This window comes from Stieleria neptunia (genome assembly GCF_007754155.1).
Lineage (GTDB): Bacteria > Planctomycetota > Planctomycetia > Pirellulales > Pirellulaceae > Stieleria > Stieleria neptunia.
Genome location: NZ_CP037423.1, coordinates 1,960,241 through 2,190,926, shown reverse-complemented (window position 1 = coordinate 2,190,926; position 230,686 = coordinate 1,960,241). Strand labels below are relative to the sequence as shown.

Genomic DNA, 230,686 nt, shown 5'->3' with positions numbered 1-230,686 from the left:
ATTTCGAGCTGTAGAATCCGTTTCTCGGGATACGTAAGCAACGCTCGGTCAATAAGTGACGCATTTCGTAGTGGACGAGGTTACGAGTCCCGTGCGCCAGTGATTGATCGCTCGCTGCTAAACGTAGGGAATCAAACGCTTTCCACACGTCGTCAGGGGTGATCACCAACATGCAGATCAGGGTATAAAATGGGGCTGTCGCGTCACGGTGTGAGACGAACGTTATCGAATTCGCTCCAGCGGTCACGTGAATGGTCAACCGGCATGAACTTGGGAGAACAATCCATCGATGTCCCCCCCTTCGCTTCAGACGCCGCTTTGCGAGGTCCTCGAATGTCGCTACCCGATTTTGCAGGCGGGCATGGGAGGCGTGGCACGGGCGGAATTGGTGGCCGCGGTTTCCAATGCCGGCGCCTTCGGCTGTCTGGGGATGGTCCGCGAATCGCCGCAGCGGATCACGCAACAGATCAACGAAGTTCGATCGTTGACCGAAATGCCCTTCGGTGTCAATTTAATTCCCGCGGCAACGGATCCGGAACTGTTTCGCGTCGAACTCGATGCCTGCGTGCAGGCCGGTGTGCACACGATGGTTTTCTTTTGGGATGTCGTCGCGGATGCGATCAAGCGTGCCAAGCAGGCCGGGTGCCGAGTCGTTTATCAGGTCGGCGATGTCGAACAGGCGATCAAAGCGGAAGCGGCGGGAGCCGACGTGATCGTCGCTCAGGGAGTGGAAGCCGGTGGGCATGTTCATGGGACGGTGACGTCGCTGGTGCTGTTGCCGCGGATCGTCGACGCCGTCGCGATTCCGGTGGTCGGGTCGGGCGGTTTCGCCAGCGGGCGCAGCTTGGTCGCCGCGCTGGCTTTGGGAGCGCAGGGGATTCATTGTGGCACAGCGTTGCTGGCCACGCAGGAGTCGTTCGCCCATGACGTCCATAAGCAAACGATCGTCCAGGCTGACGCTGACGACACGCTACACACCGACGCGTTTGCGATCAATTGGCCGCCCCACTCTGCCGTCCGTGTGATCAAAAGTGAAAGCACTGCGAAGTACGAGCAGCAGCCCTTTGGACACAGCGCCGACGCGATGCCGCGAGAACAGGTCGCCGAAGAAGAAGGCCGTCCGGTGTACTTGATGAGTACAGATTCGCCGTTGAAATCGATGACCGGCGAACTGGACCGACTGGCGATGTTCGGCGGCCAGGTCGCCGGACAAGTCACCGCAATCGACTCGGCGGCAACCGTGATCCGGCGGATCGTCGACGAAGCCGAGGCGGTGATCGATGGTTTTGCCCGATCGCTACTTGACTGAGACCGTGAACCTGGCGACGCACTCCGAACGTGGCAAGAATTTCCAGGCGGGGTTTTGCTCCAGCGGCGGCAGGCTGGGAGCGGCGTGGCTGACGGAGCTCCAAGACGCCGCGATGGCCGACGATCCGTCCACCGCGCCGAGTCCACGATTTGCTTTCGCGGTCAGAGCATTCAAGCGTTCGACCCGCACGGCCAAACCGTCGGCCCGCCCCATCAAGGTGTTGCCCAAGACCTCGATGCCCGCGCCGGCCGATCCGCCGCCAATCAAACGCAGCGCCGGATCGCCCGTGGCCACGACATGGTTGCCTTCGATCCGCAGGTTGTCGGGGATCGCCCCCTGGTGCTGGCGAGAATAGATGCCGCAGCCCTTGGCGTGGGCGATGAAGTTGTTTCGCAGGATCGCATCGGCGGCGGCTTGGATTCCGTGGTCGCCGGTGTTCCAGATCACGTTGCCTTCGATCACGTTGCGCGGTTGACCATTGGTGCCGTAAACCGTGATTCCCGGATACTTGGTGTCATGGATTACGTTGGCGACGATTCGATTGCCAAAACTTCCCTGCTTGATTTCGATGCCGTCGCCTTGGCTGATGTTCGGGCCGTTCAAGTCGTGGATGTAGTTGTGCTCGATCAGCGAATCGCAAAACACGCCTTTCCCATCGTTGGCGCCCAAGTAGAACGCTTCACCGTGACCGGCGGTGTGATGAATGTGGTTTCGGCGAAGCGTGATGCGACGATAGACCGTCCTTTCGTGATTGCAGGTCACGGCGACGCCACCAATGTGGTGGAGGTGGAGATCCTGGAGAACCAGATCGCTCGACGGGGTCCCGCTGGCGTCGGGCCCGATGCGAATTCCCGCCGCGCCGCCGGTGATCTCCAGTCCGCTCACGACGAGGTGTTGGCAGCCTTCCAGATTCATCGAGTTCTGTTTCGCGTCGGGGCGACGCAACAGGACCCGTTCACCCTCGGCGGCTCGAATGAGGATCGGGTTGCCGGGGTCGCCACGGTGTCGCAGCACCAACCGTCGCGCGTCCGAGTAGACGCCGCCGCGGAAGACCAGTTCGTCACCGGGTTTCAAGGAGTCACCGGCAAGAATCGCGAACCAATCGTCACCCGGCCCGACCCGGATCACTTCGGCAGACACGGCTGCCGTTGAACCGAAGCTGAACAGCAGCGACGCGATGAAAATGAGTCGTCGGGATCTGATATTCATGATTGGCAGAGGGGTCAGGGTCGCTGGATCGAGAGTGCCTGTTCCATCTGATTGAGTTCCCGCAGCAAGGCCAGCGAGGCTTCGGTTTCTTCGGTCACCACAACGTCGGCGCCGACACGGCGCAGTTTGGCGGCGCTGGCCTGGTAACGGCAGCGGACCAGGAGTTTGCCGTCGGGGTTGACCTTGCGGATCGCACGGACCACACGGAGGGCCACTTGATCGTCCGGCACACAGACGACAACGACGCCGGCATGGGGAACACCGGCAAGCTCCAGGATACTGCTGTCGCCGGCATCCCCGGCAACCGTCCGGAATCCGAGTTGGGAAAACGGGTGCAGATTCACGGGGCTGAGATCCACCAAACAAACATCTTGCCCCGTGGTTTCCAGTTGGGACGCGATCCGAGAACCGATCGGGCCGGCACCGATGACGGTGGCCAGCCGCGTCGTGGCCGCTGCGGAATCGGACTTGCGGGGTGTTTCGACGTCGATGGTTTCGTCTTGCACCAACCGCAGTCCCGTCTTCATCAACAGGGGCGTCAGGATCAGTGACCCGACGGCGATCGCGACGACACGTTGATAATCGATCTCGCGAATCGCGCCCGACTCGACTCCCAGCAAGATCAAGACGAACGCGAATTCACCGACATGAGCCAGTCCGATCCCCATCCCGAACGCACGTTGCAGCGGCATGCCGGTCCATTGCAACGCCAACGTACCCGCCAGCGTTTTCAAGACGATGACTCCCACCAGTGCGGTCCCCATCACAAGCGGTTCTTGCCAAAACAGGACGGGGTCAAAAATCAATCCGAGTCCGACAAAGAACACGGCGGCAAACGTTTCGCGGAACGGCAGCACCAACGCATCGATCTGCTTGGTCCAGCGGTTGCCGTTGAAAATCAACCCGGCGGCGAACGCGCCCACCGCCGGCGGCAGGGCGACCGCATGGGCAGCCAACGTCACGCCGCCGAGCGAAACAATCGTGAACAAGATCACCAGCTCGGGACTTCGGTAGCCCGCCAGCAACGGGATCAACCAATTGGACAAAAAGTAACGCAGCGCGATCACGGCCAACACGAACAGCAACGAAACGGCGGCCAATGCCAGATACTGACCCAAACTCGGCGCGTCGCCCTCTCCGGTCAACAGTGGGACCAGCAACAACAACGGTATCAAGGCCGCGTCTTGGAACAGCAGAATGCCGATGGCGCTTTGACCGTGCGGCCGTTGGGATTGTCCCCACTCGGTGAGCGCTTTGAACACCAAGACCGTGGAGCTGAACGCGACGGCCGAGGCAATCAGGACGGCCGATTGCCAACGCATCCCCAATGCGACCAAGATCCCGACGACGGGGAGGGCCACCAACGACATCTGCGTCGCGCCGCCGATGAAAAGTTTTTTGCCCAAGCGTTGCAGGTCGTCGAGCGAAAACTCAAGCCCGATCGAAAACAGCAGCAGAAACACACCGGCTTCGGTGAAGTGTTCCAGTTGGTGGGATTCATCACGCACCCAACCGAGAACGCCCTGGCCGAGCAGCGCGCCAACCACCAGATAGCCGATCAACACCGACGCTTGAAGCCACCTGCAAATCAATCCGGCAAGCAGCCCCGCGGCCAAGATGAACAGCAAGTCGTGAATGAGCGTTTGCGTCATCGTGTTCCGCAGGTGATAAAGGACTCGACCCGATGCGTCGTGCCGGATCTTACCAGTGGGACAAGCGATCGCAACGTGTTTACTTTTTCGTCAGTGTCAAAATGCCGTCAAAGTCCTTCGAAGGCTCATTCAATTGGGCGCGGGCACGCTCCAGTAGATCGCGACTGGGGCGGTCTTGTGGGTAATCGATCAGCAGCGTTTCGATGCATTCGGCCGATGCCTCGAAGCGACCGCGTTCAAACCCATCAAGCGCCTGTTCGTATTCGACTTTCAGCCGCCGCCAATTCTCATCGGCGTGGAGCGTGATTTCGTACACGTTGATGTTGTCTTCGATTCCGACGACGGACAGCTTGGCCAGCCGGCGGCATTGATCGGTGCATCCGGCCGACCGCACCGTTGACTCGCCGGCCAAACAGGCCACACCAAGTTGCTTGGTCGCCGACTGCAAGCGAGAGCTGAGATTGACGGTGTTGCCCAACGGGCCGTACTGGAACTTTTGCCGCGAGCCGACGTTGCCGACCAGCGCCGGGCCGGTGTTGATCCCGACGCCGGCTCCGAATTTTTGTGGCAAGACATCGTTCCACCGCTGACGCAGCCTCTCGATCGCTCCCAACATCGACTTGGCGCAGGCGATGGCGCGGTTCGCATGGTCGCGTTGGTCGCCGGGAGCCCCCCACATCGCGAACACTTCATCGCCCATGTAGTTGACCAACACGCCGTCGGAATCGATGACGCACTGGCTGAGCTCGGTCATCACGTCGTTGATCCACTCGATCGCTTTCCGGGGTCCGAGTTTCTCCGTCACGCTGCTGAACTTGCGAATGTCACAAAACAATGCCGTCACGTCGATCTCTTTCGCTTCCATCAGTTGCGGATCGGAGACCAATTGGTCGGCCACTTTGGGCGAGAAGAACTCGGCCAAGGAGTTACGAATGCGCTCTTGATTGCGACGCGCCAATCCGCCGGCCAACGCCCCGGCCAGAATTTCGATCAGCGTCGCTTCCATGTCGCTGATGCCGGTGGTGAACGATCCGCCGGCGCAGATGGTTCGATCGCCGTAGATGACACCGATCACTTGATGTTCGGCATTCAGAATGGGCGACGCGACGGCGCACTGCACACTCTGCAGCGACGGGGCGAATCGATCGGCGTCATCATCTGCAGCGTTGGCGCCGGCAGCGTTCGCCCCGGCGGGGTTCGCGTCGGCGGAGTTCGATCCGCCCATCCATCCGGTCTTGGGCTGGTGGATGACGGTCAAACAGGTCTCGCGGACACGTTTCAGCAGCGTCGTGCTGATCGGACCGCGATCGTTGCCCGGCGATGCTTCACCGCGGCTGTAGTGCGCGACCTGGAACCAGCCGCTTTCCGGCTCTGACTCGACGGGTAACTTGTCGGATTCGGCCGCTTCGCCGCGGAGCAAGACGACGGTTCGATCCAGATCCACCATCTCGGCCGCCGCGCTGGCACACTTTTGAAAGAACGCGTTGCTGCCGACCGATTCCTGGACGACTTGCAAGGCGAGCTGGAGCATCTTGTTGACCTCCTGGCCTTCGGACTGGGCGAATTGCCCGATCGCGGCGGTGTGCTCGACGTAACCCTGCCCGCCGGGCACCAGCGGCAGACTTTCCAGGCTTCGATAGCTGGCCGATCCCATCCCCGACGCATCGACCGCTTCGATCCGCAGGGTCAGTCGTCCGCCCAATTCGACCAGTGCTTCGTCGTCAAATCGGCGCGTGTCTCCCGGCGGGATTTCTTGATCACCGACGATCACCACGGGACAGTGCTCGTGCAGATTCTTGATCTCAAAGGCAAACGCTTCGGCCGGACAGACTTCCATCCACTGTCGCGACATCTCCTTTTGCCGCACATCGGCGACAATCAAACGCGTCTCGGTTGGCGTCCGATGCAAGGCGACCGGAGGCGGATCTCCCTTGCGTGGATCGCGTCGGCCGACCACCACCGACTGGTCCACGTGCACCTCGTTGATCCGCAATCCGGCATGGAAGGTGGCAAGACGAAGGTGAGACATGGGAAAAGGTTGGTCAAAAAATGGGTGGGGCAAAAAATGGGTGGGGCACGATGGATCACGCGGGTGTGATGGTGATGCGGTGGTCTTTCATCGTTTGACCACTCCATGTTTTGACCCTGTTTCCAGCTTACTGCATCTACCGGCGACTGATCCGCAGCAGCGATCCACTGTCGCGTTGGAATTTATCGTCGACGACCCAGGCGTTTCGCAGCAGGACATACAGTGCCCCGTCAGCGGAAAAACGCAGATCCACCGGTCGCCTGAGTCCGCTGGCAAACGTCTCGGCCGGCCCTCCGTTGCGGGCGTCGATGCTGTGGATCCAGCCGTGCACAAAGTCTGCGAAGAGATAGCGGCCGGCCAGTTCGGTGCCCGCAGTATCGGGGGCGAAGTCGCCACCGGCGATCGAGGCTTCGCGGTAGTGGTGGATCGGTCCGGTGTAGCCGTGTCGGTCGGTTGGTCCGTGGTCGATGTCGGGCCAGCCGTAGTTCGATCCCGCGATCCCGGGGTTGATTTCTTCAAATTTCCCACCCACGTCGTTGATCAACATGCGACCGGTCGATCGATCGATGGCGAAGGTGTAGGGATTGCGGCAACCGAGTGCCCAGATGGCTCGGTACTTGCCTTCGGTTTGGCCGACGAAGGGGTTGTCCGGCGGGATCGATCCGTCCTCCATCAGGCACAAGATTTTGCCCTGCAAGGCCTTCATGTTTTGTGCGGGTTGCTTCGCCGTCTGTTCGCCGATGCTGACATACAGTTTTCGGTCGGGGCCGAAGTGCACCGCGCCGCCTTGATGCCCGGCCGGGACGTTGCCCCCAAATTGACTCTGGTCGTCGCCGCGGAGCAAAATGTCTTCACTGCTCCGGTCCGCGACATCGCCGCGAACGCGAAAGCGGCTGACGCGGTGATGCGTGAACGGTTGTTTGGCGACGTAGCAAACGTACAACCAATTCGTTGCGGGAAAATCGGGGTGGACCGTGACGCCGATCAAGCCGCGTTCCCAGTGATGTTCGACGTCCAGCGTGAGCATCGGTTGCTCCAGCAGCTGGCCATCCTTGACGACTCTTAGATGGCCGTCTTGTTCGCACACCAGGACACGGCCATCGTCAAGCACTTCCATCGCGGTCGCACCGGAGAGTCCGGTGACCAGCGTCTGGATCTGGTATCCGTCGGGGATTTGGATGGGCCCGCGGGTCGCGGAGCCGAATTTGTCGCCGACGCCGGTGCGAAGGGTTTCCAAATAGGCGATCAGGTCGGTGAATTGCTGCTTCGACAACTCCTTGGCCAGGTTGTCAGGCATCGTCGACGTGGAGCTTGGTTTGATCGATTCGATGTCACCGCGGGCGATCTTCCACTGTTTGCCCGCCGAATCGTTCAACAGCACAGACTGTTTGTCTTCCCGCGTGATGACACCCGAATGGATCTCCCCGGAGGTTGTCAACACGACGCTGGTCTGATAGCCCTGGACAATCTGCCGAGACGGTTCCAGCAACGATTCGATCAAGTGGATGCGATCGAACTTGCCTCCGATCTTAGACAGATCCGGGCCGACCGTGCCGCCCGATCGGCCGACTTGATGACACGCCAGGCAACGGGTGGTGCGTTCGTCGTCAAAGAGTTGTTTGCCGCGGGTCGCATCGCCCGGGTGCGTCATCGCGTGCCGGGCAAGTTCCGATGCGGAGGGTTGGTCGGCAGGGGAATCCGCCGACGCGATCGCGATGACGAGGCCGAAGCTGGCGAGCACGAGACGTTGCATCGATGATTCCGTGAAAAGTAAATTCGCCGCAGCAGCGTCGACACGCTACGGAAATGAATATACGAAATCAGACGAAGCGACGCGATCACTTTTCAGCCGTCGGAGAGGCTTGCCGGCCAATCGATTCTGACCTGACAGGCGGGAAGCCTCTCCCACGTCGCGATTGAGCCTCTACCGGCGGCCGCGGGATTGTCTCGCCGAATCGGCCAGCGACTCGGGGATCCAGGGTGTGCCGGCGCGGAAGACGCGTTGGTGGTACATCGCCAAGGAACGCAGTGCGTGGCCTTTGGGACCGATGCTCCAATCATGATCCAGATCGGAGCCCATCGAGCGGAGCAGAAAAGCGACGGCCGCGACCAGACGACGGTCTTGCAGTTGATCGTCCGGCGTGACGGTCAGCAACCATTCGACGATGTGACCGGTCGTTTGGACCTTTCGATCGACGTTTCCGTTGTCGGCTCGGCCGTCGAACCAATTGGTGCTCATCGAACCGTCGCGGTTTTGGAGCGAATACGCATAGTTGACGAAGTCATCGGTAAAGATCTCGGCGCGTTTCCACTGGCCCGTGATCGGTTTGCCTTCGGCGCGTCGTTTCCGCAGGGCGTGCGTGTACCCCATCAGCCGATGCGTGCCGCCGCAGGCGCTGCCGACGATCGGTTGCTTGAGTTCTTCTTCGATCAGTCGCTCAAAATCCCAGCGTGTTCCATCGTCGGCGACCCACCGGCTGTCGGTGTCGAGATAGTGTGATAGTCCGATCAGCGTGAACGTCAATTCTTCGCCCGCCTTGCAGGCACGCTTTTCGGATTCGATCAACGCCGTGACATCGTATTTCATCTTGCCGGCGTACAAGGGGTAGTCGGTGGGAACGTTGCACATGCCCAGCACGGCCAGAAACTGGCCCTGGTGACCTTGCAGTCCGACGCCGCTTTTGGCTTGGATTCCGTTGGCGTCGTGGGTCAGCAGACGTTGGCCACGACAATTGTTGTTGCCGGCGATCCAGGCGATCGTGCTGAAGTGTTGACGTCCGACGGCCACTTTGGTGTCCGCGCCGAAAACCATCATCGAGTGCATCATGCCCCAATTGCTGCGTCCGGTCGCGATCTCTGGCCGTTGGTAAAAATAGGTCAGGATCCGCTCGATCCCGCGGCGCATGTTCTTGACCGTTGGCGTCGGAGTGATTTCCGCGGCGGGGCGACCGCTGTAGTCGAGGACTTGAGAGTCGCCCGGTTGCAAGTCGCCGATCGATGCCGACGCACCGGGGTCGTCTGCAGATTTCCGGTCGACGCTCTGCCGGGACGGCTTCGCGGATTCTTCTTTCGCCGCTTCGTCCTTGGTCGCTTCTTTCTTCACCGCGGCCGCGGTGCTTTCGACGAGGTTGGTCAGCGGCTTTCGCTTGGGCAGCGGTTGGGCGGTGTCGTTGGCAGGTCGCCCCTGCGTCGCGTTGAGTGACGTGGCGGGCTCGTCGTCCCCGCCGTCGGCCGGAGTGTTCGCGTCCGGCGGTGGCAGCAACGGCAGCTCACTGGCCGGAACCGCGCGCGTCGAGTCGACGGCAGACTTCGCTTCTCCCAGAGACATCGATCGAGACGGTGACACGTACTGCGACTGGGGCTGCGATTGGGGCTGCGATCGGTCGCGTTTGGAAAAATCATCCCGCGACGGCTGTGTCGGCGCCAGCCGCGTCGTCGGCGCCGGCTCCGTCGTCGCTTCCACGACCGGCGGGCTCGATTTGGCAACGGGATCACGCCGATTGGCAACGGGATCACGCAGAGGCGAAACGCGATTGATCGCGTCGCGGGCGACCCAGCCGCCTTCGGTCACGGCGGCACTCGATCCGCGGGTGGGCTGCGCGGGATCCCTGTCTTGGGATGCATCCGGCTGCGTCGGCAACGCACCGCTGGCGTGCGACGATCGATGCGCGTCGGCGTTGTCCAGTTCCACGTCGCCCGGCGTCGGGATCGACGGGGCTGCGGGTTTGATCGCGGGCAGGCTGGGCAGGGCACCACGGAAACGATCCAATGGCCCCGAAGCGGGCGTCGCGGGAATTGTTTTGGACGCCGACGGAGCCACCGTGTCGTCGCCCGCAGCGGCGGCCGATTCACGCGCCGCAGCCGCCGTGGTGCTTCCGGGCCGCTTGGTCCAAGCGGTCTCGGCAGGCAACACCTCGGTCGCGGCGTCGGGCTGCACGGAATTGGATGGCGCGGCATCCGCTGCCGTGACATTGGCCGGTGCCGTCAACTGAATGGCTCCGTCGGCCGTTGCGACTCCGGCCCAGCCGAGCGCCAGTCCGGCGGTCAATCCGACAACCGCGGCGCGCAGCTGTCGCCGTTTGACGAACTTGTGGGGGGTATTCAGGTGACTTCTAGTTGGGCGGGTCGGCACAAGCGGGCTCCATCGAAAGCAGAGGGTTAGTGTCTGCTATCGGAAGCAATTCGCTTGGAATTCACCTAGAAACGCACGTCGGATGGGCGAAGAAAATCTCCGCGAGGTGGGGAATTTATGCGGGCGGGTTGACTGCCAATTGCGGGAAAATCTCCATTCCGACTCAAGGCCTTGTGCGTCGTCAACTTTTAAGCTGAGGGTGCCGCGGAAAAGGGGTCAGGTACCAAAAATGCGAAGCACCCTGCGGGCCATTTGTTTTTTGGTACCTGACCCCTTTTCCGCTCGACTAGTTTCGTCGCAGCGTGGCAGCGGGATGCTGTTGCTGGAACCGCTGCTGCCCCTGTGCCGTGACGGTGTCGGCGTTGACATAAACGTTTTTCAGATGTTTCAAATCATCCAATTCGGCCAACCCGTCATCGCTGATGGGGGTTCCGTACAGCCACAACCATTCGAGTTGTTTGAGCTTTCCGATCGCCGGCATGGCGGCATCGTCCAGATTCGATTTCGCCACCCCCAGTTGCTTGAGATCGGGGCAGGCCTCGGCGAGTGCGGCCATGGCGCCGTCGGCGATTCGTGCATTGCTCAGGTGCAATCGTTCCAGTTTTAGTGTGCTCAGGTGTTCGAGGTCCGCCGCCTGGACCACGTTGCCTTCGAGACGGAGTTCGGTCAGCCCGGGCAGCTCGCGTACGAACCGTAAAACCCCGCTATCGAGTTGGGGATTGTCGCGTAGCGTCAGGTGCGTCAGTGACTTGAGTTTGGCGATGCCGTCGAGCGCCTGGTTGGTGATCTGGGGGCAGTTGCCGAAGCTCAGCGTGTCGAGTTGCTGCTTGTTGCACATTCCCGTGATCAACGCTTGCACGCCGGCGTCGGTCAATGGGGCTTTTTGAATCCAAAGTTTGGAAAGCGACGGGATGGCAAGGATCGCGTCTTTGCAACCGTCGGTGAGTTGGTCGGAAGTGACGGTCAATGATTGCAGGTGCCGATGCGCTTTGAGCGCGGCAAGTCCTTGATCGGTGACGGCATCGGAATCGATAACCAGACCTTTGATCGGCAACGTGGCGATCATCTGGACCTGTTGATCGTTGCTGTTGATGCGGGTCATGTAGACGGTGTGGACGTCCTTCTCCTGTCGCAACTGTTTGAGCGTGGCGTCGGTCAGTGCGGTTCGCAGGTGGACATTCTTTTTGTCGATCGCCGTCGTGACGCTGTAGGCTTTGGCGGGCGTGAATCCCGGCGAATCGATTTTCACGGTGCGTAGATTGGGAAGCAACTCTTTGAGCCGATCGGCGCCGGGCTGGGTGACATTGGTTGCGCGAAGACGAAGGTATCGCAGGTTGTTGAGTTTTTTCAGATGCAACAGCCCTTCGTCACTGATCGGCGAATCGGAAAGGGTCAAGTACTTCAGTTCCGTCGCCGAACCGAGACATTTCATCCCGGCGTCGGTGACTGGCGTTTGATAGGTCGACAACGAATGCAGGTCCATTCGCCCGAGATGTTGCCAGCCGGCGAGTGTCAATTCGGGCGACTGCATCAGGGACAGATACGTGGCGGTTTTGATTCGGGCCAGATGCTCGCACTGCGAGTCCGTCACGCCGGTCGCGGACAGGTGCAGTTTTGTCAGTTGAGCTAAGCGGTTGACGACGTCGACCAAGTGCTCGGTCACTTGCTTTGTCGAGAGCGTAAAGGAAGTGAGGCGTTGCAGTTCACCCATCGCTTGCAAACGCTCGGCGTCGATCGGAGAGAGCCAGGAGAGTGACGTGAGACCTTTGACGGCTTTGAGTCCTCGGATACCGTCTGCGGTGATCTGGTTGTCGAGCAGGTGCAGTCCGGTGAGCGAGGGAAGATGCTGGAGCTGTGCCAGTCCCGCATCGGTCACCGCGGTTCCGCCGAAGGACACGTCCGTCAGCTGTTTACAATCAAACAGATGCTTCAGGCCACCGTCGGTGATGCCGTTGCCGGACAGGCTGACTCGGCGCAGTCGGGGAAGAAACTTGAGCCAGAACAGGTCCTCGTCTCGACTGATTCGGAGGTAGTAAACTTCTCCGCGGGTGGATCGCTGGACGCGGACCCCGGCGGCGACCAGCGCTTCCACGGCCAGCTCTTCTTTCGTCATCCTCAATCGTTTGGATTCCGACGCGGCCAGTTTGGCGACTCGCTTGGTGTCGTCCGCCGCGAGCCGGTCGAGCGCCAGCAGGGCCGCTTCGGTGCATGCACTATCTCGGGTGATTTCCGCGAGCGCGCGGACGCATCGTTCGGCGACGTTGAAATCGTCCACCCCGGCGGCATGTTCCAAACCTGCGATCGCGTCTTTGCCGCATCCGATCAAGTACAGATAGGCCGCTTGCCGGCGCGAGAATTTGGTGTCGGACAGTCGCTCAATGGCCGCTTCGATCGACTGTTCATCGGCGCCGCGTGACTCCGACGACACGATCGGCCGCTCCGAACGTTGATCTTGCCGGGGCAGGACCTCTTGCTGGGGCAGGGCATCTTGCTGGGCCCGGGCCGTCGAGGCGGCGACCCCGCTGACCAAAAATGCTGCGATCACCGTGACAGAGCGAAGCCTACGAGTCATCGAACCAACCCTAGAAAAGATTTCTGCAAAACCAGACGCTCACGCGCTCATGCCAGACTCCATCCATTACACCGACCAGTTTAACCGATCGGCGGGATGGTTTGCCCGTCGTGGCCATGCTTCGCTGGATTTCTACGCCTCGGACCACCAGGCCTTGGCAGATGTTCAGACGACCGTGCCGCCGGGGAGCGTTCCGACGCAGGGAGAGCGGCCATTGAGACTTGCTGCAGTTTTTTCGATTTTCAATGTCGTGCAGGTGCACGCTAACGCGCCTGCATGGCCGCGATTTCGCCATCGTTTGGATCCGTGTTGCATCGGACGACGCGTGCGCCACACTGTCACTGGTCTCGACGCACGTCCTGCATGAATGGATTGGGTTCACCATGGCTGATCTACCACGCCCCTTTCGGCACACCAAGATTATCGCGACGATCGGTCCGGCAACCGAGACACTTGAGAAGCTGGAGGCCCTGATCGAGGCCGGTGTCGACATCATCCGGCTGAACATGGCCCACGGCAGCGTGGAGTGGGTGGGGGAGATCATCGCCCGGATTCGCCAGGCCTCGCACCACGTGGGGCGTCAGGTCGCCATCATGATGGACGTCAAAGGCCCCGAGGTTCGCACCGGGCCGGTCGATGCCCCGATCACTCTCAAGTCCGGGGACCGGTTGGAATTGCACACGCAGCCGTTTCAGGTCGTCGACGATGGCGTGCATCGCGTCTCGGTCAACTACCCCGACCTGCCGGCCGATGTCGAAGTCGGCGCGACCGTCTTGATCGACAGCGGACTGCTACGAACCAAGGTGCTGGAGAAGACCGACGATTCGGTGGTCTTGGAAGTGATCACGCCCGGGTCACTCGGGTCACGTCGTCACATCAACTTGCCGGGCACGCGGATCAATTTGCCCGCCCTGACCAACAAAGACGAAACGGATCTGCGCGCCGGGGTGGCCGCCGGGTTGGACTTCGTCGCACTTTCGTTCGTACGCCAGGCCGCCGACATCGTCACCTTGCAAACGTTTCTCGATGAACTCGATAGCTGCGCCAAAATCATCGCCAAAATCGAAGACCAGGCGGGCGTGGAAAACATGGAGGAAATCATTCGAGAATCCGATGGCGTGATGGTCGCACGCGGTGACCTGGGAATCGAGATCGAGTACCACAAATTACCCCTGGTCCAAACCCAACTGGTCAACGCCTGCCAGGTCCAGGGTAAACCGGTGATCATCGCGACGCATCTGCTGGAATCGATGATCCAGTCTCCGATCCCCACCCGCGCCGAAATCTCCGATGTTTCCAATGCCATCCGAGAACAAGCCGACGCGATCATGCTGTCCGGTGAAACAACCGTCGGGGCTTACCCCCTCGAAGCGGTCGAGGTGCTCAAGAACATCGTGGAGAGCATTGAGCCTTCGGTCGATGGCCAAATCAACCGACGCATTCAGCTTCACACGCCCAAGGCCAAGATGCTCCGTTCGGCAGTGGTGTTGGCCAAGGAACTCGGTCGCGCCGGCGTCGTCGTGTTCACCCGGAGCGGATTCCTGGCCTATGTGCTCGGCGCGATGCGCGCCCAAGAGGTTCCGATCTACGCGTTCACGGACATTCCGTCGACGTTCCATCAATTGATGTTACCCTGGGGCGTCGAGCCTTTTCTGATGGACTTCTCCGATGACCCCGAACAAACCATTCAAAATGCGTTGGCACAACTGAAAGCAAAGGGTTGGGCGACTCGCGGCGAATGGCTGGTCGTGATCACCAACGCGTTGGCCGACGACAAGATCATCGACACGCTTCAATTGCGGCAGGTCAACGGAGAGGCGTGAGGTCAGCGTCGAAGCATCGCTTCCAACTCCGCCAACGCGTTCTTGGCTCGATTCAATCCGCCCACGGATTTGACAAATTGCATCGCCAGGGTCATGTGATCCGCGGTCGTGTCCGCCGCTGCATCCTGTTCACGCTCCGATGGCAACTGTGCCGCCATCGAGACACCCAGACTGGGGCTGAACTGATCGCCGGCCCCGGCAGCCTGATCGGCGACCGCGTCGGCGGCGTTGACCAAATCATGATGGACTTGTTCAACCGTTGCCGCCGACGTCTTGATGCGAAAACGTTTTTCAACCGCGTCGACGACGTCGACGTAATCCATCGCCCCGCCTTCGGCGATCACTCGCTTGATCGCTTCGATTTCCGATAACTCACTCGATTGCGCCATCTGCCCGTTCCTCCGCTTGAGTTCAGTGAAACCTGCACAGTTGGCGAGCGCCCTCCGTTGGGGGTGCAGGCAGTGGGGGTGCACACACACTGTTGGGGTGCGCACAGTTGAGCCGCACACAGGGGCAAACTCCGTGCCGGAACGGGCCAGATCGAACGCCACGTCGCACAGACCACTCCCAACGATCGCACGACCGTCGCGGAGCCACGCGAAAACGCGCCCTATCGCACACCGGGTGTGCTAGACACGCCCACATGCGGTCAATGCGGCAGCTTGGGTTTCAGGGCCGCATAGCCGAACATGCCCAACAGCGCGCCGACCAGCGTGAACAGCGCCATCCACTGACCGCCTCCGATTTGCGCATAGATCGGCCCCGGGCAGGCGCCCGTGATCGCCCAACCGGCGCCAAACAACATGCCACCGATGACGACGCCGGTGTGATACGGTTTGGGCGAGTACCGGATCGGCCTTCCTTCGATCGACGTGATCTGGAATCGTTTGATGATCAGCATCGAAACCATCGCGACCACGATGGCCGTCACGATGATCAAGTACATGTGGGCTTCACGAAACAGAAACATGTCGTGAATGCGTTGCCAGTGGGCCACTTCGCTCTTGCTGAACAGGATGCCCAAGTAGACGCCCATCAGCAGCACCATCAGGTAGGCGGCCGGCGACGTCGCTTGTTTGGTTTGCTCGCGCGGTGGTGGATCGCTTGTTTGAGTCGTTGTTTCCATCATGATCTCCGAATTAAAACAGCAGCCCGCCGAGTCCCCAGGTCACGGCCAACCCGCCGGCAAAGAAACAGACCGTCGCCAGCAGGCTGGGCCAATTCAAATTGGAAATGCCGGTGATCGAATGGCCCGACGTGCAACCGCCCGCGTAGCGCGTTCCGAACCCGATCAGGAATCCGCCGACGAGTAACTTGATCGCCCCCGAAACGCTTTCCATCGACGCCGGCAGAAAGGGTTTCGGATCCGCGGACAGAAACTCCGTGGCGAGGAAGGCCCCGATCGCGATCCCGAGAGCGAACACGATCGTCCACAGATTGGCTTTGCGGTCAAACTTGGCCAGGTACTCCAGTTTGCTGTGGGGGGAACACAGCGCACCGATCTCCTGCAGACTGGTCGAAATGCCGAACGCCTTACCGGCCAGCAGGTACAACAGCGGAACCGTCAAACCGATCAAGATTCCCGAGAGCCACCAGGGCCAGGGTTGCATCAGCCATTGCATGTCAAAGTTCCTCGGCGGTGGTTGAAGCGGAAGGTGTTTCGCCGCGATAGATCAGCCAGTATGCGGCAGGGATCACGATCAGGGTGAAAAACGTGGACGTCAGGATTCCGAAGATGATGGCCCAGGCCAATCCGGAAAACACCGGGTCCAGCGTGATCACCCAGTTGGCCAACAGCGTGGTGCCGGCGGTCAACAGGATCGGTCGTGTGCGGACGGCGACGCTGCGGATGATCGACTCTTCCAACGCAAAGCCTTCGGCCTGTGCCAGGTGAATGAAGTCGATCAGGACGACGGAGTTTCGCACCACGATCCCGGCCAGCGCGATCATCCCGATCATCGCCGTGGCGGTGATGAAGACGGGATTGGGGTGGCCGCCGACGGGTTGATTCATGATCAGGTTCAGTCCCCAAAAACCGGGCATGATGCCGATCATCGACAACGGAATCGCCGACATGATCAACAACGGCAGCGTCCGCGAACCGGTTTGAAACATCAGCACGACAAAGATGCCGACCAAGGCGGCGCCGAAGGCCAAGCCCAGGTCGCGAAACACATCCAGCGTGATGTCCCACTCGCCTTCGCCGGCCCACTGGACTTGGTAGCCGTCGGGAACGGACCAGGGGACGCCACCGCCGAGCGACATCCAGGAACGCCGGCCGATGGGGCGTGGTTGGGCAGGCTCGGCATCGGTCGCCGCGGCATCGTCTGCCGAAACCGGGCGTCGATCCCACTCGACGTCCATGATCGCGTCGGCCGGCGGTCGGCCCGCAACTTCCGCATAGACGTAAACCACACGGCGGAGATTCTTGTGATAGATCGACTTGTCTTCGAGCGTTTCTCGAAACCGTCCGAGCGCACCGAGTTGGACGATTTGTCCCGCCTCGCCCTGGACATAGATCTCTTCCAGATCATCCAGCGCCGATCGGCTCGCCCGGGGCAGTTTCAGTTCGATCCACAGCGGTTCCACTTCCTGGGGCAGATGCAAGACCGTCGCCTGGTTGCCACTGAGCGCGGTTGCCACGGTCTGGGCGATCGCTTCGGTGGAGATCCCCGACAAGGCCGCTTTCGGTTTATCGGTTTCGAACACGAAACGGATTTGATCGTCTTCGGCACTGACATCCAGGTCGACCACGCCCGGTTCCTGTGTCAACCGGCCCATCACGTTGCGTGCGACGTCGATCTGTTGAGCGTAGGTTCCGTGGGGCGGCCCGTAGACCTCGGCCGTGATCGTGGACAACACCGGTGGTCCCGGCGGAACTTCCACCAGTTTGATGTTCGCCCCCATCGATTCAGCCAACTCGGTGACTTCATCCCGGATCCGCAGCAGGATCTCGTGGGATTGTTGAACCCGTTGTTCTTTGGCCAACAGGTTCACTCGGATGTCGGCGACGTGTGGGCCCTGACGCAGAAAATAATGACGGACCAACCCGTTAAAATCCATCGGCGATGCCGTGCCGACGAACAGTTCATAATCGCTGACTTCGGCCAAGCCGCCGAGGAATCGACCGATCCGCCGCGCGACCACATCGGTCCGTTCCAGCGTGGTCCCTTCGGGCATGTCGATGACGACTTGGAATTCGTTCTTGTTGTCATACGGCAGCATCTTGACGGGCACCCATCGAAACACGGGCGGAATCAGCGCAAGGACAAACAGCAACGCGATGCCCAGCAAAACGCCCCAGGCGTAAAGGGCGCGTGAGAGGATCGGCGCGAGCACGAAACGGGACAGGCGATACAGCGGCCGCGTCGTCAAATCATACGCGTCGTCTGGATCGCCCGACTGGTTGAGTTGCTTGAGTGAAACCATCGCCAACCAGGGCGTGATCACAAACGCGACGATCGTCGACACGGTGACCGTCAGCGGAACGTTGAGCGCCATCGGCGCCATGTACGGCCCCATCATGCCGGTGATGAATGCCAGGGGTAGAAAGCTGACGATGATGGCCAGCGTCGACAAGATCAACGCCGGGCGAACCTCTTGAACCGCACGCAGGACCGACTTGCGGGGCGGAAAGATCTTCATCGTGAAGTAGCGGGCAATGTTCTCCACGTCGGTGATCGGGTCGTCGACCAACAACCCCAACGCCAAGATCAAGGCGAACATGGTGACGCGGTTGATCGAATAGCCGACCATCAGATTGACGAACAGGGTCAGGCTGTAGCAAACCGGGATCGCCAGCGCGATCACCAGCGCCGGACGCCACCCCATCGTCAAACCGATCAAGCCGACCACGGTCAGCACGGCCACCACCAGCCCTTCGATCAGTTCATTGACTTTTTCGTTGGCGGTTTCGCCATAATCACGCGTGACGCGGAAATGTGTTCCGGTGGGCAAGTGCGACGCTTCGAGTGCCTCGAGTTTGGCTTCGACCGCGCCGGCCACTCGGACGGCATTGGAACCCTTGCGTTTGGCGACCGAAATGTGCACGGCGGGATACAGTTCGGTACGATCCCCGTACGTTTCGTCCGCCGCGCCGAACCCGATCCAGCTATAACTGTCCGCTTCGGCCGGCCCATCGACGACCGTGGCGACGTTCTTCAGATAGACCGGTCGTCCGCCGGCCACGTTGACGACGATCTCTTCCAACTCCGCGACGTTGCGGATGAAGGTTCCGGTTTCGACATTGAACTGCGTGTTCTGCTGTTCAAAGCTGCCATTGCGCGCCGTGACGTTGCTGACCTGCAGCGCCCGGGCGACCTGCAGCGGCGACGTCTTGTGGGCGGCCAACCGTTGGGCATCCAAGTTGACATAGATGCGGCGGGGCCGTCCGCCGACCACTTCGACGCGGTTCGTGTTGGGGATCGACTGCAATTCGCGTTGGACTTCTTCGGCGATTCGACGCAGCTCGTGATCCCCATAACGCTGGGTCTGATCCGACCAGAGGGACGCGATCACGATCGGCACGTCATCGACTTCGATCGGTTTGACCACCCAGGACTGCACGACGGGCGGGATCTTGTCGGTCGACGAGTTGATTTTGTTGTAGATCTTGACCAACGAGTCTTCGCGATCTTCGCCGACGTAGAACCGCACCGTGACGACGCACTGTCCCGGCTGGGATGTGGAGTAGACGAATTCGACGCCGTCGATTTGGTACAACAGCTTTTCCAGCCGATCGGTCACCTGGCGTTCCACTTCTTCGGCCGACAAGCCCGGAGCGGACGCAAACACGTCGGCCATCGGCACGACGATTTGCGGTTCCTCCTCGCGGGGTGTCAAAAACAAAGCGGCCGCGCCCAGTAGCAGAGAGACCGCGATCAACAGGAACGCGACATCACCGCGTAAAAAGACTTCGACGATCCGAGTCATCAACGGTGTGTCGGGGGCGTTTGCATCGTCACCATTTGTCATCGGTCGGTGCCTCCTGCGTCCGCAGCGCCGGCTTGCAACACCACCCGCTCGCCGGCTTCGATCCCGCTGAGCACTTCCTGACGCCCGGGCATGCCGAGTTGCCCGATCTTGACCAGTCGGCGTTCGATGTTTCCGTCCGGGAGCACGACGTCGACAAAATCGAGTTGTCCGACCTGGATCAAGGCGTCGGTGTTCAAACACAAATGCCTGCGCTCGCCCGCGGAAATGCGCAGGCGTCCGAACATGCCCTCGTAAAGCTCATCGGATTTGGGCAGACTGGCTTTGACCAGAAAGGACCGACTGGGCGCGTCGGCTTGGGGAACGATTTCGTCGATCGTGGCGTCGAATTCGCGATCGAGTGCGTCGACATAGACGCCCAAGCGATCGCCGACGTTGAGCTTCACGGCCAGGTGCTCCATCACCGGCGCTTCCAGCCGCAGCGAGGTCGCATCGTAGAGCGTCAGAATCGGCTCGCCGGGGCGGGCGATGTCACCGGGTTCGGCCGCGCGGTCCACGATGCGCCCGTTTTTGGCGGCGTTGATGACCGTGTAAGAAAGCAACGCCTCGGCTTCCTGGATCGCTTTGATGGCTTGCAATTCATTCGCGGTGGCCACCTGCAGATCACGTTGGGCGAGATCGAATTCGGATCCCGACAACGCGTTTTGTTGTTGCAGGGTCCTCGCGCGCTGGAACGCTTTTTCGGCTTGCTCGCGATTGGCCGTGGTGGCTTCGAGTGCCCGTTTGGCCTGGTCGAGCCGGGCTTCGTATTCCTTGCTGTCCAGACGGATCAGCTCCTGCCCCTGCTGGACCTGATCGCCCGCCGTGACGCGGATCTCGGCGATCGTCGCCAGCAGCTTGGACGAGACGACGGTGCGGCTGGACGCCTTGAGCGTCCCGATCGCCTCTTCGATGTACGGCTTTTCGATCTCATGCACGATGTCGGTGGGCTGGTCGGTGTGCTTGGGGATGCCGCGGCCCGTCCAGCCCGGCTGGACCTTGTCTTCGAACATGCCGGAAAGCCAAGCGATGATCGCCACCAACAGCAACAAGCCGCCGCCGATCATGCCGATTCGACCGAAGGCGGTGAACCATTTACGCAATTTTATCTGCACGACAGGGGCTCCTCTGAAAGATCGTCCGTGGTTTGTGTGTTTGATCTGCCATGAAAATCGGAATGGAACTGGTACTCGCGGACAAAGCGTTTGTCGATCCACGTCTTCAGTCGCCAGCACCAGCGCGCGTGCGCGGTGAACCAGCCGTATTGCAGCATGGCTTTCCCATCACCGGTATTGAGCAGCTTTAGAAAGTCACGCTGTGGCTCGAATCGATGCAGCGCGTCCTGGTTCAGCAACGCGTTGACGTTGTGCCACAAAACCGGACATTGCCGGACGGCATACACGCCCGCTTTGGGAGACGGCGATTCGATCACCGTTCCCGAATCGCCGACCGCAAAGATCCGCTCGTCCGAAAGCGATTGCAAGGTCTTGGAGGTCGCGATGAATCCACGCTCGTCCGTTTGAAGCCCGAGGCGGCCGAGCACCGCAGGCGCCGCGGCCCCGGTCGCCCAAATGACGCAATCCGATCGATGACTTCGCCCGTCGTCGGTGTGGAGCGTCGTGTCGGTCAACGCGTCGACGCGCTGGCCACGATGGACGGTGATCCCGCGTTGCCCCAGCAGTTTCTCGATGGAACGCACGCTCCGCATCGGCATCCCGTCGGCCACATGCCGACTGCTGGTGAAGATCTCAATCGCAATCTCACGCTCGTTGCGGCGCTTTTGCCACTGCTGCTGCAAACAGAATGCGATTTCGACGCTGGCGACTCCGCCGCCGACCACGGCGACCCGGATCGGATCGCGTTCGTCTGGCGATTGGTTCACCGCCTGGTCTCGCAAGTGCGACTCCAGTCGCTGCAGAAACGTTTGCATCGGCTTGATCGGGACCAACAACTTCGAATGGGAATGCTGCTCCCAACCGGCGGGCATCGACCCGACTCCGATCGACAGGACATCAAACGAGATCGGATCGTGATCGCAAAAGTGAAGCTGTCCGGCATCCAAATCGATGCCCTGGGTATCGGCGATGACCAAGTCCGCACCGGCGTGATGGGCCAAGGCCGCCAAGTCGATTCGCATCTCGTCGTCGCTGAATTGCTGCCCCAACGTGCCGGGCAGCATCCCCGAGTAAGTCGCCGTGGGGAACTTGCTGATACAAATCAATCGACAACCGGCGATCGGTTCGCTGATCCACTGCTTGACCAGGTGGGCATTGGTGTGGCCGATGCCCAGCAGGACGATGTTTTTCAGCGGGCCGTTGGCCGGTGCGGGGTTCACTGGGTGACCTGTTCGTACTTCGAAGGAATCTTATAGCGATCGCTGTAGGTGTGCACGCGGTTGGTCGGCTTTCCATCGAGCGTGACCAACGGCAGTTCGGCGTCGATCCATTTCAAGATGCTGCCCTTGTAGTTTTTGACGGTGACACCCTTGGCGACGAGTTGCTTGGCGTAGGCACCACTGCGGCCGCCGACGGTGCAATAGGGAATCACCGTGCGGCCTTGATAGTCCTGGCGGTTGGCTTCGTACTGCTTCTTGGTGATCGCTCCGGGAATGATCGACACGTTGACTTCGGCGTCCGAACGGACGTCCACCAAGACAAAATTCGCTGGTGGTGCCTCGCCGCCGGAGGCTTTCGCGCTGGCGACGGCTTGCTGCTGCTTTTTCAGCAACGCCTGCAATTGATCGGTGCTGATCGTTTCGATCTTGGGACCGCCAAAGAATCCGCCGAACTGAGCCGGGGCGGCGGGGGATGCCAAGCCACAAAACGCCAGTGCCACAAGTCCAAGCCAACCGTTTCGAATCATCTGTTTCCTCGGTTTCATGATGCGTCGGGGAATCCGTCGTCTGTGCTCTCGCCACAACCATTCAATATATCGCTAGGTGACGAGGTGTCAACCAGTCTTTTTTGGCGTGAAGTGGCGAAAAAGGCTGACTTCTCGGTCCCGGGCTCTGCCAACGCCGTGCCGCTACCAATCGGACGGGTTAGCGGAACGGCGCGAGCCGTCCGGTTACGTTTCAAAAACACCGTGAAAGACCGGAGGGCTCGCGCCCTGCCGCGAACAAAAAACACGCCGCTTGGCGTTACGGTAGATGGTATCGGGCGAGCGGCCGGCCGCTCGCATCGAGCTAACGGCTTGCGCAGCAGCCTTGCCCCGTGATCGCCGAATCTGCTACAGGCGGACCGAATCGACCTTCCGCGACGCCAATGCTGTGAAACCAGAACGCCCCGACCCGACCGAAAACGCTCCCGCCGATGTCCGGGTCGTCCGTGAACTTGGAAAAGGACGGGCGGCGACGGCGCGGCTGGTCGACGCGACGTTTCGGGACGGTTCGACGGTGCGTTGCGTCGAAAAGGTGTTTTGCCCGGGGCGATTGACCCGGGCGATCTATCGGATTTTCTTTTTCGCCCCGTTTGCCTATCAGTTCAACCGCGACGCGATCTTGGCGTGCTTTTATCGCCGCCGGGTGGCCGCGGAGCGTTTGCGACGGGCGGGCGTGGACGTCGACGTCGCCGCTCCGCTGTACGTCCGCTTTGACGCGACTGCGCCCGGTTGGGTGCTGGCGGCCGAGCACATCGACGGCCGGGGAGTCCGCCCGACCGCCCCGGACCAGGCGGCGGGTGAGATCGATCAATTGATCGGTGTGATGCATGACGCGAAAGATGCCCTGATTCGGACCGGGCTGAACGGCAGCGGCTGGCAAGTCGACCCGCGGGCGCTGGTTTCCACGGCGAATTTGTTGCGTCGGGGGCAACGTTACACGATCATCGATTTGGAATCCGGCATCCCAGCGATCTTGGTCCCCAAGTATTGGCTGCTCGCCGCCGGCCAACGAACCTGGCCGCCATTTGATGACTTGGACGCGGACACGCTGCGATCACAGGCGTCGGATGATGGCGCCGACGTCGAAGCGTTGATCGATCACACCGCTCGTTGGAAAGCGAGCGAACCGGCTCCGTTGCGACTGGACACGTGGCGTCGATGGGCGGCCAAGACGCTGCGTCATGTCAGCCGCTCGGCACGAGCGACGTGGCATCTGCTGACCCGGCGTCGCTATCAGACCTATGTGGGATTGCGGTACATCCGCCGTTCGATCCGGCGCTGGGAGGGCGAGCAACGGATCGGTCCGCTCGAGGCGTCCGATCTGAGCCGTCAGGTGGATGCGAACGAGGTCGCGACCTACGCGCGAGGGATGGCGCTGCATCTGGCGATCAAGGCCTGTTCGCCTTGGGTGGTACCGGCGAAATACGGCGGTGTGATTGCCGCGGTGTTGACCGGCAACGCCTGGTTCTTATTGCCGTGGTTGCTGTTGCCGTTGGCGCGTGCCGTGGTGACGTTGTCGAGCTGGTTGGCGTGCGGCCGTAGCGTTCGCCACACCGAAGCCTTGCTCTGGGGCTGTCTGCCCACCGTCGGGTCCCTGGCGTTTCCCGTCCAGATTTTCATCCGGCGTCCCGCGTTGGCGCATTTTCTGATTCGCGACTTTGCCTCGCGCATCGGCCGACGTCTGCCGATTTATGGCGGCAAGGATTCGCGGACGGAGATGATGCTGATTCGCTGGAGCGACCGCATCGTGGTTGCAATCGCTTGGGTGTTCAAAACCGATATGTCGCAGCAGCGCGTTGCGGATCATGGTGCCACGGTCGGTCCGTCGCAGCTGGAGCATGACGCGTTGAAACACGACGCGTTGGAGCACACGACCAACCGAGCCGCTTGATCAATGTCAACGTCAACGGCTTGGCCGTTCGCGCTGGTGCGAACCGGCTGATGCCAAACGATGATCAGCGGTTTACCGCCAGCCCAATGCCATCTCCTTTGGCACTAGTGCTTTGTCAGCTTTCAATTTTCGAGCCTGCGTTTGTCGAGCGGAAAAGGGGTCAGGTACCAAAAACCAAATGGCCCGCAGGGTGCTTCGCATTTTTGGTACCTGACCCCTTTTCCGCGGTACCCTAAGTATAAAAGTTGACGAAGCACTAGAGGTGTTAGCGGAACGGCGCGAGCCGTCCGGTTGCGCTTCAAAAACACCGTGAAAGACCGGAGGGCTCGCGCCCTACCGCTAACAAAAACACCCCGCTTGGCGTCAAAGTAGATGGCATTGGGCGCGAGCCTACGGGCCCGCCCCTGGACAAGCCCCTCACGAAAACAGGCCGCCCGATTGAGGCGGCCTGTTGCGTTGATGCTTGGGGTCGCCCATCAAGAGTGAAGTGAACGCCGCCATTGACCGTTCGACCTCCCCTCGCTTCGCTCGACCCTCCTGCCAGGAGGGTGACCTCAAAACTGCACGACCCGCACACGGGGATGGGGTTCTGCGACGCCTGCTTAGAACGGTTGCTGAGCTTGTCGGCCGGCCATGGCGGCGGCGCCGATCGATCGGATCAGCCCTTCCCCGATGGTCAGTTTGATGGAGGAACCGTTGGGGATGGACTTGGTCGTGAGGTTGACTTCGCCCTTGTCTTGCGAATTGGTCAGCGCGTTGATCATGGCGGCCATGTTGTCGTTGGATTCGACCGACTGGGCCAGTTCCAGGAACGGCAACAGTTTGAACTTAAACTGGCCCAGCGGGCGATCGCCACCGGTGTCGCTGCTGCCGGCGGTGATGAACTGCTTGAGCAATTCGTCGCTGCCGCGGCCGGCGGCGATGTAGATCGCTTTGGGTGCCGTGCCGATGTGGACTTGGATCTTCTCGCCGAACACCTTTCGCACTTCGTCTTCGCTGGCCGGCACATCGGCTTCGATCACGTGCAGGGTGACGCCGCCGAAGTTACCGACATCAAATTTAAACGTGGGCGCGTCGGGGCTGTCGGGAACCTTGGTTGCCAGGTCTTTTGCCAGCGCGGCGACTTTCGTTCCATCGGCGACGAACGTGCCGATCACGGCTTGGAATTCATCGCGTCCGGCCATCACCAGGACCCCCATGTCCGATTTGCCTTCGGACAAGGATTCGGTGACGATGTCGCTGAGCCGAGTGATGTATTGATCGATTTCGTTGATCTGGTCGTCGCTCAAGTTGCCATCGGTTTCCAGGGCACCCTTGATCATGCCAAGCGAGGACTCAATGCCGTCCTTGGCTTGGGTGATCGCTTCGGGGCCGATCGAGGTGGCGCTGTGCAGGTAAGCGGCGGCGTCGTCTCGGATGACCGAAGCGAAACGGGACGGGATCGATTGCTGACCGCCGTAGACGGCAGCCAATTGGGTTCCGCCGACGGCGGTGAAGGACACGTCCAAGGCGACCTGTTGGTTGGCCTTGTCGATGTTCAATCCGAGATTCAACTCGTCGGCTTCTTGGACCAACCGCTCCAGTTGTGCGATCGAGTTTTCGCCCATTTCACGGGCCGATTCGGCGTCGGCTTGTTGAGCCATGGTTTGCTCGAAACCTTGACGCAGTTGATCGATCAGGATGTTGCGGATTTCGACGGGAACCTGTTGGATTTGCAACCGGACCGCCACGTTGTAGGCATTGCCCATGCCCTTAAACAGACCGCTGGCATCGGCCGGGGCAAGCTTCAGTGCGGCTTGATTTTGTGCCGCGACCGCGTTGTTGGCGTTCTGCTTGATGTACAGGGTGTTTTGGTTGACGGTCAAAACCAGGGTGCCGTCGTCGAGTTCGTCGACCGGTCCGGTCTGAGCTTCCAGCCGTTTCAGGATCGGGCGAATGTCCTTGGTCGGCAACACCACAATCGGCTGCGGTGCTCCACCGACCAGCGGTACCAGGACCCCGATCGGCTGGTCCATGTCCATGCCTTGGGTGAACGTGGCGGCCAACATCGGGAACATCGCCAACTGCGGTTGGCTGGTGATTTCAGCCATGTAGCTGACGTCATCCATCAACTTCCTGACCGAGCCGAGCGTGACGACGACGACCGGTTGGGTGCCGTCGGTGAGTGTCGCGCTGGACGAACCGGCCGCGGGCGCAAGACCGTCTTGAGCCATGGCGGGTGCGGCGATGAACGTGGTTGCCAGAACCGCAGCGGCCGCGATGGCTCGGGCGGCATGCCGGGGGCGGAGGCAATTTGTCATGAAACCCATAATCGTTTGTTGTCCTTGTGACAGATGGGGGTGCAAGATTCGAGCGTAGTGTCTACCAATTCGGCGAGGACCTGACAACTTTGGGACGCCGCATCGGAGAGATCTCTCAAGAATCCTGTGCTGAATCGCCCCCCGTGTGAAGGGGTCCCCTTACTGCAATCTACCCGGTGACCGCGGTCCAGGTTTCAGCGGAACGGAAAAAAAGAAAGGCTGCCACCCCGGAAAGGATGACAGCCTTTGAATTGCTAGCTGGAACTCGTCGGCTCAGAGAGCCTGAGATCAGTTGCCCAATCCGCCGCCCAAACCACCGGCCGCTCCGCCGGTCGCCCCGCCGGTCGCCCCGCCGGTCGCTCCACCGGCACCGCCGGTGTTGCCATCGACGAAGTTAAACGTGCTCACGTCGCCGACTTGTGAAAAGAACGGCGCGGGTGAAATCCGCACGTAGCGTCGATCGGCGGAGATGATCGCCAGCGTCGACAGCGACGCCCCTTCGGGCAACTGGGTGATTTGGGGCTGGAACCCGACGGCGTTGTTACGGCCGAAGAACGGATTCGCCCCGACGCCACCGGTCAAGCGTTGGGTGTCGCGGTACAGGTCACGCAGCACTTGGGCCGAGTCGTTTCCGGGATCGGCAAATTGACCGAGCAATTGACCGTTGAGATCGCGTTGGACGTCTCGCAAGTGGGCCAACTGTGCTTCACCGAGCTTCTCTTGGCGTTTTCCGTCTTTGACTTCAAACACGAACAGCGCGTTTTTCTCCGTCAGCGGGACCTCTTTGCGGATGAATCGCTGGCTGGGCCGTTTGGCATCGGTGACGATTTCGACCGTCACCTGCCCGGTCGAGACTTCGCCCCAGACCTTTCGAACCAGCAGACGATATTGGCCGCTGAACCCGCGTGGGCAAATGTAGGTTTCCGAGACCGTTCCCGTGTTGTCTTCGCCCTGTCCCGGATAGGAGTCACCGAGCAGCGTGCCGCCGCTGGCACTGGATCGATTTTCCAGTGAGCAAACGGTTCCGCCGGGCTCTTCGATCGCCAGATCGATGTCGGCATCGCCGGTCCAGGACACGCGAACGATGACATCGTGTGCGGCAGCCTGATCAAGCGTTCTGGCAAACTTCGCCGCTTCGTCTTGCATGCCCTGTTCTTTCAGCTCGGCGTAGGCGCTGCGGGCCAACAGGGTGGCTTTGTCGACGACCGGCGCGAACTCCGCCGGCCAGGCTTGGGCCAGAACACCGCTGCAAGCCCAAGCGATGGCGTTGGGATCGTCAAGCTGTTCGGCCAGACGCAGACCCATCACGTAGGTTTCGCGTCGATTCGGGTCCAATTCGGCGACCCGCTGGCACAGTCGCAAGGCAGCAGCCGCGCTGCCCAGGTCTTCCAAACGGGCGGCAACGTTCAAGATATCGGCGGGGGTCTCCGCGAAATCGACCGCGGACAACAACGCCCGCTCGACTTCCGATTGGGGAGCCCCGGTCGCCGTCAGCGTGATCGCATAGGCTTGGTACATCCACGGTTGAACATGGCCGGCGCGGATCGCTTCGCTGATCATGTCTCGCGATTGACCAAAGTACTCGACGGCCGCTGCGCGATCGCCACGCTCGTCGGCCGCTGCGGCCTTGAGCGAGAACTGGCGGGCGGTCGCGCGAATTTGCTGATCCAAAATCGTGATTTGGCGCACATCGCCGAGGGTCAATCCGGCAAAGAATGCTTCCCACGCTTGACCACGTGTTTGACCTTCTTTGGGAGTCACTTTCAGGGGTTGGATCAACTGCTCTTCGGCAGCGGAAAGCGTTGCCGCCGGGGCGCTGTCTTGGGCCACACTGTCCTGGGAAACATCGGCGTCGGTCGCGGTCGGGGCGGATTCCGATTTGGAATCCAGGCTGACATTGTCGGGCACGACAAACATGCCGCCGCCCATGCCGCCACCGCCCATGCCGCCGCCCATGCCGCCCATGCCGCCGCCCATGCCGCCGCCCATGCCGCCACCCATGCCGCCGCCCATGCCGCCGCCCATGCCGCCGCCCATGCCGCCGCCGCCGAGCGAGACGATCGGCACGACGAGGTCACCGACGGGATAGACTTTGGTCACCAGGTTGTCTTCGGCAGCTTCCACGGTGGTGATCTGCATCACCTCGTCTTTGATCAGGTACGTCAGTTCCAGGTCACGCAGCATCAATCGCAGGAACGACCGCAGGGTGACGTTCTTGAGGTCGATGTTGACCCCGGCATCGGCGTCGAGACCGATTTCTTCCAGGGCTCGGTTGTCGATCACGATCGGGATTTCGTGCGTGTCGCTGATCGTCTGAATGGCTTCGCGGAGCGGGGTTTCGATAAACGTTTGCGTCGTTTCGTCGGACAGCGACGCTTCGATCTTGCGTTCGGTTTCGTTGTCACCGACCAATTCGATCGAACCGTAGCGTTCCAGGCGACGTCGGCTGAGCGCCTGCCAGACATCGGCATCGGGGTACAAGATTGGGGGCTCGTCGACGAACGGGATGTTGCTCTTGAGCACCAGGGAGAACGCGTCGACGAAGTTCCGCTCACGCATTTCCTTGTAGCGACGGTCACGGTCGTAGGTCTGCAATGCCAGCGGCTGGTCGGTGAAATGACGACCGGCGATGGAATCTTCGGTGATCGAGTCACCGGCGATCTCGGCAAATTTCAACGACACGTCGCCGTCGGCTTCGGTGTAACGGCCTTCGTCGATCAGGGCGTTCATTTGCTGGGACAGCGTCTTCAGGGTCGCTTCGCGGCGGAACGTCTCTTGCAACAACCGTGCGGTCGCACGCGACGCTTCGTCTTGAGCGACGATGTTGGCCTGTTGGGCGGCAAAGCGTGCATAGGCACTGCTGGCCGCTTGGATAGACGATTGCAATTGGCTTTCCAAATCTTGACGCAGTTTGGGATCGATGTCCGGCAGCGTTTGAACGCGGGCGAGGACCGATTTCAGCTGGCCGGCGACGCCGGTCGGGTCGGTCCGCAGGGCTCGTTCGGCCGCCCGCAATGCCGCTTTGACTTCCGCGCGAAGGCGTCCGTTGGCGGCACTGCGTTGGGCTTCGATGCGGTCCAGCAAATCGCCGCCACGCTCCAAAATTTCGTCGTCGCCGACGATGCTGCGTCCCGGCGGGACCATCGGCAGACGTCCACCGCTGGGGGCTGCCGGGGGCGGCGTGGCAACCGGAGGTGCCGCGGCGGCCGGTGCCGGTGCCGGTGCCGCGGGAGCAGCCGGTGCGGGTGCAGCCGGAGCCGGCTCGGGGGTTCCGAACAGGTCGTCGGTCGCATCGGCCGCCGGAGCTGCCGGTTCGGGAGTGCCGAACGGGTCATCGGCCGCCGGAGCCGCCGGTTGGGCATCGTCTTCGCCGAACAAACCATCAAACGGCGAATCGTTTTGGATGATCAGCGTCGTGCCGCTGACTTTCACCAACGCTTTGGCGTCTTCGTTGTTCGGGTCAGCTTCCAAGGCCATCTCGGCGACCGCTTTGGCGCCTTTCTTGTTGCCCTGTTTCAGTGCCAGTTTCCCGGCCCGCACCAGTTCGTCCGACTTGGCGGTCAGGATGCGAGCGGTTTCGCGGAGCATGACGCTGCTGGCGGTGGGCAAGGTGAGCCCTGAATTTTTCTTTGCCCCGTCCACCAAACCGGGCAGGAAGGCGAAGTCGGGGTTGTCGCGTTCGACGCTCGCGTCGGTGGTGATGCGAATGTTGGCGGTCGGCGTGGTGCCTTGCAGCACAAACGTGACCGAATCCAGGTCGCCGGCGATTTGACCGATCAAGATCGAATCGCGGTCGACTCGCAATGGTGGGACCCGTTTGCCGTGAGCGATCGTCACCGCCGCGGGCAATTCCGCCTGATCGATCCAAATCGGTGAACGCACGGCCGACTCGGTCACCCGGTCGGCGATCGCGGTGGCCGTGTTGCCCTCGGCTTCGTTGACAACGCCCAGCACGCCGCCGGTGTGATTGGCCAAGATGGCCATCAACTCGATGTTCTTGGAAGGACCGATCGCGACGCTGTGCACGGAGATATGGTCTGCCCGCAAGGCATCGATCAGTGCCGCAAAGCGTGTTTCGCTGCCGGTGGCGTCGATCGACGCGCCGTCACCGATGTAAACGATCGATCGGGTGTGGTAGCGGGGAGCGGCCAGCAACGTGCCGCGGACCGCATCGATCACCGACACCATGTTCGTGTTGCCCAGCGGCAAACGCCGCTGCAGACTTTCCAGGGCGGTGTTCACGCTCGGCTGGTTGGCCGCGACCAAGGCGTCGTTCATGGCGACCGCGGCCACATCGGCGGCGAACACTTGCACGCGGTCACCGGGCCGCAGGGAGGCGACGACCTTGTTGACCGCCGCCAGGGACTCGCGACGAAATTCGCCCGCTTGGCTGGCCGAGGTGTCCATCACGATGACGACGTCGGCGGCCGGTTTCTGGACCTCCCGCAACAACGCATCATCGGCCGACGGCAAAATCGACGCGGCGAAATAGGCCGGGCTGTCCTTCGCCGCCCCGTCCGCCTGGAAACTGACGATGCGGGCCTGGGCGCCGCTGTCATTGCCGTCGGCGGCGTGGCTGAATCCAGGGGCCATCGGAATCGTCAAAGCCACAAGGCCGACAATCGGGCGAATCCACCGCCCTGGCGTAATCAAAGTCTTTAGTTGACGTGCGACGTCTCGCATCTGAATTTTCTCCGCGGTGCTTGAAAACGGCGATCTGCCTGTCTTCATCGGAACAACCGTTCTGTGTGCTAAGTTCCAAACCGCTCGAAATCCACGCATTGGCGGGTTTCTTACGATCTTGGGATAAGGGATGAGTCAATCGAGAGAAATCTCTACTGGCAGAGTCTATTCCCGCTCAATTCAACTCGCTACGAAAAAAAACGCCTTTCGCCCACTCCATTTGATCGCCATTCCGGTTGTGAGTGTTGCATTTTGCAACACCTGTATCGCAATTGATCAGCTGGAATGGGCGAAAGACAAGTCAAACCCCGGTAGGAAGTAGAGGGATGCGATTGGTGTGCCAATCGGAGAAAAATTGGGCGCACGCATGGGGTGCCCAACGAAGTTGTAGCCACCCTCCCTGGAAGGGAGGGTCGAGCAGAGCGAGGGGAGGGTCGAACGATGAATGGTGAGTTTTATTTCGGCTATCAGATTCGCGTCCCAAACAGTAAAGAGCCCCCTCCTCGATACGCTCGGCTCTCCCGGGGGGAGTCCATGGTATACGTGACGGAATTGATCGTAGCGGCAGGCACCTCGACTGTTACAGCGTGGGCCCTCTCTGGCGTTTGCTTGCTGCGCAAACGCCGTCTCTCCCAGAGGGAGAGAAACTAAATGGGTTGCCAACAGCTGCCGTTACGCAATCGATATCCAGAGGGCGGGAGCCCCCCTTTTTGTTTTCAACGAATAAAAACGCCACAACGTCATCGGACCGAGGGGCTTTCGAAGAAAAACTTCGACACCCCCCTCGACTTGCTGGGCAGTTGCCCCCGAACCATCACCTCGGTGACCACCCGCGTCTCGGGATCGAAGCGGCGGTTGCTGCGTTTGTCGGTGAAGATCGCTTGGGGAAGCGTGAGACTTTCCCCCGGCTGAAGGGGGCTGGCCTGGGTGATCTCATACTGCCCGTTGAGAATGATCGACAGATGCCGAATCGGCTGGTCCAGCTCGCTGGTGACCGTGACCACCGGGGTCAACACGGCCACTTGGCCGCCGGTCGTCGGCAGCGGCGCTTCGTCCAGCGTCACCACCACCGGCAAGGGCGGGCCGCCGATGCTCTCGGGGAACAACGCGTAAACGCCCAGCCCGACCCCAATCATCACACAAAACGCGGCGAACAACCCGCGCGACGAAAGCTGAAAGGTGGGGGCGACGCGCGGGATCTCGTTGGCGTCACTGGATTCGGCAGGAGCAGACGACGTCATGGGAGATGGCCGCGTCGATGGAGCGACCCACCGATAGTGGCGGGCAATGGATGGTCGGAGGCAAGAGAAACGAAAAAAGCCGGCCGACAGATCGGTTGATCTGTCAGCCGGCAGTTGCTTCGACCCGTCGGCGGCAAAATGGAGCCGCTGGGAGAAACGCGTAAGTCTGAGCGTGCTACTGCACAAGCCGTTAAGTGACTTAGGCGAACCCTAAAAATGATCCCTCTGCCGAATTAAGAGGATCGAAGCGGGCGAGGTCATTTTCAGACATCGCCGCGTAAGTGTAGGCCGCTGGTTCCTGACAGCAAGCTCAGGAACGCCCCGACAAGAAAGGGATCGGCGTGCTCGGGTCGATGGCGTGAACCCATTTTGCACGGTTCCCCCCGATTTTTTCGCACTGAAATGTTTTGCCAGCATTCCGAAACCGCTTTCTGATTTTTTCGCGTCGTTGTTTTAATTCATGGACTTTGACGATGTACGACAGTTTTTCGTTCACATTTCGCGATGCGTTTCGCTTGGTGATGCAGACCAACGCCGACCCTGTAACGCCGAGTGACCGATCGATGAACAATCCCCCACGGAATCCTGCCGCTCGGTTTGCCGCCCGATGGTTTGCCGCTCGGTTTGCCGGCCGATTAACCGTCAGCGGCCTCGGGTTTCCTCGCCTGCCGATCGCGGTTGCCGCGACGCTGATCGCACTGGCAACGCTGCCGCCGCTGTCGGTTCGGGCGGGATCGCCGCTGGATGCGGAGTTGTTCAGCGAAATCTCGATGTCCGAAACGGTGGTCGAGGCGTCCCAGCCAGTCGCGACGCCGTCGAAATCACCGGCCGCGGTCTTGGGGGCCGCGTCGTTGTCCAAGTTGCTTTCGGCAGCAGGCATTGAATGCGCCGTGGAGTCCCTGGCGGTGCGTGTTGACTTGGCAGAATTATTGCCGACCGCCGACGACGCATCCCAACAGGGAACGTTGCAGTTCCGCGTCGATGCCGACGCCGATCGCATCGATGCCGTGTTGCCGATGGACCGTCTGCCGATCGATGCATCCGGCAATGGCGTCTCGGGCAACGACGTTTCAGTCAATGGCGAAAAACTGATGGCGTTGCTCGTCGCGCTGCAACGCCACGACCATGTGCAGTTGATCGCGTCGGGTAAAACGCTCGCGCTGCACACGTCGCTCAGCAATCAGGGCGTCACCGCGGACCGATTGCGAACCGCGGCCGAACGATTGACGCTGGCGGCGACGAAGACGGCAAGCATCACGACGACGGTGTTGACCAAGGCATCCGTTGCCGAGGCGAGCACCGACAACGACACGCCGCCGGCCCAACCCGCAACGACGCCGGCCGCCGAGCCGTTGGACGGAACCTGGTCGGCGAAAACCTCGGCCAACGATGCCTGGGCCGTTCGCTTCGATGCCGACGGCAAGTTCGTGATGGTTCACACCAAGAGCGGAAAGAACTCGGTGTCGCGGGGCACGTATCAGACGACCGGCGATCGATTGGTTCTGAGCGAATCGGCCGGCGTGACGTTAACCGGCACGCTTGAGCGTCCTTCGTCCAACGCGTTTCGATGGCGATTACAAAACGCCGGCGGCGACGTGGTCGCGACGCTTGCGTTTTCCAAACAGTAACGCTCAATCAAATTCCGGAAACCGGATGAACGAATCGGGCGGTTGAAAGAGTTCCTCCCACGTGGCGTCTCCGCGGTCGTCGCTGTCGTCTGATTCCATCACAGGCGCATCGGGTTCGACAAACTCGTCGTCGACGATCAAGTCCGCCAGCGAGCGGGCGACTTCCACGGCGGTCTTCACTTCGTCGATCAATTCGTCCATCGCGGCATCGCCGACGATGGTCCCCAAGTGCGGGTCAAGCTCGTGGCCGACCTCCCAGGTGATGCGGAACCGGGTCGCCAACTGCGCAAAGAGCTGCACCGCGGCGGTCGCGATTCGAATCGGCTCGGCACCCGCGCCGGCGTCGCTGAGATCGACAACGATTGCGATCACCAATTGGTCGGCGTCACTGATTTCGATCTGCGGGGTGGCAGCATCGATCTGCTGCGTTTCGCATTCGGCGGGCAGCGCGGCCAAGATCGCATCGATCCGCACGGGATCGTCCACGGGGCTGCTGGTGTAAACGAAACGAATTTGCATGCCGGGAAGAAACGAGCGGTGGATCCTGTCGGGGGCGATGGCTGATAGACTAATCGTCTGCCACATCTCTAACTGAAAACGGAGCTGCGGTAAACTACTTGCTGCCTGTCGATTGAATCGATGTTCCCGAATCAACGCAATGATGCCAGGGCGACGCGTTAGCGAGGGGCGTCGCGTGGCCCTTTGCTAACGCATGCGGGCTTACATCGACAGGCCGCTTGTGCGTCTCGGCTGGAATCCACACACCTTTTTGGAATCATTTCGGTGAAACCTTTTTACGCATCCATCACCCTTGCAGGATTACTGTGCTTGACCCTCGGTTGTCCGTCCAAGTCGTCAGTAAAACCCGCATCGGAAGCAGCGATCGATTCCGCCCCGGCCGACTCGGTCGCCTCGGCAGCGGACATCGCGGCCGCCGTTGAAGCGGTGGCGAAGACGCGTCGCGATGGGAACAACGCGGTGATCGAGGTCGATCTGCGCGACGCGGACGTCACCGGTGTGTTGGAAAAACTTGCTGCCCTGCCGAAACTGCGCAGCGTGTTGCTGGCGGGATCCAACGTCGACGACGCCGGTTTGATCCCTGTGGCGAAGATTGACTCGTTGCAAAATCTGGATCTGCGTGGTTGTGCGGTCGGCGACGCGGGGATCTCGCATTTGGCCGGGCTGAACCATCTCAAGGCGATCAGGCTGTCGGGAAAAGACGATGCAACCCAGGTGACCGACACCGCGATGAAAACATTGGGCGGGATCGAGACGCTGGAAGTGATCGCACTGGACTTTCTGCCGATCACCGACCGAGGCGTCGCGGCGCTGGGCGGGCTGTCGAAGCTGAGTGAATTGTACCTGGCCGGGACGCAAGTGACCGACGAATCGGCCCAGACGCTGGCATCGCTGCCGGCGCTGAAAAAACTGCGGATCGCGGCGACACCATTTGGCAACGACGGGTTGGCCGAACTGGCCGGGCTGTCGCAGTTGGTCGAATTGGATCTCAGCGAGTGTGCGGGAATCGACGATGCGTCGCTGGAAACACTCGGCGGATTCACAAAACTTTCCAAGCTCAATCTGTATGCCACGTCGGTCGGCGATGCGGACTGGGGCCAACTTTCCGGGGCGACCGGGCTACAGTGGCTGAACGTCGACAAGACCAACGTCGGTGATCCATCGCTCGATGCCCTGGGCAAGCTGACCGGTTTGACGTTCCTGCATTTGGGCAGCACGCAGATCACCGACGCGGGGCTGCCGCAGTTGGCGGGATTGTCGAAGCTTGAAAAATTAATCGTGACCCGCACGGCTGTCACGCAAGCCGGCGTCGATCAGTTGCGACCGCTGTTGCCCGAGACCGAAATTCAACTCGAGTATGTGCCGGGGAAGTGAACCTTGTCCGCGGGGGCGTCATCGGTCATGTTAGGCAGTTCGAATGATCAGAGGGCGGGGCGATCGCTCGTCGGTTTTTGGACCGGCGGGAGGAAAGTCCGGGCTCCGCAGGACAGGATGGTCGATAACGTCGACCGGCCGTGAGGCCAGGGAAAGTGCAACAGAGAGTAGACCGCCGAACGGTCCGCGAGGGTTCGTCCCTGGCGGATGCGTGGTGAGGGTGAAACGGTGCGGTAAGAGCGCACCAGCGATCGGGGTGACTCGATCGGCTCGGTAAACCCCATCCGGAGCTAGACCAAACAGGGTGCAGAAGCGGTCCGCTTCGCGATCGACATCCGGGTAGGTCGCAATGGAGGCGACGAGCAATCGTCGTGCACAGATAAATGGTCGCCACCATCGGCGCCGCCGGGCTCTGGTCCGGCAAGGCGTTCGATCGGTACAGAACCCGGCTTACAAGCCCTCTGGTCGTTCGCGTTCTTGCGCTTCTCGGCTTGCGTTGGCGGCGACCGATCGCCTAGACATTCCAGGGCACTCTCTGAGAATGAAATGGAATTCCGCAACTATCTGACCTGTTTTTGGCCGGGGCTCAGCGAGCTTTGGTGGCGCGGTCGGTTGTCAGCGCTGCCGTTGGCGATCGGGTTCGGTATCGGCTTGAATTCACTGTTGATTCTCAAACACTTCTATCCGACCTGGTTGGACCCGTTGCTGGTCCGATCGGCCTGGTGGGTCGGCGTCTGCGTCTGGATCTGTTGGACGGTCAAAAGCATCCGCGAATTGCCAGCATTGATCAATCCGCGAGCGGTGACCGAAGCACCCGATCGTTTTGTCGAAGCCCAGGCGGCCTACCTGCGCGGCGACTGGGAGGCGACCGAACCGCTGTTGTTGGGGATTTTGGCGATCGAACCGCGTGACCCCCCGGCGTTGTTGATGTTGTCAAGTCTGTATCGTCATACAGGCAGAGTCACCAGTGCGGCGGTGCTGTTGGATGAGATGCGGCGGCTGGAGATTGCCGATCGATGGCAGATTGAGATGGATGCCGAGGCGGCTCGGATTGCTCGAGACGCCGAATCCGCAGGGGAAGCGGACGAGGAGGCAGAGGACGAGTCGGCCTCGGAGTTGCAGGGAGATGGCAATGCTGCCGATTTGACAGCGGCTTGAGTGGGATCAAGGGGGGGCACCTGCCGCGTGAAACGGTGCGATTGCATCCTTTCCCCGTGAAACCGACTACGTGACGACGGATGGTGGCCGGAGAAACGTAAAAATTTAAACCGCCTTTTTGCTTCAAATTCATGTTGGAAGGCGGTTGTTTCGCTGGGACTCCTATCCCCCAAAATTTACAAAACCGATAGAATCGAAGTGAGCCGGTTGATTGCCGGCGATCCCTTCCGCCGCTGTGTCCTCAAGCGGTCGTTGTGACTCGATCTCGCTTGGAATGGCGTACGGTTTGCTGATAAGGGACTGACGAGGAATCGAGACGAACGAATCGCCAAGTTGACAGTTCAGCTGTCAATCTGAGTTTTGAACAATGCAAGGCTGACGTGGTTACAAAAAGCGGGATTTGCATCCCCTTTGGACGCTTCGTCTGATTTGAATGGACCAACCCAGGTGTGTTCCCCCCACAGGGCGCAGACCTGGCAAAACCCGCCGGGTAACGAGACAAACAAATGTACGAACGATTTACCGACCGCGCTCGCAAAGTGATGCAACTGGCTAACCAGGAAGCACAGCGTTTCAACCACGAATACATCGGGACCGAGCATATTTTGCTCGGCCTGGTCAAAGAAGGCAGTGGGGTGGCCGCCAATGTGCTGAAAAACCTGGACGTCGATCTCCGCAAGATCCGTTTGGAGGTCGAGAAATTGGTCCAGAGCGGCCCCGAGATGGTGACCGTCGGAAAGTTGCCACAAACGCCGCGGGCGAAGAAGGTGATCGAGTATTCCATGGAGGAGGCTCGGAATCTGAATCACAGCTACGTCGGCACCGAGCACATCTTGCTCGGTCTGCTGCGAGAACAAGAAGGCGTCGCCGCACAAGTCCTGATGAACCTGGGGCTGAAGCTGGAAGACGTCCGCGAAGAAGTGCTCAATTTGCTCGGCCATGGACTCGAGGGTGCGGAAGTCGGCGAACGCGGCGGACGCGGCAGCGAAGAAGGCAGTTCCGGCAGTGCGTCGGGCAAGAGCGGCAAGAGCAAGACGCCCGCACTGGACAGCTTCGGCCGCGACCTGACCGAATTGGCTCGCAAGGGCGAACTGGATCCGGTCATCGGGCGGGAACGCGAAATCGAACGCGCCATCCAAATCCTCTGCCGCCGGACCAAGAACAATCCCGTGCTGCTCGGCGAGGCCGGCGTCGGCAAGACGGCGATCGTCGAAGGATTCGCCCAAAAGGTGATCGAGGGCGAAGTCCCCGAGATCCTGGCCGAAAAACGAATCGTGGTCCTCGACCTGGCGATGATGGTTGCCGGCACCAAGTATCGCGGGCAATTCGAAGAACGCATCAAAGCGGTCATGACCGAAGTCCGCCGCGTCAAGAACACGATCTTGTTCATCGACGAACTCCACACCCTGGTCGGTGCCGGTGGAGCCGAAGGCGCCATCGACGCCGCCAACGTGCTCAAGCCAGCCCTCGCCCGCGGCGAGATCCAGTGCATCGGTGCGACCACGCTGGACGAGTACCGAAAGTACATCGAAAAAGACAACGCGCTGGCGCGACGGTTCCAAGAGATCATCGTCGAACCGACCGGCAAGCAAGAAACCGTCGCGATCCTGAAAGGGCTGCGTGAACGCTACGAAGAACACCACCGCGTGCAAATCACCGACGACGCCGTGGTCTCGGCCGTCGAGATGAGCGAGCGCTACATCACCGCCCGATGCCTGCCCGACAAGGCGATCGACGTGATCGACGAAGCCGGTGCACGCGTTCGGTTGCGCACGATGACCCGTCCGCCGGATCTGAAAGAAATCGACGAAGAAGTCGAACAGCTGAACAAGGAAAAGGAAGACGCGGTCGCCAACCAGGATTTCGAGAAAGCGGCCAACCTCCGCGATCAGGCCGAAAAGCTTCGCAAGAAGAAAGACCAGATCACCCAGGACTGGCGTGAGAAGAGCCAGCAAACCGACGGCGTCGTCGACGAAGAAGTGATCGCCGAAGTGGTCAGCAAGATGACCGGCATCCCGTTGACCCGACTGTCGACCGAAGACAGCTTGCGACTGATGCGGATGGAAGAAGAACTGCACAAGCGAGTCGTCAGCCAAGACCTGGCGGTTTCGGCCGTTGCCAAAGCCGTTCGCCGAAGCCGCAGTGGTTTGAAGGATCCGCGACGCCCGACCGGCTCGTTCATCTTCGCCGGACCCACCGGGGTCGGGAAAACCCTGCTCGCCAAAGCGCTCGCCGAATACATGTTCGGTGACAGCGACGCGCTCGTGCACATCGACATGAGCGAGTACATGGAGAAACACAACGTCAGCCGTTTGATCGGGGCACCTCCCGGATTCGTCGGGTACGAAGAAGGCGGTCAGTTGACCGAGAAAATTCGACGCCGCCCCTACGCCGTGGTGCTGTTCGACGAAATCGAAAAGGCGCATCCCGATGTGTTCAACATGATGCTGCAGGTCATGGAAGAAGGCCGTTTGACCGACTCGTTCGGACGCAACGTCGACTTCCGCAACACGATCCTGATCATGACCACCAACGCCGGTGCCGAAGCGATCAAGAACGAGTCTGCGTTCGGATTCCAAAAGTCCGACAACGACGCCAGCTACGAATCCATGAAGACGCGTGTGATGGAACAGATCGAACGCGTGTTCCGGCCCGAGTTCTTGAACCGCCTGGATGACACGATCATCTTCCGCCACCTGACGCGAGTCGACTTGAAGCTGGTCATCGATTTCGAACTGTCCAAGGTTCGCGAACGCTTGCTCGACCGCGGATTGGCGCTGGAACTGCAAGACGAAGCGAAGGAGTTCTTGATCCGTCGCGGAACCGATTTGAATTACGGTGCACGTCCGCTGCGTCGTGCGATCGAACAACGAATCGAAGACCCGCTCAGCGAAGAACTGCTCCGCGGTGCATTCGAAGGCAAGGACACGATCGTGGTCAAAGGGATCCTGGAAAACTCCGACGGTGATTCCGTCGCCCCGGGCGACATGACCGTGACCGACGAGGGAAAGATGATCGACCCCGATGGCAAGAAGGTCAAAGTGGTTCGGCTCGAATTCCACGGCGAAACCCGCGGCCTGGCCGAGGAAAAAGAACAGCCCGTCAGCGCCTCCGTCGGCGAGTCCGAAGAAAACAAAGACGACTCGGGCAACTGATTCGTCGGCCAATTCGTCGGCCAACGCCTAAACGAAAAACGAAAAACGAAACCCCGCCGGCCATCGACCGGCGGGGTTTTTTCATTGCGCGATCGTTATTTCAACTTAGGATGCGCAACCCGAATGGCACGGGCATGCGTGCTGGTGTACAGGCTTCAGGGACCGTCCAGCTTAGGACGACTGGTTCTTGGAGTACGATGGCCCTTCCGGGCCGTCGTCCGGAGGGCTCGCCCCGACGACTTAGAAAGGACATCGTACAACGATTCGCCGACCGCATCACACTCAATCGACGAGACCATCAGGATCCGTTGCGTTCGCGTCGTCCCTAAACTGGACGGTCCCTTCAGGCAATTCTCCGTCGCTGCGGCGCAGCGACAAGGAATCGCCTAAAGGCTAGACACCAACGGTTGGTGAATCCCTGGATACCGATGCCCGTTTCCGATCAAATCCGCCACCCTGAGATGAGGTTGCAACGCAGCACTCCGGCACGCCGTGCAGGCCAACGTGCTGCTGGCACAGCCGGACCTACGCCGCATCCCGGTGGAGTTGCGTCTCGGCCGCAGGCAGGTTGATCACGTGGGCCGTGTCGTCGGCCGCTGGGACGCTGTCGGGGTCGATCGCGCGGCGGACCGCCGAAAGACTGTTTCGATAACGCATCATCCCGATCATCTCGCCCACGGAACTTGAACCCAGAAGCGCCTCGCGGAGCATCGCGCCCCTTCCGGGAGCAGGCTCGCCTGGCAGCACCCGATGGCGGATCGCACCCAGGCATTGGCCGCGGGCCATGTCCGAGTGATCGGGCGATTCGAGCGCGTCTTCCGCCTCAACGCGACAACCGTCTGCCGAGGCGAGTTTCCATCCGGCACGCTTCATCAAGCACCCCATCGCGTAGCTGACCGCGATCGGATCACTCATCGCCGGTGCGACGGCGTCAAGCAGATTGCCGAGCAGGTGGCGGCGGGCGAAAAACGCGTTCACAAAAAAACCACTGAGCGGCCCCGTGGGAACAAGCCCCGAGCGGCTCTGGCAGAATCGCCCGCCGGAATCCGCCCAATGGGCGCCTTCAACGGGACGGCCGGCCGGGTCGATCAAGGTCGGGGCGACGGCGCCGACCCGCGCGTTGTCAAATGGCTCCAAGGCGCGATCCAGCCAATCGGCCTGGGCTCGCATGCCGGTCCCCAGGACGTGCACAACCGGGGCCGACGTGACGCCAAATGCATCGCGCACCAAGTCGGTCAGGTTGGACGATCGGGCGGTGACAAAGCTGACTTCGTCGTTCAGCTCAAAGGGATCAGCATACGTCCCGTTGTGGACCGCAATGATCTGGCAATCATCCGTCTGATTTTCCAAAACACTGAGCAGCGTTTCCTCGAAAAGTTTCTCGTCACGCTGCAGCGGAATCACAATCGAGACGCGGGCGGGCCGCGGAAATTTCGGCACTGGAAGACTCCAGTAATGCGTAGGTGAACAGGGTCTGGAAAGAAAATCGGAGTTCTGAGCCGGCAATATTCAGTCGATCAGCCGGCTTGGGGAGCGGTTTCGGTGGCAAGAAGATGCCAACAGACGATTCGAAGCCTACAACCGGAAAGGTTTGACAATCAGTCCCCGTGCTTTTCGCGCAGACGCCCTGACAATCGCAGCATCAACTGGATGCGTTCGAATTCGGCCAGCCATTCGGCGGTGACGGCTTGGAGCAGGTCGACGTTGATGGCACCGATGCCCGTCGGGCAACTGGGGCCGAGCTGGGTGGCCGCCATGTGTCGATAGGTCGCCAGGGTGCGGTCGCCGTACCGCCCGCAGATGAAGTTGTCCTCGCTGAGAAACAAGACCGACGGGACGCGATGGCCGCCACAGGTCGAAATCGATTCGGCCAACTCGCTGTGTTCGTCTCGGTCGAAAAAACGCACGCGAATTTTTTCATTCGCGGCCGCGAAGTGATCGAACACCGGGCATTGATTGACGCAGTCGCCACACCAGGCACCGGCCGAGACGAGGACTTTCATCTCGCGGACGAATCCCGCCAGCAGATCGCGCTGGGGCTCGCTGAGGCGAACTTCCGCATGCACCGCACTCCAGCGGTTGCGCTGGGCCTCGTTGCCGTGCTTGGCCAAGAACGCATCATACGAGAGCCCTTGGTCGAACAGGGCGGCAAGGTCGAGTGGCATCGATTAGCGATTTTCGATCGGGACGACGGTGCGTTCGTTTTGCCCGGTGTAGATCTGCCGGGGACGATAGATGCGTTTTCCGGGCGTGGCGTGAAGCTCTTTCCAATGGGCGATCCAGCCGGGGAGCCGCCCGAGGGAGAACAGCACGGTAAACATCTGGACGGGGATCCCCATCGCCCGATAGATCACGCCGGAATAAAAGTCGACGTTCGGATAGAGCTTTCGTTCGACGAAGTACTCATCTTCCAGCGCCACGTCTTGCAATTCTTGGGCGACATGGAACAAGGGGTCGTCGATATTCAGTTTGGCGAGCAGTTTGTCGCAGCACGCCCGAATGATTTGGGCGCGGGGGTCAAAGTTCTTGTAGACGCGGTGGCCGAATCCCATCAGACGGAAGCTGCTGTTTTTGTCCTTGGCCATATCGACGTACTTTTTGACGTTCCCGCCATCGGCCGCGATTTTCTCCAGCATATTCACGCAAGCTTCATTGGCCCCCCCGTGCAGCGGCCCCCACAAGGCTCCGATGCCGGCGGAGATGGATGCGAACAGGTTGGCATTGCTGCTGCCGACCATCCGCACCGTCGACGTGCTGCAGTTTTGTTCGTGGTCGGCGTGAACGATCAACAGCAGGTTCAGGGCTTCGGCAAAGTCGGGGTCGACCAAGTGATCGTGGGCGGGCGTCGCGAACATCATGTGCAAGAAGTTTTCGCAGTAATCCAAATCATTGTTCGGATACATGAACGGCTGGCCGATCGACTTCTTGTACGCATAGGCAGCGATGGTCGGCAGTTTCGCGAGCAGTCGATAGATCGAGATTTCCACTTGATCCGGATCATCGACCTGCATCGAATCTTGATAAAACGTCGACAGCGCGCCGACGACGCTGCTGAGGATGGCCATCGGGTGGGCGTCACGCGGGAATCCGTTGTAGAACGACCGCATGTCCTCGTGGATCATCGTGTGGTGGCGAATCCCGCTGCGGAAATTGGCGGCTTCGGCCGGGCTCGGCAATTCGCCATGAATCAGCAGGTAGGCGACTTCGACGAAGTCACAGTGCTTGGCCAGGTCCTCGATCGGATAACCGCGATATCGCAGGATGCCTTTTTCGCCGTCGAGAAAGGTGACCGCGCTGCGGGTGCTGCCGGTGTTGACAAAACCTTCGTCCAGGGTGACCAGCCCGGTGGTACCGCGGAGCACGGAGATATCGATTCCGCGTTCCCCCTCGGAGCCTTCGACGACCGGAAGCTCGATCTCCTGGTCACCGTAAGTCAGACGAACCGTGCCGGCGTCTTGGGTTTCCAAATTAACGCTTGAACTCATCTCGTGATCCAGGAAATCTCGATGGGGCGAGGGCAGTGCAGTACGGGGGGCTTCGCAATGCGATTGGCGGGGTCCAGAATCGATCCGCGGCAGTCGCTGTGTCTACCGCAGGAGTGTACCCCGGTGTCACGCGATCGACAATTAGACTGTCAGTTAGACTGTCAGTGGTTCGGCAGAAGACTCGTTTTGATCGGCTCACAGCCTTTGCAGTAGGGGTGCCGATTCCGCAGTCGGTCGATCTCGCGGTGCAAGGCGTCGTCCGCGGTCACGTCGGGCAGACGTGCTTCCCAGGGCCGGCACTCGCGATTGAGCGGGCCGTTGAACAAATGGTTTTCCGTCCGCTCCCACTCGATTTGCTTTCGCATCGGATCGTCGTCGCTGTAGTGACCGCCTTGACACGGATCGATGATGTGGGGAATCAAGGCCACGATGATCTCGGTCCGCGCCCGCGAGGTCTCGCGGCGTTGAAAGAACTTTCCGACGTGCCGGACGTCACCGAGCCACGGCAGCTTTTTGATGACCACGCGGTCTTCTTCCTGGATCAATCCCCCCACGATCATGCCTTGGTGATTGTCCAGCATGACCGAGGTTTCCACTTCCCGCGTCGTTTCTTCGGGCAGCAAGGTGTCGGGATTGATTTCACCACTGCTGACTTTAGGTTTGACCTGGAGCAGGATTCGGTGATCGCGGCTGATCGTCGGCGTGACATTGAGCACGACGCCGGTGTCCAGATAGCGAACGTCCTGGATCGTTGACGTTTGCGTGACGGTGGCGACGGCGAAACCGAGCTGTTGGCCGACTTGGATCTTCGCGTTCTGGCCGTTGACCACCATCACCCGCGGCGTGGCCAATGTTTTGGCGTCGGTCGTCGTTTCCAGCACGGTCAGCAAGGCCTTCAAGTCGCTGCCGCTGATCTCACCAAAGTAAAACGGGTTGGTCGACGTGGCGATGTTATCGGTCAGCCGAAATCCACCGACACGAAAATCACCGCCGAAGATCGCTTCAAAATTGACGCCGTGCTCCATGTTGTCCTTTAGTTCGATCTCCATCACCCGCGCTTCGATCATCACCTGCAGCGGGGCCTGGTCGGCCTGCATCAAATACCGCTCCACCTGTTCCAGCACGTCGGGCGTGTCGACGACCACGATCGATTCGCGGCCTTTGCGATTATCCAGATCGTCCGCTTTGGAACTGTAGGCGCTGCCGATCGGTGACAGCAGCCCCGTGATCGTCGGCTCGACCACTTCCGCTCGAGCAAAGTCCAGCGGGAACACACGCAGTTCGCGCGATTCCCGGGGCAGATTGTCTTTCGGGTAAATCAGGATCACGTTGTCGTCACGCTGGATCGCCAGACCACACATCCGGGCGACGCTGGTGAGCGTTTGTTCGGGCGTCAGTCCACTGACATTGGCGGTCACCGAGCCGACGACATCGGGAGCGACCAGAATGTTCATGCCGTAACCTTTTGCCAGCATCTCCAACACCGTGCGGACATCGACATCGTCAACGCTGAGCGTGACGTCGTCCGTGTTTTGTGGCGTCGGCAGGGTTTCACGCCCGCCCATCGCGAAGGGCCATTGCGCCGCAACTTCCGCATCGGCCGCGGCGGCCGCAGGCGGCGCTGCCGCCACCGACGACCGAACGGGAGCAGGCTCGGTCGGAACAGGCTCGGTCGGAACTGCGGTCGCGACTGCGGCCGGAGCTGCGGGCGCGACTGCGGTCGGGGCTGCGGGCGCGAAAACGGGATCCGGGGGAATGGAATCCGGTCGAACCGGCGCCGGGATCGAATCATCCGGTTCGGGATTTGGATCGATCGGGGCCGAAACCACCATCGGTGCGGCCGCAGGCAGCGTCGCCGCAGGCAGCGTCGCCGCAGGCAGCGTCGCCGCAGGCAGCGTCGCCGCAAGCGGCGTACGCTGTGACCGCGGAGACGCCAACGCGACCGGAGGCGTGTCCGAGAGAAACGCGGAAAAACTTGCTTCCTCTGGGCTGTCGGTCGACCGTGCCGTTTCCGACTCGCGCCTGCCCAGCCGCTCCGTGTCGCGGGCCTGGCCGGATGGGTCGGCCGACGTTGCGAACGTCTGTTGGCTTGCCAGAGACTCGTCGACCACCACCGATTCCAGTGCCGGGCTGGCGGATCGCCCATCCGGCGTCAAGGCATGCGGGAGCGTGACAACCAGTGGGGCGTATCGGTTCGGACGCAACAAGGTCGCGATCTGGGCCGTGCCGCCGGCTTGGTGCGGGCCGTCCTCTCGAAAAGCCGTCACTCGAATCCGCCCGCCGGAGGCATCGTCACCGGCCGTCAACGGATCGATCACCGGCGATGCGTGACGCGGTGAATTGGCGTCGCGTCGCGCGATGGATTGACGCAACTTGATGCGGGCTTGCTCGGTTTCGATCATGGCCGTGTAAAGCGATTCCAACCGAGACGCTTTATCGATCCGGCCGAGCGCGTCCAGGTTTCCCAATGCGATCGCCGCGTCGACTTGCGATCGCGTCATGCGTTCCCGATACGAGGCGTCGCTGCCCCGGTCGATCGGTTCAGCCGACGCCAACCCCGACACCCCCATCGACGCCAACCCGATGATCAATCGCGCCAGCAGGGACCGGCATGCCGCCGACGGTCCTGCACGTTGCCCATCATCGCTCGCCGGCGAGGGGACAGGGTTGGCAGAACGTGCGGGAGATGAGTTTAATTTCAGCATCGGGTGGCTCGTTGACCGGGACCGTCAGGCTTGTCGCGACCACCGGTGTGAATCCGGCAGGGCCTCTTGTACCGTTCGCATCGGTCGATCCGGCTGTTGGGGTTGATCGGCACGTTCGGGAAGACGCGAAAGTGCGGGTGGTCCGGTCATTTGTCCCGCAGGATCAAAACGAACCGCAGCACCCGCAAACTCGCCGCAATCCATATAGCGTCCCCTCGCCGGCCATGTTCCACCGTTTGTGGTCCGATGGATTCGGTGGCCAATCAGTGCCCCAAGCATTCAAACAGCGTCTGCAACGTCACCCGCACCGGTTGAATCACGCCCGAGCCGCGGCGTTGGACCAGCAAACGGGTCTGCCGCGACGGGGCAGAATCCACGGCTTGGTCCAGGCGGATCAGTCGATCCCCCAGCCAGCCCACTTGTTGGCCGCCGACGGTCAGGATCCGGTCGCCCGCGACAAGCCCGCAACGCTGGGCAGCGCTGCCGGGCAGGACGTCGCTGACCACGCATCCGGCCGCCGTCGGCGTGGAACGAACGCCCAAGATCCAATGGCGCGACGCGTCGTCTCGGCCGTTTGAACCGCGCACCGGAGAGGTGGATTGACGGTTCGCCGGGGTGTGAAACTTTGCCGCACTGGATGGGTTCGCCGCGAGAGGATCGCCCCGATGGGTTTTTACCGTGCTCGCGACGGCGCTGGTTTTTGGATGCACCGCAGACAATTTCTCCATTCCCTGGTGGCCCGCTCCCTGGCCGAAAACGGTTGCCGAAAGCATGCCGACGACCAGGGCGACGGCAATCACCACGTAGCCCAACACCGGGTTTTCAAGCTGATCTTCGTTCATGGCACGGCCTCGCGTGGTTCTCGGGGTGGATTCAGGGTCGCAAAAAACGCGGTTCACCCAACCAAGCGGGCTGCCAGCAGCGATGTTACCGATTCACCTGGGGTCACCAAAAAGAAACACAATCGGTACCATTCCGCAGATTGGCGTCGGCGGCCATCCGGCAGAAAAGCCATCGCAGTCCACCCCTCCTATCCAAACCAGAGATTCGCACGGTCCATGTCCGGGCACGAAACTTCAAAGGGCGGCGTGATCCGCTTCCTGATCGACAATTCTCTCCTGCTGGTGATCGGGGCCGTTGCGGCTTTGATCTGGGCCAACCTGGCCGACCGAAGCGGCAGCTCCAGCTACCACGATTTCATTCATTACGACGTCCGAAATCTGTGGGGAGGTGGCGAACACCACTCCCCCACCCCCGTTTCGATCGACGCCAACGCCGCGTTGCCGCAGGCGGTGGAATCGGGGCAAGCCGCGTCGGCAGATGGCGCGACGACCGAGTCAACCGAGCACGGTGAAGGCGAACACGGTGATGAGAGCCATGCTGACAGCGGCCACCATTGGTATTCGCTCAGCTTTTTGATCAACGATGTGTTGATGGCACTGTTCTTTGCCATCGCGGCCAAAGAGGTTTGGGAATCGTTGTTGCCCGGCGGGGCGCTGTCCAATCCGCGAAAAGCGGCGACGCCGTTGCTGGCGACCTTTGGCGGCATTGTCGGTCCGGCGCTGTTTTATCTGGCCGGTGCCTACGCGACGGGAACCCAGGCCGAACTGGGACAGGGATGGGCGGTGCCGTGTGCGACCGATATCGCATTCAGTTACCTGGTGGCCCGATTGATTTTTGGCCCCGGGCACCCGGCGATCGCTTTCTTGCTGTTGCTGGCCATCGCCGACGATGCCGCCGGTTTGATGATTTTGGCGATCTTTTATCCGTCGGCGCCGATCGAACCGATTTGGTTGTTGTTGACCGCTGCGGCAATGGCGTTGGCCTGGCTGCTGCGAAAACTGAAGATTCATTCTCACTGGTTCTACATGTTGGGGCCCGGCGTGCTGTCGTGGTTTTCGTTCTACCTGGCGCACATTCACCCCGCGTTGGGTTTGGTGCCGATCATCCCGTTGCTTCCCAGCGCGGTGTCGGACCTGGGGATTTTCGCCAAGGAGGAGCTAAAGCGTGACGACACGCTGAATGAATTCGAGCACTTCTGGAAAACCCCCGTCGAATGTATTTTGGGGCTGTTCGGACTGGCCAATGCCGGCGTCGTGCTCAGCAGCGTCGGGACGGGGACTTGGCTGGTGTTGGCCGGACTGCTGGTCGGCAAGCCCGTCGGGATCACGGCGATGACGTTGCTGGCCGAAAAAGGGTTTCGGTTGCAGAAACCGGCCGGAATGGATTATCGCCATGTCGTCACACTCGGTATGGTTGCCGGCATCGGGTTCACGGTCGCGCTGTTCGTTTCGGTGGCCGCATTCAAGATTCCCGGGGCGACACAGGACTCGGTCAAGATGGGCGCGTTGCTCAGTTTCGGCGCCGCGCCACTGGCGATCCTGATCGCCAAACTGCTTTCGATTCGCCCTGACAGCGACGATGACGAAGAAGAAGAGACAGAAAGCAGCGCGGCCGCGTGAGCCGGCTACTGAGCCCCCCTGTTTGACGGACAAACGCAGATGCAACCCACTCCAACGGATCCGGAACGCTTGCCGCCCGAGGCGATCGGTGAATGCGAACTCGAACGGCCGCAACCGGCCGATGAACCGATCTCGTCGGTCCCCGAGGTCGAAAGCTCGGATCTGTTTGACGAGATGCGTTCGACGATTGCCAGACTGGAGAAAGACCGGACGTCCCGCGGTGATCTGAAAATCCTGTCCCGGACGCTGCTGGAACTGCGTTATGCCTTCAAGGTCTTTCGTCCCTACCGCCGCCGCCGCAAGGTGACGATTTTCGGCTCGGCCCGCACCCAACCCGATCACCCCGATTATCAGTCAGCGGTCCAACTGGGGCGGCGGATGGCCGAGCACGGCTGGATGGTGATCACCGGCGCCGGGGGCGGCATCATGGAAGCCGGCCACGTCGGTGCCGGCAAAGACGCGTCGATGGGGCTGAACATCATGCTGCCCTTTGAACAGGGCGCCAACGACGTGATCGAAGGCGACCCGAAACTGGTCACGATGAAGTATTTCTTCACGCGAAAATTGATGTTCGTCAAAGAATGCAGCTCCGTCGTCTGCTGCGCCGGTGGGTTCGGCACGCTGGACGAAGCCTTAGAAACGTTGACGCTGATGCAAACCGGAAAGCAAACGATGCTTCCGCTGGTGCTGCTGGATCATCCCCAAGGAAGTTACTGGAGCGATCTGGGCAAATTCATCGACAAACAATTGCTCGGCGGCGGCATGATCAGCCCCGACGACGTCGCGCTCTACCGGATCACCAATGATGTCGACGTGGCGATTGAAGAGATCCTCGGATTCTATCGCCGCTACCACAGCATGCGTTACGTCCGCGACCGCCTGGTTTTCCGGCTCAAGGAAAGCCTGTCGGAAGAGAAGATGGAAAAGATCCAGACCGAATATTCCGGCATCCTGGTCGACGGCTGCTTCAAACAATGCAAGGCCCTGGCCGAAGAAGCCGGCGAACCGGACCTGGCAGGTCTGCCGCGGTTGGTGTTCCACTTCAACCGCCGCAGCCTCGGCAAGCTGCGCAAGTTGATCAACGAAATCAACGCCGATTGAACGCCAGACAACTGCAATCGTCGTGTCGCAGGGCATGCAACGCCCAAGGCAAGTGCCCCCAACGGTCCGCTTCGGACTCGGCCTCCTTTGCACCTTCTTCTTCGCCTATCGCACGACCAGTCGTACCAATCGAAAAACCTTCACCCATCGCGGCGTCCGAGCTATCCCGGAGGGATTGCAGCGAGTAGCCGGAGGTCAGCGCAGCGCCACCTCCGGACCACGCCCCAATTCCGCCCCTCGACCCCGAACGGGGTCGCAGCAAATCCCGGCACCCCGCCGTGTCCAGCCTCTCGCTCAATGGCCCCCCAAAGACCGACCGGAAAATCGGTAGCGATCACTGTCGGCAAGCCGTTTTTCCGACCCACAGAACGCAGCAGGAAGGTAGGAAGATTTCGGGTAGGAAAATGCGAAAGGGATCGAGCCTAACTGAACGGCAGCCATGGTGTAGAATGAGGTGGTTCAAGTTCCCTGGGAGCAACAAATGTCTACGATCAGTGTCAATCTACCCGCCCCTGTAATGTCAGCAATCGCGGAACGCGCGAAGATCGGCGGCTATGAAGACGTCAACGAATTCGTATCGGAATTCATCCTGCGAATATCTGAGCGCCAGACCGAAGTAGAAAAGCTCGCGATCGAAGGATTGGAGAGTGGCCCAAGTGAGCCATGGAATGGAAATGAAATCGAAGCGATCCGTGCAGAGTTAAAATCAAAACACGGAACTTGAATGCCTGAACGCAAAGTGCCACACCGTAGGCGGCTTGCCATTGACGACATCGCCGGACACTCAAGATACATTGCCGAGTCAAATCTCGATTCAGCCCTGCGTATTCTGGATGCGATCGAAGCGACTGTCGAGATGTTGTGTCAGTATCCGGAAGCTGGCGGTGTGGTGCCAATTACACGTCCAGAAGCCAAAGGCCTTCGTGCCAAATTAGTGAACGGATTCGGCGACTATGTCGTTCTCTATTTCGTGACGGCGGAAACAATCGACATCACGCGAGTCATCCGAGGTGGGCAGGAGATCGACCAGATTGCGCTGCAAAGTAGATAACGCCTCGATCTTCCGTCGACGAACGAATTGCGATCGCCCCGCGCATGCGGAGGAACGGGGATCCATCGTGTGCCAGAGCGTTGTCGCCCCTCAGGTGGGCCGGCCAGAAAAGCGGATTAGAACGGATCCTGTCAGACGTCGCCAGTTTCTCAGCCCCAGGCGAACTCAAGCTCGATGCCGGGCAGTGGGGCCGACTCCGGTTCCTTTGCACTTTCTCGCTCACGTTTCGCACGACCAGTCGTACCAAGTGCGAAAACCCTCCACCCATTGCCGCGCCCAAGCTATCCCGGAGGGATTGCAGCGAGTAGCCGGAGGTCAGCGCAGCGCCACCTCCGGACCACGCCCTCGATCCTCCCCTCGACCCCGAACGGGGTCGCAGCAAATCCCGACACCCCGCCGTGTTCAGCCTCCCGCTCAATGGAACCCCAAAGACCGACCGGAAAATCGGTAGCGATCACTGCCGGCAAGTCGTTTTTCCGACCCACAGAACGCAGCAGGAAGGTAGGAAAATGCGAGACAGATCGAGCGAGTGGGATAGGCTTCCAGCCTGTCATTCCAGCGTCGACAGGCTGGAAGCCTATCCCACTTGTTTCCCGTGCGGTGCAAACCGCGTCTTGATCTCAGTGGTGCACTTCAAACATCCCAAGACGCTCGACTCCCAAGCAACGGCGTGAGCGTGTGCAGCGTCGGATTCGTCTTTGGATTCCTCAGGAAACCATTCGACCTCGTTGCCATAGGTGATGGAGTCTGGATGGAAAATGGCACAACAAACTCATCGAGGACCTCCGATTGGCTGGAATGGCCGATCGAACGGTCTACGGTTACGTTCGAGACGATGATCAATCTGCATTTGACCGAGACGGCCGAAGCGGATTCGCGAAAGATCATCAACGAGTTGTTTGCCGGTAGTAAGAAGTCTGGCCGGTCGATGCTCACGATGGCTGAGGCGACGGATTTCACCGTCGCCGATGCACTGCGAACGTTTGCCCCCGGTTACATCGCCAAGTACCACCAACGCATGCCGCCCCATCACCGCACGGTGCTGGGGCTGATCACGCGTTGCAAAACAGGGAACAGAGAGAGACACCGCTCGTCATTCACGCGATGTCAAATTCTTATTGGTTATTCGCCGTCATCATGTTCCACCGGCAGAGATCGCGGACCAGGGAACCTGACCGAATAACTACCATCGGAGTGGAACGTCACCTTGCTGCAACTCGCCATAAAGTAGGTTGGCCGACCAAAGCGGTCTCTCGCAATCAACCTAAGATCGATTTCCGGCACCTTTTTTGTCTCCAAGTCGACGGCGACCGTCAGACGCACTCCTTCATCAATTAGGTAAAGGTGTCTGCCATACAAAGGTTCCGAGCGTGATTGTCGCGGCATATACCCTACTGCCTGATCTTCTTCAACGCGTTTTGCACCGACGCTCTTCAATACCGATTTAGCCGTATCAAACTCCATTCCAATGCGAAGCCCCTTCTCTGCTACAGGCGTGGGTGGCTCTCCCTTTGCGATTGAGCTTAAAATCAGAGCAACGTTGGCGGCGGCAATCCAAGTAAAAGCCTGACGCACGATGCAGTCTCCGTTCTTCAATGCAAATAACGGCGGTGGTCACCACGTCGGCGCGATCGACCAGAACTCAAAAATCAACTCAACTCGGCGACTGCGGTGCACACATGATGCGCGCGTCCGGCCATGACGACAGCCCGAGCCGACGTCGCTGGTTGCCAATGTACTCGATCGGAATGGCCTGGGAAAATTTCACTCCCCTTGCTGTACCGACTTTTTTCTGGAGTCGGGATGAAGCCTGGAGGGCTGGCACAATGCTTGCCGGTGGTGTCAGCCACCGGTATCGGAAGATACAGATTTGCTGAGGCCTGGAAGGCCGGCACAATGGGTCTCCCGGGCCACTCGAAGCCCGGGCATTGTGTCGGCCCGCTGGGCCTTGGGTATTCCTTTGAATCCACCCCCGGTGGCTGATGCCACCGGCAAACACTCTACCGGCCCTCCGGGCCTAAGACACATCGCCCCGCCAGCCAAATCCGCTCCATGGATCCCTTTGGATTCGGCAAACACGGAGCAGTCTCCATTTCGGGTGTCGGTTTGTTTTCGTCGGTCGAGTCGACCGCGCACCTATCCAACCGAGACATTAAATGCGAATCCCAGGAAACAGAGCTCTGACAAAATCCGGTGGGTGTCCTTCCGGTCACGGTCCAACGACGGCGAATCAATTGCCACAAAAAACGCGAGAAGACACAAAAGAAAAAGTGGACGCTGTCGTCAGGCGTCGGTCCGCAGCGCGAACGGTTGAATTCACCGAGGATGCGCGGTGGACAATGATTTGGAGAAAAACGGCGCCGCGTCCTTTGGTGCAATTCTTGGTTCTGGCTTCCGGCCTTCATCGTACTTGTACTCGTACTCAGCATCGCGGTACTCGTACTCGACTCCAGCATTGTACTCCGCCGGTAGTTCGGCGACGGTCGCCGAACGCGCTATCAGCCGAGTCAACATGGAGACGATCCGATGGAGCAATCGTTTCAAGTCTGCGTGGGATCCAGCGTTTAGTCCGTCCGTTGCAGCGAGAACATTCTGAATCGCAACACATTCGAGCGCCGACCCACGAGCGATGTCCAGAAAACGACTCCGATCCTTCAGGCTGCGTTTTCCGTTCCCTTCGGCGATGTTGAGCGGAATCGATTGAGCGGCACGAAGCCACTGATCCCGAGCGTGTCGATGGCAACCGTTGAGATCCTTGGCAAGCGAGAACGATGATGCGACATAATCGATCGAGAGGCGATAAACGTCGAGTCGATCGTGGTCGAAGATTGGTTCGGTCATTGGTGACCCGATTCGAGTAGGAGTACAAGTACCGGCTGGCGCCTGAGCACGAGTACGATGTCACTTCGTGCCAGAACTTGTTTATCACCTGGTCTCGCAGGCCGGGTGGACAAGAATGGGGCGGCATGATCCCCGGCTCGGCGATAAGTGTTCTTCGAATTATCCTGGTTTCTCAAAGGACCGCAACCACACAGGGGGCGACCAAGCAGCTCCACAGAGGCCGTCTCTATTGCAGGAGCATGCGAGCAAGGATTCGTTGGGGGGAGGTGCGTCGGCTGGGGACACGCATTGGCGGTGGGGTGCGGCGGGCGAGAAAACCGGAGGGGCGCTGTTTTTGCACCAACCGCTGGCATGGTTTTGTGGTGCCGGTGGCGAATGGAATTGATTTACGGGGTCGATGCATTCGGTTTCAGCCGATCTCCGGGAAACCCCGGTCGATTTATCGGCACGGGCTGCCAGCGACCGGGCCGCAGCGGTTATCATATCGCGACGACGATCCGCCCCTGATCACCGTCGTTGCCCCGCCGCACGACCGTGACTCCTCCTCTTGAATTTTGCAGAGTGAACTCCAGATGACCAGACTAACCCGCCGCCAGTTTGTCGGTTCGACCGCGTCCGCCGCCGCCGCAGTTGCGGTGACGTCCTCGCTTCCCGGCCGCAGCTTGCGGGCCGCCAACGCCAACGACGAAATCAACCTCGGATTCATCAGCTGCGGCGGACGTGCCGGCGGGCTGATGGGGCAATTCGGGAAAGTCGAGGGCGTCAACATCGCCGGGCTGTGCGACGTCGACGAAAATCGATTGGGGGCGGCCAAACAACGGTTCCCCAAAGCCCAGGGCTGGGCGGATCTGCGCGAGCTGATCGATTCCCCCTCGATCGATGCCGTGGTCATCGCGACGTGCAACCACTGGCACTGTTTGGCTGCGATCTGGGCGATGGAAGCCGGCAAGGACGTGTACGTCGAAAAACCGCTGTCGCACAGCCAGTGGGAAGGCCGTCAGACGGTCGCGGCGGCACGCAAGTACAACAAGATTTGCCAAATCGGAACGCAGCAGCGCAGCGACCCGATGCAGGCCGAAATCAAGCGGTTCTTGCACGAAGAAAAGGCGCTCGGGGAAATTCAAGCCGCGCGGGTCAATCGCTACGGCGTCCGCCCCTCGATCGGCAAACGTGACACGCCGCTGGAAATCGAAAAGAACGTCGCCTACGACCTGTGGCTGGGACCGGCCGCCGATGAGCCCCTCTACCGCGAAAAACTGCACTACGATTGGCACTGGGATTGGAACACCGGCAGCGGCGAAATGGGCAACTGGGGCGTCCACGTTCTGGACGATTGTCGCAACAACATTTTCCAAGACAGCGTGGCGCTGCCCCGACGAGTCCTGGGCGGCGGCGGTCGAGTCGTCTTTAACGACGCGGGTGAAACGCCCAACGTGCACTTCGCCTATTTCGATACCGGATCGATCCCGGTGGTGATCGGGCTGAGCAACTTGCCGTCCCAGCCCGGCGGCAGAAAAAGCCCCTCGCATCCGGGCCCTGCCAGCGGCTACATGGCGTTCTGCGAAGGCGGCCGTTTCGAGGGCCAGCGCGGTCGCGCCGCAGCGTACGACAATGACGGGAAAAAGATCAAAGAATTCAAAGGGAATGGTGACGTTCTGCATCAACAGAACTTTATCGATGCCGTCCGTGCCCGAGACCGCAGCCTGCTGAACGCCGAAGTCGCCGTCGGCAACGACAGCACCGGGTGGTGCAATTTGGCCAACGTCGCGTTCCAGGCGGGCGAGAGCTTTAGCCGTGAACTGGCCGGCGAGGTCAAGCTGGACCAGTGGGACGCGTTGCTGGGCGAAATGGATGAACATCTCGCCGCGCATGACCTGAAACTCGACAGCCGCGAGATCAAACTCAGCCCGCTGTTGTCGCTGGATCCGCAGACGGAACAGTTTGTCGGCTCCGACGCCGACGTCGCCAACGGGTTGCTCCGTCGCCAGTATCGCAAGGGCTACGAAGTTCCCGAGATCGTTTAACCGGGACTTGCCTGCCATGCCGTCCGCACCGATGGATCGACCCGTTTTGTTCGGCACCTTGACGGTGACGTGTCTGGCGATGGCGATTTTCGCCGCCGAGCAGGGACTGGCCGCCGAGCAGGGACTGGCCGCCGAGCAGGGACTGGCCGCCGAGCAGGGACTGGCCGCCGAGCAGGGACTGGCCGCCGAGCAGGGACTGGCCGCCGAGCAGGGACTGGCCGCCGAGCAGGGGCTGGCCGCCGCGCAGGGCCTGGTCGCCGCGCAGGATCGTGTCGGCGGCCAGATCGACGATTCATCCGGCGACGTCATCGGCAGCCTGTTGGATTTAAAACGGCACTATGGGCGAACGGACGTCGAAACGGTTCCGGTCGATTTTGAGGTCTGGGTCAACTACTGGGACGTGCGTGACCGAGCCGTGTTTGTGCGGGATCAACACAGCGCGATCTACCTGTCCGTTCCGTTCGTCCATTTCGAGCGTCACAGTCGACTGCGGCCCGGCACTCGCATCCGTGTGGTGGGGCGGTTGGTCGTGGACGGCCATTTTGTGCAGGTCGAAACGATCGAAGTCTCCGAGGTCGTCGAGCCTGTCGAAGCGCAATCGTTTCGCATCGAAGACCTGACCCTCGGCAGTCGCTGGTCGCATCGGGTCAAGACAACCGGCACGGTGCAGGAGGTCGCACGTTTCGGTGACCTCTGGATCGCTTCCTGCTCGTCGGGTGACACCTCGTTTCTGGTTCACCGCTTCGAAGAGAACGCCGTCTTTGAATGGACCCGGTGGATCGGTAGCGAAGTGGCGATCGAAGGGACGTTGATCTGCGAGATGGATGCTGACAAACAGCCGAGTCGTTATGTCGTGGAGATGAACGAATTCGATCCCCCGCTGCAGCCCCTTCGGCAAGTGGGTGAGACCGATCCGGTCGCCGGCACCGAGGTCAGGACGATCGAGCAGCTTCGCACCGCCGGCTCGCTCGTCGGGGGGCTGTATCGGACCAGCGGTCAAATCACATCGGTGGCGGTGGGCGAAGGCTACTTGATTGAATCCGAGGGCACGGGGATTTTTATCGACACCGCGATGGCCCGCGGAGATGCGGTGGGGCACTTGGTGGATGTGACACTGCGCCGCCGGGGGGCGAACGCCTTCCAAGCCATCTCGCTTCACTCCAGGGCCTTTCAGACCGTTCCGCCGCCGCAGCGTGACGAGGCTCAATCCGTTGAACTGTCGCTGCTTCCCTACCGTGCGACGATCGAAGCCGATTTCATCTTTTCACTCAGCCAGGACGACGAGCGAATCATCATGCTCCGTGACGGCGAGACGGAATTCGCGGCGACCCTGAAGGTTGACGATGCGACCTGGCAGGATCTGTCGTTGGAGAACGTGCGTCGTGTCGCGGTCACGGGAATGGTTTCCGCGGCGCCGCCCGGGATCACCGAGCTGGAGCAAGATTTTTCCCCCGAGTTCATCGTCGAACTCGAGGGGACCGGTGGAGTGCAGGTCCTTTCGCGTTGGTGGCAATTGTCACGTTCGGCAGGGATCTCGGCACTGGCGTTGATCGCGGTCGTGGGGATGGTGGGCATGCTCTGCTTTGCCACGCTGTGGCTGAGGTTGCAGCGGACGGTGCGAACCAACCGACGGCTGGAGTCTCAGTTGATGGAGAGTCAGAAAATGGACGCGCTCGGTCGACTCGCCGGCGGCGTCGCACACGATTTCAACAACCTGCTCGCCGCGATCGCATCGAACTTGGAATTGATCGACATCGGGGGATCCCGTGACGAAGACCAGCCCGGACACTGTCTGGCGTCCGCCCGCCGCTGCACCGCACAGGCGACCAAGCTGGTCCGCTCGCTGCTCGGCTTCACCCGCCAGACCAATCTTGACTTGCAAGTCGGTCATCTCAATGAGGTCGTCGAAGAGGCGGTGTTGCTGGCCAAGACGTCGCTGTCACCCGACGTGGTCGTGACCATGCAATTGAGCCCGCGGCTGCCACCGTGTCGGTTTGACCATGCTCAATTGGAGCAGGTGTTGCTGAATCTTTTGTTCAATGCGCACGACGCCTTGGGCCGGCAAACCGGAACGATCGTCTTGCAGACCGATCGCTTCGTCGACGCCGAGGGGGCGGAGTATGCACGTGCCCGAGTGCGCGATGATGGCCACGGTATGGACCACGAAACCCGGGCCCGTGTCTTCGAGCCGTTCTTCACCACCAAGAAAGTCGGTGAAGGCACCGGATTGGGGCTGGCACTTTCTTATGGCGTGATCAACCAACACGGCGGATCGATTGATTGCCAAAGCGAGCGGGGCCAGGGGAGTGTCTTCACGATCCTGTTGCCGGCTGCGGCGGAGGCGCCGGCTGCGGCTGCTGCTGCGCCGGCTGCTGCGGCTGCGGCGGCTGCGGCGGCGGTCGAGACACAGCGTGACGCCACCACGCCCCTGAATCCAACCGCGACCCGTTTTCCCACACCCACCGAAGAGCCTGTCGAACGTGTCGCGTTGCTCCGCATCGACGATGTCGAGCGGGCGATCTTGCTGGTTGACGATGACGACGAGGTGCGTCGCGTGGCCAAGTTGAGTCTCGAAGCGATCGGCCACCGCGTGACGGATGTTTCCAGAGGCCGCGAGGCGATCGCGAGGGTCCAGCGGGGGGAGGCCTTTGACGTGGTCATCTTGGACTTGATGATGCCCGATCTCTCCGGGGCGGAAACCTTTCGACAACTCAAGTCGATTTGCCCGGACCTGCCGATCATCGTTTGCAGCGGCCTGTTGATCGAGATCGAAAAACTCAAACAGGTCTCCGGCAGGAAGCCCGATGCGAGTTTGTCCAAGCCGTTTCAATTGGCCGATCTGCAACACAGCTTGCGGCAAGTCTGCCCGGCGCCGCGCTGCAGGCCAGACGCATTGCAAGCCGACCCCGTTAGCGGCGGCTGAGCTCTTCCTGAACCCGCTGTGGCGTGGCGATGCGGCGTGGACGCGTCGTCTGCCATGCGGCAAAAAACGAAAGCAACGACAGGCAAACGGCGGCGCCGACGATCTGCCCGACAACGCCCGGCGGTAGCCTTCGCTCCACCGCCGTCGCCATCGTGAATGCCCAATTGGTGACCTGCCAGGTCGAATCGTAGGTAAGCGGTTGATAGTCGTTGTAGTGCAGTTGCAACGAATACGGGACCAGCGCGGCCATCACGGCAACGACAATCAAGGCGGCCAAGCCGATTTCGACGCGGGGATTGTTGCGCAATCGGACCGCGAACATGACCACTCGAACGGCAACCAGAAAACTGATCAGATACGCCGGGTACAGAATCGCCGGCACCCCCAACAGCAGTCGCAACTGACGCCGCATCGAACCGCCGACGTTGGCCGTTCGAAGCACCCAGTCCAACGACACATATTGGATCGACGCCAGAATCGAGATTCCGATGATGGCGAAGACCAGTCCGGTCGTCGGCCCCGGTGTCAGCCAGGTCAAACACAATCGCCCCAGAAAACTGCTCGGCAATTCTCGTCGGATACGCGGTGTGATGGTCGAACGCTCACCCACCATCAACGCACCGCAGAAGGTCCACAGTCCGGCGATCACGAACAATCCGCCGATGTAGACCGGCAGTCCGTCATCGCCCAGCACGAGCATGGCCGCGGCAATCGTGGCGACGCAGATCGTCGTCAGCACGAGCAGCGACAGACGCAGCGACGTGGAACGGTTCTCCGTTTCCGGTGTCAATTGAGCCGCCGTGGCGGTCAACAACAAATGCCCCAACGATCCCGACAGCGCAAACGTCGCCAGCACCGTGAACAACAACGCCGGCGCCGAGAGCGGATTGCCGTACAGGATCATCCCGACGACCATCGAGCTGATGCCGTATTCGGCAAGCACGAGGATAAAGATCAGGACCAACATCGTCGCCACGCGTCCGGACCGACCGCGCGCCAACGGCGCAAAGAACAATCCGACCACCGTCAGCAGCAATCCGGTCACCGCCAACGATGCGACGATCAGCAGCGTCGTCGGCAAATCCACGCCACGCAAGGAATACGCGTAGGCCAGACAGGGAAACAAGGTGACAAAATACAGCACCATCTGCAGCGAAGCACTTGCCAATTTCCCCATCACGATCTGCCAGGGAGACAGGGCGGTGATCGACAACAACTCCAGCGTCCCGTCGTCGATCTCGCTCTCCAAGGAACGATACGCCGCCAACGGCACGACCATCATCATCGGCAGCGCCAACACCGCGTAATAGCCGATCATCATCCGTGGCGCCGACGGCGTCGTGTAGATCCGTGGCATCAACGACAGGCTGCCCGCAATGGTCCACGCCAACGCCGCAAACAGGATCATGGAAAACGTCACGACGAACTGCCGACTCTTGAGCGACTGTCGCGTCTCCTTGACCAAGATCGGATTGATCGCATCACCCACGCGCTCGCACCACCGATCCAGCCGGCCAAGCCAATCCGCCCCCGAGTCGGCAGGCGTGCTCTCGATCGTGTGCTCTATCGTCGCCATCGGAAAATTCAGGGAGGAGGAGTGGGAAATGGCAGAAAAATGGGGGGCAGAAAAATCAGGAAGCAAATCTCAAATCTCAAATCTCAAATCTCAAATCTCAAATCTCAAATCTCAAATCTCAAATCTCAAATCTCAAATCTCAAGACTCAAGACTCAAGACTCAAGACTCAAGACTCAAGACTCAAGACTCAAACCTCACTGAACCAACCCCTCGGTGACTTGCAAGAACAGGTCTTCCAAACTTTTCTTATGGGCGGTGACTTCGGCGACTTGAAATCCTTGCGTGACAAAGTGCGTCACGATGGCGGCCTGGTCCTCCGGTTTTCCGCTAAAGCCGAAGCGAACGAATTGGCCGTCCAGGATCACGTTGTCGATCGCGATGTGGTCATCCAGACGCGACAACGACTCGGTGATTTCGCCGTGGCGATTCAGGATTCGGAGCGTCAGCTCGGATTGGTTTTGCGTCTCGCTTTGGATCTGGTCGACGCTGCCGGTCGCCAGCAGTTTGCCCTGTTCGATGATCCCCACCGCGTCGCACATTTCGGCCAGTTCGGTCAGGATGTGGCTGCTGATCAGGATCGTTTTGCCGCGGTCGGCCAGTTCACGAATCATCCGCCGCAGCTCGATGCGGGCCCGCGGGTCCAGCCCCGCGGCGGGCTCGTCCAGAATCATCACGGCGGGGTCATGCACGAGTGCGCGGCCGAGGCACAGACGCTGTTTCATCCCCTTGCTCAAGCCGCGAATCGGTTTGGTGGCCATGCCGCCGGTGCCGGTAAAATCCAGCACCCACTGCAGCCGCTGGGTCCGCTGACGCCCCACCAAACCGTAAGCCCGGGCGAAAAAATCCAGATACTCGCGGCAGTTCACATCGCGATAGGTGCCGAAGGCGTCGGGCATGAACCCCAATCGCTTGCGCACCAGTTCGGGATCGTTGACGACGGAGAATCCGTCGACGAAGGCGTCGCCGTAGCTGGGCAAATCCAGCGTCGCCAGGATCCGCATCGAGGTCGTTTTGCCGGCGCCGTTGGGGCCGATGAAGCCGAACACCTGGCCGCGACCGACGCTAAAGGTGACGTCGTTGACCGCCCGGGTGTCGCCGAAGAAACGATGCAGTCGACGCAGCTCGATGCACTCGGCCCCATCCGTGTGAACACCGACGCGTTGGCCGACGGTCGTCTCGGCACCCCCGCGCGGTGTCCCCGATTCGCCGACTGTCGGTTCGCCGACTGTCGATTCGCCGGCCGGGCCGGCTGCGGCGCCGCGGTCGTCGGGCCCCTGGTCGGTGAAACTCATGGCAACGTCCCCAGCACATAGCGGACGCTGGCGACCTGCTCGGCATCCGCGATGGCAACGACGTCCGGGCTGGGCGATGCGATGCCGACGAACATCCCCGGCGGCAATTCCCCACGCACGAAGAGGGTGTCGTTGAGCCAGTGTTCGAACACGCCGTCGGTCACGACCAGCCCGTTGCGGCTGACCTCTTTGTTGACAAAGAGCACCAGATCGCGGATCCGCCGGGTGCCTTGCGACCGTCCCGACTGGGAGACCGCGCCGATCGGCCGATGCCGGGTGTAGAGGCTTCCCAACAACTTCGACGCGTCTTGGGTCTTGGGGATCCAGTCGGCCGAAGCGGTTTCGCCGGCGCCGATTCTGGCGGCGGACCAATAGCGACCGTCGGGCGAACAAACGACCAGATCGCGGAGTTCAAACGGCAGCGAGCTGGACAGTTCAATCGATTGGGCATTGGGGACTTGGCCGGAGGAGTCGAACGGCCGGAGTCCATTGATCGAGAGAGTCCCCACGCCGCGGCGGATTTGATGGGTGACGAACTGGGTCTGGGTGCGCGACGGCAAAAACGCGGCGTCCAGCCGCTGGTCAGCGGCGCCGACGTCGGTGTGCAAACGCACCTCGCCGACTTCGCTGCGCAGATCCCGCCACATCTGCCGGCCGCCATTGGGATAGGCCATCACTTCGGCGTCGTCGGCGAATCGCAATCCCGCGCGGGGACTGATCCCCGAAAACAGGGTCGACCGGGTCCGTTCGATCGCATCGCCGCTGGCCCCGTCGATCCAAGTCAATTGCCGCACACGAACGGTGGTTCCGAACCCGTCGGACACGATGCTGTAAGCGAACATCGCGGCAGTCGTGACCAACGCCAGCGCCGGCGCGATCAGAAACATCAGATGGGACCGATGGCCTCGCGTCGTCCAGCGATAGGCGACCGGCCCGACCAGCAACACGAACAGGGTCAAAATTCCCATGAACGTGTAGACCGGTGGTTCGGCGACGCCCGGAATCAACCACCGCCGGCTACGAAAGTCGCCCATCATCGGATCGACGCCGCGAGCGAGCATCGGCGAACACCGATACCCGACCAACGTTTCCAGCAGATCGAAGGCCAGCAGCGAATCGATCGACTCGGCCGGGACCCCCACCACCTGACCACCGCCGACGGACCGTCGATAGCCTTGCTTCCAATCCGAATCAAACGCTCCGATCCGCGCTTCCATCGCTTCGATCCATTTCTCGGTCGCGGCAAGCTGTGTCTCGGAAAAGCGTTCACGCGTGCTCGGTCCCAAGACCACCATCACATCGCTTCCGACGATCGAATCACTTTCGCCCATCAAATTGCTATCGCCCATCAAATTGCTATCGCCCACGGGAAGGGAAAGCACACGTGGAGCGACCGGCAGCGGAGTGTTCTGCGATCGCCCGGACACCGGGGACAGCGCCTCTCGAAATCGCTTCAACGAATCGTCCATCGTCGAGACGGTCGAAGTGATCAGCGCGGCGAACCCTTCGTCCTCTGCCTTTTGCTGCAGCAGCTTCAGCCGCAGCGACCGAGCCAATTGGGTCGCATCGGGGGCTTGCAGCACGACTAACGTCCCACCCATCAAGACCCAGTCGCGGATCGCTTCGATCGCTTGACGCTCCGCCGTCGCCGTTGCACCGGCTTGCCCCGCCGTCGGCGCGTCGAGTCGGTCAACCTGTCGAAGTCGGTCACCCTGAATCACGATGCAATCGATGTCACGCAACCGACGCCAATCCGACGGCAGCCGCTGCAGCGACACGGTTTGCATCGACGGACTTCGCCCGGAAATCACCGACCGCCCCGGCGGATCGAACGGGATCGCGTCGGCCGGTTTGGCGATCGGCTTGGCAACCGTGTCGACCAAGACAAAATTGCAAATCAGTTCGTTGGACAGCACGGTCTCGGGGGACTGGACCGCGTAGCCGGGAAAGGGGCTGCCGACTTCGGCGGTGTAGGGTTTCAGCGGCGCCCCGTCCTCGATGATTTCGATGCGATAGGAGTTGCCGATCGTCCACTTCGGGCACGATCGTGACAGCACGACCTGGGTTTGCCCCTGCGGAAAGGTCAGCGGAAACTCCGTCGCGATCGCACGGTCGGCAGGCAGATGGCGATCGATCGGTGTCAACCGGATCGTCAACTCTCGATTCGCCGTCAGCGGCCCCAGCGTCGACGTCAGCGTGGCGTCCACACCGAGATAACCGACGCCCATCAGATTGCTCACTTCAATCGTCGCTGTGAACCCGCTGCCGCCGGCGAACCCACTGCCGCCGGCGGTCGGGTTGGCCGCGTAGGGGAGCACCACTTGATGCGTGGACAGGGGGCCTGGAACGCTGAACTGGGCCGTGGCGGAGGTCGCCAACGCGGCGGCGAGGCCCAGGGCCAGCACTACAGCCCGCACCACGGCGACGAACGCTGTGAAGCAATTTCCCCCTGTGTTGCGAGAGGTTTTAGCGGCAGGGCGCGAGCCCTCCGGTTCTTCCTCTCTGCCAACACACCGGAGGGCTTGCGCCCTGCCGCTAAAAAATGCTTCACAGCGTCGACCGGCGACCGGCTGGCACCGGGGGTGCGGCACGTGCATTCGCCGAACGCCTGTCAGCAGCGGAACGGACGGGGCCTGGATCAGAACGATTCGGGAGGGCCTCGCGGGGGTCAATTCGATGGCTCCCGCGGTGCGAAAATCTGCGGCGGCAGCTGATCGTCGGCAAACGGGCTGGCGGCGTCGGCATCGTCGGGGGTTCCGAACGGATAGAGCAGCAAGAACCAGCCGATGATTTGAAAATTGATCAACCAGATCGTTTCCTGCAACAAGGACAACACGCCCAGCGGGATTCCCAGCAATCGGGACAGGGCCAGCGCGATGCCGACGGCCAGGGCCGTGCCCCCCGCCACTCGCGGCAGAAACGAGACCGCCCAAGAGAGCAGGAAGATCAACGCCGAACAAACGAACATGCAGAGGGCAAAGAACAGGCCGACGGCCGCCGCCGTGGCGTAGGGGCCTCCCTGGTCGGCGGCGTACACGACGGCAATCGCGACCGCCGAAAGCGCGGTCAGCACCAACAACGACTGAAACGAAATTCGCGGCAGTAAGCGACTGCGAAGCACCGGCTCGGTAGCCGAAACACGTCCGCGGAGTAATTGCTGGTCCATCGCAACCGGTATGAAGAGAAGACGAGGGCGGCTCATGAGCCCCTAATGGCATCATTCTAGCAAATTCAAGGCCACTGTAGACCGCCACGTGGCAGGAAATCGCCACCGGAATTCGGGCCCGGGGGGCCAAATCGCTGGAAAACGGCCCGCCCTTTGCCCGCGGCGATCCTTTGCCCTCGACGAACCGCACTGCCGATCGCTAAACTCTCCCGCTTCGTTCCCCTTTCCCGGCCCGATCTCCCGATTTTCATTCGAAGCCATTCACCGTGATTCTGATTCTCAAGGGCGGAGTGACCGACGAACAAGTCGACCACGTCATCGAGCGTGTCGAAGCGATGGGTTTGAAAGCGCACCTGTCGCGGGGCACGTTTCGGACGATCATCGGCATCATCGGCGATGAATCCAAGATCGTGGTGGAATCGGTACGTTCCATCCCGGGGGTCGCACAAGTCGTCCCGGTGCTCCCGCCTTATAAATTGGCGTCCCGGGAGGCCCACCCCGAATCCAGCGTGATCGATGTCAGTGGCGTCAAGATCGGCGGCGGAAACATCGGCATGATCGCCGGCCCGTGCAGCGTCGAAGAAGAAGACCGCATGCACCGGATCGCCGAACAGGTCGCCAAGGCCGGTGCAAACATTTTCCGCGGCGGCGCCTACAAGCCGCGGACCAGCCCCTACGCGTTTCAGGGACTCGGCGAAGCCGGACTGAAACGACTCCGCGACGTCGGCGACGCCCATGGGATGCCGGTCGTGACCGAAGTGACCGATCCGCGGTTGGTCGAATTGGTGTCCGAATACGCCGACATGCTGCAGGTCGGGGCCCGAAACATGCAGAATTTCGCGCTGCTCAATGAAGTCGGCGCGTCGCAGCGACCGGTGTTGCTCAAACGCGGCATGTCCGCCACCGTGACCGACTTGCTGATGTGTGCCGAATACATTTTGTCCAAAGGCAATCCCAACGTGGTGCTGTGCGAGCGCGGCGTGAAAGGATTTGACCCGGCGACGCGGAACCTGTTCGACGTCGCCGCCGTTCCGCTGGTCCAGCAACTCAGCCACCTGCCGATCATCGTCGACCCCTCGCACGCCACGGGGAAACCGGAATTGATCCCCGCCTGTGCCATGGCCGGTTTGGCCGCCGGTGCCGACGGGGTCCACATCGAAGTGCACGATTGCCCGGAAGTCGCCAAGAGTGACGGCCCGCAAGCGTTGCTGCCCGAACAATATGCCGAATTAGCGAGCCAACTGAAGTCGCTCGCCGCCCTCCTTGGAAAGACCCTTTCACCCTTGCCGGAGAAGACAGCGTGAGCCGCCGAACGATTATCGCCGGAAACTGGAAAATGAACACACGCGCCGCAGGCGGCGCGCAACTGGCCCAAGGCATCGCCGATGCCGTCGGGGAAAACCCGACGGTCGAAGTCGTTGTCTGCCCGCCGTCGGTCTACCTGAGCCGAGTCGGTGACGTGCTGGCCGGATCCGCCGTCAGCCTGGGGGCACAGAACCTGTATCCCGCCCAAGACGGTGCCTTCACGGGCGAAGTCAACGCCGCCATGTTGTGCGATAGCGGCTGCCGCTACGTCATCCTGGGACACAGCGAACGGCGCGCCATTCTGGGCGAGACCGATGCCCAGATCAGCGAAAAGCTGGCCGCCGCGCTGGCAGGCAACCTGGTCCCGATCGTCTGCGTCGGCGAAACGCTCGAAGACCGCGAAAGCGGCAACACCGAAGCAGTCGTCGAAACGCAACTCCGCGGCTCGCTGGAAGGGCTCGATGAAGCCCGCGCCTCGGGCGTCGTGATCGCCTACGAACCCGTCTGGGCCATCGGCACCGGCAAAACGGCATCGCCCGAACAAGCCGAAGAAGTGCATGCGTTCATCCGCAAGCTGCTCGGCGAACTGTTCACCGAGGACGTCGCACAACAGATGAGAATTCAGTACGGCGGCAGCGTCAAACCGGATAATGCCAAGGAATTGCTCGGCCAACCGAATATTGACGGCGCCCTCGTCGGCGGTGCCAGTCTAAAAGTGGATGACTTCGTCGCCATCATCAATGCCGGCTGATCCAAGCAGCCCCCCTACCGTCCAGAGACAGACAACGGATTCGCAATGACCACGCTTACCAATCAGACCTTGATCCTGGGTTCACTCGGCAGCGCCGCACTGGGCTGGCTGATGTTCATCCTCTCGGTGTTTTTAATCCTGCTGATCCTTGTCCAGCGCGGCAAGGGTGGCGGATTGACCGGCGCCCTGGGCGGCCCCGGCGGTCAAAGTGCCTTCGGCAGCAAAGCCGGCGACACGTTCACCCTGATCACCGCCGTTTCGGCGGTCATCTGGGGCTTGGTCTGTGCCATCGCGATGTACTCCCTGGGCGTCCCGCCGCTGACCGCCGACGACGCCGACTACACGGTCGACGACACCCCCGCACTGAAATCATCCGCCGATGAAACCACCGGAACCACCGGCAGTAGTGGTCTGAGCGGTCTGAGCGGATTGCTGTCCGACGAGCCGGCGGAATCCGATGAAGATGCCGCAGCGGATGGAGATGCCGCAGCGGACAGCGAAAGCGAACCGGCGACCGGAACGCCCACGATGGAATTGACACCGGCCGAAACCGCCACCGCAGAAGAGAGCACCGAAGAGACGCCGGACGAAACACCAGCGGACGAAACCCCAGCGGAGACGTCTGAGGCAACGCCCGAGTAGTCGCCGCGCCGACACAGCGATCGGGCAACACCTGCGTCCCTGTCCCGCAAAGGCCCGTCCCGCCCAGGCCGTCCCGCAAGGGCGGCGCGACGCAACGAGGGCGGCCGCCTTGCAGGTTTCTTGCGAACGCGGAAGGCCTCCATTTCTTCTCCCCCGGCATCGAATTACATGCCACTGATCCACATTGACGCCGCATGACACAAGCCACCTCGACCCTCGCGCCCGCCTGCGGCATCCGCAGCATGACCGGCCAGGGAAGGGCCGCGGGAAAGACGGACATCGGGACCGTCACGGTCGAGTTGCGGACGGTCAACAACCGTGGATTCAAGTGTTCGGTGCGGACCCCGGATTCACTCTCGGGCAGCGAAGCGCTGATCGAATCGGTGGTCCGAGAACACTTGCACCGCGGCTCGATCAACCTGTCGATCAACCTGGAGCACCAGCAAGGCCAAACGCCGGTGCAGATCAACGACACCGTGCTGGCCGGCTACATTCGCCAGTGCAAATCGGCGATGGAGCAGTCCGGGGTGGACGCCGATGCGAATGTTTCGCTCGACGTCGCCGCCTTGATGAACCTGCCCGGGGTCCAGACCGGAGCGCGGCCGAAGGGCGATGATGCCGAAAAAGTATTCCAGCAAGCCCGGCGGGTCGTCATCGCGGCGCTGGAAAACCTGATCGAGATGCGCGAGCAAGAAGGCGCGCACATGGCCGAAACACTACTCGGCGATTGCGAGACGATCGCGGCGCACGTGCGAGCGATCGAGACGCTGGCCCCCCAGGCGGCGGAAAGTTATCGGGTCCGGCTGGAAGCGAAAGTCCAGCGGGTGTTGGCCCAATACGATGCCGAGGTCAATCCGGTCGATCTGCTTCGCGAAGTCCAGGTGTATGCCGACAAGGCGGACGTCAGCGAGGAAATCACCCGCCTGGACAGTCATTTGAAACTTTTCCAGGCCGTGTTACGGGGGGAGAGCCCCGACGGCGACAAGCAATCCGGGCGCGACGAACCGGTGGGCCGAAAACTGGATTTCATCATCCAGGAGATGTTCCGCGAAACCAACACGATCGGTTCTAAATCCGCCCACGCCGAGGTTTCGGCGATCGTGGTCGAAATCAAATGTGCGATCGAGCGGATGCGCGAACTGGTCCAAAACCTGGAGTAGCCCTGTGGGCGGAGCATGAACGATGGCTGAACCAACCTCTCCACGTCTGATCATCATTTCCGGGCCCAGCGGCGCCGGAAAGTCGACGGTGACGCGACGATTGCTGTCCGATTGCGACCTGCCCTTGCGTTTGAGCGTCTCGGCGACCACCCGGGCTCCGCGCCCTGGCGAACGAGACGGAACCGAATATCATTTCCTGTCACAGCAACGTTTCCGAGAACTTCGCGATCAAGACGCCTTTCTTGAATGCAAAGAGGTGTTCGGCAAGGGACACTGGTACGGGACGCTACGCAGTGAAGTCGCCGACGGGCTCGCCGCGGGAAATTGGATCATCCTGGAAATCGACGTTCAGGGCGCGATTGAGGTGATGGAGCATCTGGAGACCGATCCCATTTCGTTGTTCATCCACCCCGGCGGCATGGACGAATTGGAACGTCGTCTCCGCGACCGGGGGACCGAAACCGAAGCCGCGATTCAGAGCCGTTTGGAGACGGCCGCGGGTGAGATGCGGTTCGTGCATCGCTACCAATACGAAATCATTAACGGCTCGGTCGACGCGGCCGTCGCCCAAGTCTGCCAAATCCTCAGAGACCATCAGGAGAAACACACATGCTCGAAGAACTAAAAGACGAAGAGACCGTCAACAAGGTCGGCGGTCGATTCAAGTTGAGCACTTTGATTCAAAAGCGGCTCGTCCAGTTGAACCAGGGCAGCCGCGCGCTGGTCAACGTCGACACGCATGACAAAATGTCGATCGTGCTGCAGGAAATCATGCAGGACAAGATCGTACTGAACATGGAAAACGAAGTCGAGCAAGTCCAAGAGATGGACTTGGATGCGACGATCGCCGCCGCCGAGTCCCCCGACCTGGACGCCGCGGACCTGTAGCACGTGGATCGGCGCCGATCCAGGTTCCGAAGGTGTTAGCGGAACGGCGCGATCGGGCTGTCGATTGAGTCGGGATCTGCTGCGTTAATGGTGAGCCGCTGGCCGTCAGGCCTCGGGCGGGCGTCGCAGTGCCCGGCCGCTTACGCGTCGCGGCTCACAAAACCGACAGCCCGCGAGCCGTCCGGTCGCGATTCAAAAACAAGTACCGCGGAAAAGGGGTCAGGTACAAAAATGCGAAGCACCCTGCGGGCCATTTGGTTTTTGGTACCTGACCCCTTTTCCGCTCGACGATTCAAAAACACCGTGAAAGACCGGAGGGCTTGCGCCCTACCGCTGACAAATGTTTTGCAGGACAAGCCTCGACGATCGAGAAACGACGTCGCACAACCCCATCCGCTGACCGCCCCCACTGGATCAACGGGCCGTCAAGCATTTCGTCCGGTACGTGTCTCTCGCCTTTATTAAATCTGTGCCATGCCGGACCCCGTTGATTCCAAGCGAATTCTGCTGGCCGTCGGTGGCGGGATCGCCGCCTATAAAGCCGCCATGCTGTGCAGCCGGCTGGCCCAAGCCGGCCACCGGGTACAGACGGCGATGACCCGTTCGGCGACCGAGTTTCTGGGGCCACCCACCTTGGCGGCCCTGTCCGGTCGGCCGGTCGGCCTGGACAGCTTTCACGTCAACCATCCGCTCGGGTCACACATCGAACTGGCCCTCGACGTGGACCTGATGATCGTGGCGCCGGCGACCGCCAATTTGATCGCAAAATTTTCCAACGGCATTGCCGACGATCTGGTCAGCACGCTGTACCTGCAAAACACCGCTCCGGTCCTGGTTGCGCCGGCGATGAGCGATCCGATGTGGAACAAACCGTCGGTCGCCCGCAACGTGGCCCAATTGGCTGCCGACGGCTGCCTGCTGATCGGCCCCGACTCGGGATGGCTATCGTGTCGCGTCAAAGGGGTCGGTCGGATGAGCGACCCCGAGGCGATTTTCCGGCGAGCGGCGGAAATCTTGGCCGCATAGGATCGACGTTGAAAGCGATTGCGATGACAATGCCTGCCGGTCCCGATCACCGTTCTCTTCCAATCGCGTCTCATGCCTTTATTCGTTTTTGGTCATCGTAACCCCGACACCGATGCGATCTGTGCGGCAATCGCCTACGCGGATTTCTTGCGACGAACGACGCGTCCCGACGCGATCGCGGCAAGCTGCGGACCGCCCAACCAGCGGACCGAATATGCGTTAAAGATCGCCAAGCTTTCGGCGCCGCGGATCATGATGGACGTGCACGCCTTGGTCGAGGACGTCTGCCAGACCGATGTCACGCTGGCCCATCGCGACGAAGTGTTTTATGACGTCTATCGCCGGATGGACGAGCGCGGATTGCGGAGCATTCCGGTGGTCGAACCGGACGGCAAACTGTCGGGAATCGTCTCGCTGTTGGATATCTTGGAACTGGTGCTCAACAGCGGCGTCGATCCGCTCAAGGCGCGTCAGGTGCGCACCAACCTCAGCAAGATCGCTTCGGTGCTCGGCGGGACGTTCCTGCACGCGGTCAACCCGGACGTCGACGAAGATTTGATCGTCAGCGTGGGGGCGATGAGCGCCGGCGGGTTCACCGACCACATCAAGCAATTCCCCGCCGAAAAATTGCTGGTCGTCAGCGGCGATCGCCCGACCGTGCAGTTGCCGGCCCTCGAACTCGGCGTCCGCGCGTTGATCGTGACGGGAGGCTATCAATTGTCCGATGGGCTGATGCAACTGGCCAAGGCGCGGGGGATCACCGTCTTGGTCAGCCCGTTCGATACCGCCACGACAACGATGCGAATCAAGTCGGCACAGTTGATCGGCGATGTGGTCGAAGAGGAGTTCGTCTCGCTCCCCGCACGGATGCCCGTCACCGAGGCCCGCGAAAAGATCTTTCGTTCGCCGCAGGCCGTGTTCCCCGTCTTGGAGGACGGGCAATTGGTCGGCGTGCTCAGCAAGAGCGACTTGGTCAACCCGCCCAAAACCGAACTGGTGCTGGTCGACCACAACGAACTGGGCCAAGCCGTCCCCGGCGCCGACGAGGCGAGAATCATCGAGGTGCTGGACCATCACCGCTTGGGCGGATCGCTTAAATCGACCGAGCCGATTCGATTGACGATGGAGCCGGTCGGATCGACCTGCACCCTGGTTGCGAAAATGTATCGCCAGGCCCACATGGATCCCGAGTCGGGCATTGCGATTTGCATGGCGTCCGGGATGATCAGTGACACGCTTTACTTGCGTTCGCCGACGACCACCAACACCGACCGCGAGATGTTGCAATGGCTGCAGCAGTTTTGCCCGATGCCGTTGGAATCGTTCGCCGAAGAATTTTTCCAAGTCGGCTCGGCCCTCCGCACCTGCTCGCCCGGCCAAGTCGTCCGAGAGGACTGCAAGCACTTCGAAGAGTCCGGGCACGCGTTCTCCATTTCGCAAATCGAAGAGATCGGTTTCGATTTGTTCTGGGAACGCAAAGACGAATTGTTCGGCGCGCTGGAGAGCATGGCCCAGGAGCAAAAGCTCGACTTCAGCGCCCTGTTGGTCACCGACATCGTCAGCAACGGCAGCCTGTTGATGATGAGCAGTGAACCGAAAGGTTGGGAGGACATCAACTATCCCGAACTCGAAGACCGCCTCTACCAACTCGACGGCGTCGTCAGCCGCAAAAAACAATTGCTGCCCCTGATCAGCAGTCTGATGGAATCGATGTGATGGAGCCTCAGAAGTTCAATTCACCGCCCAGATGCAGACCGTGGGCCAGATAGTCCGATTGGACCCACAACACGCGTGGCCGCAGCGCACCGGCCAGCGGATCCGTTCCCGGCGGTACCAGCCCAGGGTTCAAGTCCCGGTCGATTTGCTCGGACGCACGAATCACGTTGGGCAGATAGAGCACCGAGTAGCCGATGTTTGCATGCAGCCGATCGGTCAAACGGATTCCCAATCGGACGCCTAACTCGGGGACCAGTGCGAACTCATCGCGAGACCGCGTGCCACTGTTGGTGTGCTGCGCCAACAGTCCGGCGTCGTAAGTTGCACTCGTCCCCTGATCTTCGATGGTGGTGCTGCCGGCAACCCGCAGCGTTTGTTCGGTGTTGCCGAGGGCGACGCGCATGGACGTTTCCAACCAGGCTCGTTGAAGCAGCATACGATGCACGATGCCCAGTTGAAGTCCGTTGAATTGATTGGTCGTTTGAAATTGATCCGATGAGGCAAACATTCGCGGGTCATTACTGAGTTCGCGACGTCGGTTTTCAACGATCGACAGCGAATCGCGAAGACGAATGTTGCGGTAACCGATGATCCAATCGGTACGGTCACGCAGTCCACATTGCTGGCAACAGGCGCCGTGCGTGGGGCAAAGCGAGACGCGTCCGTCGATCAAGAACGATCGCAGGTTGGACTCGGTCCTGACGCCAACGTCGCCGCTGACCAACCCCGGATAGGCGATCAGCTCAGCGGCCTCGCCACCTTGGGTGACGTCGAAGTACGGCCGTCCCAGGATCACCGCGCCGTCACTGGATCCGTTGTAGCCGTCATCGAATTCAGACAATTGGAAGTACTCGGTTTCGATCGCGAAGTTTCGTTCCGGTGAAATCCAAAGGCCGCCGCCGATCAAGAATCCGCCGGTCGAACCGTCGTTGAGCGTCTTGCCGCCGAATGCAACCGAGGTGCCGGCTTGACCGAGCGTGGCGGCGATGTCTTGGCCGGTGCCGTCGGGACTGGTCGTGACCAGGGGCGGGGCGTCCATTCCCGACACATCCCAAAGCAGAGACTCGGCGCGAAGGAAAAGCCGCGAGTCGATGCGGTTTTGAAAGCCTGGCAGCAGCGGATCCCATTGACGCAGGCTGTTGTCAATCGGTCCGCCCTGGAAGAGCGGCCCGTTCAGCAGTGGCCCGTTCAGCAGCGGCGCATTCAACTGGGCGGCGGCCGGAGACACCGCCTGGGCAACGGTCGTCGGGCCGATGGCATACGGATCGGAGCCGCCAGGCGACCGACTGTCCACCGCCGGACGACCGGCAAAAAGACCACCGGCGGCCGGTAAAACCGCCGAAGAGGGGCTTCCCACGGCGGGTGCGACCATTTGGTACGGATCGGATGAAGGGGCCCCGATCAGGCTGCCGCCCAGGTTCGGATCGAACGTCGTCCCCGATGGCTGGGCGTGACTAAAATCAGCAAAAAACAGGGCTCCGGCCAGCACGCACAGCTGGAAAAGTCGCCCTGCGGTCCCTTCACCGCCGGCTAGACTGGTTTGCCGCCGACCGGAAATGGCTCTCGACACGTGAAGCAACGGGCTGGTCTCCGAGCGAAAAAGGGTAGAAAATCGCCTGCGTCGCAGGATTTCAATCAAGTTCTCGGTGGCGGATGCCGACCGCGAATGGAAATTGCGATAATTGACCGATTCACGTCAAGATGAAACGATAAAGGCGTTGGCCCAGCTTCGGTTCATCCTGCCCTCCAGCGCATGCTCCCTCCCATTGAAAAGGACCCTTCCCATGCGATCTCTCGCTTACGGCGCCGCGATTCTAGCCGCTGCCGGAATCATGTACTTGATCACCATGTCGCCGACCGAGCCCGCGGCCGACGCGGTCCCATCGCCGGCGACCCCGGAGGCGGTCACGATCGCGCCCGATACGGAAGTCAAAACGGCATCCCTGACGATGACCGTCCCGGAAATGCATTGCCCGTTCGCGTGTTACCCCAGCGTCAAAAAGAACCTGGAGAAACGGTCGGACGTGCTGACCGTGGAACTCGCTCCGCAAAAGGAAGAAGGCATCATCGATAACCCCCAAGTCATCGTGACCTACAAAGACGGATTTGACGCCGACCAAGCGATCGCCCAACTGGAAGCCGCCGGGTTCACGGGTTCCACCGTCGCCACGAACTAGTGGGCGGCAAAACCGCGGCAACGCCGCTTCGCGACGCAGACTTGCCGAGCGACGCGGTTCTATTGGTCGGCCACGGGACCCGCGACCCCGCGGGGACCGAGGAGTTCTTTCAACTCGCGTCGATCTTGGCCGAGCGGCTCGCACCGCTGCCGGTGGAAGGTTGCCTGTTGGAGTTTCAACAGCCCACGATCCCCGCAGCCTGGCGAGCGTTGGTCCGACGCGGCGCGAAACAGATTCGCGTCGCACCGCTGTTGTTGTTTGCCGCCGGGCACGCCCGGAGCGACATTCCCGATGCGGTCGCCGCGTGCGCCGCAGAGACTCCGGGCGTCCGCTACAGCCAGTCCGGTCCCCTGTCACGCGCCCCGACCATCATCGCCTTGCTGTCCAGCCGGATCGAGCAAGCGGCGGATCGGGAAGCGATCCAGATCGACGAATCGGTCGCGCTGCTGATGGTCGGGCGGGGCAGTTACGACCCCTGTGCGAAAGCCGACATGCGGGTGCTGGGCGAAATCGTCGCCCGGCGCTGCGGGATGCCCCACCACGCGGTCGGTTTTTACGCGATGGCCGAGCCCAAGCTTCCCGACGTCCTGGACGAGGTTGCAGGCCGTGCCGGGATCCGAACCGTGATCGTTCAGCCGCATTTACTGTTCCAGGGCCGTTTGTACGACGCGATCGGCAATCAAGTCGCCGAGGCCTCGACGCGTCACCCACAGGTCCGATTCATCGTGGCCGACTACTTGGGTCCGACGGCGGAAGTCGCCGAGGCGTTGGTCCGCCGCGGGTTTGCCCAGACGCCTCAATCGGTGACGTGAGGGGATTTGAGCAGCGTTCTCCTGGCAGGCATTGGTGTCGACACAAGTCGCAGGAGTTGAAGTCACCCTCCCTCTGGGAGGGTCGCGGAGGAGTTTACGACGACGCGGGGAGGGTCTTTGTGGCTCGGAATCGCTCAGCGACGACCGCTCAACCCTCCCCTCGCTGCGCTCGACCCTCCCTGCCAGGGAGGGTGACTCTTGAGCGGCTTGTTGACTGAGTGAGCCGACGGCGCTAGCCGCGGGCCCAGTGGTGACAACATTGCCCTTCGAGGTCCGTGGCTAGCGCCATCGGCTCACTATTGTTTCAGTTGCGACTACATCAGCAAGCCGTGAGGCAGGGTCGGCCGCGTGGCACCAGCGGCGGGGATTTCAACATCTCCACACTCGCGGACATTTGCCCCGCCGTTTATCATCGTGGCCCTCCGTCAGGACCATTTCTTCTTCCATTCCTTTGATCACCGCTATGTCATCTGCCACCGAACCTGAAGTCAAAGATCCGTATTTCCAGTCGTTGTTTGCCGATCGCATTGGCGGGGCGAACTATGGAAAGAGCACCGAGATCTACAAGTTCGAAAAGATCAAACGGGCCAAGCGGAACGCCTTGGCGGCCCATCCCGATCGCCAGTTGCTGGATTTCGGAATCGGCGAAAATGACGCGATGGCCGATGAAGCGGTGCGGCAGGTCATGGCGACGGAAATCAATCAGCCCGAGAACCGCGGCTATGCCGATAACGGCGTGATCGAATACAAACAGGCCGCCGCGCGGTTCATGAAGCGACACTTCGACGTCGATCTGGACCCGGCCACGCAGATCAATCATTGCATCGGCAGCAAACCCGCCTACGCGATGTTGCCGGCGTGTTTCATCAATCCCGGTGACGTGACCCTGATGACCGTGCCGGGCTACCCGGTCGCGGGCACACACACGCGTTATTACGGCGGCGACGTGTTCCGGTTGCCGCTGTTGAAAGAGAACCAATTTCTGCCCGATTTGGATTCGGTTCCCGATGACATCTATCGTCGCGCCAAATTGCTGGTGTTGAACTATCCGAATTCGCCGACGGGGCGGTTGGCGACGCCGGAATTTTTCGAGAAGGTCGTCGCGTTGGCCAAGGAGAAAGAGTTTGTCGTCGTGCATGACGCGGCGCACATCCTGCTGACGTTTGACGGCAAGCCGACCAGTTTCTTGGAAACCCCCGGCGCGATGGACGTCGGCGTCGAAGTCCACTCGATGAGCAAGGGATACGACATGATCGGATGGCGAATGGGATTCGTCGCCGGTCACCCGCGAATCGTCTCGGCGTTTTCGGACGTCAAGGACAACAGTGACAGCGGACAATTCATCGCGACCCAAAAGGCCGCCGCGGCGGCGCTGGACGACGATTCGATTCCGGCGCGGATCAAGGCCAAGTATCAACGGCGGATGGAAAAACTGGTCGCAGTGCTGAAGGAGTGCGGCTTCGATTGCGAAATGCCCGGCGGCACATACTTTCTCTACACGCCCGCCCCCAAGGGAACCGAAAGCGGTGAAACGTTTGACAAGGCCGAAGACGCGACGCGATTCTTGATCGAACAACTCGGTGTCGTCACCGTGCCCTGGGACGACGCCGGATCGTACCTGCGTTTCAGCGTCACCTACGTGGCCGACAGCGAAGCCGACGAAGACGCCTTGATGGCCGAAACCAAACGGCGGCTCAGCGAAGCCAAGTTCACACGCTAACGAGGGTCGCGAGCCCTGTCGCTAACAAGCATCACTCCGTTTGGTGTAAAAGGAGAGCGGCAGCGAACCGAGTATCCCGGAGGGATGCCAGCGAGTAGCCGGAGGTCAGCGCAGCGCCACCTCCGGGAATCACGTCCCACAATCCCCTCGACCCCGGACGGGGTCGCAGCGAATCAATCTGCCGGCGGTGCGGCAGTCTGCGTTCGTAAAGGAGTGGATGGGTGAGCTTGAGCGTGCGAGCTGGCCGGGTCCGAGGGCGCCGACGTCATTTGCTTCGACACCCTTCGGGGTCGCGTCTGACGGGGGACTGGGCGTCCGGAGGTGTCGCTTCGCTCACCTCCGGCTACTGGCTTTGACCCCGTCGGGGTCATGCCGCACACTTTGGCGTCGAAAGTAGTAGCGGTATTGCGCTCGTGCCGCACCGCTAACCCCTTCTGCGCCAATAGTTCGGCCGCAGCAGCGCGGCCAAGAACAGCACCGCGCACACCCGCGCCGGCCAGTCTCCGAGCGTCATCACCAGACTGGTCCGGCTGTCCAGACTCGGCGTGGCAATCACCCATCCGTTGCTGCCTTGCGGTAGCGAGTCGACGACACGGCCGTTGCTGTCGATCCAGACCGTCGGCCCGTTGTTGGCGGCCGACAGGATCGGCCGGCGACAGGCGACGGCGACGAATTGCGCGCATCGTTTGTGATGCTCGATGACGCTGGAATCATCAAACCAGGCGTCATTGGTGACGGTGACAATCGCGTCCGGCAATCCACCTTCGTCAGCGGCGAGTTCACGCAGGTGATTGATCGCGACGCGTTCGACCGCGGTCTCGATACAGATATTGGGGCACAGCGTCGTTTGACCGACCCGAAAGCGTTTGGCGTGCTCGCCGGGCGTTAAACCGAGATTCTTCGGCACCCAGTCGCGAACGATCGGCAGGTGTTTGACCAGCGGAATGTACTCGCCGAACATGACCAAGTGCATCTTTCCGTACCAGTCGCGGACCTGACCGTCCGGCCCGACGTGGACGATCCCGCTATACATCTTCGTCGTCGGCCCGTCGTCGATCACGCCACAACCACCGATGATGTCGGGCTTGATCGCTTGGGGGCCGTTGCCGGCCGCCAACATTGCCTGCAACGATCCCGCGCGAAATTGGAATCGTTTGCGATGCTCGGCGGTCATCGCCTGCTCTTCTTCGCGGCTCAGCCCCAATTCGCGAGCCATCGCACCGTTGCCGTCGCCGGCCATCCAGGGAATCATGCCGGTGAACATCGATTCGGGCCAAACGACCGCATCGATCGTCTCCTCGGTCGATTGGAATGCGCGAATCGACTCCTCCGCGTAAGCATCAAACAACTCCAACTCACGCGATCGGTCTTGATCGTATTCCACCGGTTCGTTGCGGCCGACCAGCGCGATCGTAGTCGTTGCGGGTTGCGTGGCTTGTCGAAGGCGATAGCGGCCATAGAGAAACGTCGCCGAGAGCAGCACGATGGCGGCGACGCAGCATGACAGGACGCTGCCGACCGATGGCGTGAAAGGATTGGCGGCGTCGGACGATCCCGTCGAGCGCCAACGCCATCGCCATGCCGACACGACGGCCACGTTGACGACCACGATCACCAGCGAGACCGCGTAACTGCCACCCAAGTCGGCGATTTGAATCAGGGAGGGGACGTCGGCCAAACTGTGCCCGAGCATGGCCGCTGAAATTCCTGTCAGCATGTAATTGCGAATGCATTCCATGCCGACCCATGCGAGCGGCGCGGCGAAAATCATCGCCAGCCCGAATCGCATCATCCGCCGCAGCACCACCACAAAGGCGACCGGATAGATCGCCAGATAGGCGGCCAACGCGATCCAGCAGGGATAGATCAACGGGTTGGCGAACCGCAGTCCTTGCAAGGTCAGGGCCCAGTAGCCGACCGCGGCCAGGTACAAGACCCCATACTGTCGTCGCGAGATCGTCGTCTGCGCCGCGGCCAGCAGCAGGGGTGCGACGGCGATCGCCGCCAGCGGCCACCACCCCAAGGGAGGCTGGCTCAACCAGGGCACGACCAGCGACGCCATCGAGAGCAACCACCAGGTTCGTCCGACAGGCGGCTTCGCGGGCGACGCGTTCGCGGGCGACTCGGTTTCAGGAGGGGGGGCCGATTGGTTCATGCGCCAGATCCTAGAGAAATGCGCCGGTCAACGGAATTCAGATCTCATGATCGGCGGGCGTCAGACGCCGAAAAAGTGTTAGATTAGAAGGACATGGTCTCTTTGTCCTCGCCCCTTCTCTTTTCCTCGACGCGTCCCTTCAACATGAAGCCACCCGAATACCTCGGCCCCTACCGGATCGGTGAGACCCTTGGCACGGGCGGGATGGGGTCGGTGTTCAAGGCCAAGCACGCCAAATCCGGCCAGGACGTCGCGGTCAAGTTGATCGCCTCGCAAATGTCCGATGAAATGCGTTTTCGGCGTCGGTTTGACACCGAGGTCAAAACGCTCAAGCTGCTCAGCCACCCGAACATCGTCAAACTGATCGGTTTCGGAGAAGAGCACGGCATGCTGTTCTATTCGATGGAGTATGTCGAAGGCGAAACGCTGCAGGAGATGATCCGTCAACAGAAGAAGCTGCCTTGGATGACCGCGTTGGACATCTCCATCCAGGTCTGTGCCGCGCTCAAGCACGCCCACGACTTCGGCGTCACGCACCGGGATCTGAAACCGGCCAACCTGGTGGTGCAGCGCGACGGCACCGTCAAGCTGCTGGACTTCGGGATCAGCAAGATTTTCGGCGAGAACCAGACCGCTGTCGGTTCGATCATGGGCACCGCCGACTACATGGCGCCCGAACAAGCCGACGGAACCGGTGTGACGTCGCGGACGGACCTGTTCGCACTCGGCTGTGTGATGTACGCGATGTTATGTGGCAAGCCGCCGTTTCGCGGCAAGAACATCACCGAAGTCATTTCGGCGTTGCAGCACAAGGATCCGGTGCCGCTGGATTTGATCGATCCCGACTTGCCGGACGACGTCGTCCAAATCGTCGGCGAACTGCTGGAAAAACAGCCCGAGAAACGGCCGCCGACCGCCTTGGCGGTGATGAATCGATTGAAAGCCATGCGTGCCGGCTTGCATCGGATGCAGACCTTGTCCGATCGAACCGGCGACAAGCCAGAACCCCCCTCCGGCGCAGGCACCAAGCACCAATCCGCCGACGAACCTGCATCGGACAAACCGGACGCGGGGCGACCGACTTCGAATCGCTCGGGGCCGGAATTTGACACCACCGGGCCGGAGAAACCCAACGGCGGCAAGCAGACCCGAGTCCAGTCCGGCAAGACGCGTCCGGAAGACACCGTGCCCTTTTGGGACATCGGTGACGGCAACCAGACCTCGGTCGCCAACGTGGATCCCTCGGCGCGGACGGTCCACACCGATGGCCACAGTGGCAAACGCGGAACCGTGCTCAGCACCGCCGTCACCGCGCCGCTGGGCGACGATCGATCGGCGGACGATTCGACGTCCGATCCGGATGCCCCGAGCAACCTCGACACGTCCGTCGGCTTGAGCGGAAAGACTCACTTCCAAACCGTTTCTGACGGCGAGGTCCGCGAAGGATTTTTCGTCACCCCCAAAACCAAGACGGAGCACCCGGCGCTGCGGATCGTTTCGATCGCCGCGCTTTCGTTGATCCTGCTCTCAGGCGTCGTCTTCCTGGTCGTGTCCACCCGCGGACCGACGGCCGAGGAATTGCTCGCCAAGATCGAGACCCCGGACGATTCCGTGCAATCGTTCCAGATCCAAGACGAGATGGAACGATTCCTCAAACTGTTTCCGGATCATCCCAAAGCGGACGAAATTCGGCAGCGAGAGAAGATCTATCGCGTCGAAGCGGCCGTGCGACGATTGAAGCTGAAAGCCAAGTTGCGAACCAGCGAAGGACCGCTGTACGAAACAACGTTTCTCGAAGCGATGGCACTCCGGCAAAGCAATCCGCTCGCGGCGCGGGAAAAACTGCGGCAATGGATCGCGGTCTTCGGTGATGCCGACGACGATGAAGGCGAGCCCGCGCGGTTGGCCCGGCTCGCCGAATTCGAAATCGCCCGACTTACCGACGTGCAGTCCGAAACGGATGGCACACCGGGTGACCCGAAGTTGGTGGAACTGATGCAGCGGATCGACAACGCCGAGCAGTTGCCGGCCGAGCAACGCAGGGCATTGCTCGAAGGCATCGTGACGCTTTACGAAGGTCAACCCTGGGCAAGTCAGGCACGCCAACGGGCGATGGACCTGCTGCATGACCCTCCGCAGGACGACCCGTCGCAGTGAGCGCTGGTGGCATGCACCGCGCGGTTTGCAATCGTGACACCCCAGCGGGAAGCGTAAGCGAGCGGCGCCGCGATTGAACGATTTGAACACGCCGCTCGCTTACCGGCCCGTTGATTCAAGTGGGACGTGCTGAATCAATGGTGAGCCGCTGGCCGTCAGGCCTCGGGCGGGCGCCAGGATGCCCGGCCGCTTACGCGCCCGCGGCTCACAAACTCAACACGCCGTGACGCTTCACTTCGCCTGCACGTTCTTCCCGTCCTCCGACAACTTGCCCGCACGGCCGGCGGCCCAGTTCCGCAAACCTTCCAATCGTTGCTTGCCGCGGGCGAAATAGGTTTCATCGAGTGATGCGAGATGCTGCGTCGCGCGTTCCCGATAGGACGCGTCGGCTGATGCAGTCGGCTGGATCTGAAACCGCTGCATCAAGGAATCGGAGACGGCCAACGCGATGTCTTGATGCCCGGCAATCGTCGGATGAACGTGATCGACGAAACGCTGCGGATCTTCGATCCCATCGGGAATCGGTCTCAACTGAGAATCGGTTCGATCGAACAATTGATCACACCGAATCGGACGAAGCCGATGACGCTCGGCCAGCTGCAGGATCGTTTGCAGAATCGGTGTCGTCGCCCGCAGCGGACAGACGTCATGGTCGCGCGCGGCGTACAGGTGCTCCCTGGCTTGCCTGGCACGACCGTGCTTCCAATGCAGCATGCCGGCCAAGTAGTGGATTCCGGCATGCTCGGGATCGATTTCCAAGCACGCCTTGCAGGCCGCGAGGCGGCGATCGACGGCCAGGCGGTTGTCCTCTGCGATCGCCATGTGCCGCTGAAAGTCGTCCATCGCCGCTTGATCCAGATCCGCCACTTGCACCTTCAACGGCGGCGTGTTGACCACGTCGCTCGTCGGCACGCAAACCAACAGCGGGACGGCGGCGGCGTCGCACATGCCGATCATACGTTCCAGCGTGACGCGAAAGTGGTTCACCACGCCACGCCGCCATGGTTCATCGCGGACGTAGCGGGCCATCCCGTCGACAAAGTCCAAACGTGTTTGGAGTTCCGCCGACAAGTCCTGGCGATGGCCGGCTGGGGGACGCAAGCGCCGGCGGATCGATCGGACCAAACGGGAGTGCTGCGCCAGCCGTTGCAGCGGGTTGCTTTCCCATTGGATCGTGCGGTAGCTGCGTTCTTCCAGATATTCGTTGTGCCCGGTGTACAGCACGATCGCGTCGGGCTGGTAGCGGAGGACTTCTTCCAACAGGATCGCGATTCGATAGCTGGCGTAGGAGACGCCGCCGCAGTTGACGACTTCGTAGACATGGGAGGGATCCTGGGCTTCCAATCGCAACTGCATCCATTTCGCGAATGCCGTTTCGGTTTCGTAGGGACGGCCCTGGACGGTGGACCCGCCGAGCACGAAGATGCGTCGAGCGTTTTCCTGTTTGTCGGCGGCAAACGAGGCCGGACGAAAAAAGTTGAGCCTCGATTCCGGGATCTCCAGACGGGTGGAATCCGGCGACAGGACGAACAACGGCGACTGGCCGGCGGCGTCAAAAATCGGATCGCTGGCAAGGTCCCGTGGATCGACGCGGTCCGTCGCCCGCAGGTAGAGTTCGGCGGCGATGAAGGGCAACAGGGCGATCGCCAAACAGGCCAATCGGAACGCCCACACGCGTCGCGTCGGTAGCTTCGGCGACGGTGCATCGGGGCGGCGGCGAGACACGGATCGACCAAACAAACCAAGTCCGGTGGAACAAACGAAGGTGACGATGACTACGGATCGAATTTACTTGACCGGCTACCGCGGCACCGGAAAAACCACGGTGGGGAAATTAATTTCTGCCGAACTGGCGACCGAGTGTGTCGATTTGGATCACGTCATCGAGCAGGCGGCCGGAAAAACGATTCGCGAGATCTTTGCCGCTGGAGGCGAGGACTTGTTCCGCGATTGGGAATCGCGCTGCCTCGCTCAGGTGGCCGCCGATCGATCGCAGGGACGCGTCATTTCGCTCGGCGGGGGAGCCATCTTGCGTGAGCAGAATCGTGACGTCATTCGGCAAACCGGGGTCTGCATCTGGTTGACGGCCAGCCCCGACGTGATCGCACGGCGTCTTGCGGACGACCAGACGACCGGGCAACGTCGCCCGGCGCTGACGGAATTGTCGCCGGTGGAAGAGATCCGTGAATTGCTTGCACGCCGCGAACCGCTGTATCGCCAGTCGGCCGATTTGATCCTGGCCAGCGACGCCAAGTCCCCCCAGCAATTGGCCCGCGACGCGGTGCACTGGTTGGACCAGCATGGGGGACAGAGTTCCATGTAGCGGGACGAAAGTGCGATTCGACGCATTAGCCGGTAAACCGGTCTTTTGCCCAGATCCCCAAACTCGGTACGCTTACCTAAAACCATTCGTGGCGGCAGCTTGCACTCGATCGCCCGCCGTCATGCGACCAGAATTCTAGACGTTGAATTGAAAGGATACTCCCGTGTTGATCGCCGCTTCTACTGAATGCTTTCCCGGTCTCGAATTGCTCGCCGCGATCGAACTTGCTTCCGACTTGGACTTCACCGCCATCGAGATTGCGTTGCACGAAACGGGGAACGTCAAACCGAGTGAATTGCTGGAGGACATGGATCGCTCCATCCAAATGCTCCGCCACACGCACCGACTGGACATCTCGGGCTACAGCGTGCAATTGGCGTCCACCGGCGCCGAACACTACCAACAGTTCGCCAAACTGTGTTGGTTGGCCAAGACGACCAAGGTGGTCACGATCACCATTCCATCGGCCGAACAGGGCACCCCCTTCAACGAGGAGGTCGAACACCTGCAGAAACTGGTCGAGATCGGCGAGGCCGAAGGGGTTCGGGTCAGCGTCAAAAGCCAACTCGGCTGCTTGAGCGAAGACCCGGACACGTTGATGGTGCTGTGCAACAACGTCGACGGATTGGGAATCACCTTGGACCCGAGCGTTTACATCACCGGTTCGGCCAAGGGAAAGAGCCTGGACCACATTTTAAAGTTTGTGTGCAACGTGCATCTTCGCGACACACGCCCCGACGCGTTCCAGGTCAGCGTCGGCCAGGGGGAAGTCGACTACGGAAAACTGATCACCCAGCTTGAACGCGAGAAATACGATCGCGCGTTGACGGTCAACATGACACCGATGGAAGGCTTGGATCATCGGGTGGAATTGCGAAAGCTGCGTCGATTACTTGAGACCCTGGTTTAGGGGCTTGTGGTGTCCGCCAAGGATCGTGCCGCCAGAGATCGTGCCGCCGGGCAGCTGTTTGCCGCCGAATCCATCCAGACGTTTGGCCGGGCGGTCGCTGATGTGCTGGCCGAGCGGGACGGCCGCGACGTCGGCAGGCTGGCAAGACGCCGACTCCTGAAGGGTTCGTTCGACGTCTCGCATGCGCGTGGCGGTTCGCCGCTGGCGCCGCGTTTGTCGTACGGTCGCCATCGGGGGCCCGCCCGAATGGGGTCACGCCAGGCGGCGGTCGTGATTGTGGTTTACCCCCATCGGCAAACCGGACGGTTGTGCGTGACGCTGACCCGCCGCCCCAAGGCGCTCTCGCACCACGGCGGCCAAGTCTGTCTGCCGGGCGGGCAAATCGAGTCCGGCGAATCATCCCTGCAGGCGGCGCTGCGGGAATACCACGAGGAACTCGGTCTGCCGGCAGAGGTGATCGAGGTGGTGGGGTGCTTGTCACCGATATACGTGTTTGCCAGCGACAATCTGGTCGAAACACAGATTGTCACCGCCCAAAGCCCCACCGCGGATTGGCGTCCCGATCCGATCGAGGTCGACGAAGTGATCGAGATGCCAGTGGATTGCCTGTTGCACCTGGGGGAATCCGACGCACCACGTTCGGCCCCCCACTGCACACTGATCGATCAAAAAAAGCAGCGGATCGGTAAGACACAGGGCACCGGCGAGGTATTCCAGTACAGTTTCGGACACCGCGCGATCGAATTTGACGATTGCCAGGGGCGTCGACGCGACGTCTGGGGCGCAACCGCGATGTTGCTGGGCGAATTTGCCGACATCGTCTCGCGTGCCGCCGCGCAATCGATGCGCGGGGGCGGTCGAGCCATGACGGCCGACGCCAAAACGAAGAGTTGAACGAAACATAGGTGGCCGCCTGAGCGCCACATCGGTCGGGCGAAGCGAAATTCTCGCTTTGGCTAACTTGGCCGACCACCACCAGCTTCCTACAATTCGCACTCGAGCATCGGCGGATCACCGCCGGCCTCTACGTTTCCCTGTTGCTATCCCGAGGACCACAGCCATGGCTTCAGACGCCGTGAAAGAATTTACCGACGACAACTTTGATGCCGAAGTCCTTCAAGCCGATGGCGCGGTGCTCGTTGATTTTTGGGCACCGTGGTGTGGCCCCTGCCGTGCGATCGCTCCGATGATCGACCAGCTGGCCGAGGAAAACGGCAAGGCAAAGATCGGCAAACTGAACATCGACGATGCCCCCGGTGTCGCGCAAAAGTTCGGCATCACCGGAATCCCGACCTTGTTGCTGTTCAAAAACGGCGAAGTCGAGCACAGTTTCCGAGGCGGCAACACGACCAAAGCCGCGCTTCAGGAAGCGATCGACGCGTCGGTCTAAAACGAGATGCTCCAGTACCTCCGCCTGCTCGAAGACATCCTGGAATCCGGCTCCGATCGGGGCGACCGGACCGGCGTCGGCACCCGCAGCCTGTTCGGCCGCCAGCTGCGATTCGACTTGTCCGACGGATTCCCGTTGTTGACCACCAAGAAACTGCACCTTCGCTCGATCATTTACGAGTTGTTGTGGTTTCTGCGTGGGGACACCAACATCGCCTGGCTGAACGAGAACGGCGTGAAGATCTGGGACGAGTGGGCCGACGAGAACGGCGACTTGGGGCCTGTCTACGGCCACCAGTGGCGATCCTGGCCGACCCCGGACGGGCAAACGATCGACCAGATCGCCTGGGTCGAAAAGGAAATTCGCACCAACCCGCTTTCGCGCCGGCTGATCGTCTCGGCCTGGAACGTCAGCGAGGTCGGCGCGATGGCCTTGCCCCCCTGCCACACGCTGTTTCAGTTCTACGTTTCCGATGGCCGGCTTTCCTGCCAGCTTTATCAACGCAGTGCCGACGTGTTCCTGGGCGTCCCCTTCAACATCGCCAGCTACGCGCTGTTGACGATGATGATGGCCAGCGTGACCGGACTGAAACCCGGCGCGTTCGTGCACACCTTCGGCGACGTACACCTGTACCAAAATCACTTCGAGCAAGCCCGCCAGCAGCTTTCCAGGGAACCCAAGCCGTTGCCGGAGCTGGTGATCGGCCGCGTGCCCGAATCGATCGATGGGTTTGTGTTCGAAGATTTCGAGATCGTCAATTACCAGCCCCACCCGCACATCAAGGCCCCCGTTGCGGTCTGATCGCAGTGTCGAATCGCAGTGTCGAATCGCAGTGTCTGATCGCAGTGCAGCAGCAGAAAGTGGTGCCGTACCTCTACTTGCACGGGCCAGAGTGTTGGTGTGCAGGCTTTAGCCGCCTAGCTTAGGACGACCGGTTTTTCGAGTACGACGGCCCTTCCGGGCCGTCGTCCGCTGGACTCCCGACGACGACCTGGAAAGCACGTCGTACAACGGTACCTGCCCCCCTTTCCGCTCGACCGACGCCAACCGAGAAAACAAAGTTGCCCCATCACCATGCCCGAAACCAGCACGCCCGCAACCAGTGACCCCGTCATCACCGCCGTTGTGGCGATGACCCCCAGCGGGGTGATCGGACGGGACGGGACGATGCCGTGGCGGCTGCGTCAGGACTTGCAGCGGTTCAAGAAGATGACGATGGGCGGCGTGTTGGTGATGGGGCGCAAGACCTTTGATTCGATCGGGCGGGCACTGCCTGGCCGTCGAACGATCGTGGTTTCCCGCCAACCGGGCCTGTCGTATGACGGTGTCGAGGTCGCGTCGTCGCCCGATGCCGCCCTGCAGATGGGTGGCCAGTCAGCGATCTATGTGGTCGGCGGGGCAGAAATCTATCGCCAACTGATCGACCGCTGCGACCAGATTTATTTAACACGCGTGCTCTCCGGCGTTCGCGGCGACACCGAATTGGAGCTGGACGTGTCAGAATTCCGCACGATGGAGCAGTTTCGGGTCCCGGCAGGGCCGGCCGACGCGGTGCCGACGGAGTTTTTTCGGATGGTCCGTCATCGCCGGAGCGAAAATTCCTGAAAAGGCTCGAAAGTGGCCATTGAGCAAAAAGGGGACCAGTCGCTATAGTCCGGGATTCTTGGCCAGCACTTTTTCTGACTTTCTGCGGTCGCGTCCCCTCACCGGGGCGTCTCCAACCGCAAGGTGCTGTGTCTTCATAGTTTTAGCACGATGATTTTGTAGGAGCCTCGCCATGCCCCGTTTGTTGGGCGTCGACATCCCGAACGACAAACAGATCCAGTATTCGTTGACCTATCTCTACGGCGTTGGCCTCCACACGGCCCGCGAAGCCTGTGAGAAGCTCGGCGTGGACCCGACGCGCGCCGCGAGCGAGCTCGGGGAAGATGAACTGGGTCAAATCGCAGCCTTGCTGGAACGTGAATACACGGTCGAAGGTCCCCTGCGTCGCCAAACGACTCAGAACATCAGCCGGCTGCGCGAGATCAAGTCGTACCGTGGAATGCGGCACCGAATGGGATTGCCGGTTCGCGGACAACGCACCAAAACCAACTCGCGGACCCGCAAAGGGCCCAAGAAGACGGTCGCCGGCAAGAAAGGCGTCAAGGATCTTCGCTAAACGTCTGGTGGTTCGCTCGGCGGTTTGTAAGCCGAGCGTCCCCGACGTCCCAAGACATATTTTCGTATGGTCCAAAACAGCTTCGGCGTCATCGACGCGTCGCGCTTTGGCCTCCCACCAGTTCGACATTAACCGTTTGAAGTTTTAGGACTTTGCAGTGGCAAAGAGCAACAAAAAGAAACGAGTACGGCGGAACGTGACCAACGGCATCGCCCATGTTCACGCGACGTTCAACAACACGACGGTGACCATCACCGACGTCAAAGGCGACACGCTGTGCTGGGCAAGTGCCGGAACCAGCGGTTTCAAAGGCAGCCGAAAGAGCACCCCGTTCGCCGGCCAGTGTGCCGCCCAACAAGCCGCCGAAAAGGCGTCGAAGTTCGGCATGCGAGACGTCGAAGTTCGCGTCAAGGGCCCCGGATCGGGACGTGAAAGTGCAATCACCGCACTGCAGGCCGCCGGACTGAAGGTCAAATTGATCGAAGACGTCACGCCGATCCCGCACAACGGATGCCGACCGCGGAAAAAGCGTCGCGTCTAAGTAGATCGGACTCTCGTCTACTCTTTACCCCGCATTTGCACACCCAAGCGACAGGATCACAACCATGCATATCCGTTGGCGTGGAATGGAACTTCCCAGCAATCTGGAAGTCGACCGCGATTCCCTCTCCCAAACGTACGGCAAGTTCATCGCCGAACCGTTCGAACGTGGCTTCGGCACCAGCGTCGGCAACAGCCTGCGACGCGTCCTGCTGAGCAGCCTGATGGGGAGCGCCGTCACGCAGATCAAAATCCGTGGCGCCCAGCATGAGTTCACCAACATCCCCGGCGTCTTGGAAGACGTGACCGAAATCGTCCTGAACGTCAAAAGCTTGGTGGTCCGCAACCACAGCGAAGCGACGCGGGTGATCACGATCGAAAGCGACAAAGCCGGTGAACTGCGTGCCGGTGACATCGAAACCGATTCCGATGTCGAAATCATCAACAAAGACCTGGTGCTGGCCACGCTGACCGAAGACACGCCGTTCATGATGGAAATGGTCGTCGAAAACGGTCGCGGTTATGTGCCCGCCACCGAGCACAGCAGCGCCGATCACGAAATCGGGATCATCCCCGTCGACGCCGTGTACAGCCCCATCACCCGTGTTCGATACGAAGTCGAAGAAACACGCGTCGGGCAAAAAACCAACTACGACAAGCTGAACCTGGAAATCTGGACCGACGGCAGCGTCAACCCCGAACTGGCACTCGTCGAGTCGGCAAAGATCCTTCGCAAGCACCTCAACCCGTTCGTCCAATATCGCGAACTCGGACCGAGCATCTTCTCGGCCGCCCGCGGTGGCGCCGGATCGCCCGAAGCGCAACTGGAAGCCAAGCTGAACATGACGCTCGCCGATCTGCGTCTGTCCGTGCGGGCCAACAACTGCCTGGAAAGTGAAAACATTCAAACGGTCCGCGATCTCGTTCAACGCAACGAAGACCAACTGTTGGAAGTCCGGAACTTCGGTGACACCACACTGAACGAAGTCCGCGAAAAATTAGCCCAGTACGGATTGCACCTCGGCATGCGAGTGCCGGCGCAACCCATGTTCTAGCGGACGCCTCACCGCAGATCCGCCAGAAACCCCCTTCGCACAAATACACCCCCAACCCGATCCGAATACGTCATGCGACACCGACGACGTGGCCGCACGCTGGGACGCAGTCCCAGCCACCGAAAGGCCCTGCTGAAAAACCTTGCCAGCGCTCTGTTTCTGACCGAGCGTGATGCCGAACTCGACGACAACGCTCCCAAAGTTGCCGGTCGAATCACCACCACGCTGCCCAAAGCCAAAGAAGTGCGGTCGCTGGTCGAAAAGTGCATCACCATCGCCAAGAAATCGCTCCCGCACGCCGAAGAAGCGGCCAAGTACGCTTGCGACGCCGACCGCGGCAGTGACGAGTACAAGACATGGCGGAAAAGCGAAGACTGGCAGAAATGGGCCGCGGCCCGCGCCCCTGTCGTCGCCGCACAGCGACGCGTCGTTCAGTTGATCGGCGACAAGCAAGCCACGGCCATCCTGTTTGACACCATCGCCGAACGCTACGTCGATCGCGATGGCGGCTACACCCGTGTCGTGCGTCTGGCCATCCCGCGGCTGGGCGATGCCGGCACCCGGGCCATCCTGGAACTGGTCGGTAAGAACGATCGCGTCTCGCGAAAAGCCGAACGGCCGTCGTTCGCCGATGACAGCGATAGCGGTGAAAACGATGCCGAAACATCGCCGGAACCCGTCGCCGCAGCCGCTGATTCAGACGACGAACAGTCCTGAGCCCCGCGGTAGTGGGCTGTCGGTTTAGTCGATTTCCCAATCAACGCGTCGGCACCAGGGCGACGCGTTAGCGAGGGGCGACACGCGGCCCCTTGCTCACACACGCGGGCTTAGAACGACAGCCCGCGAGCCGTGGGCTTCACCGTGAAAGACCGGAGGGCTCGCGCCCTGCCGCTAACAAAAACTTTCTGGTTGGCATTACCTATGCCCCGCACGCCGCGGCATCGACGAACCAACGCGTCGGCTTGACACGCTGCGACGGATAGCGATTCGTATCGGTGTCACCTGAGAGGACCTGCTGCAGGGCCTGCTGTTTCGCTTTGCCGGCGGTCATCATCCAAATGTTTCGCGCCGATTCAATCGCCGGGAACGACAGCGTGTACCGAAACGCGTCAAACTTCGGCACCCAGTTCTCGACGAACCAGCGGTTCTGTTCGCCCAGCGCCAGGGTCTCGGGGAACAGCGACGCGGTGTGGGCATCGTCGCCCATGCCCAACAGCATCAGATCCCAAGCCGGAAACGGCTCGTCGAAGTGATCACGAAGCGTCTGCTCATACCGCGCCGCTGCTTTGGCCGGCGAATCAACATCCACCGGCACGGCATGAATGTTTGCCGCCGGGATGTCAACTTTGCTGAGCAGTGCGGTCTGGACCATACGGAAATTGCTGTCGGCATGATCGTGGGGCACATTGCGTTCGTCGCCCCAAAACCAATGGATTTGATCCCAGGGAAGCTGGCGTTCGCTCAGCATTTCATAGACGCGGCGCGGGGTGGAGCCGCCCGAGAGAGAAACACGAAAAACGCCATTCTGCTCGACCGTTTGCGCGGCCAAATCACAAAAGGAATCGGTCACGGCCTGTTGCAACGAGGCGACATCGCTGAAGGGATCAAAGGGATAATTCATGGTCAGCAGGGGTAATCGTAATCGGGCTTCTGGTGCCTGCTGATTCTATCAACCGATGAGCGCAAGCCCACGGGCCCTGGTGCGTTTTCATGGACGTTGGCCGCTTCAGCCGAACAGAACGTCACGCTGCGGCGGCCGCCCTGGATCTTGATGACGATGCATCAGACCAAGCTTTTGCAGGGCGAGTCGCACCAGGAACGCCGGGTTGGTCGTCAGATAGCGTTTGAACAATCGTTTCGGCTCGTGTGCCAATCGAAACAGCCACTCCAATCCGTGGCGCTGCATCCACGGGGGCGCCTGGGCGAGCATGCCGGCATGGAAGGCGAACGCGGCACCGACGGCGATCAGCGGCATGTCCAGGCGATCGCGCATTTCGTAGGCGAACACTTCTTGCCTGGGGCAGCCGAGTCCCACGAAACAGATCCCGGCACCGCTGGAATGGATCTCCTCGGCCAGCTCGTCGCGTTCGCGTTGCGACAGCGTCCGAAAACGACTGCTCCGCGTGCCGGCGATCCGCAGCGATGGAAACCGCCGGCACAGCGTGTCGGAAAACCGCGACAAGACCTCCTCGGTCGACCCGAACAGAAACACCGGAACGGACTGTTGCGCGGCCGCCCGGCAAATCTCCAGCGTCAAATCGGGGCCGTACACCCGGTCGGCCAGTTGGCAGCCGTGCAGCAGGTTCAGCGCCCAACGAACCGGTTGGCCGTCGGGACAGACCAGATCAAATTGATTGAGCCGATATTGATGTTCGGGATCGGTGACCCCCGTCATCACACCGTGCACGGCCAGCGCCGTAACCGACATCGGTTGTCGGCCAATGGCCGCATCGATCACCCTGGCAACGGCCGATTCATAATCGATCGCGTTGACGCCGATGCCGAGAACGTTTCGTTTTCCGAGGTCGATCAATTTGATTCAGGGGTTCGAAAAAGGTGTCCGACACCTTTTAGTGAGGATAGGGGCTTTGGAGGGCTTGCGTCGCGTGTGGCTGGGATACCTTGGCTTGGGTGTCGAGTGATCGCACTTGCTGGATCATGGTTTGCACGTGGAAGGTTTGAGCGTAGCGTCGCAGCGCCCAGCGGACGAGCTTTAGTTTTTCTGCCCGCGGCATCTTCATTCCGGGGAAATAGGCCATGTCGGGATCGTCTTCGCATCCCAGAACATCGGGTGGATGCAGCAGCAAGGAAGGCGTCGTGCCGGTCCATCGACACAGCCGCAGCGCGTTGCTCAGGTAGGTTTTGGCTGCCAGCGTCGAAACGCCGGCCAGGAACAGGAAGTAACTGAAGTGAATGGGCGTGCGGGTCAACGGCATCACCGTCACCGGAATCTCCCACAACCGGCCTCCTTCGACAGGTCGACGGAACGGGCGATTCGGATTCCGCATCGCGGCGAATCCGCCATAAAGTTGCTTGGCCTTTTCTTTTTGCTCCCCCTTGAGCTTGGTTCGGGCCAGGAAGACGGCTCGGGCGATCGGTGCGACCGACGTCGGAAAGACGGACGCATCGTAGGCATAGTCCAGCTGCGCCAACACGCCGAGGACTTCAGCGGGACACGAAAACCCCGGCCCACGAAACCCCCGTGGCTGCACGCCGAGCGCGGATGCGATGGCCTGATGCGTCCCCGCGATTTCCGCGAAAATTTCCTCGCGATCCATGGTGTGCATCCACGGCAAATGATTCATCGAGTGATTGGCGAACTCGACGGATTGCAACGCTTTGAAGGAATCGATCGCTGCGGTGTCACGCGGGCAGCGCAGGTCGCGGCCGACGACAAACACGGTCAACGGCAAATCGAGTTCACCGAGCAGCTCCACCATCCGCTCGGCGGCAATCGGCAAGTAGCTGGATGCCGATTCCCAGTCTTGGCGACCGGCCGCGCGAAGGTACGCCCACTTGTTGTCGAAGTCGACCGACAGGCTGGCCGGGGCGCGTTCGTTCTTTTCAACGGATGCGTTCATGCGTGTCCTCGGTCCGGACGCACCATCGCGCCGCGTTACCGAACGTGCTACTCACCCCCGCGTCCGGTCAATGGCACCAGAGCGGTGCGAGCGATCAGCCGCAGGTCGCGCCACAGATCGTTGCGGTCGACGTACTGCAAGTCCATCCGCATCCAGTCGTCGAACGTTTCCGCCGCGGCCTTGTTGACTTGCCAGTAACACGTCATGCCGGGCGGCACGTCCAAACGGCGGCGTTGCCAGTGATTGCAGGCGCGACTTTCATGCCAGGGCAAGGGCCGCGGTCCGACCAGCGACATGTCGCCACGCAGCACGTTGATGAACTGGGGCAACTCGTCGATACAAGTCTTTCTCAACAGGTGCCCGATCGGCGTGACGCGGGGATCATGCTTGATCTTGAACGCCGGCCCGTCACGGTGGCTTTTCTGACGCAGCGCCGACTGTTTGCTTTCGGCGTCCACCACCATCGTTCGCATTTTGTAGATCGTGAAAGGCTTTCCCCCCATCCCCTCGCGGGTCTGCTTGAAGAACGCCGGTCCGGGGCTGGTCAGTTTGACGGCCACGGCCGCAGCGACCAACACCGGGCTGACCAGGACCAGACCGATCGAAGCCCCGGCGAGATCGATGGCACGCTTGGTCAAACGTTTCGCCAGCGGCCGATCGCTGAGCAGGGCTTCGCGGGTCACAGAGACACTGCTCGCTACCTTGTGCGCCGCACCGGGCGTCGCCGCGTCCTCGTCCCGAGAGCTGATCTCAGCGGATCGTCCCCGCTCGGGCGAGAAGGTAGATTCAGGCGAGAAGGCCGGACGCTGCTGGACGGCCAGACCGAGTGCGTCGCCTGAGCTGCGATCGACGCGCAGCCAGCTGGATTCCGGGGCATCATCACGGCGTCGTTTGCCGCCGCCGGTGGGCAGGTCGACATCGCGATCGGGGTCAAAGCCTTCGGGATCATGCACGCGTAATGAAAGCGTCGCATCGATCTTCCGCGTCTCGCACAAGCCGGCAAGTCGATCCAAGACGCTTCGTCCGCCCATTTCGGGTGTGTCGACCAGCAACACGGCGAAGCGATTGTTCCCCAGATCCGCCTTTTGGTCGGTCAGGCGAACGTTGCGATGCAAGGTCCGAATCAATGCACGCCGACGTGATTGCAGTTGCCGCCCGCCCGCCACGTCGATCGTGACAATGCAAAACGGAATCGACCGTCGCGTCGCACGGATGCGTTCGCGCGACACCTCCCGGTTGAATTCCGTTCGTGTCAGCAGCAGCGAATCACCATCCCGAAGGACGGAGTTTCGTGACTGCAAGCGGTTGATCAGCGCGGCTAGCACAGCAGGGTCCAAGCTCGTGTCACAACGCCCTCCTCCATGAGCGGCGATGTTGTCGAAAACGTGTTATCGGCGACGCTCATCCCGGGGCGTCTTGGTCCAGGTTGTCTACTCTTGGTTGATTCAGTCGATCGAGCGAACGAGGCGCAATCCCCTTCGTCGGCCTAGGCTAGTTATCCCGTGAAATCGGTCTAGGCGGTTTTCCGCCAACGATCGTTGTAGTCCATGAACCAGCGAAAATGGTGACTGTTACACGGATTTTTACGGCAGGGTAATTTCTGTAACCTTATGCAACGCGTAAAGTCACGTAGGTTTACACTCAAAACGCAATTTTTCCGCGCGAGGAGACAAGTTGTACACCCCCCAGCAGCCCGGCCAGTCGCCCCTGCCCCGAACGCTCGAACCGGAGCCCATGGATGACGAATCGGAGGTTCAGGAATACCAGCAAATGGATCACGACGGCGTCAACGGTGCCTTTGTCGACGACCTGATCGCCGGGGGCTCGGTCGGCCCCAAAGTCGTGGATCTGGGCTGTGGGACGGCTGCCATCCCCGTTTTGCTGTGCCAGCGACTCGGTGAAATCGAAGTCCTGGGAGTGGATTGTTCCGTCGAAATGTTGGAAGCCGCCCGAATCGAGATCGAACTCGGCTCGGTGACCGGACGGGTGTTCTTGGAACACGCCGATTGCAAGCTGCTGGACGGATTTCAAGACGCTGCAGCCGACACCGTGATTTCCAACACGATGCTGCACCACGTCGCTGAACCGGAGCGGGTGATGGCCCAGGCGATCCGCATCCTGACGCCAGGTGGACGTTTGTTTCTACGTGACCTGGCCCGACCAGCCAGCGAAGCCGATGTCGAGGGGTTGGTCGACCGGCACGCCGCCGGGGAGTCGGACTACGGCCGGCAATTGCTGCGACAATCCCTGCACGCGGCGTTGACCGTCGACGAAGTGGTGGACATCCTGGCTGCTCTCAGTGTCCCCCCCGAAGCGATCCGCATGACCAGCGATCGACATTGGACGCTCGATTGGATCAAGCCGAACTGATGCCTGGGCCGCTGCCGGACCGCAGGTAGCGGAACTCGCCACTGGCCGATCGCTTGAATCGATGCTCCCCTCGCCGCGCTCGACCCTCCTGCACAGAGGTCGTGCAGTTTTTAAGTCGTTGAAACTAATGGGTTTTCGTCACTCTCCCCCTGGGAGAGTCGAGCGTAGCGAGGAGAGGGTTTGCGCTGTTGCTGGGGGTCGCCCATCAAGAGTGGAGTGAACGCCGCGATTCACCGTTCGACCTCCCCTCGCTTCGCTCGACCCTCCTGCCAGGAGGGTGACTTTCAAACTGCACGACCTCCACACGAGAGGATTGCTTAATCTGCCGGTCCGATGTCGGCGTGTCCCAGCCGCACATCGAATCCCTGTTGGTGGTCGCCCGGATCCACTAGGATCTAACGCGTGAACGTTACTCTCGCTTCTTTGTCGCAAGACCCCGGCGCATGAAACAAATTCGGAACTTCTGCATCATCGCCCATATCGATCATGGAAAGTCGACCTTGGCCGACCGCCTGATTCAGGCTTGTGGCGGCGTCACCCAGCGTGAGTTCCACGACCAGATGCTGGACTCGATGGAGATCGAGCGGGAACGTGGCATCACGATCAAGAGCAACACGATCACGCTTGCCTACACCGCGCCGGACGGTCAGGCGTACCAGCTGAACCTGATCGACACCCCCGGCCACGTGGATTTCTCCCATGAGGTGCGGCGATCGCTGATGGCCTGCGAGGGGGCATTGATGGTCGTCGATGCGTCACAGGGCGTGGAGGCGCAAACGGTCGCCAACCTCTACCTGGCCATGGAATACGATCTGGAACTGCTGCCGGTGATCAACAAGATCGATCTGCCGGCGGCGGACGTCGACCGCGTCCGCGAGGAGATCGACGCCGACCTGGGACTCGATCCGTTTGCCGCGATCCCGGTGTCGGCCAAGACCGGCCAAGGCATCGAGGACGTCTTGGCGGGCATCGTCGAGCATCTGCCGCCGCCCCAGGGTGACCCCGACGCGGCGCTCAAAGCGTTGGTCTTTGACGCCCATTTTGACAAGTACCGCGGCGTCATCTTGCAAGCCCGCGTGATGGACGGGACGTTGAAATCGGGGCAGACGATTCACTTCATGCACGGCGGTCGCGATTACAAAGTCGATGAACTGGGCTACAACCAGTTCAAACTGAATCCCCGCAAACAACTTTCCGCCGGCGAAGTCGGCTACATCGTCGCCGGCGTGAAAAGTGTTCAAGACATCGAGATCGGCGACACCATCACCCTGCTCGATCAACCCGCGAGCGAACCCATTCCGGGATACCAACCCGCCAAACCCGTCGTCTTTTCATCGGTCTATCCGATGAGCACCGACGAGTACCAGGATTTGACCAAAGCGCTCGACAAACTGGCCATCAACGATGCCGCGCTGACCTTCGAGAAAGACTCCTCAGCCGCACTCGGGTTCGGATTCCGATGCGGCTTTCTCGGGCTGCTTCATCTGGATGTGATCCAAGAGCGTTTGCAGCGTGAATTCGACATCGGTCTGGTCATCTCGGCGCCTTCGGTCAAGTACAACCTGACGTTGAAAGACGGATCGACCATCGACGTCGACAATCCGTCCTATTGGCCCGACCCGACCCACATCGACTCGGCAACCGAACCGTACATCAAGGCCTCGATCTTGACGCCCGAAGAGTTCGTGGGGCCGGTGATGGAACTGTGCCGAGAACATCGCTCGGAAAGCCAGACGATGAACTATCTGTCGGCGGGCCGAATCGAAGTGTCCAGCGAGATGCCCCTCGGTGAGGTCTTGTTCGATTTCTACGGCAAACTCAAGATGATCACGCGGGGCTACGGATCGTTTGACTACGAACAGATCGAGTATCGAAAGACCGATGTCGTGAAAGTCGATATCCTGGTCAACAAAGAACCGATCGACGCGCTGGCGTACCTGGTGCACCGCGACAAGGCGCGGGCGCGTGCCCTGCATTATTGCGAGCAGCTTGCCGAAGCGATCCCACGCCACCAATTCAAAATCCCCATCCAAGGCGCGATCGGCGGCACCATCATCGCCCGAGCGACGATCCAGCCCTATCGAAAAGACGTGACCGCCAAACTGTACGGCGGCGACGTGACTCGCAAAAAGAAACTGCTCGAAAAGCAAAAGAAGGGCAAGGCGAAGATGAAGCAATTCGGCAGCGTCAACATCCCCCAAAAAGCCTTCGTCTCGGTGCTTCGAGCGGACAAGGATTGAATCGTACCCAGGACTCGAGCTGCCGTGATCGCCAATCGAATTCAACAAGTTCAAGACCCCGTCATTCCGATCGTGGGACGTTGGACGAGCGAACATCCCGGAACCATTTCGCTGGGCCAGGGGGTCGTGCACTACGCGCCGCCGCAGGAAGTGTTTCAGGCCGTGGCCGAATCCGCCCATCCCGGCCGTGGATTGGATCGCTATGGCCCGGTCGCCGGCAATGACGCGCTGATCGAAGCGATCGAAAAGAAACTGATCGCCGAAAACGAAATCGATCCGATCGCCGATCAATCGTCGGTCGTCTGCACGGCCGGTTCCAACATGGGATTCCTTAACGCCGTCCTGGCGATCGCCGAGATCGGTGATGAGATCATCTTGTTGAGTCCCTACTACTTCAATCATCACATGGCGATCGAGATCGCCGGTTGCCGCGCCGTCGTCGTCGCGACCGATCACGAGAACCAACCCGACATCGACGCCATCGCCCAGGCGATCACGCCACGCACCAAAGCCGTCGTCACCGTTTCACCCAACAATCCCACCGGAGCGGTTTATTCGAAAGAGGATCTGGCAGAGATCAACCTGATGTGTGCCGCCCGCGGGCTGTACCATCTTTCCGACGAAGCCTACGAGTACTTCACTCACGACGGTGTCCAACACTACTCGCCCGGTTCCGCGATCGGCGCGAGCGAGCACACGATTTCGTTGTTCTCGCTTTCCAAGGCCTATGGGATGGCGGGCTGGCGGATCGGCTACTCGGTGGTCCCCAATCATTTGCTGGTGGGAATCAAAAAGATTCAAGACACCAATTTGATCTGTCCCCCGATCATCTGCCAGGTGGCCGCCGCCGCGGCGCTGCAAGTCGGCTCGGCGTGGTGCCGAGGGCAAATCGCCGGATTGACCGCCGTGCGTGATGCGACGCTGCAAACGTTGTCCGAGCTGGGCGACCGAGTTCAGTTCGCGGTTCCCCAAGGCGCGTTCTATGTCTTGTTCCAATTGCAAACCGACCAGTCCGACATGGCGCTGGTGGAAACTCTGATTCGACGATTCGGGGTCGCCGTGTTGCCGGGCAGCGCGTTTGGTGAATCGAAAGGCTGCACGCTGCGTCTTTCCTACGGGGCGCTCGATCCGCAATCGGTCAGCGAAGGCGTGGGGCGCCTCCGCGACGGTCTCGCCACACTTCTTTCATGAACCGGTTACCAACGATGCAGATTGCCGCCGTCCAATTGAATATGGCTTGGGAAGACAAAGCCGCCAATCACCAGCGTCTCCGCGACCTGTTGTCGGCCGCCACGATTCAGCCCGGCGCGCTGGTGATCGTTCCGGAGATGTTTGAAACGGGTTTCAGCATGAACGTGGAGGTGACCGCCCAGACCGAAGCGCGCGAAGGCGAAGCGTTGCTGCGAGACCTGGCGCGGCAGTACGATGTCGCCATGATGGGCGGTGTGGCAAGCCCTGTCAGCGAAGGACGTTCGAGCAATCAGTGCGTGGTGTTTGCCCCCGACGGGACGCAGTTGGCACGCTATCAGAAAATGCATCCGTTTTCGTTCACCGGTGAAGCCAACCATTACAACGCCGGCACGTCCCAGGTCGTGTTTCAATGGCAGGGCGTCAAGATCACTCCGTTCATCTGCTACGATCTCCGGTTCCCCGAAACCTTTCGGCCGGCGATCCTCCGCGGCGCGGAACTGATCACCGTGATCGCCTGCTGGCCGGCCGTGCGCAGCGAACACTGGGTGCGTCTGCTGCAAGCCCGGGCGATCGAGAATCTGGCGCCCGTCGTGGGGGTCAATCGCTGTGGCGAAGAACCGAAGCTGAAGTTCGACGGCCGAAGCTGCGCCTTCGATCACATGGGGACCCCGCTCTTTGAAGCCGCGGACCAAGAGCAAGTCATCACCACCGAAATCGATCTCGAAGCGGCCCGGCGGTGGCGGTCAAAATTTCCCGCCCTGCAAGACATCACGGGTGTCGACGATTCGACGGTTCTCGCCCCCTCGACGCCGAACGGAAAATAAGTATCGGAGCTAGCGAGTGGGATAGGCTTCCAGCCTGTCATTCCAGCGTCGACAGGCTGGAAGCCGATCCCACTTGTTTTCCGTGCGTTGCTCAAGTCACCCTCTTGGCAGGGCACTACAATCAAGCCGTTTCTACCCGTTTTTCATCAAGGAAACCCAAATGAGTTCTTCTGTCGTTGATGCGTTGCGTCAGGTCGTTGCCGATTCGTACGCGTTGATCGGTCAAACGCACCTTTGTCATTGGAATGTCCGCGGTCCCGGCTTCTTTTCACTGCACAACGCGTTCGAACTCCAGTACACCGAATTGTTTGCCGCGGTGGATGAGATCGCCGAGCGGATTCGCGCCAAGGGCGCGTTGGCTCCCGGTGGCTTGACCAATCTGGCGAACATGGCGGGCATTCCCGAGATCGCCGAAGACGCGTCGGCCGATCAGATGGTCAAGCATCTGATCGAGGCCAACGAAAAACTGCTCGGCGACCTGAAGCAGGCCCGCGACATCGCCGGCGAAGCAAGTGATTCTGAATCCGAAGACTTGATGATCGCTCGGATTCAAGTCCACGAAAAAACCGTCTGGATGCTGAAGAGTTACCTCGGGTAACCCGAGTGGCCTCTCGCGCCGGGGGCGTTTCAATCGTGTTAAACTTGGGCCATGAACGATCGCCCCCATCGCGAGCGGAAACGACATTGCCTAGCGACCCCACCAGCATCGATCGAGAGAACCGGGACGATTCCGATGCGTTGTTGCGTGGTCAAATGGTCGATCGGCAACTTGCCGGCCGCGGGATCAACAATGAACGGGTGCTCGATGCGATTCGACGCGCCCCCCGCCACCAATTCGTCCCGAAGCGATTGCAAGACCGGACCTACGATGATTCGCCGCTACCGATCGGTAACGGACAGACCATTTCCCAGCCCTACATCGTCGGCTTGATGACCGAATTGGTTGATCTGCAAGCGGACGATCGCGTGTTGGATGTCGGGACCGGGTCGGGGTATCAAGCCGCCGTGTTGGCGGAACTGGTCGACCAGGTTGACAGCATCGAGATCGTGGAGACGTTGGCCAAGGATGCGGACCAGCGATTGAAATCGCTAGGGTACAAAAACGTCCGTGTCCACCACGGTGACGGCTATGCCGGTTGGCCGAGTGGAGCTCCGTTCGACGCGATTGTGGTCGCCGCGGCACCCGATCACGTTCCACCGGCGTTGATCGACCAACTCGCCCCCGGCGGCAAACTGGTGATCCCGGTCGGCGACCGGCTTCAATCGCTGATGCTGATTGAAAAGCGCAGCGATGGAGAGGTGGTTCGGCGCAAGGTGGCCCCCGTGATGTTTGTCCCGATGACGGGCGAAGCGGAAAAATAATGGGATGGCGGCCGGGGGTGGCGCGATCGGATTCATCCGTGCGGTTTTGGGTATACTGCCGGGAATTCACCACTTGCCGCGAGGAGCGTTGCGATGAAACCGCTGGGATTAAAATACGTAGGGTTGACCACTGTCCTTCTGGCCGGAGGTTTGATGGCTTGTTTTGACGGGCATGCCGTTGAAGCGGTCGATTTGGAAGCCGCCAATCCGCTGTTGCCGATTCCCGATCCTCCGCTGGGGATCGGCGGTGAAAAGAATCCTCCCGCGACGCTGTTGGACTTGGAAAACCCGCCGACTCCACAGACCGTTCGACTCGGGCGTTGGTTGTTTTTCGACAAACGACTTTCGGCCGACAACACGGTCGCGTGCGCTTCGTGCCACAAACCGGAAAACGCGTTCTCCGAAACGACTCCGGTTTCGACGGGCATCGGCGGCCAGAAAGGTGGACGCAAGGCGCCCTCGTTCACCAACCAGGCCTGGGCCACGCTTCCCCATTTCTTCTGGGACGGGCGGGCGGCGTCACTGGATGAACAGGCCGGCGGTCCGATGACCAATCCGATCGAGATGGGCCAGAAAGATCACAGCGTCGTTGTCGCCAAGATCGCGGCCATCCCGGGCTATGCAAAGTACTTTGAAGAATCGTTCGGAACCCCGGAGGTGACGATTGAAAGAATCACCAAGGCGATTGCGGACTACGAGCGGACTCGGATGAGTGGCAACTCCGCCTGGGATCGCTACGTGGCCGGTGACAAGTCGGCGCTTTCTGATGACGCCAAGAAGGGACGCACGCTGTTTTTCGGCAACGGGTTCTGCAACAACTGTCACAAGGGGCCGAATTTGACCGACAGTGATTTTCACAATCTGGGCGTGGGCTGGGACGAAAAGACTCAGACCTTTGCCGATGAAGGTCGTTACGCGGTGACCCAAGAAGAGAAAGATAAAGGCGCCTTCAAAACACCTTCGATCCGAGACGTCAGCAAGCGCGCCCCCTACATGCACGACGGCTCCATGAAAACGCTTGAGGAGGTCGTCAGGTTCTACAGCAAGGGCGGAACCCCCAATCCCTACTTGGATCGGAAAATCGACCGCCGGTTTGCCGAGCAATTGGACTTTACCGATGCCCAAGTCAACCAATTGGTCAGGTTCATGGAATCGCTCGACGGCGAAGGCTATCGGGACACCGAGCCGGCGGCATTTCCGCAGTAACGCGGCGTCCCCCCGGCCCGGTCGCGGCAAACCCAGCAAACAGGGTCGCGTTGAGGATCAGAACATCGATTCCATCAACGGGCCCATTCGGAATCACATCGCAAGGTTGATGGAATCACCTGCGACGGGAGCGGCAAATTCGGATAAACTGCGGTGGCGGTTTTGATCGACAAGAAAGGCCACACCTACCCCGTCCCGGAGGACACCATCGATGCCGAAGAAGCGTCTATCGGTTGCGTTGGTCGTGGTCGCTGGTGTTTTCGCCGTCTTAGCAATCGAAACGCTGGAGAATTGGAGCGGGAAACCCGAAACGGAAACGCCTTTGTTATTGGGGACGAATTTGTGGCTGGGCTACGAACCCCTTTTTCTAGCGAGTGATCTGGGTCATTTTGATGAGAACTCGGTTCGATTGGTCGAGTGCGCGTCCTCGAGTCAAGTGATTCGCCAATTTCGTGACAATACGATCCAGGCTGCGGCATTGACGATGGATGAAGTGTTGTTGTTGAGAGAGCGCGGTCTGGACCTGCGGGTGGTGCTGGTGCTGGACATCTCACAAGGCGGCGACGCCATTGTTGCCCGTGCCGACGTGCAGGATTTGGCGGATCTTCGAGGACGCAGGGTCGGAGTGGAAAACTCCGCCTTGGGCGCGTTCGTGCTGACGCGGGCCCTGAAAAAGGTTGACCTGACCGTCAAGGACGTGACCATTGTTTCGGTGGAAGCAGACGAACACGAACGCGCCTTTCTCTTGGACCAGATTGACGCGGTCGTGACGTTCGAACCTGTCCGCAGCCGACTGCTGGCGGCCGGAGCAATCGAGTTGTTTGACAGCACGGAAATGCCCAATGAGATCGTCGATGTCCTGGTCGTCCGTGCCGACGCACTGGAGGAACATCAATCCCATCTCATCACGGTCCTGCGCGGTTGGTTCCAGGCACTTCAATACCTTGAACAACATCCCGACGACGCACGTCGCCGCCTGTCCGTCAGGATCAAGCTGACCCCCGAGCAGATCGAACAAGGCCAAAGGGGTTTGCGTGCGCCGAACTTGCAGGAAAACCTGGCGCTGCTCGGCGGGCAGCCGTCCGCATTGGAAGAAACGGCGAGTCGTTTATCGACCGTGATGGTTGACAACGCGTTGCTAGGAAAGCAGGTCGTTCTTTCCGATTGCATTTCGGCCGAGCCGTTGATGGAGTTGTCAGCGCGATGAACGATCGATCGTCCCACACACCGCTGCAATCGCCCCTCGTTTCGACGATTCAATACCCATTGCGGATTCTGTTGCCGCTGAGTTTGATGGTGATGGTCCTGGCGCACACCGGTTGGTCCCTGTTCTCCAATCGCGCCCAGATCATCAGCAGCACCAATCGCGAAGCGGTGATTGTATTGCGGCGGACGATGTCACAACTGGCGGGGTCATTGGAGCGGGCCGCTCGCCGCAATGAACTGTCCACGATGCAGTACTCGCTCGCCTCGCTGGGTGCGGATCCCGAAGTGAAGTTTGCCGTGCTGATCGATGAAAGCAACGACGTGATCGTCTCGATGCGACGCGCCGATGTCGGCGATCCGTTTCTGGATGCGGTGCCGCAACCCTATCGAGAGTCAGCGATTTTGGATCCAGGTGCCCTCGCACGTGTCCGCATGTCGCAGATCAGCAGCACCCTACCGCTGGGCGACGGGCACTCCATCGTCGGCATCCACCCGGTCGCGTTGGGTGCCAAGGCGGATCGGATCCGCCCCGATCACTTGGGGCTGTTCGTCGTGCTTCGTGACATCAGTCCGACCATCCAACGGGCGACCACCGCGGTGTCCCGCCAGGCACTCGGAACACTGGCGATGAGTTGCGTCATCGCCATCGGGCTGGGGCTCTTCTTTCACTTCCGGATTGCCAAGCGTTTGGAAAGACTGGAAGAAATGACGCAAATGGTCGGCGCGGGAGACCTGACGGTGCGGACGGGCATCACCGGCGACGATGAAGTCGCTGCGCTGGCCCGTTCGCTGGATCGCATGGTGTTTGATCGCGACGTTGCCGAGCAAACACTGGGTTTACAGGCGATGATTCTTGCCCACATCCATGACGCGGTGATCTCGACGGATATGGAGGGCAACGTCGAAACCTGGAACAGTGCCGCAACACGACTGTTCGGGTATTCGGCCGAAGAAGCCGTCGGCTGTTCCGTCGATTTCCTGTGTTTTCCTGACCATCGGGTCGACTGGAAAGAACAGGTCCTCCCGCCGAACGGGGAACCATCCGCCGATGATCTGCAGATTCGATTGCGCCGCAAGGATGCCAGCACGGTCCTCGTCGCGCTGCGTCTGTCGCTGATGAATGCCGATGACGGTCAACCGATCGGCATCATCGGTTGCTGCAACGATATCACCGAGCAGAAGGAGATCGAAGCAAAACTGAGCGAAAGTGAAACGCTCGTACGGGAGAAACTGTCCGAACTGGAACATCTGTATCGAACCACGCCGATCGGATTGTGCATGATGGATACTCAGTTGCGGTACCGTCGAATCAACGATGAACTGGCCAGGATCAATGGATTGCCGGTGGAAGCTCATCTCGGCCGGCCACTACGCGAGGTCTTGCCCGATCTCGCGGACAGCATCGAACCGCTCTATCATGACGTGATCCAGAGCGGACGGGCCAAACGCAACATCGAAGTCGAACGGCCTCCGGCTGACGGCGAAAGCCAGTCGTCGTTCTTTCTCGCCAGCTACCACCCACTCAAGGACGATGCCGGCCGCGTCAGGGGCGTCAGCACCGTCGTCAAAGATGTCAGTGAACGACGCTGGGCCGAAGAGCGACTTCGCAGCAACGAAACGCAATTGGCACACGTCTCACGGCTTTCCACCATGGGAGAAATGGTGGCCGGGATCGCACATGAAATCAATCAACCCCTCTACGCGATCGCAAACTATGCGACCGCCTGCGAACACCTGGCGGGAAAACGTGAGGCCGGTTGGGAAGACAAAATCCAGTCCGTCATGGGGCAGATCGCCGAACAGGCCGTCCGTGCCGGGGAAATCATCAAGCGGTTGCGAGGTTTTGTCGCCAACACGGAATCGGAATATTGTCCGATCGATCTGAACGAATTGATTCACGACACGATCAAACTGCTGTCCTTCGAAGCCAGACGACTGGGCGCCACCGTGACGTTGGAACTCGACGATGCCCTGCCACCGGTGATGGGCGACAGCATTCAAATTCAACAAGTGTTCGTCAATCTGATCCGCAACGCGTTTGAAGCGATGGACGGGCAAGCCAACGGCGAAAATCGAGTTCAGATTCGTAGCGAGGCATTCGGCGACGAAGTTTCCGTGTCGGTGAAAGACTCCGGGCCCGGCATTTCCGCCGAGATGGTCGATCAACTCAAAGAACCGTTTTACACGACCAAAGAACAAGGACTGGGGATGGGGTTGGCGATCAGCCAGACGATCGTCGCGGCACACGAAGGCCGCTTGCGGATCGAATCGGACGCGTCCGGGGCGGAGTTCTGTATCACATTTCCCGCACTTCACGAGATTTGCTGAAATGGCCGTTCCACCCACCGTTTTCGTGATCGATGACGATCCGTCGGCACTCAGCTCGGTTTGTGCCTTGCTGACCGCGTTCGGGATGACGGTCAAACCCTTCGACTCCGCCGAAGACTTCTTGGCCGACTACAACGAATTGCAGCCCGGTTGCCTGCTCCTGGACGTGCAGCTGCAGGGCATCGGCGGGCTGGACCTGTTGCGACAACTGAAAAGGAACCATCTCGATTTGTCCGTGATCGTGATCAGCGGGAACGCGGACAAACAGGTCGTCAAAACCGCTACCGAACTCGGCGTGACTGAGGTTCTTCACAAACCCGTCCAACCGCACGATTTGGTGGACGTCGTCCAGAGGGCGTTGGAATGACCTGGATTCGAATCTTTCGTTTCTTCATCCACGCAGCCCGCCGGGTTTCCGATCTCGGTCCGTCACGGAGTGATCTCCAACTCCGTTGATGGCTAATTTCCCTTGCGGGCGTTCTTTGATTAGGGAGGGTGGGGCAAAACGATGGGGGCAAGACGATGTTTGGAAGGAAGGGGATGGCAGAATGATGGGGAAGGGGATGGCAGAATGATTCGGGGCAGAATGATGGCTGGACCGATTCGGCGATGGCGTTGCCGCCCTTCACGAATCATTCTGCCCCCATCGTTCTGCCCCCATCGTTCTGCCATCTTTCCCCTCACCGGCTGCCCCGTTGCGACGTCACTTCAAACGGCATCGCGGGCAGGAACCCGTATTCGGTACGTCGGGTTTTGGGTGCGGGGTCGTCTTCGGTCGGTTCGGGCGTGAACTCTTTGTAGACACTCAACAACAGATTCCCCCGCACCCCCGGCTGGATCTTTTCGGCAGACACTTCGAACTTGATCGCGGCACCGCCGACCGCATCGGGAATGATCGAAGCGGTGATTCCGTCGGGGGCTTCCACCAGTTCGACGTGCAACTGATCGACCGGTGTCCGTTGGGAATGGATCAGGGCCCGTAACAAGAAGGCGCCGTCACGCGGCAGCTCAATTCCGTCTTCGGGCATGGCGATCTTCAGCGGCATGCCGGCCCCGGGGCGTCCGCTCACCATCACGTTCCAGTGTTCCACCGGAACCAAGTGATACCAGATGAACGCTTGCATCATGTTCTCCGCGGGGATCGCCGGCCGCACGATTTTCGCTCGGCTCCGCAATCGCCTCGGCGCGGACCCTTCCATCTGCAAGGTGACCGCTGTCTCGCCCGGCGTCTGTGGGACGGTCAGCGTCATGCGGATTTGATCGGATGTTCCCGGGATCACGCCGCCATCGAGACGAAATCCCGGTGGCGGATCGACGAGTGACAGTTCGATGTCCTGGTCGAAGCCGTCTTTGCGTAACGCGAACACGCTGATCGGGACGACCTGTCCGGCGCGGGCGATGATGGTGGACGGAACGACGCGCAGCTGATAGTCGGCTTGCGGTGGTCGGAGATGAAGTCGATACCCGAAATCGGGACCGCCGTTGCCTTGCGCATCGGTGACGGTCAGGTAGTAGTCGGATCGCGAACCGACCGCAGCCTCCAGGTGCGAATCGGCGTGGTGGGTCAGCATCGCTTGCGACAGGTCTTTGTAGTCATCGTTGAACGCGACCTCGTTCCCTTGGGCGTCGGTCAACGTCAACATCGAATCGAGCGGCGATCCCAGGCGACGGGCGTGGATTTCGGCGATGATTCGACCGGTGGCGTTGATTCGATAGACGTCTTTGTCACCCGGCTCATCGATTCGGCCGTTGACCGTCATCCGTGTGGAAATCTCCTGTGCCGTTTCTCGATCGTCGTTGGTGGCTTCTTCCATCACCTCCGGCCAATGGTCAATCTGCAACGGGAAACGCACCGCGTGATCGCCTTGGATCGAGGAGTACCAGCGTTGGGGACGATACTGCTGGCGCGACATGGTTCGAATCGTCTGCTCCGTCCGGGTCAGATTCCAGCCTCGCAATTGGATCTTTGATTCCGATTCCACCCGTGCTCCCAGCGGAAAGACGCTGGTGACAAACGGGATCTCACCGACCGTGATTCGGTACACAAAATCCTCGCGGCCACGATACAGCGCGTCACGGATTTCCAGCGTGTAGCGTCCGTCACGCGGAACCTCAAAGTACAGCAAGGGATCTTGGCGGTAGTAAAACGAGTCGGCAAAACTCACTTCGTCACCGGATTCGTCCATCATCCGCACCACCGCTTGGAACCATCCGGGGACGGCATCGGCGAGGTAGGGAATCACATCCCGCGCGGCGACCTGAACCACCAGCTTCATGCCTTGATCGGCTTCCATTCGAAACCGATCGACATCGCCCGGCATGATCTGTCCGTTGATCACCAGCGGAAAACGTCCCGTGACCTCGGTGGCGACCCGATCGTTCGGTTCGGATTCACGCATCTCGATCCAACGATCCACGTGGAACCAGATCGGGTTGGAGATCGTGTTGTCGCTCAGGAACCGCAGCTCCCGCTTGCCCACCGCGGCCTCCAGCGAGGCGGTGATCCGCAGCGTCACTTGTTCTTCCAGTTGGTCATTGGGTTGACGCTTGGGATCGCGGTCACGACTGCGATAGATTTCCATCTCGCGGAGTTGCGCTTCGGTGATCCCGGCGGCCTCGGCGATCTCCTCGTCGGTCGGATTGCTGTTGCGGCCCCGCAGAACCGCCTGCCCCATCAGACGTTCGCGCGTCTCGCGAAACTTCATGTTCAAGTTGTTGTACTCGCCCGCGGTCAGTGGCCGGTACCAGCGTACGATCTCCGCCTTGACGCCTTTGCCTGACACGTAGACCTCGCCGACATCCTTCAGGAATTGGCCACCGACGACGACTTCACAGGTCATGCCCCGTTCGCATCCGGCCGGGAACACGTACGCCAGATGCGGGGCGCTGCCGCGGTTTTGCGCGTCCGCCGGGGGACAGGACATCGCGAACATCAACAGCAGCGCGTAAAACGCAGATTGGGGAATCGGGTGTGGATTCATCGTTGCCTCTCGCTATCCGAGTGATGTAAGCATCGTGCCGGCCGGTGAACCGGAATCGCAAGCTGGAAGCTTGTGCCACGGATCGCAAGCTGGAAGCTTGTGCCGCGGAATCGCAAGCTGGAAGCTTGTGCCACGGATCGCAAGCTGGAAGCTTACGCCACTGGTTTGTCAGGTGATTTCGTTGAGTCGTCCGCCGCTTTTCATGCCCTCGTCGGCTCCGGGGGTGGCCCGGACAAATTCGCCCATCGGATGCGGCAGACTGGCCTCGGGGTCGATGCCCAGTAATTCGTACATCGTTCCGATCAGATCGCCGGGATAGACCGGGCGGTCCTGGACCGTTTCGCCGCGTGCATCCGAAGTCCCGACGACATGGCCGCCTTGGAATCCGCCCCCGGCAACCAGCGAGGAAAACACCGAACCGAAGTGATGGCGACCACCATTCCAAGGTGATTCGGCAGCGACCTTTGGCGTGCGTCCGAACTCGCCGATGCACCACACGATGGTGCTGTCCAGCATCCCGCGGTCGTCCAGGTCGGCGATCAGCGTGCCCAGTCCGCGATCGAGTTCAGGCAGCTTGCGGCGCATCGAGGGGAAATGATCTTTGTGGGTGTCCCAGCCGCCGTGATTGATTGTCACGAATTTGCAACCGCTTTCGATCAATCGCCGCGCGGCCAGACACGACTGGCCGAACTTGGTGCGGCCGTAGCGCGTCCGCATGTCATCCGATTCGGTGTTCAAATCGAAGACCTTTCCGGCATCGCCGACGATCAAATCGTAGGCGTGTTGGCGGGCTTGGGCCGCCATCGACAGATTGGGGCGGCCGGGGATCGCGCTGCCGAGCGAGTTCATTTCGCCGAGCAATCGCCGTCGATCCAGCTGTTGTGCTTTGGACAGATTGGGCGAGATGATGCCTTCCACGGCGAACCGCGCGGCGTTCGGGTCGCCACCGGTGGCAAACGGTTTGTACTTGATCCCCATGAACCCGGCCTCGGAGAACCGACCTTGCGGACTGGTCAGGACGATGTACGGCGGGATCAAATTCTCTTCCTCGCCCGGTTTGAGTTCGGGGAATCCTTTGAAGGCGGTGACGACGGCGCCCGCGGCGGGATAAACCAGCCGGCCCGGCATCCGTCCGGTTTGAGTCAGGTAGGACGCGGTTTCGTGTCCATTGACGCCGTGGGTCATGCTGCGAATCAACGCGTACTTGTCCGCCACCTTGCTCAGCTCGGTCAACAGCTCGCCGATGTGGATGCCGGCGACGTTGGTGGCGCTGGTGCCGCTGAGCGGGCCGGTGTAGTCGCTGCCCGATTCCGGTTTCGGATCGAACGTATCGGTGTGCGGCGGGCCGCCGGCCAACCAGATTTGGATCACCGCCTTGGCCTTGGCCGATTCCAGCCGCGCGGCCGAGTTTGCGTCGGCCGAGGAGGGCGTTGCGCCGGCCGCCGCCGTGTCGGCGGCGACTCGGTGTGCGGAGATCAATTGCGAGGCCATCATCAAACCGGCCGCATTGATCGCGCCACCCTGCACGACATGTCGGCGGCTCAGTCGTCCGCGATCGTTTCGTCGTCTCGATTTCATCGTCATTCCAAAGGGTTCCAAGTGGCCTAGTGCTTTGTCAGCTTTCAATTTTCGAGCCGGCGTTTGTCGAGCGGAAAAGGGGTCAGGTACCAAAAACCAAATGGCCCGCAGGGTGCTTCGCATTTTTGGTACCTGACCCCTTTTCCGCGGTACCCTAAGTATAAAAGTTGACGAAGCACTAAGCTTCCAGCTTGCGATTCAAGTCTCCCCGCAAGCCGGATGCTGCCGCCACATTCAATGTCGAAACAAAAACTCATCACTATTGATCAGGACCCAAGCCAGCTCGCGTGCTCCCCGCGGATCGTCACAGAGCGCCGCTGCCGTGTTGAGTTCATTTTCGGTCGGTCGTCGAGACAGAATGGCCAAATAAATCCTCTCGGCGGTGTCCCAGGAATCGCGGCCCTGCTGGATCAACGATCGGATCCCCGGTCCGCGCTCGATCTTATTGCGGATGTGATTGGAATTGAGCAGATGCAGCGCCTGCGAAGCTGTCAGGCGGTTGTTGCGTTCGGACAACAGACCGGTGTCACGCGCGGGGCGGCCGAACATTTCCAGGAAACTGCTGGTGATGCTGCCGTCGGGCAGCAGGATCGCGCGATGCGACTCGGGCAGGAACGTAAACGGTTCCGGAATGATGCTCATGTAGGTTTCGGTCGTGCCGGTGATTTGGCAAATCGCATCGATCAAGACCTCGGCGTCCAGTCGCTGCGTGGGGTAATAGGCAAAGTGCTCGGCCGCGCGGTCGTCCTCCGATTCGGCGATGCAAGAGAGTTGGTAGGCACTGGAGTTGAGGATCAAGCGATAAACGTGCTTGATGTCATAGTCCGACGCGACCAGTTCACGGGCGAGCGTGTTGAGCAGTGGCAGGTTGGCCGGCGGGTTGTCATGCCGCACATCGTCGGGCGGATCAACGATGCCGCGACCGAGCAACCAGTACCAGATGCGATTGGTGACCGCGCGGGCGAACCAGGGGTTGCGGCGGTCGGTCAGCCAATCGGCAAAAACTTGACGTGGATCCTGATCCGGCGGAATGCGGACCGACACGCCGCTGGGGTAGACGGCGTCGACGGCTTGATTGGGATCGGCTCCGTTGCGCCGTCGATCAAAGAACACGATCTCTTCTTTCCATTCGCCGGTCGGTTTATACCCGACCTTGCTAAAGAATTGCGCCACGCCGGCGCGACGCGTCTCTGGCCAACCGTCGGTGCGTTCGCCGAGAAACGTCAACGCGACCACGTGCGAGATCGCCTCGGGTTCCTTGCTTTGAAGCGCCCGATAGAAATTGACTTGGGGGGTTCGAAAGTTGCTTCCGGACGCCGTCAACAGTTCGCGTGCAAATTCGTCGTAGGGCAGATTGCGTTTGATCGCCGAATGGATCCAGCGGTGGTAGGCCTGTGCCGCCCCGGGCCATAGATTGACCGGGAACTCCGCTTTGACCCGCAAGACGTCGCACCATTTCATCGCCCAATAGTCGGCGAATTCACGTCGCTTGAGCAACTCATCGATCAGCCTTTGGCGTTTGTGCTCCCGGTGGTTATCCAGGAACGATTTCGCCTCCTGAACCGTGGGCAGGGTTCCCAACACATCGACATAGACGCGGCGCAGGAAGACTTCGTCGGAGCAGAGTTTGGCGGGTTTGATGCCCAGCGCGATCAATTGTCGAAAGACATCGTCGTCGACGGCGTTGCGGCCATGAATCGGATTGGAACTTTCATAGATTTCGCGGACATCGGGAACGGCGCTTGGGGCGGATCGGCCGAGCCCGGAGGCGGTGACCATCGTCGCCGGGTTTGCGATCGAGTGGGGCGGCGAGGATCCCGAGTCGACGTTGGCCAACAAACGTCCCGTCGCGTTGGGCGACGCCAGATGGCTTGGGGTTGGGTCCGGCGTCGGTTCAGCCGGCAACGCGGCGGCCGAACGTCCCGAGCCGTCGGCGGGGCGTTGATTTGCCAGCCGCGATGGATCGTCGCCGGTATCGGGAATGGTCAACCACCAGACCAAACCGCACAACAAGGTGATCGAAAGTGACGCCGCACAGGCCAGGATCCACATCGGGCTCCAGGGTTCTCGGTGTCTTCGAAAACGGTGGTTCCGTATTCGAAGGACGCCAAAGTCCTGGGGGGCGAAGGGACGACTCGACATCACATGCCTGTGGAAAACAAATTAGGACGCGGGGGAAACATCGGAAAACGCGACGCCTTCGATTTCGACCAGCAGTTCGGGCCGACACACATCCGCCACGGCGTAGATGGCCGGCACGGATCCGAACCGGGCTTCGCAAATCGACCGACACGTCTCATAGTCCTCCGGACGTTTGACATACACACGGACTTTGGCCAGATCCGTCAACTCGGCGGCCAGCCCCGGCAGCCCATGACGCTCAAAGTTCTTGCCGCTGATCAGGTTTTCGATGTTGTCGATCGTCTGTTCGGTCTGTTTTGCGACGTCGCCCAGGTGGACGCTTTCCGAATCCAGAATACTGGCGGTCCCGGAGATCCAGGTGGTCACGTGGTCGCCGATTTTGACGGCCATGGCGCGCGAAAAGAGCGGGCTTTGGGGCGAAAACTTTCTCGCGTAGTCAAACGCCGATGTCTGCTGAGGGTTTTCCAGGGGATGCAACGAAACATCGTCACGATCGGTTTGCAGACCGAGGCAACTGACGGTCAGACCGGGGCCGGCCATTCCGATCCCCGTGCTGGCCGGGTAAAACGAGTGCCCGTCGCGCGTCGTGTTGATCTGCCCGGCCGCTTCGAGCCGTTGAAAAAATTCCGCGCGCGCCCGGTTGAGTTCTCGATAACGCTCGATCGGCTCACCCGACGGGCGCGATTCCAGCTCGGTGATGCCGCCTTGGTACAACCAGATCCGGCAAACGTCGTTGAAACTGGCATCGACATGCTGCAATCGTTCGGCCAGTCGACGAAACGAGTCTTCGGATTCGTCAGACGCACAGCTGGCTTGCGGTGGCGAGGTGATGCCCGCGACGTAGATCCAGCGGAGTCCGTCGTAGGAAACCGTGACCAGATCGGGTAACGGGAAATCGACCCGGATCCCCTCGCCGCCCAGTGCCCAGGCTTCGATCGCCAACGCTTGACCGCCACAGGGCGGTTGGATCACGAAACTGGTCGCCGGCACCCGGTCTCGGTAAATCGCCTTGAACAGGTTTTGGAATGTCGGGATGTCGTCGGCCGAGCGGACAAAGACGGTCTGTTTCGTCAACGTCATCAGAACCGATTGTCGCCCCAGAATCGATCGGATCGCCGAAATCGCCTCCCGAGCCTGGTCGATCGGATCACCGAAGTCGGTCGGCGTGATCATCAGCGCAAGACGTGTGACGTCATCGAGTTGGACGAGTCGGTGTTGCTGTTGGCTCATTAACATGATTGCTTCATTGCCATCGATGGGGAGACACGATCGGACCGCCGGCTTCCTGCAGCCTCGTCAGGTTTGAAACACGACACAGGAAACGTTGTCGCGAGCGTTGCGGTCCAAAGCCGCGCGAATCAACTGATCGACGCACTCTTGCGGATCAAAACAGGAGGCCATGATTTGTCGGATTTCGTCATCGGCCAGCTCGTCGGTCAGCCCGTCGGACGTCAGCATCACGCGGTCGCCCATGTCGATCTGGGCCGAACGCAAACGTGAGGGTTGCTGTAACCCTTGGGGGCTGACGCTGTTGGTGACGATGTGACGCCAGCGGTGGACACGAGCCTGGTGTGCATCGATGGCGCCCGCATCGATCAAGCCTTGGACCAGTGTTTCGTCTTTGGTCAGCCGTGTCAGTTTGTTGCGATGGAGCAGATAAATGCGGCAATCGCCGACGTGGCCGAAGTACATCCGGCCGCAGTACACGAACGCGACCGCCAGCGTGCAGCCCATGCGGTCGTATTCCGGATGATCACTCACCGCCGCGGACATTTCCCGCGTCGCGCTGGAGAGGGCGTCCCCATAGGCGGAACGGATCCCCGAGTAGGACAGTGTGTTTTGACGAATCCTGCTTTGCCAAACCATCGGAATGGTTTCCATCGCAATCTGACTCGCCATCGCTCCGCCCAAGTGGCCGCCCATGCCATCGGCGACCAAGTAAAACTGGGCCCGATCCGATCGGTAAAATCGGTCTTCGTTGTAATCGCGTCCCCCACGAACCGACGCACCCGCCGAACGGATCGCCAGCTCGAAGCTGCAGTCGTCAACACCGGCGTTCTTGTCCGCAGATTTCGTAGCGAGATGGCGCTGAAAAATGGATGTGGGCATTGCAAAGGGTCCTTCAGACGGGGGGAAGGACACTCAATGGTGCACTAATGGTGCCAGCCGAATCGATTGTGTCAAAGTAAATGATGCGAGCGTGAAATCAGCCGAGTTTCACGGCCAGTCAGAAGCGTTCTGTGACATTTTGTCCGAATCGTGATTCGGCCGCGAGGAAGCGGGATGCGAAACCGACGCCCCGCCGTTGCGATGGCACGCTCACGGCCGTGCGTCCGCGGCACAACAAGGGTGCGGATCGGCGCGCGTCGAGCGCCCGGTCCGCACCCGATGCCTCAAGGTGTTTGCGGAACGGCGCGAGCGGGCTGTCGGTTTTGTGAGCCGCGACGCGTAAGCGGCCGGGCACTGCGACGTTGCCCGAGGCCTTACGACCGGCGGCTCACCATTAACTCAGCAGAACCTGACTAAATCGACAGCCCGCGAGCCGTCCGGTCGCGTCTCAAAAACAACCGGAAAGACCGGAGGGCTCGCGCCCTACCGCTAACCAAAACACGCCGCTTGGCGGTCAAGTCGATGGCATGGGGGCCGCCCCGTGATCGGCATCGATTCAATCGAGCAGGACGGCAACGGCGCGTCGCCGTCCGATCCGCTGAATCTCGCTCAACGGAATCGACCGGACGTGCTTGGACGGGGGCACGATCACATACAGACGGTCCGCGTCGACGACAAACTGCCACGGGTCTGCGATGACGATCGTTTCGCCACCGACCAGCTGGACCGCGATCGCGGCGAACGGCGTTTTCCGTTGCAGCTGCCGGAGCATCCGGACATGTTGCTGTTTTTTCTCGCAGTTTGGCTGATTCATCGATCCAATCGGCAAAGATTCGATACGCATCGGGCGAACCACCATTGTATCGTCAAGGGACGGCCGAAATTCAAAACAATGACACCGGTGCGCCCGATTTCCATCCCAATCTGGGCCTCGGTTTTGTCTCGACGGATCCGGGCGTTAAGATGAATCGTGGCGTGACCCACCCCTGATGAAGGATACCCATGCGAAGTTTCCCCCCCTGTTTGACGCTTGCAGCAATCTTGACGGTTTGCTGTGGTTGCGAAAAAAATCCGTTCAGCGGCACGTTCGGATCCGACACCTCGACCGACAGCCAGGACGAGGCCGGTGACGGGAGTGCCGCCGACGGGGACTCCGCCATCGCCATCGTCTCGGAAACGATCGGTGACGGCCGGCTGCGTCAACGCCTGGGCGATCTGTTCGAAGGCGTCCTGCCGACCTTGGAAGAAACACGTCAATTGGTCGATCGACATGCCGAGCTGCCCGACAGCTCGGTGATCCCCTTCAAGCTGGACAAACAATCCAACTCTGCCCAGATCAACGAACTGCTCGACCAGGCGATCGTGGCGCTCAGCGTTTCAGAGGTCAGCGATTACCGCCGGCGGATTCGCGAGGCCAACGAGGCCATCGCACAGTCCCAGACCAACATTGCCGACTATCGCCGCCAGCGGGTCTCCGCATCTTGGGCCAAGGATCAAAGTCAGCTCGACAAGGTCAACCCGTTTGAGCTTTCCAAAGAAGCCCTCGACGAGAGCATCGCCTCGGAGGAGGAGGAGATCGAACGTCAACAAGCAATCCTCGTCAAACTGAAAAAGACATTCGCCGAAGAACTTTCCAAGATCGGCGTCGAAGTCGATCAAGACGGCGTGGAGTCGTTGTTGTCCTCGGTCTCCGGCGATGACATCGTCACGATGGCCGTCGTTTTCGACAACATCAAACATGTCACGGCTCAGTTGCAGGAACTGACCGAAGAGAGCGGCGAGGCATTGGATGTGTCGAAGCGGTACTACGGGATCTACGTCGTCATGATCCACGTGATGGATCGAATCCAAAAGACGTTCGTCCGTGACGTCCACGAAAAACACATCCCGAAACTCAAGGAGTTCGCGGCCCAGGCCGAACAGAACATCAAACAGGCGCAAACGCTGATCAAGGTCAACGGCGGGGACCGGCAGGTGCTCGAGTCGAACATCGCCTCCAACGAACTGACGCGCGAGACCGCCGACTTGTACGTCGAATACCTCAAACGCAACGCCGCACTGATCGAAAAGGAAAACAAACTGGCCCAGAAGAAACTGGCCACCGCCATGAACACCTATGACACCGTCAAACTTTCCAGCGACGTCGCGGCGCTGATGAACACCGGACGTCGTGATTTTGAAACGCTGATGAAACTCAAGGTCCCCTCGCTCCGCGAATTCAACAACGCAGCGATTCGGAAAGAGTTTCAACGGATGACGAGCGAGCTGCGAGCCGGACGCTAGTGACCTCCGGACAGCCCGTCGCATGTCTCAGCGTGCAAGCGCGCGATAGGTCGTCGTGACGCTGCGAAACAAACCGATCGACGGAAACAGCGGCTCGGCGATCATGTCCAAGCGGTCGTATCCTTTCTTGATCGGAGCATCTCCGGTATCGAGGCGTTCGATCACGATCTCTTCGATGTCTCTTGCCAGACCTCGCGTGTCACAGTTGGTGCTGGAATTGGTCATCACCGCGACAGCCAACCCGCGATTGGGATACAGCGACAGATGACAACGCGCCTTGGTTTGGGCTCCGCCATGTTCCACTTTGAAATCCAGGTCCTTGGCGGTCCCCTGGCGAATTCTCCATCCGAGCGCCCAGTTCGTCAGGTCTCCGTTGCGGAGCGACTGCGGTGACCACATGTCGAATTTCTCCGCGGGGCTCAAAATCTCGTCGCCCAACAGTGCGGCCGCGTAACGCCCCATGTCCTCGACGGTCGAGATGAACCCTCCGCCGGCCAGCTTCCATGACACGTCGTCGTCTCGGTTGTCGCGCGTTGCGTCGCCACCGTCGAGCAGATATCCGACCGCCCGTCGGGGAGCCGGATTCCAGAGCGTGTCGGGGCGAAGCGTTGTCATGCCGGCAGGCTGGGCGATCAGCATCTGTGTCAACTGATCGAACGAGCCTCCCATTTTTTGTTCCAGTACAACGCCTGCCAAGTTGTACGCCGGCGTCGAGTAAGACCAGCGATTCCCCGGCAGATCGATCAGAGGATTGTACTTCCAGTACTTCAGTGCCCACTCCATTCCGGTGTTGAGACTGGGATTGGCAGCCGACGAAGCAGGAGGCTCCGGTCGGTTCAGGCCGTTGCTGTAGTGTTGAATACCCGAGGTATGGCTGAGCAGTTGTCGCATCGTGATCAATCGACGGTACCAGGGCACGCTCTGGCCGTTGTTCAGATTTCCGCCAACGTAATACTTGTTGGGAACCATGTAACTCGGATAGTAATAGGGGACATTCCTGTCCAGGTCGACGATGCCGTCGTTGTCGGCCATCACCGCCAGAACGCCTGTCAAGGTTTTTGAGATGGACGCCCAACGGAAACGCGTCGCTTTCGGATCGACGTAGACATTGGCTTCACGGTCTTCTTTGCCGTAGCCCCGCAGGTAAACAATCTCACCGTCATGAACGACGACCAACCCCATCCCGACCACTCCCTTGTCCTTTCGATAATCATCGACTTTCTCTTCGATGTCCGGATCACCGAAATAGATTGTTGCGAAATCCTGTGACCAACCGACCGTCCCGGTGCACAGCATCAAACCGACAAGAAAGACTCTCAGAACCAACATCGCATTCTCCCGCATAAGATTTTTGAAACGTGTTCCGCTGATCTGCGAACGTTCGCAAGACAGAGACCCGTTCCAAGCGGGGACGGCCAGCTGATGTGACAGGCTAAACGAAAACCTTCGATACAAGATCCCGGCCCAAATCATCGGGCGCAGTGTGACGCCGCATGCCATCTACCGATAGACGCTTCGCTACGCGGCTCGCCTTTCCGCGGGGGTCAGATAGGGGAACAGGTGCAAACGCTTGGTGGCAGCATCTTCCAGGTCTCGACAAAACGCCGCCGGGCTGAGGTGTGATTCGTAGTAGTCGATCACACCGCGGCGGAGTTTGACGATTTGATGTTCATCCATGGTTTCGATTCGCGCCGCGGCGCGACGCAGACCGTCGATGCCTTGGTAGGTGATGCAATTCTCGCCATCGCTCAGCGGCGGCGTGAACAGCGAGCCGTACTCCAACACGGGGATGGTGCCGACGGCGATGGCTTCGATCGCGTTGTGCGACAGCGGATAGTCACAACCGGGGGCGGCAAGAAAAAAATCGGACTGGGCCAGCAAGCCCAGCCAGCGACTCGCATCGGGACGATAGGTCGCATTGTCGATCATGACGAACGACTCGTGGCGTTGTCGCTGCGCCGATTCGAGCTGTTCATCGCAGTCGATCCAGAGCGTGGAGTCGGCGAAGTACCGATTGACCTCGCCGACCACGCGGTGCCGATCGACGGGTTGCAGCCGCGTGTACTTTTTGATCCGCCGATACGACGCTTCGGAACAGTGGCCTCCGAAGAAAAATCGCCAGACGCGTTGGCGTCGCCGGTAGTCTTCGAAATGTTGATCTTCGCCGTGATCCCAGACAGCCGGAAAAAAACTGTAGGGCATCGCCAGGTCACCCGGCTGCAACGGTTTTTGAGTGCCCGTCAGGACCGAAAGCGTTCGTCGCGCGTGGCGATGCGCCGTGGTGCCATCGGACAGACAGAGGTCAAAGGGACAAAAATCCGCAGGCAGTCGGTCTTCAAAGAACGGGCGGGTTTCGGCCAACGCGTTCGCTTTGAACATCCGATGGCCGGTTTGCAAAAAGGCCAGACGGGGGACCATCGACAACTCATAGCCGCCGCGGCGCAACAGCATCACCAAGGCGTGAAATCGCCGCCCCTGCTCGCCGTCACTGGCGATCCGTCGTAAGTCCAGCAGACAGCGCCGGCCCGCTTCAGACCGCGCTGCAACAGGCCGCGATGTCGCCGCAGCGTCACCGCCGACTCGTGCGTTCCAACTGTCAAACACCCGTTTGCAATGGGCATGGCGCCACAGCCAACGGTGCTGCTTGAAAGACCGTTCGAGCGCGAGACCGAAATGACGCAGATTGAACAAAGGTCTGGGATGGTGGGTGGGGGGCGAAAACGTGTTAAGATCTGCCGCGGTCGTTGCCGCACGGCCGGATCGGCCGAAAGTTGCCGCGACGCCGCGATCCTACCGACCCGAAGCGATCGATCGCTAGATCAGGTCCGCTTGAGACACCCAATGGAGCCAGCCGGGATTCACTGTGAAGACAATTGTCACGAAAACGCCGTCCGACATGGGACGCTACACGGCCGAACATGCCGCCCAGGACCTTCGCGATGCCATCGAAAAAAATGGAGCGGCCTATCTGATTGTGGCCACCGGAGCGTCACAGTTTCAGGTCCTCGCCCACCTGGTCGCCCAGGATGACATTGATTGGAGTCGCGTGCACGGATTTCACTTGGACGAGTACATCGGGATCGGCCGCGACCATCCGGCATCGTTTTGCGGTTACTTGCAAGAGCGCTTTGTCGACAAGGTTCCGCTGGCGTCGTTCCATTACTTGGCCGGCGACACCGATGCGACCGAGACGGTCCATCGGGCAGCTACGAAAATCTCTTCCGTCACCGTCGACGTGGCCCTGGTGGGAATCGGTGAAAACGGCCACCTGGCGTTCAACGATCCACCGGCAGACTTTGAAACCGATTCGCCGTATTTGATCGTCGAATTGGATCATGAGTGTCGCATGCAACAGGTCGGCGAAGGCTGGTTCGGTTCCTTGGACGAGGTCCCGACCCACGCGATCAGCATGTCGGTCCGACAGATCTTGAAAACCAAAAATATCTATTGCAGCGTACCCGACGAGCGCAAGGCCGCGGCGGTCCGCGACACGTTGTGCGGTCCGATCACCCCCGATGTCCCCGCCAGCATCCTGAGAAACCACTCGGGGACGACGTTGATCATCGACGACGCCGCGGCGAGCAAGATTCCCGAGGACGTTCACGCAACGCTGGAGCGATTCGAATGAGCGGTTTTGTCGATTTGCAGGTCAACGGCTATTACGGCGTCGACTTCAACAGCGATGACTTGACCGACGAGGCCATTTTGACCGCTTGCCGACAGATGCGCAACGACGGCGTCACCGCCTGCCTGCCGACGATCATCACCGACCAGATCGATGCCATGGTCCGCCGTATCCGGCGTGTGGCCGATGCCGCCGAGTCACATGCCGAAATCGCCGAGATCGTCGCGGGCATCCACGTCGAAGGCCCGTTCATCAGTCCCGAACCCGGATTTGTCGGAGCGCATCCGGCGGACTGTGTTCGTGATGCGACGATCGAATTGGCCGAACGGTTGGTCGAGGCGGGTCGCGGTCGCGTGCGGTTGGTCACCCTGGCCCCGGAAGTGCATGGCAGCGTCGAAGTCACCCGCTGGCTGTGCGATCGGTCGATCGTCGTTGCCGCCGGGCACTCGGACGCATCGATCGCCCAGTTGCGCCAGGCGATCGACGCCGGACTGTCGATGTTCACGCACCTGGGCAATGGATGCCCGGGACAAATGCATCGCCATGACAACATCGTCCAACGCGTGCTATCGCTCTCCGAACACCTCAAAATCTCCTTCATCGCCGATGGGCATCATGTGCCCTGGTTCGCCTTGGGGAACTATTTGAAGTGCGTTCCGGAACAAAACATCGTGATCGTGACCGACGCGATCGGCGCCGCCGGACTGGGACCGGGCTTCTATCGCCTAGCCGGCCAGATGGTCGAAGTCGACCAGCACTTGGCCGCCTGGGCCGAAGGCCACCAGCATTTTGCCGGCTGCGCGACCACGATGCCGCAGATGGCCGAAATGCTCGCCAGCCGATTAGAAATCGACGCCGAACGGATCGATCGCTGGACCCGGATCAATCCGATGCAGGTGCTGGAGGGGGCGTAACCGATGCCAGTGGGAAGCGTCAGCGAGCGGCGCGTGTTGATCTCCCACTTGTTCCCAGGTTCTGCCTGGGGACACATTGCCCCGGAGGCTCCTGCCTCCTGACCGCGAGCCGCGTGCGGCAACAGCGACACCGCCAGTGCGTTCCAAGGAACGGATCACTCGGCTCGGTTCGCCAAAGGCGATCAACAACATAGCCTGGGGGTGAGCCCGGATGAGCCCCAGCGAATCCGGGCGTAACCCCAGGCTATGTTGTGGATGCCCTTTGGGCAAACGCCGCGGAACGGTTTCCGCCTGAGATTCGGACCGGCCGCAACAATCAATTTTTCGCAGTCCGGTCTCTGCCTGGGGACACACTGCCCCGGAGGCTCCTGCCTCCTGACCGCGAACCGCGTGTGGCGAGAGCCACACCGCCAGAAGCGTTCCAAGGCGGAGCCTTGGAACGAGGAAACGAGGAAACGAGGAAACGAGGAAACGAGGAAACGAGGAAACGAGGAAACGAGGAACTGCGTTCCGCGACGATCCATCTGCCGCGAAAGTGTCTCCCCACTCAGTTGCGGACCAGTTTTTCTCGGCGGAGTCCTTCGATGTAGTCACCGGCGATGTTGATGACTTCGCGGTTGTAGAAGGTATCTCGGAAGACTTGTTTGTCCGTCTCCTGTTCGAGTTCTTCTTTTTCCTCTTCCTTCTGGGCATCGAGTTCATCGCGACGCTGCATGAACGCGGTTTCTTCCAGCGGAACGGTTTGCTCTTCCTTCTGCTTGACGAACAGTTCGATGCGTCGCATCAGATCGACGAATTCTTTGTCGGCTTTGACACGTTGCTCGGAGTTTTGTCGCAGCTCGGTCAGCAGGTCGCTGGGCACCAGGTTATAGATGTCGTGACGGGCACCGTTGATGCGGTCTTCTTCGAGGGCGTACTTGAGATCACCTTCGGCGACATCCATTTTTTGGGTCAGGCTGGGCAACACGATGTCGGCCGCGACGCCGCCGCGTTGGGTGCTTTCGCCGTCGGGCAAATAGAACTGTTGCAGGGTGACTTTCAACGCCCCGTAGTTTTGGCGTTGGGTCAGGAACAGGCGTTCGCCGAGATCCATCAGCGTTTGCACGGTGCCTTTGCCGTGGGTGGCGGGGTCACCGACGATGATGCCTCGATTGTAGTCCTTGATCGCCCCGGCGAAGATCTCGCTGGCGCTGGCGCTGAACTTGCTGGTTTGAACGACCAACGGTCCGCTCCAAACCGTGCCGACTTCTTCGTCGTTGTACTGTTGGATTTGTCCGCGTGAATCTTTGACCTGGACGACGGGTCCACGATTGATGAACAACCCGGTCAGATTGATCGCTTCGGTCAACGACCCGCCACCGTTGCGGCTCAGGTCGATCACGACGCCTTCGACACCCTTGCTTTTGAATTCCATCAGGATGTTTCGGACATCGCGGGTGCTGCTGCGGAAATCGCTTCGATTTTCGCGTGCCGCTTGCATGTCCATGTAGAAGCTGGGCAAGTTGATGAAGCCGATCTTGCGAACGCTGCCATCGGGCATTGTGTGATCGAGAATCTTGCCCCGTGCGGCGGATTCTTCCAGCTCAACTTTGGCGCGGGTGATTTGATAGGTTTCGACCTTGCCCTTGCCGCCGACTTTGACGCCCAGGCGGACGACGGTTCCTGCGTTGCCACGAATCAGGCTGACGACGTCTTTCAACGGCATTTCAACGATGTCCACCATCGGGCCTTCTGTGCCTTGGCCGACCGAAACGATCACATCGTCGGGCTGAAGCCGTTCGTCTTGATCAGCCGCACCGCCGGGAATGATTTGCATGACCACGGTGTTGCCATCTTTTTCACGCAGGGCGGCACCGATCCCTTGCAGCTTCAATCCCATCGAGATGTTGAAATCGTCCAGCGTCGACGGCGACATGTAGGTCGAGTGGGGGTCAAAGGCGCTGGTCACCGACGTCAGATACGCTTCCAGCAGATCATCGTTGCTGTAGGACTTGAATCGTCGAGCGTAACGCAGGTAGCGGCGTCGGAGCAGATCGCGTGCTTCGTCGCCGACGGTGTCGTCGTCACGCAGATCCAGCAGGGCGTACTTGATTTGCCGCCGCCATCGTTGGTTCGCTTCCTCGGCGGACTTGGCGTAGCTGGCCGCGTCGGCGTCCACGATGATGTATTCGTCTTTGCTGAAGTCGAAATCCGAATCGAGGATCTGCAGTGCCATCGCGACGCGTTCGTCGACGCGTTGGGTGAATCGGTTGAAGATCGTGTAGGCCAGGCTCAGGTCACCCTGTTTGACCATGTCATCGATCTGGTTGCGTTGTTTGGCGAACTCGTCGATATCGGACTGATAGAAGTACAGCTTCAGGGGGTCGAATCGATCGAGATACAGATCGAGCGCCCGCTGGCTGATGGTGTCGTCCAGTTCAGCCGAGGAGATGTGGAATTTGGGAATCAGGGACGCAATCAGCTTCGCAATCCGTCGATCCTGTGCCGTCGCCTGGGGAGGCGTCGTGGCGGTGGCATTCTCGGCACCCGGCAGCACGGGGGCGGCGGGTTGGGCCAGGATCCTCTGGGAGGAACCGGCGTGCGCCAAACAAACAAGCACCGCGGCGGTGATGATCGTACGCATTGTGAAACGGCGATCCATATGATTGGTCCGGATTTCGGGTGGGGAGTTTCGGGAGTCGAACGAGGCGAAATTTCCTGGCGGAACACGCTCTATCATAGGCCCTCGCAAGCTGGGCCGTCGTGGAATGGTAGGAAAGAGGCGAAACGCAGACAATGTTGGTTTTTCATTCTTGTCCGGTCGGATCGTCGACCGTCGCCAATTCGACGGTCAATTCGACGCGTTTTCCCTTGCGTCGGACGACGATTGGCTGTTTTGAACCAATCGGTTTGCGTTCGATGGCCTCTTGAAGCCCAATGGAATCCCGCACCTGTTCGCCGGCGAATTCCACGATCACGTCCTGGGGCTCGATGCCCGCCTGTTCGGCGACCGACCCTTTGATGATCTGATAGACCAAGATACCAGAATACGGCTGCAAATTAAATTGTTTTGCGATTCGCGGCTTCAGTTCCACCAGGGTGGTCCCGATCGCGGCGCGGCGGACTTTGCCGTGCTGGTCGAGCTCATCGGCGATCCAACGGGCCTGGGTGATCGGGATCGCGAACCCCACACCCTGGTAAAACCCGCTCCGCGTGGCGATCGCGGTGCTGATTCCGACGACTTTGCCATCCAGATCGATCAGCGCGCCGCCGGAGTTTCCGGGATTGATCGCGGCATCGGTCTGCAGCATGCTGCTGCGTCGAATCCGATCCAAACGACGGTTCTTGCCGCTGATGATCCCCGCGCTGACCGTCGCTTCCAATTTGAAGGGGCTGCCGATCGCCAGCACCCAGTCGCCGATTTCCAGCTTGTCGCTGTCGCCGATCGAGATCGGATCGAGTGGTTCGGAAAACTCCACACGGACCATTGCGACGTCGCTGTCCGGGTCGCCGCGGACCACTTTGGCATCCACGCGGGTTTCATCGGGCAATTGCACGACGACCCGCGTCGCACCGGTGATCACGTGGTTGTTGGTGATGATCAGCCCGTCGGCCGAGACGATCACTCCGGACCCCAGCCCGGTCAGCTTCTCTTCGGCCGGCGGCGGCGTGGGGATTTCCGCCCGCTCCAACAGCGGCAACTCGTCTTCCGAAGTCTCCTCTTTGTTCGGGTCGCGGGGGTCCCCGTCCTGGCCGTAGGCATACAACACGACGACCGAGGGCGTCGCGCGTTTGGCGGCCATGCGAAACGCCAGGGACAGCGCGCGGGGGCCCGCTTGCAGCGCCGCAAGTACCTCGGGGCTGGCCTCGCCCGCATCCGCCGGCTCGGTGTTCGCCGACTCGGCATCAGCCGGATCGGTGTTCGCCGGATCGGTGCCCGGAGGATCGTCGGCCGTCTCGTCCGCCGCTGCGGGTTCGGCCGGTTGCCGGTCCGATTTTCCGGCAGCCGCCTGGTCGGATTCCGGCGCGGTGACGTTGGGTTCGGTTTCGGCCGCCAGACACTGGGTGACCATCATCGTGGTGATGACGGAGAAAACCAATGCGATCAAGGAACGGGAGCACAACATCACTTTTCCTGGAGGTCGACAGAAAGGGGAACACGTGGCACGATCTTCGTTGACGCAATCCACTATAACGACCTTGCATACCACGGTCATCGGCATGCTGACGGCTAACCTGCTGGCAAAAAAACGCGACGGAAACGCGCTCCGGGATGACGAGATCCGGTTCTTGATCGAGGGATTCTGTGACGGCCGTGTCGCCGACTATCAAATGTCGGCCTTCGCCATGGCGGTCTGCGTGAACGGGATGAGCGAGCGTGAGACCGCGACGTTGACCCGTGCGATGCTGCAAAGCGGCGACCTGCTGCCACGCGAGGTGTCCGGCCAGACGCCGCGGGTGGACAAACACAGCACGGGGGGACTGGGGGATAAAGTCTCCCTGATCCTGGCACCGTTGCTGGCCGCCTGTGACGTTCATGTGCCGATGGTCAGCGGACGCGGATTGGGACTGACCGGCGGCACGCTCGACAAATTGGAAGCGATTCCCGGTTTCCGCACCGATCTGTCCGAACAAGCATCCGCTGCGGTGTTGCGCCAGGTCGGTGCGTTTATCATCAGTGCCAGCGAACGCATCGCACCGGCCGACCGCCGACTGTACGCGCTGCGTGATGTGACCGGGACCGTCGAGTCGATTCCGTTGATCACCTCCAGCATTCTCAGCAAAAAGCTTGCCGCCAACTTGGACGCTTTGGTGATGGATGTCAAAGTCGGCGGCGCGGCATTCATGAAGACGCTCGATGACGCCCGGGCCCTGGCGCGATCGATCGAAAACGTGGGCCGGGCGGCGGGACTGCCGACGCGAGTGTTGATCTCGGACATGGACCAACCGCTGGGCAAGGCGATCGGAAACGCGATCGAAGTCAACGAAGCGGTGGCGATTTTGGAAAGCCAACCGTCGGATCCCGCACTCCAAGGCGTCCGCGAATTGACCGTCCGGCTGTGCGCCTCATTGCTGACCCGCGTCGGTGTCGCGACGGATCTGGACGATGCAACGCAGCGGCTGGGCCGGGCCCTGGACGACGGGTCTGCGATGGAACGCTTTCAGGCCATGGTCGCCGCCCAGGGCGGTCGTTGGACGGGGGAGCTTGACGTCGCCCCCGGTCGGGCCGTGCAGGCCGAGCAGGACGGTTATGTCCGCCACCTCGATTGCCAGCGGATTGGATCGACCCTGGTTTCACTCGGTGGCGGACGCCGCAAGCTGGGTGACAGCATCGACCCGGCCGTCGGGATCCGCATGCAAGTGCGAATCGGCGACCGCGTCGAGCGCGGCCAACCGGTACTCGAGTTACACTGCCACGCCAGCCGTCAAAATGAGTATCTTGAAGGTCTCCGCAAAGCCGTGGAGATCACCGAAGACCCCGTCCCACCACGCCCCCTTTTCCCCTAGCTCCGTGTCTCCGTGTCTCCTTGTCTCCTTGTCCCCTCACTTCTCCCACGCGCTTACACCACCCAAAACGCCACCCAAATGATTGAGTTGAAAACCCGAGAGATCGACCAGCTGGTGCGTGCGGCCGTCGAGGCACGCGATCAAGCGTACGCGCCCCACAGTCATTTCTATGTCGGGGCGGCGCTGTGGATTCCCAGCGGAACGATTGTCAGCGGCTGCAACGTCGAAAACGCCAGTTATTCGTTGTCGATCTGTGCCGAGCGTGTGGCGACGTCCACGGCGGTTTCTCAAGGTCACCGCGCGTTTCAAGCGATCGCGATCGCCAGCGTGGGTGGGGTCAGCCCGTGCGGAGCCTGTCGACAATTCCTGTCCGAATTCGCCGGCGACATGCAAGTCATCATGGCCGACGTGCTGACCGGGGCGCGGCAGATCCGCCGGCTTTCGCAGTTGTTGCCCGACGCGTTTGACGCGTCAAACTTGCCGGTGACGTAGAGGCTTGTTGATTGAGTCCGCCGGCCCGCGCGAACGTCTCGCATGCAACGCCACTCTCTTGGCAATCACTCTCCCCCTGGGGGTTCTTCCGCGAATTTAGTGGCTGCTCTCGGATACTCGGGGAAGGTTTTTTGAGGGATGACTGCGATGTCCGATGGTTCTGTTCGGTCTGATGGCGAAGCCAGCTGTAGCGGAGGCGGGCTCTGCGGAGGAGCAACCCGCCAAGGAATCACCTGGTCTGCGATGCGGCGAAGGTGCTTCTTGCCCTCCACCGGCCCGCGTCGCCGGAGGGGCGTTTGAACCGAGCATTTGTCGTCCAACACCCATTCGGACATCGCAGCAATGCCTCAAAAAACCTGGGTCCTGAGTGATTAGCCACTAAAATCCACGAAGCCCCCCCTGGGAGAGTCAAGCGCAGCGAGGAGAGGGTGTTGGGTTGCTGCCTGCATCGCGCCTCTCAATATTGAAATCAGCGCCGCGATTCACCGATCGACCTCCCCTCGCTGCGCTCGACCCTCCTGCCAGGAGGGTGCCTTTAAACTACGCGGCCGCTTTGGCGCCGGCCTGATAGTATCCGCCGATACAGTCGACGACTTGCTGCTGTTCGGCTTCGGTCAACGAGGGGAAGATCGGCAGGTTCAAGATCTCCGCGCTGGCACGTTCGGTTTCCGGTAACGTGCTGCCGTCCACGTTCAAGTACTCAAAGCATTGCTGCTTGTGCATCGGAACCGGGTAATAGATTTCGCTGCCCACGCCGCGCTCGGCCAAGTAGGCTCGCAACGCGTCGCGCCGCCCACCGCCGATGCGGATGCCGAACTGATTCCAGACATGAAACGCATTGGGGTCGACCGTCGGCAAGACGATTTGATCGGGACCGACAAGACCGCCGTCACCGAGCAGTTGCATGTAACGTGATGCGATCTTGCTACGCGACGTGATGGCGTCACCGAGGTGCCGCAGTTTGACCCGCAGCACGGCGGCCTGAAACGTATCGATCCGGCTGTTGATCCCGACCGCTTGATGGTAGTAACGGGGACGCATGCCGTGGCCGGCCAACAAACGCAAGCGATCGGCCATCACCGCGTCACCGCTGGTCAGCATGCCCGCATCGCCCATCGCGCCAAGATTCTTGGTCGGATAAAAACTGAAGCACCCCGCCAGACCCCAACTGCCCGCGGGGCGGGAGTGATACGCCGCGCCGATGGCTTGTGCGGCGTCTTCAATGACGGGGATGTCGTGCTCGCTGGCGATCTGGCAGATGCGATCGATTTGGGCACACTGGCCGAACAGGTGAACCGGGATGATCGCTTTGGTGTTTTCCGTGATCGCCTCGGCGACGCACTGCGGGTCGATGTTGAACGTGTCCGGACAGATGTCGACGAACACCGGTGTCGCGCCCAACCGCGTGATGCAGCTGACCGACGCAAAAAAGGTGAAACTCGGCACAATGACTTCGTCGCCGGCTTTGATGTCCAACGCCATCAACGCCAGCAACAACGCATCGCTGCCGGAAGCACATCCGACGGCGTGTTCGACTTGGCTGTACTGGGCGATCTCGGTTTCCAGCTCCTTGACATCGGGGCCGAACAGAAATCGACCGCTGTCGACAACTGCGGCGAGGGCTTCGACGAATTCGTCGCGGTGGGGCTTGTTGTCGCGGTTCACGTCCAGCAACGGGACGGTTGTGTTTGGGCCAGCCATGGTCGAACCTTCCTTGTTCGTATTGTTATGCGGAATTTCGCGAGTGGCAGGCGGTCCCGTTTGCCGGTCGGACCACACCGATCGCGATGGAATTTTGAGCGGGGAACTCCGCGGTGGGTGATAACCGCGGACAATCGATCAGGTCAATAGAAAACAGCTTCACAAAAACGACAGAAAAATCGACCGGTCGGCCTAACAAAGTCGACGCCCGCTCGTGTTGTCGTCTGTACCGCGTCCAAGTTTTGCCCCTGAAAGCCATGCCAGACCACTCCGCAGCCGAAATGTTGGCCGACGACCCCGGATCCGGGACGAACGCCGGCACCGACCCGACGGCGGATTTGCTGTCCCAGGAAAGCCAAAACTGGTCCCAGGATGAATTGTCGCAGCTGATCAGCCAATACGAGGGGCAATTGCTTGCATATGCCCGACGGATGCTCAGCGGTGATTGGCAGGGAGCCCAAGACGCGGTGCAAGAAACCTTTTTACGGCTGTGTCGCGAGGAGCGTGGAAAGATCGTCGCTCGCGTCCAGCCCTGGTTATTTGCCGTTTGCCGCAGCCGAGTGATTGACATGCAACGTACCCGACATGCTCATCCGATCGATGCCGCCGAGATCACCGTCCAAGACCCCCATCCCGATGCCCCTTCGGCTGCCCTGGCGGCCGAACAGACCGATGCGACCGAGAGCCGATTGGCGGTGCTGGTCGAACGGTTGTCCGGCCGGCAACAGGAGGTGCTTCGATTGCGGATGCAGGCCGGACTGAGCTACCGCGAGATCGCCGAGGTCACGGGGCTGACCGTCAGCAACGTCGGTTTTCATCTGCACGCCGCCGTCCGCGCCCTCAAAGACGCCGTCGCCACCGCCTGAGTCGATCTCACCCCCTTCGCCGCGCACACACACCAGCCACCATGCCGGGAGGCAACCTCCATGTCTGATTCCATCCAACCCAACGATGCCGCCGGCGACTTGTCGGTCTGGGATGACGCCCGGATCACCGCCTACGTGATGGGAGAACTCTCCCCGCAGGACGCGGCCGAATTCGAACAGTCCATGATCGAGAACGACCAGCTCCGCGCAGCCGTCGACCAAGCCGGCCGGGTCACCGAGCAGTTGCAGACGTTGTTCGCCGAGGAACCACCCAAGTCGCTCGACGGTCAGCGACGCGAACAGATCCTGGCGGCCTCGGCAAGTCGCCCCGAAGGCGAGGGAACGATCGAGCCGAGCCTGCTGGAAAACTCAAGGTCGAACAAACGATGGGTCACTTTGCTGTTGGCCGCTGCCGCAGCGGTGTTGTTGATGATCGGTATCGTCCCATTGCTGAAACCATCACAAGTCGCACAGCACCAACTCAGTGCGCCCGAGCCAGACGCTGAGCCCGAGCCCGAGTTGGGTGCGGCGTACGAGGAAGTGTTGGACGAGTCGGCTGCGATCGCTACGGTGGAAGAGGGCGAACGCCTGGAGCGGTCCGCTGTCGGCGAGTCGATGATCCGCGAGTCGGTGAGCCTTCAGCTTCAAGCGGAACCATCTCGCGTCCCAGCGAACACTGCTGAGGGAAACGCTGCCGAGGTGAAATCGCTTCGGCAATCGGAGATCGTCCTTGCAGACCCCCAAGCGGAGACGAAGCCTGTTGCGGATTTGAGTCGTCTGTCGGCCGAGGGCGCGAACGCGGAACGGGGCAAGTCCCTCGACGCCATGTCGAGACGATCTCTCGGCATTGTGCCCGCTCGCGCCGCTGAACCAGCCCCGACACCCGAACCAGCCCCAACACCAACACCGGTACCGGCACCCGCCTTGGCTGCTGCCTCCGCCGAGCAACCTGCACCCGCCAATCAACCCGCACCCGCCGAGCAACCCGCACCCGCCGGTGAGCCGCATCCGTTCGGGATGTCGGCACCGGGCGATTCGACGCATCCTGCCGGCATTCCTGCTCCGACCGCTGCCCCACAGGCTCCGGCGTTCTCGGCTCCGATTCTGTCGAAGTCGATTCGCGGCGGAAAAGCAAAACGTGTCCCAGCGTCGCCTGTGGAAGGCGTGCCCAGGCTCGTTGAAGAGGAAGCGGAGGCCGTCCATGACCGACGAATCGTTGGAGATTTTGCCGTCAAACAGCCTTTAGAGAGGCTGGACGCTCTGGCATTGGCCAAACGTCGCGTCTTGTTGTCCCGCACCGACGGAGACCGCTTTGATCCGATCGTCGAAAATGAATTCAAGCAAGTTCGTGAGCATCCGCTCAGCACCTTTTCGATTGACGTCGACACCGCCAGCTACAGCAAGGCCCGACGCACGCTGGTCGAGGGCCGATTGCCACGGCCGGATGCCGTCCGAATCGAAGAGCTGGTCAATTACTTTGACTATCAATACGAAGCGCCCAAGCCTGATTCGGAGCATCCCTTCGCGACCGACGTGACGATCGCCAGTTGTCCTTGGAACGGCGACCATCGCTTGGCGCGGATCGCGATCCAGGGCAAACGACTCACGCCTGATTCACGCCCACCGTGCAATCTGGTGTTCCTGTTGGACACCAGCGGATCGATGAATCGGCCGAACAAATTGCCGCTGGTGATCGAGGGCATGAAGATGCTGACCAAGCAACTCGGCAAACAAGACCGCGTGGCGATCGTCGTCTACGCCGGTTCGGCCGGCATGGTGCTCGACAGCACGCCCGCCGGGAAGCGAAAGAAGATCACCAAGGCACTTTCGCAACTGTCCGCCGGTGGCAGCACCAACGGTGGTGCCGGTATCCAATTGGCCTATGCGACCGCACGGGACCACTTCATCAAGGACGGCGTCAATCGCGTGATCCTGTGCACCGACGGCGACTTCAATGTCGGACTCAGTGGGACCGATGAACTGGTTCGGTTGATCAAGGAACAGGCGTCGGGAGGGATTTTCTTGACGGCCCTCGGGTTCGGCATGGGAAATCACAACGACGCGATGCTGGAACAAATCAGCGGCAAGGGCAATGGCAACTATGCGTTCATCGACACTGCCAATGAAGCGCACAAGGTTCTCGTCCGTCAAACCGATGCGACGCTGGTGACGATTGCCAAAGACGTCAAAATTCAAATCGAGTTCAATCGCCGCGTCGTGTCCAAGTACCGCTTGATCGGCTACGAGAATCGCGTGATGGCGAAAGAAGATTTCAATGATGACAAGAAAGACGCCGGTGAAATCGGTGCCGGGCACCAAGTCACGGCGCTGTACGAATTGGTGATGGCCGGCGAACAAGACGACGTCGCGCCACAAGTCGATCCGCTGAAGTATCAGAGTTCACCCGAGCTGACCGAAGCCGCTTCGTCGAACGAAGTCATGACGGTCAAGCTGCGTTACAAACAGCCCGACGGCGACACCAGCGCGCTGATCGAACGGAGTGTCAAGGACAACGACCAAGCCTTTGCCAAGGCGGATGCGGATTTCCGATTCGCCGCCGCCGTCGCGGCCTTCGGCATGCAACTGCGTCAAAGCGAGTTCGCCGGCGATTGGACGCTCCGCAACGTTCTCGAAGTCGCCCAGGCGAACGTCGGCCCCGATGAGTTTCAGCTGCGAAGCGAGTTCGTCCAATTGGTCACCGCGGCGCTGCGGCTCAAGGGTGAGTAGCGAAACTCTCCGAACGCTTCGGCTCCGTCGGCCAAAAGTCAAAAATAAACCCACCGATGGCAGCGCGAACCCACGGATTTTTGGCACTCTCTCTCATCCGTGGGTTCGCGCTGCCATCCGTGGGCCTAACTACGTTGCGAAGAGACCCTACCGATTGAGCCCCTACCGAACCAAGAACAGAATGTTGGCCATCGGGTCGGGGCCGGTCTCGCTGGCCGGCTGCGAGCTGATCAACTGAGCTTCCTGCTCGCCCTGGACGGGGATGAAGGGACGATCGGCGAGTTGGTTGACCCAGGCATCAAAGACATCGTCGGCATCGCTGACGATCGGAACGATTTGACCCTGGTGACGAATCTTGGTCGGGTCGACCGTTCGCACCGACTCGATCGACCGCAGCAACGGGGCGTCCAGCTGGACACTGATGGCGGAGAACCCGATCGCTTCGATGCCGTCGCGGTCGCTGACCAATCGCGTCACCAAACGATCCAGTTTCTTGGCCGGCGACTCGAGCAACATTGCCCGTGGCGAGTCATCGGCCGCTGCATCGGCGTCGGCTTCGGGAGCCACCGCTCGGGCGAGTGCTTCGTCGACCTGTCGTTCGTCGCTCGCCGCAATCTGAATCTCCGCAAGCGCTTGATCAAACGCACCGGTTTGTCGGCCCGCTTCGGTCTGTCGGATCTCCACGACCATCAACATTTTGAGCGGTCGCAGGGCAACCAACGGCGCCGCTGCATCGTCCACGTCTGGCGTTCGCGACGCGGGACTCGCATCGGCCAACAACGGCCCGGTCGATTCCGGTTGCATCACGGGCGAGGGTTGCGGACGCGGGTCATCAAGCAGATCCACCGCGGGCTCGGCCGTCGGGTCCTCCAGCGAGTCCCGGCTGGCGGCGATCGCATCGCCTGCCGGCGCTACCATCGGATCGACCATCGGGCCTTCCGGATTCATCGATTCGCGTGGGTCCACGTCGGGTTGGGGCAACGTGACCAGCAAAGGGTCAGGGGGTTGCGTCGCCGGAGAGCCGGAGAACTCTTTGACCGCCAAACCGATGAACAACACCGACGCCGCCAGCCCCGCGACCATCGCGACCAGCCGGGGCTTGGAAAACGGTTGGGCGGATCGGGGGGCGACGAACGAACCGCTCGCGGCCAACCGCAGCGGGTGGTCGCCTCGAAGCTCTTCGGCCTCGGCCCGGGCGATCGCGGCTTCGACGACTTGATCGGCAAACCCGTCGGGCAACTTCGGCGTCGCCAACAGGGACTGGCGAAATGCGTCACGCTGTCGCTTTAACCCCTCCAGCCGCTGGCTGATCGCGGGGTCATCGCGTAGCATCTGCTCGACCCGGGCGCGCTCGTCACCGCTGAGCGCACCATCCAGGTGCCCTGAAAGCAGCTCGTCGAGTAAATCTTCTGGTAAAGCCATTTTTGAATCCGTCGCCGACAGTTTCCGAGTCATATCGGATCTACCGGGCTCAATGATACAGTGGACAGCGGTCGCCAAGTGGGGACAGAAACAGCGTCGCGCCGGTGGATGGGTCGGCTGACTGCCCCGAGCAATTCAGCGTTCACAACAATCGGATGAGCACAAGGTGGTGAAAGTTCCAGGAATTCCCGCATTTGACTTTCGTTTTCACCCCAGATGTTGGGTTTTTCGTCAAAACAGCCACGCCACGGGATTTTTTTTGGGTCCATCCCCGGACAAATTGCGCCGCATCGCACGTCCCGCCTGTGGTTGTGGTCACCCTCGTCAAGTCACCTGAATCCCCCACGTACCCGAGAGTGTTGTGTGAATCACGACGCGACCCTGGAAAACAATCGCCGCGTTTACGACCGAATGGCCGACGCCGGCAATCCGTTGTGCCGACCGGCCACCGAAGAGGAGTTATCGCGTCCGTTGTCGGTCGTCGACCAGGCCGGCTGGTTGGGCGGATCGATCGCGGGCCAGCGTGTCCTCTGCCTGGCCGCCGGGGGGGGCCGGCAAAGTTCTCTGTACGCGGCCGCCGGCGCGGACGTGACGGTCGTCGATCTGAGCGGCGCGATGTTGGAACTGGACCGCCGCGTGGCGGCCCAGCGCGGCTACCGCATGCGGGTGCTGCAAACAACGATGGAAGATCTGTCCGGCTTGGCCGACGCCGCGTTTGACATCGTGATCCATCCGGTCAGCACGTGCTACGTCCCGTCGGTCGCACCGGTGTTTGCCGAAGTCGCTCGGGTCACTCGTCCCGGCGGTCTGTACATCAGCCAGCACAAGCAACCGATCAGTTTGCAAGCCGGCTATCAACGCTCGGCCGACGGCTACCCGATCCGTCACACCTATTACCGCGACGCTCCGGTTCCACCGCCCGCGGCGATGTCGCCGAGTGCAAGTCGATTGCGCGAACAGGGCGCGGTCGAATTCCTGCACCGCTGGGAAGACCTGATCGGCGGTCTGTGTCGCAGCGGGTTTGTGATCGAAGACTTGATCGAACCCCTGCACGCCAAAGCCGATGCCGCGGCCAACAGCTTCGCCGATCGGGCAACTTATATCCCGCCTTATGTCCGCATCAAAGCAAGGCGGATCGGCGATGCCGCAACAAAGAGCCCTGCGATTGTCATCGCATGAGCACTGAGCACTGAGTGCTGAGCACTGAGCCCCCCTAACCGCCGAATCCGAGCGTCCGTTTCCAGGCGACGGCTTGTTGGTCTCGGCCGAGTTCGTCGGTGATCGTATCCCACTGCGCGGCGGCATCGGCCAGCGCCTCGGCTGCGGATTGTTCTCCGGCCAAACAGCGCAGGACTTGCCGGTCCAGCGCGCCGTAATAGCGATCGGCCCCGGGTAACATCAGTCCGCGCGTGACCTGCAGCGTTTGCAACCGCTCGGCGAGCCAACGCGAATAGGGACTGCCGGACGGCGACGCGTCGTTTCCCGGCGCGGTTCGCGTTTGCGAGAACAGTCCGATTTGTTGCCGCACCGTCGAGATCCGCTCACCGCCGGAGAGCCAACCGATGAATTGCTTCGACGCGCTGGTTTGTCGGCACCCGCTGCTGAGACAGGCGAGCGGCGTTTGCGGCCCCAGCCACAACTGATCCGTTTCCGTTTCCCGCGGACAGTCGAACACACTGACTTCGAATTCTTCGCGACCGTCCTCTGATCGCTGATCGGATTCCGCACCGTTGACTGCATCGGGGACTTCATAGCCGATCCCGCCGGCCAGTTCACCGCGACGGATGGCATGCCAGATCTGGCCGGGCGTCATCGCGGCGGCGGGGTACAGTTTTGCGGTCGCGGCGAGTTGTTCCAGCGCGGCGACGTAGTCATCCGAGTCGATCTCGGGCTTCATCGTCGCGCGGTTGAACAACCAGCGGCGGGTGAACGAGGACGCACAGCGATTGAGAAACGAAGACCCGGCCCAGCCACGGGCCAACGGTTCGGCGGCTTTCCCGTCGAGCTGCTCGACCCAGGCGTGATAGGCGGCCCAGGAATCACATTCGACTTGCGAATCGAGTGCCAACAGGGCCGGCAGTTTGGCCCCGACGGCGATGCCCCAGGTGTTTCCGCCGTAATCGCCCAGTCCGTTGGCCACGGCGGGGAACGGTTTTCCGTACCGCGTTTGGTAGTCCTTCAGCAGCTCCTGATTGAATCGAACCGCCGCGTCCTGCGCCCTGATCTCGCCGAGATAGCTTTGCGGTGCGATCGCGACATCGGCAAGCAACATCTCCGTCGCGAAATCGCTCGCATGACTTTCCCCCGCCGACTCGTCAGACACCGATCCGGCTGAAACAGGGCCGTCAAACACGTCGATCTTGAGCGGCTGTTCCTGCGTCATCGACCAGGCCACTCGGATCGACTCGGCAACGGATTGGCCGTCGGCGGATCGGCCGCCGGAGAGCAAACTGCCCGCGATCAGGATGCGGAGCGGCACGTCCGAGCGAGCTGGTTGGGCCGAAGACGCTGCGTCATCGGTCCCCGTGCCGGTGGATTTGATGCCGGAGTCACCGCAACCGGCCACCATCGAGGCGGCGAGAATCGAGACTGCCGTGCGACGATCGATTGGACGGGAGCGGAAGTCACGAGACATGGCGGTGGGCCGCGATCGAAGCGGCATTTCTCGGTAATCGGGCATGCGAGCGAGACATTTTGACAAAACCATTCCCGTCAGAAGACGATGGAAATTACAGTTTGCCGGCGGCGCGATAACATACGCATCGCCCGGGGATCGGGTTCGGTAGGAAAGTTTCATTTCTAGCAGGCGCATCATGAGTCATTATTTGGGAATCGACGTCGGCACCAGCGGCACCAAGACGCTGCTGATCGACGAGAGCGGAACAGTCATTGCAGAAGCCGATGCGACGTACCCGATGGAGCAACCGAAACCGGGCTGGACGCAGCAGAACCCGGAGGACTGGTGGAAAGCGACGGTCAAAACGGTGCGGGCGGTGATGCGGTCCTCCGGTTGCAAACCGGACGACGTCAAAGCGATCGGGTTGAGCGGCCAGATGCACGGCAGCGTCTTTTTGGACCGAGACGACAACGTCATCCGCCCGGCGCTGCTGTGGAATGACCAGCGAACCGCGGCCGAGTGTGACGAGATCACGTCCGCAGCCGGCGGACGCAAACGCCTGATCAAACTGGTCGCCAATCCCGCCCTGACGGGATTCCAAGCTCCCAAGGTGTTGTGGCTGCGGAACAACGAGAAACGACACTTTGATGCCTTGGCCAAAGTCCTGTTGCCCAAAGACGACATCCGGCGACGCATGATCGGGGACTACGTGACCGAGGTCAGCGATGCCAGCGGCACGTTGTTCCTGGACGTCGTCCATCGAAAATGGTCCGCTCCGCTGCTTTCCAAACTCGGGCTCGATGCCGATCTGCTGCCGCGGGTGGTGGAGAGCCACGAAGTGACCGGAACGTTGACCAAGGCGGCCGCCAAGGCGCTGGGGCTGACCACCGCTTGCAAGGTGGTCGGCGGAGCGGGCGACTGTGCCGCCGGCGCGGTCGGCAACGGCGTCGTCAAAAAAGGTGTGCTCAGCACGTCGATCGGAACCAGCGGCGTGATGTTTGTCCACAGCGACCAACCGCAATACGACGCGGCCGGACGCCTGCACACGTTTTGTCACGCCGTCGACGGCGCCTGGCACATGATGGGCGTCAACTTGACCAGCGGCGGATCGCTGCAGTGGTGGGTCGAATCGGTGCTGCAAGGGCTTGCCGGGATCGGCGGCAAGGACGTTTATCAGGCCGCGACCGCCGAAGCCCAGGCCTGCCCCGCCGGCAGCAACGGGCTGTTGTTCCTGCCCTACCTGAACGGAGAACGCACGCCGCACGCCGACCCGCATGCGCGCGGCGCGTTCGTCGGATTGAATTTGACGCACACCCGCGGTTCGATGACCCGCAGCGTGATGGAGGGCATCACGTTTGCGCTGCGGGATAGCCTGGAAATCATCACCGCGTTGGATGTCCCCGTCCGTGAAATCCGCGCCTCCGGTGGCGGCAGCAAGAACCCGTTCTGGCGGCAAATGCAAGCCGACGTGTTTGGCAAGAAGATCACGACACTAAAAGTCGAACAGGGACCGGCCTACGGCGTCGCACTGTTGGCCGCCGTCGGCGACGGGGCCTACAAGAACATTCAATCGGCCTGCAAAGCGACCATCGAAATCGCCGAGCAAACGCCTGCGGATCGGAAATCCGTCAAGGCCTACAATGACTTGTTCCCCGTCTACCGAAAACTCTACAACGACCTGAAGGACTCGATGCAGACACTGGCGGGACTTCAACAGTGACGTCCGGCTATTGTTAGCGGCAGGGCGCAAGCCCTCCGGTACGTCACAGGAAAACCGGACGGCTCGCGGGCTGTCGATTTTGTGAGCCGCGATCCGCGTTAGCGGCCGGGCATTCCGGCGCCCGCCCGAGGCCTTACGGCCAGCGGCTCACCATTGACTCAGCAATTCCGCTCATCCATACAGTCAACCGACGGGAATCCGACTCTCCCATCGCCTTCAAACCAGACATCATGCAACACGTCGAACTGACCATCACCGACCACGTCGCCACGCTGGCACTCAATCGGCCAGCGGTGTGCAATGCACTCGATTCGGCATTGATCGCCGATCTCAGTCTGGCGCTCTCGGATGTGCACCAGGAACGCCGCGTGGGCGCCGTGTTGATCACCGGCAAAGGCGACCATTTTTGCAGCGGCGTCGATCTGAAAGCGTTCGCCAAAGTCGCCGAGATGGAACCGATCGACGCTCAAGTCAAATGGTTCGAACTCTGGCGTGAGTTGACCGAATTGTGCGAGACGATCCTGCGTTTTCCAAAACCCGTGATCGCCGCGGTCGATGGTCAAGCCATCGGGGCTGGGCTGGCGATCGCCCTGGCCGCGGACATGATCGTGATGTCCGACCGCGCGGAATTGACGGCCAACGCCGCCGAACGCGGATTGATCGGCGGACTGACCGCACCGCTGCTGTCCTTCCGTTTCGGCGCCGCCATCGCCGCAAGGATGTTGTTGACCGGCGCGCCGCTCGATGCCGCCGAAGCGTATCGATTGGGAATGTGCTGCGAAACCGTCCCGGCGAGCCAAATCTGGATCGCGGCGACCGCCTGGGCCAAACGCTGCGGCGCGGCGCCACGGGAATCGCTGCAAGCGACCAAGCGGATGCTCAATGAAAGTATCGGCGAGACCTTGCTGACCCATTTGACCAACGGCGCCGCGACCGGGGCGACGGTGTGCAACACCGAATCGGCGGCCGAGGGCATTCGAGCGTTCGTTGAAAAACGGATTCCCCAGTGGCCCTGAGCGTCGACGAAATTGCCACCCACGCGATCAGCCTGGACAACCCGGTCGAACGGGAAGTCTATCTGGCCGCGGCGTGCGGGGCGGATCAATCGCTGCGAAAACGGGTCGACGCGTTGCTGGCCGCATTGGAGTCCGCCGACGACGCCAGCTTTCTCGCCACGGGGCTGTTCGGCCGCGATCGATCGGCGGACCAGCCGGAAGACTTGGCCGAAGACGGCAGCGCGGAAACCGGCAACACCTCGAACGATTCCGGTGACCGGTTCGAATTGCGGAGCAAGCACGCCGTCGGCGGCTTGGGCGAAGTCTGGGTGGCCTGGGACCGACAACTCGGACGCGAAGTGGCGCTCAAACAAATGCGCCCCGAATGGGCCGGAAACTTCAATGCCGCGGCGAGGTTTCGGCGCGAGGCTGAAATCACGGGCTTTTTGGAACACCCCGGCGTCGTCCCGATCTACGCCTTGGGCCAGCAAGCCGATCGGCGACCGTTTTACGCGATGCAATTCATCCGCGGGCGAACCCTGCAACAGGTCGTCGAAGAACAACTGCGTCGCCCCGCCACTCCGTCAGCGCTCGCCTCCCAAGATCGATCACCGCGTTGGTACGACACCGCATCGCTACGCAAGATCCTCGATCACTTTGTCGATGTCTGCCAGACGATCGATTACGCCCACTCCCGGCAAGTCGTCCATCGCGATTTGAAACCCGCCAACATCATGTTGGGGACGTATGGGCGAACGCTGGTCGTCGATTGGGGGCTGGCCAAATGGTTGGACCCCTCGCTGCGTCCCAGCGATTCACCGGGGACCGAAAAAGAAATCGACCAACAGATCGATGCCACGCTTTCGCTGGCCAACCAAAATGATTCCTCCGTTGATGAAACCTGCCAGGGCACCACGCTGGGCACGCCCCGGTACATGAGCCCGGAGCAGGCGGCGGGGATGATCGACCAGATCGGACCGGCCGCGGACATTTATTGCTTGGGAGCGACACTGTATTTCATCCTGACCGGCCAGGCGCCCCATGCCGGTGAAGCGGATCTGCAGTCCACGTTCAATCGCATCATCGAAGGCCGATTTGATCCGCCAATGAAAGTGCGTCACGAGATCCCCGGCGCCCTGCAAGCCATCATCATGAAATCGATGGCCACGCGGATGTCCGATCGCTACGCCTCCGCCGGCGACTTGGCCGAAGACGTACAAAAGTACCTGACCGATCAACCGATCAGCGTGTTCACCGATCCGCCGATCGAACGGACGTTGCGTTGGGCACGCAATCATCGCGCCTGGACCGCGGCACTGGCGGTCGGTTTGCTGCTGACGTTTTTCGGCACGATCGCCGGTTTGATGGTGCGGGGCGAGATGAATCGCCGCGCGATGGAAGCGGCACGCATTGAAACCGAAAACGAACGCGAGATCCGCTTTCAAGAAGAGACACGTCGGCTGGAGGCGGTGGCGGCGTCTGGCGCCGCGATCCAACGCAGTGAAGCGGCGCTGGCGGAAAGCCGTTATGCGGACGCCGCCGCACTGATCGGTGTCGCCATCGATCGAATGGAAAACCAGGACTCGTTGGCCGGGCAACGCGAATCCTTGATCATGCGGCGTGATCGGCTGCGGCGTCTGGGTCAGTTTCACGCGTTGGAACGCGAAGGCGAAGATCTGAAACACCTGTCGCGTTCCACCGAAGCGGCGGTCTTGCTGCAAGCGTCCTTGGATGAATTAGGGTTTTGGCAAAGCGATACCTGGTGGGACGACATGCCGGATGATGATCTGTCCGCACTGCAACGGGATCGCCTGCGTTGGAAGGTCTATCGTGTCCTGACCACGCTCAACGCATTGTACGTCACCAAAATGGTTGTCGCGATGGGCAGCGATCCCGATGGCGGATCGCCGAGTACGTTGAAGATGATCCGCAGCTATCTGTCGTCGAGCATCGGCAAACGGGAAGCGCGGGCGGCGCTGGAACTGAGCAAACGGATCGAAACGTTTCGCGGCTGTGAAGCGGCACGTTGGTTGGGCAGCATCGCCTCGTTCCGGATCAGCGGCGGTAAACGCGTGGAGCCGGCCGAACTGGGGCCGCCCCGAAATCCAGCCGATGGTCTGTCGTTGGCCATTTTCAGCCTGATCGCGAGCGTCGATCCCAACTACCGCTCTTGGTTCAAAAACTACGGCGACACGTTCATGGAACCGACCGACGATGATCCCGCCGACCGCGCGATCGACGTCGCGTTGGAGTCGCTGCGCCGGGTCAGCGACAGGGCACCGGACGACAGCCGGATTCACCTGACCATTGCCCAGGCGTACTACTTGAAGGCCCAGCGGGCCGAGTCGAACGACGAGTTTGACACGGCGCTGGAGTACTATGAACTCTCACGCGGCGAATACGGACGCTGCATCGCGATCCGCCCGGGCGCCGCGTTCGTTGTCGCCGATCGCTCCACCGTCGCGCTCCGCCAAGCCGTCTTGATGCGCGATCATCCGAGATCCAACCCCAACCACCGGCGCCGCTCCAAAGAACTTCTACGGACCAGCTTTCGCGACGCCAGCCAGGCCAAGCGACTCGCGCCGGACGCGTATTGGGTTTATTGGCACGTCGGCGCGACGGCCGCCGAACTCGGGCAAACCGACACGGCGATCGAAGCCTTTTTCCGAGCCGTCGAAACCGGACTGGATCTGCAAGACACGTTGGATGGTCCGCTGGTGCGACTGGACGATCTCCGCGGACGCGCCCAAGCGATCGAATTCGCCTACCAAGGTTCCGACCGCATCTCCAACTTGACCGGCCCGGATCGCGCCGCCAGTCGCCGCGCGTCCCTGATCGCATCGCTGGAATATTCGCGCGGCAATCGAAAACCCGCGCGGATCTGGTCGGCCCAAGCGATCGAGTTAGACGGTGACAATTCACGCGCCCACCAGATCGCCGGTTGGTGCGCGCTGCATGACCAGGCTTGGGAAACGGCGCAGCGACATTTTGAAAACGCGATTCGTCTGTCACCCGACGACGCCGTTTCACTGATCGGTGCCGCACGCGTCGCCGAACAAATCGACGCTCAGGAATCGATCACGCAGCCGAGTCAGAGCGGACGTCTTGAACAATCCGACACGTGGTACCGTGCCGCCATCGACGCCGCCGTTTCCCAGCGGCATCGGTCGACCGCTTGGTTCGGGCTGGCCAAACAGGCGCTGCAACGGGGAACACTCGACGAAGCGATCGCGGCGATCGAATCGGCCCGAACGCTCGACCCGGCTTGTGACGTTTCCCAGTTCCTGGATTTGACACGTACCGAAGCCAGACGCTTGTTGTTGCGCGCCAGGGCGGCGTCCGACGAGAGCGAGAAACAGCAAGCACTCGGTCAGATCCAGGCACTCAAGACCTTCCTCGACAAAATCACGTCGCTGCCGATTGCGTCGGTCAACCAAATCGTCGACTCATCCAGTGACCGCCCGCCGGCCACGTTGCCGCTGCTCGGGGGAGATTTCGAGTTGCCGCTGGAAACCTATTGGCAACTCGAATCCGCCAGCCCGTCCGGCAACTCCGACGAACCGATGCTCGGCGGCAGCCCTCCCTTGGCCGTCGTGGCGGACGATGCAAGATCGGACGATGCGTCATCGAACAATTCGTGTTTGGCGATTCGCCGCACCGAGCGCGAGCGGCCCGCCGGCAGTTGGTCATTGTCCCAAACCATCCCCGCAACAACGGGTCAGGATTATCGCGTCGCGGCACGGGTTCAATCCCAAGACGCGGCACAACAAACCGCGCAACTCGTGGTGCGTCACGCCGGCGATGAGTTGCTGCGTCTGGATCTGGCGGGCGAGCGAAACACCTGGACCCGACGGGCGGGCGAGTTTTCGATTCCGCGCACAGACGCGTCGATCGTTTCGTTGCAAATCCGCATCGAAATCACCGACCCAAAATTTGGAAGTGTCCTGTTGGATGAAATTAAAGTGACGCGAATCGAGTGATTCACCTCGTGGGTCTCGACATAGCCGAAGGCACGCTCGCTGGCAGCATTGGTGTCCACTCAAGTCGCAAGAGTCGAAGTCACCCTCCCTCTGGACGTCGATTCATTCGCTGCAGCTTTTGGCAACCCATTTCGTCTCTCTCCCTCTGGGAGAGACGGCGTTTGCGCAGCAAGCAAACGCCAGAGAGGGCTCGCGCTGTAAAAGTCTTGGCGTTTACCGCTACGAGCAAATCCGTCACTTATACAATCGACGTCCCTCGGGGAGGGTCGCGAAGGAGTTGATGCGCGGAGCGGGGAGGGGCGATGTGACAGGGAATCGCTCAGTGACGACCGCTCGCCCCTCCCCTCGCCGCACTCGACCCTCCCTGCCAGGGAGGGTGACCGCAGATGTGTCGCGATCAATGCCTAAAATAGAGGATGACTCGAACTCGACTTCCCCAGGGAGACTTTTGCGATGGATGCCTCTCAATCGACGATGTCAAAATCTGTTGCCACCGGATCACCTCGACGTGTGACTGCGAATGTTTCGATCGCGCAGTACTTGATCCAGCGTTTGCAAGACTACGGGATCGGGCACATGTTCGGCATCCCCGGCGACTATGTGTTGTCGCTGTACAGCGAACTGGAAAAGAGTCCGATCGAAATGATCGGCTGCACACGTGAGGACTGCGCGGGGTTCGCAGCCGACGCCTACTCACGGCTCAACGGCATGGGGGCGGTGTGCGTCACCTACTGCGTCGGCGGGCTCAGCGTCTGCAACTCGATCGCCGGCGCGTTCGCGGAAAAATCGCCGGTCGTGGTCGTCACCGGATCACCGGGGCTAAAGGAACGATCCAGCGGGGCGTTGTTGCATCACATGGTGCGTGACTTTCGGACCCAATACGAAGTGTTCGAAAAGTTCACGATCGCCGGCGCGGAGCTTTCCGATCCGCTGACGGCATTCGCCGAGATCGATCGCGTGCTGGACGCCTGTGATCGTTTCAAACGTCCGGTGTACTTGGAATTGCCGCGTGACATGGTGCACGTCGTGCCGCCGATCGTCCACGGCTATCGCGGATCCAGTCACGTCAACGACCAACAGGCGACGACGGAAGCCATTCGTGAAACCAGCCGCTTGATCGAATCGGCAAACTGTCCGGTCATCCTGGCCGGTGTGGAAGTGCATCGTTTCGGGTTGCAAGACGAATTACTGCAGTTGGCCGAAGCAGCCAACATTCCGATCGCCACCACGATGCTGGGCAAGAGTGTGATCAGTGAACGTCATCCGATGTTCATCGGGCTGTACGAAGGCGCCTTGGGGGATCAAGCCGTCACACAGTTTGTCGAGAACAGCGACCTGGTCCTGCTGTTGGGCGCGTTCATGAGCGACATCAATTTGGGGATTTTTTCCGCCAACCTCAATCCCGCACGCTGCGTGTACGCGACCAGTGAAACACTGCGTATCTCTCACCACCACTATCACAACGTCGGTTTAAAAGAGTTCATTGTCGGGCTCGTGGAATCCGGCCTGGTTCCGCAACCGCGTTCGATTCCCGAACAGCTCTCATCGACCAAACGCTCCTCGTCAAAGCACGGCGAACCCGGCGAGGGTGGCTTGCGGACGAGCTGGATGATGAGCCGGCTGAATCGCTTGATCGACGCCGACACGATCGTGATCGCGGATGTGGGCGACTCCTTGTTTGCGGCGACGGAACTGACGATTCACGAGCGGGGTGAATTCTTGAGCCCGGCCTATTACACGTCGATGGGTTTCAGCGTTCCCGCCGCGTTGGGTGCGGCAACCGCTCGACCCGATCACCGTGTCGTCGTGCTCGTCGGTGACGGCGCATTCCAGATGACCGGCCAGGAACTCAGCACCTTGATTCGCTGCGGCCACTGCCCGATCGTGATCCTGCTCGATAACCACGGCTATGGCACCGAGCGTTACTTACACGCCGGCGATTGGAAATACAACGAAATCCATCATTGGAACTACGGCAAGTTGCTCGACGTCTACGGTTGCGGAAAGAGCCACTATGCGGAAACGGAACTGGAGTTTGAAAAGGCACTCCAAGATGCCTGGGACACACTCGACCAGCCGCACTTGATTCATGCAAAACTGGTCGAGGGTGATGGCAGTGATACGCTCAAAAATCTTGCCGATCGGATGAGCAAGACGGTCGGCTAGGCTCTGTCCCTAAACCACGTTCACCGCCAGTAAGCCGCGAAAACGGGGTCAGGAGTCAATAGCCGGAACGGCCCTACGGGTGCTTCGCACTATTGACTCCTGACCCCCTTTTCGCTCGCAGGACTTTAGGGACAGAGCCTAGCTGGGCTTGTGCTTGCTGTGACAGGCTTTGCAGTTGGCCGCTTTTTTCAGCATCGCGCCGGCGTCGGCGTCACCTTCGACCGCGGCCTTGCCGGCTTTGACCAAGGCACCGGTCAGTTCTTTCCAACTTTTTTCCTCGCCACGCGGCGGCTCGTTCTTGGAAAGGGCGACCAGCATCGCGTGCAACTTCTTGGCGTCTTCGGCCGATCCGTCGCCACCGGCAACCTTTTTCAGCAGCGGACCCTTGAAGGCCTCTTTCATCACCTGCTTCGTTTTGAACTTGGGCTTGTCACTGTCATCGTCTGCGGCAATCGCAGGCAGGCCGACCAAGGCCACGGCGACCAAACAAACTAGGCCACCGAAAATCTTCGCTCGCATCGTTGTCAACTCTCTTAATGGTACCATGAAGAAAAACCGGCCCGGGCGCTCCTCCGGATAGCGATAGATATAGGTGATCGGTCGCTCGTGTGCCACAAAATCAGTGCCAGTGGATGCCAATTGGCAAAAATAAAAATCAACGCTGAACCAAATCAAACAAAAGTTTCATGAAACCACTCAGCCAAGCACAGCGTGATCAGATTCAGTCCGCACTCAAACGGCAGGGCAAGATCGCAGCGGTCAAGTTGTACAAGGACTGGATGGAATGTTCACTACTTGAAGCCAAAAACGCGGTCGAAGCCATCCAGAGTGACCCCGACGATCGCGGCCCCGCGGGGACGTCCTCGGCGGAAAGGGACGAGGTGATGCAACAGATCGACCAAGCGCTCGCAGAGGGCAAAAGACTGCACGCGGTCAAGCATTATCGGAAGCTGACCGGAAAATCGCTGCGGGAATGTCGCGCGTTTGTCGATTCGCGGATCAACCAACTCAAGGCGAACCCGGACGCGCCGAACTCCGGCCCATCGGCTGTCGAATCCCGACGCTCGGGTTGTGTTTCCGTGACACTCGTGTTGGCCAGCCTGACCATCAGTTTTACATGGGCGATCGTGTCGCAATTATAATCCGCGAATGAAAAAGACACGGAATCGCACGAACAGAGTCAATCGGTTGGATCGCCGACAGGTGGATCTTTCGCTTGCGACCGAAATCCAAAACGGCAAGACCGTCGCCACGTTGACGTTCTTGCCCGGCCCCGCCGTGGTCACCCACGCGACCGGCCTCCATTCGCTTCAAGACGGCAACTACGAACTGACCGTGATCGCTGCGGAGTTCATGTCCGGCGGGCTGACCATGGACGACGACGTCTCTTTCGGCGATCAAGCGCCCGACGCGTTCTTCCGACATTTCGGCGACACCGATGGCGACCGCGATGTGGACGGCCAAGATTACGGCCGCTTCGGCCAACGGTTCCTCAAACGACTCGACTTCTAGTGCTCCGTCAACGTTGAACTTGGCATGCACAGCATGCCCTACGTTCCGGCCGCCCCATCATTCTGCCACCCCATCATTCTGCCACCCCATCGTTTTGCCCCCATCGTTTTGCCCTCCACCACCATGCACCGAACTGCGATCACCTGTCTCCTGTTCACCCTCAACATCGGCATCGCATCGCCCCGCTTCGCCCAATCCGTCACCCCCGCGCGGCAAGCCCACGCCCACAACGATTACTTGCACGACCGTCCCTTGCTGGACGCCTTGGACAACGGGTTTTGTAGCGTTGAAGCGGACATCTATCTCATCGACGGCGAACTCTTGGTCGCGCATGATCGAGACAAAACGTCGCCCGAGCGGACGTTGAAGAGCCTCTACCTCGATCCGCTCCGCAAACACATTCACCAGTCCGGTGGCAGCGTCTACGGCGACGGACAAACGTTGACGTTGTTGATCGACATCAAATCCGAAGGGGAATCAACCTATCGAGCCTTGGACACTGTATTGTCCGACTATCAAGACATCTTGACCCACGTCGACGAACAGGGCGTCCACCCCGGCGCCGTCACCGCGATCATCAGCGGCAATCGTGCAGTCAAAGAGATTCAGGCCGACCCGACGCGTTACGCGGGAATCGACGGCCGGCTTTCAGACCTGGACAGCGACCTCTCACCAGACCTCTTGCCGTTGATCAGCGATCACTGGGGACGCAATTTCCAATGGCGCGGTGTCGGCGAAATGCCGCAGGCGGATCGCGAAAAATTGACACGTGTCCTGCAGCAAGCTCATGCCGACCGACGGCGGGTGCGATTTTGGGCGACGCCAGACAAGCCAACCGTATGGGCGGCCCTGGCCGACGCGGGCGTGGACCTGATCAACACCGACGACCTGGTCGGGCTGGCCGAATTCTTGCGGTCCCGATGACGCATTGAGCACCGCACGTGATCGCGGCAGATCGGATAAACTGCAGCCCCCGTTTCCCCGTGTCTCCCCGCGCACTTGACTGCTCCCCATGCGAACCACGCTGGCCTTGTTTTTGCTCGCTCTCGGATCGATCGTTCACGCACAAGACGCTCCGCCACCCAAGCATCACGTTGCCGATCCGGCCGATGCCTCGATCACCATCTCCACGGCCCGGGATCCGATCCGGTTGACCCATGGGCCGATGCTGGGCCAGCCCACGGCGACATCGATGCGGGTCTGGGCACGGACGTCGGATCCGGGACAATTCGAAGTCCATTACGGCACCGCGGCGGACAACATGGATTTGGTCAGTGAGCCCGGCCAGACGACGATCGGTCACGACAACACCGGCGTCGTTGATTTGGTCGGGTTATCAAGCGACACCCGGTATCACTATCAGGTCTGGGTCAACGCGCGGCCCCACGGCTTGCCGGGCAGCTTCCGGACGCTGCCCAGTGCGGATCAGTCGCGGAACGAAACCTACAATCCCGACGGGCTGTTCAATTTCCGTTTCCAGATCGGATCGTGCGCCAACCAAAACCCGCTGCACGGCGGCGGACATCGGGCAACGACCTACGAGCACCTGGGTCGCGACTGGGCCGACAAGGTCCACTTCCACGTGATGAACGGCGATTGGCTGTACGAAGAACAGCGGCGGTATCCGCCGGACGCCTGGCAGCTCGTCCAAGGGGCCAGCGCCAAACCGCGAGTCGCCCAAATCGCGCCCACGATCATCGGCGTCTGGGAGAACTACAAATTGTACCTGGACCGCGGTGAATCGCTGTCGCATTGGCATCGCCATGTGCCCAGCTACTTCACCTTCGATGATCACGAACTGGTCAACGACATTTGGGGCTCGGCGGAAACCGGCAAACGTCACCGCCGCACGGTTTTTCGCGACATCGGAACACAAGCCTGGTACGACTACCTGGGCTGGGCCAATCCGACCGAATACCACCATCCGATTCATTTCGGTAAAGCGACGATGCGCCGGGACAGCGATCTGCTGTACGATCAAAACGCCGACTTCACCAAGATGCCGCTTTCGGAAATGGGCAACCTGCACGTCCACTGGGGCACGCCCGAAGCCGGTGTCAACGACATGGAATTCGATGACGATGCCGGCCACAAGAACTCCTACGTCTATGACATCGTCGAAGTCATCGACCCGCACACATTGCGGTTGCACATGCCGGCGAAAATCGACGACACCAACGTCAGCTATTCGATCGGTCGACGAAGCTATGGAAAGAAACGCGTCGGCAATTGCGAATTTTATTTCATCGACACGCGCGGCGATCGTCAAATGCACGACGTCACCGAGCGGGACAAGCCGGGCGTTTCGATGCTGGGTCGGCCGCAACGGGAATGGTTGCTGCGCAGCATGCGTGAAAGCGACGCCGATTTCCGCTTCGTGATCTCGACCGTCCCGTTCATGATCCCGCATAGCGGTGCGGGCGGATTCGAAGCCGACGCGGCGAACAAGGAAGAAGCCTGGACGGGGTTCTTTGATGAACGCGAGTTTTTGATCGCCGAGTGGGAAAAGATCGGCAAGCGTGTGTTTGTGATGACGGGTGATCTGCACAACAGCTTTGCGATCAAGGTCACCGACAACGTCTGGGAGTTCTGTTGCGGACCGCACAACAGCGTCAACCACGTGCCCGTCAACGACGAGAGCGACCGCCCGGCGACGGGCAAGTTTAAATTCGGACCGCGGGAGTGCGACATCCGCTGGAGCAGTTACATCCTGCCGGATCTGCCACGGCTGGAGCGGTTGTATCCGTACTTCTGTGTCGTTCAGGTCAACAACGTATTCAACATGCCGCAGAAACTGGGCGGCAAACGCTTGGTCGCCTACCCACACCCGCAAGTCGTGTTCCAGTACTACGACGGCCGAACGGGAGAACTCGCCTACGCCGAATCGATTTCGACCGAGCGTTGAGATCGCAGGCAGGCTGCGATTCGGCCAGCTCGCCGACCAGCATCCCATCGTCCCGCCGGCGACAGCCGCCGGCGCGTACAAATTGCACGTCAAACCGCGCGACGGTGTCCGCCACCGACTGCAAGAAGAAAACTGCGAAAAATGCGTCGAATGGTCCAACCGATGCGGTGAAAGCGGGCGTTTCAATCTGCGTCCGGCATTGGACAGAGTGCGAATTTGCGATTTCCACTCGGTGGCCGGCCTACCTCTATACTGGCTCCCTTCTCCCCCTTCGATGAAAGCGAGTCGTGCTCGCTTTCATCGAAGGGGGAGAAGGGTTGGGGATGAGGGGGCAAGCAGGCGTCACCCTTGAATCGTAGGGGCAGCATGAACAGAAGAGCTCGAAGGGATCCAAAGGCGATTTCCTTCGCCCGCGATCAACGGGTCCGCGCAAACGAGTTTGCTCAGGATGTTTGGCAAATGTTGCGCAATCGCCGGTGTCGAAATCAGAAGTTTCGGCGCGAATACGCAATTTCTCCGTATACAGTCGACTTCTGTTGTGTGGCCTTGAAGTTGATTGTTGAGGTTGATGGTGAACCTCATCAGACCAATGAAGGCCGTCAGCATGATCAGCGTCGCGACCGATATTTGGCCGAGGGAGGATATCACGTCGTGCGGGTTCTCGGTTACGAGGTCTTGAGGAATGCTGTTGCCGTGCGGCGCCGGATCGAGCAGGCGATTGACGAGCGGATGGAAGGACGTGCCCCCTCATCCCCAGCCCTTCTCCCCCACGACGAGAGCGAGCACCACTCGCTCTCGCCGCGGGGGAGAAGGGAGCCAGAATGAATGAGTGCGATCGCACCGAACAGAGAAAACGCGATTTCTTCGCGCTGGCGGTTGCATCGACCTCAGCATCGTAGCGAAATTCCTTCGCTGCACTCTTCTCGAAATCCCGGACCAAATCGTGGCGAAACTGCGTTGAAGCCGCTAATCTGCATCGGTGTCGGGACCGAAGCGTCCGAGCGAATCTTTTTCCTGCGTGCGGCTGGTCCAACCCTCGCGGCTGGTATCGAGAGTAACTGAACCGATGCCAGTCGGGGGCCGTAGGGAATCCCCAGACGGTTCGAATTGGTCTGCGTGTGTCTCGTCTGCTTTCCGGAGGTTTTCGCGATGGCTGGTGACTTGTCGGGTGAACCATCGGAGTCCGCGGCAACCCCATTCGGAGATCCCGGCGGCGTTTCCCCCGTCGACGCCGTGTTGGTGCGACCGGTGTTGCGACGCGAGGTCGTCGCCGTCGCGCTCTGGACGCTGATGGCGGATCTGCTGATCTTTCGCGCCCACGGATTCAGCGGCCCCGGTGTCTTCTTTGGGATCGTGCCGTTGCTGTTCTTGATCGGTTGCGATGAACTCCGTCGTGGTCCGGCTTGGAAGTTGATTGTCGGGTGCTTGCTGGTGGTCACCGTTCGATTGATCTGGTCCGGTTCCGCATCGACGATCTTTTCTGGCGTCGTGCTTGTGGTGGCGCTCGCGATGTCGGCTGCCGGGTATGTGCCGCTTGTTTTGGAAGGGTTCGTCCTTGCGGGACGCGTGATCCTCGATGGGGCTCGGCGACTGGGGACGTATCGGCTGCCGTCGGACTCGAGTGACCCAAGTGGCTCGAATCTGTCGAGTCCGCGGATGCTAGCGTGGTTGCTGCCAACGATTGCCGCGGTCGTGTTTGGTTCGATCTTCGTGTTCGCGAATCCGAATCTGTTTGAGTGGGTCTCGTTGCGGATGACGCGACTAGCCGAAGGCTTTCAGATTTGGTTTGAGAAGATTTCGCCTTGGGAGATCCCGTTTTGTGCACTGGCTCTGTTGATCGGAGCGGGTCTGATGCGCCCTGTGCTTCCGATGCTTCGAATCGGCCCCACTGATCCGGAAGAACCGCCAACGGCCGAAGCAGCTCGTTCGACTCTCTATACGCCGCTGCGAAACACGCTTTGGACGTTGATCGTCCTGTTTGCGGTTTATCTGTCATTCGAATTCATCACGCTTTGGAAGCGTGATTTTCCTGCAGGCTTCTATTATGCCGGATACGCGCACCAGGGAGCGGCCTGGTTGACCTTCGCACTCGCACTCGCCACGGCGGTTCTATCATTGGCGTTTAGCGGGACGATGTTGAGCGACGATCGGCTGGGGTCGCTACGCCGATTGTCGTGGATCTGGTCCGCTCAGAACCTGTTGTTGGCCGCCGCGGTGTACAACCGGTTGATGATCTACGTCGGCTACAACGGAATGACACGCATGCGAACGGTCGGATTTTTCGGCACCACGCTCGTCGTCGTCGGATTCTGCTTGGTCGTTTACAAGATCGGTCAAAACCGAAGCTTCTGGTGGCTGATTCGCGCCCAACTGATCGCGCTGATGTTGGCCGTGATTGCCTACAGCGTTTTTCCTGTCGACTATGTGGCTCATCGATACAACGCGGCCACGGTCGATGCAGGTTACCTTCATCCATCGGTCATGATCGCGGTCAAACCGAAAGACGACGAAGGGGTCTTGCCATTGCTACGTCTGACGCACTGCGAGGACGAAATCATTCGCAACGGAGTGCTGGCGTTGCTGGCCCAGCGTCAGCTTGAAATGGACGACTTACCGCAAACACATTGGACGCAGTTCCAGGGATCCCGCACACTCCTCAAGCGGCGATTGGCCGAACATGAATCGGAGTGGATCGAATTTCGAGACGCCGAGGCGAGGCGGGATGCCATCGAGTCGTTCCGCAATTATGCCATGCAATGGTACTGATCTGTGCGGACCGCACGCAGTGGTGTGAGGGTTCCGATTCAGCGCACGATTCCGGTTCAGCGGACGATGTCGTCTTGGTCGCAGCGGTCGATCGCGTGGGCGCTGGCCAGTAAAAAGAATCGGGTCGCTTCGACAATGGCTTCCGCGCCGATGCCGCCCCGGATCGGGATGTGGTAATCGAACACGATGGACTCTCGTTCGTTAACGTGCGCTCGGACCGTGGAGATGTCGTTGTTGACGCGATTGACGAACTCCAGTTTCGCGGAGCGATCGGTGTTTTCTTTGACGCCGACGAAGGTCATCAACATCAGCCGCTCGTTCTCGGCCGTTTGCATCACGTAGCAGGAAACGCCGCGGGTCACGACCAGGTCGCCGTCGTTGTCACGGCGGACTTCCAGATCCGTGGGCTCAAAGATGGCGTCCAATAATTCTGCGGTCAGGTCGCTCGGTCGCAGCACTTCGTTGATCGGCATGTCGTTTCCGGGGGCAAGATGATGGCGTCGGGTATGGGCAAGTCGGGCGAGCCGCGTTTTCCACCCCCAACCAAAACGGGAACGCCAACGTCTGTCAATGCCAAAAAAAGCAGGCTCGCTGTTTCCAGCGAGCCTGTTTCGTTTCTTGTCAGTGGTGCGGCAACGGATCGTCACCGTTCCTGGAGCAACACTCAGCCCGAGATCTTGGCGACCAGGTCGAGAACCTTGTTGGAGTAACCCCATTCGTTGTCGTACCAGGAGACGACTTTCACGAAGGTGTCATCCAATTGGATTCCGGCGCCGGCGTCGAAGACCGAGGTGCGAGCTTCGCCGCGGAAATCGGTCGAGACGACTTTGTCGTCGGTGTAGCCGAGGATGCCTTTCATGCTGCCTTCGGCCGTTTCTTTCATCTTGGCGCAGATTGCTTCGTAGCTGGCACCCTTTTCCAGTTCGACGGTCAGGTCGACGACGGACACGTCCGAGGTGGGAACGCGGAACGCCATGCCGGTCAGTTTGCCGTTGAGTTCCGGAATCACCTTGCCGACCGCTTTGGCCGCACCGGTGCTGGAGGGGATGATGTTTTCCAAAATCCCACGTCCGCCGCGCCAATCCTTCTTGGAAGGACCATCGACGGTCTTTTGCGTCGCGGTGGCCGCGTGCACGGTGGTCATCAAACCGCGTTTGATTCCGTAGTTGTCGTTGAGGACCTTGGCGATCGGGGCCAAGCAGTTGGTCGTGCACGACGCGTTGGAGACAAACGTTTCACCGTTGTAGCTGTCGTCGTTGACGCCCATCACGAACATCCGTGTGTCGTCCTTGGAGGGAGCCGACATGACGACTTTTTTGGCGCCGGCATCGATGTGACCCTGAGCGCCTTCGGAGGTCAAGAAGATCCCGGTCGACTCGACTACGACGTCCACGCCGATGTCTCCCCAAGCCAGCTTGCTGGGGTCGGTTTCCGAAGTAGCACGGACGGTCTTGCCGTTGACGATCAGATTGCTGCCGTCGACCGCGACTTCGCCCTTGAAGGGGCCGTGCACGGAATCGTACTTCAGCATGTAGGCCAGATAATCGGTGTCCAGCAAGTCGTTGATGCCGACCACTTCGATATCGTCGCGGCCGATGGAAGCGCGGAAGACCAATCGTCCGATTCGACCAAAACCATTAATTCCAACTTTGATAGCCACTGTTCGTTTTTCTCCTCATTGGGGTAGACTCAGCCAATTCGCTGGCCGGCATCGGATAAAGGTTCGATGAGTCAGCGGGAGCCCATTCTCACTCGCTTGGAGAAGCTGCGAATCGCTGCGATGAGCTGCAGTTGTGGCGCTGATCATGACGCCGGGATTATAGGAACACAAATCCGTTTTGAACCAGCCCCCGCATTCCCCCCGTCCCCCGGACTGGCTGCGCCCGCCCGGCGTTGCCGCGGGAACTTGGCAATACGTCCATCAGCGGACGATCGCCCGCCACTATGACGACTTTGTGGCGGACACACCGCTCTGCGAGCTCGATCGACGCTACGTGTTGGAAACGCTTGCCGCCGTTTCGCCCGCTCCGGCTGCAACGCTTGGCGCGGAATCCGATGATTTCCCACCCCTGATCCTCGATCTGGGGGCCGGTACCGGTCGTTTGGCCGATCCCGTCCGTCAACTCGGGTACGACGTCCTGGCCGTCGATCTCAGTCAGTCCATGCTGGAAACGCTGCTCGAGCGCCACGGTGATCGAGCGGCGACGCAGACGCCCGCGGCCGGAACGATCCTGCCGATGCGCGCCAATTTGGTACAGCTCGACGCGCTCGCCGACGCCATCGCCGATCACGCGATTTGTATGTTCAGCACGATCGGTATGATTCAAGGCCGAGCCAATCGTGTTCGCTTTCTGTGCCATATCGCGCGCGCCGTTCGCCCCGGCGGCTGCTTGATCCTGCATGTCCACCGACGCTGGGCGGCGTTGCGGGAAACCGGCGGAATGCGGCGTCTGCTGCGCAGTTGGATCGATTCGTTTCGAGGCGAGGCGGAATTCGGCGACGCGACCTATGCCTACCGCGGGCTCGACAAGATGTTCATGCACCGCTTCAGCGAGCGTGAGATTCAATCGGAACTGAAAGCCGCCGGCTGGACCGTGCAGCGGATCGACCGCGTGGGCTTGGATGGCGGCGAATTGACGCAATCGGCATGGAACGCCAGCGGGCTGTTTTTGGTCTGCACGCGAGAATGAGGGGCGAGCGGCGGATGCCGGTGGGTTAAGAAAATTTTTGGAGGTAAGAAAATTTTCCCGCTCACAAGCCGCGCGCCAAAATCTTCCTACCGCTACGGCGACGCGATCCGGGATCGGACCAACGACACGATCTGCTGCAGCACCTCTTCGGGCAGCATGCCGTCGGTGTTGACGACCACGGCGTCTTCGGCGGCGCGGAGTCGCCCGACGTCGCGCATCCGGTCTTCCAGGTCGCGTTGGTTTTGCGCCGACAGGACGTCTTCCAGCGAGACGTAGCGTCCGGAATCGGCCAATTGCCGCATCCGTCGTTTGGCGCGTTCGACCGGCGACGCGGTCAAGAAGATTTTGCAATCGGCATGTGGAAACACTTCGGCGCCTTGATCGCGCCCCTCGGTGACGATGTCGCGTCCCTCGGCAATGTCCCGTTGGATCTGTGACAGTTGCCCGCGGACGGCGGGGACGTCGGCCAAGTAGCGAATCGACGCGGTGACCTCGGGAGTGCGAATCAATTCCGAAACATCTTCCCCGTCGAGATGGACGGTGCGAGCCTGCCACGACAACTTGAGGGTAGCGACGAATTCGGACAGTCGTTCGGTATCTTGCAAATCGATTTGGGCGCGGATCGCGGCCAGCGTCGCGGCTCGATAGAGCGCGCCGGTGTCCAGAAATTCGAACGCCAGTTGTGCCGCAACTTGGTGCGCGATACTGCTTTTGCCGGCGCCGGCGGGGCCATCGATGGTGACGATCAACGTAAAAACATCCTGCAATTGACGAAGTAAGATCACCGCCTATGGTGATGGCGCAAACAACGTTGTGCAATTGGGAGGAAGTTCGAATCCCCACAACGATCAGGCTCCTCGCCCCCCACACCTGTCGTTTTCATTCGTGCGCGACTACCTGAAACTCCACTTCGTCGTCTTGATTTGGGGCTTCACCGCGGTGTTGGGAAAGCTGATCGAACTGAGTGCGACCCAAGTCGTGTTGTACCGCAGTGCCGCCGCGGCCGCGATTTTGTTCGCCCTGCTGCCGCGCCGCGCTGCGGTTTCAAAGCGGCTTGCCGTTGCCTTGATCGTCAACGGGATGCTGGTCGGGGCGCATTGGATTCTGTTTTTCCTGGCGGTCAAAATCGCCAACGTTTCGATTTGCATGATCGGCATGGCCACCACGTCGTTTTGGACGGCGCTGCTGGAACCGATTCTGGTTCGCAAGGTTCGTTTTCAGTGGGGCAACCTGCTGTTGGGCTGTGTCGTGATTGCGGCGGTTTATTGGATTTACCGCACCGAGACGCGGTTTCACTACGGGCTGTTGGTGGCGTTGGCGGGCGCGGTCGTGGCCACGCTGTTTTCGATCATCAACGGACTGTTCGCGGGCAAAGTCCATCAGCAGTCCGTTGTCCTGTACGAGATGGCCGGTGCCGCCGTGTTCTGCGGCTTGGCGCTGGTCACGGCCGACGCGTCGGGATTTCCGCTCGATTCGGACCGCTACCTGCCGACGTCCCTGGAATGGCTCTGGTTGGCGATTCTGGTGCTGGCCGGCACGGTCCTGGCCTACCAGATCTACGTCGAGCTGCTGGACCGGCTTTCCGTGTTCACGATCAACTTTGCCAACAACCTGGAACCCGTCTACGGCATCTCGCTGGGGGCGTTGTGCTTTGGCGATCACGAACTGCTGGGAAACAGTTTCTACGTCGGAACCGCCGTGATCCTGGCAGCGGTGATCGCCCAGCCCTGGCTGTTGAAAACCGAACGCACGCCCGGGGCGGAGTGATCCGATAGAATGGACGGCCCGTGCGATAGGCACCGGCACCGCCGACGGCTGTGCAGCCTTCGTTGGTGTGCAGCCTTGAGGGACCGTCCAGCTTAGTGTTGGCGCGAAACGCGACAAATTCGAATGATCTGACAGAATGGTTGAGCGGTGGTCGGCGGAGTGGTGTACGACGTCCTTTTTAGGTCGTCGCGCAGAGCCCCACGGGCGACGGCCCGGAAGGGCCGTCGTACATCAGAAAAGCGGTCGCCTGAAGCGGAACGGTCCCGAAAGCCTGGACACCAACACCTCCCGATGAACTCCTGTAGGTACATCGATGCTTGATCCCGCCGACATGGCCATTAGGCCCCGACGACGGCCGAACCGCCTGGTGTTGGTCGCCTTCCTAGTGATGGTTTCCGCCGTCGCGTCAGGACGCTGCGTTGCGGAGGAGCGGACGATCAAGCTGACCGTCGTTGATTCCGACACGGGCGCGCCCCTGGCCGCGCGGTTGTACCTGCAATCAACCGCCGGCGTCCCGTTTTATTTTCGATCCGATGACCCAACCGGTTCGGCGGTTCGATACGAAAAACGAAACTGGATCAACCAACAATCCGTCGAATACCACACCACCGTCTCGGCACACCGCTGCTCGGCGACGGTGCCCGAAGGCGAGTACCGCTTGATCGTCGAGCGTGGCAAGACTTACTTTCCACATCAACAGACGTTGACGGTCGGTGTGGACGACCTTGATCTGACGGTGCCATTGAAACGCTGGAATGATCCCCAAGCGCGCGGTTGGTATTCCGGGGACACGCACCTGCACCGCACGATCGATGAACTGAAAAATGTGATCGTCGCAGAAGATTTGAATGTCGCATTGCCGCTGACGAATTGGGTGACGATCGCCGACCAGGCACCGCGTGCGGGCAACAAAAATTTGACCGACATCCCTGAGGGACTGGTCGTCGTCGATCCGACGCACGTGATTTGGCCGCGCAACACCGAGTACGAAATCTTTACCGTCGCCGGACAGCGACACACGCTCGGTGCGTTGTTCGTGCTCGGACATCGAAACGGGCTGGAGACGGACGTGCCCCCATGGCGTCCGGTCGTCGAATCGGTCCAGGCCAGCGACCCGGGCGTGTTGTTCGACATGGACAAACTGGATTGGCCGTTCGCGATGGTGTTGCCGACGATCGTGCCCGATGCGTTGTATGAATTGTCTAACAACCATGTTTGGCGAACCGAATTCGCCTTTCGAAAATGGAACACGCCCGCACCGGCCTACATGCAACCCCCGTTTGGCGCCAGCGAAGGCGGGCATCGTCAATGGATCGATTACACCTTGGGCATGTACTACACGCTGCTCAATTGTGGGTTTCGCATGCCGCCGTCGGCGGGAACGGCCAACGGCGTGCATCCGGTTCCGGCGGGGTTCGGCCGCGTCTACGTGCACCAACCGGACGGATTTGATGACCAAGGCTGGATGCAGGGATTGAAGGCGGGGCGGTCGTTCGTCACGACGGGGCCGATGCTGTACACCCACGCCGCGGGCAATGATCCCGGACACGTCTTCCGATTTAGCCAACCGCAAACGATACCGCTGGCGATCGATCTCCTGTCCCAGACCAAATTGTCCTACGGGGAACTGCTGATCAACGGCCGCCCGGAATCGCTGCTTCGGCCGCAAAACCAAGTCACGTCCGATGGAGCGTTTCGATCGGCATTTTCCATCGACGTGTCGCCAAAACGATCGGGATGGTTCGCGGTCCGGTTTTGGGAACCCCGCGATGACGGGCAGTCGCGGTTCGTCCACTCGGCCCCCTGGTACGTCGAGATCGGTGATGCCCCGGTTCGCCCGATGGCCCATGAGAAACGCTACTTGGTCTCTCGGGTCGAAAACGAAATGCGACGCAGCCGCGGCATCGTTCCCGATGCCGCGATGCAAGAATACGAGCGAGCGCTGGCGTTCTATCGATCACTGGACGTGCACGACGATACGGCCGACGTAGCGGCCGAAGCGAGACAATCCGAAGGACAACCACTCGAACGTTGGTTGGACAACATGATCACCGATCACCGCTTTGACGTCGACGAAGTCAGGCGGGCGACCGGCTTGCCAACCGCTGACGCCATCACCGCGATGGAACAGCGTGCCAACCAACGGCCCAAATCCGGGTTCCGCATCTTGCCCTATCCCGGTGGCCGACATCCGCGGATCGGTTTCCTCGACGGAGCGATTCGGCCGCAACGTGAAACGAAAGTCAGCGTGTTCACTCCTTGGTCCGACGGGGGCTACGTGGTCGTGGATGTGCCCGAAGCGGTATTCTCGAATCTGGGGCTGACCTATTTGGCGCACGAACACATCCCGACGATCTGGACCGAACAAGGCATCGATCTGCCGCGGTTGGAATGGTCGATGAATGACGGCGCGTTGAACGTCCAGCGAAAGCTGCCCGGCGGGATCGTGATCGAAAGTCGTGTGAACGAGCAAGACGGTGCAGCCAAGATGGAATTAAAACTGACCAACGGCACTCGGGGAACACTGACGGGGTTGCGCGTCCAGGTCTGCGTGATGCTCAAGGGTGCCGTCGGATTCAACGTTCAAGAAACACTCGACAGCGTCACCGCACCACCGTTTGTCGCCGTTCGTGCGGAAGACTCAAACCGCTGGATCATCACGGCGTGGCAGCCGAACCATCGCGTCTGGGCCAATCCGCCGGTGCCCTGCATCCACTCCGACCCGGTCTTTCCCGATTGCGCCCCCGGCCGGACGGTCACCGTCAGCGGCGGATTGTGGTTTTACGAAGGCGATGACATCGATGGGGAATTGAAACGGCTGGCCGATCAACCCTAACCGTGGGATAGGCTTCCAGCCTGTCATGCTGGATTTTGACAGGCTGGAAGCCTATCCCACTTGGTTGACAGGCTGGAAGCCTATCCCACTTCCTGAGGAATCACCTGGTCTGCGATGCGCCGAAGGTGCTTCGTGCCCTCCGCCGGCCCCCGTGTCGGCGGAGGGTCGTTTGAACCGAGCGTTTGTCCTCGCTCTCCCCATTCGGACATCGCAGCAATGCCTCGAAAAACCTGGGTCCTGAGCGATTAGCCACTAAAATCCACGAAGAACCAAGAGAACGAGAATATCGATCGCGCCACCGATCGTTTCCTGGACCTTGAAATGTACCACGCCCAGCCGATGCCACCGCAACTGAGTGGGCTGGAAGTGGAATACGCGTTGGCGATGATCTATTCCAGCGAAAGCGGCAAGCGCGAAGCGACGCTCGGCTTTGACGTCGGTGCCGGAACCCAGGACATCGGATTCCGCGGCGAGTTGCCCGTCTTGTTTGACGTCCAGCCGGCCAGGCCGATCAAGCTGCGGATCACGGATGTTGACGGCACGCCGACCACCGCACGATTGACGTTTCGCGACAAATTGGGCCATCTGTACCCGCCGCAAATGAAACGGCTGGCACCGGATTTTTTCTTTCAACCCCAGATCTATCGCACCGATCGCCGACACGGTCAGCGAGCCGACGACGATCCTGAAGTACGACTTGGAAATCAGCGTCAACGGCAACGTCGTCGATTCACGTGAAATCCCCGCCGATGGCCAGATTCACGACTTGAAGTTTGACGTCCCGATCAAACAGAGCAGTTGGGTGGCGTTGCGCCAGTTCCCCCAACTACACACCAACCCCGTCAACGTGATCGTCGCCGGCGAGCCGATTCGGGCGTCCCGCAGCGAGCGCCCGCTGGTGCGAGGAGACGATTCACTTGTTATGGAAAAACCGCGAGCGATTCATCGCCGAAGACGAACGCCCCGAAGCGAGAGAGACGTACGACCGGGCGATCGAAACCTACCGAAAGATCGCCGCCGAAACGGCGTTGTAAGGCATGCACTACTGCTGACCGAGCAAATCGCTGGCGTGGATGTGGACATACGCATCGAACCAGTCTTGGCGCGTGGGCAGATCATCCGTCGTGAGTCCGTTGGATTCCGCTTTGCTCCGCTTCCAACGCACTTGTGCAGGCGTCATCGATTCCCAGTCGACCGAAACGAGGCTCAGGTCGCTCTGTTTGAAGAGATTTTGCACCGCGTTGTAACCATTCGCCGTTTCTTTCTGCAGCCGTTCCAGCTGCGGGGCGAGCGTCTTGGCCAATCGCAATGGGCCCACTAATCGTAATAGTTCCACGATCGGATCGGAGTGCCGGCAATCAAGCGGAGAGCTGGCACTGATGTGTGAGACCCAGCTTTCCGGATAATTCCGCACCGCGAATTGACCGGGCACGTGTCCGTTGAAGTAGGGATGGCCGAGCGGCGGATACGTATTGCTCCATTCCAGGCGACTCGTTTCGTCAAATCGTTTGACGATTGCCTCGGTCAATGATTCATCACCACTGACGCGCGACGCAAATTCGAGATGTTTGTCCTGTTTCAGCCTCAAGACCGCAAGTGCGGCGGACAACTCGACCGGCTCTGTTTCATCGTCGACGATCAATTGTTTGCAGAGGTCGAAAATCAATTCGCCCGTCCAACCACCGTCCGTTTCCCAGCCCCAATTGCCCAACCAAAACATCGGCGAGATCAGGGGATCATCCGAGAGCGACACTTCGCGAAGACGGTCACGCAGTTGTTTTCGCAACGTTGCGTCGTAGTCGGGATCAAAGGCGATCGCCAAGCAGAAATCACGTGCCTCGTAGACCAACTGAACACGACCGTCAGAGACCAGCACGTTTTGCACGATCCAGCGGCAAATCGCTTCGTGCGTCTCGGGATCGTCGCTTGCGATCCGACTCGCATCGATCATTTTCGCAGCCCACTGCGGATCGCCACTTTCGAGCTGCTGGATCAGGAACGTCGCCAATTCATCCTCGGCGATCACGATCCCCAGCGCCCGGGCGACCTCGACCTTGGGAATTCGTCCATGATTGGAGATCAGGATGTCGATCACCGCTGCCGCATCGCGGGGTGTCGCCAACGCCAACACGGCTTGCATGGCCGCTTTCAACCGATCCCCCTCGCGTTCGGTCTCGATCACGTCCAACCATTGCTGCAGCGTTTGACCTTCATAGACGGGAGCCTTCTCAGCGATGCGATTGTTGGTTGCACTCGCACCTGATCCGAGCGGAAGGTGGGGCGGCCCGGGCAAGCCGATGGGGCTGCCGGTTCGAGGCGTGTCGAAATGCATGAACAGCTCGACCGCGGGTTCGGTGTACCATTTCTTGTACGCCTGGTTGAGTCTTGTTTCGACCTGTTGGAGCGTTTGGTTGCGCACCGAGACGACACCCAGCAAAGGCGGCTTGATCGTCGCATCGGCCATCACCGTCAATTCCATTTCAAGCTCATTGGCGACCGATGACGTCAACTTCAATCGTTGTCCAGGCACCAACGGTTGGTCCGACGCGGGGATCGGCGAGCGGCCTTTGAAGGCGGCGATGAAATCACTCGCGCCAGGTTGTGCGGCGACCGCCACTGATTGTGAATCCTTCGTTTCGCGGATCCGTGCGATCGTGGTCTCGCCGCGTCGAATCACAATCGCCCCCTTGTCGATCGTCACTTGATCACTGCCCGCCCCCAAGACCACCTGGTAAGCACCTGATCTCAAACGCGTCGTATTCACCCCGGGTTCGACGTTGAGTTGCGCAGCCGGCTGGCCGTCTTGGATCAGACGGACCGAGACATCGTCGACTTCCGATTCGATCACCAGTTGCCCCTCGTTGGTCTTCAGGATGATTGCAATCCCCGCAATGAAGAACAACGGCAGCGCAGCGATGGCGATCCACCAGCGACGACGCGGCGGGGGGTGTCGATCAGCCGCGGACAACGTCCGTGTCGCGGGGCCGGTTGGAGGCTCGGGAATCGAGTCGCGCGGCATTTCGTTCGATGCGTCGTGGACCAACGCGGCCAAATCGCATCCGACGCAAAATTGCGACAACGCCTCGGCCACGTGCGACGCGCTGGCCGGCCGCCGGTCGGCGGCGGACAACAGATTGGCGGTCAAATCCACCAGATCGGGCGGCAAATCATCGCGCAACGTATCCAGCCGGGGCGGCCGATGGTTGGCCAGCAATCGCAGTTTTGCCAACGGCGACAGATCGGGGGCGGCTGCGAGCGGGGCACGGCCGACCAGCAGACGGAACAACGTCGCGCCGAGTGAATACAGATCGGCCCGATAGTCGACCGCGGTCGGCTGCTCGGCTTGTTCGGGTGACATGTAATCCAGCGTCCCCATCAGCTGACCGACCGTCGTCAATTCGGCCATCTCGCCGTCCCAACGGCTCACTTGCGCGAGCCCGAAGTCCAAAATCTTCACCTCCCCATCGCGGCGCAACATCAGATTCGAGGGTTTGATGTCACGGTGGACGATGCCCTCGGCGTGGGCGTGGGAGAGACCGAGAGCGGCCTGACGCACGACTTCGCACGCATCGGCGACGGAGAGTTTCACGACACGGGCGATCTGGCTGAGATCCAATCCGTCGATGTATTCCATCGCCAAATAGTGCACGCCGTCATGTTGTCCCGCATCGGTCGCATTGACGATCGACGCGTGTTCCAAACTTCCAGCCGCACGGATCTCACGCAAGAACCGCTCCAATCGTGGATCGTTCTCCGTCGTCGCGACCGGCAGCACCTTGATCGCCACCTGCTTGCCGAGGTCGCGATGACGTGCCAGGTAGACGGTCCCCATGCCGCCGCGGCCGATCGGCCGAAGCAATTCGTACGGCCCGATCCGGTTGCCCGGTACCATCGTTCCGTTTACGGTGTTGAAGTGATTGGATGGGGCTTCGCCGAATAGCATTCGAGAGGAGTCCAAGGCATTCTGCACGACGGGATCCAGCGGAGTCGATTGGCCGGTTGATCCCGATCCGGCGCGCAGGCGCCGCACGATCGTGTCGCCGTCTTCCTCCAACGATGCGAGCGTTTCTTCGCAGGACCGACAGACCGCCAGGTGCGATTCGATCGCGGCGGATTGGAGATCATCCACGGAACCTCCCAGGTAATCACGCAGCGTACTGGATTTCAAGCAAGCGTCGGTCTTGGCCATGATCATGATGGGGTGACAGCCGTTGGTGGAGTGTGTGACAATTCGATGCTAACATCATTTAGACTGATGCACGCAATTGGTCCGCTATTTCCTAGAACGATCCGGGTGTGACAGTGGTTTCTCAAAACGCCGATTCACACGCCACACGAACCAGCCTGCTCGGTCGCGCCCGGGAGCGTGACCCGTTGGCCTGGAGCGAACTGGTGGATCTGTACGGCCCCTTGATCGCGCATTGGTGTGGTCGCTGTGGGTTGGATCCCCATGCCGCCGCCGATTGCACTCAAGAGGTGTTTGCCGCGGTGGCGCGATCGATCGAACAATTCGAAACGAAGCACACCCGCGGCTCATTCCGTGGGTGGTTGTGGACGATCACGTCCAACAAGGCGAAGGATCGTCACCGTGCTGACGCGCGACACATCCGAGCCGATGGGGGAAGCACGGCGTATCGGACGCTGAGCAAAGTCCCCGATCCAATGGCCGTCCCCGACGAAGAACCGACCGGTGACGACCAAATCAATGAGCTGCTCGCTCGGGGATTGAAACAGATTCGCCGCGAATTCGCGGACAAGACGTGGCAAATTTTTGAGCGTGCGGTCATCGACGAGATTCCGTCGGCAACCGTCGCCGAAGAATTCAACATCACTCCGGCGACGGTTCGGCAAACACGCAGCCGCATCCTCCGGCGACTCCGCCAACATCTCGGCGAAGTGGAATAGGCCTCCAGCTCGCCAAGTGGGGTAAGCTTCCAGCTTGCCAAGTGGGGTAAGCTTCCAGCTTGCCAAGTGGGGTAAGCTTCCAGCTTGCCAAGTGGGATAGGCTTCCAGCCTATCCCACTCCCGCTGTCTGACAGGCTGGAAGCCTATCCCACTCCCGCACCTGACAGGCTGGAAGCCTATCCCACTCTCGCCACACGACGCGTCACCGACGCATAGATCAAGCCGTACACGGCCACGGCGATCATCGCGACGACAAACGTGCCCGTCCACAGTGCCGTCGGGCCGAAACGGTACAACACCGCGCCGCCGACCGGAGCACCGATCGTCAGGGCTGATGCGTAGCACATCGTGAACAAGCCCAGATAGCTGCCACGCAATTCGTCCGGCGCCATGTCGGTGACGATCGTCTGGTTGAACGGGGCTTGAAGAATCTCCCCCAACGTCCAAATCGCGATGCACACCGCGACAAAGACCAGACCGCTGCCGGTGGCCGTCAGCCCGAACCCGATCGAGATCAACACGCCGCCGATCAACACGATCGTCATCGCGTTAAAGCGTGACAACCAATGCGTCAGCGGCAATTGAAGGACCACGATCAACAACCCGTTGACGGACATCAGCAATCCGAATTGCAGGTTGCTGTAACCCAATTGCCGAATGTAGATCGGTAACGTGGACAATCCTTGCACAAACACCAATGCAATCAACAAGGTCGAGATACAAAACGACAGGAACGGAAGATCCAATCCGATCGTTCTGACGGACACGATCCAAGAGGCGCGCGGCGACGGCGAAGGTTCCGCTTCGACAGACACTCGACGTGGATGGGTTTCCTCGATCGTCAGCGCAATGATCAATCCGTACGCGATCATCGAAGCGGCATCGATCCAGAACAGCCACTCGAACGAATAACCGGCCAGCAGCCCGCCGATCGGCGGTGCGATCGCAAAGCCCAAATTGATCGAGATGTACATCAACGCAAACGCATGCGGTCGACGATCGATCGAAACCAAATCACCGATCATCGCCGCCGCGGCCGGCCGATACAGGTCCGCCACCAAGGCGAACACCCCGACCGACAGCATGAACCACCAACGGTGGGTCACGGTCGACAGCAACAACAGAATCGCCGCCCCGCCGAACAGCGCCAGCAACATCACGCCGCGCCGTCCAACTTTGTCAGCCAAATGACCACCGAGCAACGAACCGGCCATTGAGCCCAAGCCCAGCACGCCGATACACGCGGTGGCAAAAGGCACGCCGAACCCGAGCTGTTCACTGGCGTAGATCGCCAAGAAAACCAGCACGAACGAACCGGCGCGGTTGATCAGCGATCCCAAGCACAGGATCCGCACGGGCAGCGGTAATTGGAGGTAATCACGGAACATACGTCACGGCCTGGGCACCAGGTCCATCCGGTCGAAACAGAATTGATGTCTCCATGACATCGGACAACGAACCCAGGTTCGCGTTTCGCCGTTGAATCGAGTCGGTGAACATCCGATTGTCCGCTAAGCTACAATAGAATCCTTCCCCCCACGCCCGGAACGCCCACCTCTCTTTCATGTACCGCCTGTTCTGCACCATTCTGGTCACCCTTACGGTTCTTCACGTCGCTGCTGCTGACGTCGATTTTGACTCCCAGGTCCGCCCGATCCTGTCGGACAAATGTTTTCAGTGCCACGGTCCCGACGAAGCCACCCGTGAAGCGGACTTGCGGTTGGACACCGTCGAGGGGGCGCGGGCTGATCTGGGCGGGTACGCCGCCTTTGTCCCCCACGACGTTGAAAACAGCGAAGGCCTACGGAGAGTTTTGTCCAGCGATCCCGACGAAGTCATGCCTCCGCCGGATTCCAAGCTGACATTGACGGCGGGGGAAAAAAAGATCCTGCAAACGTGGGTCGAGTCGGGGGCCACGTGGTCGGAACACTGGTCGTTTGTCCCTCCAAAGATGCCCGATGTCCCGGAGGATCCGTCGTCGTGGTCACGAAATGAAATCGATCGGTTCATCCGAGCCCGCGCGATCGCGGCGGGACTCTCGCCGCAACCCGAAGCCGATGGCGAAACATTGATTCGCCGGGTGACCTTGGACTTGACCGGGTTGCCGCCGACGCCACAAGAAGTCGACGCGTTTTTGGCCGACAAGTCCGATGGCGCGTACGAACGGTTGGTCGATCGACTGCTGGCGTCACCACGTTACGGCCAGCGGATGGCGTGGCAGTGGCTCGACGCCGCCCGCTATGCCGACACCGACGGTTTTCAAGGCGACCCGACGCGAACCATGTGGCCGTGGCGCGATTGGTTGGTCAACGCGCTCAATGCCAACATGCCCTTTGACCAGTTCACGATCGAAATGCTCGCCGGCGACCTGCTGGACAACCCGACACCCGAACAGATCTTGGCGACGGGGTTCAATCGCAATCACATGTTCAACGGAGAAGGCGGACGAATCGCCGAAGAAACGCGTGTCGAAAACGTCTTCGATCGCGCGGAAACGACCGGCACCGTGTGGCTGGGTCTGACGATGACCTGCTGTCGTTGTCACGACCACAAATTCGATCCGATCTCGCTGAAGGAATACTTTCAGTTCTACGCGTTCTTCGACAACACCTCGGAAACAGGACGCAGCGGTCGCGGCAAGACGGCGCCGGTGTTGAACTACCTGGACGAGGATCAACGCCGGCGGCGAGACGATGTCGCGGCCCAACTGCGATCGATTGAAGCCGAACTGACGGCGCCGCTTCCCGATTTGGACAACGACCAAGCCGCATGGGAAATCGAGTTGCGTGCCAAACTGGCGTCCGACAGCGGTTCAGCCAAGCTCGGGCCCTGGTGGCAATTGGGACCGATCCCGGCTGACGGACGTCAAGCATTCGACCGGGATCTCGGTCCCGAATCCGCTGTCGATCTCACCTCAACCGTCGGCGAGCTCACCTGGACCAAGCGCGCGGACATCAAAGACGGCGTCGTGCACCCCTTGCCGGAGACCGTCGGCGCGACGTATTTCTATCGCAAGATCGAGTCGTCTTCCGAACGCACCGTCGAACTGTCTCTCGGTAGCGACGACGCCATCAAAGTCTTCTTCGGCGGCAAACAAGTGCTGGCGAAGTTTACCGCCAGGGCAGCCGCCGCCGATCAAGAACGATTGCAGATCGAATTGGCGCCCGGCGAAAACGAATTGCTGATCAAGATCGTCAACACCGGAGGGATCGGAGGGTTTTATTTCAACAAGACCAGCGAATCGGTTTTCGGATTGCCGACCGAAGTGGTCGCCGCAGTCAAGACAGAGCGGCAGAAACGGACGCCGGAGCAGCGCACCGTCTTGCGAGAACACTTCCGGTCCAACCACTGGCCCCAGTGGAAGCCCCTTGCGGCGCGGCGTGATCAGCTAAACAAACAACTCGCCGCGTTAGAGAAGCAAGCGGTCACGGTGATGGTGATGGATGACTTGCCGAGTGACCGGCGACGCCAGACGCTGATCCTGGAACGCGGGGGCTACGACAAGCCGACCGACGTGGCCGTGCAACCCGGCACGCCGGCGGCGCTTCCGCCCTTGCCGACCGATGCTCCCCGCAACCGTCTGACGCTCGCCCGCTGGCTCGTGGACCCAGCCAACCCGCTGACCGCCCGTGTGACCGTGAATCGCGATTGGCAAACGTTTTTCGGACGCGGGATCGTTGAATCCACCGAAGATTTTGGTTTGCAAGGTGATCGCCCAACCCATCCCGATCTGCTGGACTGGTTGGCCACCCAATTTGTCGAAAGCGGGTGGAACGTCAAACAGCTTCACAAACTGATCGTGATGAGTGCGACCTATCGACAATCATCGCAGGTCAGCGAAGCAGCCCTTCAATCCGATCCGCAGAACAAGTGGTTTGCCAGGGCGCCGCGCTATCGACTCCCCTCCTGGATGCTCCGCGATCAAGCGTTATCGGTCAGCGGGCTGTTGAGCCCCGAACTGGGCGGGCCCGCGGTCAAGCCTTACCAGCCCGAGGGGATTTGGGCGGAAGCCACGTTCGGAAAGATCCGCTACACGCCCGACTCCGGCGAAAAAATTTATCGACGCAGCCTGTACATCTTTTGGCGCCGAATCGTCGGGCCGACCATGTTCTTTGACGGAGCCAAACGACAAACGTGTGAAGTCAAACCGACCCGAACCAACACTCCGCTGCACGCATTGACGACACTCAATGAGACCACGTTTGTTGAATCGGCCCGCATGATGGCCCAGCGCGTGCTTGATGAAAAAGAAACACAGACAGGGCGCTTGGGTTACGCATTTCGATTGGCCACGGCGCGCAAACCCAAGGACCGTGAATTGGCGGTTTTGGAAAACCGCGTCGAACAACTGCGCCGCGATTTTAAGTCCAACCCCGAAGACGCGTTGCAGTTGCTGTCGGTGGGCCAGTCGCCGCGTGATTCACAACTCGACCCCGCGGAGCATGCCGCCTACACCGTCGTTTGCTCCATCCTGTTGAACCTGGATGAAACGTTGTCCAAACCGTAACGCCTTGCCGCGATTCTCAGTGCGATAGGCTTCCAGCCTGTCGACTCCAAAATGACAGGCTGGAAGCCTATCCCACCTACGCACACTCGTCGCTGGAATGCAGAATCCATGACGCCCCCATTGAACACTCATCCGATTCATCAAACACGTCGCCAGTTGTTCGGTTCGGCCGGGACCGGAATCGCCCTGGCGGCCTTGGCGACCTTGTTGGGCAACCGCGCCGCCAGTGGTGCGGGCGGGTTGCCGACGCTGCCGCACTATCCGGCCAAGGCCAAACGGGTGATCTATTTGCTCCAGAACGGAGCACCGTCGCACGTCGACTTGTTTGATCACAAACCGATGTTGACCCAATTGCACGGCCAGCAGATCCCCGATTCGGTCGTCGGCGGAGCCCGATTCAGCACGATGACCGGCGGCCAGACCGCGCGACCGTGCTTGAAGGAGATCACGACGTTCGCCCGTCACGGCCAAAGCGGCGCGACGGTTTCCAGCTTTCTTCCCGAGACGGCGAAGATTGCTGACAAGTTGTGTTTCATCAAATCGATGCACACGACGCAGGTCAATCACGCTCCGGCGATCACGTACTTTCTGACCGGCGATGAACGCCCCGGCCGACCGAGCATGGGAGCTTGGCTCAGCTACGGTCTGGGCAGCGAAACCGAAGAACTGCCCGCGTTTGTCGCCATGACCTCGCGCGACAAGGAAGCGTCGTGTGGACAGATCTTTTACGACTATTACTGGGGCAGCGGTTTTCTGCCGACGGTGCATCAAGGCGTGAAGTTCCGCGGCAGCGGCGATCCGGTGTTGTATCTGTCGGATCCGCCCGGCATGAATCGTGATCGTCGCCGGGGCATGCTGGACGATCTCGCCGCACTCAATCAAGAACAACTCGATGTGGTCGGCGACCCGGAAATTGCGACGCGGATCAAACAGTATGAAATGGCCTATCGCATGCAAGCCTCGGTACCAGAACTGACCGACCTGTCGACGGAATCCGAGTCGACGCTTGCGATGTACGGCCCCGACGTGACGCGCAAGGGATCTTATGCCTACAACTGTCTGATCGCGCGGCGACTGGCCGAGCGTGGCACCCGCTTCATCCAATTGATGCATGCCGGTTGGGACCAGCATCGAAATCTGAATAGCCAATTGGAAATCCAGTGCCGCGACACCGACGCCCCTTCGGCGGCGCTCATCAAAGACTTGGAACAACGCGGGTTGTTGGACGACACGCTGGTGATCTGGGGCGGCGAATTCGGACGAACCCCGTTCCTGCAAGGCAAAATCGAAGACACCCAGCGTTGGGGCCGCGACCATCATCCGTACGTTTTTACACTGTGGATGGCCGGCGGCGGGATCAAGCCCGGCGTCACCCACGGCGAGTCCGACGAATTCGGATTCAGCGTGGCCGCCGATGGTGTCAGCGTGCATGATTTCCAAGCCACGATTCTGCATTTGCTGGGCATCGACCACGAACGGCTGACCTATCGCTACCAAGGCCGTCGTTTTCGTTTGACCGACGTGCACGGAGAAATCATCGATCCGATCCTGGTCTAGTGCTTCCAGATTTGACATCCCAGGATCATCGATCCTGACAGCCCTCCCCAACTCGATCTCTCACCGTGGCGGATGTCGTCAAGACCGACGACCCTCCATCGCGTTCACTCACCCCACGGATGGCAAGGCGTACCCACGGATGTCACTGTCCATCGTTGACTCGGTCACGAGCGATCATCGATGCAATCGCGTTCACTCCATCCCCCAGGCAATTCACGATGCTACGGATTCTACTTGCCACACTTGTGTCGTTTCTCATCACACCCCACGCCTTGACGATCCGGGCTGAGCCCCCCGCGACCGGGCTGACGATCCAGTGGGATGGTCGGTACCTGGATGTCCACGGTGCGAACATTCCGGGCGACTTCATTCGCACGCACTATCTGGAAGCTTATTGCCGTCCCGGATCAACCGACCGAGACTGGCATCAAACGGTGATCAAGCACACCAGTGAGTTGATCAAGGCGACGCCGGATCGAAAACGCATTGAAATTCGTGACACACTGGCCGACGGCGTGATCGTCGATCATGTGATCCTCGCCGGCGAAGACGAAGTGACGTTTCAGTTGACGGCGACCAACCCGACCGAGAAAGCTTCCGAAGCCCATTGGGCACAGCCCTGCATGCGGGTGGACCGTTTCACCGGCGCCGATCCTGCCAATGCCCGCGAGGTCTATCCGCCCTACATCAAAAAGTGTTTCCTGTTGGTCGACGGAAAACTGACGCGTCTTCCGACTTCTCCCTGGGCGCTGGAGGCTCGCTATATTCCCGGCCAAGTCTACGCCCCCAAACACGTTGATCGTGATGATGTCAATCCGCGTCCTCTCAGTGATGTTGTTCCTTCCAGCGGCTTGACCGGCTGTTTCTCCGCCGACGAAACAACGATCCTGGCGGTCGCCTGGGATCCGTACCAGGAGATCTTCCAGGGCGTCATCACTTGCATGCACAATGATTTTCGGATCGGCGGTTTGGCGCCCGGGCAAACGAAACACATTCGAGGTAAGCTGTACGTCGTCCCGGCGGATGCGCACGCGTTGATCCGGCGGTTCCGAGCTGATTTCCCCGCGTCCCCGTAGCTGTCTATGTTTCGATCACTGTTGTTTCTATCGCTGCTTGCATCGACCACGTCTTTGTCGATCGCCCAAGCTCCCGCCGATGGGCAAACCGACTCGTTGAAAGTCGCAACCTACAACATCCGCTATGCCAACCCGAACGATGGAAAAGACGTTTGGCCCCATCGCCAGGAGTTCGTGATTGAGTACTGCAAGCACAACGACATCATCGGCCTGCAAGAAGTCACCGAACCCCAGTTCGCTCAATTGCGAGCCGGGCTGAGCGACTTTGGTTCCTACGGCGTCGGTCGCGACGATGGGAAAAGCGGCGGGGAGCACGCGCCGATCTTTTATCGCAAGGACAAGTTCGAGATTCTCGACAAGGGGACCTTTTGGTTGAGCGAGTCGCCCGAAACGGTCGGCGTGAAAGGCTGGGACGCGGCATTGCCCCGGACCTGCACCTGGATCCACTTTCGCGACCGACGAAACGGCGCCGAGTTGTATGTCGCAAACACCCACTTTGATCATCGAGGCGCGAAAGCGCGGGCCGAAAGTGGGAAACTGTTGGCCGAGCGTCTTGGTAAGTTGCCCCAGGACTTGCCGATCATTCTGATGGGCGATTTTAATACCTTGATCGATTCGGAACCGTACAACGCGATCGTGACGTCGCTGACCGACGCACGAAAGGCCAGCAAGTCCAAACCGACCGGACCGACCAGCACCTGGAACGGCTTCAGCAAGATCGCACCCGATCGTATCATCGACCACGTCTTCGTCCGCTCGGTCGATGTGCTGCGGGTAGCCGTTGACGACCCCAAGACCGACCGGGGGCGTTTCGCCAGTGATCACCTGCCGGTGCAGGTGGTGGTTTCGGTGGACGAGTAGGTCGGCTAAAGGGACTGTCCAACTTCGGACGACCGGTTTCTTGAGTACGATGGCCCTTCCGGGCCGTCGTCCGCTGAACTCCCGACGACGACCTAAAAAAGACGTCGTACAACGGTCCGCTGACCGCATCACACTCAATCGACTCGTTCATTAGGATTCGTCGCGCTTCGCATCGTCCTAAGCGGGACAGTTCCTTCAGGCGCATCCCCACGCGCTGCGGGGGGACGTCAATTGTAAAAGTGATGGATTTGATCGTCGCGGCAGGCGTCAAGACTTTCGCAAGCCGCCGGCCCTCTCTGGCGTTTGCTTGCTGCGCAAACGCCGTCTCTCCCAGAGGGAGAGAAACTAAATGGGTTGCAAAATCCTGCAGCAAAAGAATCGACGTCCCGAGCAGCGAGATGGGGCGGCTGAAGCCTGCACACCAACTCTCACTCCCCCACGTCCCCCTTCCATTCCGGCTGGTAACGGCGGATCATCTCGGCTTCGCGGTCGGTTCCGATGGCTGAGAAAACGTCCCAGGCGGGTTTCTCGGCGCCCAGCGGGTGCGTCGGGGTCGGTAATCCACGCAACCCCAATCGCAGGCCGCCTTCATTGGGATGATCACTGGGCCGGTGGTAATCAAAGGCGATGATGGAGGGACATTGGCGGAGTTTCTTCCAAGTCAGCAGCAACGCGGCGGCCTGGGTGCGGAGCTGTTGTGGATCGTCCTCGTCGGCGTGGAACCCCTGTTCGCTACAGATCACCGGACGAAGCCGACCGTCGACGGTTCGACTCGATGGCAGATGCATGAAACGATCGAGAACCTGCAAGTTCTTGATCGTGATCAATCGCGTCTCAAAATCGTCGGAGACATGGGTGTCGTTCCAGAAGTCGGCTTTCCAAAGACTTTGCGGATACGGATGATAGGCGACGCCCCAGGGAAAGTCGCCTTCGAGTCGGCTATCCTGGATCAGCCGCTCCAACAACTCTTTCGGTGCATAGGTTTTCCAGTGTTGGTTGTCGGTCGTGTTCCAGCGGTGCGTCAAAGAGATGAACGCACGTGCGTGGGGATTGAATCGCCGGGTCGCTGCATCGACCAACCGCATCGACCGGACATAGTGATCCATAAAGACCTCAACGGGTTGCTCGCCCATGTTGGTCCACTGCCAACCATAATCGACTTCGTTGTGCACAATCCAGTGATCCACCCGGCCGTGTGCCGAATCGTTTCCGCTGTAGCGCTGGCCGAGCACGTGCAGTGCGGCACAGTAGCGCGCGACGGCTTGCCGATCGGTCAAGTTCGGCATCGCGTAGGTACCGGCATCCGTCGATTCGGGGTGGGCGATCGGGGACGGTCCGCGTGACGAGGTCGGGATCAGCAAAATGCCCGCGACGACGGCGCCCGCGTCGGTCGCGGTTCGAATGTCACGGTCTTGATGCCGCAGTCGCGGTTGATTGCTCCACCAAGTCCGCCCGTTGAATTCGAACGGTTCCCAACCGGGACGCGCCGTTTCGCTGACCAATCCACTGACGACGATGTTGACCGAAGCATGCTGGATCCCGAGTGCGCGAAGTTGATCGGGGGAGAAACGGGAGGTGATACACGTCAATCCTTTGGCGGCCGAAAGTGTCTTGGTCGGCCGGACGTCCGCGTCGGGATTCCAGTCCAGATATCGGGCTGCCGAGATCGCGGTCGGTGGCGTCGACGTCGCGGCATCGTCGGATTGCTGAAACAGCTGAAACCGAACCCCGGCGTCCAACCAGGACGAGCCGACCGGCGAAACAATCCGCGCCGTCACTCGCCGGCCGGCCCGATCGATGGTGACCGGCCAACGTTGTGCCAACTCCTCCGTTGTCGGCGGATCGGCGGAGACGGAATCGGGATGCCGCGCGATCAAGAACGCCGAGCGAATCGCAGTGGATGGCGAAAATGTTCCCGCCACCTGAATCCGTTCGCCATCGAATTCGATCGAATCAATCTTCGCCGGCCAACGACGCGACCGATAATCGTTGATCCGCTCGGCCAATGCCGTCTTCTGCGACGTCCGTTGGGCGGCTTCCTCGCGTTGCCTGAGCTCCGAGTCGTTCATGGGTCGAACGACGATGCCGCGCACCTGCAACTGGATTCCCGATCGGCTGCCCCAATCGATGCGGACTGGAACTTCGGCATCACCGCCGATCACATCGGGTGGCAATTCGTTGAGCGCGAACGCGTACTTCGTCCAGCCCTCGGCGCTGGGCATCTTGGGCAGCGCGGTGGCGGCGGGCCGATGAATCCCGCGCCCGCTTCTCCACTCGATGCCCCGAATCCCGTCGGTGCAGAAGTATTCCAGTTCAAGAATCCAGTCTCGCTCGGCCGTCGGCAACGGGGGCAACTGAAAGTAAAAGAACGGATCGTTTCCCAAAGTTAAAAACGAAACCACGCCGTCACGCTGCGACACGCGGAGCTGGTTGGCTCGATCGCCCACACCGGACCAATCCAGTCGATATTCATCGCGGATCGTCGTTGAACCGATCTCATTTTGGCCACCTTCGTTGGCCGGGCAAGGAACAAAACCCAGGGGGCTGATGACCAGCCAGGACGTCAAGACGAAAGTGCGAAACATGGAAACCAATGGCAAGGGGGGGATCGATCGGTGGGGAGAGACATTTGTTGATGGCCGTTGGCCAATCGCTCTCGTTTACGTTTGCGGACATTCAGGGAAGGTGACATCGGTCACCGAGGCGGCGACCGCAGCAACGCGTAGACCGCCATGTCGTGCCAACGACCGTAGATCTTTTCCGCCCGCTGGAGCACTCCTTCGAGTTTGAATCCCAGTCGTTCGGGGATCGCTCGGCTGGCGTGGTTGTCGACCGCACAGCGGATTTCGAATCGTTGTAACCAATAGTATTGTTGACCGACGTCGATCAATGATTGCACGACATGGGTCATGATCCCGCGTCCGGTGAACGCTTCGGCCAGCCAATACCCGATCGTGCCGATTTGGTTGGTGGCATCGATCGTGTGAAACCCGGCAACGCCGATGAGTTCATGTTCCCAAAAGATCAACACGCACAACGCGTCTCCTTTGGCGAAACGGTCCAATTGGGCGACCAGAAAACGACGCGTTTGATCGACTTCCGTGACGGCGTCCAACCAGGGCAGCCAACGCCGCAGATACCCCCGGTTTTCATCCGTCAATCGAAACAACGGCTCGGCGTAGAACGGCAGCGCGAGCCGCAAGGTGATCTGATCGGTGACTTGGCGTGAGAACATGCTACGGCAGCGGTGGTGGCACCACGAACGGGAATGCGATCGGGATCACGACCATCGAGACGGCGAACACGATCAGCGACAGGGGCAACCCGAAACGCAAGTAATCACTCGCGCGGTAACCGCCGACGGTGTAGACCATCAAATTGGTTTGATAACCGAACGGGGTCAGAAAACTTGCCGAGGCTGCGACCATCACGGCGATCACAAACGGCACTTCGCTGACCCCCAAGGTCCCGGCCGCCCCGATGGCGATCGTCAACATGATCAGCCCCGCGGCGGTGTTGGTGATCAATTCGGTGCACAACATCGTGACCAAGTACACCAACGCCAGGCTGAGCCGCGGGTTCCCACCGGCCAAATTGATCATCTCCTGCGCGATCGCCTGGGCCGCACCGCTGGTTTCCAGTGACCTGCCGATCCCAATGGTCGCACCGATCACAATCAGAATGCTCCAGTCGACCGAGCGTCTCGCTTCGCTCGCGGTGCAGCATCGCAACAGGATCATCGCCAGCGCCGCGGCCAGCGCGGCGGTCAAGATCGAGGTGATCTTGAGCGCCGCGATCAACACCATGGCCACCATGATGACGATGGCGTGCCAAGCGTGATCGTGGCGGCGGACGACGTCCGAGCCGACTCGACTGACCAGATAAAAATCACGCAGTTCCTTGGCGCGGTGCAGAAACGACGGCGAGGCTTCGAGCAACAGCACGTCACCGGTTTCCAATTCGACGTTGCCGATTTTGCCGGTCAGCCGACGATCGCCGCGCGCCACCGCCACCACCGCCGCGTTGTAATTGCTGCGAAAACGCCCCTCGCGAATCGTCTTGCCCAACAGCGAGCAGCGTGGGCTGACGACCGCTTCGATCAACGTCCGACGCCAGGCGGGGACTTCCAACTTGCGACCTTGGTCGTCGGGGGTCAGCAGACCGCGGGTCTTCCTCAAGTCGACCACCGACTCCAACGCGCCGACCAAGATCAACGCATCGTCGGCTTGCAGTTTTTCGATCGGCTTGGCCGGGATGACCGAGTCGCCACGCTGGATTTCGGCGATGTACAGCCCCGGCAAACTTCGCAGTCCCGCATCCTGGATCGATTTCCCGACCAACGGGCCGTGCGGATCGACCTGCATTTCGACGGTGTATTGCTTGGGATCGTCGCTGGCGCTGACGGCGGCTTTCCGCGCAGGAATCAACTTGGTCGAAAACAGGATCATGTAGCCGACGCCCAGAATCGCGGCGGGCACCCCGACCACGGCCGGGGCAAAGAAACTGATCTCGCCGTCGTGCTTGGCTTCGAATTCCTCACGCACGATCAGATTCGTGCTGGTCCCCATCACGGTGCACATCCCGCCCAGGATCGCGGCGTAGGAAAGCGGCAACAGCAACCGACTGGCACTGGCCCCCAGCCGCTTGCAGACGTCATCGACGATCGGCATTAGCGCCGCGACGACCGGCGTGTTGTTCAAGAACCCGCTGCACATCGCGACCGGCAGCAGAATCCGCAACTGCGCATCACGAAACGTCTTCGCGCGATCGAGAAACCAGCCGGTCGCCAATTTTGTGCCGCCGGTCATCTCCAAACCCGCGACCACGGCGAACAACAGCGCGATCGTCAGCAGCCCCTGATTGCCAAACCCCAACACCGCTTCGGCCGGACTGGGCAAGTTGGGCGTCCCGGTCAAGTCTTGGACGATCACCAAAACCGCCAAAAACACCATCGCCAACAGGTCCGTCGATGCGATCCGCGTCGCCAAACTGGCCAGCAGTCCGAGCGAAACGGCGAGCGATAACCAGGCTTCCCAGATCATGGACCGGCTGACGATAGGGGTGGAACGACGGGGAAAGGGAACAGGCGGAGAAGTGAAACAATAGTCACTCAGACGCCCGATGTTCAGATGGGGTTCAGATTCGCATCCCAACGTCGACGACGCATTAACGAAGCAGCCGACGCAACAGCAGGGGGGCCACCACCACGGCGAATCCGGCCGGGATCAGCCCCACCAAGACGCCCGAAATCCCAGATCCGGTCAGAAAAATCGCCGGGATCCAGCCGCTCAGAAAACCGCAGATGGCTCCGAACTTGTTGATCGATCTGCGATCCCAATGCGGCGATCCGGACGGTTTCAGGCTGCTGGAGAGCAAAAAAACGAGCGGCACCAAGATCGCCGAGGCGACGCCGGCGATGACCAGCCCGGCGGCCGTCGCAAACGCAACCGCCCAAACAAGCGGCAGCACATCAGTACCGAACTCCGACATCCCGCCGAACAACAGGATCGATCCGAAGGCGACCGCCGAGAGCACAACCCCGAACAGCCCGCCGGAGGCCGTCACCGACGCGATGACCGAGAGAATGATGCGAAGATTGGAGAACTCCGCGGACTTGGACGCCGCCTCATCAAAGTCGACCGAACCGAGATGCGAGGTCGGGGCAAACGGGTTCAGCGGGGGCGGTTGGCCATCCAAATCATTCATCGCACTTCAACGCCGGCGTAAAACGGCAGGCCGCATCCATCGCCGACTATCTGGCAGTGGGACCATCGTTACAATCGTACCTGACACCGACGAAGGTCGCCACTATCGCATCCATCGATTGACCTCGCCCCTGACCGCCAGCAATGACTTCCAACGAGAAAACCTCCCCCATCGACGCCTTGCGGGCTCAGTACGAAGAACTCGCCGAACTCGCCGGATCGCTCGCCCACGAGATTAAAAATCCGTTGTCGGTGATCCACATGAATATCGACCTGTTGAGCGAAGATCTGGCCGATTGGGACTCGCCGCAAAGTCGACGGTCGATCGAACGGGTCAATATCGTGCGCGAGCAGTGCGAGCGGATGCAGGGATTGCTGCGAGATTTCCTGCGCTACGCTCGACTGAGAGACATCGATCTGGTTTCCGGATCGCTGAACGACCAGGTCGATACCGTGCTCCGCGCCTACAAGGCCGAGGCGGCGCAGCGGGGCATCGAAGTCAAACGCTATCTGGACAGCGATCTGCCGTCGATCGCACTGCACAGCGACTCGCTGCAAGCGGCATTGATGAATCTGGTCAAAAACGCACTCGAAGCGACCGGGCGCGGCGGACAACTGATGGCGCGAACCTATTCGACTCAAACCAGCGTCGCGCTGGATCTGATCGACAGCGGTCGCGGCGTGGACAACAACACCATCATGCACATGTTCGAACCGTTCTACACGACCAAGGAAGGCGGCAGCGGATTAGGATTGCCGACGGCGCGAAAAATCATCGAAGCCCACGGCGGTCGCATCAGCGTGCAGAGCGAAGTCGGACGCGGAACCAAATTCACGCTCCAGTTCCCCGTGCTCAAGCGAATCGTTTAACGCGTCCGGCGGACTTGACGAATCCGCGCACGGATCGAAGGCGATTCGTGCTCGACGGCCCACGCGATGCGTTCGGTTGCCTCCTCTCGATAGTCCTCGTGCTGCTCTGACAGCAGATGAAAACCGCCGTACGCCCACGCCCTGACAAATTTGTTTTTCTCTTGCAAACAATGGCGCAGGAAGACCGCCGTCGGTTTTGCTTGCCCCCGGGTGATCGAAAGATGGGGCAAGCACTGCAACGCGTGCAGCTTTGACTCCCAATCATCAAGCGATTTTAACGAACGAATCAAGGCGGCTTTCTGTGTCCCGGAGATCGAATGCCCCTCATCGAGATGACGTTTCAACAACCACGTCGCCGCGGTTTGAAACTTCGGCTCGGTCAACAGCGGAAACAAATCGTCTAGGAAATGTTCGCCCTCGACGGACCGTTCGTAGACGTCTCGCAAAAACTCCGCCGACTTGCCGTCCCATTCAACCAATTTGTCTTCAAGTGCCACCGTCGCAATCTCTCCTTTGAGCCCTGGAAAACCCGTCCACTCGATCACCGCACCGCGGGATTTGCCATTTTAGCGGCGGAGGCAGCGGGCGATGCCGGATTGGTAACGGGAACAATCCCGATTTTCCGCACGACCCGTTCGATCCGGCGATGGCCGAACGACTTGCGCCACACCGTCGCTTGTTTCTTCGATTCGCTGAAATAATTTGGTTTTCCGAACCCGCGCCATTGATTGTGACCTAGCGCGGCCCGATCCCCGTCGCCACCGATGTCCCCATGTCCATGACGATCTCTCACCCCCGGCTTCGTTCGATTCGTTCGGTGATTCGGATCGCCGGTTTTGCACTCACGATCGTTTCCTCGATGATCCTTGTGGGCGGCAACGTCACCGCACAGGCCGACAAAGCGGTCGACATCGATGCCGATGCAGACGCCGCGTCACCCTCGGATGCATTAGTGATCGAAGGCGCCCAGACCTCGCTGATCAAAAACGCATTCATCGCCGCGCCGTTGTCCGGGGTCGTTTCATCGGTCGCCGTGCAGGAAGGCGATCAGGTGCAAGCCGATGCGGTGCTGGTCCGTTTGCGAGCAGACCTGGCGGAAAAAGAACTGATCGCCGCCAAAGCCGCTTTGGACGCCGCCCGCTTGGAAAGCGACAACGACGTCAATTTGCGATACGCCAAACGGACCTTGCAAGTCCGTGAGCATGAGATGCAGCAAAGCCGATTGGCCAACCAGGCTTATCCGGGGGCGGTCAGCGAGTTTGAGCTGGAAGAAATTCGCTTGAAAGTCGATCAGGCCGCGTTGGCGATCGAGCAAGCCCAGCACGACTTGATGGTCGCCGCGGCCGCCGCCGTGGAAAAACAGGCCGCCGTTTCGATCGCCCAGACTCGACTGGAGCAGCACACCGTGCGGACGGGTGTCGATGGCATGGTCGCGGAAATCGACGTGCAACCCGGCGAGTGGGTCGACGCCGGCGAACCGATCGTCCGCATCCTGTCCCTCGACCCGATTCGCGTCGAAGGCTTTGTCGACGGCAAGCAGCACGGCCCGCAACTGGTCGGACGCGCCGTCGAGTTCACGCCCGCCGGGGCCAGCGACGGCGAGCCCCTCCGCGGCCGCGTCACCTTCGTCTCCCCCGAACTGCACCCCGTCACCGGCCAAGTCCGCCTCTGGGCGACCGTCGACAACCCCGACGGAAAGATCGGATCCGGAGCCTCGGGAGCGTTGCTGGTGGAATAAGGTTTCAGGTTTCAGGTTTCAGGTTTCAGGTTTCAGGTTTTCTTGTCATCCATTTTCCTGTCTCTCCTTCTCGTCCTGCTCCCACCCATTTTTCTGCCCCCGATTTTCCTGCCCTCTCCGCCGCTCCTCCCACCTCCCTCACAGACGCGTTGCGTCATCGCCTTCGTTGGCGGACAATCGACCGCATTGAATTGTCCGGATTTCTCGAACATCAACGAAGCCTGCGATGAACCCTCCGCCTCCCGCCGCGCCTGCCCGATTGAGTGCCGGTTCGATGGTTGTTTCCGGTGTCCGTTACAACTGGCGGACGTCGTTGGCGGTCGCGTTGGGGGTCGCCATTGCGACGGCAGTGATCGTCGGCGCCTTGCTGGTCGGCGATTCGATGCGGGGCAGTCTGCGTGGCCTGACGGTCCAACGACTGGGCAAGATCGAGTCGGTTCTCGCCCCCGGCGGGTTCTTTGCCGCTGACAACGCCGCCACGACGTTGGGCGTGGATCCCACGCAATTGGCGACGGTGTTGCTGTTCGACCGCGCGGTCATCGAAACCGTCGGGTCGGCCGAATCGCGTCGTGCCGGCGCGGTTCAGACGATCGGCTGCGACCAGTCGTTCTGGGATCTGGACGTTTCCGGGGTTTCGCCCACGACGATGCCGGGCGACGATTCGATCGTCTTGACCGAAGCGTTGGCGGTGGAACTGGGCGTTCAGGTCGGTGATCAGGTCACGGTGCGTTTGCCGGTCGAACAGGCGGTGCCGGCGGACAGCCCGCTCGGTCGGCGTGACGTTCAAACCGAGGGGATTCCGCGGCTGACGGTGGTCGACATTCTGCCCGATCGCGGCCTGGCACGGTTTTCACTCTCGCCGGCCCAAGCGACGCCGAAGAACGTGTTTCTGTCGCGCGACGTCATCGGCGAAGTCCTGGAGCGTGAGGGACAAGCAAACGTCGCGTTGGCGTCGGTCGCGATCGATCCTGAAAAAATTCGCGTCGGCCTGTCCGACCTGGGGCTGCAATTGGAACGCGTCACCAAGACCTTCCAAGACCAGACGATTTTTGATTACTACAGCGTCACCAGCGATCGGTTGATGCTGGACGACACCGCCGTCGAAACGATCACCGCAGCCCTGCCGAACGGTTCGGTGACTCCGGCGATGACCTACTTGGCCAACGCCATCGAAACACTCGACGATCGCGGGGAAGCATCGGCGACGGTGACGTACAGCACGATCACGGCGATCGATTCATCGCCCGAGCTGCCGTTGGATTTCGGCGATTCGGATCCGGACGACGATGTCGTCCCGATGGTGATCAACTCATGGACCGCCGAACGCCTCGGCGTCGACGTGGGGGCCAGTCTTCGGATCGCCTACTTCGAACCGGAAGTCGAAAACGGAAAGGAAATCGAGCGCACGTTTCAGGCCGTCGTCACCGGAATCGTGCCGATCACCGAGCCGGCCAAACGTTATTTCCGCAGCCGTCCCGCGGTGTTTGACCGTGAACCGACGCGCTACAACGATCCCAATTTGACCCCCACGGTTCCCGGCGTGACCGACCAAGATTCGATGAGTGATTGGGACACGCCGTTCGAATTGACGCGTGACGTGCCGGCCGAAGACGACAACTATTGGAAAAACCATCGGCTGACCCCCAAGGCCTTCATCCCGCTGGCCGACGGACAACGCTTGTTCGGCAGCCGGTTCGGTGAAACGACCGGATTGCGAATCGATCCGACGGTCGCCGCCGACGTCGATGCGTTGCGAACACAGGTGGTTGCGGCGCTCCAGCCCGTCTTGCCGGAACTCGGTTGGCATCCGCGTCCGATTCGGGCGGATCAATTGGCCGCGTCCAAAGGCACCACGCCGTTTGACGGGCTGTTTCTGGCGCTCAGCTTTTTTGTGATCTTTTCGGCCGTGATGTTGATCGCGATGTTGTTCCGGTTGGGGCTGGTCCGCCGCGGCCGTGAACTGGGGACGTTGATGGCGATCGGATTGCAGCGCAAGCAAGTCTCACGTTTTTTTCTCGGCGAAGGCGTGGTGATTGCGTTGATCGGCGTGTTGCTGGGGGTGGCCGGTGGCGTCGGCTACGCCCACGCGGTCTTGGCGGCGCTGCGGACCTACTGGGTCGGCGCGGTCACCGTCCCGTTTCTCACCTTCCATGCGACCCCGCAAAGTCTGATCGGCGGCGGGTTGGTCGGATTGTTGATCGGGGCGGGCACACTGTGGTGGACGTTGCGTTCGATGCTGAACAACCAAGCCGTCACGTTGTTGCGTGGCGCGGACGCATCGGATGAAGTCCAGGCGGAAAAAAACATCAGCTCGTGGCCGCGTCGGATTGCGATCGCGTTGTTCGTGATGGCGATCGGCGCAGGCATCGCGGGGGCGATGTCGGGTGGCCAAACTGCCGCCGGCGGATTCGTCGGCGGTGGGATGTTGTTGTTGATTGCGATCTTGATGCTGGTCTACGAAGGGTTGCGAAAATCCAAACGCGATCACGATTCCGCTCCCGGCTATTCACTCGGCCGACTGGCCCGCAGCAACTCGACGCGGGCGCCGCTGCGGAGCACGTTGACGATCGGGTTGATGGCGACCGCATCGTTTTTGATCGTCGCGATCACCGCGTTTCGATTGCAACCTTCCGATGAAGGCACCGGCGGGTTTGATCTGGTCGCCGAGACCGCTCAGCCGTTGTACGAAGATCTGGCCGACGCCGACGTCCAGAGGGGGCTGTTGGGGAACGACGCCAAACTCGTTTCATCGGCCACGATCGTTTCACTGCGTGTCCGCAGCGGACAAGACGCCAGTTGCAACAATCTTTACCAAGCCACCGAACCGACCGTGCTGGGCATTCCCGATCAGGCCGCCGAATCGCTGGGCAGGTTCCGCTTCTACGCGTCGGCCGACCCCGATGTCGAAGGCCAAACGGCGTGGTCGTTGCTCGGCCGCAAAGCGAGCGGCAGCCAAGACGATCCGATTCCGATGATCGTCGATCAGAACACGGCGATGTGGAGCTTGCAGATGATCAAGGGGATCGGCGAGCGCAAGGCGTTCGTCTATGACAACCGCACGCTGCATTTCGAGGTCGTCGGATTGCTCGAAAACTCCCTGTTGCAAGGTCGGCTGATCGTCGGGGAGACCAATTTTGAATCCTCGTTTCCTGAGATCAGCGGCTATCGCTATGTGTTGATCAACACCGACGGTCAACCCTCCGACGCGATCGCCTCGGCCATGGAAACCCGTCTGGGCGACATCGGTTTCGACGTTTCCGATGCCCGCCAAGTGCTCAGCGGCATGATGGCGGTTCAGAACACGTACTTGAGAACGTTTCAAAGTCTGGGCGGATTGGGGCTGTTGTTGGGCACCGTCGGGTTGGCGATCGCGCAACTGCGCAACGTGCTCGAGCGCCGCAACGAGCTAGCCGTGATGCGGGCGATCGGGTTCACCCAAGTCCGCTTGGCGGCGATGGTGATGGGGGAAACCGCGTCCCTGTTATTGATCGGCATCGGTTGCGGCGTCGCCTGTGCGGTCGTCGCGGTGCTGCCCCATGCCCTGGCGGGCGGGGTGCGGCCACCGATCCTGGAACCGATCGTCGTGGTGCTTGCGATCGTCGTGTTTGGATTGATCGCGGGGCTGATTGCCGCGTTCAAAGTCGTCCGGATGCCGCTGTTGGAATCGCTGAGGGGAACGTGAGAGGAACCGTGTTGGACCCTGCGATGTTGCTGGCGTTGGATGAGGCGTTTCTGATGGGGGCCGAATCGGGCGAGATCGGCCCCAGTTTTCGGACGTGGGAATTTCCCAACCCGACGGTCGTGTTGGGGCGATCATCCAAGGCGGATCGTGAGACCGACCGCGAGCACTGCGATCGCCACGGCATCGGAATCTATCGCCGCTGCAGTGGTGGGGCGTCCATCGTCGGCGGGCCGGGTTGTCTGATGTACAGTGTCGTGCTGTCGTTGGAGCATGCTCCCCATCTGGCAAAAATCGACGAAGCCCACACGTTTGTGATGCAGCGAGTGCTGACGGCGGCGCAACGTCAGTTGCCCGAGATCCGGCTCCAGGGGATTTGCGATTTGACCTGGCGCAATCGCAAGTTTTCCGGCAATGCGTTGCGGATCACACGCAGCCACGTGCTCTACCACGGGACCGTTTTATACGCGGCCGATTTGGAAAACGTGGCGAGGTGTTTAGCTTTCGCCCCCCGCCAGCCCGACTATCGCGACGGCCGCGATCACCAGTCCTTTATCACCAATGTCCCGTTGAATCCTGCGACGCTGGCGGATGATTTGGCCGCCGGGTTCGATTTCGCCCAGCGATTCGATCCGCCGTCGGGCCAGGTCCCCGAGGCCATCATGGCCCGCGCGGTCGAGTTGGTGTCAAAACGTTACAGTTGCGAAGACTGGCGTTTCCGGCACTGAAAATTCGCCCGGTCGACGACAAGTTTTAGCATTGTCCCCTTTGTCACCGGAGTAGACTACCATGTGGGACGATTGTGGTCGCAGGCGTTGGCCTGTCGCAGGTCGCATTCGCCCCACCCAAGCCAAGCCCTGTCCCCCGAGATCTCTGTCCACCGACATCTGTCCCCCGACACCTGTCTCCTGGCACCTGTCTCCTGGCACCTCGGTCTGGTTTGGCGGTCGTTGGTCACCGATCCGCAAGACCGCATACGTTGAAGCACTTCAATGGCTGAAATTTGGATGTGAGCGGAACCATTTGCCGGAACCACGGTTTCATCAAATGGACCCCTTCTCGCAACCGGCTTGTGTGCTTTGACATCCCGCCCCCAAAGACATCCTGCCCTCCGTTTCTACGGTTTTCTTATGAAATTGAATCCGCGCCCCGCTGAGAGCACACCGTTTCCCCGTTTTTCGCCGCTGCGCCCGCGTCGTGGCGGTGCTCTAGGAGCCGTGGTGGCCTGTTTGGTGATCGCCGGAGTTCTCGGCGGAATCGGCTACGCCCTGTTCTTTGGCGGTGGCGAGGGGATCAACACCGGCGAGTTGATCACGGCGAATGTCGTCAAGGGGCCGTTCGACCACATCGTGCTGGAACAAGGCGAAATCGAGAGCAGCAGCAACATCGAAGTGATCTGTCTGGTCAAGTCTCGGGGCAGCGGCACCGGCGGCACATCGATCTTGTGGGTGATCGATGAGGGCGCCCGTGTGGAAGAAGGCGACAAATTGGTTGAGCTGGACTCGTCGCAACTGGAACAAACACTCAACGAAGACAAGATCCGCGTGATCGCCGCCGAGGCCAACGTGACCACGGCCAAGGCCCAGGTCGAGCAAGCCAAAATCGCCCGCCAGGAATACCTGGAAGGCGTCTACATGACCGACGAACGTGCGATCCAAAATGAAAAACTGATCGCCGAACAGGATTTGGTCAAAGCCCAAAAGGCCCTCGAAAGCAGCCAGCGTTTGGTCGCCAAGGGGCTGATCAAGTCGCTGCAGCTGGATGCCGACAAGTTCGCCGTCGCCAAGGCACGCAATGAACTCGAAGCCGCCGAGGGCCGGCTCCGCGTGCTTCAGAACCTGACCAAGAAAAAAATGCTGGTCCAGTTCGACAGCGACATCGAAGCCGCCCAGGCCCAGTTGACCGCCTATGAAAGTGAGCTGCTGGAACAACAGATTCAATTGGCCGATACCGAACAGCAAATCAAGAATTGCATCATGACGGCCCCGGCGGCGGGCGTCGTCGTTCACGCCAACAAGTACAGCAGCCGCGGCGGGAACGCCGAATTTGTGGTCGAAGCCGGGGCGTCAGTCCGAGAACGCCAGGAGATCATTTATCTGCCGGACCCCAGCAAGATGCAGGTCAAAAGCAAGGTCAACGAATCGCGAATCACGCTGATCAAAGAAGGCATGGCGGTCAAAATTGCCGTTTCCTCGATCCCCGGACTGACCCTCAAAGGCCGCGTGACCAAGGTCAATCGTTATGCCGAACCGAGTAGCTTTACCAGCTCCGGCATCAAGGAGTATGCGGTCTTGGTCGATATCTTGAATCCGCCGGAAAATATCCGTACCGGGATGACCGCGGAGGTTCAGATTTTTGTCCAGCAACTCGAAGACGCCATCCAAATGCCCATCCAAGGGCTGTACGAACACGACAACCGCATGTTCGCGTTGGTCAAGGACGGACCGGAATCATTCCGAACCACCGAAGTCACCATCGGCGCGACCAATGACACGATGGCAACGATCCAGGATGGCCTCAAAGAGGGCGAAATGGTGGTGCTCAATCTTCGCGAGCATCTGAATCTGATGAATTTGCCCGACGTCTCCGCCGACGACAACAGCGAGATGCGTGAAATCGCCAATGTCGATCCCAATGCCAAACCCGTCCAAGTCGAAGACGGTCCCGGCGGCGGCGGACGCCCAGGCGGCCCCGGCGGAGCGGGACGCCCAGGCGGTGGACCCGGTGGCGGTGGCGGCCGACCCGACCCGGCGACGATCGTTTCCCGGATGATGGAAAGCGGTGATCAAGATGGAGACGGCACGATTTCCGCCGAAGAACTCAGTTCGCTCGATCCCAGTATGCGAGATCGCATCTCCGCCGCCGATAGCGACGGCGATGGTGCCATCACCCGCGCTGAAATCATGACGATGATCCGCCAGCGGTCGGGAGGTTGAACCGGACATGTCGATGACTGATGCCTACCGGTCCTCCGAGGCCGATCCGAGCGGCGGCGCGACCACGCCGAAACGCCTGGCCACCTCGATCCGAGACCTGCAAAAGCACTACGTGCTCAAAAGCGAAACCGTGAAAGCCCTGCGGGGTGTCTCCTTTGACGTCCCCGAAGGCGACTACGTCGCGATCATGGGGCCGTCGGGGAGCGGAAAAAGTACACTGCTCAACCTGCTCGGTTGCCTGGACAAACCGACCAAGGGCTCGTTGATGCTCGGTGACGACGACATCGCCACGATGAGTGATGATGAACTCGCCGAGATCCGTTCCGAGCGGATCGGGTTCGTGTTTCAATCCTACAACCTGATCCAACAGCTGAGTGTCGTCGAGAACATCCAGGTGCCGCTGTATTACCAGGGCAACATCGGCGCCAAGGAACGCGCCCGTTCGATCGAACTGGCCGAACGTGTCGGATTGGGAGACCGCCTGGATCACCGCCCCACGCAATTGTCCGGGGGGCAACAGCAGCGCGTGGCAATCGCCCGCTCACTGGTCAACGACCCGTACTTTGTGCTCGCCGACGAACCGACCGGAAACCTGGACTCCGTCACCACCGAAGAAATCCTGACGATTTTCGATCAGCTCAACGAAGAGGGACGCACGATCATCCTGGTCACCCACGAAGATTTCGTCGCCGCGCGGGCCAAGCGCGTCGTGCGTCTCAAAGACGGAAAACTGCACAAAGACGAAATCAACGACGAAGACTCGCGCAAAGCCGCACGAGATTTCCAACGCAAGCATGTCGAGCAACTGCTGAAAGAGGTCGACCGTTAAGATGATTTGGCTCCGCACACTTCGACTGGGGGTCAAAAGCCTCGCCCTCCACCCGCTCCGCAGCGGGTTGACGATGCTCGGCATCTTGATCGGTGTCTGGGCCGTCATCCTGTTGACCGCGGTCAGCCAGGGTGCCAGCGATCAAGTTCAAAAGCAGATTGAATCGCTCGGTGCGAACACGATCATCGTTCGCAGCCAAAAACCGCCGGAAGAAAAGTTGGCCGCCGGCGGGTTCGCCAGTCAGTACGGCCTGTTGCGACGCGATTTGGACACCATTCTCGCCAGCGTCCCGACGATCAAAACCGCCGTCCCGATTCGAGAGATTCGGCGTCAATTCGCGTTTCGTGATCGCACCATCGATGGGCGGTTGGTCGGTTGCACGCCCGGCTACGCCGACGTCAACACGCTGGCCATTCGCAACCGTGGCGGCCGATTTTTGAGTGATGCCGATGGCATTCGCGCCGATACCGTGTGCGTCGTTTCCGCCGGCGTCGCCGAACGCTTGTTCCCCTACGAAGACCCGTTGGGCAAACGCGTTTACATCCCCGAAAGCAAGGATTACTACCGCGTCGTCGGCGTCCTGGAGCCCCGCAATCCCTCCGCGGCCATCGGCGGATCGCTCGATTCACAGGATTTCTCGTCCGACGTCTACGTGCCGATCCAAACGATTCGCAGCCGCGTCGGCGACCGCATCGTGACCCGCCGCAGCGGACAGTTCCAAATCGAAATCATGGAACTCAATCAGATCACCCTGCAGGTCGGCAGCGTCGACGAGGTGCGTTCGAGTGCGGCGATGATCGAACGATTGCTCGACCGAAACCATGCCAAGATGGGCGATGTTGCCGTCGTCTTCCCCCTGGAATTGCTCGAACAGGCACGGAACCTGCGATTGATGTTTCTGGGCATCGGGATCTTGATCGCCTGTATCTCGCTGATCGTCGGCGGGATCGGGATCATGAACATCATGCTGGCCAGCGTCACCGAACGGACACGGGAAATCGGAATCCGTCGAGCCTTGGGCGCCAAACGCGTCGACATCGTGCGTCAGTTTCTGGTCGAGACGTTGGTGCTTAGTTTCTGTGGCGCCGCGCTCGGCATCCTGCTCGGGTTTCTCGGCCCGGCGATGTATGAAGGCATGATCTATATCGTCCGCGAAGGATTCCCGGACAAATTCGCCGCCCTGCCCGATGCGATTCGCGAAGCCAAGCCGACGATCGTTTATGAAACGATCCCGTTGGCGGTCCTGATCGCCGTCTTGGTCGGATTGGTCAGCGGATTGTACCCCGCCATCCGAGCGGCTCGGATGAACCCGATCGAAGCCCTGCGGCACGAGTAACACAACCCGATCACGCTCTATCAACATCGTGAATGAGCCGGACGCACGTTGGTGTCGAGCGTTCCGTCCAGGTTTGAAAATCGGGTTAGGTTTGCGGAGCGAAAAAAGGGTCACCACTGAGCCCACGGATGGCAGCGCGGCCCCACGGATTTCTTGTCTCCTGTCATCCGTGGGTTCGCGCTGCCATCGGTGGGTTTTATTCTCGATCCTTGTCGCTGCGTTCACCTCAGGCGAGTGTTCTGTCCGGATTGAGATGCAGAGTTGCGTTTGTCGGGCGAGACGGGTGAAAGAGTAAAGCTGCCCGGACGCTGGCGGCATCGGCGTCGAGCGACCATAATGCCGCTCCGAATCATCTCCCTCCAAATTCTCCCCCCAGCCGTGCAATCAATCATGTCACGAATTCTCTTGATCGCGTCCCTCGCGTTGGTGGCGATTCCGCTCTCCGCAGGCGAATACCTGAACGGCATCACCTGGCAGGCTCCCCCGGTCGTCCAGCCCGGGCCCAGCGCGGCCGACCCGCCGTCCGATGCCATCGTCCTGTTCGACGGGACCGACATGTCGAAGTGGAAAAACGGTGAAAACTGGCCGGTCGCCGATGGGGTGGTGACGGTCGGCAAGGGCCAGATCGTCACCAAAGACGAGTTCGGCGATTGCCAAGTTCACATCGAATGGTCGGCCCCGAATCCTGCCAAGGGAAACGGTCAGGGCCGCGGCAACAGCGGACTGTTTTTGATGGGCACCTATGAAATCCAAATCCTGGATTCCTACCAGGCCGAAACCTATCACGACGGCCAGGCCGGTGCGATCTACAAACAAACACCTCCGATGGCCAACGCAATGCGTGCCCCCGGCCAGTGGAACACCTACGACATCATCTGGACCGCGCCGCGGTTTCATGATGACGGATCGTTGAAGTCGCCGGCTTACATCACCGCGATCCACAACGGCGTGGTCATCCAGAATCATTTTGAGCTGCTCGGCGATACGCCGTACAACCGCCCGCCGGCCTACAAGGCGCACCCGCCCCGAGGTCCGATTTCGATCCAAGACCACGGCAATCCGGTCCGGTTCCGTAACATCTGGGTGCGCGAACTGACGCCGGTCAAGGGCGAACCAACCCGCAAACCGTACATCCGTGACGGGCAGAAAGAAACGCCAATCGAATGACGATCATCACGAAACAACCACTCGACCGATTGAGCGTCGATGACTACTTCGACGTGCTTTCGTCCTGGTTGGATTTGGAAGCGGAAGCCGAACGCGCCCGGATGGCGCTGCGACGGCAGATGCGAAACACCCGCGACGCCGAACGGACCGGTGAGACGATTCTGGGGTTGCAACTTCAAGACCACCAGACGGGGCTGGCCGGACGGTTTCTGTTCGATTTTGCCAAAGCCGGCGGGAAACCGTTGCCGCTGAATCGATTGAAAGTCGGTTCGCCGGTCGTGATTTCCGATGCCGACGATCCGGGCGACCAGGGGATCGCGGGCGTCGTCAGTCGGCGCAGCCAATCGGTGATCCAGGTGGCTTCGGAAAAGTGGCCCGACGCCAGGTACTTTCGCCTGGATCTTTCACCCGATGAAACCACGCGTCGCCGACAGCTTGCGGCGATGGCGTCGGCCCGCTGCGCCAGCGGACGGGCCAAGCAGATGCGTGACCTGTTGCTGGGCCAGCGTCCGATCCGTTACGGCGATCCGGACCCGATCGAATTCCGCAGCGATTTGAACCCGCCACAGCGGGACGCAGTCCTGTTTGCGTTGGCCGCACCCGACGTGGCAATTTTGCATGGACCGCCCGGCACCGGCAAAACGACGACGCTGGCCGAAGTCATCTATCAAGCGGTGATGCGTGGCGACCGCGTGTTGGCCTGTGCCCCCAGCAACACCGCGGTGGACAATTTGCTGGAACGGTTGGTCGCGATGATGCCCAACGTGCTGCGGGTCGGCCACCCGGCACGCGTCTTCGAATCGCTGCGCGGCCACACGCTGGACGAACTCGTCGACGCCGACCCGTCGTCGGCGGTGATCCGCGATATGCGCCGCGAGTTATCCGAACTGATGCGATCGGCGGCGCGGTCGCATCGCGGGCGGGACGGAAAAAAGCGACGCAGTTTGCTGTACTCCACCGCCGGTGATCTCCGCGGCCAAATCCGATCGCTGGAACGAAGCGTCGTCCGAGGCGTCATCGAAGGGTCCGACGTGATCTGCACCACGACGACGATCGACGAAGACCTGTTGGGGGACGCACGGTTCGATTTGGTCGTCATCGACGAAGCCTGCCAGTGCACCGAATCGAGTGTCTGGCAGGCGGTCTTGCGCGCCGACATGGTCGTCATGGCCGGCGATCACTGCCAGCTTCCGCCGACGGTGCTGTCCGACCAGGCGGCGGCCGAAGGGATGCGCGATTCGATGATGCATCGGTTAATCGAACGCGAAGGCCAAGCGATCTATCGGCGACTGACGGTGCAGTACCGCATGAACGAACCGATCATGGAGTTCTCTTCACAAGAGTTCTATGACGATTCGCTGATCGCCGATCGCAGCGTTGCCGAGCATCGTTTGTGCGATCTTGCGGGCGTCCAGCCGTCGCCGATGACCGAACAGCCGTTGATGTTGGTCGACACGGCCGGAGCCAACCTGAACGAAGAACTGGAACGCGACGGCGAAAGCAAACTCAATCCGGGCGAAGGCAAGCTGGTCACCCGGTTCGCGACCGAATTGATCGAGGCCGGAGTCCAGCCGGATCAAATCGCCATCATCGCACCCTACGCGGCGCAAGTGCGCTGGCTCCGCAATCGCCCGGAATTGCGTGACGTCGAAATCGACACCGTCGATGGTTTCCAGGGCCGAGAAAAGGAAGTCGTCTTGATCACGCTGACACGCAGCAACGATCGCGGCGAAATCGGCTTCCTGGCCGACACCCGGCGGACCAACGTCGCGCTGACCCGCGCCCGACGAAAGCTGATCGTGATCGGCGATAGCGCCACCCTGGGCGGCAACGAATTCTACCGCCGAATGCTCGAGTACTTCGAAGCACAAGGCGCCTATCGAAGCGTGTTCGAATTCGGCAGTGACTGAATCGTGTGGCGTTAGCTTCCAGCTTGCGGTGTCGGAATCGCAAGCTGGAAGCTTACGCCACTAATCGTCCGCTGGTTGCTTCCCGACCACACTACACACCGCCAGGATCGCGATCGCGGGCATGATCGGGGCTCGCATCCGTAAATTGCTCCAGTAGACCGCGTGCACGCCCGTCAGCGTGATCGCCAATAACCAGATCGCCCACCAGCGTCCGGCAAAGACTCGGCGGCGATGGCGCACGACCGTGACGATCACCGCGACATAAAGCGCGATGTAAAACACGCCGACGGCCAAAGCAGCCGGCGTGGAACGCCCCGCAACCGCATGCGGAAACGGGCTCCACAAACGCCCCACACGCACGACCACCGACCATGCAAACACAGACGGGTGCCGCGTGATCGTGGCCACGGCCGATTCATAGCACAACCGATCATCGTCAAACTCCGAGACCGTTGCGTCGTAACTCGGTGCCCCGGTCCAATCGCGCCGCCAAAACGCCGCCTCGCGCGGGTCCCCCTCGTAGCGATGCGCGTACGCATTCAAGAACGACGTGGCATCCCAGGCTTGTCCGAATTGCCCTTCGGAAAGATAGCGATAGAACGACTCGTTGTTGGCCAATAACAACGTGTACCCGCCATGGGTCGTGGCCCAGATCGGGTGCCCCAGGACGCGCGTGTTCCGCCAGGTCCAACCGCCGACCGCGAGAGCAACGATCGAAGCGATCAACAGCGCCGATCGCACACCGCGTCGGTTTCGAAAACGGATTGGCGTGGCGAGAACCAGCAGCACCGCCCAGACCAAAAATGTCGGCCGGCAGAGGTACGCCAACGCGAGCAAGCTCCCGATTCCCAGTGGGAAAAAGATCGAAGCACGCTGCCCGGTGGTGGTCGCATCCTCGGCGTCCCACCGGCTCCACATCCAGATCACCGCGACCGTTAGAGTCGCGGCCAGCGTTTCGGTCATCACTTCGACCGATTGCCGCAACAAAATCGGATCGATCGCCGTCAGGAGAGCCGCGGCCAAACCCAAGCGGTCGCCGGAATCGCAAGCGGGAAGCTTACGCCACGCTTGCAGACCGTCAGTCGTTCTTCCGGCGGCCCTCAGTTGCACCACGTAGTGTCGGGTGGCAAGGAAAACGAAGCAGGACGTCAGTGCGGCCAACACCAGGTGCAGCGTTGCGACGGCCAATCGCGATGCTTGTCCGCCGGGCATGCCGATCGACAGCAACCAGGGATACAGCGGCGGCCGAAACGCGATCGGTCGTGTCGATCCGTCCGCCCCGGTCAATCCAAAAACTCCCGATTGCCGGAGCGTTTTTGCGATCACGCGATAGGCATCCGGATCGGCGGCGAATGCATCGGGATCAAGAAACGTCGCCAGACCTCGAATCGACAGCGTCAGCCCGATGGCCAACAGCAGCATTCGCAGGGTCGATCGAGAGGGCAAGGGAACGGCTCTGGGGTAACAACCTGGACGCGACAACGCGGGACGGACCCCGACAATTCTATCAGTCTGGTCGACCGTCGGGCATGCCGGTTCACAGCGTTTACGTTGGCTCTCAAGGTGTTAGGACCGTCGAAAGAATCGGTGGCGGGGATTGATTGTGGGATAGGCTTCCAGCCTGTCGTTTTCGCCATGACAGGCTGGAAGCCTATCCCACTTATACTTCCGACGGTCGATCAGCGTGGGGGGATGACCTCCCGACGCATGCTTGACGAGTCCTAGGGCGTCCACGTAGCCTGTCGCGATGCAGTTCTTGATTCAATACGCGATTCGTTGGCGATTGGTCCTGATGGCCCTCGGCATCGTGACCCTGGCCGGCGCGTATCCCGTCTCCACCCGATTGACGACCGAACAGAGCGTGTCGTCGTTGTTTGGTGATGAAGACGTCACGTTGCAGCAGTACGAAAACCTGAAGCGTTGGTTCGGCGAAGACGATGTGTTGGTGCTGATGTACCGCGACGAAGCGCTGCCGACGCCAGGCGGCATCGAGCGAAGCCGCCAATTGACCGAAAAGGTCAGGGCGCTAAAGGGAGTCACCGCGACCCTCTCGCCTTGGGTGCTCAACGAAGCGGCCGAGGGCATGAATCAAACCAAGTTGCTCCCCTTCGGACTCGGAGAGGCAGCGCCGGCCGACAAGACTCCGGCACTGATGCGTCCCGATGACCCGGTCGGCAAGGGACTGAGCGACATCTTTTCCGGCTACACGCATTCGGCGGACTATTCGCACGCGGCCGTCGTGGTGATGATCGACGACCGGCAAACCGCGTCGACCGTCGCGGGGCTGCGCGACATCACGGCCTGGTGGTCCGGACAACACATGGTCCGCGACGTTTCCCTGGTCGGCGAACCCGTGCTTGTCGACGAAGCGTTCGCGCTGGTGCGGCGCGACGGTGCGCGATTGGCGCTTGTGACCGTCGCGTTGTTATCGCTGGTGTTGACCCTGGCGCTGTGGGACCTGCGATTGGTGCTGCTGTTGGCGCTCGTGATCGGGTGGTCGGTCGTGATCACCAAAGCGACGATGTTTTTGGCCGGCATCTCGTTGTCGTTGATCGCATCCATTTTGACGGCCATCGTCACGGTGGTGGCGGTCACCGCGGTGCTGCACTTGGGCGTTCGCTATCACAGTCGTCGCGGACGCGGGTTTTCCCAGATCGAATCGACCGAAGAAGTCATGCAACGGATGGCCGCGCCGATCTTTTGGACGTGCGCGACCGATGCGGCGGGATTCGCCGCGCTCTGGTTTTCGGAAATCCTGCCCGTGCGTCAGTTCGGATTGATGGTTGCACTGGCGGCGATGAACGTGTTTGTTGCGATCTTGCTGTTCACGCCAACTTGTTTGATGCTTCCCGAACTTCGTTGGATTCGGCGCATCGTGCCGACACGACATCTGCTGACGCGCACCTTGCGTCGACTTTGCTTTCGCGTCGCCGCCTGGTTTGCGGGGCATCGCAAATGGACCGTTTCCGGTGCGGCCGTCGTGATGGCCGTTGCCGTGGTTGCCGTCACGCGGGGAGAAACCGAAACCAGTTTTCTACGCAACTTTCGCGTCGACAGCACCATCGTCCAGGATTACGGCAACGTCGAAAACAACTTGGGGGGAGCCGGCGTCTGGGACCTGGTGCTCGACGTGCCGGCGACCCTGTCCAATCCCTTTCTGTTGCAGGTGCAAACGCTTCAACGCGACCTGCTCGGCGAACTCGGCGGCGATGCGGGGCTGAGCAAGGCGATCAGTATCGCCGATGCCACCGAAGTCCTGGGGCGTTCGTCCGCCGGAAAATGGATGCCGGCATCGGTACGGATCGCCGCCATGCGGACTCGTTTGCCAACCTTCATCGGGGCGTTGATCTCAGATCCGATCGGCGAACCGCCGCAACGCCGCAAGCTGAGGATCATGTTGCGCAGCGCCGAGGGGTTGCCGGCAGACACCAAACGCACGCTGATCGCCGACGTGCAACGCATCGCGGCGGAACATTTGCAACGCTGGGAAGCGGAGTCCGAGCGCACCACAACCGATCAAGCGCTGTCCGATCAAACGCCGTCCGATCAAACGCTGGCTGATCCATCCTTGTCCGAGCGCGTGACCGTGACGGGGTACTACGTGATCATGACTCGCTTGGTCGACCAGCTGGTGTCGGACCAATGGCGCTGCTTTCTCGTTTCGGCGCTGTTGATATGGCTGCTGATGGGCATCGCCACCCGCAGTCTGCGTCTGGCGACGGCGGCGTTGGTGCCCAACCTGCTTCCCGCCTTTTTGGTTCTGGCAACCGTTTCGCTCGGCGGCGGCCGGATCAACATGGGCGCCGCGATGATCGCCGCGGTCTCGGTGGGGCTGTCCATCGACGGTTCGGTGCATCTCTTGACGGTTTATCGACGTCGACGATCGATCGGCCGCAACCCCGGCCAGGCCTGTGTTTCCGCGGCCGGCAACATCGGTGCCCCCGTGATGTTGGCCACCTTTGCGCTGGTCGCGGGATTCAGCGTGCTTTCGACCAGCGAATTCATTCCCACGGCGACCTTCGGGACGCTGGTCGCATGGACGTTGGTGATCGGAACGCTGATCAACTTAAGCGTCCTGCCGGCGCTGGTTCGCAGTTTGGATCGCTAAACGTGGGATAGGCTTCCAGCCTGGGTCACTTCGGCCGGCGCTCTTCCAGCCACGGTTGCTCGGGGACCCACTCGGGATGCTGCCGCGCCCACTCCGGTTCCGGGAACCAGCGCAAGCCGCTGACCCGCGGATAGGTCTCCCACACGTTCGCCTTGTCGGGCGCAGTGACGCGGACGTCTCCGGTACGACGCAGGTAGCGATCGAGCAGGTTGGACAGACGGTCTCGAATCTCGCCGAACGTCGGATCGGCGGCCAGATTGTGGATACAATCGGGGTCGTCGACGATGTTGTACAGTTCTTCGCCGGGGCGCAAGCCGACCGACCCTTGCATCAGCCGAGCGACGTCCGGTCGATCTTGGTTGGCGATCATCCAGTCCAGCGTCGGGCAGGCATCGATATCGTGATAGCCGCCGTCGGCCGGCCCCAATTCGTAGCTGACCAGCTTGCCCGATTCGTCGAATTTGGCGCGGTCGTATTTCTGTGGCGTCCCGGCGGGAAACCGTTCGGGCGCGAAGTTGCGGATATAGAGATGCGTGTCGGTCCGGACGCAGCGACAGGGATACCCCAGCGTGCGAAACCGCGACGACGAGTGACGTTCGCGACCACTGAAAACTGCCTCTCGGGGCGCCGCGACTTTGTCCGCTCGGTCACTGTATCGGGGCAACAGGTTGATTCCCGGCATCTGATCGGCTTGCTCGGGCACGACGCCCGCAGCGGCAAAAAGGGTGCGCGTCACATCGATCAAACTGACCAGGTCATCGGTGTCTTGGCCGGCGGGAATTCTCGCCGGCCAGGCGATCGCCAGCGGCATGTGAATCCCGTACTCGTACAAATTCGCTTTGGCGCGGGGGAACGACATGCCGTTGTCGCTGGTGACGATCACCAGCGTGTTGTCCAGCTGGCCGTCTCGCTGCAGCCGATCGAGCATGCGTCCCAAGTGCGAATCGAACCATTGGATCTCGTACATGTAATCGGCGATGTCGCTGCGGATTTCCGGTTCGTCGGGCAGAAACTTGGGCACCGAGATCGCGTCGGTGTCGACGCCGTTTGCTTTACCCAACCCCTTGCCGAACACGCGGTGGGGTTCGGAAGCGCCGAACCAAAAACAAAACGGTTGGTCGTCGCCGCGGGCATCGAGGAAGTCGTCGAAATTTGCGGCGTAGTCGTTCGAGGAGATGCCCTTGGGCGCCTTCAGTTTTCGCTTACCATACGATTTGCCCGCAGGGTTGTGGGGCCAACCGACGGCCTTGCCCGGCGCCCATCCCTTGCCCGTCATCCCGACGTGGTAGCCGCTCTGTTCCAGCTGGCTGGTGAAGACCGGCAAGTCGGTGGGAAAGTAACTGGCGTGTGTCCCGGCTTCACGGATTTGCCAGATCTCGCGGCCGGTCAGAAAAGCGGCCCGCATCGGGCTGCAACCTGGCGCCGGTGTGAACGCGTTTTGAAACAACACGCCGGCTTTGGCCACGCGATCGAAACTCGGCGTCCGAATCGCGGCGTCGCCGTAGGCCGATGCGTGGGGATAGGACTGGTCATCGGAGATCGCGATCAAGATATTGGGACGCCGGGTCTGGGCCTGGCAGACCGACGGGGGCACCGCCGCCCATCCGCAAAGGAAAACAACCAGACCGACGAGCCTTCGTATTTCAATCAACCAACCGGAACGTGTCATCAGGGAGTCGCTTTATCGGGGGAGTGTGGTTTCGAGGGTGTCAATCAAATGCGTGGCAGGACGCGCTGACGTTTACGGAATTTGAGCGGAGTTTCACCGATGTGTTTTTTGAACTGTTGCGTGAACGCGCTTTGGTCGCAGAAACCGAATTTCACGGAGATGTCTCCGACGCTCAGATCGGAATTGATCAGCGCGTCACTGGCCGCTTTGATCCGCGTCTTGGCCAAAAACTCTTGCACGTTCAACCCGAACAGTTCCACGAACCGGCGATGCAGCTGGCGTGACGAAACTCCGGCGATCGCCGCCAGTTCGTTGACGCCGATCTTGCGATCCAGATTTTGGTGGATGTGATTCAGGATGTCGTCGATTTGCGAGTAAGCTTGGATCTCGGCACGCGCGCCATTGTAATCCCGCACCGTCCCCATCACCCCGATCACTTCGCCACGGGTGCTGCGGACCGGCAGCTTGGTGGTGACGAACCAGTCCAACAGACGATGTTCGGTGTACCAAATCTCGACGCGATTGATCAACGGCCGGCCGGTTTCGATCACCGCCCGATCGTCGCGGACAAACTCGTCGGCAAGCTGTGCGGGAAAGTGTTCATAGTCGGTGGTCCCGATGATTTCGGCTTCGCTGGACACCCCCAGCCGATTCAGGATGGCGGAGCTGACCGCCATCATCCGGCTTTGGGCATCCTTGACGAAAAAGTAGACGTCCGGGAGATACGTGAACAGTTGCTGAAATTGCTGGGGACCACCCATCGCCTCAAAAAACTGTTCTTGAAGCTGACGGGGGCTACCGGACGAGGATGCAGTCATTTTTTCGGTCGTCTATGCGATACACAGGGTGGAGGGCACAGGGTGGAGGGCTCACTCTTGTCGACAATACGCAACTGAATTGTAACCGATCCGTCCGGGAAAGCCTGACTGGGTATCGACGCCGGCTTGCGGTAGAATTGGGGCGCACGGCACCACGCTGAACGCGACAGACGCCTGCCACGACAGCATGGCAGGGGCGTGGCGTCGGCAGCCGGCCATTTCCGTGCGCCCACCCAACACCCTCCCCACCCCTCTCGTGAGACTCCGTTCCATGCGAATACTATCCGTTGCGTTTGTCTTGTTGTGCCTGGTCGTTGCCGGGCTGAAGGTCGGCGATGACGCCGGTTCCCAAGTCGCCCTGTTCGCGAACAATTTCTTGGAACAGCTGGACGACGACCAGAAATCGACCGCGACGATGCCCTACGACAGCGACAAACGCGTCGATTGGCACTTCATCCCCAAAAAGACTCGCAAAGGGCTGATGCTTCGCAACATGAATGAGTCCCAACGGGTCTCCGCGTTGCGGATGCTTCGCAGCGCCCTCAGCGAAGCCGGCTACGGAAAGGCCAGCAAGATCATGTTGCTCGAAGGCGTGTTGAGGGAATTGGAGGGGGAAGACCGCAACTGGGAACGGGATCCGCACAAATACTTTGTGACGATCTTCGGCACACCCGGCGACGAAGGCAAATGGGGCCTCAGTTTCGAAGGGCACCACCTGTCGATGAATTTCAGTTTCCGTGACGGCGCGCTGGTCGACAGCACCCCGCAATTTTTCGCCGCCAATCCCGCCACCGTGATGGACGAAGTTTCCGGTCCTCTGGGCAAGGGAACGCGCGTGCTGCGCGACGAAGAACAACTCGCGTTTGATCTGGTCGCCTCGCTCGAAACGAGCCAGAAAGACATCGCGATCATCGACCAAGACGCGCCCGATGAAATCCGCTTTGCGGGCGAAGCTCAAGCAGACGTCGAGGAACCGGTCGGCATCACCTATCGGGAACTGAGCGATGAGTCCAAGGCGTTGCTGACCAAACTGGTCAACACCTACATCGACGCCGTCACCGAACCGGTCGCCAACGAGCGTCGTGCCCAGATCGAAGAAGACGGCTGGGACGAAGTCCATTTCGCCTGGGCGGGACCCACCAAGCCGGGCATCGGTCATTATTACCGAGTGCAGGGAAAACGGTTCTTGATCGAGTTCGTCAACACTCAAGCCGATGCCGCCGGCAACCCCGCCAACCATATCCATTGCGTCTGGCGCGACCTGTCCGGCGATTTCGATTTGACGCCGTAGACGCTCGGTTACCGCGTGAACGTGTTGGGATCTGCTGAGTCAATGGTGAGCCGCTGGCCGTAAGGCCCCGGGCAGCGTCGCAGTGCCCGGCCGCTTACGCGTCGCGGCTCACAAAATCGACAGCCCGCGAGCCGTCCGGTCGCGTTTCAAAAACACTGTGAAAGACCGGAGGGCTCGCGCCCTACCGCTAACAAAAAAACCGCTTGGCGTCAAAGTAGATGGCAAGGGGCGCGCCCATTCAACCTGCCGACAGCAACGCGTACAGCCCCACCAAGGTCTTGGCATCGCGGATTTTTCCTCCGGCGATCCAATCTCGAATTTCATCCCGCGTCGCGATCCGATTGACAATCGACTCGGTCGCTTCGCGGTCGGGATCGCCGGCGACCAGTTCGGTCGCTCGGTACAGATGCATCAGTTCGTCGCAGATGCCCGGCGCAGAATAGAACTCATGGATCAATTCCAGCTTGCCCGCCCGGTAGCCGGTTTCTTCGATCAACTCTCGCGCGGCCGTCACCAGAGCCTCTTCGCCCGGTTCACGCGTTCCGGCCGGGAGTTCCAACAGCGTCTCGCCCACCGTCGGTCGCGTGTTTTCGATCAGAACGACGCGGCCGTCGTCGAGGATCGGAAGCAAAACGACCGCACCGGGATGGCGGATCACCTCCCGTTGATAAAGCCGGCCGTCGTCGCCGGTCAACGTCATCCGGTGAACGTTGAACCTGGCACCCTTTAAAAGCATCGGTTCTGCGGGATCGTCGTCTCGGATCATCGGTCGTCAACCATTTTGTCAGCATGTTGTCTTGGTTCGTCAGCCGGATATGTTACGCGAGCCCTGCGTTTTTGGACAATCCACCGCCTGCCTCACCCATCCTCCACACCAAGGAAACATGTTCGGATTTCTCAATTGCGACAAGCCGATCGGCTTTTCATCACGCGACCTGGTCAACATCGTCCAGGGACGACTGCGCGGACGAAAGGTCAAGGTGGGGCACTGCGGCACGCTCGATCCGCTGGCCAGCGGCGTGCTGGTCGTCGGCGTCGGACCGGCCGCCCGGCTGACCCCCTTCGTGCACGAAGCGTCCAAAAGCTATCACGCGACGTTTCGATTGGCCGCCGAAAGTCCGACCGGCGACATGGAATTTGAACCCACCGTGTATCCCGACCATCCGATCCCGACCGCCCAGGAACTCGCTTCGGCGTGTCGAACCCTGACAGGAAGCATCGAGCAGATCCCGCCGGCTTATTCGGCCATCAAAGTCGACGGCAAACGGGCTTATCTGATGGCCCGCGAAGGACAGGACGTGGTGATGCCGCCGCGGCAGGTTCACGTCGAAGCGATCGAAATCCTCTCCTATCACTACCCCGATCTGCAGCTGCAAATCACCTGCGGAACCGGTACCTACATTCGCACCCTGGGCATGGATCTCGCCAAAGCGGTGGGCACCGTCGCGGTGATGACTTCGTTGGTCCGCACGCGCGTCGGCGAGTTCTCGATCTCGGATTCCGTTTCGGAAACGCAGCTCCGTGAAAACGAAATCGAGTCCATGCTGTTGCCCGCGGCGATCGGTGTTTCGCACTTGCCCCGAATGATCGTCCATCCGGACGAATGCAAACGCCTAGCCAACGGGTTGTGTCTCGGCTCGCGACAACCCGACACGCCGGGTGTCGCGGATGGAGATCCCGAGCATGTTGCGGCGATCACCCCGGACGGGCATCTCAAAGCGATCTTGATCCAGAAGCAATCGAGCTGGTGCCCCAAGCGAGTCTTCCCCGGTTAAGCCGTCCGCCCGTGTTGGGGTCCCGACTGGTTCCCAGGCTCTGCCATCATCAGGACCACCCGCAGGCAGATGGGGCAAAACAATCCCCGCCCCGATCAACACCAATTCACCACTCTACCCGCAGACATCCTCGCCGCCATGGTCCCACCCCCCGCGACCCCCTGGCTCGCGATTTCTGCCACCCCCATCATTCTGCCACCCCCATCATTCTGCCACCCCCATCATTCTGCCACCCCCATCATTCTGCCCCCATCGTTTTGCCCCCATCGTTCTGCCCCCATCATTCTGCCCCCATCGTTTTGCCCCCATCGTTTTGCCCCCATCGTTTTGCCCCCATCATTCTGCCCCCATCGTTCTGCCCCTCCCGTCATTCCCCCCGACGAATTCCCTTACGAGCCGGCACTCCAAATTGAGGGTTGCCGGTCAGAACGGCGGGATTGCGTAGGAACGCCGCAACGGTGAACTACTTTGATGACTCGCACACCCGTTATCCGAACAGGAGCCGTTGACGTGATCAGTGATTGGGCATTGGACCAGCCTCGGCCGACCGACTTTGTGGATCCCTACTTCTTTATTTCCCACCGCGGCCTGTCGGAGATCACCTTCGTCAGCCCTTCGGTCGAAAAGGTGTTGGGCTACGCCCCGAATGCGATGGCGGGGCGGTCTTACGAATCGTTCCTTTGCCAGGGCGACCCGCTCAACGACGATGTCGCCGAATGCCAGCACGCGGACCTCAGCGGTGGCGGCAGCCTTCACACCCTGCGCTGTGTTCGAGACGCGACGGGCAATCCCCGCATCCTCTCCGTCTACACCGTCGGCATTGCCCAGCACGAAGGCGGCCCGATCGTGCGACGCCACCATCTGGCGCGAGATGTGACCGAGAGTGTTCGCCGACACATGCAGAGGATCCAGCAACTCGAATCGCTCGAGCATGCCGCCAGCCAAATGACGGATCAGGAACGCGCCGTTGCCGAGCGGATCATGCAAGGCAAGATGAATCGTGTGATCGGACGCGAGTTGGACATTTCAGATCGAACCGTCGAACGCCGTCGAGCCGCGATCATGAAACACTTCCACGCAACGACCCTTGCCGAATTGATCTCCAAGCTCGCGCAGCTCGAATTGCTTCGCGAATGGACCAAGACTGATGCGGACACGCAGTGGAAAACGGCACGCAATGCAGACCAGGTCTCCGCCTTGGCGGTTTAAGAGGGATCGGTTTCGAGACGCCCGGTTCCGCAAGACCGGAGGGCTTGCGGGCTGTCGATTTAGTCGGGATCTGCTGAGTCAACGGTGAGCCGCTGGCCGTAAGGCCTCGGGCAGCGTCGCAATGCCCGGCCGCTTACGCGTCGCGGCTCACAAAAACGACAGCCCGCTTGCGCCCTGCCGCTACCATCCGTGCGTCGTCGTTAGCGGAACGGCGTGAGCCGTCCGGTCTTACCCCAAGTTTAAGATCGTGACCGAGCACTACGGCGAGACGCCCCCCAGCCAATACCGCGCTGCCTGTCGCTTCAATTCCGATGCACCGATCAGGAATGTCTCTTGACGTTCTCCGGTCCAGCGATCGGAAACACGTTTCACCTTCACACGGATCGCCTGGCCCAAATCGTGTCGCTCGGCAAGCCGGACGGCCAGATCAAGCTGATACCTGGCTTGCGGATAAATCGGCACCCACCGCCTCTCCAGAGACCATTGCCCGATGTCCAAGTCATGCCACCGATCACCATCCGGGTCGTCCAAAAAGGCGAAGACGTCACTCGGCATCCGATCGATCGCCGAAGAATGGATTTGGATTTCGGCGCGGCTGTTGTGCGGCGAGTAAAGCGCCCACGAGGTCCAGTGATCCCAATACCCCGATCGTTCGGCCAGGGGCAAAAGCAACGCCGCGACAACGGCCAATCGAATCGGCCAGCAGAGCAACCGCGGGGCCGGTGGCGGTTCGTGCAAATCGGACCGCTCCATCGGTCGCGGGGAAACGACGAACAACAGCGCACCCTGGATGGCCAGCAAACCGTTCCATGCCAACACGCCCAAGCTGTGCGAGAGCGACCACGGGCCGAGCAACCCGATCAACGTCACGTGCATCGCGATGGCGCAAACGCCCCCGATTCGGCGTGTTCGCGGCAACGCCAACGCAATCGCGATCGCAAGCTCGCCGATCGGCAGCGCCAAGGCAAATCGGGTCGCCGTCGCATCACCAACGCCACCGATCGGCGCGGCCAGCGCTTGGACCATTTGATGTCCAACGGTGTGGATGAATTGATAATCAAACTTGCCCGACGCGCTGTAGAAATAGATGCTGATCGCGATCGCAATCACCCAGCGACGGCCTTCCCGCCAGGACATCCCGGCCAGCAGGACGGCATACAGCAACGACTGATAGGCCCAGGGTTGCAATCGATGTTGGTCCAGCACAATCAAGATCGCAAGCGCCGCGGCAACGCCCCACCAACACCGTCGGTCGGCGCCACGGTAGACGACCGCAACCAAACCGATCACCAGCACCGCCAGTGCGACCGACTCCACCGCGGCAACCAACCATTCGGCAGCGGGAACCGCGATCCAAGGGACGCGTGGAAAACCGGGGTCGCGCCCCCAGGGCGGGATCCAGATCGGAAACGTGACCAGGATCAAGACCACCAGCCCCGTCGCCCAGACCCGGGCAAACCGGTTGGCTGCAATCGGCGGCATCGACTCCGTCGCGGGTGCATCGGTGGCGGTGGTGTTGGAGGAAAGCGTCAAGAGTCAGACGTTGGGTTGGAATGCGAAAGCGGTCGGCCGCCAAGCGGCACGCGTCGGACAACGAGGTTACACTACCGCGTTCTAATTCCCCAGCACCTTTCGGAGCATCATCATGCGGCTGTCTCAATCCATCGTCCTGCTGGTTGTCAGCAACCTTCTGTGGAGCGTTGGCGCCAACGCTCAGTATGAGACCGAAGACGGCTATCAGTCGCTGTTCAACGGCGAAGACCTCTCCGGTTGGGTGATCCCCGACGGCGACAACGGCCATTGGAAAGTCGTCGCCGGCGTCATCGACTACGACGCACGCAGCGAGGCAACCGGCGACCGAAACCTGAAGACCGCCGCGGAGTACGGCGACTTCATCTTGAAGATCGATTGGCGGATCAAAGAAGCCTCCGGGTCCTACGACGTCCCGATCGTGCTCGGCGACGGAAGCTACCTGACCGATGCCGCCGGCCAGAAACTGACGATCAAGATGCCCAATGCCGACTCGGGGATCTACCTGCGCGGGCATCCCCAAGCGCAGCTGAACATCTGGCATTGGCCGGTCGGTTCGGGCGAGGTGTATGGGATTCGCAACAACCCCAACACGCCGCCGGAAATCCGCGCCGGCGTCACCCCGCGGATCAACGCCGACAAACCGATCGGGGAGTGGAATTCGTTTGTGATCATTTTGATCGGAGACAGGGTCACGGTGCTCTTGAATGACCACCTGGTTCTGGAGCAGGCGAAATTGCCGGGCATTCCAGAACGGGGCCCGATCGTGTTGCAGCACCACGGCGGGCCCGGAAAAGACGGCAAACTCAAACCCGCATCCAGTCTGGTTCAATTCAAGAACATCTGGATCAAGCCGTTAGAGCGTTGATGCGGCAAAACCACGCAATCAACTCCGCATTTTTTGTGGTGTGGAGCAATCGCGAGGAGCCGCGGACAAATATTTGACACCAGCTTGTGGAGGGGTTATTGTCGCAGTCCTCCCAACTCCTGCAACCGCTACGGTCTGGTCACTGACCCCTCGGCCCGATCTCCCCATCATGAGACGCTTCATGTCGCTCCGTCAATTTCCTCGGAGAGGTTCCGTTCCTCGTGCCTCGGTTTCTTCGCGTCAACGCCGACGGGTTTTGGTAGAGCAACTCGAATCGCGGCAGTTGCTTGCCGGGGATACGGCATTCGCCGACGCACTCCCGACGGCGGAACAAGCCCAGTTTGGTAACACGGTGTTGACCCAGGAGGGACGTGAAGTCTGTCTGGCATTTAAGTCGACCGGGCTTGCCGAAGGCGAACTGGCACCGCCACCGCTGGAGGCTGACGGCGACGTCGACCTGTCGGTTCTGATTCTGAACCAGCCCACCGGGCCGCTAGCACCGGGCGCCGCGTTCAGCTCGGAGATCACGTTCGAAAACAGCGTCGGCTTTGGCGACGCCACCGCATCGACTTTAGCCGTGACCTTTGACGCCGGGCTGACGGGTATCCAATGGGAACGAGAAGTCATTCGTGCCCAACCGGCGGTGATCGCGGCTGCCGATTTAGATACAAGCAGCGGCATCTCACTGCCGGGCGTTGAGGCCGGCGACCGCTCAGGTTTCTCGGTCTCCGGCTCGGGAGACTTCAATAACGATGGAATCGACGACTTCATCATTGGTGCCACCGAACCGGACATCTCTGGCAGCGGACAAAACGGTGAAATCTACGTCGTTTTTGGTTCGGACACCGGGTTCCCTGCCCAGATTGATCTGGCAACGTTGGCGTCAGCGGACGGGCTCACCATCCACGGTGCGAGTGCCGGAAGCAACGCTGGCACGTCCGTCGACAACGCCGGTGACATCAACGGCGACAACATCGACGACCTGATCATCGGGGCTCCCGGGGCCGACCCCGGCGGCTTGTCCGATGCCGGGCAGGTGTTCGTCGTTTACGGCAAGCCGACGCTCGGGGGCCAATTGGACTTGGCGACCTTGGCAAGCACCGATGGTGTCTCCATCGCCGGACTCGGTGCAGAAGATGCACTCGGCACCAGCGTCTCCGGTGCGGAAGACGTCAACGGTGACGGGATCGCGGACATCATCATCGGTGCGCCTGGAAAGTCAGTTCCGACGCCTGGCGGCTCGGCCGGCGAACGTGACACCGTCGGTGCCGCTTACGTCGTATTCGGTTCCGCATCGTTGGGCGCAACCGTCGACTTGGCAGCGTTGACGGGGCCGAACGGTTTTGAAATCTCCACCGCCGGCGTCGGCGATTTGTTGGGCATCAGCGTCGACGCGGCCGGTGACATCAACAATGACGGAGCCGATGACGTGGTCATCGGTGCGGTGGAGTCGTCTTTCAACGGTGGTGATGATTCCGGACGCGTTTACGTGGTCTACGGAAAGGTTCCTGCGGACCCCGCCTTCACCTCACCGATCAGTGTCACCGCTCTCGATGGGAACAACGGATTTTCCATCGACGCACCGCGAGCCGGACACAACTTCGGCACCGGCGTCGCCGGGATCGGCGACTTCAACAACGATGGAATCGACGATCTGTTGATGGCCGATGCGATCTTCGTCCCACCTGTCGGAGACACCGTCGCGTCACGCAGTTATGTCTTGTATGGCAACAACACCTTCGCCGCGGACCTCGACATTTCGGGATTGAACGGAACCGCGGGCTTGGTCATCGACGCGCCGACGCCAGATTATCCGTTGTCCATGCGTGTCAGCGGTGCCGGTGATGTCAACGGCGATGGGACTCCAGACCTGTTGGTCGGACTTCCCGAGGCCACCATCCAGGAACCAGGTGATCCCCCGACGCAAACGACTCTACCCGGCGGCGGTTACGTCATCTTCGGCAGTAGCGGACTGTCATCGCCGATCGGCCTGGAGACGCTCGACGGCACCAACGGGTTCCTGATCGAAGGACGCGACGCACTGTTGTCGGAGCTTGCCGGCGATGCCGTCGGGGCCGCCGGTGACGTGAACGATGATGGATTTGACGATCTGATCATCGGGGCTCCCTTCGCATCACCGTCCAGCAAGATCCTCGCCGGCGAAAGCTATGTCGTCTTTGGTCGCGGTTCGACGACCACCAACGGAGCCGGCGCGATCAACGAAATCCTGGACCTCGGACCCGGCGACAAAGTGATCTACCGCGTCACGGCAACCATCGCCGCCGGAGCGACCAGCCCAACAACCGTCGCGGCGACGGCAACGGCCGGAGCCGGCATCGTGGATACCAACACCGGCAACAACACGGCCTCCGCTGAGACGACGATTGTTCCCCCACCCGCGGTCGAATCGATACAGATCAACGACGGAAGTCCGACTCGGTCACAGATCACTTCGGTGACGGTGACGTTTGACTCGGTAGTGGACGAAACCACACTGGACAATGCCTTTCAAATTACCCAGGTTGACACCGGAACCCCCGTTGGTACAATTAACGTCGCGAAGGACACCACTAGTGTTCCCGGCAAGACGATCGCAACGTTAACGTTTGCCGGGGCGTCGACAGTGGCGAGGGAGGGAGTAGGAGCTCTCGGAAATTCACTCGCAGACGGGAATTATAAGCTAGATATCCTTGCTGCAAATGTAGTTAGCGGCGGGACGCCAATGGCGGCCGACTATGAATTCGGCGGGCATAACGCGGCTGTTCCAGCAGCAGATAATGACGATTTTTTCAGGCTCTATGGCGATGGGAACGGCGATGGGGTTGTTGATACGATAGATTTATTCGATCACTTCGCACCGGCGTTTCAATTTGGAACGCCACGCCCTGATATGGATGGCGAGGGCAACGGCGTGATTGACACACTTGATTTGTTCGACTTCTTCGGCGTTGCATTCTCCTCACAAGCTGCTCGACCCTAATTTTTTTCTTCCTAAGCGTAGTCATCACGAGACTCTAATATGATGCGATTGATTACCTGTCTTTGCCTGTTCGTTGCAATGGGCACGGTGTGCCATTCTGCAATCGTCTACGACCTGTTTCTTCGCACGTCGCGTGGTGATTCACTTGATTTAGAATACAACGTCGCGCCTCAGGATCAGTTGCTTGCAGACGTGATTCTAAGAGAGACTGTTACTGCACCGGACGATCCCAACATAGGTGCAACAGGATTAGGCGCGTTCGGGTTTATGATTAGCTCAACGGGAGGCGATGGAACGTTCTCGATCACATCGCGACCCAACTTTCAATTAACGACTTTTAATACTGATGATACTGTCGGTGGAGCGAATATCTTCGGCGTTGTGGCACCGACCACTGATCGCGGAAATGGAGTATTTGAGTCTACGCTGGCGACTGTCCAGCTGACCGCACCGACTGCCGGCCGAACTGTATTCGAGCTGCTTGACCCCCGAAGCGGAGCAAGTGATTTTGCTGGAGTGGGTGCCGGGAAGAATATCGATGACGCGTCGATTCGAACGAGATCGTTGTCGTTGATCACCGCGGTTCCTGAACCGTCATCGCTAGCTTTCTTGACCGCGGTCGGAACTGCCTGCGTTGTGGGAAGAAGAAAACGTCGTCTTGCGTAGTCGATCGAGCAACTAACCCGGGGTGCGCTACGCGACCCCGGGCTGTGTTGTTTCACCGCTCTGCGGTGTGACGCCGACGGCGTCTGTGAATTGACGCACGCCACACGGCCCGCATCGCGGCCGTCACGCCAGCGGCGTGCCACAACAAAGCTTGGGGTCGCGGTAGCGCCCCCCAAGTCCCGTCGCCACCGGGCCGCCAACCCCAACGGGGTTGAACACGACGCACCCGCCGATTCACCGACGCCGTTCGCGCCGGCCGACCCTTGTTGAACCCCGTTGGGGTTCCCTGACATGATTGGCAACCTACCCGGGGTGCGCTTCGCGACCCCGGGCTGTGTTGTTTCACCGCTCCGCGGTGTGACGCCGACGGCGTCTGTGAATTGACGCACGCCTCACGGCCCGCGTCGCGGCCACCACGCCAGCGGCGTGTCACACAACAAAGCTTGGGGTCGCGGTAGCGCACCCCAAGTCCCCGTCGCCACCGGGCCGCCAACCCCAACCGGGTTGAACACGACGCACCCGCCGATTCACCGACGCCGTTCGCGCCGGCCGTGCATTGTTGAACCCCGTTGGGGTTCCCTGCCATGATTGGCAACCTACCCGGGGTGCGCTCCGCGACCCCGGGCTGTGCTGTTTCACCGCTCCGCGGTGTGACGCCGACGGCGTCTGTGAATTGACGCACGCCACACGGTCCGCATCGCGGCCGTCACCCCAGCGGCGTGCCACAACAAAGCTTGGGGTCGCGATAGCGCACCCCAAGTCCCGTCCGCCACCGGGCCGCCAACCCCAACGGGGTTGAACACGACGCACCCGCCGATTCACCAACGCCGTTCGCGCCGGCCGTGCATTGTTGAACCCCGTTGGGGTTCCCTGCCATGATTGGCAACCTACCCGGGGTGCGCTCCGCGACCCCGGGCTGTGTTGTTTCACCGCTCTGCGGTGTGACGCCGACGGCGTCTGTGAATTGACGCACGCCACACGGCCCGCATCGCGGCCGTCACGCCAGCGGCGTGCCACAACAAAGCTTGGGGTCGCGATAGCGCACCCCAAGTCCCGTCCGCCACCGGGCCACCAACCCCAACGGGGTTGAACACGATTCGACACCCCCAAACTGGCAGATTTTTTTTGCTAAAGACGCCGCTGATGCTATACAGATCAATCAAATGGAATTTGCGGCGGTTGGATCACATGGCAAATCACTGGAGGCGATCAAGTGGGGCAATCACTGGTTCAAATCTACGTCCACCTCATCTATTCGACGAAGTGCCGAAGGCCCTTCTTGAAGGACCCTGAATTTCGGCAACGGCTGTTCGCGTACAAAGCTGGTATCTGCAACAAACAAGGTTGCCCGGCCGTGATCATAGGTGGAGTCGAAGACCATGTTCACTTGTTATGCCGGCTCGGCAAGACGATCGACATCGCAAAATTCGTCCAGTCACTCAAGCGCCCGAGCAGTGATTGGATCAAAGAAGAATCGTCCATCAGGAATTTCTATTGGCAAACGGGCTATGGTGCGTTTTCGATCAGCCCTGGACACGTCGACGGATTGACGGAGTACATCCGCGACCAGGAAATTCATCATCGCAAAGAATCGTTCCAAGACGAGTTTCGGAGGATTTGCAAACGCTACCAGATTGAAATCGACGAACGGTACGTCTGGGATTGAATACGGTGCACCCGCCGATTCACCGACGCCGTTCGCGCCGGCCGACCCTTGTTGAACCCCGCTGGGGTTCCCTGCCATGATTGGCAACTAACCCGGGGTGCGCTCCGCGACCCCGGGCTGTGTTGTTTCACCGCTCCGCAGTGTGACGCCGACGGCGTCTGTGAATTGACCCACGCCACACGGCCCGCATCGCGGCCGTCACGCCAGCGGCGTGCCACAACAAAGCTTGGGGTCGCGATAGCGCACCCCAAGTCTCGCCCACCTCCAGGCCGCCAACCCCAACGGGGTTGAACATGACTACAACGCTTCTTCCTCGCCCGCGGGGAGTTCCAAGACGGGCTCGCCCCAGTCGGCGAAAAACGGCTCGCCGCAAGACTCGCATTGGACTTCGGTTCCCAACTGTTGATCGTCGATGACTTGCGGGATGCCCTTGCACTCGACACGCACCTTGCCCGGCTCGGCCGCCATGGCCTTTAAGTGCACCGGATCCACGCCCGCCACTTCAATGTCCTCCGGTTCCAACGTCGTCAACAACTCTCGCGTCACCTCTTCGACCGTCGCGACCCGATTGGCCAATCGGCGAACACTGCGTTCGAGACTGTTACGCGAAGTCCGTCCGTTGCCGAAATGCCGATCGCGTTTGGCGTACAAGTAGGTGAATCCGCGCAGCAGTCGACGACGTGATTCGGTCGGCAGGGCGTACTTTGACTTGTTGGCGATCAACTCAAAGATCCGGCACAACGCTTCGGGCGAATAATCCGAGAACTGCATCGTCGTCCCGACGCGACTGCTCAGCCCCGGATTGCTGCGGATCATCTGCCGCATCTCCACGGGATATCCCGCCAGGATCACGACCAATCGGTCGCGTTGATCTTCCATGCGTTTGAGCAGCGTCTGAATCGCTTCGCGGCCGTACTGGTCTTGGCCGCTCTCGTCGATCAACGTGTAGGCTTCGTCGATAAACAACACGCCGTCGAGTGCTTCGTCGATCTTGGCATTGGTCTTGGGTCCGGTTTGTCCGGCGTATTCGGCGACCAGCCCGCTGCGATCGGTTTCCACCAGATGACCTTTTTCCAAAATCCCCAGCGCCCCATAGATCTCGGCGATGATGCGAGCGACCGTCGTCTTGCCGGTTCCCGGGTTGCCGACAAAGGCCATGTGCAAACTGGGACGTGATGTCGGCAAATCCAGCTCTTTGCGGCGACGCTCCATCGCCAAAAAATTGGTCAACGTCGTGATCTGGTCTTTGATGTTCTCCAATCCGACCAGGCTGTCCAGCTTGGCCTTGGCATCGGCCAGCCGCTGTTCGGGTGTCCGTTCATCGATCGGTTGGTCGTCGCTTGCGCGGTCATCCGGCCTGGGGGCGGCGACGGTTCCCACGGCTCCGCCCGGGCCGGCAACCGGAGTCGGTTTCTCGGCGGCGGTCGGCCCGACGCCTTCCCGGAGCCGCTTGGCTTCTTCGCGCAACCACTTCAGGGCATCGCGCGCGTTGGACGTGTCGGTCTCGCTGACCAACGTTTCCGGCGCGCGGCCGCGGGCGATATCGAATTGTTGCTTCATCCAATCGATCCGTTCGTTGTCCGACGCGCTGACCGTTCCGTCGACCGACGTCAACAGGGTTGCCATCCGCATGGCCACTGTTTCCAGTTCGCCCCAGTGGCCGCGGAGTTCCGGCAGTTCGACGAACGGACGCACCAAGTCCGACCACTGGAAATCATCTGCCGCTCGAATCAGCCAATCAACGGCTTCGTGCAGTTGGCTGCCCAGCACCGATTTGCCCCAAATGTGTTCCAGCAACACGCGGCCGAGTTGCCGCTGTTCCAGGTTCTTGGCACTCGCGTCGGGCACAACGGTCGCGAAGACTTTCATCAGGAATCCCTGATGCAGCTCATTCATCTGCTCTGCGAGCGACGCCGCATCGGGATCATCACCGCCTCCCAGCCAGCCGTAGGATCCGCGTACCAGTTGGCCCCCTTCGATGTACAGGGCTTGGGTCTCATCGAGGGCTTCGCGATAGAGCCGGATGGATTCGATGATCCTATCGTCGCTAGGTCGTGACATGGTCTGGGGATTCCATAGAGTGAGATTGTTACGCCAGTGCGTCCTGCCATTCCCGCGACAGTTCGGGGAGATGCATGAGAGCGTGAACGGCCATCCGATCGACTTCGCGTCCGTACAGGACATCGTTCGCGCGGGCGACGGTCCATTCGGCGTTGGGCCGGCTGATCAATTCCAGTTCCGCCCCCGATGTCAATGAACCACCCGTGATGACCCGCACGTACCATCCGGTGCGCCCCGTCTGAGTGACCTCTTTGGTCATCGACTTGGTCTGCCAACGCCGCGCGATTTTCCAGCACGGCTGACGAGGTTGGCTGACCTCCAGGACACACTCGCCGGATCGGAAACGATCACCGATGCACACGCCCGACTCGGTCACACCGCCAAGTGTCAAGTTTTCACCGAAACCGCCGGCCGAAAACTGGAGCTGGGGATGTTCATCGGCCCACGATTGATAGTGAACGCCGGCGTAGCACAGGATCGCCTTGTCCGGGCCGCCGTGATTTTTCGTGTCGGCGACCTGGTCACCGACGATGCCCAATTCATTGATCGAGACCGCTCCGGCGACACTCGATTTTCGAAACGCACTTGTCCACCGGCGAGAAATCGCATCACGTGTGTTCGGATCACCCTCGGTCACCACTTTCCCAACTTGTATCGATTCGATCGTGATCATTTACGTTACAGTGGAACGACGTGAAAAAGGCGGCATGGTGCCGTCGGATCAAAATAACGGATTTGATGCAGATTGAGCTATGCCCATGACCAGAATATTCCCCTGCACCCGAGTGCTTTGCGGTGCCGCGTTTGTCGTCGCCGTCCTGATGTTGTCCGTACCGAGTTCCGTGATCGCGGCGGACGGCGAACCGCTTGCGATTCGATTGTGGCCCGACGGTCGCGTCGGCATCGAAAACCACTGGGGGCTTCGGATCATGATTTCCACCAGCGGTTCGCCCCAGCAGACAACTGCCAGCCCCTTTCAAAAGGTCCTCACCAACCGTGGCGGGGTCGATCATGTCTGGTCGCGGCAGGCCAATGCCGACGCAGCCTCCTGGGGCCCGGCCACCGAACCAAACGCGATTCCCGGATCGATTCGCGTGACGTCGATGCCCGGCCGAGACAACGAAGCCGTCGGGATGCTGGTCCGAACCGACGGTGTTCGCGTTGCCATCCTGGGCGATTCGTCGGGCGCCGGCGACTCGCTGACCGACGTGAATGCGAAGCTGGACGTCGTGGTCCTCCCATCGCCGGCGGGCGCCCTGCTTGCCGATGCCGCAACGGCTGCGTGGATCAAAGCGATGCAGCCGCGCTATGTGCTGCTTCCTGCCGCGATCACCGACGAAGCCGCCAAGCCATTCGCGGATTCGATTGACGCGTCCGGCGAGATGATTGATGTGGACCACAACACGTTCGCGATCTCTCAATCCACCGATCGCGATCAGCCAACACGGTTGGTGAAGCTGAACCACAAACCGTACGAGTTGTCCGAGGAGTTGGAATCGTTGATGACAAAAATGGAAGCGTCGTGCAGTCGTTCCCAAGCCGTCTTCAGCCCACTGAGCGCGAATCAATTGAATTTCCGGCCCGCCAACGGGACGCACACGCCACGTTGGAACGCCGAGCACATGATGGGGCGGCAGCTGCTGTTCTTTTCGCAGATCTATCACGCGCTCGACCCGGCGATCCCGGTGATGGATTTGAATCCCGAGCAAATGCCGCCCGACTACACGGCGGCGCAACCCGATTGGGACGGACAGGAAGAAGCGAGGCAAATGCAACGTGTCAGCGACTTCACGCGGCGGTTTGCGTACCTGCTTCGCGGTATCAATCTGGACGTCAGGGCGCCGGGCAGCCGATGGACACTGCGGGGACTGTTGCGGCAAATGGATCGGCACTACGACGACCACACGGCGAACACGAAAAAGAAATTCGAATTGGCCGGCTGGCCGGACGACTGAGCCGCGTCGTCTCGAGCAACAAGCGTCCAATGCCTTCATAAAGAAAGAGGCGATCGTCGCCGGGTTGTCCGGGCACGGGTTCAAGTTCACCAGCGTCCTGGGCGAATTGGCCAGCCAGCTTGCCCTTGACGGCGAGACGACCCTCGACACGTCGTTGTTGCGGATCGAGAGGCTGTCGATTGAGTGGAATGGGTCGAGGCAATGGTGAGCCGCTGGCCGTAAGGCCTCGGGCGGGCGTCTGGATGCCCGCCCGCTTACGCGTCGCGGCTCACCCACTAAACCGACAGCCCGCTTGCGCCCTGCCGCTAAAACCTCGTCAAACACTTGGGAAAAGTGCTTCACAGCGTTGACATTGCGGGATAGTCCCAGGCGGAGCCTGCTGGACAGCGTGTTCCCAGGCAGAGCCTTGGAACAAGCTTGCAGCCAGAGCCGGGGAACAAGCTTGAAGGCTAAACGAACGTTGGGCGCCGTTGCGCGGCGCCAGTCGGTTCGCATTCCCACCTTGCCCGGACGACTTCTTACGCCCGCGGGTTCTTGGGTTTATGTTGGGCGGCATGCAAGATTCTTGGCCCATCATCGCGTCCGTCCTCGGTGTCTTTCTGGTGATGGGCGTGGGGGCCGCCTGCCGGTCGCTCGGATGGTTGACCGCCGAAGCCGATCGCACGCTGGCCAACTTGACCGCCAATGTGATGCTGCCGGCGTACTTCGTGCACCAGTTTTCACAAAGCAGCGAAATCGGCGAGATTTCCACGGCGTGGCAACCCCCGCTGTTCGGATTCGTGTCGACTGCTTTTGGATTGTTCCTGGCGTTCGGGCTTGCCCGATCGGCGGTCGGTCGCTGGTTCGGGTTGGTCAGCGATTCGTCTCAGCGAGCCTTCGCCTTGAGCGCGGGGATTTGCAATTACGGCTACATCCCGCTGCCGCTGGCCGAGCAGTTTTATCCCACCGCGATGATCGATTTGATTCTGCACAACGTCGGGGTCACGATGGCGCTTTGGAGCATTGGCATTGCGATCATCAGCGGGTCGGGCCGCGACGGCTGGAAAAAGACATTGATCAGCCCACCATTGTGGGCGGTCGTGTTCTCGATTTTCTTGAGTGCCATGGGGTGGGCACAATCCATCCCGACACCGGTGGCGACGGCGATCGGGACGCTGGGGTCGTGCGCCATTCCGTTGGGCTTGCTGCTCAGCGGTGCGATCATCGTCGACTTCATCCGCGATCAATCCTGGCTGGCCGACGCGCGGGTGATCGTCGCGGGGATCGGAGTCCGCCAGCTGATCTTGCCGCTCGTGATGCTCGGCGTCGGCGGCTGGGCGGTGGAAAGCCCCGACTTGCGGACGGTCGTGATGTTGCAAGCGGCGATGCCCGCGGCGGTCTTTCCGATCGTCTTGACCAAGCTCTACGGTCGTGACACCGAAACGGCCTTGCGCGTCGTCTTGTGGACCTCCGTCGCCGGAATCATCTTGATCCCCGCCTGGCTGGCCGTCGGAGCCTGGTGGCTGACCTAGTGGCGTAAGCTTCCAGCTTGCGATGCAGAAAAACCGGGTAAGCTTCCAGCTTGCGATGCAGAAAAACCAGGTAAGCTTCCAGCTTGCGATCTGCCGCACTCGCAAGCTGGAAGCTTACGCCACGAATTTGCTCCGCACCAACTCGGTCGCTCGGTTCCAATCGTCGGCGTCGGCGAACTGCTCACGTGACACCAGGCAGCAGGCGACGTCGTCTTCGTGGGGGTACAGCCCGATCACATCGTCGGTGATTTCAGCGTGATCAAAGAACTGCCAAGTGGCCCGTGTTTGGCTCAGCGACGTCATCGCGCAATACCCGTGATCATCCAGCCAGCCCTTGGAGCACCAGGCGATCGTTCGGCCCGTTTGGCGTGCGGAACGACGGGCGCGCCAGACGCGAACAAAAATGCTCGCCACCAGAAAGACGCACCACAGGGCCGCCAGGGCGACGTACAGCGTTCGAAAACCCGTCAGCACAAAGATGCTGATCAGCAGACTGACCAGCAGGATGGCCAGCGCGAACCACGTCCGCACCACTGCTTGTTTGCTTGCCTTCCACAAACGTGTTGTCCGTGCACAGTCTTCGTAAAACTCACCTTCAAACGCGACGGCGTCCTCCGGCATCGGAAACAGGCACGGCGCTTCCGGTGGCGTTCGCTTGCGTTCGTCAAGGAGCTGTGGCAACCGGGGCGGAAAGGCTTGCTGCAGGTCCGCGGCCACACCTCGGGCCGACGCCGGATCGGCGAACGCATCGATCGGAAGCGTCTGCCAAAACGTTTGCTCCTTTGCAAAGCTGAGCACCCACAACTCGTGCGTCGCGGCGCAGGAGACGAGTTTGTCGAGCGGCCAGTAGGCTTGGCTCTGACCGGTTTCGATCCACAAACCGTCTCGGTCGACCCAACCTCGGATCGGCCCCAAGGCCAGTTGAAAGCTGGGGACGCGGGTTCCGACCAGCCAACGTTGGTGCCGGCAAAACAGGGCAACGCCGGCCAGCAACACGGCGGTCGCCAGGAACGTGCGAAGCAGGTTGGTGGCGTCCAGGTCGCCGGAAGCCAGCACCAGCACGCTTACCAGCAGTGCGTACATGCCGGCCAGGGCAATCAGGACACGCGTCGTGTTGCGGTATTCGGTCCGGATTCCAGCCTTGATGACCGCATCGCGGTGATGCTGCCGCGTCACCTCACCGTTGAACTCCAAGCGGCCTGGGACGAAGTGACTCGGCGGCGGCGTTTGCCCGGCGGCGAGCGAATCGGTCGGCGGAGCTTGATAGGGATTGGGCGTCACGCCTGGGATTTTTGCACCAGGTCGAGCAGTTCTTGATCGATCACGAGCGACTCATCGCTTTCGGGGTTGAGATACAAACCATGTTCGGGCGGCATGTATTGCAGCAACGCGTCTCCGTCGAGGACGTAGCCCTCGATTTCGTCTCCCTCCTCGTACATTTCTTCCATCGAATGCACGAAGTCACCGGCGGCTTGTTCGTTGGTGAACGCGACCAACAGGTCCATCCCGTCCAGGTCGGTGCTGAAGACGCTGGCACCTTCCTCGTCATCGTCTTCCTCGTCCGACATCGTCAGCAGCACAAACTCTGCCGAGTCGAACAATTGACGAACCAGCACGGCGTCTCGCTGCTCGATTGCGAGCGCCAGTTTTGATTCGAGAGATTCGGTCGATTCGGACATCATTTGGCTCGCAGGGTTTTGGGGGCGGTTGGGCCGGAGTGGTGATGCCCTAGTTATCGCAGCCGGCCACGAAAAAGCAAACCCGTGGTGCCAGCGGTGCAATGATGTGAAGCACTGATTCCTTGTGTTTGACGAGGTATTAGCGGCAGGGCGCAAGCCCTCCGGTTTTTCCATGGTGTTTTTGAAGCGCGACCGGACGGCTCGCGCCGTTCCGCTAACACCTTCAGAGCCAAAGTAGATCGCATTGGGCTCGCGCCCTACCGCTACAAAATGCTCCGCAGCGTTAACCAAGGGCAACCACCCTCAGTCCCCCATGAACACCTCCCCCAACCCACCCAACAGCGAACCTTCGCCCTTGCGGGTGTTTCCTGCCGAGGGAATCGCTGCGGCGAGTCGTCCGGCGAAACGCGAGAACGGCAGGGATTGCAACCACACCGGCCCCGGACCGCGAACGGTCGCCAGAAACAGCCCTTCGCCGCCGAAGAACGCATTTTTCAGCCCGCCGACGAACTGAATGTCGTAGTGGACCGAAGGCCCCATCGCCATCAAACACCCGGTGTCCAGCCGCAGCGTCTCGCCGGGATCCAATTCGCGGTACATCATCGTTCCGCCGGCGTGAATGACCGCGATGCCGTCGCCCTTGAGCCGCTGCATGATGAAGCCTTCGCCGCCGAACAGCCCCGCACCGATCTTCTTTTGGAAGGCGATGTCGACCGTGATCCCGCGGGCACCGCACAGGAACGCGTCTTTTTGGCAGATGATTTCGCCGCCCAGCTGATCCAGGTGCAGCGGAATCATCCGTCCGGGGTGGGGGGCTCCGAAGGCGACCTTGGCTTGCCCGCCGCCGGTATTGGTGAACGTCGTCATAAACAGCGCTTCGCCGGTCAGCGCCCGCTTGCCGGCCGAGATCACTTTGCCGAACAAGCTGCTGTCTTGTTTGGACGGATCGCCGAAGACGGTCGCCATTTCGACCCCGTCGGTCATGTACATCAGCGCCCCGGCTTCGGCGATGGTCTGTTCTCCCGGGTCGAGCGTGATTTCGACGTATTGGGTTTCGTGGCCGAAGACCTCGTAGTCGATCTCATCACTGCGGCGGTTGACGCCGTCGCCGGACTGGCCGCCGCGCATTGTGACCGGCGCGGTGCTCATTTCGATCTCGCCGGCGGAAAACCGATCGTCGCCGTCGGCGGTCGAATCCAGGCCCGAGAAACCAGACGGCGCACCAGACGGCGACGTGTCCGCGGAACCTCCCGGAACACGAAATGTTTGTCGGCAGGCCTTGCAATTGACGGCTTTTCCGGCCATTTCGTCGCCCGCCTGGTAGTGTTTCCCGCACATCGGACAGTTGAATTCCACCGTTTTTTTTCCTCCAAACATTCACGAGATGGTTACTTTTCGCTGGATCGCAGGCTGCCCCAAAGGGCCCGTTTGCAGTTACCATAGGGCGCTGGCTCCGATAACGAACGCGACCGATGGGTTACCACCGATCCACGCCCGTTCGCACCGTCCTGATATCCAGTCCCCCCATCATAAAGGCATTCCGATGACCCAGCGATCCAAGGTGAACCATCGCCCAAAGCGTCGCCAATTCCTCAAGACCGCCGCAGCCGCCTCCGCCGCCGTCTCGGTCCCCTATTTCTATTCGACGCCGAAAACACTCGCCGACGAAACCAAGAGCAAGAACGACCGTGTCGCGATGGGCGTCATCGGTGCCGGCGGCATGGCGGGCGGCAACATGAACTCCGCCAAGGATTGGGTCGACGTCGTCGCCGTGTGTGACGTCGACGCCGGTCGCCGCAAGTCATTCAACCAGCGACACAGCGGCGGCAAAGCCGTGGAGTCGTTGGACTATCGCGAACTGCTCGACCGCAAGGACATCGATGCGGTGCACATCGCAACGCCGGATCACTGGCACACCAAGCCGCTCATCGAAGCCATGCTGGCCGGCAAAGACGTCTACTGCGAAAAACCGCTGACCCTGACGATCGACGAGGGCAAATTGATTCGTAAGGTTCAGAAAGAAACCGGTTGCATCGTCCAGGTCGGAACGCAGCAACGCAGTACGTTCCATCTGTTTGCCAAAGCGATGGCCATCGTCAATGAAGGACGGCTGGGGAAAATCCGCGAGGTCCAAGCCGCGATCGGAGGTGCTCCCACCAGCGAGTCGATTCCCGTCGCCGACGTGCCCAGCGGGTTGGACTGGGACCGTTGGTTGGGGCCCGCGCCGAAGGTCGATTACCGATACCTGCCCAGCGAGAAAAATCGTGGCCGCGGCAACTCGAACTGCCACTATGAATTCCGCTGGTGGTACGAATACAGCGGTGGAAAACTGACCGACTGGGGCGCGCACCACGTCGACATTTGCAACTGGGCGCTGAAGCTGAACGGTCAATCCGGGGGCCCGTTGTCGATCGGCGGCACCGCCGATCACCCGGTCGAATTTAAAGACGGCAAGCCCGTGATGAACGACCGCTACAACACCGCGACCGCATTCCTGTTCAACGTGATGTATCCCGGTGGCACCAAGATGATCATCCGCAATGACACCGACAACGGCGTCTTGATCACCGGCGACAAGGGCAAGATCTTTGTCAATCGTGGAAAGCTGGTCGGCAAACCGGTCGAGGACTTGAAAGACAACCCGCTGCCCGAAGACGCGATCGCCAAGGTTTACAAGAACTTGCCGATGGAGCAGAACGGGCGTGCGGCGCACTGGGCCAACTTCCTGCACTGTGCCAAAGAGCGAAAGGAGCCGATCAGCGACGTCCACACCCACATGGAAATGCTCAACGTCTGTCACCTGGCCGGCATCAGCGCACGACTCGGTCGTGAACTGAAGTGGGACGACGCCAGCGAACAGATCGTCGGCGACTCGCAAGCCAACAGCATGCTCGCCCGGCCCTACCGCAGCGGCTACGAAATCGACATGGGCTAAAGCCGATGCAATCCGAAGACGCGATCGATCTGCGGCGTCAGCTTCGCCTGACCTGGCTGTTGCTGACGCTGGTCACCGTGGTCTTTGTCTGGCCGACCGTCCGCGTTTGGCTGGGGATCGGCATGGCCGCCAGCGGAATCCCCCGCGCGATCACACCGCGCGGTGACTTGGCGGCCTTCGAACAATCGACGGTCGAACTGTTTCGCACTGTCAGCCCGTCGGTGGTCTACCTGACGACCCGATCACGCGTCGCCAGCCCGTTTTCGCGACGGGCCATCGAAGTCGATGCGGGTTCGGGCAGCGGTTTCATGTGGGACGAATATGGCCACATCGTGACCAACTTCCACGTCCTGCAAGAAGCGTCTTCGGCCAAGGTCGTGCTGTGGGATCAATCGTCCTACGAAGCGACGCTGGTCGGTGGATCGGCCGACCACGATCTGGCGGTGCTGAAGATCAAGGCGCCGGCCGCCAAGTTGCGGCCGGTGGCGATCGGAACCAGCGACGATTTGCTGGTCGGCCAAGCGGTGTTCGCGATCGGCAATCCCTTCGGACTCAATCAAACCCTCACCACCGGCGTCGTCTCCGCCAAAAGCCGCTCGATCGATAGTCCGACCGGACGTTCGATTGAAGAGGTCATTCAAATCGATGCCGCGATCAACCCCGGCAACTCCGGTGGTCCGCTGCTGGACAGTGCCGGCAGGTTGATCGGCGTGAACACGGCGATCTACAGCCCCTCGGGCACCTCGGCCGGCGTCGGGTTTTCCATCCCCGTCGACACGGTCAACCGAGTCGTCCCACAGATCATCGCCAACGGCCGTTACGAGCCGCCGCAATTGGGGATCCGCGTCAACCGTGAACTCAGCGAAGTCGTCACGACACGACTGGGCGTCGAGGGCGTGTTGATCTTGCACATCGTTCCCGGCGGCCCGGCCGATCGCGCGGGCCTGCGCGAGACCGTGATCGGTCAATCCAGTCTGGTTCGGCCCGGCGACATCATTCAACAGATCGGTGGTGCAACCGTTCGCGACATGAATGACATGCTCGAAGCGCTCGAACGCTACAACGTCGGCGAGACCGTCACGGTCCAGTTCCTGCGCGACGGCCAAGCCGAGTCCGTCGAGGTCACGCTGCAATAACAGTGGGCCAGGCTTCCAGCCTGTCATTCACAAGTGGGAGAGGCTTCCAGGCTCGTCAATCCACGCCCACTCCCCCGCCACTCACACCGATCACCCGCACCGTGGTCAGTCTAGTCGGTTTGGCCTAAACTGTTCGCCCCTCTCGACAAAATCCCGTCCCCAGGAATCGAATTGATGAGCGAGAATTATCGCCCCGGAACTCTGGCGTTGCACGCCGGCCAGGAACCCGACCCGACCACCAACGCCCGCGCGGTGCCGATCTATGCGACCACCAGCTACACGTTCAACGACACCGACCACGCCGCCGCGCTGTTCGGGCTGACCGAGTTCGGCAACATCTACAGCCGGCTGATGAACCCCACCGTGGATGTGCTGGAGAAACGACTGGCGGCGCTCGACGGCGGCGTCACCGGGTTGTGCTTCGCCTCCGGACAATCCGCGATCACGGCCGCGATTTTGACGATCGCCCACAGCGGTCAAAACATCGTCAGCAGCACCTCACTGTACGGTGGCACCTGGACCCTGTTCACGCAAACATTCAAGAGCCTGGGGATCGAAGTCCGTTTCTTTGACCCCGATCATCCCGAACAGATTCATGGCCTGATCGACGAGAACACCCGTCTGGTCTACATGGAATCGATCGGGAACCCCAAGAACGACGTGCCGGATTTCAAAGCGATCGCCGACGCGGCGCACAGTGCGCCCCACGGCGCGATCCCCCTGCTGTGTGACAACACCGTGATGACGCCGATGCTGCTCAAACCGATCGAGCACGGCGTCGACATCGTGATCTACAGCACGACCAAATTCATCGGCGGCCACGGCACCCACATCGGCGGCGCGATCGTCGACAGCGGCAACTTCAAATGGGCCGACCAGCCGGAGAAATGGCCGGAGTTCTGTGCGCCCTCTCCGTCCTATCACGGTGCGGTCTTCGAAGAGCATCTGCGTCCGATGGGCAACATCGCCTACCTGCTGCATGCCCGCACGCACTGGTTGCGCGACACCGGGGCGGCGATGAGTCCCTTCGCGGCGTTCCTGTTCCTGCAGGGCTTGGAAACGCTGCACCTGCGCATGCCCCGTCACTGCGAGAACGCGCAAAAAGTCGCGGAATTCCTGGAGTCCCACGATGCGGTCGAGTGGGTCAATTACCCGGGACTGAAATCGCACAAGGATTACGAGCGCGGACAACAGTACCTGCCCAATGGCCAAGGTGCGATCATGGGATTCGGGATCAAGGGTGGCATGGAAGCGGGAAAGAAATTCATCAACGCCTGCAAGCTTTGTTCACACCTGGCAAACATCGGCGACGCCAAGACGTTGGTGATTCATCCGGCCAGCACGACGCACCAGCAACTGACCGCCGAAGAACAGGCCAAGGCGGGGGTCGTTCCCGAATACGTTCGGGTCTCGGTCGGAATCGAAGATGTCCAGGACATCATCGATGACCTGAAACAGGCCCTCGCCGCGGCCACGTGAGCCAGCCCGATTCCACCACCGATCTGTTCGCAAGCACCGACGACGACCGCGTCGTCGGACCGCTCAAGCATGTCCAGAACGTGACCTTCGACGGCGACGTTGAACTGGAACTGGGCGGATGCCTGAGCAACGTTAGCTGCGCGTTCGAAACCTGGGGCTCGCTTAACGCCGATGCCTCCAACGCCGTGCTGGTCTGTCATGCCGTCTCAGGAGACTCCCACGCCGCACGGCATGACCCCGACGACGATCCCGGCTGGTGGGACGATCTGATCGGCCCCGGCAAACCGGTCGACACGGATCGGTTCTTCGTCGTCTGTCCCAATGTCTTGGGCGGATGTCGCGGCACGACCGGCCCCAGCGATCTCAACCCGGAAACCGGCCAGCCCTTCGGTGCCGACTTTCCGCGGATCACGATCGGCGACATGGTCTCGGTCCAGCGGATGCTGGCCGACCACCTGGGCATCCGCCGCTGGCACGCCATCGTCGGCGGTTCCTTGGGCGGACACCAGGCGATGGCCTGGGTCGCCAAACATCCCGATGCGACCGACGTGTGCGTTGTGATCGCGTCGAGCGCACGGCTGACCAGCCAAGCGCTGGGGTTCGACATCATCGGCCGCAACGCCATCCAAACCGACCCGCACTTTTACGGCGGCCAGTATTACGACAAACCCAAACGGCCCAATACCGGGCTGGCCATCGCGCGCATGCTCGGTCACGTGACCTATTTGTCGACCGAAGCGATGGAGGAAAAGTTCGGCTCCGATCGTCACGACCCGCGCGAGATCGTGTCCGTGTTCGAACAACGATTCAGCATCGGTTCCTACCTGGCACACCAGGGCCAGAAATTCACCACCCGTTTCGACGCCAACAGCTACATCACGCTGACGATGGCGATGGATCTGTATGATCTGGGCGTCAATCGGCTGCAATTGATGGAAACCTTCAACGATGCGGATTGCCAGTTCGTGGTCGTCAGTTTCAGCAGCGATTGGTTGTTTACCCCGGACCAGTCGCGTGACATCGTCAACGCGCTCGCGGCGCTGGGCAAGCCGGTGACCTACGCCGAAATCACCACGCCGCGGGGCCACGATTCCTTTCTGATCGCCGAAGACATCGACCAGTACGGGCCGCTGGTGCAAGCCCGACTCGGCGACGCCGACACCACGCCGACCTCGATTTCGGACGTCGAGGAGTTGATCCTGGCCGAGATTCCTGCCGGCGCGTCGGTGCTCGATCTGGGCTGTGGGGATGGCCACCTGTTGGCCGCGCTTCGCAAACGGGGACATGAAAAATTAGTCGGCGTCGAAGTCGAACAGGAAAGCATTGTCAAAACCGGACGCCGGGGCATCGACGTGATCGATTATGACCTGAACCATGGCTTGCCCGCGTTCATCGACAATCAATTCGACGTCGTCGTCCTGAGCGCGACCTTGCAAGCGGTCGCCAACGTGGAAACGCTGTTTCAGGAAATGATCCGTGTCGGTCGACGGATCATCGTCAGTTTCCCGAACTTTGCCTACCGAAAACTGAGAGAAGACTATGTTGTCCGCGGGCGTTCACCCAAAGCGCCCGGTGAATTCGCTTTCGAATGGTACAACACGCCCAATCGGCGGTTCCCCAGCATCGCCGATGTTCATGACCTGTGTCGCCAAATGTCGCTTCGCTTGGATAAAGAGATCTACGTCGACGCTTCCCTCGGGAAACGCATCGACGCCGACAACGATCCCAATCTGAACGCCGACACCGCGATCCTGGTGATTTCAGGCTAACCGTGGGATAGGCTTCCAGCCTGTCAATCGCAAGTGGGATAGGCTTTAACTCGTTCCAAGGCTCCGCCTTGGAACGCAAGGCCGCGGTGGCTCCTGCCACCCGCTGATGGCAGCTAGGAGGCGGGAGCCTCCATGACAGTGTGTTCCCAGGCGGAGCCCGGGAACAAGGCAAAATCACAAGTGGGATAGGCTTCCAGCCTGTCAGTGCAGACCGACAGGCTGGAAGCCTATCCCACTTTTCCTCACCCCCGAAACGAGGTGATCGGCGCGTCGAACGGATCGGTGTCGATGTCCAAATCCGACTGCACCAACTCGGGCGGCACGTCGCTCAAAAAGTACGGCTGGGTGTTCGAGCCGCCGGATTGATAAAACCGATTGTGGTGCGGGACATAGGCACCGTGCGAGCGTCGTGTTCCGGTCAGAAACAATTCGTTCTGAGCACGCGTCATCGCGACGTACAATACCCGTCGCTCCTCTTCCTCTTTTTCATCGTCGCCGATGCTGCGGACGTGGGGATAGTTGCCCGGCTGGACGCCGATCAGATAGCACACCGGTGCTTCGGTACCCTTGGCACTGTGCACCGTGATCAGAGTCACCAAATCGTCGACGTCTTCGTTGCTGGCTTCGGACTCGGTGATCGGGTCCAGCGTGTAGGTTTCTAAGAACTCGCCGACCGATTGATGCTTTAATGCCAGGCGACGCAAGAGTTTGAAATCCTTGCTGCGGCGGTCCCAATCGTCGTACTTCTTTTCCAACAGCGGCGTCATTTTGTCGGTCGCGGCGCCGATCACGTCGCTGGGCCGGTCCCAACACGTCAGACACTCGGCGATCGATTCGGCCAGACGCGGGTTGGTTCTGTATTGATCGGTCAAGAACTCGCTGATGACCTTGATGTTTGGCATCCCCAGCAACTTGCTGATCGTGGTGGCCGCCGTCTTTTCACCAATTCGCGGCCAAAGCGTCAGATACCGCATCCAAGCCAATTGATCGGCGGGGTTGTCGATCACGCGCAACAGGCTGAGCAGATCTTTGACGTGGGCCGATTGCAACAGTTGCGTGCCGCCGATGAATCGATAGGGGATGTCGTTTTCGATCAACGCCGCTTCGACACTTCGGGCCGCCCACGCACTGCGTGTCAGGATCATGTGGTCGCGCCATGGATCACCCTCTTCGTGTCGCTGCATCAAATCCGACGCCACCCAATCCGCTTCCTCAAAGTCGCCGTCCAGTTCGACCATCACGGGTTTGATGCCGGGACCGCGGGCGGCGCGAAGGTGCTTGTCATAGCCCAGTGCCGACTGGTCCAGCAGCCAGTTGGACAGGTCTAGAATCTCCTGGGTGCTGCGATAGTTTTCTTCCAGCTTCAGAACCTGCGCCCCGGAGACTCGCTCGGTGAAGGAGTGGACGTTGCGAAAGTCTGCGCCGCGGAACGCGTAAATACTCTGCGCGTCGTCACCGACGCAAAACAATTTTGCCGGATCACGCATGCCGTCCAAGATCAACCATTGCAGCGGATTGGTGTCCTGCATTTCATCGACCAGGATGTGGTCATAACGCGATTGCATCTTCTCACGGACGATCCGACTGCGGTGCAATTGCCGGGCGAACAGGTGCAGGATGTCGTCGTAATCGAAGTACCGGCACTCGTGCTTGCGCTTGGTGTAGTCCTGCAAGACGGCGCTGATCCGCTTGATCCCGTCTTCGTCGTGATCGGTGAACTCGGCCAGGTACTCGGCGACCGGGCGATTCGTGTTCCTCGCGTAGGAATAGTAGTTAGCAAGCTCGGCCGACTTGGGAAACGCGGCGTCCTTTCCCACCACGTTTGCCCGGGCCAGTTTCATCAGTTGCAACTGGTCGTCACGGTCGATGATCGTCAACGAACCGCACTCGAACAGATCCGGCCAGCGCCGCAGGTATTGCAGGCAGAAGTTATGAAACGTCCCCGTCGGCACGGTCTTGGCCGAGGAACCGATTTGCTGTGTCAGTCGATGCCGCATCTCGCGGGCGGCGCGTCGTGTGAAGGTCAACAGCAGGATACGTCGCGGGTCGACGCCGGATTGCGTCAGATGGACGACACGCGCGACGATGGTGCTGGTCTTTCCCGTCCCCGCACCGGCCAGGACCAGCACGTCATCCCCGGCGAACTCGGCGGCGCGCGTTTGCTCGGCGTTCAAATCCATTTCATCGATTCCAGACTGAGTTCAATCGGCAACACACCGGGCGCAACCCAATTGGGAGAGGCTTCCAGCCTGTCAACTGCAAGACGACAGGCTGGAAGCCTCTCCCACGTTCAATCAGGCTATAGACTTATCCCTTTTTTTTCAAGCGTCTGGCGATTTCCCGCTGCTCGTCGGCGGCGTCGAAGTCGGGGTTCGGCTCGGTCGGCACGGGGGCGGCGGTCGATTTTCGCCAGGCCTTGAGCAGCCCGTGCAATCGATCGCGGTCTTGCGGGTGCGACGCGGCCAGATTGGTCGTCTCGCCCGGGTCCGCTTCCAAATCATACAGCTCCAAGCCGCCGTCTTCGAAATACTCGTGCAGCTTCCATTTTCCGTTGCGAATGATGCTGCAGGGCCGCGAACGAAACAGCACATCGCGCTGCTCGTCGATTCGTTGGTAGCTTTGCAGATAGGCGGGGAAATGCCAGAACAGCGAACGTGTCTGGAACGCGGGATCGGCATCACCGGCCAGCAGGGGGCACAGGCTGAGCCCATCGATCGGTTGATCGGGAAGTGCCGCGCCGGTCATCTCACAGAACGTCGGGAACAAGTCGACGTTGATCACCGGCGTGTCGCAGGTCGTCCCGGGCTTCGTCACACCCGGCCAAACGACAAACATCGGCTCGCGGATACCGCCTTCGTAGTACGTTCCCTTGTATCCTTTCAGCGGTTTCATCGAAGTCGCCGGACCGTAGCCGCCGTTGTCGCTGGTGAACACGATGATCGTGTTTTCGGTCTGCCCCTGCGATTCGATCGTCTTGATGATCCGCCCCACGCCTCGATCCACACTTTCGATCATCGCCGCCATCACGGGATGGTCGTGCAGTTCGCCGGGTTCTTTCTGTTTGTACTTTTTCACCAACTCCGGCTCTCCCTGAATCGGCGTATGGACGGCGAAGTGGGTCAGGTACAGAAACCAAGGCTTGTCGGATGCTTGGCCAATGAACTGGATCGCTTCATCGGTCAAACGATTCGTCAGGTACTCGTCCTTGGGAGCATCCGCCAACTCGGGGATGTTGCCATGCGGCGGGTAGTAACCGCGCGGGGGACTGCCGCTGTGCGTGCCCGCAAAATTGAAATCGAATCCGTAGGGAAGCGGGTCGTTGCTGAGATGCCATTTGCCGATCGTGCCGGTTCGGTAGCCGGCGTCACGGACACAGTGGGCCCAGGTGCGAATGTCGGTTCGCAGCGTGTCGGTGCCGGGGATGTGCATCAGCCGTCCGTGGGTTCGTTTCCCCCGCCGCGAGGTCCCCACGTTATAGATCTCGTGGCGTGGTGAATATTGACCGGACAACAGGCAAGCACGCGACGGGGCACAATTGGCGGCGCCGGCGTAGGCATCGGTGAACACCATGCCGCGGGCGGCCAATGCATCCAGGTTCGGCGTCTCGTAAAAGTCGCTGCCCATGAACCCGGCATCCCGCCAACCGAAATCGTCCAAGAAAATGAACAACACGTTCGGCTTGTCGGCGGCTGCGGCGCTGGGGGACGAAAGTGCCGTGGCCGGCAAACCGACGAAGCAACAAACCAGTGCGAGCAATTTTGAGGGCATGCTTCAGATGTCAATTGGAGGCGAAATTGATCAGGCACAACAACGTGGGATAGGCTTCCAGCCTGTCAAGACACGGCCGATCCGACGCGATCAACACATCATAACCA

167 protein-coding genes and 1 other RNA gene (1 of these 168 only partly in view) are annotated in these 230,686 nt (G+C 60.6%); 97 read left to right on the top strand and 71 right to left on the bottom strand.

The features are described 5' to 3' along the window. Both Enr13x_RS07570 and Enr13x_RS07565 read left to right on the top strand, forming a co-directional pair. On the top strand, nucleotides 1-14 hold the end of the coding sequence (locus Enr13x_RS07570) for a M56 family metallopeptidase (RefSeq protein ID WP_145385439.1). 2,620 nt of this gene lie to the left of the window's left edge; 14 of the gene's 2,634 nt are visible here — the last part of the coding sequence; the start codon falls outside the window, past its left edge; its stop codon occupies nucleotides 12-14. 275 nt (nucleotides 15-289) lie between these two features. Then, complete coding sequence (locus Enr13x_RS07565; RefSeq protein ID WP_145385438.1) at nucleotides 290-1,309, top strand: NAD(P)H-dependent flavin oxidoreductase; 1,020 nt, start codon at nucleotides 290-292, stop codon at nucleotides 1,307-1,309. Here the strand turns inward: Enr13x_RS07565 and Enr13x_RS07560 are convergent. From Enr13x_RS07560 to Enr13x_RS07535, 6 genes are all read right to left on the bottom strand, one after another. Continuing rightward, nucleotides 1,298-2,518 carry a right-handed parallel beta-helix repeat-containing protein gene (locus Enr13x_RS07560; RefSeq protein WP_145385437.1) on the bottom strand — a complete coding sequence of 407 codons (1,221 nt, stop codon included), beginning with the start codon at nucleotides 2,516-2,518 and terminating at the stop codon, nucleotides 1,298-1,300. The genes Enr13x_RS07565 and Enr13x_RS07560 overlap by 12 nt on opposite strands. Nucleotides 2,519-2,532: 14 nt before the next feature. Next, nucleotides 2,533-4,170 carry a cation:proton antiporter domain-containing protein gene (locus Enr13x_RS07555; protein ID WP_145385436.1) on the bottom strand — a complete coding sequence of 546 codons (1,638 nt, stop codon included), beginning with the start codon at nucleotides 4,168-4,170 and terminating at the stop codon, nucleotides 2,533-2,535. A 79-nt stretch (nucleotides 4,171-4,249) separates the two neighbouring features. Further along, nucleotides 4,250-6,199: an adenylate/guanylate cyclase domain-containing protein gene (locus Enr13x_RS07550; RefSeq protein ID WP_145385435.1), complete on the bottom strand. Its 1,950-nt coding sequence runs from the start codon at nucleotides 6,197-6,199 to the stop codon at nucleotides 4,250-4,252. A 136-nt stretch (nucleotides 6,200-6,335) separates the two neighbouring features. Then, entirely contained in the window at nucleotides 6,336-7,952 is a 1,617-nt protein-coding gene (locus Enr13x_RS07545; RefSeq protein ID WP_145385434.1) for a PQQ-dependent sugar dehydrogenase, read from the bottom strand. A gap of 171 nt (nucleotides 7,953-8,123) precedes the next feature. Continuing rightward, nucleotides 8,124-10,331, bottom strand: coding sequence for a hypothetical protein (locus tag Enr13x_RS07540; RefSeq protein ID WP_145385433.1), 2,208 nt, complete (start codon nucleotides 10,329-10,331; stop codon nucleotides 8,124-8,126). Nucleotides 10,332-10,617: 286 nt separating this feature from the next. Next, entirely contained in the window at nucleotides 10,618-12,903 is a 2,286-nt protein-coding gene (locus Enr13x_RS07535) for a hypothetical protein (RefSeq protein WP_145385432.1), read from the bottom strand. Nucleotides 12,904-13,286: 383 nt separating this feature from the next. Between Enr13x_RS07535 and pyk the strand changes: the two genes are divergently transcribed. Then, complete coding sequence (gene pyk / locus Enr13x_RS07530; protein WP_145385431.1) at nucleotides 13,287-14,726, top strand: pyruvate kinase; 1,440 nt, start codon at nucleotides 13,287-13,289, stop codon at nucleotides 14,724-14,726. Between the two features lie 2 nt (nucleotides 14,727-14,728). Here pyk and Enr13x_RS07525 read toward each other — a convergent pair whose 3' ends face one another. The 7 genes from Enr13x_RS07525 to Enr13x_RS07495 all read right to left on the bottom strand — a co-directional run bounded on the left by Enr13x_RS07525 (nucleotide 14,729) and on the right by Enr13x_RS07495 (nucleotide 22,577). After that, nucleotides 14,729-15,115 carry a hypothetical protein gene (locus Enr13x_RS07525; RefSeq protein WP_145385430.1) on the bottom strand — a complete coding sequence of 129 codons (387 nt, stop codon included), beginning with the start codon at nucleotides 15,113-15,115 and terminating at the stop codon, nucleotides 14,729-14,731. A 260-nt stretch (nucleotides 15,116-15,375) separates the two neighbouring features. Beyond that, entirely contained in the window at nucleotides 15,376-15,855 is a 480-nt protein-coding gene (locus tag Enr13x_RS07520; protein ID WP_145385429.1) for a DUF6691 family protein, read from the bottom strand. 10 nt (nucleotides 15,856-15,865) lie between these two features. Beyond that, nucleotides 15,866-16,348, bottom strand: a complete 483-nt coding sequence (locus Enr13x_RS07515) for a YeeE/YedE family protein (RefSeq protein WP_145385428.1) — start codon at nucleotides 16,346-16,348, stop codon at nucleotides 15,866-15,868. Nucleotide 16,349: 1 nt separating this feature from the next. Then, nucleotides 16,350-19,700: an efflux RND transporter permease subunit gene (locus Enr13x_RS07510; RefSeq protein WP_145385427.1), complete on the bottom strand. Its 3,351-nt coding sequence runs from the start codon at nucleotides 19,698-19,700 to the stop codon at nucleotides 16,350-16,352. After that, nucleotides 19,697-20,812, bottom strand: a complete 1,116-nt coding sequence (locus Enr13x_RS07505; protein ID WP_231744148.1) for an efflux RND transporter periplasmic adaptor subunit — start codon at nucleotides 20,810-20,812, stop codon at nucleotides 19,697-19,699. Before Enr13x_RS07505 ends, Enr13x_RS07510 begins: the two co-directional genes overlap by 4 nt. Beyond that, complete coding sequence (locus tag Enr13x_RS07500) at nucleotides 20,803-22,032, bottom strand: FAD-dependent oxidoreductase (RefSeq protein WP_231744147.1); 1,230 nt, start codon at nucleotides 22,030-22,032, stop codon at nucleotides 20,803-20,805. Before Enr13x_RS07500 ends, Enr13x_RS07505 begins: the two co-directional genes overlap by 10 nt. Further along, entirely contained in the window at nucleotides 22,029-22,577 is a 549-nt protein-coding gene (locus Enr13x_RS07495; protein WP_231744146.1) for a rhodanese-like domain-containing protein, read from the bottom strand. Before Enr13x_RS07495 ends, Enr13x_RS07500 begins: the two co-directional genes overlap by 4 nt. A 388-nt stretch (nucleotides 22,578-22,965) precedes the next feature. Here Enr13x_RS07495 and Enr13x_RS07490 point away from each other — a divergent pair, with 388 nt between their 5' ends. Continuing rightward, complete coding sequence (locus tag Enr13x_RS07490; protein WP_145385425.1) at nucleotides 22,966-24,468, top strand: hypothetical protein; 1,503 nt, start codon at nucleotides 22,966-22,968, stop codon at nucleotides 24,466-24,468. 602 nt (nucleotides 24,469-25,070) lie between these two features. On the opposite strand, the gene Enr13x_RS07485 is transcribed toward Enr13x_RS07490, so the two are convergent. The 3 genes from Enr13x_RS07485 to Enr13x_RS07475 all read right to left on the bottom strand — a co-directional run bounded on the left by Enr13x_RS07485 (nucleotide 25,071) and on the right by Enr13x_RS07475 (nucleotide 32,692). Continuing rightward, entirely contained in the window at nucleotides 25,071-26,768 is a 1,698-nt protein-coding gene (locus Enr13x_RS07485) for a hypothetical protein (RefSeq protein ID WP_145385424.1), read from the bottom strand. A gap of 288 nt (nucleotides 26,769-27,056) precedes the next feature. After that, the gene (locus Enr13x_RS07480; RefSeq protein WP_197455861.1) at nucleotides 27,057-31,361 is read right to left on the bottom strand and encodes a VWA domain-containing protein; all 4,305 of its coding nucleotides are present in this window, start codon (nucleotides 31,359-31,361) and stop codon (nucleotides 27,057-27,059) included. An 830-nt stretch (nucleotides 31,362-32,191) separates the two neighbouring features. Further along, complete coding sequence (locus Enr13x_RS07475; RefSeq protein WP_145385422.1) at nucleotides 32,192-32,692, bottom strand: hypothetical protein; 501 nt, start codon at nucleotides 32,690-32,692, stop codon at nucleotides 32,192-32,194. A 473-nt stretch (nucleotides 32,693-33,165) separates the two neighbouring features. On the opposite strand from Enr13x_RS07475, the gene Enr13x_RS07470 reads away from it, so the two are divergent. Beyond that, nucleotides 33,166-34,320 carry a hypothetical protein gene (locus Enr13x_RS07470; protein WP_145385421.1) on the top strand — a complete coding sequence of 385 codons (1,155 nt, stop codon included), beginning with the start codon at nucleotides 33,166-33,168 and terminating at the stop codon, nucleotides 34,318-34,320. A 3-nt stretch (nucleotides 34,321-34,323) separates the two neighbouring features. On the opposite strand, the gene Enr13x_RS07465 is transcribed toward Enr13x_RS07470, so the two are convergent. After that, nucleotides 34,324-34,905 carry a hypothetical protein gene (locus Enr13x_RS07465; protein WP_145385420.1) on the bottom strand — a complete coding sequence of 194 codons (582 nt, stop codon included), beginning with the start codon at nucleotides 34,903-34,905 and terminating at the stop codon, nucleotides 34,324-34,326. A gap of 198 nt (nucleotides 34,906-35,103) precedes the next feature. On the opposite strand from Enr13x_RS07465, the gene Enr13x_RS07460 reads away from it, so the two are divergent. The 4 genes from Enr13x_RS07460 (at nucleotide 35,104) to Enr13x_RS07445 (ending at nucleotide 40,526) form a co-directional block, all read left to right on the top strand. Beyond that, nucleotides 35,104-36,213, top strand: a complete 1,110-nt coding sequence (locus tag Enr13x_RS07460) for a leucine-rich repeat domain-containing protein (protein WP_197455860.1) — start codon at nucleotides 35,104-35,106, stop codon at nucleotides 36,211-36,213. Nucleotides 36,214-36,260: 47 nt separating this feature from the next. After that, an RNA gene (rnpB, locus tag Enr13x_RS07455) (RNase P RNA component class A) lies at nucleotides 36,261-36,682 on the top strand. Nucleotides 36,683-36,759: 77 nt separating this feature from the next. Beyond that, entirely contained in the window at nucleotides 36,760-37,371 is a 612-nt protein-coding gene (locus Enr13x_RS07450; RefSeq protein ID WP_145385418.1) for a tetratricopeptide repeat protein, read from the top strand. Nucleotides 37,372-37,877: 506 nt separating this feature from the next. Next, nucleotides 37,878-40,526, top strand: a complete 2,649-nt coding sequence (locus Enr13x_RS07445) for an ATP-dependent Clp protease ATP-binding subunit (RefSeq protein ID WP_145385417.1) — start codon at nucleotides 37,878-37,880, stop codon at nucleotides 40,524-40,526. A gap of 525 nt (nucleotides 40,527-41,051) precedes the next feature. Here the strand turns inward: Enr13x_RS07445 and Enr13x_RS07440 are convergent. From Enr13x_RS07440 to Enr13x_RS07420, 5 genes are all read right to left on the bottom strand, one after another. Then, the gene (locus tag Enr13x_RS07440) at nucleotides 41,052-41,966 is read right to left on the bottom strand and encodes a glycosyltransferase family protein (RefSeq protein ID WP_145385416.1); all 915 of its coding nucleotides are present in this window, start codon (nucleotides 41,964-41,966) and stop codon (nucleotides 41,052-41,054) included. 158 nt (nucleotides 41,967-42,124) lie between these two features. Beyond that, nucleotides 42,125-42,691, bottom strand: coding sequence for a thioredoxin family protein (locus Enr13x_RS07435; protein ID WP_145385415.1), 567 nt, complete (start codon nucleotides 42,689-42,691; stop codon nucleotides 42,125-42,127). A 3-nt stretch (nucleotides 42,692-42,694) separates the two neighbouring features. Further along, nucleotides 42,695-44,011 (bottom strand): citrate synthase, encoded by a 1,317-nt coding sequence (locus Enr13x_RS07430; RefSeq protein ID WP_145385414.1) that lies wholly within the window; start codon nucleotides 44,009-44,011, stop codon nucleotides 42,695-42,697. Between the two features lie 161 nt (nucleotides 44,012-44,172). Continuing rightward, complete coding sequence (locus Enr13x_RS07425; RefSeq protein WP_145385413.1) at nucleotides 44,173-46,716, bottom strand: hypothetical protein; 2,544 nt, start codon at nucleotides 46,714-46,716, stop codon at nucleotides 44,173-44,175. Nucleotides 46,717-46,979: 263 nt separating this feature from the next. After that, a complete protein-coding gene (locus Enr13x_RS07420; protein WP_145385412.1) occupies nucleotides 46,980-47,558 on the bottom strand; it encodes a PDZ domain-containing protein in 579 nt (192 codons plus the stop codon). A gap of 216 nt (nucleotides 47,559-47,774) precedes the next feature. Between Enr13x_RS07420 and Enr13x_RS07415 the strand changes: the two genes are divergently transcribed. The 4 genes from Enr13x_RS07415 to Enr13x_RS07400 all read left to right on the top strand — a co-directional run bounded on the left by Enr13x_RS07415 (nucleotide 47,775) and on the right by Enr13x_RS07400 (nucleotide 51,330). Next, nucleotides 47,775-49,178, top strand: coding sequence for a Na+/H+ antiporter NhaA (locus tag Enr13x_RS07415; protein WP_197455859.1), 1,404 nt, complete (start codon nucleotides 47,775-47,777; stop codon nucleotides 49,176-49,178). Nucleotides 49,179-49,217: 39 nt separating this feature from the next. Then, the gene (locus tag Enr13x_RS07410) at nucleotides 49,218-50,279 is read left to right on the top strand and encodes an LOG family protein (protein ID WP_145385410.1); all 1,062 of its coding nucleotides are present in this window, start codon (nucleotides 49,218-49,220) and stop codon (nucleotides 50,277-50,279) included. Nucleotides 50,280-50,760: 481 nt separating this feature from the next. Next, nucleotides 50,761-51,003 carry a ribbon-helix-helix domain-containing protein gene (locus tag Enr13x_RS07405; protein WP_145385409.1) on the top strand — a complete coding sequence of 81 codons (243 nt, stop codon included), beginning with the start codon at nucleotides 50,761-50,763 and terminating at the stop codon, nucleotides 51,001-51,003. Beyond that, nucleotides 51,004-51,330, top strand: a complete 327-nt coding sequence (locus tag Enr13x_RS07400; protein ID WP_145385408.1) for a type II toxin-antitoxin system RelE/ParE family toxin — start codon at nucleotides 51,004-51,006, stop codon at nucleotides 51,328-51,330. It abuts the gene before it with no gap. 1,122 nt (nucleotides 51,331-52,452) lie between these two features. Here Enr13x_RS07400 and Enr13x_RS07395 read toward each other — a convergent pair. Both Enr13x_RS07395 and Enr13x_RS07390 read right to left on the bottom strand, forming a co-directional pair. Beyond that, complete coding sequence (locus Enr13x_RS07395) at nucleotides 52,453-52,905, bottom strand: hypothetical protein (RefSeq protein ID WP_145385407.1); 453 nt, start codon at nucleotides 52,903-52,905, stop codon at nucleotides 52,453-52,455. A 741-nt stretch (nucleotides 52,906-53,646) separates the two neighbouring features. Further along, nucleotides 53,647-54,171 carry a four helix bundle protein gene (locus tag Enr13x_RS07390; protein WP_145385406.1) on the bottom strand — a complete coding sequence of 175 codons (525 nt, stop codon included), beginning with the start codon at nucleotides 54,169-54,171 and terminating at the stop codon, nucleotides 53,647-53,649. A gap of 572 nt (nucleotides 54,172-54,743) precedes the next feature. Here Enr13x_RS07390 and Enr13x_RS07385 point away from each other — a divergent pair. Both Enr13x_RS07385 and Enr13x_RS07380 read left to right on the top strand, forming a co-directional pair. Further along, nucleotides 54,744-56,195, top strand: coding sequence for a Gfo/Idh/MocA family protein (locus Enr13x_RS07385; RefSeq protein WP_145385405.1), 1,452 nt, complete (start codon nucleotides 54,744-54,746; stop codon nucleotides 56,193-56,195). Between the two features lie 16 nt (nucleotides 56,196-56,211). After that, nucleotides 56,212-59,118, top strand: coding sequence for an ATP-binding protein (locus Enr13x_RS07380; protein ID WP_145385404.1), 2,907 nt, complete (start codon nucleotides 56,212-56,214; stop codon nucleotides 59,116-59,118). Here Enr13x_RS07380 and Enr13x_RS07375 read toward each other — a convergent pair. From Enr13x_RS07375 to Enr13x_RS07355, 4 genes are all read right to left on the bottom strand, one after another. After that, complete coding sequence (locus Enr13x_RS07375) at nucleotides 59,105-60,694, bottom strand: ABC transporter permease (protein WP_231744145.1); 1,590 nt, start codon at nucleotides 60,692-60,694, stop codon at nucleotides 59,105-59,107. The two genes, Enr13x_RS07380 and Enr13x_RS07375, sit on opposite strands and share 14 nt — an antisense overlap. A 195-nt stretch (nucleotides 60,695-60,889) precedes the next feature. Then, nucleotides 60,890-61,987: an ABC transporter ATP-binding protein gene (locus Enr13x_RS07365; protein WP_145385403.1), complete on the bottom strand. Its 1,098-nt coding sequence runs from the start codon at nucleotides 61,985-61,987 to the stop codon at nucleotides 60,890-60,892. Beyond that, nucleotides 61,984-64,407: a hypothetical protein gene (locus Enr13x_RS07360; RefSeq protein ID WP_145385402.1), complete on the bottom strand. Its 2,424-nt coding sequence runs from the start codon at nucleotides 64,405-64,407 to the stop codon at nucleotides 61,984-61,986. Before Enr13x_RS07360 ends, Enr13x_RS07365 begins: the two co-directional genes overlap by 4 nt. Before the next feature lie 248 nt (nucleotides 64,408-64,655). Beyond that, the gene (locus Enr13x_RS07355) at nucleotides 64,656-65,153 is read right to left on the bottom strand and encodes a hypothetical protein (protein ID WP_145385401.1); all 498 of its coding nucleotides are present in this window, start codon (nucleotides 65,151-65,153) and stop codon (nucleotides 64,656-64,658) included. A gap of 266 nt (nucleotides 65,154-65,419) precedes the next feature. On the opposite strand from Enr13x_RS07355, the gene aroF reads away from it, so the two are divergent. The 8 genes from aroF to Enr13x_RS07315 all read left to right on the top strand — a co-directional run bounded on the left by aroF (nucleotide 65,420) and on the right by Enr13x_RS07315 (nucleotide 72,641). Then, nucleotides 65,420-66,457 carry a 3-deoxy-7-phosphoheptulonate synthase gene (gene aroF / locus Enr13x_RS07350; protein WP_145385400.1) on the top strand — a complete coding sequence of 346 codons (1,038 nt, stop codon included), beginning with the start codon at nucleotides 65,420-65,422 and terminating at the stop codon, nucleotides 66,455-66,457. Further along, nucleotides 66,454-67,209, top strand: coding sequence for a triose-phosphate isomerase (gene tpiA, locus Enr13x_RS07345; protein ID WP_145385399.1), 756 nt, complete (start codon nucleotides 66,454-66,456; stop codon nucleotides 67,207-67,209). The genes aroF and tpiA overlap by 4 nt, the downstream gene beginning before the upstream one ends. 45 nt (nucleotides 67,210-67,254) lie before the next feature. Beyond that, nucleotides 67,255-67,851 carry a preprotein translocase subunit SecG gene (gene secG, locus Enr13x_RS07340; RefSeq protein WP_145385398.1) on the top strand — a complete coding sequence of 199 codons (597 nt, stop codon included), beginning with the start codon at nucleotides 67,255-67,257 and terminating at the stop codon, nucleotides 67,849-67,851. Nucleotides 67,852-68,045: 194 nt separating this feature from the next. Next, nucleotides 68,046-69,011, top strand: coding sequence for a YicC/YloC family endoribonuclease (locus Enr13x_RS07335; RefSeq protein ID WP_145385397.1), 966 nt, complete (start codon nucleotides 68,046-68,048; stop codon nucleotides 69,009-69,011). A gap of 22 nt (nucleotides 69,012-69,033) precedes the next feature. Continuing rightward, on the top strand, nucleotides 69,034-69,636 hold the full coding sequence (gene gmk, locus Enr13x_RS07330; protein WP_145385396.1) for a guanylate kinase: 603 nt from the start codon (nucleotides 69,034-69,036) through the stop codon (nucleotides 69,634-69,636). Continuing rightward, a complete protein-coding gene (locus tag Enr13x_RS07325) occupies nucleotides 69,621-69,899 on the top strand; it encodes a DNA-directed RNA polymerase subunit omega (protein WP_095741410.1) in 279 nt (92 codons plus the stop codon). The genes gmk and Enr13x_RS07325 overlap by 16 nt, the downstream gene beginning before the upstream one ends. Before the next feature lie 474 nt (nucleotides 69,900-70,373). Then, on the top strand, nucleotides 70,374-70,925 hold the full coding sequence (locus tag Enr13x_RS07320) for a flavoprotein (protein ID WP_145385395.1): 552 nt from the start codon (nucleotides 70,374-70,376) through the stop codon (nucleotides 70,923-70,925). A 72-nt stretch (nucleotides 70,926-70,997) separates the two neighbouring features. Beyond that, nucleotides 70,998-72,641: a putative manganese-dependent inorganic diphosphatase gene (locus Enr13x_RS07315; protein WP_145385394.1), complete on the top strand. Its 1,644-nt coding sequence runs from the start codon at nucleotides 70,998-71,000 to the stop codon at nucleotides 72,639-72,641. A gap of 7 nt (nucleotides 72,642-72,648) precedes the next feature. On the opposite strand, the gene Enr13x_RS07310 is transcribed toward Enr13x_RS07315, so the two are convergent. Continuing rightward, nucleotides 72,649-74,211 carry a BBP7 family outer membrane beta-barrel protein gene (locus Enr13x_RS07310; RefSeq protein ID WP_145385393.1) on the bottom strand — a complete coding sequence of 521 codons (1,563 nt, stop codon included), beginning with the start codon at nucleotides 74,209-74,211 and terminating at the stop codon, nucleotides 72,649-72,651. 214 nt (nucleotides 74,212-74,425) lie between these two features. Between Enr13x_RS07310 and Enr13x_RS07305 the strand changes: the two genes are divergently transcribed. The 3 genes from Enr13x_RS07305 (at nucleotide 74,426) to Enr13x_RS07295 (ending at nucleotide 77,350) form a co-directional block, all read left to right on the top strand. Next, nucleotides 74,426-74,818 carry a heavy-metal-associated domain-containing protein gene (locus Enr13x_RS07305; protein ID WP_145385392.1) on the top strand — a complete coding sequence of 131 codons (393 nt, stop codon included), beginning with the start codon at nucleotides 74,426-74,428 and terminating at the stop codon, nucleotides 74,816-74,818. Then, on the top strand, nucleotides 74,818-75,630 hold the full coding sequence (locus Enr13x_RS07300; RefSeq protein WP_231744144.1) for a sirohydrochlorin chelatase: 813 nt from the start codon (nucleotides 74,818-74,820) through the stop codon (nucleotides 75,628-75,630). Before Enr13x_RS07305 ends, Enr13x_RS07300 begins: the two co-directional genes overlap by 1 nt. Before the next feature lie 463 nt (nucleotides 75,631-76,093). Then, complete coding sequence (locus Enr13x_RS07295) at nucleotides 76,094-77,350, top strand: LL-diaminopimelate aminotransferase (RefSeq protein WP_145385391.1); 1,257 nt, start codon at nucleotides 76,094-76,096, stop codon at nucleotides 77,348-77,350. Between the two features lie 424 nt (nucleotides 77,351-77,774). Here the strand turns inward: Enr13x_RS07295 and lnt are convergent, their stop codons facing one another. Continuing rightward, complete coding sequence (lnt, locus tag Enr13x_RS07290; protein WP_145385390.1) at nucleotides 77,775-79,505, bottom strand: apolipoprotein N-acyltransferase; 1,731 nt, start codon at nucleotides 79,503-79,505, stop codon at nucleotides 77,775-77,777. Between the two features lie 144 nt (nucleotides 79,506-79,649). Between lnt and Enr13x_RS07285 the strand changes: the two genes are divergently transcribed. Continuing rightward, nucleotides 79,650-81,662, top strand: coding sequence for a serine/threonine-protein kinase (locus Enr13x_RS07285; protein WP_145385389.1), 2,013 nt, complete (start codon nucleotides 79,650-79,652; stop codon nucleotides 81,660-81,662). Nucleotides 81,663-81,893: 231 nt separating this feature from the next. Here Enr13x_RS07285 and Enr13x_RS07280 read toward each other — a convergent pair whose 3' ends face one another. Next, nucleotides 81,894-83,387, bottom strand: coding sequence for an SGNH/GDSL hydrolase family protein (locus Enr13x_RS07280; protein WP_145385388.1), 1,494 nt, complete (start codon nucleotides 83,385-83,387; stop codon nucleotides 81,894-81,896). Between the two features lie 46 nt (nucleotides 83,388-83,433). On the opposite strand from Enr13x_RS07280, the gene Enr13x_RS07275 reads away from it, so the two are divergent. The 10 genes from Enr13x_RS07275 to Enr13x_RS07225 all read left to right on the top strand — a co-directional run bounded on the left by Enr13x_RS07275 (nucleotide 83,434) and on the right by Enr13x_RS07225 (nucleotide 90,758). Next, on the top strand, nucleotides 83,434-83,985 hold the full coding sequence (locus tag Enr13x_RS07275; protein ID WP_145385387.1) for a shikimate kinase: 552 nt from the start codon (nucleotides 83,434-83,436) through the stop codon (nucleotides 83,983-83,985). A 163-nt stretch (nucleotides 83,986-84,148) separates the two neighbouring features. Next, entirely contained in the window at nucleotides 84,149-84,895 is a 747-nt protein-coding gene (locus tag Enr13x_RS07270) for a sugar phosphate isomerase/epimerase family protein (RefSeq protein WP_145385386.1), read from the top strand. A 9-nt stretch (nucleotides 84,896-84,904) separates the two neighbouring features. Next, nucleotides 84,905-85,789 carry an NUDIX hydrolase gene (locus Enr13x_RS07265; RefSeq protein ID WP_145385385.1) on the top strand — a complete coding sequence of 295 codons (885 nt, stop codon included), beginning with the start codon at nucleotides 84,905-84,907 and terminating at the stop codon, nucleotides 85,787-85,789. Nucleotides 85,790-85,955: 166 nt separating this feature from the next. Further along, entirely contained in the window at nucleotides 85,956-86,285 is a 330-nt protein-coding gene (trxA, locus tag Enr13x_RS07260) for a thioredoxin (protein ID WP_145385384.1), read from the top strand. 6 nt (nucleotides 86,286-86,291) lie between these two features. Then, the gene (locus Enr13x_RS07255; protein ID WP_145385383.1) at nucleotides 86,292-87,086 is read left to right on the top strand and encodes a thymidylate synthase; all 795 of its coding nucleotides are present in this window, start codon (nucleotides 86,292-86,294) and stop codon (nucleotides 87,084-87,086) included. A gap of 273 nt (nucleotides 87,087-87,359) precedes the next feature. Continuing rightward, entirely contained in the window at nucleotides 87,360-87,890 is a 531-nt protein-coding gene (locus Enr13x_RS07250) for a dihydrofolate reductase (protein ID WP_145385382.1), read from the top strand. A 184-nt stretch (nucleotides 87,891-88,074) separates the two neighbouring features. Further along, nucleotides 88,075-88,446 (top strand): 30S ribosomal protein S13, encoded by a 372-nt coding sequence (rpsM, locus tag Enr13x_RS07245; protein ID WP_145392167.1) that lies wholly within the window; start codon nucleotides 88,075-88,077, stop codon nucleotides 88,444-88,446. 157 nt (nucleotides 88,447-88,603) lie between these two features. Further along, nucleotides 88,604-88,987 (top strand): 30S ribosomal protein S11, encoded by a 384-nt coding sequence (rpsK, locus tag Enr13x_RS07240; protein WP_095741425.1) that lies wholly within the window; start codon nucleotides 88,604-88,606, stop codon nucleotides 88,985-88,987. 64 nt (nucleotides 88,988-89,051) lie between these two features. Continuing rightward, on the top strand, nucleotides 89,052-90,041 hold the full coding sequence (locus Enr13x_RS07230; RefSeq protein ID WP_145385380.1) for a DNA-directed RNA polymerase subunit alpha: 990 nt from the start codon (nucleotides 89,052-89,054) through the stop codon (nucleotides 90,039-90,041). 72 nt (nucleotides 90,042-90,113) lie between these two features. After that, the gene (locus tag Enr13x_RS07225) at nucleotides 90,114-90,758 is read left to right on the top strand and encodes a bL17 family ribosomal protein (protein WP_145385379.1); all 645 of its coding nucleotides are present in this window, start codon (nucleotides 90,114-90,116) and stop codon (nucleotides 90,756-90,758) included. 202 nt (nucleotides 90,759-90,960) lie between these two features. On the opposite strand, the gene pgl is transcribed toward Enr13x_RS07225, so the two are convergent. The 4 genes from pgl to Enr13x_RS07205 form a co-directional block, all read right to left on the bottom strand. Further along, nucleotides 90,961-91,662 (bottom strand): 6-phosphogluconolactonase, encoded by a 702-nt coding sequence (gene pgl, locus Enr13x_RS07220; protein WP_145385378.1) that lies wholly within the window; start codon nucleotides 91,660-91,662, stop codon nucleotides 90,961-90,963. Between the two features lie 105 nt (nucleotides 91,663-91,767). Continuing rightward, nucleotides 91,768-92,574, bottom strand: coding sequence for a WecB/TagA/CpsF family glycosyltransferase (locus Enr13x_RS07215; RefSeq protein WP_145385377.1), 807 nt, complete (start codon nucleotides 92,572-92,574; stop codon nucleotides 91,768-91,770). A 37-nt stretch (nucleotides 92,575-92,611) separates the two neighbouring features. Beyond that, nucleotides 92,612-93,622, bottom strand: coding sequence for a polysaccharide deacetylase family protein (locus Enr13x_RS07210; RefSeq protein ID WP_145385376.1), 1,011 nt, complete (start codon nucleotides 93,620-93,622; stop codon nucleotides 92,612-92,614). Nucleotides 93,623-93,669: 47 nt separating this feature from the next. After that, nucleotides 93,670-94,947 carry a sugar transferase gene (locus Enr13x_RS07205; protein ID WP_231744143.1) on the bottom strand — a complete coding sequence of 426 codons (1,278 nt, stop codon included), beginning with the start codon at nucleotides 94,945-94,947 and terminating at the stop codon, nucleotides 93,670-93,672. A 409-nt stretch (nucleotides 94,948-95,356) separates the two neighbouring features. Here Enr13x_RS07205 and Enr13x_RS07200 point away from each other — a divergent pair, with 409 nt between their 5' ends. The 10 genes from Enr13x_RS07200 to Enr13x_RS07155 all read left to right on the top strand — a co-directional run bounded on the left by Enr13x_RS07200 (nucleotide 95,357) and on the right by Enr13x_RS07155 (nucleotide 106,716). Further along, on the top strand, nucleotides 95,357-95,992 hold the full coding sequence (locus Enr13x_RS07200; RefSeq protein WP_145385375.1) for a class I SAM-dependent methyltransferase: 636 nt from the start codon (nucleotides 95,357-95,359) through the stop codon (nucleotides 95,990-95,992). A gap of 443 nt (nucleotides 95,993-96,435) precedes the next feature. After that, the gene (gene lepA, locus Enr13x_RS07195) at nucleotides 96,436-98,232 is read left to right on the top strand and encodes a translation elongation factor 4 (RefSeq protein ID WP_145385374.1); all 1,797 of its coding nucleotides are present in this window, start codon (nucleotides 96,436-96,438) and stop codon (nucleotides 98,230-98,232) included. 24 nt (nucleotides 98,233-98,256) lie between these two features. After that, nucleotides 98,257-99,423 (top strand): pyridoxal phosphate-dependent aminotransferase, encoded by a 1,167-nt coding sequence (locus tag Enr13x_RS07190; RefSeq protein WP_197455856.1) that lies wholly within the window; start codon nucleotides 98,257-98,259, stop codon nucleotides 99,421-99,423. Next, nucleotides 99,420-100,247: a nitrilase-related carbon-nitrogen hydrolase gene (locus Enr13x_RS07185; protein WP_145385373.1), complete on the top strand. Its 828-nt coding sequence runs from the start codon at nucleotides 99,420-99,422 to the stop codon at nucleotides 100,245-100,247. Before Enr13x_RS07190 ends, Enr13x_RS07185 begins: the two co-directional genes overlap by 4 nt. 160 nt (nucleotides 100,248-100,407) lie before the next feature. Further along, nucleotides 100,408-100,845: a Dps family protein gene (locus Enr13x_RS07180; protein WP_145385372.1), complete on the top strand. Its 438-nt coding sequence runs from the start codon at nucleotides 100,408-100,410 to the stop codon at nucleotides 100,843-100,845. Between the two features lie 86 nt (nucleotides 100,846-100,931). Continuing rightward, complete coding sequence (locus Enr13x_RS07175; protein ID WP_231744142.1) at nucleotides 100,932-101,609, top strand: protein-L-isoaspartate(D-aspartate) O-methyltransferase; 678 nt, start codon at nucleotides 100,932-100,934, stop codon at nucleotides 101,607-101,609. A gap of 153 nt (nucleotides 101,610-101,762) precedes the next feature. Continuing rightward, nucleotides 101,763-102,815 carry a cytochrome-c peroxidase gene (locus Enr13x_RS07170; protein ID WP_197455855.1) on the top strand — a complete coding sequence of 351 codons (1,053 nt, stop codon included), beginning with the start codon at nucleotides 101,763-101,765 and terminating at the stop codon, nucleotides 102,813-102,815. Between the two features lie 211 nt (nucleotides 102,816-103,026). Continuing rightward, complete coding sequence (locus tag Enr13x_RS07165; protein ID WP_145385370.1) at nucleotides 103,027-104,022, top strand: ABC transporter substrate-binding protein; 996 nt, start codon at nucleotides 103,027-103,029, stop codon at nucleotides 104,020-104,022. After that, the gene (locus Enr13x_RS07160; protein ID WP_145385369.1) at nucleotides 104,019-106,349 is read left to right on the top strand and encodes a PAS domain S-box protein; all 2,331 of its coding nucleotides are present in this window, start codon (nucleotides 104,019-104,021) and stop codon (nucleotides 106,347-106,349) included. Before Enr13x_RS07165 ends, Enr13x_RS07160 begins: the two co-directional genes overlap by 4 nt. A gap of 1 nt (nucleotide 106,350) precedes the next feature. Beyond that, complete coding sequence (locus tag Enr13x_RS07155; protein WP_145385368.1) at nucleotides 106,351-106,716, top strand: response regulator transcription factor; 366 nt, start codon at nucleotides 106,351-106,353, stop codon at nucleotides 106,714-106,716. Nucleotides 106,717-107,029: 313 nt separating this feature from the next. Here Enr13x_RS07155 and Enr13x_RS07150 read toward each other — a convergent pair whose 3' ends face one another. The 6 genes from Enr13x_RS07150 to Enr13x_RS07125 all read right to left on the bottom strand — a co-directional run bounded on the left by Enr13x_RS07150 (nucleotide 107,030) and on the right by Enr13x_RS07125 (nucleotide 115,973). Beyond that, a complete protein-coding gene (locus Enr13x_RS07150) occupies nucleotides 107,030-109,330 on the bottom strand; it encodes a sigma-70 family RNA polymerase sigma factor (protein ID WP_145385367.1) in 2,301 nt (766 codons plus the stop codon). A 168-nt stretch (nucleotides 109,331-109,498) separates the two neighbouring features. Continuing rightward, on the bottom strand, nucleotides 109,499-110,908 hold the full coding sequence (locus Enr13x_RS07145; protein ID WP_231744141.1) for a DUF1501 domain-containing protein: 1,410 nt from the start codon (nucleotides 110,906-110,908) through the stop codon (nucleotides 109,499-109,501). Nucleotides 110,909-111,142: 234 nt separating this feature from the next. Next, the gene (locus Enr13x_RS07140) at nucleotides 111,143-112,960 is read right to left on the bottom strand and encodes a DUF1553 domain-containing protein (RefSeq protein WP_145385365.1); all 1,818 of its coding nucleotides are present in this window, start codon (nucleotides 112,958-112,960) and stop codon (nucleotides 111,143-111,145) included. A 111-nt stretch (nucleotides 112,961-113,071) separates the two neighbouring features. Continuing rightward, the gene (locus tag Enr13x_RS07135; RefSeq protein WP_145385364.1) at nucleotides 113,072-114,286 is read right to left on the bottom strand and encodes a chorismate transformation enzyme, FkbO/Hyg5 family; all 1,215 of its coding nucleotides are present in this window, start codon (nucleotides 114,284-114,286) and stop codon (nucleotides 113,072-113,074) included. Nucleotides 114,287-114,346: 60 nt separating this feature from the next. Continuing rightward, on the bottom strand, nucleotides 114,347-115,159 hold the full coding sequence (locus tag Enr13x_RS07130; protein ID WP_145385363.1) for a PP2C family protein-serine/threonine phosphatase: 813 nt from the start codon (nucleotides 115,157-115,159) through the stop codon (nucleotides 114,347-114,349). 556 nt (nucleotides 115,160-115,715) lie between these two features. Beyond that, a complete protein-coding gene (locus Enr13x_RS07125; RefSeq protein WP_145385362.1) occupies nucleotides 115,716-115,973 on the bottom strand; it encodes a hypothetical protein in 258 nt (85 codons plus the stop codon). Nucleotides 115,974-116,161: 188 nt separating this feature from the next. On the opposite strand from Enr13x_RS07125, the gene Enr13x_RS07120 reads away from it, so the two are divergent. Next, nucleotides 116,162-117,442, top strand: coding sequence for a hypothetical protein (locus tag Enr13x_RS07120; RefSeq protein WP_145385361.1), 1,281 nt, complete (start codon nucleotides 116,162-116,164; stop codon nucleotides 117,440-117,442). Between the two features lie 27 nt (nucleotides 117,443-117,469). Here Enr13x_RS07120 and Enr13x_RS07115 read toward each other — a convergent pair whose 3' ends face one another. Both Enr13x_RS07115 and Enr13x_RS07110 read right to left on the bottom strand, forming a co-directional pair. Continuing rightward, on the bottom strand, nucleotides 117,470-118,771 hold the full coding sequence (locus Enr13x_RS07115; protein WP_197455854.1) for a serine hydrolase domain-containing protein: 1,302 nt from the start codon (nucleotides 118,769-118,771) through the stop codon (nucleotides 117,470-117,472). 189 nt (nucleotides 118,772-118,960) lie between these two features. Then, a complete protein-coding gene (locus Enr13x_RS07110) occupies nucleotides 118,961-120,046 on the bottom strand; it encodes a hypothetical protein (RefSeq protein WP_145385359.1) in 1,086 nt (361 codons plus the stop codon). Between the two features lie 259 nt (nucleotides 120,047-120,305). Here Enr13x_RS07110 and Enr13x_RS07105 point away from each other — a divergent pair, with 259 nt between their 5' ends. Then, nucleotides 120,306-121,070: a glucosamine-6-phosphate deaminase gene (locus Enr13x_RS07105; protein ID WP_315857019.1), complete on the top strand. Its 765-nt coding sequence runs from the start codon at nucleotides 120,306-120,308 to the stop codon at nucleotides 121,068-121,070. After that, a complete protein-coding gene (locus Enr13x_RS07100) occupies nucleotides 121,067-121,981 on the top strand; it encodes an N-acetylglucosamine-6-phosphate deacetylase (protein ID WP_145385358.1) in 915 nt (304 codons plus the stop codon). Before Enr13x_RS07105 ends, Enr13x_RS07100 begins: the two co-directional genes overlap by 4 nt. A 547-nt stretch (nucleotides 121,982-122,528) precedes the next feature. On the opposite strand, the gene Enr13x_RS07095 is transcribed toward Enr13x_RS07100, so the two are convergent. Beyond that, nucleotides 122,529-124,604 carry a carboxy terminal-processing peptidase gene (locus tag Enr13x_RS07095; RefSeq protein ID WP_145385357.1) on the bottom strand — a complete coding sequence of 692 codons (2,076 nt, stop codon included), beginning with the start codon at nucleotides 124,602-124,604 and terminating at the stop codon, nucleotides 122,529-122,531. Between the two features lie 163 nt (nucleotides 124,605-124,767). After that, on the bottom strand, nucleotides 124,768-126,087 hold the full coding sequence (locus Enr13x_RS07090; RefSeq protein WP_231744140.1) for a trypsin-like peptidase domain-containing protein: 1,320 nt from the start codon (nucleotides 126,085-126,087) through the stop codon (nucleotides 124,768-124,770). Between the two features lie 73 nt (nucleotides 126,088-126,160). Here Enr13x_RS07090 and Enr13x_RS07085 point away from each other — a divergent pair, with 73 nt between their 5' ends. Further along, entirely contained in the window at nucleotides 126,161-127,468 is a 1,308-nt protein-coding gene (locus Enr13x_RS07085) for a thymidine phosphorylase (RefSeq protein WP_231744139.1), read from the top strand. A 12-nt stretch (nucleotides 127,469-127,480) separates the two neighbouring features. After that, a complete protein-coding gene (locus tag Enr13x_RS07080) occupies nucleotides 127,481-127,960 on the top strand; it encodes a cytidine deaminase (RefSeq protein ID WP_390621062.1) in 480 nt (159 codons plus the stop codon). Between the two features lie 540 nt (nucleotides 127,961-128,500). Here the strand turns inward: Enr13x_RS07080 and Enr13x_RS07075 are convergent. Next, nucleotides 128,501-129,661: a DegT/DnrJ/EryC1/StrS family aminotransferase gene (locus Enr13x_RS07075; RefSeq protein ID WP_145385355.1), complete on the bottom strand. Its 1,161-nt coding sequence runs from the start codon at nucleotides 129,659-129,661 to the stop codon at nucleotides 128,501-128,503. 257 nt (nucleotides 129,662-129,918) lie between these two features. On the opposite strand from Enr13x_RS07075, the gene Enr13x_RS07070 reads away from it, so the two are divergent. Continuing rightward, nucleotides 129,919-130,527, top strand: coding sequence for an RNA polymerase sigma factor (locus Enr13x_RS07070; protein ID WP_231744138.1), 609 nt, complete (start codon nucleotides 129,919-129,921; stop codon nucleotides 130,525-130,527). Between the two features lie 60 nt (nucleotides 130,528-130,587). Further along, complete coding sequence (locus Enr13x_RS39335) at nucleotides 130,588-133,254, top strand: VWA domain-containing protein (protein ID WP_261344170.1); 2,667 nt, start codon at nucleotides 130,588-130,590, stop codon at nucleotides 133,252-133,254. 162 nt (nucleotides 133,255-133,416) lie between these two features. Here the strand turns inward: Enr13x_RS39335 and Enr13x_RS07060 are convergent, their stop codons facing one another. Next, nucleotides 133,417-134,676, bottom strand: a complete 1,260-nt coding sequence (locus Enr13x_RS07060; RefSeq protein WP_145385354.1) for an anti-sigma factor family protein — start codon at nucleotides 134,674-134,676, stop codon at nucleotides 133,417-133,419. Nucleotides 134,677-135,087: 411 nt separating this feature from the next. Between Enr13x_RS07060 and Enr13x_RS07055 the strand changes: the two genes are divergently transcribed. Continuing rightward, nucleotides 135,088-135,855: a class I SAM-dependent methyltransferase gene (locus Enr13x_RS07055; protein ID WP_145392158.1), complete on the top strand. Its 768-nt coding sequence runs from the start codon at nucleotides 135,088-135,090 to the stop codon at nucleotides 135,853-135,855. 34 nt (nucleotides 135,856-135,889) lie between these two features. Here Enr13x_RS07055 and Enr13x_RS07050 read toward each other — a convergent pair whose 3' ends face one another. After that, the gene (locus Enr13x_RS07050; RefSeq protein ID WP_145385353.1) at nucleotides 135,890-137,311 is read right to left on the bottom strand and encodes a hypothetical protein; all 1,422 of its coding nucleotides are present in this window, start codon (nucleotides 137,309-137,311) and stop codon (nucleotides 135,890-135,892) included. Nucleotides 137,312-137,489: 178 nt separating this feature from the next. Between Enr13x_RS07050 and xylB the strand changes: the two genes are divergently transcribed. The 4 genes from xylB (at nucleotide 137,490) to Enr13x_RS07030 (ending at nucleotide 146,154) form a co-directional block, all read left to right on the top strand. Next, nucleotides 137,490-139,013 (top strand): xylulokinase, encoded by a 1,524-nt coding sequence (gene xylB, locus Enr13x_RS07045; RefSeq protein ID WP_145385352.1) that lies wholly within the window; start codon nucleotides 137,490-137,492, stop codon nucleotides 139,011-139,013. 230 nt (nucleotides 139,014-139,243) lie between these two features. Next, nucleotides 139,244-140,029: an enoyl-CoA hydratase/isomerase family protein gene (locus tag Enr13x_RS07040; protein ID WP_145385351.1), complete on the top strand. Its 786-nt coding sequence runs from the start codon at nucleotides 139,244-139,246 to the stop codon at nucleotides 140,027-140,029. Beyond that, nucleotides 140,020-143,988 carry a serine/threonine-protein kinase gene (locus Enr13x_RS07035; RefSeq protein ID WP_145385350.1) on the top strand — a complete coding sequence of 1,323 codons (3,969 nt, stop codon included), beginning with the start codon at nucleotides 140,020-140,022 and terminating at the stop codon, nucleotides 143,986-143,988. The genes Enr13x_RS07040 and Enr13x_RS07035 overlap by 10 nt, the downstream gene beginning before the upstream one ends. A gap of 474 nt (nucleotides 143,989-144,462) precedes the next feature. Next, a complete protein-coding gene (locus tag Enr13x_RS07030; RefSeq protein WP_197455853.1) occupies nucleotides 144,463-146,154 on the top strand; it encodes an alpha-keto acid decarboxylase family protein in 1,692 nt (563 codons plus the stop codon). Nucleotides 146,155-146,292: 138 nt separating this feature from the next. On the opposite strand, the gene Enr13x_RS07025 is transcribed toward Enr13x_RS07030, so the two are convergent. Next, the gene (locus Enr13x_RS07025; RefSeq protein ID WP_145385348.1) at nucleotides 146,293-146,673 is read right to left on the bottom strand and encodes a hypothetical protein; all 381 of its coding nucleotides are present in this window, start codon (nucleotides 146,671-146,673) and stop codon (nucleotides 146,293-146,295) included. A gap of 167 nt (nucleotides 146,674-146,840) precedes the next feature. On the opposite strand from Enr13x_RS07025, the gene Enr13x_RS07020 reads away from it, so the two are divergent. From Enr13x_RS07020 to Enr13x_RS06995, 6 genes are all read left to right on the top strand, one after another. Next, nucleotides 146,841-147,296: a hypothetical protein gene (locus Enr13x_RS07020; protein ID WP_145385347.1), complete on the top strand. Its 456-nt coding sequence runs from the start codon at nucleotides 146,841-146,843 to the stop codon at nucleotides 147,294-147,296. 7 nt (nucleotides 147,297-147,303) lie between these two features. After that, nucleotides 147,304-147,666, top strand: a complete 363-nt coding sequence (locus tag Enr13x_RS07015) for a hypothetical protein (protein WP_145385346.1) — start codon at nucleotides 147,304-147,306, stop codon at nucleotides 147,664-147,666. Nucleotides 147,667-147,789: 123 nt separating this feature from the next. Further along, complete coding sequence (locus tag Enr13x_RS07010; RefSeq protein ID WP_145385345.1) at nucleotides 147,790-148,590, top strand: phosphatidylinositol-specific phospholipase C/glycerophosphodiester phosphodiesterase family protein; 801 nt, start codon at nucleotides 147,790-147,792, stop codon at nucleotides 148,588-148,590. Between the two features lie 88 nt (nucleotides 148,591-148,678). Continuing rightward, nucleotides 148,679-150,571: an alkaline phosphatase D family protein gene (locus Enr13x_RS07005; protein WP_145385344.1), complete on the top strand. Its 1,893-nt coding sequence runs from the start codon at nucleotides 148,679-148,681 to the stop codon at nucleotides 150,569-150,571. Nucleotides 150,572-150,937: 366 nt separating this feature from the next. Then, the gene (locus Enr13x_RS39660; protein WP_145385343.1) at nucleotides 150,938-151,396 is read left to right on the top strand and encodes an endonuclease domain-containing protein; all 459 of its coding nucleotides are present in this window, start codon (nucleotides 150,938-150,940) and stop codon (nucleotides 151,394-151,396) included. Nucleotides 151,397-151,720: 324 nt separating this feature from the next. After that, the gene (locus tag Enr13x_RS06995; RefSeq protein WP_145385342.1) at nucleotides 151,721-153,337 is read left to right on the top strand and encodes a DUF4153 domain-containing protein; all 1,617 of its coding nucleotides are present in this window, start codon (nucleotides 151,721-151,723) and stop codon (nucleotides 153,335-153,337) included. Nucleotides 153,338-153,393: 56 nt separating this feature from the next. Here Enr13x_RS06995 and Enr13x_RS37765 read toward each other — a convergent pair whose 3' ends face one another. Next, nucleotides 153,394-153,810, bottom strand: coding sequence for a YbjN domain-containing protein (locus tag Enr13x_RS37765; RefSeq protein ID WP_197455852.1), 417 nt, complete (start codon nucleotides 153,808-153,810; stop codon nucleotides 153,394-153,396). Nucleotides 153,811-154,001: 191 nt separating this feature from the next. Then, a complete protein-coding gene (gap, locus tag Enr13x_RS06985; protein ID WP_095739215.1) occupies nucleotides 154,002-154,997 on the bottom strand; it encodes a type I glyceraldehyde-3-phosphate dehydrogenase in 996 nt (331 codons plus the stop codon). 178 nt (nucleotides 154,998-155,175) lie between these two features. On the opposite strand from gap, the gene Enr13x_RS06980 reads away from it, so the two are divergent. Next, entirely contained in the window at nucleotides 155,176-156,027 is an 852-nt protein-coding gene (locus tag Enr13x_RS06980; RefSeq protein WP_145385340.1) for a class I SAM-dependent methyltransferase, read from the top strand. A 92-nt stretch (nucleotides 156,028-156,119) separates the two neighbouring features. Here the strand turns inward: Enr13x_RS06980 and cmk are convergent, their stop codons facing one another. Continuing rightward, on the bottom strand, nucleotides 156,120-156,776 hold the full coding sequence (gene cmk / locus Enr13x_RS06975) for a (d)CMP kinase (protein ID WP_145392157.1): 657 nt from the start codon (nucleotides 156,774-156,776) through the stop codon (nucleotides 156,120-156,122). 136 nt (nucleotides 156,777-156,912) lie between these two features. Here cmk and Enr13x_RS06970 point away from each other — a divergent pair, with 136 nt between their 5' ends. The 3 genes from Enr13x_RS06970 (at nucleotide 156,913) to Enr13x_RS06960 (ending at nucleotide 161,368) form a co-directional block, all read left to right on the top strand. Then, the gene (locus tag Enr13x_RS06970; protein ID WP_231744137.1) at nucleotides 156,913-157,794 is read left to right on the top strand and encodes a DMT family transporter; all 882 of its coding nucleotides are present in this window, start codon (nucleotides 156,913-156,915) and stop codon (nucleotides 157,792-157,794) included. Between the two features lie 313 nt (nucleotides 157,795-158,107). Further along, on the top strand, nucleotides 158,108-160,630 hold the full coding sequence (locus Enr13x_RS06965; RefSeq protein WP_145385339.1) for a CehA/McbA family metallohydrolase: 2,523 nt from the start codon (nucleotides 158,108-158,110) through the stop codon (nucleotides 160,628-160,630). Nucleotides 160,631-160,951: 321 nt separating this feature from the next. After that, nucleotides 160,952-161,368 (top strand): hypothetical protein, encoded by a 417-nt coding sequence (locus Enr13x_RS06960; protein ID WP_145385338.1) that lies wholly within the window; start codon nucleotides 160,952-160,954, stop codon nucleotides 161,366-161,368. Nucleotides 161,369-161,672: 304 nt separating this feature from the next. Here the strand turns inward: Enr13x_RS06960 and Enr13x_RS06955 are convergent, their stop codons facing one another. Beyond that, on the bottom strand, nucleotides 161,673-164,819 hold the full coding sequence (locus tag Enr13x_RS06955) for a serine/threonine protein kinase (protein ID WP_197455851.1): 3,147 nt from the start codon (nucleotides 164,817-164,819) through the stop codon (nucleotides 161,673-161,675). A 107-nt stretch (nucleotides 164,820-164,926) separates the two neighbouring features. On the opposite strand from Enr13x_RS06955, the gene Enr13x_RS06950 reads away from it, so the two are divergent. After that, nucleotides 164,927-165,535 (top strand): RNA polymerase sigma factor, encoded by a 609-nt coding sequence (locus Enr13x_RS06950; protein WP_145385336.1) that lies wholly within the window; start codon nucleotides 164,927-164,929, stop codon nucleotides 165,533-165,535. Nucleotides 165,536-165,711: 176 nt separating this feature from the next. Here the strand turns inward: Enr13x_RS06950 and Enr13x_RS06945 are convergent, their stop codons facing one another. Then, nucleotides 165,712-166,923: an MDR family MFS transporter gene (locus Enr13x_RS06945; RefSeq protein WP_145385335.1), complete on the bottom strand. Its 1,212-nt coding sequence runs from the start codon at nucleotides 166,921-166,923 to the stop codon at nucleotides 165,712-165,714. Between the two features lie 176 nt (nucleotides 166,924-167,099). On the opposite strand from Enr13x_RS06945, the gene Enr13x_RS06940 reads away from it, so the two are divergent. The 4 genes from Enr13x_RS06940 (at nucleotide 167,100) to Enr13x_RS06925 (ending at nucleotide 173,536) form a co-directional block, all read left to right on the top strand. Beyond that, a complete protein-coding gene (locus tag Enr13x_RS06940; RefSeq protein ID WP_145385334.1) occupies nucleotides 167,100-170,042 on the top strand; it encodes a PSD1 and planctomycete cytochrome C domain-containing protein in 2,943 nt (980 codons plus the stop codon). A 108-nt stretch (nucleotides 170,043-170,150) separates the two neighbouring features. Then, nucleotides 170,151-171,599 (top strand): DUF1501 domain-containing protein, encoded by a 1,449-nt coding sequence (locus tag Enr13x_RS06935; RefSeq protein WP_145385333.1) that lies wholly within the window; start codon nucleotides 170,151-170,153, stop codon nucleotides 171,597-171,599. Between the two features lie 218 nt (nucleotides 171,600-171,817). Next, nucleotides 171,818-172,675, top strand: coding sequence for a hypothetical protein (locus Enr13x_RS06930; protein WP_145385332.1), 858 nt, complete (start codon nucleotides 171,818-171,820; stop codon nucleotides 172,673-172,675). Nucleotides 172,676-172,681: 6 nt separating this feature from the next. Further along, nucleotides 172,682-173,536, top strand: a complete 855-nt coding sequence (locus tag Enr13x_RS06925) for an endonuclease/exonuclease/phosphatase family protein (RefSeq protein ID WP_145385331.1) — start codon at nucleotides 172,682-172,684, stop codon at nucleotides 173,534-173,536. Nucleotides 173,537-173,964: 428 nt separating this feature from the next. Here the strand turns inward: Enr13x_RS06925 and Enr13x_RS06920 are convergent, their stop codons facing one another. From Enr13x_RS06920 to Enr13x_RS06905, 4 genes are all read right to left on the bottom strand, one after another. Beyond that, entirely contained in the window at nucleotides 173,965-176,121 is a 2,157-nt protein-coding gene (locus Enr13x_RS06920; protein ID WP_145385330.1) for a DUF5722 domain-containing protein, read from the bottom strand. Between the two features lie 110 nt (nucleotides 176,122-176,231). After that, nucleotides 176,232-176,771, bottom strand: coding sequence for a GNAT family N-acetyltransferase (locus Enr13x_RS06915; protein WP_145385329.1), 540 nt, complete (start codon nucleotides 176,769-176,771; stop codon nucleotides 176,232-176,234). 1 nt (nucleotide 176,772) lies between these two features. Next, the gene (locus Enr13x_RS06910) at nucleotides 176,773-178,578 is read right to left on the bottom strand and encodes an SLC13 family permease (protein WP_145385328.1); all 1,806 of its coding nucleotides are present in this window, start codon (nucleotides 178,576-178,578) and stop codon (nucleotides 176,773-176,775) included. 124 nt (nucleotides 178,579-178,702) lie between these two features. Further along, on the bottom strand, nucleotides 178,703-179,242 hold the full coding sequence (locus Enr13x_RS06905; RefSeq protein WP_145385327.1) for a hypothetical protein: 540 nt from the start codon (nucleotides 179,240-179,242) through the stop codon (nucleotides 178,703-178,705). 143 nt (nucleotides 179,243-179,385) lie between these two features. Here Enr13x_RS06905 and Enr13x_RS06900 point away from each other — a divergent pair, with 143 nt between their 5' ends. Further along, the gene (locus Enr13x_RS06900) at nucleotides 179,386-180,111 is read left to right on the top strand and encodes a two-component system sensor histidine kinase NtrB (RefSeq protein WP_145385326.1); all 726 of its coding nucleotides are present in this window, start codon (nucleotides 179,386-179,388) and stop codon (nucleotides 180,109-180,111) included. Here the strand turns inward: Enr13x_RS06900 and Enr13x_RS06895 are convergent. After that, on the bottom strand, nucleotides 180,108-180,608 hold the full coding sequence (locus Enr13x_RS06895; protein ID WP_145385325.1) for a hypothetical protein: 501 nt from the start codon (nucleotides 180,606-180,608) through the stop codon (nucleotides 180,108-180,110). The genes Enr13x_RS06900 and Enr13x_RS06895 overlap by 4 nt on opposite strands. Nucleotides 180,609-180,883: 275 nt before the next feature. Here Enr13x_RS06895 and Enr13x_RS06890 point away from each other — a divergent pair, with 275 nt between their 5' ends. The 8 genes from Enr13x_RS06890 (at nucleotide 180,884) to Enr13x_RS06855 (ending at nucleotide 193,706) form a co-directional block, all read left to right on the top strand. After that, the gene (locus tag Enr13x_RS06890) at nucleotides 180,884-181,849 is read left to right on the top strand and encodes an efflux RND transporter periplasmic adaptor subunit (RefSeq protein WP_231744136.1); all 966 of its coding nucleotides are present in this window, start codon (nucleotides 180,884-180,886) and stop codon (nucleotides 181,847-181,849) included. Nucleotides 181,850-182,075: 226 nt separating this feature from the next. After that, nucleotides 182,076-185,531: an ABC transporter permease gene (locus tag Enr13x_RS06885; protein WP_145385324.1), complete on the top strand. Its 3,456-nt coding sequence runs from the start codon at nucleotides 182,076-182,078 to the stop codon at nucleotides 185,529-185,531. Nucleotides 185,532-185,542: 11 nt separating this feature from the next. After that, nucleotides 185,543-186,256: a lipoate--protein ligase family protein gene (locus Enr13x_RS06880; RefSeq protein ID WP_145385323.1), complete on the top strand. Its 714-nt coding sequence runs from the start codon at nucleotides 185,543-185,545 to the stop codon at nucleotides 186,254-186,256. A 402-nt stretch (nucleotides 186,257-186,658) separates the two neighbouring features. Beyond that, a complete protein-coding gene (locus tag Enr13x_RS06875) occupies nucleotides 186,659-188,464 on the top strand; it encodes an efflux RND transporter periplasmic adaptor subunit (RefSeq protein WP_145385322.1) in 1,806 nt (601 codons plus the stop codon). A 7-nt stretch (nucleotides 188,465-188,471) separates the two neighbouring features. Then, entirely contained in the window at nucleotides 188,472-189,293 is an 822-nt protein-coding gene (locus Enr13x_RS06870; RefSeq protein ID WP_145385321.1) for an ABC transporter ATP-binding protein, read from the top strand. A 1-nt stretch (nucleotide 189,294) separates the two neighbouring features. Beyond that, nucleotides 189,295-190,629: an ABC transporter permease gene (locus tag Enr13x_RS06865; RefSeq protein ID WP_145385320.1), complete on the top strand. Its 1,335-nt coding sequence runs from the start codon at nucleotides 189,295-189,297 to the stop codon at nucleotides 190,627-190,629. Nucleotides 190,630-191,019: 390 nt separating this feature from the next. Beyond that, nucleotides 191,020-191,796, top strand: coding sequence for a 3-keto-disaccharide hydrolase (locus Enr13x_RS06860; protein ID WP_145385319.1), 777 nt, complete (start codon nucleotides 191,020-191,022; stop codon nucleotides 191,794-191,796). Next, nucleotides 191,793-193,706, top strand: a complete 1,914-nt coding sequence (locus Enr13x_RS06855; protein ID WP_145385318.1) for an AAA domain-containing protein — start codon at nucleotides 191,793-191,795, stop codon at nucleotides 193,704-193,706. The genes Enr13x_RS06860 and Enr13x_RS06855 overlap by 4 nt, the downstream gene beginning before the upstream one ends. Before the next feature lie 60 nt (nucleotides 193,707-193,766). Here the strand turns inward: Enr13x_RS06855 and Enr13x_RS06850 are convergent, their stop codons facing one another. Then, complete coding sequence (locus Enr13x_RS06850; RefSeq protein WP_145385317.1) at nucleotides 193,767-195,152, bottom strand: hypothetical protein; 1,386 nt, start codon at nucleotides 195,150-195,152, stop codon at nucleotides 193,767-193,769. 301 nt (nucleotides 195,153-195,453) lie between these two features. Between Enr13x_RS06850 and Enr13x_RS06845 the strand changes: the two genes are divergently transcribed. Beyond that, nucleotides 195,454-197,814 carry an efflux RND transporter permease subunit gene (locus Enr13x_RS06845; protein WP_145385316.1) on the top strand — a complete coding sequence of 787 codons (2,361 nt, stop codon included), beginning with the start codon at nucleotides 195,454-195,456 and terminating at the stop codon, nucleotides 197,812-197,814. Nucleotides 197,815-197,839: 25 nt separating this feature from the next. Here Enr13x_RS06845 and Enr13x_RS06840 read toward each other — a convergent pair whose 3' ends face one another. Both Enr13x_RS06840 and Enr13x_RS06835 read right to left on the bottom strand, forming a co-directional pair. Further along, complete coding sequence (locus tag Enr13x_RS06840; protein ID WP_145385315.1) at nucleotides 197,840-199,483, bottom strand: sulfatase family protein; 1,644 nt, start codon at nucleotides 199,481-199,483, stop codon at nucleotides 197,840-197,842. 44 nt (nucleotides 199,484-199,527) lie between these two features. Beyond that, nucleotides 199,528-200,301, bottom strand: a complete 774-nt coding sequence (locus Enr13x_RS06835; protein ID WP_231744135.1) for an AraC family transcriptional regulator — start codon at nucleotides 200,299-200,301, stop codon at nucleotides 199,528-199,530. Nucleotides 200,302-200,572: 271 nt separating this feature from the next. Between Enr13x_RS06835 and Enr13x_RS06830 the strand changes: the two genes are divergently transcribed. Continuing rightward, nucleotides 200,573-201,592: a DUF3500 domain-containing protein gene (locus tag Enr13x_RS06830; protein WP_145385314.1), complete on the top strand. Its 1,020-nt coding sequence runs from the start codon at nucleotides 200,573-200,575 to the stop codon at nucleotides 201,590-201,592. Nucleotides 201,593-201,830: 238 nt separating this feature from the next. Here the strand turns inward: Enr13x_RS06830 and Enr13x_RS06825 are convergent, their stop codons facing one another. Then, a complete protein-coding gene (locus tag Enr13x_RS06825; RefSeq protein WP_145385313.1) occupies nucleotides 201,831-202,358 on the bottom strand; it encodes an NUDIX hydrolase in 528 nt (175 codons plus the stop codon). 118 nt (nucleotides 202,359-202,476) lie between these two features. On the opposite strand from Enr13x_RS06825, the gene truB reads away from it, so the two are divergent. Both truB and Enr13x_RS06815 read left to right on the top strand, forming a co-directional pair. After that, complete coding sequence (gene truB / locus Enr13x_RS06820) at nucleotides 202,477-203,367, top strand: tRNA pseudouridine(55) synthase TruB (protein WP_197455850.1); 891 nt, start codon at nucleotides 202,477-202,479, stop codon at nucleotides 203,365-203,367. Between the two features lie 471 nt (nucleotides 203,368-203,838). Next, nucleotides 203,839-204,576 carry a LuxR C-terminal-related transcriptional regulator gene (locus Enr13x_RS06815; protein WP_145385311.1) on the top strand — a complete coding sequence of 246 codons (738 nt, stop codon included), beginning with the start codon at nucleotides 203,839-203,841 and terminating at the stop codon, nucleotides 204,574-204,576. Nucleotides 204,577-204,834: 258 nt separating this feature from the next. Here Enr13x_RS06815 and Enr13x_RS06810 read toward each other — a convergent pair whose 3' ends face one another. Then, the gene (locus Enr13x_RS06810; RefSeq protein ID WP_145385310.1) at nucleotides 204,835-206,109 is read right to left on the bottom strand and encodes a hypothetical protein; all 1,275 of its coding nucleotides are present in this window, start codon (nucleotides 206,107-206,109) and stop codon (nucleotides 204,835-204,837) included. Between the two features lie 112 nt (nucleotides 206,110-206,221). Between Enr13x_RS06810 and Enr13x_RS06805 the strand changes: the two genes are divergently transcribed. The 4 genes from Enr13x_RS06805 to Enr13x_RS06790 all read left to right on the top strand — a co-directional run bounded on the left by Enr13x_RS06805 (nucleotide 206,222) and on the right by Enr13x_RS06790 (nucleotide 212,286). Continuing rightward, nucleotides 206,222-206,974 carry a 3-keto-disaccharide hydrolase gene (locus Enr13x_RS06805; RefSeq protein ID WP_145385309.1) on the top strand — a complete coding sequence of 251 codons (753 nt, stop codon included), beginning with the start codon at nucleotides 206,222-206,224 and terminating at the stop codon, nucleotides 206,972-206,974. A 256-nt stretch (nucleotides 206,975-207,230) separates the two neighbouring features. Further along, the gene (locus tag Enr13x_RS06800; protein ID WP_197455849.1) at nucleotides 207,231-209,954 is read left to right on the top strand and encodes a beta strand repeat-containing protein; all 2,724 of its coding nucleotides are present in this window, start codon (nucleotides 207,231-207,233) and stop codon (nucleotides 209,952-209,954) included. 39 nt (nucleotides 209,955-209,993) lie between these two features. Then, nucleotides 209,994-210,620: a PEP-CTERM sorting domain-containing protein gene (locus tag Enr13x_RS06795; RefSeq protein WP_145385307.1), complete on the top strand. Its 627-nt coding sequence runs from the start codon at nucleotides 209,994-209,996 to the stop codon at nucleotides 210,618-210,620. Between the two features lie 1,213 nt (nucleotides 210,621-211,833). Beyond that, on the top strand, nucleotides 211,834-212,286 hold the full coding sequence (locus Enr13x_RS06790; protein WP_145385306.1) for a transposase: 453 nt from the start codon (nucleotides 211,834-211,836) through the stop codon (nucleotides 212,284-212,286). Between the two features lie 297 nt (nucleotides 212,287-212,583). On the opposite strand, the gene Enr13x_RS06785 is transcribed toward Enr13x_RS06790, so the two are convergent. Beyond that, complete coding sequence (locus tag Enr13x_RS06785) at nucleotides 212,584-214,347, bottom strand: AAA family ATPase (RefSeq protein WP_145385305.1); 1,764 nt, start codon at nucleotides 214,345-214,347, stop codon at nucleotides 212,584-212,586. Between the two features lie 28 nt (nucleotides 214,348-214,375). Further along, nucleotides 214,376-215,020, bottom strand: a complete 645-nt coding sequence (locus tag Enr13x_RS06780; RefSeq protein WP_145385304.1) for an MOSC domain-containing protein — start codon at nucleotides 215,018-215,020, stop codon at nucleotides 214,376-214,378. A gap of 85 nt (nucleotides 215,021-215,105) precedes the next feature. Here Enr13x_RS06780 and Enr13x_RS06775 point away from each other — a divergent pair, with 85 nt between their 5' ends. Next, the gene (locus tag Enr13x_RS06775) at nucleotides 215,106-216,302 is read left to right on the top strand and encodes a DinB family protein (RefSeq protein ID WP_197455848.1); all 1,197 of its coding nucleotides are present in this window, start codon (nucleotides 215,106-215,108) and stop codon (nucleotides 216,300-216,302) included. Nucleotides 216,303-216,856: 554 nt separating this feature from the next. Further along, nucleotides 216,857-217,813, top strand: a complete 957-nt coding sequence (locus Enr13x_RS06770) for an AEC family transporter (protein WP_231744133.1) — start codon at nucleotides 216,857-216,859, stop codon at nucleotides 217,811-217,813. A gap of 114 nt (nucleotides 217,814-217,927) precedes the next feature. Here the strand turns inward: Enr13x_RS06770 and Enr13x_RS06765 are convergent, their stop codons facing one another. The 3 genes from Enr13x_RS06765 to Enr13x_RS06755 all read right to left on the bottom strand — a co-directional run bounded on the left by Enr13x_RS06765 (nucleotide 217,928) and on the right by Enr13x_RS06755 (nucleotide 220,848). Further along, complete coding sequence (locus tag Enr13x_RS06765) at nucleotides 217,928-219,094, bottom strand: hypothetical protein (RefSeq protein WP_145385301.1); 1,167 nt, start codon at nucleotides 219,092-219,094, stop codon at nucleotides 217,928-217,930. After that, nucleotides 219,091-219,495, bottom strand: coding sequence for an SseB family protein (locus Enr13x_RS06760; protein ID WP_197455847.1), 405 nt, complete (start codon nucleotides 219,493-219,495; stop codon nucleotides 219,091-219,093). The genes Enr13x_RS06765 and Enr13x_RS06760 overlap by 4 nt, the downstream gene beginning before the upstream one ends. Before the next feature lie 300 nt (nucleotides 219,496-219,795). Further along, nucleotides 219,796-220,848, bottom strand: coding sequence for an AIM24 family protein (locus Enr13x_RS06755; protein WP_231744132.1), 1,053 nt, complete (start codon nucleotides 220,846-220,848; stop codon nucleotides 219,796-219,798). A gap of 205 nt (nucleotides 220,849-221,053) precedes the next feature. Between Enr13x_RS06755 and Enr13x_RS06750 the strand changes: the two genes are divergently transcribed. The 4 genes from Enr13x_RS06750 to metX all read left to right on the top strand — a co-directional run bounded on the left by Enr13x_RS06750 (nucleotide 221,054) and on the right by metX (nucleotide 226,811). After that, entirely contained in the window at nucleotides 221,054-222,427 is a 1,374-nt protein-coding gene (locus Enr13x_RS06750) for a Gfo/Idh/MocA family protein (RefSeq protein WP_390621097.1), read from the top strand. A 5-nt stretch (nucleotides 222,428-222,432) separates the two neighbouring features. Further along, the gene (locus tag Enr13x_RS06745; protein WP_145385298.1) at nucleotides 222,433-223,563 is read left to right on the top strand and encodes a S1C family serine protease; all 1,131 of its coding nucleotides are present in this window, start codon (nucleotides 222,433-222,435) and stop codon (nucleotides 223,561-223,563) included. Between the two features lie 174 nt (nucleotides 223,564-223,737). Then, the gene (locus tag Enr13x_RS06740; protein ID WP_145385297.1) at nucleotides 223,738-225,042 is read left to right on the top strand and encodes an O-acetylhomoserine aminocarboxypropyltransferase/cysteine synthase family protein; all 1,305 of its coding nucleotides are present in this window, start codon (nucleotides 223,738-223,740) and stop codon (nucleotides 225,040-225,042) included. Beyond that, nucleotides 225,039-226,811: a homoserine O-acetyltransferase MetX gene (gene metX, locus Enr13x_RS06735; protein WP_145385296.1), complete on the top strand. Its 1,773-nt coding sequence runs from the start codon at nucleotides 225,039-225,041 to the stop codon at nucleotides 226,809-226,811. The genes Enr13x_RS06740 and metX overlap by 4 nt, the downstream gene beginning before the upstream one ends. 242 nt (nucleotides 226,812-227,053) lie before the next feature. Here metX and Enr13x_RS06730 read toward each other — a convergent pair whose 3' ends face one another. Together Enr13x_RS06730 and Enr13x_RS06725 are read right to left on the bottom strand one after the other, a co-directional pair. Further along, a complete protein-coding gene (locus Enr13x_RS06730) occupies nucleotides 227,054-228,991 on the bottom strand; it encodes an ATP-dependent helicase (RefSeq protein WP_145385295.1) in 1,938 nt (645 codons plus the stop codon). A 127-nt stretch (nucleotides 228,992-229,118) separates the two neighbouring features. Further along, nucleotides 229,119-230,579 (bottom strand): sulfatase, encoded by a 1,461-nt coding sequence (locus Enr13x_RS06725; protein WP_145385294.1) that lies wholly within the window; start codon nucleotides 230,577-230,579, stop codon nucleotides 229,119-229,121. Between the last annotated feature and the right edge of the window lie 107 nt (nucleotides 230,580-230,686).

What these genes read in the sequence shown, in the direction of transcription:
- Enr13x_RS06825 (WP_145385313.1), bottom strand. Translation starts at nt 202,358, where the DNA reads ATGATCCGAGACGACGATCCCGCAGAACCGATGCTTTTAAAGGGTGCC.
- Enr13x_RS06870 (WP_145385321.1), top strand. Translation starts at nt 188,472, where the DNA reads ATGTCGATGACTGATGCCTACCGGTCCTCCGAGGCCGATCCGAGCGGC.
- Enr13x_RS07355 (WP_145385401.1), bottom strand. Translation starts at nt 65,153, where the DNA reads ATGGACCAGCAATTACTCCGCGGACGTGTTTCGGCTACCGAGCCGGTG.
- Enr13x_RS06860 (WP_145385319.1), top strand. Translation starts at nt 191,020, where the DNA reads ATGTCACGAATTCTCTTGATCGCGTCCCTCGCGTTGGTGGCGATTCCG.
- Enr13x_RS06890 (WP_231744136.1), top strand. Translation starts at nt 180,884, where the DNA reads ATGTCCATGACGATCTCTCACCCCCGGCTTCGTTCGATTCGTTCGGTG.
- Enr13x_RS07435 (WP_145385415.1), bottom strand. Translation starts at nt 42,691, where the DNA reads ATGCCACTCGACCTTGCCGCCCTGTTCGACCAAGGGCTCTCGTATGAT.
- Enr13x_RS07150 (WP_145385367.1), bottom strand. Translation starts at nt 109,330, where the DNA reads ATGAATCCACACCCGATTCCCCAATCTGCGTTTTACGCGCTGCTGTTG.
- Enr13x_RS06995 (WP_145385342.1), top strand. Translation starts at nt 151,721, where the DNA reads ATGGCTGGTGACTTGTCGGGTGAACCATCGGAGTCCGCGGCAACCCCA.
- Enr13x_RS06960 (WP_145385338.1), top strand. Translation starts at nt 160,952, where the DNA reads ATGTACCACGCCCAGCCGATGCCACCGCAACTGAGTGGGCTGGAAGTG.
- Enr13x_RS07420 (WP_145385412.1), bottom strand. Translation starts at nt 47,558, where the DNA reads ATGAACGAAGATCAGCTTGAAAACCCGGTGTTGGGCTACGTGGTGATT.
- Enr13x_RS07510 (WP_145385427.1), bottom strand. Translation starts at nt 19,700, where the DNA reads ATGACAAATGGTGACGATGCAAACGCCCCCGACACACCGTTGATGACT.
- truB (WP_197455850.1), top strand. Translation starts at nt 202,477, where the DNA reads ATGTTCGGATTTCTCAATTGCGACAAGCCGATCGGCTTTTCATCACGC.
- Enr13x_RS06740 (WP_145385297.1), top strand. Translation starts at nt 223,738, where the DNA reads ATGAGCGAGAATTATCGCCCCGGAACTCTGGCGTTGCACGCCGGCCAG.
- xylB (WP_145385352.1), top strand. Translation starts at nt 137,490, where the DNA reads ATGAGTCATTATTTGGGAATCGACGTCGGCACCAGCGGCACCAAGACG.
- Enr13x_RS07095 (WP_145385357.1), bottom strand. Translation starts at nt 124,604, where the DNA reads ATGCGTACGATCATCACCGCCGCGGTGCTTGTTTGTTTGGCGCACGCC.
- Enr13x_RS07230 (WP_145385380.1), top strand. Translation starts at nt 89,052, where the DNA reads ATGCATATCCGTTGGCGTGGAATGGAACTTCCCAGCAATCTGGAAGTC.
- Enr13x_RS07055 (WP_145392158.1), top strand. Translation starts at nt 135,088, where the DNA reads ATGGCCGACGCCGGCAATCCGTTGTGCCGACCGGCCACCGAAGAGGAG.
- Enr13x_RS06830 (WP_145385314.1), top strand. Translation starts at nt 200,573, where the DNA reads ATGCGAATACTATCCGTTGCGTTTGTCTTGTTGTGCCTGGTCGTTGCC.
- Enr13x_RS07535 (WP_145385432.1), bottom strand. Translation starts at nt 12,903, where the DNA reads ATGACTCGTAGGCTTCGCTCTGTCACGGTGATCGCAGCATTTTTGGTC.
- Enr13x_RS07100 (WP_145385358.1), top strand. Translation starts at nt 121,067, where the DNA reads ATGAGCGGTTTTGTCGATTTGCAGGTCAACGGCTATTACGGCGTCGAC.
- Enr13x_RS07120 (WP_145385361.1), top strand. Translation starts at nt 116,162, where the DNA reads ATGCGAAGTTTCCCCCCCTGTTTGACGCTTGCAGCAATCTTGACGGTT.
- Enr13x_RS07295 (WP_145385391.1), top strand. Translation starts at nt 76,094, where the DNA reads ATGTCATCTGCCACCGAACCTGAAGTCAAAGATCCGTATTTCCAGTCG.
- Enr13x_RS07410 (WP_145385410.1), top strand. Translation starts at nt 49,218, where the DNA reads ATGCAACCCACTCCAACGGATCCGGAACGCTTGCCGCCCGAGGCGATC.
- Enr13x_RS07210 (WP_145385376.1), bottom strand. Translation starts at nt 93,622, where the DNA reads ATGAACGCATCCGTTGAAAAGAACGAACGCGCCCCGGCCAGCCTGTCG.
- Enr13x_RS06725 (WP_145385294.1), bottom strand. Translation starts at nt 230,579, where the DNA reads ATGCCCTCAAAATTGCTCGCACTGGTTTGTTGCTTCGTCGGTTTGCCG.
- Enr13x_RS07545 (WP_145385434.1), bottom strand. Translation starts at nt 7,952, where the DNA reads ATGCAACGTCTCGTGCTCGCCAGCTTCGGCCTCGTCATCGCGATCGCG.
- Enr13x_RS07255 (WP_145385383.1), top strand. Translation starts at nt 86,292, where the DNA reads ATGCTCCAGTACCTCCGCCTGCTCGAAGACATCCTGGAATCCGGCTCC.
- Enr13x_RS06885 (WP_145385324.1), top strand. Translation starts at nt 182,076, where the DNA reads ATGAACCCTCCGCCTCCCGCCGCGCCTGCCCGATTGAGTGCCGGTTCG.
- Enr13x_RS07070 (WP_231744138.1), top strand. Translation starts at nt 129,919, where the DNA reads ATGCCAGACCACTCCGCAGCCGAAATGTTGGCCGACGACCCCGGATCC.
- Enr13x_RS07385 (WP_145385405.1), top strand. Translation starts at nt 54,744, where the DNA reads ATGACCAGACTAACCCGCCGCCAGTTTGTCGGTTCGACCGCGTCCGCC.
- Enr13x_RS06855 (WP_145385318.1), top strand. Translation starts at nt 191,793, where the DNA reads ATGACGATCATCACGAAACAACCACTCGACCGATTGAGCGTCGATGAC.
- Enr13x_RS07040 (WP_145385351.1), top strand. Translation starts at nt 139,244, where the DNA reads ATGCAACACGTCGAACTGACCATCACCGACCACGTCGCCACGCTGGCA.
- lnt (WP_145385390.1), bottom strand. Translation starts at nt 79,505, where the DNA reads ATGAACCAATCGGCCCCCCCTCCTGAAACCGAGTCGCCCGCGAACGCG.
- Enr13x_RS07315 (WP_145385394.1), top strand. Translation starts at nt 70,998, where the DNA reads ATGCCTTTATTCGTTTTTGGTCATCGTAACCCCGACACCGATGCGATC.
- Enr13x_RS06900 (WP_145385326.1), top strand. Translation starts at nt 179,386, where the DNA reads ATGACTTCCAACGAGAAAACCTCCCCCATCGACGCCTTGCGGGCTCAG.
- Enr13x_RS07390 (WP_145385406.1), bottom strand. Translation starts at nt 54,171, where the DNA reads ATGACCGAACCAATCTTCGACCACGATCGACTCGACGTTTATCGCCTC.
- Enr13x_RS07520 (WP_145385429.1), bottom strand. Translation starts at nt 15,855, where the DNA reads ATGATGGAAACAACGACTCAAACAAGCGATCCACCACCGCGCGAGCAA.
- Enr13x_RS07495 (WP_231744146.1), bottom strand. Translation starts at nt 22,577, where the DNA reads ATGAAACCGAGGAAACAGATGATTCGAAACGGTTGGCTTGGACTTGTG.
- Enr13x_RS06845 (WP_145385316.1), top strand. Translation starts at nt 195,454, where the DNA reads ATGCAGTTCTTGATTCAATACGCGATTCGTTGGCGATTGGTCCTGATG.
- Enr13x_RS07305 (WP_145385392.1), top strand. Translation starts at nt 74,426, where the DNA reads ATGCGATCTCTCGCTTACGGCGCCGCGATTCTAGCCGCTGCCGGAATC.
- Enr13x_RS07365 (WP_145385403.1), bottom strand. Translation starts at nt 61,987, where the DNA reads ATGAGTTTCACCGACCAGGGGCCCGACGACCGCGGCGCCGCAGCCGGC.
- Enr13x_RS07335 (WP_145385397.1), top strand. Translation starts at nt 68,046, where the DNA reads ATGACACAAGCCACCTCGACCCTCGCGCCCGCCTGCGGCATCCGCAGC.
- Enr13x_RS06785 (WP_145385305.1), bottom strand. Translation starts at nt 214,347, where the DNA reads ATGTCACGACCTAGCGACGATAGGATCATCGAATCCATCCGGCTCTAT.
- Enr13x_RS07090 (WP_231744140.1), bottom strand. Translation starts at nt 126,087, where the DNA reads ATGTTGTGCTCCCGTTCCTTGATCGCATTGGTTTTCTCCGTCATCACC.
- Enr13x_RS06770 (WP_231744133.1), top strand. Translation starts at nt 216,857, where the DNA reads ATGCAAGATTCTTGGCCCATCATCGCGTCCGTCCTCGGTGTCTTTCTG.
- Enr13x_RS06920 (WP_145385330.1), bottom strand. Translation starts at nt 176,121, where the DNA reads ATGTTTCGCACTTTCGTCTTGACGTCCTGGCTGGTCATCAGCCCCCTG.
- Enr13x_RS07565 (WP_145385438.1), top strand. Translation starts at nt 290, where the DNA reads ATGTCCCCCCCTTCGCTTCAGACGCCGCTTTGCGAGGTCCTCGAATGT.
- Enr13x_RS06945 (WP_145385335.1), bottom strand. Translation starts at nt 166,923, where the DNA reads ATGTTCCGTGATTACCTCCAATTACCGCTGCCCGTGCGGATCCTGTGC.
- Enr13x_RS07145 (WP_231744141.1), bottom strand. Translation starts at nt 110,908, where the DNA reads ATGAAATCGAGACGACGAAACGATCGCGGACGACTGAGCCGCCGACAT.
- Enr13x_RS07170 (WP_197455855.1), top strand. Translation starts at nt 101,763, where the DNA reads ATGGCTTGTTTTGACGGGCATGCCGTTGAAGCGGTCGATTTGGAAGCC.
- Enr13x_RS06780 (WP_145385304.1), bottom strand. Translation starts at nt 215,020, where the DNA reads ATGATCACGATCGAATCGATACAAGTTGGGAAAGTGGTGACCGAGGGT.
- Enr13x_RS07225 (WP_145385379.1), top strand. Translation starts at nt 90,114, where the DNA reads ATGCGACACCGACGACGTGGCCGCACGCTGGGACGCAGTCCCAGCCAC.
- Enr13x_RS07005 (WP_145385344.1), top strand. Translation starts at nt 148,679, where the DNA reads ATGCGAACCACGCTGGCCTTGTTTTTGCTCGCTCTCGGATCGATCGTT.
- Enr13x_RS06865 (WP_145385320.1), top strand. Translation starts at nt 189,295, where the DNA reads ATGATTTGGCTCCGCACACTTCGACTGGGGGTCAAAAGCCTCGCCCTC.
- pgl (WP_145385378.1), bottom strand. Translation starts at nt 91,662, where the DNA reads ATGAATTATCCCTTTGATCCCTTCAGCGATGTCGCCTCGTTGCAACAG.
- Enr13x_RS37765 (WP_197455852.1), bottom strand. Translation starts at nt 153,810, where the DNA reads ATGCCGATCAACGAAGTGCTGCGACCGAGCGACCTGACCGCAGAATTA.
- Enr13x_RS07015 (WP_145385346.1), top strand. Translation starts at nt 147,304, where the DNA reads ATGAAAAAGACACGGAATCGCACGAACAGAGTCAATCGGTTGGATCGC.
- Enr13x_RS06795 (WP_145385307.1), top strand. Translation starts at nt 209,994, where the DNA reads ATGATGCGATTGATTACCTGTCTTTGCCTGTTCGTTGCAATGGGCACG.
- Enr13x_RS06955 (WP_197455851.1), bottom strand. Translation starts at nt 164,819, where the DNA reads ATGGCCAAGACCGACGCTTGCTTGAAATCCAGTACGCTGCGTGATTAC.
- Enr13x_RS07400 (WP_145385408.1), top strand. Translation starts at nt 51,004, where the DNA reads ATGCCTGAACGCAAAGTGCCACACCGTAGGCGGCTTGCCATTGACGAC.
- Enr13x_RS07135 (WP_145385364.1), bottom strand. Translation starts at nt 114,286, where the DNA reads ATGTTAATGAGCCAACAGCAACACCGACTCGTCCAACTCGATGACGTC.
- lepA (WP_145385374.1), top strand. Translation starts at nt 96,436, where the DNA reads ATGAAACAAATTCGGAACTTCTGCATCATCGCCCATATCGATCATGGA.
- Enr13x_RS07155 (WP_145385368.1), top strand. Translation starts at nt 106,351, where the DNA reads ATGGCCGTTCCACCCACCGTTTTCGTGATCGATGACGATCCGTCGGCA.
- Enr13x_RS06965 (WP_145385339.1), top strand. Translation starts at nt 158,108, where the DNA reads ATGCTTGATCCCGCCGACATGGCCATTAGGCCCCGACGACGGCCGAAC.
- Enr13x_RS06905 (WP_145385327.1), bottom strand. Translation starts at nt 179,242, where the DNA reads ATGAATGATTTGGATGGCCAACCGCCCCCGCTGAACCCGTTTGCCCCG.
- Enr13x_RS07425 (WP_145385413.1), bottom strand. Translation starts at nt 46,716, where the DNA reads ATGCTGAAATTAAACTCATCTCCCGCACGTTCTGCCAACCCTGTCCCC.
- Enr13x_RS07560 (WP_145385437.1), bottom strand. Translation starts at nt 2,518, where the DNA reads ATGAATATCAGATCCCGACGACTCATTTTCATCGCGTCGCTGCTGTTC.
- Enr13x_RS07165 (WP_145385370.1), top strand. Translation starts at nt 103,027, where the DNA reads ATGCCGAAGAAGCGTCTATCGGTTGCGTTGGTCGTGGTCGCTGGTGTT.
- Enr13x_RS06775 (WP_197455848.1), top strand. Translation starts at nt 215,106, where the DNA reads ATGACCAGAATATTCCCCTGCACCCGAGTGCTTTGCGGTGCCGCGTTT.
- Enr13x_RS07140 (WP_145385365.1), bottom strand. Translation starts at nt 112,960, where the DNA reads ATGTGGATCCTGGCCTGTGCGGCGTCACTTTCGATCACCTTGTTGTGC.
- Enr13x_RS07050 (WP_145385353.1), bottom strand. Translation starts at nt 137,311, where the DNA reads ATGTCTCGTGACTTCCGCTCCCGTCCAATCGATCGTCGCACGGCAGTC.
- Enr13x_RS07450 (WP_145385418.1), top strand. Translation starts at nt 36,760, where the DNA reads ATGGAATTCCGCAACTATCTGACCTGTTTTTGGCCGGGGCTCAGCGAG.
- Enr13x_RS07550 (WP_145385435.1), bottom strand. Translation starts at nt 6,199, where the DNA reads ATGTCTCACCTTCGTCTTGCCACCTTCCATGCCGGATTGCGGATCAAC.
- Enr13x_RS07010 (WP_145385345.1), top strand. Translation starts at nt 147,790, where the DNA reads ATGCACCGAACTGCGATCACCTGTCTCCTGTTCACCCTCAACATCGGC.
- Enr13x_RS06925 (WP_145385331.1), top strand. Translation starts at nt 172,682, where the DNA reads ATGTTTCGATCACTGTTGTTTCTATCGCTGCTTGCATCGACCACGTCT.
- Enr13x_RS07030 (WP_197455853.1), top strand. Translation starts at nt 144,463, where the DNA reads ATGTCAAAATCTGTTGCCACCGGATCACCTCGACGTGTGACTGCGAAT.
- Enr13x_RS07250 (WP_145385382.1), top strand. Translation starts at nt 87,360, where the DNA reads ATGCCCGAAACCAGCACGCCCGCAACCAGTGACCCCGTCATCACCGCC.
- Enr13x_RS07285 (WP_145385389.1), top strand. Translation starts at nt 79,650, where the DNA reads ATGAAGCCACCCGAATACCTCGGCCCCTACCGGATCGGTGAGACCCTT.
- Enr13x_RS07555 (WP_145385436.1), bottom strand. Translation starts at nt 4,170, where the DNA reads ATGACGCAAACGCTCATTCACGACTTGCTGTTCATCTTGGCCGCGGGG.
- Enr13x_RS07475 (WP_145385422.1), bottom strand. Translation starts at nt 32,692, where the DNA reads ATGACGTCGTCTGCTCCTGCCGAATCCAGTGACGCCAACGAGATCCCG.
- Enr13x_RS06935 (WP_145385333.1), top strand. Translation starts at nt 170,151, where the DNA reads ATGACGCCCCCATTGAACACTCATCCGATTCATCAAACACGTCGCCAG.
- Enr13x_RS07275 (WP_145385387.1), top strand. Translation starts at nt 83,434, where the DNA reads ATGACTACGGATCGAATTTACTTGACCGGCTACCGCGGCACCGGAAAA.
- Enr13x_RS07125 (WP_145385362.1), bottom strand. Translation starts at nt 115,973, where the DNA reads ATGAATCAGCCAAACTGCGAGAAAAAACAGCAACATGTCCGGATGCTC.
- trxA (WP_145385384.1), top strand. Translation starts at nt 85,956, where the DNA reads ATGGCTTCAGACGCCGTGAAAGAATTTACCGACGACAACTTTGATGCC.
- Enr13x_RS39335 (WP_261344170.1), top strand. Translation starts at nt 130,588, where the DNA reads ATGTCTGATTCCATCCAACCCAACGATGCCGCCGGCGACTTGTCGGTC.
- Enr13x_RS07430 (WP_145385414.1), bottom strand. Translation starts at nt 44,011, where the DNA reads ATGAGTTCAAGCGTTAATTTGGAAACCCAAGACGCCGGCACGGTTCGT.
- Enr13x_RS07180 (WP_145385372.1), top strand. Translation starts at nt 100,408, where the DNA reads ATGAGTTCTTCTGTCGTTGATGCGTTGCGTCAGGTCGTTGCCGATTCG.
- Enr13x_RS06760 (WP_197455847.1), bottom strand. Translation starts at nt 219,495, where the DNA reads ATGATGTCCGAATCGACCGAATCTCTCGAATCAAAACTGGCGCTCGCA.
- Enr13x_RS06815 (WP_145385311.1), top strand. Translation starts at nt 203,839, where the DNA reads ATGACTCGCACACCCGTTATCCGAACAGGAGCCGTTGACGTGATCAGT.
- Enr13x_RS07415 (WP_197455859.1), top strand. Translation starts at nt 47,775, where the DNA reads ATGTCCGGGCACGAAACTTCAAAGGGCGGCGTGATCCGCTTCCTGATC.
- Enr13x_RS07480 (WP_197455861.1), bottom strand. Translation starts at nt 31,361, where the DNA reads ATGGCCCCTGGATTCAGCCACGCCGCCGACGGCAATGACAGCGGCGCC.
- Enr13x_RS06730 (WP_145385295.1), bottom strand. Translation starts at nt 228,991, where the DNA reads ATGGATTTGAACGCCGAGCAAACGCGCGCCGCCGAGTTCGCCGGGGAT.
- Enr13x_RS07320 (WP_145385395.1), top strand. Translation starts at nt 70,374, where the DNA reads ATGCCGGACCCCGTTGATTCCAAGCGAATTCTGCTGGCCGTCGGTGGC.
- secG (WP_145385398.1), top strand. Translation starts at nt 67,255, where the DNA reads ATGACCACGCTTACCAATCAGACCTTGATCCTGGGTTCACTCGGCAGC.
- Enr13x_RS06745 (WP_145385298.1), top strand. Translation starts at nt 222,433, where the DNA reads ATGCAATCCGAAGACGCGATCGATCTGCGGCGTCAGCTTCGCCTGACC.
- Enr13x_RS07130 (WP_145385363.1), bottom strand. Translation starts at nt 115,159, where the DNA reads ATGCCCACATCCATTTTTCAGCGCCATCTCGCTACGAAATCTGCGGAC.
- Enr13x_RS06805 (WP_145385309.1), top strand. Translation starts at nt 206,222, where the DNA reads ATGCGGCTGTCTCAATCCATCGTCCTGCTGGTTGTCAGCAACCTTCTG.
- Enr13x_RS07025 (WP_145385348.1), bottom strand. Translation starts at nt 146,673, where the DNA reads ATGCGAGCGAAGATTTTCGGTGGCCTAGTTTGTTTGGTCGCCGTGGCC.
- Enr13x_RS07060 (WP_145385354.1), bottom strand. Translation starts at nt 134,676, where the DNA reads ATGGCTTTACCAGAAGATTTACTCGACGAGCTGCTTTCAGGGCACCTG.
- Enr13x_RS07470 (WP_145385421.1), top strand. Translation starts at nt 33,166, where the DNA reads ATGTACGACAGTTTTTCGTTCACATTTCGCGATGCGTTTCGCTTGGTG.
- Enr13x_RS07465 (WP_145385420.1), bottom strand. Translation starts at nt 34,905, where the DNA reads ATGTGGCAGACGATTAGTCTATCAGCCATCGCCCCCGACAGGATCCAC.
- Enr13x_RS07445 (WP_145385417.1), top strand. Translation starts at nt 37,878, where the DNA reads ATGTACGAACGATTTACCGACCGCGCTCGCAAAGTGATGCAACTGGCT.
- pyk (WP_145385431.1), top strand. Translation starts at nt 13,287, where the DNA reads ATGGCTGATCTACCACGCCCCTTTCGGCACACCAAGATTATCGCGACG.
- Enr13x_RS07375 (WP_231744145.1), bottom strand. Translation starts at nt 60,694, where the DNA reads ATGGCGACGATAGAGCACACGATCGAGAGCACGCCTGCCGACTCGGGG.
- Enr13x_RS07075 (WP_145385355.1), bottom strand. Translation starts at nt 129,661, where the DNA reads ATGGCTGGCCCAAACACAACCGTCCCGTTGCTGGACGTGAACCGCGAC.
- Enr13x_RS07325 (WP_095741410.1), top strand. Translation starts at nt 69,621, where the DNA reads ATGCTCGAAGAACTAAAAGACGAAGAGACCGTCAACAAGGTCGGCGGT.
- Enr13x_RS07185 (WP_145385373.1), top strand. Translation starts at nt 99,420, where the DNA reads ATGAACCGGTTACCAACGATGCAGATTGCCGCCGTCCAATTGAATATG.
- Enr13x_RS06875 (WP_145385322.1), top strand. Translation starts at nt 186,659, where the DNA reads ATGAAATTGAATCCGCGCCCCGCTGAGAGCACACCGTTTCCCCGTTTT.
- Enr13x_RS07380 (WP_145385404.1), top strand. Translation starts at nt 56,212, where the DNA reads ATGCCGTCCGCACCGATGGATCGACCCGTTTTGTTCGGCACCTTGACG.
- Enr13x_RS06915 (WP_145385329.1), bottom strand. Translation starts at nt 176,771, where the DNA reads ATGTTCTCACGCCAAGTCACCGATCAGATCACCTTGCGGCTCGCGCTG.
- Enr13x_RS06910 (WP_145385328.1), bottom strand. Translation starts at nt 178,578, where the DNA reads ATGATCTGGGAAGCCTGGTTATCGCTCGCCGTTTCGCTCGGACTGCTG.
- Enr13x_RS06940 (WP_145385334.1), top strand. Translation starts at nt 167,100, where the DNA reads ATGTACCGCCTGTTCTGCACCATTCTGGTCACCCTTACGGTTCTTCAC.
- Enr13x_RS07515 (WP_145385428.1), bottom strand. Translation starts at nt 16,348, where the DNA reads ATGCAATGGCTGATGCAACCCTGGCCCTGGTGGCTCTCGGGAATCTTG.
- Enr13x_RS07405 (WP_145385409.1), top strand. Translation starts at nt 50,761, where the DNA reads ATGTCTACGATCAGTGTCAATCTACCCGCCCCTGTAATGTCAGCAATC.
- Enr13x_RS07020 (WP_145385347.1), top strand. Translation starts at nt 146,841, where the DNA reads ATGAAACCACTCAGCCAAGCACAGCGTGATCAGATTCAGTCCGCACTC.
- Enr13x_RS06835 (WP_231744135.1), bottom strand. Translation starts at nt 200,301, where the DNA reads ATGACTGCATCCTCGTCCGGTAGCCCCCGTCAGCTTCAAGAACAGTTT.
- Enr13x_RS07200 (WP_145385375.1), top strand. Translation starts at nt 95,357, where the DNA reads ATGGATGACGAATCGGAGGTTCAGGAATACCAGCAAATGGATCACGAC.
- gmk (WP_145385396.1), top strand. Translation starts at nt 69,034, where the DNA reads ATGGCTGAACCAACCTCTCCACGTCTGATCATCATTTCCGGGCCCAGC.
- Enr13x_RS06840 (WP_145385315.1), bottom strand. Translation starts at nt 199,483, where the DNA reads ATGACACGTTCCGGTTGGTTGATTGAAATACGAAGGCTCGTCGGTCTG.
- Enr13x_RS06930 (WP_145385332.1), top strand. Translation starts at nt 171,818, where the DNA reads ATGCTACGGATTCTACTTGCCACACTTGTGTCGTTTCTCATCACACCC.
- Enr13x_RS07115 (WP_197455854.1), bottom strand. Translation starts at nt 118,771, where the DNA reads ATGTTGGTTCTGAGAGTCTTTCTTGTCGGTTTGATGCTGTGCACCGGG.
- Enr13x_RS07485 (WP_145385424.1), bottom strand. Translation starts at nt 26,768, where the DNA reads ATGACAAATTGCCTCCGCCCCCGGCATGCCGCCCGAGCCATCGCGGCC.
- Enr13x_RS07525 (WP_145385430.1), bottom strand. Translation starts at nt 15,115, where the DNA reads ATGGCGCAATCGAGTGAGTTATCGGAAATCGAAGCGATCAAGCGAGTG.
- Enr13x_RS07160 (WP_145385369.1), top strand. Translation starts at nt 104,019, where the DNA reads ATGAACGATCGATCGTCCCACACACCGCTGCAATCGCCCCTCGTTTCG.
- Enr13x_RS39660 (WP_145385343.1), top strand. Translation starts at nt 150,938, where the DNA reads ATGAACAGAAGAGCTCGAAGGGATCCAAAGGCGATTTCCTTCGCCCGC.